General features: G+C 65.0%; 229 protein-coding genes (2 of these 229 only partly in view). 111 read left to right on the forward strand and 118 right to left on the reverse strand.

What is annotated here, in order from left to right; all coding sequences use genetic code 11:
* The 4 genes from SPYCA_RS09865 to SPYCA_RS09880 form a co-directional block, all read right to left on the reverse strand.
* Positions 1-714, reverse strand: the start of a protein-coding gene (locus SPYCA_RS09865) for a M48 family metalloprotease (protein WP_120220021.1). 825 nt of this gene lie to the left of the window's left edge; the window shows 714 of its 1539 coding nt (coding positions 1-714); it begins with the start codon at positions 712-714; its stop codon lies off the left edge, out of view.
* Positions 715-822: 108 nt separating this feature from the next.
* Positions 823-1770, reverse strand: a complete 948-nt coding sequence (locus SPYCA_RS09870; RefSeq protein WP_120220023.1) for an acetyl-CoA carboxylase carboxyltransferase subunit alpha — start codon at positions 1768-1770, stop codon at positions 823-825.
* Between the two features lie 9 nt (positions 1771-1779).
* Entirely contained in the window at positions 1780-2691 is a 912-nt protein-coding gene (locus tag SPYCA_RS09875) for a tyrosine recombinase (RefSeq protein ID WP_120220025.1), read from the reverse strand.
* Positions 2692-2798: 107 nt separating this feature from the next.
* On the reverse strand, positions 2799-4592 hold the full coding sequence (locus SPYCA_RS09880; RefSeq protein ID WP_120220027.1) for a hypothetical protein: 1794 nt from the start codon (positions 4590-4592) through the stop codon (positions 2799-2801).
* 139 nt (positions 4593-4731) lie between these two features.
* Here SPYCA_RS09880 and SPYCA_RS09885 point away from each other — a divergent pair, with 139 nt between their 5' ends.
* Together SPYCA_RS09885 and aroB are read left to right on the forward strand one after the other, a co-directional pair.
* Entirely contained in the window at positions 4732-5307 is a 576-nt protein-coding gene (locus SPYCA_RS09885) for a shikimate kinase (RefSeq protein WP_120220028.1), read from the forward strand.
* Positions 5295-6413, forward strand: a complete 1119-nt coding sequence (gene aroB, locus SPYCA_RS09890) for a 3-dehydroquinate synthase (protein ID WP_120220030.1) — start codon at positions 5295-5297, stop codon at positions 6411-6413. Before SPYCA_RS09885 ends, aroB begins: the two co-directional genes overlap by 13 nt.
* A 129-nt stretch (positions 6414-6542) precedes the next feature.
* On the opposite strand, the gene SPYCA_RS09895 is transcribed toward aroB, so the two are convergent.
* Genes SPYCA_RS09895 through radA form a run of 4 tightly spaced genes read right to left on the reverse strand, consistent with a single transcriptional unit; the run spans position 6543 to position 10774 of the window.
* Positions 6543-8444 (reverse strand): cation:proton antiporter domain-containing protein, encoded by a 1902-nt coding sequence (locus tag SPYCA_RS09895; RefSeq protein WP_120220033.1) that lies wholly within the window; start codon positions 8442-8444, stop codon positions 6543-6545.
* Positions 8441-8869 carry an iron-sulfur cluster assembly scaffold protein gene (locus tag SPYCA_RS09900; RefSeq protein ID WP_120220034.1) on the reverse strand — a complete coding sequence of 143 codons (429 nt, stop codon included), beginning with the start codon at positions 8867-8869 and terminating at the stop codon, positions 8441-8443. Before SPYCA_RS09900 ends, SPYCA_RS09895 begins: the two co-directional genes overlap by 4 nt.
* Positions 8866-9402, reverse strand: a complete 537-nt coding sequence (locus tag SPYCA_RS09905) for a CvpA family protein (protein ID WP_120220036.1) — start codon at positions 9400-9402, stop codon at positions 8866-8868. Before SPYCA_RS09905 ends, SPYCA_RS09900 begins: the two co-directional genes overlap by 4 nt.
* Positions 9403-9412: 10 nt before the next feature.
* Positions 9413-10774, reverse strand: coding sequence for a DNA repair protein RadA (gene radA / locus SPYCA_RS09910; protein WP_120220038.1), 1362 nt, complete (start codon positions 10772-10774; stop codon positions 9413-9415).
* A 210-nt stretch (positions 10775-10984) separates the two neighbouring features.
* On the opposite strand from radA, the gene fsa reads away from it, so the two are divergent.
* From fsa to SPYCA_RS09925, 3 genes are all read left to right on the forward strand, one after another.
* Complete coding sequence (fsa, locus tag SPYCA_RS09915; protein ID WP_120220040.1) at positions 10985-11635, forward strand: fructose-6-phosphate aldolase; 651 nt, start codon at positions 10985-10987, stop codon at positions 11633-11635.
* Positions 11636-11818: 183 nt separating this feature from the next.
* The gene (locus SPYCA_RS09920) at positions 11819-12613 is read left to right on the forward strand and encodes a crotonase/enoyl-CoA hydratase family protein (protein WP_120220042.1); all 795 of its coding nucleotides are present in this window, start codon (positions 11819-11821) and stop codon (positions 12611-12613) included.
* Between the two features lies 1 nt (position 12614).
* Entirely contained in the window at positions 12615-14114 is a 1500-nt protein-coding gene (locus tag SPYCA_RS09925; RefSeq protein WP_120220044.1) for an acetyl-CoA acetyltransferase, read from the forward strand.
* Positions 14115-14246: 132 nt separating this feature from the next.
* Here the strand turns inward: SPYCA_RS09925 and amaB are convergent, their stop codons facing one another.
* Complete coding sequence (gene amaB / locus SPYCA_RS09930) at positions 14247-15746, reverse strand: L-piperidine-6-carboxylate dehydrogenase (RefSeq protein WP_120220047.1); 1500 nt, start codon at positions 15744-15746, stop codon at positions 14247-14249.
* Between the two features lie 182 nt (positions 15747-15928).
* On the opposite strand from amaB, the gene acs reads away from it, so the two are divergent.
* The gene (gene acs, locus SPYCA_RS09935) at positions 15929-17893 is read left to right on the forward strand and encodes an acetate--CoA ligase (protein WP_120220049.1); all 1965 of its coding nucleotides are present in this window, start codon (positions 15929-15931) and stop codon (positions 17891-17893) included.
* A 177-nt stretch (positions 17894-18070) separates the two neighbouring features.
* Here the strand turns inward: acs and SPYCA_RS09940 are convergent, their stop codons facing one another.
* The 7 genes from SPYCA_RS09940 to SPYCA_RS09975 all read right to left on the reverse strand — a co-directional run bounded on the left by SPYCA_RS09940 (position 18071) and on the right by SPYCA_RS09975 (position 26411).
* Entirely contained in the window at positions 18071-18802 is a 732-nt protein-coding gene (locus SPYCA_RS09940; protein WP_120220051.1) for a peptidase, read from the reverse strand.
* A gap of 48 nt (positions 18803-18850) precedes the next feature.
* Positions 18851-19654 (reverse strand): transglutaminase family protein, encoded by an 804-nt coding sequence (locus SPYCA_RS09945; protein WP_120220053.1) that lies wholly within the window; start codon positions 19652-19654, stop codon positions 18851-18853.
* Between the two features lie 2 nt (positions 19655-19656).
* Positions 19657-20598, reverse strand: coding sequence for an alpha-E domain-containing protein (locus SPYCA_RS09950; RefSeq protein ID WP_120220055.1), 942 nt, complete (start codon positions 20596-20598; stop codon positions 19657-19659).
* A gap of 199 nt (positions 20599-20797) precedes the next feature.
* Positions 20798-22237 carry a circularly permuted type 2 ATP-grasp protein gene (locus SPYCA_RS09955; RefSeq protein ID WP_120222259.1) on the reverse strand — a complete coding sequence of 480 codons (1440 nt, stop codon included), beginning with the start codon at positions 22235-22237 and terminating at the stop codon, positions 20798-20800.
* Positions 22238-22510: 273 nt separating this feature from the next.
* A complete protein-coding gene (gene secA / locus SPYCA_RS09965) occupies positions 22511-25246 on the reverse strand; it encodes a preprotein translocase subunit SecA (protein WP_120220059.1) in 2736 nt (911 codons plus the stop codon).
* Between the two features lie 111 nt (positions 25247-25357).
* A complete protein-coding gene (locus SPYCA_RS09970; protein ID WP_232003259.1) occupies positions 25358-25615 on the reverse strand; it encodes a hypothetical protein in 258 nt (85 codons plus the stop codon).
* A gap of 292 nt (positions 25616-25907) precedes the next feature.
* Positions 25908-26411, reverse strand: a complete 504-nt coding sequence (locus tag SPYCA_RS09975; RefSeq protein WP_120222260.1) for a hypothetical protein — start codon at positions 26409-26411, stop codon at positions 25908-25910.
* A 109-nt stretch (positions 26412-26520) separates the two neighbouring features.
* On the opposite strand from SPYCA_RS09975, the gene SPYCA_RS09980 reads away from it, so the two are divergent.
* Positions 26521-27324 (forward strand): SDR family oxidoreductase, encoded by an 804-nt coding sequence (locus tag SPYCA_RS09980; RefSeq protein ID WP_120220062.1) that lies wholly within the window; start codon positions 26521-26523, stop codon positions 27322-27324.
* Positions 27325-27360: 36 nt separating this feature from the next.
* Here the strand turns inward: SPYCA_RS09980 and SPYCA_RS09985 are convergent, their stop codons facing one another.
* Genes SPYCA_RS09985 through SPYCA_RS09995 form a run of 3 tightly spaced genes read right to left on the reverse strand, consistent with a single transcriptional unit; the run spans position 27361 to position 29005 of the window.
* Positions 27361-28008 (reverse strand): heme exporter protein CcmB, encoded by a 648-nt coding sequence (locus SPYCA_RS09985; protein WP_120220064.1) that lies wholly within the window; start codon positions 28006-28008, stop codon positions 27361-27363.
* Positions 28005-28589 (reverse strand): heme ABC exporter ATP-binding protein CcmA, encoded by a 585-nt coding sequence (ccmA, locus tag SPYCA_RS09990; protein WP_232003260.1) that lies wholly within the window; start codon positions 28587-28589, stop codon positions 28005-28007. Before ccmA ends, SPYCA_RS09985 begins: the two co-directional genes overlap by 4 nt.
* Positions 28586-29005: a metallopeptidase family protein gene (locus SPYCA_RS09995; RefSeq protein WP_120220067.1), complete on the reverse strand. Its 420-nt coding sequence runs from the start codon at positions 29003-29005 to the stop codon at positions 28586-28588. Before SPYCA_RS09995 ends, ccmA begins: the two co-directional genes overlap by 4 nt.
* Positions 29006-29056: 51 nt before the next feature.
* Here SPYCA_RS09995 and SPYCA_RS10000 point away from each other — a divergent pair, with 51 nt between their 5' ends.
* A complete protein-coding gene (locus SPYCA_RS10000; RefSeq protein ID WP_120220069.1) occupies positions 29057-29344 on the forward strand; it encodes a 4a-hydroxytetrahydrobiopterin dehydratase in 288 nt (95 codons plus the stop codon).
* 7 nt (positions 29345-29351) lie between these two features.
* Here the strand turns inward: SPYCA_RS10000 and arsC are convergent, their stop codons facing one another.
* Positions 29352-29696, reverse strand: a complete 345-nt coding sequence (arsC, locus tag SPYCA_RS10005; protein WP_120220071.1) for an arsenate reductase (glutaredoxin) — start codon at positions 29694-29696, stop codon at positions 29352-29354.
* 176 nt (positions 29697-29872) lie between these two features.
* On the opposite strand from arsC, the gene SPYCA_RS10010 reads away from it, so the two are divergent.
* Positions 29873-30610 carry a murein L,D-transpeptidase catalytic domain family protein gene (locus SPYCA_RS10010; protein WP_120220073.1) on the forward strand — a complete coding sequence of 246 codons (738 nt, stop codon included), beginning with the start codon at positions 29873-29875 and terminating at the stop codon, positions 30608-30610.
* Positions 30611-30718: 108 nt separating this feature from the next.
* Here the strand turns inward: SPYCA_RS10010 and SPYCA_RS10015 are convergent, their stop codons facing one another.
* Positions 30719-31429 carry a head GIN domain-containing protein gene (locus SPYCA_RS10015; protein ID WP_120220075.1) on the reverse strand — a complete coding sequence of 237 codons (711 nt, stop codon included), beginning with the start codon at positions 31427-31429 and terminating at the stop codon, positions 30719-30721.
* Positions 31430-31472: 43 nt separating this feature from the next.
* Positions 31473-32219: a head GIN domain-containing protein gene (locus SPYCA_RS10020; RefSeq protein WP_120220077.1), complete on the reverse strand. Its 747-nt coding sequence runs from the start codon at positions 32217-32219 to the stop codon at positions 31473-31475.
* A 100-nt stretch (positions 32220-32319) separates the two neighbouring features.
* On the opposite strand from SPYCA_RS10020, the gene SPYCA_RS10025 reads away from it, so the two are divergent.
* The 4 genes from SPYCA_RS10025 to SPYCA_RS10040 all read left to right on the forward strand — a co-directional run bounded on the left by SPYCA_RS10025 (position 32320) and on the right by SPYCA_RS10040 (position 36749).
* Complete coding sequence (locus SPYCA_RS10025; RefSeq protein ID WP_120220079.1) at positions 32320-32499, forward strand: hypothetical protein; 180 nt, start codon at positions 32320-32322, stop codon at positions 32497-32499.
* Between the two features lie 7 nt (positions 32500-32506).
* Positions 32507-33679 carry an NAD(P)/FAD-dependent oxidoreductase gene (locus SPYCA_RS10030; RefSeq protein WP_120220081.1) on the forward strand — a complete coding sequence of 391 codons (1173 nt, stop codon included), beginning with the start codon at positions 32507-32509 and terminating at the stop codon, positions 33677-33679.
* A 148-nt stretch (positions 33680-33827) separates the two neighbouring features.
* Positions 33828-35591, forward strand: a complete 1764-nt coding sequence (locus SPYCA_RS10035; RefSeq protein ID WP_120220083.1) for a DEAD/DEAH box helicase — start codon at positions 33828-33830, stop codon at positions 35589-35591.
* Between the two features lie 180 nt (positions 35592-35771).
* Positions 35772-36749, forward strand: coding sequence for a quinone oxidoreductase family protein (locus tag SPYCA_RS10040; RefSeq protein ID WP_120220085.1), 978 nt, complete (start codon positions 35772-35774; stop codon positions 36747-36749).
* A gap of 32 nt (positions 36750-36781) precedes the next feature.
* On the opposite strand, the gene fghA is transcribed toward SPYCA_RS10040, so the two are convergent.
* From fghA to SPYCA_RS10085, 9 genes are all read right to left on the reverse strand, one after another.
* Positions 36782-37630: an S-formylglutathione hydrolase gene (fghA, locus tag SPYCA_RS10045; protein ID WP_120220087.1), complete on the reverse strand. Its 849-nt coding sequence runs from the start codon at positions 37628-37630 to the stop codon at positions 36782-36784.
* Entirely contained in the window at positions 37627-38130 is a 504-nt protein-coding gene (locus SPYCA_RS10050) for a prolyl-tRNA synthetase associated domain-containing protein (protein ID WP_120222261.1), read from the reverse strand. Before SPYCA_RS10050 ends, fghA begins: the two co-directional genes overlap by 4 nt.
* A gap of 12 nt (positions 38131-38142) precedes the next feature.
* The gene (locus tag SPYCA_RS10055; protein WP_120220090.1) at positions 38143-38523 is read right to left on the reverse strand and encodes a VOC family protein; all 381 of its coding nucleotides are present in this window, start codon (positions 38521-38523) and stop codon (positions 38143-38145) included.
* A 54-nt stretch (positions 38524-38577) separates the two neighbouring features.
* Positions 38578-39438 (reverse strand): formyltetrahydrofolate deformylase, encoded by an 861-nt coding sequence (gene purU, locus SPYCA_RS10060; protein ID WP_172595031.1) that lies wholly within the window; start codon positions 39436-39438, stop codon positions 38578-38580.
* Positions 39439-39580: 142 nt separating this feature from the next.
* Positions 39581-40693: an S-(hydroxymethyl)glutathione dehydrogenase/class III alcohol dehydrogenase gene (locus SPYCA_RS10065; protein WP_120220094.1), complete on the reverse strand. Its 1113-nt coding sequence runs from the start codon at positions 40691-40693 to the stop codon at positions 39581-39583.
* A gap of 97 nt (positions 40694-40790) precedes the next feature.
* On the reverse strand, positions 40791-41309 hold the full coding sequence (locus tag SPYCA_RS10070; protein ID WP_120220096.1) for a GNAT family N-acetyltransferase: 519 nt from the start codon (positions 41307-41309) through the stop codon (positions 40791-40793).
* A gap of 184 nt (positions 41310-41493) precedes the next feature.
* Positions 41494-41994: a GNAT family N-acetyltransferase gene (locus SPYCA_RS10075; RefSeq protein ID WP_120220098.1), complete on the reverse strand. Its 501-nt coding sequence runs from the start codon at positions 41992-41994 to the stop codon at positions 41494-41496.
* A complete protein-coding gene (locus tag SPYCA_RS10080) occupies positions 41991-42383 on the reverse strand; it encodes an acyl-CoA thioesterase (protein WP_120220100.1) in 393 nt (130 codons plus the stop codon). The genes SPYCA_RS10075 and SPYCA_RS10080 overlap by 4 nt, the downstream gene beginning before the upstream one ends.
* Before the next feature lie 173 nt (positions 42384-42556).
* Positions 42557-43807 carry a threonine ammonia-lyase gene (locus SPYCA_RS10085; protein ID WP_120220101.1) on the reverse strand — a complete coding sequence of 417 codons (1251 nt, stop codon included), beginning with the start codon at positions 43805-43807 and terminating at the stop codon, positions 42557-42559.
* Between the two features lie 59 nt (positions 43808-43866).
* Here SPYCA_RS10085 and SPYCA_RS10090 point away from each other — a divergent pair, with 59 nt between their 5' ends.
* The 4 genes from SPYCA_RS10090 (at position 43867) to SPYCA_RS10105 (ending at position 49110) form a co-directional block, all read left to right on the forward strand.
* Entirely contained in the window at positions 43867-44745 is an 879-nt protein-coding gene (locus SPYCA_RS10090; RefSeq protein ID WP_120222262.1) for an NAD(P)-dependent oxidoreductase, read from the forward strand.
* Positions 44742-46583 (forward strand): amidohydrolase, encoded by a 1842-nt coding sequence (locus tag SPYCA_RS10095; protein WP_232003261.1) that lies wholly within the window; start codon positions 44742-44744, stop codon positions 46581-46583. Before SPYCA_RS10090 ends, SPYCA_RS10095 begins: the two co-directional genes overlap by 4 nt.
* Positions 46573-47841 (forward strand): FAD-dependent oxidoreductase, encoded by a 1269-nt coding sequence (locus tag SPYCA_RS10100; protein WP_172595032.1) that lies wholly within the window; start codon positions 46573-46575, stop codon positions 47839-47841. Before SPYCA_RS10095 ends, SPYCA_RS10100 begins: the two co-directional genes overlap by 11 nt.
* A 120-nt stretch (positions 47842-47961) precedes the next feature.
* Positions 47962-49110, forward strand: a complete 1149-nt coding sequence (locus SPYCA_RS10105) for an alpha-hydroxy acid oxidase (RefSeq protein WP_120220105.1) — start codon at positions 47962-47964, stop codon at positions 49108-49110.
* 196 nt (positions 49111-49306) lie between these two features.
* Here SPYCA_RS10105 and SPYCA_RS10110 read toward each other — a convergent pair whose 3' ends face one another.
* Entirely contained in the window at positions 49307-50062 is a 756-nt protein-coding gene (locus SPYCA_RS10110) for a TorF family putative porin (protein ID WP_011542137.1), read from the reverse strand.
* A 258-nt stretch (positions 50063-50320) separates the two neighbouring features.
* On the opposite strand from SPYCA_RS10110, the gene ispG reads away from it, so the two are divergent.
* The 3 genes from ispG (at position 50321) to SPYCA_RS10125 (ending at position 53103) form a co-directional block, all read left to right on the forward strand.
* Positions 50321-51472 carry a flavodoxin-dependent (E)-4-hydroxy-3-methylbut-2-enyl-diphosphate synthase gene (ispG, locus tag SPYCA_RS10115; protein WP_011542138.1) on the forward strand — a complete coding sequence of 384 codons (1152 nt, stop codon included), beginning with the start codon at positions 50321-50323 and terminating at the stop codon, positions 51470-51472.
* Positions 51473-51668: 196 nt separating this feature from the next.
* On the forward strand, positions 51669-52592 hold the full coding sequence (locus tag SPYCA_RS19390; RefSeq protein WP_197715338.1) for a hypothetical protein: 924 nt from the start codon (positions 51669-51671) through the stop codon (positions 52590-52592).
* Between the two features lie 31 nt (positions 52593-52623).
* Complete coding sequence (locus tag SPYCA_RS10125; RefSeq protein ID WP_120220107.1) at positions 52624-53103, forward strand: GNAT family N-acetyltransferase; 480 nt, start codon at positions 52624-52626, stop codon at positions 53101-53103.
* 24 nt (positions 53104-53127) lie between these two features.
* On the opposite strand, the gene SPYCA_RS10130 is transcribed toward SPYCA_RS10125, so the two are convergent.
* The 3 genes from SPYCA_RS10130 to SPYCA_RS10140 form a co-directional block, all read right to left on the reverse strand.
* Positions 53128-53325, reverse strand: a complete 198-nt coding sequence (locus tag SPYCA_RS10130; protein WP_120220109.1) for a hypothetical protein — start codon at positions 53323-53325, stop codon at positions 53128-53130.
* 12 nt (positions 53326-53337) lie between these two features.
* A complete protein-coding gene (locus SPYCA_RS10135) occupies positions 53338-54471 on the reverse strand; it encodes an acyltransferase family protein (protein ID WP_120220111.1) in 1134 nt (377 codons plus the stop codon).
* Between the two features lie 111 nt (positions 54472-54582).
* Positions 54583-56100, reverse strand: coding sequence for an acyl-CoA carboxylase subunit beta (locus SPYCA_RS10140; RefSeq protein WP_120220113.1), 1518 nt, complete (start codon positions 56098-56100; stop codon positions 54583-54585).
* Positions 56101-56184: 84 nt separating this feature from the next.
* On the opposite strand from SPYCA_RS10140, the gene SPYCA_RS10145 reads away from it, so the two are divergent.
* Together SPYCA_RS10145 and SPYCA_RS10150 are read left to right on the forward strand one after the other, a co-directional pair.
* The gene (locus SPYCA_RS10145) at positions 56185-56964 is read left to right on the forward strand and encodes an SDR family NAD(P)-dependent oxidoreductase (protein WP_120220115.1); all 780 of its coding nucleotides are present in this window, start codon (positions 56185-56187) and stop codon (positions 56962-56964) included.
* A gap of 238 nt (positions 56965-57202) precedes the next feature.
* The gene (locus SPYCA_RS10150; RefSeq protein ID WP_120220117.1) at positions 57203-58102 is read left to right on the forward strand and encodes a DMT family transporter; all 900 of its coding nucleotides are present in this window, start codon (positions 57203-57205) and stop codon (positions 58100-58102) included.
* A 142-nt stretch (positions 58103-58244) separates the two neighbouring features.
* Here the strand turns inward: SPYCA_RS10150 and SPYCA_RS10155 are convergent, their stop codons facing one another.
* Positions 58245-59192 carry an L-threonylcarbamoyladenylate synthase gene (locus tag SPYCA_RS10155; protein ID WP_120220119.1) on the reverse strand — a complete coding sequence of 316 codons (948 nt, stop codon included), beginning with the start codon at positions 59190-59192 and terminating at the stop codon, positions 58245-58247.
* Positions 59193-59245: 53 nt separating this feature from the next.
* Between SPYCA_RS10155 and SPYCA_RS10160 the strand changes: the two genes are divergently transcribed.
* The 11 genes from SPYCA_RS10160 (at position 59246) to SPYCA_RS10205 (ending at position 71157) form a co-directional block, all read left to right on the forward strand.
* Complete coding sequence (locus SPYCA_RS10160; protein WP_120220121.1) at positions 59246-60988, forward strand: acyl-CoA dehydrogenase; 1743 nt, start codon at positions 59246-59248, stop codon at positions 60986-60988.
* Between the two features lie 101 nt (positions 60989-61089).
* Positions 61090-63381, forward strand: coding sequence for an EAL domain-containing protein (locus tag SPYCA_RS10165; RefSeq protein ID WP_120222264.1), 2292 nt, complete (start codon positions 61090-61092; stop codon positions 63379-63381).
* Between the two features lie 134 nt (positions 63382-63515).
* Positions 63516-64337 carry an IS5 family transposase gene (locus SPYCA_RS10170; protein ID WP_066114500.1) on the forward strand — a complete coding sequence of 274 codons (822 nt, stop codon included), beginning with the start codon at positions 63516-63518 and terminating at the stop codon, positions 64335-64337.
* Between the two features lie 873 nt (positions 64338-65210).
* Positions 65211-67157: a ribonucleoside-diphosphate reductase subunit alpha gene (locus SPYCA_RS10175; protein ID WP_120222265.1), complete on the forward strand. Its 1947-nt coding sequence runs from the start codon at positions 65211-65213 to the stop codon at positions 67155-67157.
* 79 nt (positions 67158-67236) lie between these two features.
* Entirely contained in the window at positions 67237-67674 is a 438-nt protein-coding gene (locus SPYCA_RS10180) for an endonuclease domain-containing protein (RefSeq protein WP_120220123.1), read from the forward strand.
* A 63-nt stretch (positions 67675-67737) separates the two neighbouring features.
* Entirely contained in the window at positions 67738-68802 is a 1065-nt protein-coding gene (locus tag SPYCA_RS10185) for a ribonucleotide-diphosphate reductase subunit beta (RefSeq protein WP_120220125.1), read from the forward strand.
* Positions 68802-69356, forward strand: a complete 555-nt coding sequence (locus SPYCA_RS10190) for a hypothetical protein (protein WP_120220127.1) — start codon at positions 68802-68804, stop codon at positions 69354-69356. The genes SPYCA_RS10185 and SPYCA_RS10190 overlap by 1 nt, the downstream gene beginning before the upstream one ends.
* Complete coding sequence (locus SPYCA_RS10195) at positions 69331-69531, forward strand: hypothetical protein (protein ID WP_120220129.1); 201 nt, start codon at positions 69331-69333, stop codon at positions 69529-69531. The genes SPYCA_RS10190 and SPYCA_RS10195 overlap by 26 nt, the downstream gene beginning before the upstream one ends.
* Before the next feature lie 58 nt (positions 69532-69589).
* Positions 69590-69820, forward strand: a complete 231-nt coding sequence (locus tag SPYCA_RS10200) for a hypothetical protein (protein WP_120220131.1) — start codon at positions 69590-69592, stop codon at positions 69818-69820.
* A 58-nt stretch (positions 69821-69878) separates the two neighbouring features.
* Complete coding sequence (locus tag SPYCA_RS19035; protein ID WP_146625118.1) at positions 69879-70622, forward strand: hypothetical protein; 744 nt, start codon at positions 69879-69881, stop codon at positions 70620-70622.
* A 220-nt stretch (positions 70623-70842) separates the two neighbouring features.
* Positions 70843-71157: a GIY-YIG nuclease family protein gene (locus SPYCA_RS10205; protein WP_120220133.1), complete on the forward strand. Its 315-nt coding sequence runs from the start codon at positions 70843-70845 to the stop codon at positions 71155-71157.
* 570 nt (positions 71158-71727) lie between these two features.
* On the opposite strand, the gene SPYCA_RS10210 is transcribed toward SPYCA_RS10205, so the two are convergent.
* The 3 genes from SPYCA_RS10210 to SPYCA_RS10220 all read right to left on the reverse strand — a co-directional run bounded on the left by SPYCA_RS10210 (position 71728) and on the right by SPYCA_RS10220 (position 74111).
* A complete protein-coding gene (locus tag SPYCA_RS10210) occupies positions 71728-72624 on the reverse strand; it encodes a CPBP family intramembrane glutamic endopeptidase (RefSeq protein WP_120220135.1) in 897 nt (298 codons plus the stop codon).
* Positions 72621-73544: a DUF2268 domain-containing putative Zn-dependent protease gene (locus SPYCA_RS10215; protein WP_120220137.1), complete on the reverse strand. Its 924-nt coding sequence runs from the start codon at positions 73542-73544 to the stop codon at positions 72621-72623. The genes SPYCA_RS10210 and SPYCA_RS10215 overlap by 4 nt, the downstream gene beginning before the upstream one ends.
* A 72-nt stretch (positions 73545-73616) precedes the next feature.
* Complete coding sequence (locus SPYCA_RS10220; protein ID WP_146625119.1) at positions 73617-74111, reverse strand: hypothetical protein; 495 nt, start codon at positions 74109-74111, stop codon at positions 73617-73619.
* 189 nt (positions 74112-74300) lie between these two features.
* Between SPYCA_RS10220 and SPYCA_RS19265 the strand changes: the two genes are divergently transcribed.
* Positions 74301-74456 carry a hypothetical protein gene (locus SPYCA_RS19265; protein WP_172595033.1) on the forward strand — a complete coding sequence of 52 codons (156 nt, stop codon included), beginning with the start codon at positions 74301-74303 and terminating at the stop codon, positions 74454-74456.
* Positions 74457-74466: 10 nt separating this feature from the next.
* Here the strand turns inward: SPYCA_RS19265 and SPYCA_RS10230 are convergent, their stop codons facing one another.
* From SPYCA_RS10230 to SPYCA_RS10245, 4 genes are all read right to left on the reverse strand, one after another.
* Entirely contained in the window at positions 74467-76008 is a 1542-nt protein-coding gene (locus tag SPYCA_RS10230; protein WP_172595034.1) for a sulfatase-like hydrolase/transferase, read from the reverse strand.
* Positions 76009-76210: 202 nt separating this feature from the next.
* Entirely contained in the window at positions 76211-76903 is a 693-nt protein-coding gene (locus SPYCA_RS10235; protein WP_232003262.1) for a DsbA family oxidoreductase, read from the reverse strand.
* A gap of 294 nt (positions 76904-77197) precedes the next feature.
* Entirely contained in the window at positions 77198-77680 is a 483-nt protein-coding gene (locus tag SPYCA_RS10240) for a DUF1465 family protein (RefSeq protein ID WP_232003263.1), read from the reverse strand.
* Positions 77681-77770: 90 nt separating this feature from the next.
* Positions 77771-77968: a YdcH family protein gene (locus SPYCA_RS10245; protein WP_120220145.1), complete on the reverse strand. Its 198-nt coding sequence runs from the start codon at positions 77966-77968 to the stop codon at positions 77771-77773.
* Positions 77969-78092: 124 nt separating this feature from the next.
* On the opposite strand from SPYCA_RS10245, the gene SPYCA_RS10250 reads away from it, so the two are divergent.
* Entirely contained in the window at positions 78093-78251 is a 159-nt protein-coding gene (locus SPYCA_RS10250) for a DUF465 domain-containing protein (protein ID WP_084764663.1), read from the forward strand.
* Between the two features lie 44 nt (positions 78252-78295).
* Here the strand turns inward: SPYCA_RS10250 and SPYCA_RS10255 are convergent, their stop codons facing one another.
* The 4 genes from SPYCA_RS10255 to SPYCA_RS10270 all read right to left on the reverse strand — a co-directional run bounded on the left by SPYCA_RS10255 (position 78296) and on the right by SPYCA_RS10270 (position 80931).
* Positions 78296-78685: a PilZ domain-containing protein gene (locus SPYCA_RS10255; RefSeq protein WP_120220147.1), complete on the reverse strand. Its 390-nt coding sequence runs from the start codon at positions 78683-78685 to the stop codon at positions 78296-78298.
* A gap of 83 nt (positions 78686-78768) precedes the next feature.
* Positions 78769-79230 carry an RNA polymerase-binding protein DksA gene (gene dksA / locus SPYCA_RS10260; protein WP_011541035.1) on the reverse strand — a complete coding sequence of 154 codons (462 nt, stop codon included), beginning with the start codon at positions 79228-79230 and terminating at the stop codon, positions 78769-78771.
* Between the two features lie 333 nt (positions 79231-79563).
* Complete coding sequence (locus SPYCA_RS10265; RefSeq protein ID WP_120220149.1) at positions 79564-79923, reverse strand: hypothetical protein; 360 nt, start codon at positions 79921-79923, stop codon at positions 79564-79566.
* Between the two features lie 18 nt (positions 79924-79941).
* Positions 79942-80931 (reverse strand): hypothetical protein, encoded by a 990-nt coding sequence (locus SPYCA_RS10270; RefSeq protein ID WP_232003264.1) that lies wholly within the window; start codon positions 80929-80931, stop codon positions 79942-79944.
* 128 nt (positions 80932-81059) lie between these two features.
* On the opposite strand from SPYCA_RS10270, the gene serS reads away from it, so the two are divergent.
* From serS to SPYCA_RS10285, 3 genes are all read left to right on the forward strand, one after another.
* Positions 81060-82334: a serine--tRNA ligase gene (serS, locus tag SPYCA_RS10275; RefSeq protein ID WP_120220151.1), complete on the forward strand. Its 1275-nt coding sequence runs from the start codon at positions 81060-81062 to the stop codon at positions 82332-82334.
* Between the two features lie 113 nt (positions 82335-82447).
* Complete coding sequence (gene surE / locus SPYCA_RS10280; RefSeq protein ID WP_120220153.1) at positions 82448-83221, forward strand: 5'/3'-nucleotidase SurE; 774 nt, start codon at positions 82448-82450, stop codon at positions 83219-83221.
* A 131-nt stretch (positions 83222-83352) separates the two neighbouring features.
* Entirely contained in the window at positions 83353-84420 is a 1068-nt protein-coding gene (locus SPYCA_RS10285; protein ID WP_120220155.1) for a potassium channel family protein, read from the forward strand.
* Positions 84421-84432: 12 nt separating this feature from the next.
* On the opposite strand, the gene SPYCA_RS10290 is transcribed toward SPYCA_RS10285, so the two are convergent.
* Positions 84433-84834 (reverse strand): DUF1761 domain-containing protein, encoded by a 402-nt coding sequence (locus tag SPYCA_RS10290; RefSeq protein ID WP_120220157.1) that lies wholly within the window; start codon positions 84832-84834, stop codon positions 84433-84435.
* A gap of 85 nt (positions 84835-84919) precedes the next feature.
* Between SPYCA_RS10290 and rimO the strand changes: the two genes are divergently transcribed.
* Together rimO and SPYCA_RS19040 are read left to right on the forward strand one after the other, a co-directional pair.
* On the forward strand, positions 84920-86287 hold the full coding sequence (rimO, locus tag SPYCA_RS10295; RefSeq protein WP_120220159.1) for a 30S ribosomal protein S12 methylthiotransferase RimO: 1368 nt from the start codon (positions 84920-84922) through the stop codon (positions 86285-86287).
* A gap of 76 nt (positions 86288-86363) precedes the next feature.
* Positions 86364-86591, forward strand: coding sequence for a hypothetical protein (locus SPYCA_RS19040; protein WP_146625120.1), 228 nt, complete (start codon positions 86364-86366; stop codon positions 86589-86591).
* Here SPYCA_RS19040 and SPYCA_RS10300 read toward each other — a convergent pair.
* Both SPYCA_RS10300 and SPYCA_RS10305 read right to left on the reverse strand, forming a co-directional pair.
* Entirely contained in the window at positions 86588-87601 is a 1014-nt protein-coding gene (locus tag SPYCA_RS10300) for an inorganic phosphate transporter (protein ID WP_120220161.1), read from the reverse strand. The two genes, SPYCA_RS19040 and SPYCA_RS10300, sit on opposite strands and share 4 nt — an antisense overlap.
* A 15-nt stretch (positions 87602-87616) precedes the next feature.
* Positions 87617-88741 carry a DUF47 family protein gene (locus tag SPYCA_RS10305; protein WP_120220163.1) on the reverse strand — a complete coding sequence of 375 codons (1125 nt, stop codon included), beginning with the start codon at positions 88739-88741 and terminating at the stop codon, positions 87617-87619.
* 193 nt (positions 88742-88934) lie between these two features.
* On the opposite strand from SPYCA_RS10305, the gene SPYCA_RS10310 reads away from it, so the two are divergent.
* Positions 88935-90446: a flavin-containing monooxygenase gene (locus SPYCA_RS10310; RefSeq protein ID WP_120220165.1), complete on the forward strand. Its 1512-nt coding sequence runs from the start codon at positions 88935-88937 to the stop codon at positions 90444-90446.
* A 56-nt stretch (positions 90447-90502) separates the two neighbouring features.
* On the opposite strand, the gene SPYCA_RS10315 is transcribed toward SPYCA_RS10310, so the two are convergent.
* Positions 90503-91336 (reverse strand): DUF3298 and DUF4163 domain-containing protein, encoded by an 834-nt coding sequence (locus SPYCA_RS10315; RefSeq protein ID WP_120222269.1) that lies wholly within the window; start codon positions 91334-91336, stop codon positions 90503-90505.
* Positions 91337-91391: 55 nt separating this feature from the next.
* Here SPYCA_RS10315 and SPYCA_RS10320 point away from each other — a divergent pair, with 55 nt between their 5' ends.
* The 3 genes from SPYCA_RS10320 to argC all read left to right on the forward strand — a co-directional run bounded on the left by SPYCA_RS10320 (position 91392) and on the right by argC (position 94742).
* Positions 91392-92795 carry a leucyl aminopeptidase family protein gene (locus tag SPYCA_RS10320; protein ID WP_120220167.1) on the forward strand — a complete coding sequence of 468 codons (1404 nt, stop codon included), beginning with the start codon at positions 91392-91394 and terminating at the stop codon, positions 92793-92795.
* Positions 92796-92868: 73 nt separating this feature from the next.
* Positions 92869-93819 (forward strand): C40 family peptidase, encoded by a 951-nt coding sequence (locus SPYCA_RS10325; RefSeq protein WP_232003265.1) that lies wholly within the window; start codon positions 92869-92871, stop codon positions 93817-93819.
* Positions 93816-94742: an N-acetyl-gamma-glutamyl-phosphate reductase gene (gene argC / locus SPYCA_RS10330; protein ID WP_120220172.1), complete on the forward strand. Its 927-nt coding sequence runs from the start codon at positions 93816-93818 to the stop codon at positions 94740-94742. The genes SPYCA_RS10325 and argC overlap by 4 nt, the downstream gene beginning before the upstream one ends.
* A 111-nt stretch (positions 94743-94853) precedes the next feature.
* Here the strand turns inward: argC and SPYCA_RS10335 are convergent, their stop codons facing one another.
* On the reverse strand, positions 94854-95069 hold the full coding sequence (locus tag SPYCA_RS10335; RefSeq protein WP_120220174.1) for a hypothetical protein: 216 nt from the start codon (positions 95067-95069) through the stop codon (positions 94854-94856).
* A gap of 180 nt (positions 95070-95249) precedes the next feature.
* On the opposite strand from SPYCA_RS10335, the gene SPYCA_RS10340 reads away from it, so the two are divergent.
* The gene (locus tag SPYCA_RS10340; RefSeq protein WP_120220176.1) at positions 95250-96593 is read left to right on the forward strand and encodes a PQQ-dependent sugar dehydrogenase; all 1344 of its coding nucleotides are present in this window, start codon (positions 95250-95252) and stop codon (positions 96591-96593) included.
* A gap of 87 nt (positions 96594-96680) precedes the next feature.
* On the opposite strand, the gene dnaN is transcribed toward SPYCA_RS10340, so the two are convergent.
* A complete protein-coding gene (gene dnaN / locus SPYCA_RS10345; protein WP_120220178.1) occupies positions 96681-97796 on the reverse strand; it encodes a DNA polymerase III subunit beta in 1116 nt (371 codons plus the stop codon).
* Between the two features lie 173 nt (positions 97797-97969).
* On the opposite strand from dnaN, the gene SPYCA_RS10350 reads away from it, so the two are divergent.
* Positions 97970-98470, forward strand: a complete 501-nt coding sequence (locus SPYCA_RS10350; protein ID WP_120222270.1) for a hypothetical protein — start codon at positions 97970-97972, stop codon at positions 98468-98470.
* Between the two features lie 337 nt (positions 98471-98807).
* Here SPYCA_RS10350 and SPYCA_RS10355 read toward each other — a convergent pair whose 3' ends face one another.
* Positions 98808-99716, reverse strand: coding sequence for a LysR family transcriptional regulator (locus SPYCA_RS10355; RefSeq protein WP_232003266.1), 909 nt, complete (start codon positions 99714-99716; stop codon positions 98808-98810).
* A gap of 122 nt (positions 99717-99838) precedes the next feature.
* Here SPYCA_RS10355 and SPYCA_RS10360 point away from each other — a divergent pair, with 122 nt between their 5' ends.
* The 4 genes from SPYCA_RS10360 to SPYCA_RS10375 all read left to right on the forward strand — a co-directional run bounded on the left by SPYCA_RS10360 (position 99839) and on the right by SPYCA_RS10375 (position 102914).
* On the forward strand, positions 99839-100168 hold the full coding sequence (locus tag SPYCA_RS10360) for a UrcA family protein (RefSeq protein WP_120220180.1): 330 nt from the start codon (positions 99839-99841) through the stop codon (positions 100166-100168).
* 332 nt (positions 100169-100500) lie between these two features.
* On the forward strand, positions 100501-101751 hold the full coding sequence (gene rlmN, locus SPYCA_RS10365) for a 23S rRNA (adenine(2503)-C(2))-methyltransferase RlmN (RefSeq protein ID WP_120220182.1): 1251 nt from the start codon (positions 100501-100503) through the stop codon (positions 101749-101751).
* Positions 101752-102045: 294 nt separating this feature from the next.
* Positions 102046-102504: an outer membrane protein gene (locus SPYCA_RS10370; RefSeq protein ID WP_120222272.1), complete on the forward strand. Its 459-nt coding sequence runs from the start codon at positions 102046-102048 to the stop codon at positions 102502-102504.
* Positions 102505-102590: 86 nt separating this feature from the next.
* A complete protein-coding gene (locus SPYCA_RS10375) occupies positions 102591-102914 on the forward strand; it encodes a YnfA family protein (RefSeq protein WP_120220184.1) in 324 nt (107 codons plus the stop codon).
* Between the two features lie 140 nt (positions 102915-103054).
* Here SPYCA_RS10375 and SPYCA_RS10380 read toward each other — a convergent pair whose 3' ends face one another.
* The gene (locus SPYCA_RS10380) at positions 103055-103768 is read right to left on the reverse strand and encodes an arylesterase (protein WP_120220186.1); all 714 of its coding nucleotides are present in this window, start codon (positions 103766-103768) and stop codon (positions 103055-103057) included.
* Between the two features lie 18 nt (positions 103769-103786).
* Here SPYCA_RS10380 and SPYCA_RS10385 point away from each other — a divergent pair, with 18 nt between their 5' ends.
* Together SPYCA_RS10385 and SPYCA_RS10390 are read left to right on the forward strand one after the other, a co-directional pair.
* A complete protein-coding gene (locus SPYCA_RS10385; RefSeq protein WP_120220188.1) occupies positions 103787-104497 on the forward strand; it encodes an ABC transporter ATP-binding protein in 711 nt (236 codons plus the stop codon).
* Between the two features lie 148 nt (positions 104498-104645).
* Entirely contained in the window at positions 104646-107147 is a 2502-nt protein-coding gene (locus tag SPYCA_RS10390; protein WP_120220190.1) for an ABC transporter permease, read from the forward strand.
* Between the two features lie 19 nt (positions 107148-107166).
* Here SPYCA_RS10390 and SPYCA_RS10395 read toward each other — a convergent pair whose 3' ends face one another.
* From SPYCA_RS10395 to thrS, 6 genes are all read right to left on the reverse strand, one after another.
* Positions 107167-107532: a type II toxin-antitoxin system VapC family toxin gene (locus SPYCA_RS10395; protein ID WP_120220192.1), complete on the reverse strand. Its 366-nt coding sequence runs from the start codon at positions 107530-107532 to the stop codon at positions 107167-107169.
* A complete protein-coding gene (locus tag SPYCA_RS19560) occupies positions 107529-107975 on the reverse strand; it encodes a type II toxin-antitoxin system VapB family antitoxin (RefSeq protein ID WP_232003267.1) in 447 nt (148 codons plus the stop codon). The genes SPYCA_RS10395 and SPYCA_RS19560 overlap by 4 nt, the downstream gene beginning before the upstream one ends.
* 69 nt (positions 107976-108044) lie before the next feature.
* Positions 108045-108803: a sulfite exporter TauE/SafE family protein gene (locus SPYCA_RS10405; RefSeq protein ID WP_120220194.1), complete on the reverse strand. Its 759-nt coding sequence runs from the start codon at positions 108801-108803 to the stop codon at positions 108045-108047.
* 41 nt (positions 108804-108844) lie between these two features.
* Positions 108845-110002: a hypothetical protein gene (locus SPYCA_RS10410; RefSeq protein ID WP_120220196.1), complete on the reverse strand. Its 1158-nt coding sequence runs from the start codon at positions 110000-110002 to the stop codon at positions 108845-108847.
* A gap of 9 nt (positions 110003-110011) precedes the next feature.
* Positions 110012-110698, reverse strand: coding sequence for a helix-turn-helix domain-containing protein (locus SPYCA_RS10415; RefSeq protein WP_120220198.1), 687 nt, complete (start codon positions 110696-110698; stop codon positions 110012-110014).
* The gene (gene thrS, locus SPYCA_RS10420; protein WP_120220200.1) at positions 110695-112698 is read right to left on the reverse strand and encodes a threonine--tRNA ligase; all 2004 of its coding nucleotides are present in this window, start codon (positions 112696-112698) and stop codon (positions 110695-110697) included. The genes SPYCA_RS10415 and thrS overlap by 4 nt, the downstream gene beginning before the upstream one ends.
* A 146-nt stretch (positions 112699-112844) precedes the next feature.
* On the opposite strand from thrS, the gene SPYCA_RS10425 reads away from it, so the two are divergent.
* The 7 genes from SPYCA_RS10425 to SPYCA_RS10455 all read left to right on the forward strand — a co-directional run bounded on the left by SPYCA_RS10425 (position 112845) and on the right by SPYCA_RS10455 (position 116714).
* The gene (locus SPYCA_RS10425; RefSeq protein ID WP_120220202.1) at positions 112845-113255 is read left to right on the forward strand and encodes a MerC family mercury resistance protein; all 411 of its coding nucleotides are present in this window, start codon (positions 112845-112847) and stop codon (positions 113253-113255) included.
* A 72-nt stretch (positions 113256-113327) separates the two neighbouring features.
* On the forward strand, positions 113328-113582 hold the full coding sequence (locus tag SPYCA_RS10430) for a DUF6356 family protein (RefSeq protein WP_120220203.1): 255 nt from the start codon (positions 113328-113330) through the stop codon (positions 113580-113582).
* Between the two features lie 121 nt (positions 113583-113703).
* On the forward strand, positions 113704-114465 hold the full coding sequence (locus tag SPYCA_RS10435; RefSeq protein ID WP_120220206.1) for an alpha/beta fold hydrolase: 762 nt from the start codon (positions 113704-113706) through the stop codon (positions 114463-114465).
* A 9-nt stretch (positions 114466-114474) separates the two neighbouring features.
* Complete coding sequence (locus SPYCA_RS10440) at positions 114475-114912, forward strand: acyl-CoA thioesterase (protein ID WP_120220208.1); 438 nt, start codon at positions 114475-114477, stop codon at positions 114910-114912.
* Positions 114913-114921: 9 nt separating this feature from the next.
* A complete protein-coding gene (locus tag SPYCA_RS10445) occupies positions 114922-115359 on the forward strand; it encodes a VOC family protein (RefSeq protein ID WP_120220210.1) in 438 nt (145 codons plus the stop codon).
* A 109-nt stretch (positions 115360-115468) separates the two neighbouring features.
* The gene (gloB, locus tag SPYCA_RS10450) at positions 115469-116200 is read left to right on the forward strand and encodes a hydroxyacylglutathione hydrolase (RefSeq protein ID WP_120220212.1); all 732 of its coding nucleotides are present in this window, start codon (positions 115469-115471) and stop codon (positions 116198-116200) included.
* A 67-nt stretch (positions 116201-116267) separates the two neighbouring features.
* The gene (locus SPYCA_RS10455; protein WP_120220215.1) at positions 116268-116714 is read left to right on the forward strand and encodes a hypothetical protein; all 447 of its coding nucleotides are present in this window, start codon (positions 116268-116270) and stop codon (positions 116712-116714) included.
* Positions 116715-116814: 100 nt separating this feature from the next.
* Here SPYCA_RS10455 and SPYCA_RS10460 read toward each other — a convergent pair whose 3' ends face one another.
* The 3 genes from SPYCA_RS10460 to SPYCA_RS10470 form a co-directional block, all read right to left on the reverse strand.
* The gene (locus SPYCA_RS10460; RefSeq protein ID WP_120220217.1) at positions 116815-118644 is read right to left on the reverse strand and encodes an AMP-dependent synthetase/ligase; all 1830 of its coding nucleotides are present in this window, start codon (positions 118642-118644) and stop codon (positions 116815-116817) included.
* A gap of 131 nt (positions 118645-118775) precedes the next feature.
* Positions 118776-120467 carry a gamma-glutamyltransferase gene (gene ggt / locus SPYCA_RS10465; RefSeq protein ID WP_172595035.1) on the reverse strand — a complete coding sequence of 564 codons (1692 nt, stop codon included), beginning with the start codon at positions 120465-120467 and terminating at the stop codon, positions 118776-118778.
* A 163-nt stretch (positions 120468-120630) separates the two neighbouring features.
* The gene (locus tag SPYCA_RS10470) at positions 120631-121701 is read right to left on the reverse strand and encodes a quinone-dependent dihydroorotate dehydrogenase (RefSeq protein ID WP_120220221.1); all 1071 of its coding nucleotides are present in this window, start codon (positions 121699-121701) and stop codon (positions 120631-120633) included.
* 71 nt (positions 121702-121772) lie between these two features.
* Here SPYCA_RS10470 and SPYCA_RS10475 point away from each other — a divergent pair, with 71 nt between their 5' ends.
* The 10 genes from SPYCA_RS10475 to SPYCA_RS10520 all read left to right on the forward strand — a co-directional run bounded on the left by SPYCA_RS10475 (position 121773) and on the right by SPYCA_RS10520 (position 131062).
* A complete protein-coding gene (locus tag SPYCA_RS10475) occupies positions 121773-123593 on the forward strand; it encodes a DUF885 domain-containing protein (RefSeq protein ID WP_120220224.1) in 1821 nt (606 codons plus the stop codon).
* A 100-nt stretch (positions 123594-123693) separates the two neighbouring features.
* On the forward strand, positions 123694-124581 hold the full coding sequence (locus SPYCA_RS10480; protein ID WP_120220227.1) for an AraC family transcriptional regulator: 888 nt from the start codon (positions 123694-123696) through the stop codon (positions 124579-124581).
* A 304-nt stretch (positions 124582-124885) separates the two neighbouring features.
* Positions 124886-125377 (forward strand): SUF system Fe-S cluster assembly regulator, encoded by a 492-nt coding sequence (locus SPYCA_RS10485; RefSeq protein WP_232003269.1) that lies wholly within the window; start codon positions 124886-124888, stop codon positions 125375-125377.
* A gap of 4 nt (positions 125378-125381) precedes the next feature.
* The gene (sufB, locus tag SPYCA_RS10490; protein WP_120220229.1) at positions 125382-126869 is read left to right on the forward strand and encodes a Fe-S cluster assembly protein SufB; all 1488 of its coding nucleotides are present in this window, start codon (positions 125382-125384) and stop codon (positions 126867-126869) included.
* 108 nt (positions 126870-126977) lie between these two features.
* On the forward strand, positions 126978-127256 hold the full coding sequence (locus SPYCA_RS10495; protein WP_146625121.1) for a hypothetical protein: 279 nt from the start codon (positions 126978-126980) through the stop codon (positions 127254-127256).
* A gap of 2 nt (positions 127257-127258) precedes the next feature.
* Complete coding sequence (gene sufC / locus SPYCA_RS10500) at positions 127259-128092, forward strand: Fe-S cluster assembly ATPase SufC (protein ID WP_120220233.1); 834 nt, start codon at positions 127259-127261, stop codon at positions 128090-128092.
* A 121-nt stretch (positions 128093-128213) separates the two neighbouring features.
* The gene (locus SPYCA_RS10505) at positions 128214-128942 is read left to right on the forward strand and encodes a SufD family Fe-S cluster assembly protein (protein WP_120220235.1); all 729 of its coding nucleotides are present in this window, start codon (positions 128214-128216) and stop codon (positions 128940-128942) included.
* Complete coding sequence (locus SPYCA_RS10510) at positions 128939-130120, forward strand: aminotransferase class V-fold PLP-dependent enzyme (protein ID WP_120220237.1); 1182 nt, start codon at positions 128939-128941, stop codon at positions 130118-130120. Before SPYCA_RS10505 ends, SPYCA_RS10510 begins: the two co-directional genes overlap by 4 nt.
* A complete protein-coding gene (locus SPYCA_RS10515; protein ID WP_120220239.1) occupies positions 130117-130587 on the forward strand; it encodes an SUF system Fe-S cluster assembly protein in 471 nt (156 codons plus the stop codon). The genes SPYCA_RS10510 and SPYCA_RS10515 overlap by 4 nt, the downstream gene beginning before the upstream one ends.
* A 118-nt stretch (positions 130588-130705) precedes the next feature.
* The gene (locus tag SPYCA_RS10520; RefSeq protein ID WP_443029478.1) at positions 130706-131062 is read left to right on the forward strand and encodes a HesB/IscA family protein; all 357 of its coding nucleotides are present in this window, start codon (positions 130706-130708) and stop codon (positions 131060-131062) included.
* Here SPYCA_RS10520 and SPYCA_RS10525 read toward each other — a convergent pair whose 3' ends face one another.
* Both SPYCA_RS10525 and SPYCA_RS10530 read right to left on the reverse strand, forming a co-directional pair.
* Complete coding sequence (locus SPYCA_RS10525; protein ID WP_232003270.1) at positions 131063-131779, reverse strand: extensin-like domain-containing protein; 717 nt, start codon at positions 131777-131779, stop codon at positions 131063-131065.
* A 64-nt stretch (positions 131780-131843) separates the two neighbouring features.
* Complete coding sequence (locus tag SPYCA_RS10530; protein WP_172595036.1) at positions 131844-133253, reverse strand: cytochrome P450; 1410 nt, start codon at positions 133251-133253, stop codon at positions 131844-131846.
* 159 nt (positions 133254-133412) lie between these two features.
* On the opposite strand from SPYCA_RS10530, the gene SPYCA_RS10535 reads away from it, so the two are divergent.
* Positions 133413-134234, forward strand: coding sequence for a hypothetical protein (locus tag SPYCA_RS10535; RefSeq protein WP_120220245.1), 822 nt, complete (start codon positions 133413-133415; stop codon positions 134232-134234).
* Positions 134235-134243: 9 nt separating this feature from the next.
* On the opposite strand, the gene SPYCA_RS10540 is transcribed toward SPYCA_RS10535, so the two are convergent.
* The 7 genes from SPYCA_RS10540 to SPYCA_RS10570 all read right to left on the reverse strand — a co-directional run bounded on the left by SPYCA_RS10540 (position 134244) and on the right by SPYCA_RS10570 (position 142026).
* Positions 134244-135548, reverse strand: coding sequence for a dicarboxylate/amino acid:cation symporter (locus SPYCA_RS10540; RefSeq protein WP_120222275.1), 1305 nt, complete (start codon positions 135546-135548; stop codon positions 134244-134246).
* 96 nt (positions 135549-135644) lie between these two features.
* Positions 135645-137435: an SLC13 family permease gene (locus SPYCA_RS10545; protein WP_120220247.1), complete on the reverse strand. Its 1791-nt coding sequence runs from the start codon at positions 137433-137435 to the stop codon at positions 135645-135647.
* Positions 137436-137586: 151 nt separating this feature from the next.
* Positions 137587-138663 carry a chorismate synthase gene (gene aroC / locus SPYCA_RS10550; RefSeq protein ID WP_120220249.1) on the reverse strand — a complete coding sequence of 359 codons (1077 nt, stop codon included), beginning with the start codon at positions 138661-138663 and terminating at the stop codon, positions 137587-137589.
* 6 nt (positions 138664-138669) lie between these two features.
* Entirely contained in the window at positions 138670-139200 is a 531-nt protein-coding gene (locus tag SPYCA_RS10555; RefSeq protein WP_172595038.1) for a GNAT family N-acetyltransferase, read from the reverse strand.
* A complete protein-coding gene (gene fabI / locus SPYCA_RS10560; RefSeq protein WP_120220253.1) occupies positions 139193-140020 on the reverse strand; it encodes an enoyl-ACP reductase FabI in 828 nt (275 codons plus the stop codon). The genes SPYCA_RS10555 and fabI overlap by 8 nt, the downstream gene beginning before the upstream one ends.
* 17 nt (positions 140021-140037) lie before the next feature.
* Positions 140038-141105 carry a YihY/virulence factor BrkB family protein gene (locus tag SPYCA_RS10565; protein ID WP_120220255.1) on the reverse strand — a complete coding sequence of 356 codons (1068 nt, stop codon included), beginning with the start codon at positions 141103-141105 and terminating at the stop codon, positions 140038-140040.
* Between the two features lie 3 nt (positions 141106-141108).
* Positions 141109-142026, reverse strand: a complete 918-nt coding sequence (locus SPYCA_RS10570; RefSeq protein ID WP_120220257.1) for a DnaJ C-terminal domain-containing protein — start codon at positions 142024-142026, stop codon at positions 141109-141111.
* 185 nt (positions 142027-142211) lie between these two features.
* Here SPYCA_RS10570 and pdxH point away from each other — a divergent pair, with 185 nt between their 5' ends.
* Both pdxH and SPYCA_RS10580 read left to right on the forward strand, forming a co-directional pair.
* A complete protein-coding gene (gene pdxH / locus SPYCA_RS10575; protein WP_232003271.1) occupies positions 142212-142790 on the forward strand; it encodes a pyridoxamine 5'-phosphate oxidase in 579 nt (192 codons plus the stop codon).
* On the forward strand, positions 142787-143608 hold the full coding sequence (locus SPYCA_RS10580) for a PhzF family phenazine biosynthesis protein (protein ID WP_120220261.1): 822 nt from the start codon (positions 142787-142789) through the stop codon (positions 143606-143608). Before pdxH ends, SPYCA_RS10580 begins: the two co-directional genes overlap by 4 nt.
* A gap of 185 nt (positions 143609-143793) precedes the next feature.
* Here SPYCA_RS10580 and SPYCA_RS10585 read toward each other — a convergent pair whose 3' ends face one another.
* Complete coding sequence (locus tag SPYCA_RS10585) at positions 143794-144951, reverse strand: serine hydrolase domain-containing protein (protein WP_331852499.1); 1158 nt, start codon at positions 144949-144951, stop codon at positions 143794-143796.
* Here SPYCA_RS10585 and SPYCA_RS10590 point away from each other — a divergent pair.
* On the forward strand, positions 144950-145372 hold the full coding sequence (locus SPYCA_RS10590) for a hypothetical protein (RefSeq protein WP_172595039.1): 423 nt from the start codon (positions 144950-144952) through the stop codon (positions 145370-145372). The two genes, SPYCA_RS10585 and SPYCA_RS10590, sit on opposite strands and share 2 nt — an antisense overlap.
* Positions 145373-145413: 41 nt before the next feature.
* Here SPYCA_RS10590 and SPYCA_RS10595 read toward each other — a convergent pair whose 3' ends face one another.
* The 5 genes from SPYCA_RS10595 to SPYCA_RS10615 all read right to left on the reverse strand — a co-directional run bounded on the left by SPYCA_RS10595 (position 145414) and on the right by SPYCA_RS10615 (position 149047).
* Positions 145414-146202 carry an AraC family transcriptional regulator gene (locus tag SPYCA_RS10595; protein WP_172595040.1) on the reverse strand — a complete coding sequence of 263 codons (789 nt, stop codon included), beginning with the start codon at positions 146200-146202 and terminating at the stop codon, positions 145414-145416.
* A 214-nt stretch (positions 146203-146416) separates the two neighbouring features.
* Positions 146417-147340, reverse strand: a complete 924-nt coding sequence (locus SPYCA_RS10600; protein ID WP_120222277.1) for an alpha/beta fold hydrolase — start codon at positions 147338-147340, stop codon at positions 146417-146419.
* Between the two features lie 143 nt (positions 147341-147483).
* On the reverse strand, positions 147484-148368 hold the full coding sequence (locus SPYCA_RS10605) for a pirin family protein (protein WP_120220267.1): 885 nt from the start codon (positions 148366-148368) through the stop codon (positions 147484-147486).
* Positions 148369-148391: 23 nt separating this feature from the next.
* Entirely contained in the window at positions 148392-148760 is a 369-nt protein-coding gene (locus tag SPYCA_RS10610; RefSeq protein WP_120220269.1) for a DUF2200 domain-containing protein, read from the reverse strand.
* Between the two features lie 8 nt (positions 148761-148768).
* Positions 148769-149047 (reverse strand): BolA family protein, encoded by a 279-nt coding sequence (locus SPYCA_RS10615; RefSeq protein ID WP_443029479.1) that lies wholly within the window; start codon positions 149045-149047, stop codon positions 148769-148771.
* A 62-nt stretch (positions 149048-149109) separates the two neighbouring features.
* Here SPYCA_RS10615 and SPYCA_RS10620 point away from each other — a divergent pair, with 62 nt between their 5' ends.
* The 4 genes from SPYCA_RS10620 to SPYCA_RS10635 all read left to right on the forward strand — a co-directional run bounded on the left by SPYCA_RS10620 (position 149110) and on the right by SPYCA_RS10635 (position 152405).
* Positions 149110-149703, forward strand: a complete 594-nt coding sequence (locus SPYCA_RS10620; RefSeq protein ID WP_120220273.1) for a DnaJ domain-containing protein — start codon at positions 149110-149112, stop codon at positions 149701-149703.
* A gap of 10 nt (positions 149704-149713) precedes the next feature.
* Positions 149714-150151: an ester cyclase gene (locus SPYCA_RS10625; protein WP_120220275.1), complete on the forward strand. Its 438-nt coding sequence runs from the start codon at positions 149714-149716 to the stop codon at positions 150149-150151.
* A gap of 68 nt (positions 150152-150219) precedes the next feature.
* Complete coding sequence (gene cobS / locus SPYCA_RS10630) at positions 150220-151209, forward strand: cobaltochelatase subunit CobS (RefSeq protein ID WP_120220277.1); 990 nt, start codon at positions 150220-150222, stop codon at positions 151207-151209.
* Positions 151206-152405, forward strand: a complete 1200-nt coding sequence (locus SPYCA_RS10635; RefSeq protein ID WP_120220279.1) for an alpha/beta hydrolase — start codon at positions 151206-151208, stop codon at positions 152403-152405. The genes cobS and SPYCA_RS10635 overlap by 4 nt, the downstream gene beginning before the upstream one ends.
* A gap of 4 nt (positions 152406-152409) precedes the next feature.
* Here the strand turns inward: SPYCA_RS10635 and SPYCA_RS19710 are convergent, their stop codons facing one another.
* Positions 152410-152541, reverse strand: a complete 132-nt coding sequence (locus SPYCA_RS19710; RefSeq protein ID WP_262926799.1) for a hypothetical protein — start codon at positions 152539-152541, stop codon at positions 152410-152412.
* Positions 152538-153755: an MFS transporter gene (locus SPYCA_RS10640; protein WP_120220282.1), complete on the reverse strand. Its 1218-nt coding sequence runs from the start codon at positions 153753-153755 to the stop codon at positions 152538-152540. Before SPYCA_RS10640 ends, SPYCA_RS19710 begins: the two co-directional genes overlap by 4 nt.
* Positions 153756-153946: 191 nt before the next feature.
* On the opposite strand from SPYCA_RS10640, the gene cobT reads away from it, so the two are divergent.
* The 8 genes from cobT (at position 153947) to SPYCA_RS10680 (ending at position 163210) form a co-directional block, all read left to right on the forward strand.
* Positions 153947-155770 carry a cobaltochelatase subunit CobT gene (cobT, locus tag SPYCA_RS10645; RefSeq protein ID WP_120220284.1) on the forward strand — a complete coding sequence of 608 codons (1824 nt, stop codon included), beginning with the start codon at positions 153947-153949 and terminating at the stop codon, positions 155768-155770.
* Positions 155771-155999: 229 nt separating this feature from the next.
* Positions 156000-156680: a hypothetical protein gene (locus SPYCA_RS10650; protein WP_146625122.1), complete on the forward strand. Its 681-nt coding sequence runs from the start codon at positions 156000-156002 to the stop codon at positions 156678-156680.
* 112 nt (positions 156681-156792) lie between these two features.
* Positions 156793-157035, forward strand: a complete 243-nt coding sequence (locus SPYCA_RS10655) for a BrnT family toxin (RefSeq protein WP_120220288.1) — start codon at positions 156793-156795, stop codon at positions 157033-157035.
* On the forward strand, positions 157032-157325 hold the full coding sequence (locus SPYCA_RS10660; protein ID WP_232003272.1) for a BrnA antitoxin family protein: 294 nt from the start codon (positions 157032-157034) through the stop codon (positions 157323-157325). Before SPYCA_RS10655 ends, SPYCA_RS10660 begins: the two co-directional genes overlap by 4 nt.
* A gap of 544 nt (positions 157326-157869) precedes the next feature.
* Positions 157870-159516 (forward strand): acetolactate synthase large subunit, encoded by a 1647-nt coding sequence (locus SPYCA_RS10665; RefSeq protein WP_120220290.1) that lies wholly within the window; start codon positions 157870-157872, stop codon positions 159514-159516.
* A gap of 111 nt (positions 159517-159627) precedes the next feature.
* Positions 159628-161061: an aldehyde dehydrogenase family protein gene (locus SPYCA_RS10670; RefSeq protein ID WP_172595041.1), complete on the forward strand. Its 1434-nt coding sequence runs from the start codon at positions 159628-159630 to the stop codon at positions 161059-161061.
* A gap of 227 nt (positions 161062-161288) precedes the next feature.
* The gene (locus SPYCA_RS10675; protein WP_120220292.1) at positions 161289-162161 is read left to right on the forward strand and encodes a UDP-2,3-diacylglucosamine diphosphatase; all 873 of its coding nucleotides are present in this window, start codon (positions 161289-161291) and stop codon (positions 162159-162161) included.
* Positions 162158-163210, forward strand: coding sequence for a glycosyltransferase family 4 protein (locus tag SPYCA_RS10680; RefSeq protein WP_120220294.1), 1053 nt, complete (start codon positions 162158-162160; stop codon positions 163208-163210). The genes SPYCA_RS10675 and SPYCA_RS10680 overlap by 4 nt, the downstream gene beginning before the upstream one ends.
* On the opposite strand, the gene SPYCA_RS10685 is transcribed toward SPYCA_RS10680, so the two are convergent.
* Positions 163207-165606 carry a TonB-dependent receptor plug domain-containing protein gene (locus SPYCA_RS10685; protein WP_120220296.1) on the reverse strand — a complete coding sequence of 800 codons (2400 nt, stop codon included), beginning with the start codon at positions 165604-165606 and terminating at the stop codon, positions 163207-163209. The genes SPYCA_RS10680 and SPYCA_RS10685 overlap by 4 nt on opposite strands.
* 195 nt (positions 165607-165801) lie before the next feature.
* Between SPYCA_RS10685 and guaA the strand changes: the two genes are divergently transcribed.
* Positions 165802-167388: a glutamine-hydrolyzing GMP synthase gene (gene guaA, locus SPYCA_RS10690; RefSeq protein ID WP_120220298.1), complete on the forward strand. Its 1587-nt coding sequence runs from the start codon at positions 165802-165804 to the stop codon at positions 167386-167388.
* Between the two features lie 293 nt (positions 167389-167681).
* Complete coding sequence (locus SPYCA_RS10695; RefSeq protein WP_120220300.1) at positions 167682-168938, forward strand: tyrosine-type recombinase/integrase; 1257 nt, start codon at positions 167682-167684, stop codon at positions 168936-168938.
* Here the strand turns inward: SPYCA_RS10695 and SPYCA_RS10700 are convergent.
* Genes SPYCA_RS10700 through SPYCA_RS10710 form a run of 3 tightly spaced genes read right to left on the reverse strand, consistent with a single transcriptional unit; the run spans position 168928 to position 170553 of the window.
* Positions 168928-169188 (reverse strand): helix-turn-helix transcriptional regulator, encoded by a 261-nt coding sequence (locus tag SPYCA_RS10700; protein WP_120220302.1) that lies wholly within the window; start codon positions 169186-169188, stop codon positions 168928-168930. The genes SPYCA_RS10695 and SPYCA_RS10700 overlap by 11 nt on opposite strands.
* A gap of 31 nt (positions 169189-169219) precedes the next feature.
* The gene (locus SPYCA_RS10705) at positions 169220-169438 is read right to left on the reverse strand and encodes a DUF2274 domain-containing protein (RefSeq protein ID WP_058807805.1); all 219 of its coding nucleotides are present in this window, start codon (positions 169436-169438) and stop codon (positions 169220-169222) included.
* The gene (locus SPYCA_RS10710) at positions 169435-170553 is read right to left on the reverse strand and encodes a TrbI/VirB10 family protein (RefSeq protein ID WP_232003666.1); all 1119 of its coding nucleotides are present in this window, start codon (positions 170551-170553) and stop codon (positions 169435-169437) included. Before SPYCA_RS10710 ends, SPYCA_RS10705 begins: the two co-directional genes overlap by 4 nt.
* Positions 170554-170680: 127 nt before the next feature.
* Here SPYCA_RS10710 and SPYCA_RS10720 point away from each other — a divergent pair.
* From SPYCA_RS10720 to SPYCA_RS10740, 5 genes are all read left to right on the forward strand, one after another.
* Positions 170681-172044 (forward strand): IS3 family transposase gene (locus SPYCA_RS10720; RefSeq protein WP_085995949.1). Its coding sequence is split into 2 segments (ribosomal slippage): positions 170681-171028 and positions 171031-172044, totalling 1362 coding nucleotides; the frame shifts between segments, so codons are not numbered across the junction.
* A gap of 74 nt (positions 172045-172118) precedes the next feature.
* A complete protein-coding gene (locus SPYCA_RS19565; RefSeq protein WP_232003273.1) occupies positions 172119-172655 on the forward strand; it encodes a hypothetical protein in 537 nt (178 codons plus the stop codon).
* Between the two features lie 95 nt (positions 172656-172750).
* A complete protein-coding gene (locus SPYCA_RS10730) occupies positions 172751-173236 on the forward strand; it encodes an AbiH family protein (RefSeq protein WP_197715339.1) in 486 nt (161 codons plus the stop codon).
* On the forward strand, positions 173176-173526 hold the full coding sequence (locus SPYCA_RS10735; RefSeq protein WP_003051010.1) for a transposase: 351 nt from the start codon (positions 173176-173178) through the stop codon (positions 173524-173526). The genes SPYCA_RS10730 and SPYCA_RS10735 overlap by 61 nt, the downstream gene beginning before the upstream one ends.
* The gene (locus SPYCA_RS10740; protein WP_120220306.1) at positions 173499-174323 is read left to right on the forward strand and encodes an IS3 family transposase; all 825 of its coding nucleotides are present in this window, start codon (positions 173499-173501) and stop codon (positions 174321-174323) included. The genes SPYCA_RS10735 and SPYCA_RS10740 overlap by 28 nt, the downstream gene beginning before the upstream one ends.
* Before the next feature lie 178 nt (positions 174324-174501).
* On the opposite strand, the gene istB is transcribed toward SPYCA_RS10740, so the two are convergent.
* The 4 genes from istB to SPYCA_RS10760 all read right to left on the reverse strand — a co-directional run bounded on the left by istB (position 174502) and on the right by SPYCA_RS10760 (position 177994).
* Positions 174502-175230 carry an IS21-like element helper ATPase IstB gene (istB, locus tag SPYCA_RS10745; protein ID WP_120222281.1) on the reverse strand — a complete coding sequence of 243 codons (729 nt, stop codon included), beginning with the start codon at positions 175228-175230 and terminating at the stop codon, positions 174502-174504.
* Positions 175217-176731, reverse strand: coding sequence for an IS21 family transposase (istA, locus tag SPYCA_RS10750; protein ID WP_021238707.1), 1515 nt, complete (start codon positions 176729-176731; stop codon positions 175217-175219). Before istA ends, istB begins: the two co-directional genes overlap by 14 nt.
* Positions 176732-176846: 115 nt before the next feature.
* Positions 176847-177671, reverse strand: coding sequence for an IS3 family transposase (locus tag SPYCA_RS10755; RefSeq protein ID WP_120220306.1), 825 nt, complete (start codon positions 177669-177671; stop codon positions 176847-176849).
* Positions 177644-177994, reverse strand: a complete 351-nt coding sequence (locus SPYCA_RS10760; protein WP_003051010.1) for a transposase — start codon at positions 177992-177994, stop codon at positions 177644-177646. The genes SPYCA_RS10755 and SPYCA_RS10760 overlap by 28 nt, the downstream gene beginning before the upstream one ends.
* On the opposite strand from SPYCA_RS10760, the gene SPYCA_RS10765 reads away from it, so the two are divergent.
* On the forward strand, positions 177899-178678 hold the full coding sequence (locus tag SPYCA_RS10765) for a bacteriophage abortive infection AbiH family protein (protein ID WP_232003274.1): 780 nt from the start codon (positions 177899-177901) through the stop codon (positions 178676-178678). The genes SPYCA_RS10760 and SPYCA_RS10765 overlap by 96 nt on opposite strands.
* Positions 178679-178740: 62 nt before the next feature.
* Here SPYCA_RS10765 and SPYCA_RS10770 read toward each other — a convergent pair whose 3' ends face one another.
* Complete coding sequence (locus tag SPYCA_RS10770; protein WP_137866785.1) at positions 178741-179631, reverse strand: hypothetical protein; 891 nt, start codon at positions 179629-179631, stop codon at positions 178741-178743.
* 121 nt (positions 179632-179752) lie between these two features.
* Here SPYCA_RS10770 and SPYCA_RS10775 point away from each other — a divergent pair, with 121 nt between their 5' ends.
* Complete coding sequence (locus tag SPYCA_RS10775) at positions 179753-180703, forward strand: DUF4238 domain-containing protein (protein WP_120220313.1); 951 nt, start codon at positions 179753-179755, stop codon at positions 180701-180703.
* 32 nt (positions 180704-180735) lie between these two features.
* On the opposite strand, the gene SPYCA_RS10780 is transcribed toward SPYCA_RS10775, so the two are convergent.
* Entirely contained in the window at positions 180736-181959 is a 1224-nt protein-coding gene (locus SPYCA_RS10780; RefSeq protein ID WP_137866784.1) for a Swt1 family HEPN domain-containing protein, read from the reverse strand.
* Between the two features lie 185 nt (positions 181960-182144).
* On the opposite strand from SPYCA_RS10780, the gene SPYCA_RS19045 reads away from it, so the two are divergent.
* From SPYCA_RS19045 to SPYCA_RS19050, 3 genes are all read left to right on the forward strand, one after another.
* Complete coding sequence (locus SPYCA_RS19045; RefSeq protein ID WP_146625123.1) at positions 182145-183281, forward strand: hypothetical protein; 1137 nt, start codon at positions 182145-182147, stop codon at positions 183279-183281.
* Between the two features lie 62 nt (positions 183282-183343).
* A protein-coding gene (locus SPYCA_RS10795; RefSeq protein WP_443029480.1) for an IS3 family transposase occupies positions 183344-184515 on the forward strand; the annotation gives its coding sequence in 2 pieces (ribosomal slippage) (positions 183344-183608 and positions 183608-184515; 1173 coding nt in all).
* Between the two features lie 133 nt (positions 184516-184648).
* Positions 184649-185128 (forward strand): hypothetical protein, encoded by a 480-nt coding sequence (locus SPYCA_RS19050; protein ID WP_146625124.1) that lies wholly within the window; start codon positions 184649-184651, stop codon positions 185126-185128.
* 131 nt (positions 185129-185259) lie between these two features.
* Here SPYCA_RS19050 and SPYCA_RS10800 read toward each other — a convergent pair whose 3' ends face one another.
* Together SPYCA_RS10800 and SPYCA_RS10805 are read right to left on the reverse strand one after the other, a co-directional pair.
* Entirely contained in the window at positions 185260-185667 is a 408-nt protein-coding gene (locus SPYCA_RS10800; protein ID WP_120220321.1) for a CopG family transcriptional regulator, read from the reverse strand.
* Positions 185664-187652: a conjugal transfer protein TraG gene (locus tag SPYCA_RS10805; protein WP_120220323.1), complete on the reverse strand. Its 1989-nt coding sequence runs from the start codon at positions 187650-187652 to the stop codon at positions 185664-185666. The genes SPYCA_RS10800 and SPYCA_RS10805 overlap by 4 nt, the downstream gene beginning before the upstream one ends.
* 215 nt (positions 187653-187867) lie before the next feature.
* On the opposite strand from SPYCA_RS10805, the gene SPYCA_RS10810 reads away from it, so the two are divergent.
* Both SPYCA_RS10810 and SPYCA_RS10815 read left to right on the forward strand, forming a co-directional pair.
* The gene (locus tag SPYCA_RS10810) at positions 187868-188065 is read left to right on the forward strand and encodes a hypothetical protein (protein WP_172595042.1); all 198 of its coding nucleotides are present in this window, start codon (positions 187868-187870) and stop codon (positions 188063-188065) included.
* Complete coding sequence (locus SPYCA_RS10815; protein ID WP_120220327.1) at positions 188065-188355, forward strand: hypothetical protein; 291 nt, start codon at positions 188065-188067, stop codon at positions 188353-188355. Before SPYCA_RS10810 ends, SPYCA_RS10815 begins: the two co-directional genes overlap by 1 nt.
* Here SPYCA_RS10815 and SPYCA_RS10820 read toward each other — a convergent pair.
* The 11 genes from SPYCA_RS10820 to SPYCA_RS10870 form a co-directional block, all read right to left on the reverse strand.
* Complete coding sequence (locus SPYCA_RS10820; RefSeq protein ID WP_120220329.1) at positions 188348-190087, reverse strand: relaxase/mobilization nuclease domain-containing protein; 1740 nt, start codon at positions 190085-190087, stop codon at positions 188348-188350. The two genes, SPYCA_RS10815 and SPYCA_RS10820, sit on opposite strands and share 8 nt — an antisense overlap.
* A 247-nt stretch (positions 190088-190334) precedes the next feature.
* Positions 190335-191036, reverse strand: coding sequence for a lytic transglycosylase domain-containing protein (locus SPYCA_RS10825; protein WP_120220331.1), 702 nt, complete (start codon positions 191034-191036; stop codon positions 190335-190337).
* A gap of 3 nt (positions 191037-191039) precedes the next feature.
* On the reverse strand, positions 191040-191369 hold the full coding sequence (locus SPYCA_RS10830; RefSeq protein WP_120220333.1) for a DUF736 domain-containing protein: 330 nt from the start codon (positions 191367-191369) through the stop codon (positions 191040-191042).
* 3 nt (positions 191370-191372) lie between these two features.
* A complete protein-coding gene (locus SPYCA_RS10835; RefSeq protein ID WP_120220335.1) occupies positions 191373-191951 on the reverse strand; it encodes a S26 family signal peptidase in 579 nt (192 codons plus the stop codon).
* Positions 191948-192487 (reverse strand): DUF2840 domain-containing protein, encoded by a 540-nt coding sequence (locus SPYCA_RS10840; RefSeq protein ID WP_269462422.1) that lies wholly within the window; start codon positions 192485-192487, stop codon positions 191948-191950. Before SPYCA_RS10840 ends, SPYCA_RS10835 begins: the two co-directional genes overlap by 4 nt.
* Before the next feature lie 146 nt (positions 192488-192633).
* Positions 192634-193527, reverse strand: coding sequence for a replication initiator protein A (locus SPYCA_RS10845; protein WP_120220337.1), 894 nt, complete (start codon positions 193525-193527; stop codon positions 192634-192636).
* Positions 193528-193535: 8 nt separating this feature from the next.
* Positions 193536-193808, reverse strand: a complete 273-nt coding sequence (locus SPYCA_RS10850; protein WP_066479195.1) for a helix-turn-helix transcriptional regulator — start codon at positions 193806-193808, stop codon at positions 193536-193538.
* A 131-nt stretch (positions 193809-193939) separates the two neighbouring features.
* The gene (locus SPYCA_RS10855) at positions 193940-194494 is read right to left on the reverse strand and encodes a DUF2285 domain-containing protein (RefSeq protein ID WP_172595043.1); all 555 of its coding nucleotides are present in this window, start codon (positions 194492-194494) and stop codon (positions 193940-193942) included.
* A gap of 151 nt (positions 194495-194645) precedes the next feature.
* A complete protein-coding gene (locus SPYCA_RS10860) occupies positions 194646-195701 on the reverse strand; it encodes an IS5 family transposase (RefSeq protein ID WP_232003668.1) in 1056 nt (351 codons plus the stop codon).
* On the reverse strand, positions 195589-196017 hold the full coding sequence (locus tag SPYCA_RS19570) for a transcriptional regulator domain-containing protein (protein ID WP_232003670.1): 429 nt from the start codon (positions 196015-196017) through the stop codon (positions 195589-195591). The genes SPYCA_RS10860 and SPYCA_RS19570 overlap by 113 nt, the downstream gene beginning before the upstream one ends.
* A gap of 156 nt (positions 196018-196173) precedes the next feature.
* Positions 196174-196440 (reverse strand): DNA -binding domain-containing protein, encoded by a 267-nt coding sequence (locus SPYCA_RS10870; RefSeq protein ID WP_120220343.1) that lies wholly within the window; start codon positions 196438-196440, stop codon positions 196174-196176.
* A 224-nt stretch (positions 196441-196664) separates the two neighbouring features.
* Here SPYCA_RS10870 and SPYCA_RS10875 point away from each other — a divergent pair, with 224 nt between their 5' ends.
* A complete protein-coding gene (locus SPYCA_RS10875; RefSeq protein ID WP_443029481.1) occupies positions 196665-196886 on the forward strand; it encodes a helix-turn-helix transcriptional regulator in 222 nt (73 codons plus the stop codon).
* 49 nt (positions 196887-196935) lie between these two features.
* On the opposite strand, the gene SPYCA_RS10880 is transcribed toward SPYCA_RS10875, so the two are convergent.
* From SPYCA_RS10880 to SPYCA_RS10925, 11 genes are all read right to left on the reverse strand, one after another.
* Positions 196936-197256, reverse strand: coding sequence for a DUF736 domain-containing protein (locus SPYCA_RS10880; protein WP_100868183.1), 321 nt, complete (start codon positions 197254-197256; stop codon positions 196936-196938).
* Between the two features lie 612 nt (positions 197257-197868).
* Positions 197869-198273, reverse strand: a complete 405-nt coding sequence (locus tag SPYCA_RS10885; protein WP_120220347.1) for a hypothetical protein — start codon at positions 198271-198273, stop codon at positions 197869-197871.
* A 143-nt stretch (positions 198274-198416) separates the two neighbouring features.
* Positions 198417-198581: a hypothetical protein gene (locus SPYCA_RS19270; RefSeq protein ID WP_172595044.1), complete on the reverse strand. Its 165-nt coding sequence runs from the start codon at positions 198579-198581 to the stop codon at positions 198417-198419.
* A gap of 309 nt (positions 198582-198890) precedes the next feature.
* Positions 198891-199271, reverse strand: a complete 381-nt coding sequence (locus SPYCA_RS19055) for a hypothetical protein (RefSeq protein WP_146625125.1) — start codon at positions 199269-199271, stop codon at positions 198891-198893.
* A gap of 49 nt (positions 199272-199320) precedes the next feature.
* A protein-coding gene (locus SPYCA_RS10890) for an IS3 family transposase (protein WP_085995949.1) occupies positions 199321-200684 on the reverse strand; the annotation gives its coding sequence in 2 pieces (ribosomal slippage) (positions 199321-200334 and positions 200337-200684; 1362 coding nt in all).
* Positions 200685-200786: 102 nt separating this feature from the next.
* Positions 200787-201836 carry a DUF7146 domain-containing protein gene (locus SPYCA_RS10900; protein ID WP_120220349.1) on the reverse strand — a complete coding sequence of 350 codons (1050 nt, stop codon included), beginning with the start codon at positions 201834-201836 and terminating at the stop codon, positions 200787-200789.
* Between the two features lies 1 nt (position 201837).
* Positions 201838-206178, reverse strand: coding sequence for a strawberry notch-like NTP hydrolase domain-containing protein (locus SPYCA_RS10905; RefSeq protein WP_120220351.1), 4341 nt, complete (start codon positions 206176-206178; stop codon positions 201838-201840).
* A 45-nt stretch (positions 206179-206223) separates the two neighbouring features.
* A complete protein-coding gene (locus SPYCA_RS10910; protein ID WP_120220353.1) occupies positions 206224-206439 on the reverse strand; it encodes a DUF6117 family protein in 216 nt (71 codons plus the stop codon).
* A complete protein-coding gene (locus tag SPYCA_RS10915; protein WP_120220355.1) occupies positions 206426-206944 on the reverse strand; it encodes a hypothetical protein in 519 nt (172 codons plus the stop codon). Before SPYCA_RS10915 ends, SPYCA_RS10910 begins: the two co-directional genes overlap by 14 nt.
* A 68-nt stretch (positions 206945-207012) precedes the next feature.
* Positions 207013-209109: a ParB/RepB/Spo0J family partition protein gene (locus SPYCA_RS10920; protein WP_120220357.1), complete on the reverse strand. Its 2097-nt coding sequence runs from the start codon at positions 209107-209109 to the stop codon at positions 207013-207015.
* Between the two features lie 127 nt (positions 209110-209236).
* On the reverse strand, positions 209237-210430 hold the full coding sequence (locus SPYCA_RS10925; RefSeq protein ID WP_120220359.1) for a DUF932 domain-containing protein: 1194 nt from the start codon (positions 210428-210430) through the stop codon (positions 209237-209239).
* Positions 210431-210899: 469 nt separating this feature from the next.
* On the opposite strand from SPYCA_RS10925, the gene SPYCA_RS10930 reads away from it, so the two are divergent.
* From SPYCA_RS10930 to SPYCA_RS10945, 4 genes are read left to right on the forward strand one after another with little or no spacing between them, the layout of a single operon-like run.
* Positions 210900-212159: a Fic family protein gene (locus SPYCA_RS10930; RefSeq protein ID WP_197715340.1), complete on the forward strand. Its 1260-nt coding sequence runs from the start codon at positions 210900-210902 to the stop codon at positions 212157-212159.
* Complete coding sequence (locus tag SPYCA_RS10935) at positions 212156-213502, forward strand: hypothetical protein (RefSeq protein WP_120220363.1); 1347 nt, start codon at positions 212156-212158, stop codon at positions 213500-213502. Before SPYCA_RS10930 ends, SPYCA_RS10935 begins: the two co-directional genes overlap by 4 nt.
* 8 nt (positions 213503-213510) lie before the next feature.
* Entirely contained in the window at positions 213511-215880 is a 2370-nt protein-coding gene (locus SPYCA_RS10940; RefSeq protein ID WP_120220366.1) for a hypothetical protein, read from the forward strand.
* Between the two features lie 2 nt (positions 215881-215882).
* The gene (locus tag SPYCA_RS10945; protein ID WP_146625126.1) at positions 215883-216356 is read left to right on the forward strand and encodes a hypothetical protein; all 474 of its coding nucleotides are present in this window, start codon (positions 215883-215885) and stop codon (positions 216354-216356) included.
* 57 nt (positions 216357-216413) lie between these two features.
* On the opposite strand, the gene SPYCA_RS10950 is transcribed toward SPYCA_RS10945, so the two are convergent.
* Positions 216414-217585, reverse strand: a protein-coding gene (locus SPYCA_RS10950) for an IS3 family transposase (RefSeq protein WP_443029480.1) whose coding sequence is annotated in 2 segments (ribosomal slippage) — positions 216414-217321 and positions 217321-217585 — 1173 coding nt in all. Because the reading frame shifts where the segments join, the coding sequence is not laid out codon by codon here.
* Between the two features lie 119 nt (positions 217586-217704).
* Here SPYCA_RS10950 and SPYCA_RS10955 point away from each other — a divergent pair.
* From SPYCA_RS10955 to SPYCA_RS10975, 5 genes are all read left to right on the forward strand, one after another.
* Complete coding sequence (locus tag SPYCA_RS10955; RefSeq protein WP_146625127.1) at positions 217705-218553, forward strand: hypothetical protein; 849 nt, start codon at positions 217705-217707, stop codon at positions 218551-218553.
* Entirely contained in the window at positions 218540-219802 is a 1263-nt protein-coding gene (locus SPYCA_RS10960; protein WP_120220372.1) for a YiiX/YebB-like N1pC/P60 family cysteine hydrolase, read from the forward strand. The genes SPYCA_RS10955 and SPYCA_RS10960 overlap by 14 nt, the downstream gene beginning before the upstream one ends.
* A gap of 302 nt (positions 219803-220104) precedes the next feature.
* A complete protein-coding gene (locus SPYCA_RS10965; RefSeq protein ID WP_120220374.1) occupies positions 220105-220527 on the forward strand; it encodes a hypothetical protein in 423 nt (140 codons plus the stop codon).
* Positions 220528-220581: 54 nt separating this feature from the next.
* Complete coding sequence (locus SPYCA_RS10970) at positions 220582-220872, forward strand: type II toxin-antitoxin system Phd/YefM family antitoxin (RefSeq protein ID WP_197715341.1); 291 nt, start codon at positions 220582-220584, stop codon at positions 220870-220872.
* A gap of 12 nt (positions 220873-220884) precedes the next feature.
* The gene (locus SPYCA_RS10975; RefSeq protein WP_120220376.1) at positions 220885-221256 is read left to right on the forward strand and encodes a type II toxin-antitoxin system VapC family toxin; all 372 of its coding nucleotides are present in this window, start codon (positions 220885-220887) and stop codon (positions 221254-221256) included.
* A 26-nt stretch (positions 221257-221282) separates the two neighbouring features.
* On the opposite strand, the gene SPYCA_RS10980 is transcribed toward SPYCA_RS10975, so the two are convergent.
* On the reverse strand, positions 221283-221645 hold the full coding sequence (locus tag SPYCA_RS10980; RefSeq protein ID WP_120222284.1) for a winged helix-turn-helix transcriptional regulator: 363 nt from the start codon (positions 221643-221645) through the stop codon (positions 221283-221285).
* A gap of 109 nt (positions 221646-221754) precedes the next feature.
* On the opposite strand from SPYCA_RS10980, the gene SPYCA_RS10985 reads away from it, so the two are divergent.
* Complete coding sequence (locus SPYCA_RS10985) at positions 221755-222459, forward strand: glutathione S-transferase family protein (RefSeq protein WP_120220378.1); 705 nt, start codon at positions 221755-221757, stop codon at positions 222457-222459.
* Between the two features lie 53 nt (positions 222460-222512).
* Positions 222513-222998 carry a GFA family protein gene (locus SPYCA_RS10990; RefSeq protein WP_120220380.1) on the forward strand — a complete coding sequence of 162 codons (486 nt, stop codon included), beginning with the start codon at positions 222513-222515 and terminating at the stop codon, positions 222996-222998.
* A 133-nt stretch (positions 222999-223131) separates the two neighbouring features.
* Here the strand turns inward: SPYCA_RS10990 and ahpF are convergent, their stop codons facing one another.
* Positions 223132-223914: the 3' portion of an alkyl hydroperoxide reductase subunit F gene (gene ahpF / locus SPYCA_RS10995; RefSeq protein ID WP_172595155.1), read on the reverse strand. Its footprint extends 774 nt past the window's final position; 783 of the gene's 1557 nt are visible here — the last part of the coding sequence; its start codon lies beyond the right edge, outside the window — the gene reads right to left on this strand; its stop codon occupies positions 223132-223134.

Consider the following 223914-nt stretch of genomic DNA (forward strand, 5'->3'; position numbering starts at 1 on the left):
CGCGAGCATCGTCGACAAGGCCATCGGATCATAGCCCGCACCGCGCAGATACTGGACGCCCAGCTGGTCGGCCTCCAATTCCTGGCTGCGCGAAAAGCCCAGCGTTGCGAGCTGCGCGATCCGCATCGAATTATTCTGGAGCAGCCCGCCAAGCCCACCGAGCAGCCCGCCATTGTCGCCGATCGCGCTCCCGAGTACGGCGCCGAGAATGCCGAGGATCGAGTTGCGCGTCGCCGCCGACTGGCGCTTCTTGCTGTGCTGCGCGGCGACGTGGCCGACCTCGTGCCCCAGCACGCCCGCCAGTTCGGCCTCGTCGTTCATCAGCGCCATCAACTGCCGCGTCACATAGACATAGCCGCCGGGGATCGCGAAGGCATTGTTCACCGGCGAATTGAGCAGCGTGACAGTAAAGTCGCTGGGCGAACGCGACAGGCCCGACTGGACGGCGATATTCTGTCCGACACGATTCACATAGGACGCCTGCGGCCCGCTATAGGCGCCGCCAAACTCCTGCAGCAGTTGCGGATGCGCCTCGTCGCCCTGCTTGCGTTCGGCGGGCGAGATGCTCGTCGCCGTCTTGATCGGTTTCGTCCGCGCGTCGGCCGTGCCGTTCATCCCGCCGCCGCCCGCTGCCGCACAGCCCGCCAGAATCGCGGCGATCGTCGTCACTGTCGTCAACCGGCCCATGATCGCGCCTCCCACCTTTGTTGCCATCGTCCAGAATATCCCTATCGTTCCATAGGACAAGCGTGGGCCAGGGACCGTCGCTTGCCCGTTATGCAAAGAGGGAACGCCGGCGGGGTGGATCGGGTTCCGCGCTCGTCAGGCGCGGCCCATCGCGAGAAACTTTTCCTCGCGCGCGGCGAGCAAAGTGTCGCGGGGAAGGCCCGACAGACCGTTCAGTTCCTGTTCAATCGCATCGCCAAGCGCGGCGATTGCGGCTTCGGGCGCGCGGTGTGCGCCCCCGACGGGTTCGGGAACGATCCGGTCGATGATCTTGAGCGCCAGCAGATCCTGCGCCGACATCTTCATCGCCGCCGCTGCCTCCGCCGCCTTGTCCGACGTGCGCCACAGGATCGAAGCGCAGCCTTCGGGCGAGATCACCGAATAGACGGCATGCTCGAACATCAGCACGCGGTTCGCCGCAGCAAGCGCGATCGCGCCGCCCGAACCGCCCTCGCCGACAATCGCCGCGACCATCGGCACGCCGAGCGCAAGGCATTGTTCGGTCGAACGCGCGATCGCCTCGGCCTGCCCGCGCTCTTCGGCCTGGATGCCGGGAAAGGCGCCCGATGTGTCAACCAGAGTCACCACCGGCAGGCCGAAACGGTCGGCAAGCTGCATCAAGCGGATCGCCTTGCGATAACCCTCGGGCTTCGCCATTCCGAAATTATGCTTCATGCGCGACGGGATGTCGTCGCCCTTTTCATGGCCGATCACCATGACGCGGCGACCCCGGAACCGGGCCAACCCGCCCAGGATCGCCTGGTCGTCGCCGAAGTTGCGGTCACCCGCGAGCGGCATCCAGTCGTCGAACAGCCCCGCGACATAATGTTTGAAGTGCGGCCGGTCGGGGTGGCGCGCAACCTGCGTTTTCTGCCACGGCGTCAGCCGGGCATAGATATCGCGGAGCAGCTTGGCGGACTTGTCCTCCAGCCGGGCGATATCGCCCTCGATATCGAGCGTGGGATCGTCCCCCATTTCGCGCAGTTCGGCAATCTGTCGATCGAGCGCGGCGACCTGTTTTTCGAAGTCCAGAAAGGCTGTCATGCGCCGTCGCTAGGCCGAAGGCGTCTTCAGGTCAACGCCATCCATCCGCGCCAGCGGGTGCCGACGGTTGACCAGTTCGACGAGGCGCCGACTGTCGACATGTGTGTAAATCTCGGTCGTCGCGATATCGGCGTGGCCGAGCATGAGTTGCAGCGCGCGCAGGTCGGCGCCGCCTTCGAGCAGGTGCGTCGCGAAGGCGTGGCGCAGGACGTGCGGGCTGACCGCCGCCGGGTCGACGCCCGCGCGCGCGGCAAGTTCGCGCAGCATCTGGAACAACCGGACGCGCGAGATATGCGCCTTGCCCGACGGAAACAGCCATGGCGATCCGCCGCCGAGCAAAGGCAACCAGCGATCGAATGCCGCGCCCGCGCGCGCCGACAGCGGCACCAGCCGCTCCTTGTCGCCCTTGCCGCGGACGATCAGATAGTCGCGCTCGCCCGCCACGGCGCGGCGCGGCAGCGACACCAGTTCGCTCGCCCGCAGCCCCGATCCATAAAGGAGTTCGAGGAACAGCAGCATCCGCACCGCCGCGAGAGGGGGCGCTTCGCCTGCGGCCTCGGTAGCCGCTTGCTCGAACAGGCGTTCGACATCGTCGTGATTCAATATGCGCGGCAGCGGGCGCTGCGTGGTCGGCCGCGCAATGTCGAGCGCCGGATTGTCCGCGCGCTCGCCTTCGTCGAGCAGGAAGGCAAAAAATTGCCGCAGCGCCGACAGCTTGCGCGCCGCGCTGCTCGCCGCCAATGCGCGATATTCGGCCATCAGTTGCCGCAGCACCGCGGAATCGGCCCTGGCCAGCGGCCCCTTGGCCCACTCGGCCGCCTGCTCCAGATCGCGGCGATAGGCGGCGAGCGTGTTGCGCGACGCGCCACGCTCGGCCGCCATCATCTCCAGAAAACGGTCGATGAGCGCCGCGTCAGACATCGCTGAAAACGGCACCGGCCCGCTCCCCCACCCGGCCTCCCCGACGATAGTAACCTATGGGAGGCCGGGTGGGGGAGCGGGCCGGTGCCGCTGCGTTCAAAGGACGCTCAGACACGCACCAAAGCTTCGGCGGCGATCATCCGCGCTTCGGCGGCCAGCCCCACATCGCGCAGCGCGCGGACGATATGATAGAGATGATAGGGCGGCACCTTCGACCAGTCACCCTGCATCCCCGCCGCCGCGAGCAGTGCGACCATGCCGGGCTCGCGCCGCTCGGCCGCTGCCATCATCGCGCGCGTCCAGCGCGTCTGCCGTCCCAGATCGACGTCAAGGTCGCGCGCCGCCGCGGCTGTGGCATTGGCGTCGAGCCGCCCCAGCCCGGCCAGCCCCGCAAGCAGGAACTTCGAGCGCAGATAATCGGCGCTGTCGTCATCGTCCGAGAACCGTTCGACCGCGCTCGCGCTCATGTCGCCGAGCGCGCGCGGCGAGCCGACCGCAAGCACGCCCCAGGCGCGGCTGCCCGCTTCGACACGGGGCACCCACGCCAGCGCATTGGCATCATAGCCTGCCGCGAGCATCGAACCCACGAGCTGCCACGGATCCTCGCCGACGTCGGTGCCTGGCGGCAGCGCGGCGGCCGCGCGCGCGGTCGCGATCATCGCCGCATAAGCCTCGACAGGCGTGCTCGCCGCGCTCCACAGCCCCTCCATCGCCGCATAGCGATCGGCCCCGGCCGCCGCACCGAACGCCGCGCGCAGTCGGTCGGTCTGCGCCACCAGCCCTTCGCCGGGTTCTTCCTCACCCGCCGCGGCGCTCAGCAGCGACACATAGGCTTCGCTCGACAACACGCCGCGCGTCGCGGCTTCGGGCGCTGCGGCGACGCGCTGCGCCATATCGGTCATCGGCGCGAGCACGGTCCAGCCTTTCATATAGGCGGGTGCGGCGCCACGCAGCGCCTCCGGCACCGGAATGGCGGTGGCGGTCGCCATGCCGAAGCGCCAGCTCGTCAGCCGCTCGACATTATCCCATTCGATCGTCGTCGAGCGCCGCCCGGCGCCCGTCGCGCCCAGCACGCGCTCGGCGAGCAGAATGTCGAAGTTCGACAGTCGGCCGCTCGACCGCACGCGGCCGATCGCCCAGCCCGCCGGCCCCGCTTCGCCCGACAGGCCCGCACAGATCGCCGACGCGAGCCGCCAGCTGTGCTCGTCGCCATGCGCCAGCCCCGCGGGCACATAAGGACAGAGGCCCGCCGGGTCAGCCGTGGCAAGATAGGCCTGCTGCGCCGCGGCGACGAGGCGCGGGCTCGCGCGATCATAGTCGACCGACTGCACGATTCGCCGCGCCGTCGTCGATTCGCCCATGCGAAGCAACAGCGACGCGCGCTCGGCGGCCAGGTCGGCGCCGTTGATCGTCGGGGGCGTGTCGATCGCCGAGGCGAGTGCGCGGCGCAGCAATATCTGGCCCCAGCGCGATGCAAGCTGGCCATTCGTTTTGCGCATGATCGCCGCGGCATATTGGCCGCGCACGCCAAAGGCGTCGGGCGCCAGCCCGCCGGTTTCGGGCGTGAGCGGGCCGATCCGCGTCAGCAGACGGCGCGCGCCGGGTGGCAGATCATATTTGAGCCCGCCCGATTCAACCGCTTCCTCTTCCGTATCCTCGTCTTGGTCAGCGCCCGCCGCATCGCTCGCGCTGCCGCCGATCGTCGGAACGACCGCAGGCGGCGCGCTGCCATTCGTCGGCGGCGACGTCGGGGTCGGCGATGGCGTCGGGGCGGGCCGCGGCGCAGGCGTGTCGACGGGGTTGCCGAACCCTTCGGGCAGCAGCGATTCCTGCGCGATCGCGGGCAGCACCAGCGCCGCGGCCGACAGGCCCAGCGCCAAGGACAATGTCGTTCGCTTCATACTGCGGCGCTTTCGGCCATCTTGTCGTTCCCATCCACCTCGATCGTCGGGCGCGCCATCTCGCGCCAGCTCGCTATCCCAGTTGCCGCGCAGCAAAACCATTGTCCCCTGCGGTTCGGGCGGTATAGCCGCGCGCACCATGTCGCGAAACCCGAAAAGCCCGGCGCGTCCGTCGCCCGACGCCATCCCCGCGTCGATTCGCGACCGATCGATCGTGCTCGTCGGCCTGATGGGGTCGGGAAAATCGACCATCGGCCGCCGCCTCGCGCAGCGGCTGGGAATGCGCTTCGCCGACGCCGACGACGAGATCGAGCGCGCCGCGGGCATGACGATTTCGGATATTTTCGCGCGGTTCGGCGAGGCGCATTTCCGCGACGGCGAGCGCCGCGTCATCGCGCGCCTGCTCGGCGGCAGGCCGATGGTGCTCGCAACGGGCGGCGGCGCCTTCATCAATGACGAGACGCGCGCGCTGATCCTGAAGGACAGCCTCAGCATCTGGCTCGACGCCGACATCCCCACGCTCGTCGAGCGCGTTGCCCGTCGCAGCCACCGTCCGCTGCTCAAGGATCGCGATCCCGGCGAGGTGCTCCGCGAACTGGCCGCGGTGCGCAATCCCATCTATGCCGAAGCGCATATCCGCGTCAGCTCGGCGAGCACGCCGCACGAACATGCGGTGCGCGCGATTCTGGAGGCCCTCAAAAAATGGAAAAACTGATCGTCGAGCTGGGCGCCCGCAGCTATCCGATCCTGATCGGCGACGGGTTGATCCGCGACATGGGCGCGCATGTTGCGCCGCTGCTCAAACGCCCGCGGACGATGATCGTCACCGATACGCATGTCGCCGATCATTATCTGCTCCCGCTCGGCACTGCGCTGGCGAAGGAGAATATCGCCTTCTCCTCCTTCGTCCTCGACCCCGGCGAGGCGACGAAGAGCTGGGCTGGGCTCGCGCGCCTCACCGAATGGCTGATCGGTGAAGGCATCGAACGCAGCGACCATGTCATTGCGCTTGGGGGCGGCGTGATCGGCGATCTCGTCGGGTTCGCGTGCAGCATCGTCAAGCGCGGCTGTTCCTTCATCCAGGTGCCGACGACCCTGCTCGCGCAGGTCGACAGCAGCGTCGGCGGCAAGACCGCGATCAACGTGCCCGCGGGCAAGAATCTGATCGGCGCCTTTCACCAGCCAGCGATGGTCGTCATCGACCCGACGACGCTCGAAACCCTGCCGCGCCGCGAACTCGGTGCGGGCTATGCCGAGGTGGTCAAATATGGGCTGATCGACGACGCCGGTTTTTTCGCCTGGTGCGAAGCGAATGGTGCAGCCTTGCTCGCGGGCGACAGCGCCGCGCGGGCCCATGCGATCGCGCATAGCGTCGCCGCCAAGGCGCGGATCGTCGCCGCCGACGAGCGCGAGACGCAGGATATTCGCGCGCTGCTCAACCTCGGCCACAGTTTCGGTCACGCGCTCGAGGCCGAAACCGGCTATTCGGACCGGCTGCTCCACGGCGAGGCGGTCGCGGCGGGCATGGTGCTCGCGCACCAGTTTTCGGCCGCCAACGGCCTCTGCCCCGCCGCCGACGCGGCGCGCGTGCAGGGCCATCTGGCGAGCGTTGGCCTGCCGCACAGCCTCGCCAGTGCGGGCATCAACAGCGGCGGCGCCGAACTCGCCGCGCATATGGCGCACGACAAGAAGGTGCGCGGCGGCAAGCTGCCCCTCATCCTGACGCGGGGGATCGGGCAAAGCTTCGTGACCGAGGATTACGGGCTCGACGCGGTGGCGGCGTTTCTGGACGGCGTTCGGACGCAGGGCGCTGGCACGTAACAAAGCAGCCGCGTGTCCCCGCGGAGCCGAAGGCGGCGCGAAGCGCCAACGCGGGGGCCCATCATCCGACGGTTCAAAATCGCACCCACAGCAGATGCGCCCCCGCCTTCGCGGGCGCGCACGCTCTTATCAAACCGTCCCCGGATCAGCCGCCTGCATCGCTTCCTCGTCGCGCGCCGCCTTCGCCGCGCGGCGGCGCTGGCGGAAGGTTTCGATCACGCTGTCCGCCTCGCGCCCGCCGCCGGGCTTGAAGCGATGGTCCATGCCCGCGGTCAGGTCGCCCTCGTCGATCTGCGCCGCCAGCCGCGTTTCGTCGAGCTGGCGGAACGCGGCTTCGACATCCTCGATCTCGCGCGGGTCGACGTCGAGCTCTGCGAGCGCCTTGAGGCCAAGCGCGACCGAGCTTTCAAACACCTCACGCACCGCGCCCGCGACGCCCGCGCCGTCGATCGCGATCAGCTGGCGGCGATCGAACACGCGCGCGAGCACACGCGCCTGCGGAAAGGCCTCGACGATCGGCCGCATCGTCGCGGCGTCGAACGCGGCGTCGTCGATGCAATAGATGATGAGCCTTGCATCGTCGGCGCCCGCGCGCCGCAGCAGATCGAGCCGCAGCCCGTCGCCATAATAGACTTTGGTGTCGAACCGGCCCGACCGTTCGATCTGGCTCGGCTTCTTGTCGATGAGCGTCACCGAACAATCGACCGCGTGCAGCATCTGCGCCACCGTCTGTCCGAACCGGCCGTAGCCGATCACCAGCGCCGAACCGCGCGGCGCATGTTCGGGGCCGTCCATCGCGGGGCCGTCGCGGTCGGGCGCAAACTCCAGATTGCGCGCGAACAGCATCAGGAAGGGCGTCGAGATCATCGACAGCGTGACCACGGCGCTGAACAGGCTTGCCGCCTCGGGCGCGATGAGCAGCGCCTGCTGCGCCTGCGTGAACAGCAGAAAACCGAACTCGCCGCCCTGGCTCAGCAGCAATCCCAGGCCGAGCGCTGTCTTCCACGATTTGCCGAACGCGCGGACGATCAGCGTCAGCACCGCGAGCTTGACCACGACCAGCGCGGCCGCGAGCCCGACGACGCGCAGCGGGTCGGCAAGCACGACATTGACGTCGAGCACCATCCCCACCGCGAGGAAAAAAAGGCCGAGCAGGATCAGGCGGAAGGGTTCGACATCGGCCTCGATCTCGTGCCGATAGGGCGAATCGGCGAGCATCACGCCCGCGATGAAGGCACCGAGCGCGGTCGACAGGTGCAGGCTGTGCATCAGCGCCGCGCTCGCCAGCACCGCGAGCAGCCCGACCACCACGAACAATTCGCGCTCGCCATAGCGGCCGATGAGCCTGAGCAAAGGATTGAGAATGAACCGCCCCGCGAGCACCAGCCCGATGATCGCGCCGACCGTATAGAGCGCGAGCATCGCGCCCGGCGGCGCCGACGGATCGGCAGGCGCGCGCGACAGCGCGGCAACGATGGTAATCATCGGCACGATCGCCAGATCCTGAAACAGCAGGATCGAAAAGGCTTTCTCACCGAAGGGCGAATTGATGCGACCCGAGCTTTTGAGGCCGGGGAGCACCTGCGCGGTCGACGAGAGCGCCAGCGGCAGGCCGAGCGCGATCGCCGCGGCGGGGCTGAACCCGAGGATGAGATAGATGAGGCCGGTGAGCACCAGCCCTGTGACCACCACCTGCGTCATGCCGAGTCCGAAGATCGCACGGCGAAGCTGCCACAGCCGCCGCGGGTGGAGTTCGAGCCCGACGAGGAAGAGCAGGAAGGCGATGCCGAGTTCGGCGATCGCCAGCTTCGATTCGCCGCCGCCCACGAGCGCCAGCCCGTGCGGCCCGACGATCGCCCCGGCAATCAGGTAGCCGAGCACGGCCCCCAGGCCGAGGCGGCGAAAGATCAGCACGAACAGCGTCGCAACGCCGAGCAGGATCGCGCCTTCCAGCAGCGCGGTGTCGGTCGCGGTCTCCGCTGCTTTCTCGGCCGCCTCGGTCGTCGCGGCGGATAGCGCGAGCAAGATCATGCCGCCGCTGCCCGCTGCTCGAACGCGGCGATCGCGGCATCGAAGGGCAGCAGAATTGCGCCGTGCCGCGCCGGATAATCGCGCGCGGGGGCGAGCAGATCGAACCCCGGCCAGTCGGGTTGCGCGCCGGTGCCCGCGAACCAGCCCGCGATGCCGTCGCGCGCGCGGCGCAGGTCGGCGAGGCCGCGGCCGGGCGCATGGCGCGCGAGCAGCGCCGCCGACGCCTGCCCCAGCGCGCACGCCTCGACATGCAATCCCACGCGCGTCACAAGCCCGCCCTCGTCGGTGTCGAGATCGAGGATGATCGCGCTGCCGCAGAGCGGCGCACGCTTGCTCGCCCGGTATCGCGCGTCGGGGTTGGGCAGATAGTCGGCGGTGGCGATCGCCAACGCCAATATGTCCCGGTTATAAAGCGGGGCGCTCATGGTGCGACCGCCTTTGCTTCGGCATCGCGCGCCTCGGCGCGGCGTTCGGCGATCACCTTGCTCATCGCCGCGCCACTCGCGCTGAGCGCGGGGTAGGTCCGGCTGGCCGTCATCCATTCGGGGCGCGGTGCGGTGCCATAGCCGATGTCGTAAAGCAGCGTCAGCAGCATGAAGCCGATGGTGGCGATCAGCAGTCCCTTGATCGCGCCGAACCCTGCGCCCAGCCCGCGGTCGAAACCGCCGACGATCGACGCGCGGCTGCGCCGTCCCATCGCGCGCGATCCCCATTTGGCCAGCGCAAAGACGCCGCCGAACAGCAGGACAAAGGCCAGCACCGCCGCCCCGCCGCCGGCGCCGACCCAGCCGCTCGTCAAATCCGTCACCGGCGCGTGAAAAAAATAGACCGCCGCGATCGCCAGCACCCAGGCGAGCAGCGTCGTCACTTCCTGCACCAGGCCGCGCATGAAACCGAGCACCGCGCTGCCGCCGACGAGCGTCAGCACGATCATATCCAGAGCCGTCAAACTTCCCATGCTCGCGGGGCTAGTCGCGCCCGAGCATCAGGTCAACGAGTTCGCCGACCCGCGCAAAGCCCGTGACGCCGATTCCGTTCACGCGCTTCATCCCCTTCGGCCCCCAGCCGCTTGAGAATCCAAGCTTTGCCGCTTCGCGAAGCCGCAGCGCGTCGTGCGCGACAGGGCGCACCTCGCCCGAAAGCGACAATTCGCCGAAGACGATCGCATCGGCGGGCACCGGTCGCTCGCTGAACGCCGAGATCAGCGCGGCAGCAACGGCGAGATCGGCGGCGGGATCGGTGAGCCGGTAGCCGCCCGCGATGTTGAGATAGACTTCGGCCGCCCCCATTTGCAGCCCGCAGCGCGCCTCCAGCACCGCGAGGACCATCGCGAGCCGCCCGCTGTCCCAGCCGACGACGGCCCTGCGGGGAGTCGCGCCGCTCGCGAGGCGCACGGTCAGCGCCTGCACCTCGACCAGCACCGGGCGCGTGCCTTCCAATGCGGGGAACACGACCGATCCCGGCACGTCGCGGCTGCGGTCGGTCAGGAACAGGCTCGACGGATTCGATACCTCGCCCAGCCCCTCCTCGCCCATCGCGAACACGCCGATCTCGTCGGTGCCGCCAAAGCGGTTCTTCACCGCGCGCAGGATGCGATATTGGTGGCTGCGCTCGCCCTCGAACGCCAGCACCGTGTCGACCATATGTTCGAGCACGCGCGGCCCGGCGATCGTCCCGTCCTTGGTCACATGGCCGACGAGCACGATCGCCGCGCCGCTATCCTTGGCATGGCGGATCAATTCCTGCGCGCTCGCGCGTACCTGGCTCACCGTCCCCGGCGCGCTGTCGATCAGGTCGCTGTGCATCGTCTGGATCGAATCGATCACGACGAAATCGGCGGTCTGGCGGTCGAGCGTCGCGAGAATGTCGCGCACCGACGTCGCGCTCGCGAGCGCCACAGGCGCATCGCCCAGCCCCAGTCGCTGCGCGCGCAGCCGCACCTGCGCCGCGGCCTCTTCGCCGCTGATATAGACGACCGACCTGCCCGCCTTGGCGAGCCTTCCGGCGGCCTGGAGCAGCAAGGTCGATTTGCCGATTCCCGGATCGCCGCCGATCAGCGTCGCCGAACCCGCAACGAAGCCGCCGCCGAGCGCGCGGTCGAACTCGGCGATCCCGCACAGCATCCGTTCGGGCATCGAGCTCGCGGCATCGAGCGTTTCGAGCGCGAGCGTGCGTCCGCCTTTGCTCAGGTCGTGCTTGGCCGAAAAGACGGTTTCGGCGGCCTCTTCGACCAGCGTGTTCCACTCACCGCAATCGGCGCACTGCCCCTGCCAACGGTAAGATACGCCCCCGCAATTCTGGCAAACATATTGACGCTTTGCTTTGGCCATGATCAGCGCTTAACGTGAACAAAGGACGAACGCCAGCCTCTTTCCACATTCGTCACCCCGAACTTGATCCGGGGTCCATTCAGCGCCGCGGCTATGGATGCCGGATCAAGTCCGGCATGACGAAAACAGGCGAGCACGGTTCATATTTGACGTTCATTGCTCTAGGGCGATGGCCAAGCCGAATCACCTGCCCGCAAGAAAGCCCATCCCATGAAATTCTTTGTCGACACCGCCGAAATTGACGCCATTCAGGAGCTCGCCGCGACCGGCCTGCTCGACGGCGTCACCACCAACCCGTCGCTGATCGCCAAGTCGGGCCGCGACTTCAAGGACGTGACCAGGGAAATCTGCGCGCTGGTCGACGGCCCCGTCTCGGCCGAGGTCGTCGCGCTCGATCATGAAACGATGATGAAGGAGGCCGAAATCCTCCGCAAGATCGCCGACAATGTCTGCATCAAGGTGCCGCTGACGATCGACGGCCTCAAGACATGCAAGGCGCTGACCGGCGACGGCACGATGGTCAACGTGACGCTTTGCTTTTCGGCGGCGCAGGCGCTGCTCGCCGCCAAGGCGGGCGCAACTTTCGTCTCGCCCTTCGTCGGGCGCCATGACGACAATGGTTTCGACGGGATGCAGCTGATCGGCGACATCAAGCTGATCTACGACAATTATGATTTTAAGACCGAAATCCTCGTCGCGAGCGTGCGCCATGGCATTCACGTCCTGCAGGCCGCACAGATCGGCGCCGACGTGATGACTGCGCCGCCCGCCGTCATCAAGGGGCTGTTCAAGCATGTCCTTACCGACAAGGGCATCGAAGGCTTCCTCGCCGATTGGGCCAAGACCGGCCAGTCGATTTAAAGCGCCTCGTCATTGCGAGGAGCCGAAGGCGACGCGGCAATCTCCAGTTGTCGGCGTCGCTTAAGGCCGATGCCTGGAGATTGCTTCGCTGCGCTCGCAATGACGACGAGAGCGGCTGCATCCTTTCCAGTTGACGTAAACGTCAACCACCCGCGATACTCGCCCGAAAGGGAGAGATTCGCGATGACCGACACCACCATCCTCACCGAACGCCAGGGTCACATATTGATCGTGACGATCAACCGCCCCGAGGCGCGCAACGCGGTCAACGCCGCCGTCCATGTCGGACTCGGCACGGCGCTCGAAACCGCCGAAAACGATCCCGAAATCCGCGCCCTCATCATCACCGGCGCGGGCGACAAGGCCTTTTGTGCGGGCGCCGACCTCGTCGCCCTGTCGCGCGGCGAAAGCCTTTATCCCGACGACCCGGCGCAGCAGGCATGGGGCTTTGCGGGCATGGTGGCGCACCCCATCTCCAAACCGATCATCGCCGCTGTCAATGGCTTTGCCTTTGGCGGCGGGTGCGAGATCGCGCTGATGAGCGACATCATCATTGCCGCAACCCACGCGCAATTCGGGCTGCCCGAGGTCAAGGTCGGGCTGTTCGCGGCGGCGGGCGGCGCCTTCCGCCTCGCGCAGCAAATCCCGCGCAAGCTCGCGATGGAATATATGCTGACCGGCGACCCGATCCCCGCCGCGCGCGCCGCCGAATATGGGCTGGTCAATCATGTCGTCCCGCTCGCCGAGCTGATGCCCACGGCGATTGCGCTCGCCGAAAAGATCGCCGCCAACGCCCCGCTGGCGGTGCAGGCATCGAAGCGCGTCGCGCTCGGCATCCAGGACGGGCGGATTGCGGCGGACGCGCCCTATTGGGAGCATAACACGCTCGAGCGCAGCGCGCTGATGCGCAGCGAAGATGCGCGCGAGGGCCCGCGCGCCTTTGCGGAAAAGCGCAAGCCCGAGTGGAAAGCGCGTTGACATGACCACTGATCCCGAACGCATTCCCGTCATCATCGGCGTCGGACAGGTCAACGACCGCCCCGCCGATCCCGACGACGGCCTGGATTCGCTCGGACTGATGGTCGCCGCGCTCAAGATTGCGGCCGAAGACGCGGGCGTGCCGCTCGCCGACATCGACAGCCTCGCGATCGTCGACCAGATCAGCTTTCACCACCTCGGCAAGCTGTGCGAACCCCTTGCCCAAGCCATCGGCGCCAACCCCGCGATCAACTATCAGTCCGCCGCGCCGCACGGCGACACGCCCGTCCGCCTGCTCAACGAGGCCGCGAACCGCATCGGCGCGGGCGAGGTCAGACTTGCGGCCATCGTCGGCGGCGAGGCGCTGCGCACCGCCGCCGGGCGCGCCGCCAAGGCCGCAAGCGGCGAGGACAAAAGCTATAATGCAATTCGCAAGGTCGCGACACGCCGCGAGCCCGACTATGCCCAGAAACATGGCCTTGCCGCACCGGTCGATGTCTATCCGCTCTACGAAAATGCGACCCGCGCCGCGTGGGGGCAAAGCCTCGCCGACGCGCAGCTCGAGAGCGCCGAAATCTGGTCGCGTTTTTCCGAGGTCGCCGCCGCGAACGACGGCGCGTGGATTCGCAAATCCGCTTCGCCCGACGACATTCTCGACGTCAACGAACGCAACCGCCCGATCGCCTTTCCTTACTCAAAGCTGATGGTCGCGAACTCGTCGGTGAATCAGGGCGCAGGCTTTATCGTCGCCAGCCTCGCCGAAGCGCGGCGTCGCGGCATCGCCGAGGACCGCCTCATCCATGTCGGCATGGGTGCCGCGGCGAAAGAACCACCGACTATCCTCCACCGCGACCGCTACGATCACAGCGTCAGCATGGAGGTGTCGATCACGCGCACGCTCGCGCTCAATGGCATGACCGTCGACGATTTCGACTGCGTCGAACTCTACAGCTGCTTCCCCTGCGTGCCCAAGATGGCGCGGCGCATCCTCGGTTGGCCATGCGATCGCTCCGCGACGGTATTCGGCGGGCTGACCTTCGGCGGCGGGCCGATCGCCAATTATATGAGCCATGCAATCGTCTCGATGGTCGAAAAACTGCGCCGTGAAGGCCGCTATGGCTTCCTCTTCGCCAATGGCGGCTTCGCGACCGACAATCATTGCATTGTGTTGGGCAGCCAGCCGATCGCGGCGGCAAGCTTCCCGCAGGATTTCGACTATCAGGCCGAAGCCGAAGCCAAGCGCGGCCCGGTGCCCGACCTCGTGGAGGATTATGCGGGGGTGGCGACGATCGAAAGCTATACGGTCTTTTACGGCCGCGACGGCGCGCCGAAGGCGGGCGTGGTGGTGGCGCGGACACCCGATGGACAGCGCACGCTGGCGCATGTCGATGTGGGCGATGCCGCGATGCTGGCGTTTTTGACCGACGGAACGCGGGAGCCGGTGGGGACCGAAGGGCAGGTGGTGCAGCTTGAAGAGGGGTTCGGGTGGCGGGGGGTCTGATCCTCCCCCAACGGGGGAGGGGGACCACCCGAAGGGTGGTGGAGGGGTACAGGCCCGCATACACCACGCTCGACTGCACGTGCCCCTCCACCATGCTTCGCATGGTCCCCCTCCCCGTTCCGGGGAGGATCGCTAAATCTCGAACGAAACCCCCTGCGCCAGCGGCAGCGCATCCGAATAATTCACCGTATTCGTCGCGCGCCGCATATATTGACGCCAGGAATCCGACCCGCTCTCGCGCCCGCCGCCGGTCTCCTTCTCGCCGCCGAACGCCCCGCCGATCTCGGCGCCGCTCGTGCCCAGATTGACGTTGGCGATGCCGCAATCGCTTAGCGCCAGGAAGCGTTCGGCTTCGCGCATGTCGGTGGTGAAGATCGCCGACGACAACCCCGCGGCGACATCATTGTGCAGCCGGATCGCGGCGTCGAGTTCGTCGTAGCGCATCACATAGAGAATCGGCGCAAACGTCTCCTCCAGCACCGGCCCGACCTGTCCCGGCATCTCGACAAGCGCGGGGCGGACATAGTAGCTCGCTCCCTCGCCCACGCGCGCGCCGCCATGCACCACGCCGCCTGCCGCTTTCGCAGCCGCCAGCGCCGCCTGCATGGCATCATAAGCTGCGCGGTCGATCAGCGGTCCCACGAGCACGTCGCCTTCCAGCGGATTGCCGACGCCGACGCTGGCATAGGCCGCCTTCAACCGCGCGATAAAGCCGTCATAAATGCTGTCGTGGACGAACAGCCGCCGCGTCGTCGTGCAGCGCTGCCCCGCCGTCCCCATCGCGCCGAAGGCCACGCCGCGCAGCGCGAGGTCGAGGTCGGCCGAGGGCGCGACGATCACGCCATTGTTGCCGCCGAGTTCGAGGATCGCGCGCGCAAAACGCTGCGCGAGGCGCGGTGCGACCGCGCGGCCCATCCGCGTCGATCCGGTCGCCGAGACCAGCGCCACGCGCGCGTCGTCGACCAGCGCCTCGCCCGCCTCGCGCCCGCCGATCAAAAGTTGCGACAGGCCTTCGGGCGCGTCGCCGAACCGCGCCGCCGCCCGCTCGAAAATCGCCTGCGTCGCCAAGGCCGTCAGCGGCGTCTTTTCCGACGGTTTCCACACCACGCTGTTGCCGCACACCAACGCCAGCGCCGCATTCCATGCCCACACCGCCACCGGAAAGTTGAACGCCGAAATCACGCCGACAACACCCAGCGGATGCCACACCTCCATCATCCGGTGCCCCGGCCGCTCGGTCGCGATCGTCAGGCCGTATAATTGCCGCGAGAGACCGACCGCGAAATCGCAGATGTCGATCATCTCCTGCACCTCGCCCGCGCCCTCGGAGGGGATCTTGCCCGCCTCGATCGTCACCAGCCGCGCCAGATCGTCCTTCGCTGCGCGCAGTTCCTCGCCGAACAGCCGGACGAGTTCGCCTCGGCGCGGGGCGGGGACGTGGCGCCACGCGCGAAAGGCCGCGGTCGCCTTGTCCAGCGTCGCGTCGATCGCCGCCGCGTCGGCGACCCGCACCATCGCCACCTGCTCGCCGGTCAGCGGCGTGAGCGACGGCATCGACCCGTCGGTCCACAGAGCGCGGTCCACCCCCAGCCCGTCGAGCAACCGCCCGACATCATCGCCGATCCCGGCCATTGCTTATCCTTTCGCTCTCGTCATTGCGCCGCCCTCTAATCCCCTTGCCCCGTTCGTGTCGAGCGAAGCATGTGCCGAGCATATCGAAGCGTGGCGACGCGCCGAAGGCGCGCGCGAAGAATGGGCATCTCGACTTCGCTCGATGCGAGCGGCTAAGGGGAGCGAATAAAGGAGAGTCCAACGTGTCCGAACTGCCGCCGTCAGAGCCCCTTGTCCCCGTCCCCGCCGACGCCGCCGCGAACACGCATTGCACCGCCGCCGATTACGACCGGCTCTATCGGCAGAGCGTCGAGGATCCCGATAGTTTCTGGGCCGAACAGGCGAAGCGCATCGACTGGATCACCCCGCCGACCAGAATCGCGAACTGGTCGTTCGATCCCGTCGACATCAAATGGTTTGAAGACGGCGTCCTCAACCTCTGCCACAATGCCATCGACCGCCATGTCGCCGCGGGACATGGCGACCGCACCGCGATCATCTTTGAACCCGACGCGCCCGACGGCGAGACGCGGCACATCAGCTATGCCGCGCTGCTCGCCGACGTCGTGCGTTTTGCGAACACGCTGAAGAAGCTGGGCGTTCAGAAGGGCGACCGCGTCACCATCTATATGCCGATGATCCCCGAAGGCGCGGTGGCGATGCTCGCCTGCGCGCGCATCGGCGCGGTGCACAGCGTCGTCTTCGGCGGCTTTTCGCCCGAGGCGATCCTCGGCCGCATCGAGGATTGCGGCAGCGACTGGGTGATCTGCGCCGACGAGGGGCTGCGTGGCGGCAAGACCGTTCCCTTGAAGGCCAATGTCGACAAGGCGATCGAGCGCGTCGATGTCAAAGCCGTGCTCGTCATCGCGCACACCGGCGGCGACGTCGCGATGAAGGAAGGCCGCGACCATTGGTACGACGCGTTGTCGGCCGATGTCGGCGACGAATGCCCATGCGAGCCGATGAACGCGGAAGACCCGCTGTTCATCCTCTACACATCGGGATCGACGGGCAAGCCCAAGGGGGTGCTTCATACCGTCGGCGGCTATAGCGTGTGGACCGCCAGCACCTTCTATTATGGCTTCGATTATCGCGCGCTTGAGATTTTCTGGTGCACCGCCGACATCGGCTGGGTCACGGGACACAGCTATGTCGTTTATGGCCCGCTCCAGAATGGCGCGACGACCTTGATGTTCGAGGGGGTGCCGAACTATCCCGACCACGACCGCTTCTGGCAGGTCGTCGACAAGCATCGGGTCAACATCCTCTACACCGCGCCGACCGCGATCCGCGCGCTGATGCGCGAGGGTGACGATTATGTGACGCGGCATAACCTCTCGACGCTTCGCCTGCTCGGCAGCGTCGGCGAACCGATCAACCCCGAGGCATGGCGCTGGTATCATCAGGTCGTTGGCAAGGGCCGCGTGCCGGTGATCGATACCTGGTGGCAGACCGAGACCGGCGGCATCATGATCACCACCCTGCCCGGCGCGCACGCGATGCAACCGGGGAGCGCGGGCAAGCCCTTCTTTGGTATCCGTCCCGAACTCGTCGATGCCGACGGCAAGACCCTGGCGTGCGAACAGACCGGCGGCGCAGCCGAGGGCAATCTCTGCATCACCCACAGCTGGCCGGGGCAGGCGCGGACGATCTACGGCGATCACACCCGCTTCGCCGACACCTATTTCTCGACCTACAAGGGCAAATATTTCACCGGCGACGGCTGCCGCCGCGACGGTGACGGCTATTGGCGCATCACCGGGCGCGTGGACGACGTCATCAACGTGTCGGGGCACCGCATGGGCACCGCCGAGGTCGAAAGCGCGCTCGTGCTGCACGAGGATGTCGCGGAAGCCGCGGTCGTCGGCTTCCCGCACGACATCAAGGGCCAGGGCATTTACGCCTATGTCACCCTGAACGCCGGGGTCGAACCCACCGACGCCATCGTCGCGGCGCTCAAGCAGCAGGTCCGCAAGGAAATCGGCCCGATCGCAACCCCCGACCATATCCACCTGACCCCCGCCCTGCCCAAGACGCGGAGCGGCAAGATCATGCGCCGTATTTTGCGCAAGATCGCCGAAAACGACTTTGCTTCGCTGGGCGACACCTCGACGCTCGCCGACCCGAGCCTGGTCGACGGGCTGATCGAGGGGCGACAGAACAGGTAAGTCAATTTCGCATTTGGGGCTTGATCGGCAATCATGACGCTCGCGTTCTTAGGCGTCATTGCGAGCGCAGCGAAGCAATCTCCAGCTTGCGTAGCATCCGGACGATAGCTGGAGATTGCTTCGCTGCGCTCGCAATGACGGAGTGGCGTCTACAATGATGAACAGCTTATCGCCGGATCAGAACCGGAAGTCCGGCAATTCCGCCAGCGCGATCCCCAGCGCTTCGGCCCAGCCTTCCGACACGCGGCGGAAATAGGGGTCGTCGCGCTCGAAGCGGCGCTCGCGCACGGTGGTGAAATCGTCGCGCTCGTGGATCTTGAGGTCGATCGGCAGGTCGACCCCCGCGTTCGCGCGGATTGTCGAATCGAACGAGACACAGAGCAATTTCACCGCATCCTCGAACGACATCGCGGGGTCGTACGACCTGACGATGATCGGACGGCCATATTTGGTCTCGCCGATCTGGAAAAAGGGATTGTCCTCCCCCGCCTCGATAAAATTGCCCTCGGGATAGATGAGGAACAGCCGTGGCTCCGAACCCTTGATCTGGCCGCCGACGATCAGCGAGGCGCGAAACAGCGACTCCGCCGCGGGGCCCTCCTCGCTGTGACGCATCACGACGCTGCGCAGCGTTTCGCCAACGATCGTCGCGACCTGAAACATCGACGGCGCTTCGAGGATCGAGGGATGACGGTCCTCGGGCGCCTTGGTGCGCTCGTCGAGCAGGCTGACGACCGCCTGCGTCGTCGCCAGATTGCCCGCCGACATCAAGGTGATGACGCGCTCGCCCGGCACGTGCCAGCTGCGCATCTTGCGCACCTGAGAGATATCGTCGACGCCGGCGTTGGTGCGCGTGTCCGACATGAACACCAGCCCCTTGTTCAGCCGCATTCCCACGCAATAGGTCATTTCGTCCCGTAATCCCCGCCCCGGTCGCCCTGAATCGTCCCCGCCCGCTTATTGCTGGACCTGCAACTGGACAACCAGATTTTCCTGCCCCGCGCCATAGCGCATCCCGCGCACCGGCGCGGCATCCCGATAGTCGAGGCCCGTCGCGACGCGGATATAGCGCCGGTCGGGCGAATGGCCGTTGCTGACGTCGAAGCCGATCCAGCCGATATGGTCGAAATGCGCCTCCGCCCAGCCGTGCGTCGCATCCTGGTGCGTGCGGTCGTCCATCATCAGATAGCCCGACACATAGCGCGCCGGATGCCCCAGATGACGCATCGCGGCGATGAAGATATGCGCATGGTCCTGGCACACCCCGCCCTCGCCGCCGAGTGCCTGTTCGGCGCTTGTCTCGGCATCGGTGACGCCAATGCGATAGGGCAGCTTGTCCAGGATGAGCGCCGACAGCGCGTGCGCGCGTTCGATGTCATTGGCATGATCGCGGCCCAGCTCGGCGGTCAGCGACCGCACCCCCCGCCCCGCGCGCGTCAGCGGTGTGGGACGCAGGAAGGTCCAGAGCGGCATCGGCCCGCGGTGCGACCCGATCACCCCGTCCCAGGTGATGAGTTCGACCTCGCCGGTGCAGCGAATGACGAGTTCGCTCGCACCGCCATCGACCGCGACGAGATCGACGCCATTGCCATGATGGTCGGTGTAATGAAGCTGCTGCGCGCCGCCCTCGATCTCGATCCGCCAGTCATGGATCAATTGCTGCCCCGGCCGCTCCTTGGGCGTCAGCTTGAGCTGCTGGAGCGCATAGCGAACCGGGCTGTCATATTGATAATGGGTGATATGTTCGACGCGCAGCCGCATCTTCACTCCACAAAGCGGTAATCGCGCTCGATCTGCCGCGCGAGCGCGGCGTTGGCGCGAAGGAAGTCGGTGATGAATTCGTGCAGGCCGCCGTCAAAGATCGACGCGATCGGGCGCGACAACCGGTCGTGGCAGATGGACGCGCCCATCCGCACCGCCTCGGTCTCTTCCCCATAGGCGCGCGCCAGCCAGCCGAGATTGTCGTTCATCTTGTCGCAGCAAAAGGCCAGGCTGCGCGGCATCTGTTTATAAAGGATCAGAAACTCGGCGATCTTCAGCGCGCTGATTTCGGTGCCGTACAGCCAGTGATAGGCGCGGTGCGCCGACACCGACCGCAGGATCGTCTCCCACTGCACATTGTCGATCGAGGTGCCGATATGTGCCACCGAAGGCAACAGCAGATAATATTTGACGTCGAGGATGCGCGCGGTGTTGTCGGCGCGCTCGAGGAAGGTGCCGAGGCGCGAGAAATTATAGCCGTCGTTGCGCAGCATCGTTCCCGCAAAGGCGCCGCGCACCAGCCCGCTCTGCTGGCGGATCGCCGCAAGCACATCGGGCAGATCATCCTCGCGCACCTGCCGCCTCAGCAGGCTGCCCAGCGTCATCCAGCTCGTATTCACCGCCTCCCACGCTTCGCGCGTCAGATAGGTGCGCGCGGTGCGGGCATTGTCGCGCGCCTGCTTGATCACCGACAGGATGCTCGACGGATTGGCGGGATCGCGCAGCATGAAATCGACCACGCGCTGCGAGTGATAGTCCTGATGCGCCTGTCGAAACGCATAATCCTGTCCCGCGGTCACCAGCACCGACCGCCATTCGTCGGCGGCGGTGTTCGACCGCGTCAGCGCGATGCGAAAGCCTGCGTCGATCAGCCGCGCGTTGTTTTCGCTGCGCTCCAGATAGCGCGCCATCCAGTAAAGCGCCCCGGCGGTCTTCCCTAGCATGGGCGCGCCCTCCTCCCCTCCCGCTTGCGGGAGGGGTAGCGAGGCTTGGCAGCTTGCTGCCTAGCCGCAGCGGGGTGGGTCTGCGGCGCTAAGCGAATACCCACCCCGCTGCGACTAGCGAACAAGCTCGCAAGTCTCGCTGCCCCTCCCGCAAGCGGGAGGGGAGTGGAAGGGCTTCGCCGGATGACAATCAGGCCCATCAATCCTCCAGCACCCACGTATCCTTGGTCCCGCCGCCCTGGCTCGAATTGACCACCAGCGATCCCCTGGTCATTGCCACGCGCGTCAGCCCGCCGGGCGTGATGCGAATGCCCTGCGGCGACATCAGCACGAAGGGGCGCAGGTCGACGTGGCGCGGCGCCAGCCCCGCCTTGGTAAAGATCGGCACGGTCGACAGCGACAACGTCGGCTGCGCGATATAATTGCGCGGATTGGCCTCCAGCTTGGCGCGGAAGGCCGCGATCGCCTTCTTCGTCGCCGCCGGGCCGACGAGCATCCCGTAACCGCCCGACCCATGCACTTCCTTGACCACCAGTTCGGGCAGGCGGTCGAGCACTTCGCGCAGATGCTCCGGCTCCGAGCAGCGCCAGGTCGGCACATTGGGCAGCAACGCCTTCTCGCCCGTATAAAACTCGATGATGTCGGGCATATAGCTGTACAGCGCCTTGTCGTCGGCGATCCCGGTGCCCGGCGCATTGGCGATGGTGATCCCCCCGGCGCGATAGACGTCCCAGATGCCCGGCACGCCGAGCAGCGAGTCGGGCCGGAAATTGAGCGGGTCGAGGAAGTCGTCGTCGACGCGTCGATAGAGGACGTCGATCGGCGTATAGCCCTGCGTCGTGCGCATCGCCACCCGCCCATCGACGACGCGCAAATCATGCCCCTCAACCAGCTCGGCGCCCATCTGGTCGGCAAGGAAACTATGCTCGAAATAGGCGCTGTTGTGGATGCCCGGCGTCAGCACCGCAACCGTCGGAGTGCCCCCACAGGCGGGCGGCGCGCAAGCAGCGAGCGATTTCAAAAGGTTGAGTGGATAATCGCCGACCTCGCGAACCGAAATCTTCGCGAACAGCTCGGGAAACATCTGGAGCATCGTTTCGCGATTTTCGAGCATGTAGGAGACGCCCGACGGCGTGCGCGCATTATCCTCGAGCACATAAAATTCGTCGGCGCCGGTGCGCACGACGTCGATGCCGCTGATATGCGTATAGACGCCGCCGGGCGGGTCCATGCCCATCATCATCGGCAGGAAGGCCTCGTTGCGCGCGATAAGTTCGACGGGAACGCGCCCGGCGCGCAAAATCTCCTGCCGGTGATAAATGTCGTGAAGGAAGGCGTTGAGCGCGCGCACGCGCTGCTCGATGCCGCGCGACAGCCGCCGCCATTCGCTCGCCGAGATGATGCGCGGGACGACGTCGAAGGGGATCAGCCGCTCGTCGGCCTCATCCTGGCCATAGACGTTGAAGGTGATGCCCGTGGTGCGGAAAAAGGCTTCGGCCTGCTGGGCCTTGCGCTGGATGCGCGCTGCGTCTTCGCGGTCGAACCAGTCCGCATAGTCGCGATAGGGCGCCCGGACCGCGCCATCCTGTCCCGTCATCTCGTCGAAAAAGGAAATGCCCCAGCCCTTTCCACGCAACATGCCGTCGGCCCGGTCGCGCGCGCTGGTCGGCGTGCGCGACCCCAATTTCCTGCCTGCTGCGTCGCTTGTCTGGCTACGCGGCCGCCAAGCTTATGATGGCGATGCTAATCGCGCGCCCGCGCCTTGGCAAGCGGGCTTGTAAAGCCCGGCGCTGCCGTAACTTCATGGAGTAGGCCGGTTATTCCCTCGTCACCCCGGACTTGATCCGGGGTCCATGGCCTCGCCGCAGTCATGGATGCCGGATCAAGTCCGGCATGACGAAGGAAGACCGAATCAAATCGCCCCGTGGCAATGCTTGTATTTGCGCCCCGATCCGCACGGGCACGGCGCGTTGCGGCTGATTTCCAGCGCGGCATAGGGGTTCTCGCCCTTGGCGATGTCGTGCTTGGGCACCTGCATCGGCGGCAGGGTGTTCGCGATCACGCCCAGCGATCCCGCGTCGACGTCGGCGCTGTTGTCCTCACCGGTGAACGGGTCGATGTGCGTCGTCAGGAAATCGGGAAGCTCGGGAAGCGGGAGCGGCTCTGGCTCCTCGAAGCGCAGGTCGAGGCGGGCGACGGTGCGCGTCACATCCTCGCGGATGTTCGACAGCATCCGCTCGAACAGCGCGAACGCCTCCTGCTTATATTCGTTGATCGGCTGTTTCTGCGCATAGGCGCGCAGGAAGATGGCCTGACGCAGCGCGTCGAGCGTCGCAAGATGGTCCTTCCAGTGATGGTCGAGCGTCTGGAGCAGGATCGACTTTTCGATCCCCTTCCAGGTTTCGGCATCGACCAGCGCCGCCTTTTCGGCCGCGGTTGCATCGGCCATCTGCTGAAGCCGTTCCTCGAACACTTCCGGATCGACGGCGTCCTCCTGCATCCAGTCGTCGATCGGCGGGTTGAGGTTCAGGATATTCGCCACCCGCTCCTTCATCGCCTCGACATTCCATTGTTCGGGATAGCTTCCCGGCGGGCAGGCGTCGGCGACGATCGCATTGACCGTCTCGGCGCGCATCGCCGCCATCACCTCGTCGACGGTCTCGCTGTCGATGATCTCGCCGCGCTGTTCATAGATGACCTTGCGCTGGTCGTTCATCACATTGTCGTATTCGACGACCTGCTTGCGGATGTCGTAATTGCGCGCCTCGACCTTCTTCTGTGCGGTCTCGATCGCCTTCGACAGCCATTTCGACCCGATCGCCTCGCCATCCTCCAGATTCTTGTTCATCATCTTGGCGAAGAGCGTGTCGGGGCCAAAGATGCGCAAGAGGTCATCGTCGAGGCAGAGATAGAACTTCGACAGGCCGGGGTCGCCCTGGCGCCCCGAACGGCCGCGCAGCTGATTGTCGATGCGGCGGCTTTCGTGGCGCTCGGTCGCGAGCACGAACAGCCCGCCCGCGGCCTTCACCGCCTCGCGCTCGGCGGCGACTTCCTCACGGATGCGCGCCTCGGCGGCGTCGCGCTCGGGGCCCGCGGGCATGTCTTTGAGCTCATCCTCGATGCGGAACTCTTCGTTGCCGCCCAGTTTGATGTCGGTGCCGCGACCCGCCATGTTGGTCGCGATGGTCACCGCGCCGCGACGCCCCGCCTGCGCGACGATATGCGCCTCGCTTTCATGGAAGCGCGCGTTCAAAACGCTGTGCGCGACGCCTTCCTTTTCGAGGAAGGAGGAGAGCAGTTCGGACTTTTCGATCGACACGGTGCCGACGAGCACCGGCTGGCCGCGCTCCTGCGCCTCGCGGATCGTGCGCGCGATCGCGCCGAACTTGTCGGTGATATTCTTGTAGAACTCGTCTTCCTCGTCGATCCGCGCGATCGGGCGGTTGGTCGGGATGGTGACGACGTTCATCTTGTAGATGTCGAAAAACTCGGCCGCCTCGGTCGCCGCGGTGCCGGTCATGCCCGAAAGCTTCGGATACATGCGGAAATAATTCTGGAAAGTGATCGATGCGAGCGTCTGGTTCTCGGGCTCGATCTGCACGCCCTCCTTCGCCTCGACCGCCTGGTGCAGGCCGTCGGACCAGCGGCGCCCCTCCATCATCCGGCCGGTGAACTCGTCGATGATGACGACCTTGCCGTCCTTGACGATATAGTCGGTGTCGATGCGGAACATCTGGATCGCCTTCAGCGCCTGGTTGACGTGATGGACGATCTGGGTGTTCTCGATGTCATAGAGGTTGCTGCCCTGGAGCAGCCCGGCGGCTTCGAGCAGCCGCTCGACATGCTCGGTGCCCTCTTCGGTCAGGCTGATCGACTTGGACTTCTCGTCCTTCTCATAATCCTCGTCGGTGAGCTGGAGCACGACCTCGTTGACGCGAACATAGAGTTCGGACTTGTCGTCGGTCGGGCCGGAGATGATCAGCGGCGTGCGCGCTTCATCGATCAGGATCGAATCGACCTCGTCGACGATGCCGAAATTGAACGGGCGGTGGACCATCTGCGCGCGGTCGAACTTCATATTGTCGCGCAGATAATCGAACCCCAGCTCGTTGTTCGTGGCATAGGTGATGTCGCTGTTATAAGCCTCGCGCCGCTGCGTCTCGTTGAGATTGGGGACGATCACCCCGGTGGTCAGCCCCAGAAAGCCATAGACGGCCCCCATCCATTCGGCGTCGCGGCGCGCCAGATAGTCGTTGACGGTCACGACATGGACGCCCTTGCCCTCGAGCGCGTTCAGATAGCAGGGCAGCGTCGCCATCAGCGTCTTGCCCTCGCCCGTCGCCATTTCCGCGATCTCGCCACGGTGAAGCACGACGCCGCCGATCATCTGGACGTCGAAATGGCGCATGCCCAGCGTGCGCACCGCCGCCTCGCGCACCGTGGCAAAGGCTTCGGGCAGAAGGTCGTCGAGCGTCTCGCCCGCAGCCAGCCGTTCGCGGAACTTTGCCGTCTGCGCCTGCAATCCCGCGTCATCGAGCGCCTGCATCGCAGGCTCGAAGGCGTTGATCTTGTCGACGATCTTGCGGATCGAATTGACGTAACGGTCATTGGACGAGCCGAACAGGCTCTTGGCAAGGCCGGAGAACATGGAAATATCCTTGGAATATCAGTTGGATGTGCGGCGACGACAGACGCGCGCATGTCGAAAAAGAACGCCCATGGCGGGGCGGCGCCCAGGTCAGGGACGAGGAACGGAGCGCTATTCGAGCGCGCGGTCGCTTCCGGTGAGCAGTCCGGGAAGGTGCGGCGGCGCCGCCTTGCGCGGCTTGGTGCAACTCGTCGCGCTGCGCCGCGTCGGCGCATTGGTCGCGGGGCGGCGGACGCTGTCGCCCGCCTCGACCTTGGCCGAGCTTTCAGCGAGCAGCACGAGCGACCCCATCGCCGCCGGCATGGCGGGCGCGGCAACCGCCCGGTCGGCACTCGCCAGACCGGTCAGCAACGCCAAAAGGGTCAACAACAACCGCAAGAATCGCCCCTCGTTTTTCGTGACGGAGCGGAAATTATTGCGCCCCGTTCGCTGAACATAGGGTGAAAGCGGGACGGCGTCTAGGGGTGAGCGGAATGCCCGCATTGGGGTGGTGAGCTTCCGGTCCTCCCCCGCAGGGGGAGGGGGACCATGCGAAGCATGGTGGAGGGGTACGGGCCCGCATAGGCCGCGTTCGACCGATGGTGCCCCTCCACCACCTTCGGTGGTCCCCCTCCCCCTGCGGGGGAGGATCGTAACGGCCACTTCCGGTCGTTAGCGGACATTACCCCAATTGCGGATTCAGCTCCTTCACCTCCTGCAAGAAACTCTTCGGCTTCTTGAACAACCTGCTCTTCCGGTTGACCTTCAGCCCCACGACCTCGGCCAGCTCCATCACGAAATGGACGCAGTTGCGCTTGTTCAGGCTGTAACTCGGCTGCTTGCGGTCGCGCCATTCGGCGACCTTGGCCAGAATGCGCGCATAGGTCGCGTCGTCGACGACGACATCGAACTGGTGGTCGCTCTTGGCGATATAGTCTGGCTTCGACGATTCGACCTTGCCCTTCACCGATCCGAACAGGATCGCCGGGCTCACCGACACGGCGGTAAAGCCGTAATTGGCATCGACCGCCTCACCCGTCGCATCAAGCTTGCCCTTCATCACGATGAAGGCGTGCGGAAAGCGGTCGCCGAAATCATGGCTGTAGAAGCTGACCGTCACCGCGGCCTGCGCCGACGCGAAACAGAGCAGCAACAGCGAGGCGAGCATCAGGGGAAAGCGCAGCATCTTGAGGCTGATACCGGCCGCGCGACGCTCCGCCAAGCCGCGATTGCCGCTTGACGGACATGTCAACTTCGCATCTTGTGAAACTGACACAAATGTCAGGAGGGAGCGGATGACGCGGAAGGCGATTTTCATCACCGGCGGGGGTTCGGGCATCGGCCGCGCGGTTGCGCGTCATTTCGCGGGCCAGGGCTGGTTCGTCGGCATCGCCGACGTCAATGCGCAGGGGATCGACGAAACCGCCGCGCTGCTTGCCGACGGCGCCGCGTCGCGGCACGTCATGGACGTGCGCGATCGCGACCAGTGGAAGGCCGCGCTCGCCGACTTCGGCCGCGCCAGCGGCGGTCGCCTCGACGTGCTGTTCAACAACGCCGGCATCGGGTCGGGCGGCCAGTTCATCGACATGGCGCCCGAAGAGGCCGACCGACTGATCGCGATCAATTTCGGCGGCGTCGTCAACGGCATCTATATGGCGCTGCCGCTTCTGCGCGCGACGCCGGGATCGGCGATCCTCAACACCGGGTCGGCGTCGGGATTCTATGGCGTCGGCGGGCTCGCCGTCTATTCGGCGACCAAATTCGCCGTGCGCGGGCTCACCGAAGCGCTCGAAATCGAGTTCGCCAAGCATGGGATCAAGGTGCGTTCGCTGATGCCGGGCTTCATCGACACGCCGCTGCTCGACCAGGTCAGCGCCGACAGCAACGAACCGGCGCGCAACCGGCTGTCGGCGAGCGGGTTCGAGATTTCGCCCGTCGAGGATGTCGCGCGCGCCGCATGGGATGCGGTCCACGGCGACCGGGTGCATGTGCCCGTCGGCAAGATGGCGCGCCGCCTGTCGCGCCTCGCCCGCTGGTTCCCCGGTCTGATCGCGCGCCAGTCGAAGAAGGTCGACGGACTGGGCACGGCAGGACATTGACGGCGGACGGAGCGACATGCGCGAGCGACTGGCTCGTCATTCGCGCAGCCCCCGCAACGCCGCCCCCGCCGCGAACGGCCCGATCGCGGTGAGCAGCAGGCTCGTCGCCGCCAGCAGCTTCACCGCGCCGCGCCCCGACGGGTCGAGCATCCCGGCGCCAAAAATCAGCAATGGCACCGCGAGCGGCAGCACGAGCAGCCCGCCGATGGCGCTGCCGCCCTTGTGGCCGGCGGTCAGCGCGGCGCTGAGCACCGCCAGCGAGGCGAGCGCCGGAACCGCGACGGCGATGCCCGCCGCGAGCGTTTCGACGCGCGCGCCATCCTGCGCGAGCAATGCCGATGCGGGGAGCAGCGCGATCAGCAAAGGCAGGCCGAAACCAATGGCATGGGCGCCGATCTTCACGGCCGCGATCACCTCGTCGGCGAAGCCACGCACCGCGAGCTGATCGAGCACGCCCGCTTCCTTGTCGGGCTTCACCAGGCGGTCGATCGGCAGCAGCGCGGCGAGCAGCGCCGCCACCCACAGCATCCCGCCTCCCGCACGCCGCAGCAGCGGCGCATCGGGGCCGACCGCGAAGGGAAAGGCGGTCGCGACGAGCAGGAAGAAGAGGACCGGCAGCCACAGCGCCCCACTGCCCCACGCGCGGCGCAGGTCGCGCAAGAAAAGGGCGATGAGCGCGGTCACGCGAGCGCCCCCATGTCGAGTTCGGCCAGATCCGGCACCCCCAGCGCAAAATGCGACGCGAGCAGCACTGCCCCGCCATTCGCCCGATGCGTCGCAATCGCGGCCATCAGCCGGGCCGCCGCGGCTTCGTCCATGCCGTTCGCGGGTTCGTCGAGCAGCCAGATCGGCGCGCCGCCGGCAATCACGCGCGCCATCGCCGCGCGTTTGCGCTGGCCGGTCGAGAGCATCGCCACCGGCACATCGGCCAGAGGATCGAGCGCCATCGCGTCCATCGCGCGATCAACCGCGTGGCCGTCGACCGTATCGACCCGCGCCCAGAAATCGAGCGCGCGGCGCAAGGGGAGTTCGGGATCGAGCGCCGCCGCCTCGTCGATCAGCGCCACCCGTCCGCGGCGCACGACCGTTCCCGCGGCGGGGCGCAGCAGCCCGGCGGCGAGGCGGATCAGGCTCGACTTGCCCGCGCCATTAGGCCCGCGCAGCCACAGCGCGTCGTTGCGGCTGAGCGCGAATGACAGACCTTCAAACAACAGCCGGTCGCCGCGAATGCACGCCACGCCGTCGAGCGCGAGCAGAGTCGTCACGACATATCCTCGAGCGCGTGCATATCGTCGTCCGAAAAGCCGAAATGATGCCCGATCTCGTGGATCAGCACATGACGCACCAGCCAGTCGAGCCGCTCGCCGCCCTCGATCCATTCGACGAGGATGGGGATGCGATACAGCGTCACGCGGTCGGGCATCCCGCCGCTTTCGCCGATGCTGCGTTCGGTGAGCGGGCGCCCTTCGTACAGCCCCGTGAGATCGTAAGGATGCTCGATGTCCAGCGAGGCGAGAATCTCGTCGCTGGCAAACTCCTCGATCGAAATGACGAGATTGCGGATATGCGGCTTGAACACATCGGGCATCGCGCCAAGCGCCGCCTCGGCCATCGCGAACAGCGCGTCGGCGTCGGGGGCGGCGCCGGTCCATCCGGCGGGCAGGTTGCTCTTGTCGCTCATCGCGCCCTTCCTTATGGGCCGGGCACGATATTGACCAGCGGGAGAAAGACAATGGTCCGGAAACTTGACGATGCTCAGCGCAGCGCGCTGCTCGCCCGCTTTCCTGAATGGACCTATGAACCCGTCCGCGACGCGATCTCGCGCCAGTTCAGGTTCGCCGATTTCGCGCAGGCGTTCGGCTTCATGGCGAGCGTCGCGATCATCGCCGAAAAGATGGATCATCACCCCGAATGGTCGAACGTCTACAATCGCGTCGACGTCCTGCTGACGACGCACGATGCGAACGGACTTTCGGAGCGCGACGCGAAGCTCGCCGAAGCCATCGAAGCGCTGCTCTGAGCCCCGCTCAGAGGATTTCGCGCACCTTGTCCTGCGGACGGCACAGCCGCACGCCCTTGTCGGTTTCGACAAGCGGGCGTTCGACATAGGCGGGGTTCGCCGCCATCGCCGCGATGATCGCGTCGGGGTCGGCATCGGGCAGGCCGCGCTCGGCCGCGTTGGTGCCGCGCAGGCGCAGCGCGTCGCGCGGGGCCAGCCCGGCGTCGGCGAACAGCTGGCGCAGCTTCGCCGCGTCATAGGGATTTTTGAGATATTCAACGACGGTCAGTTCGACGCCCGGCGTCTCCTGAAGGATCGCCAGCGTCTTGCGCGAGGTGCCGCAGGCGGGGTTGTGCCAGATGGTCGCTTTCATGTTCATGGGCCGCGTCCTAATGCCGCCTTACCGCAGCGTAAACCCGCTATTCATGGCATATATGGCACAATTGCCCGCATGAAGGGGAACCACCAGCTTGCCTTTCGCGGCGGAACCACGATTTATGCAAGGTCGAGGGACCGTCAAAGGGCGGCCGATGCGGGGTTGCTGTCAAAGTGAGTGAATTGATCGATCGCAGGGCATTGCTGGCCGGGCTCGCGGGCGCGGGGGCACTGGCCGCCCTGCCGGCGCGGGCGCAGCTTCCGAACTGGGTCCAGCAGCCGATGGCGCCGCCGCCGGTCGACTATCTGGCCGTGGCGAAGAAGCAGCTTGCGATGCAAGGGCGCAACATCCCGCAGACCGACCGCGTCGGGGTGGTCGATTTCGGCCTGCCGTCGTCGCGCCCGCGCTTTGCGCTGGTCGACATGGTCGCGGGCACGGTCGACCTGTTTCCGGTGACGCACGGCCGCGGGTCGGACCCACAGCATGACGGCTGGCTCAAAAGCTTCTCGAATCGCGTCGGCAGTCTCGCGACCTCGCGGGGCGCCTATCGCACCGGCGACTATTATTGGGGCGCCAACGGGTCGTCGATGCGGCTCGCGGGGCTGGAACCCGACAACAGCAATGCCGACGTCCGCGCCATCGTTGTCCACGGCGCCTGGTACGCCGACCCGGCGCTCATCGCGACGCAGGGCAAGCTGGGGCGGAGCGAGGGGTGCTTCGTGTTCGGCGAAGAGCTGTTGCCGATGATTCTCTACAAGCTCGGCCCCGGACGGCTGCTCTTCGCCGACCGGCTAAGCGCGCCACCGCCGCTGCCCGCGCCATTCGACCTGCCCGCCGACCCGCTGCCCGGCATGGAGAATCTGCGCCGCGCGAGTTCGGTGAACGGACCGCTGCCGACGACGGCCGATTGAGCGAAAGCCGAACCAGGCGCCGTTCACCAACCATCGCCATCCCGGATCAAGTCCGCGATGACGATGAAACAGTGACCTGCTTTCCGGCCGCGACGGGCCGTCGGCAACCTAATCCCCCGTCCCGCAGGACACCGACCCGCTGCCGACATTGCGCACCGTGCAGACCGGCCGCCCCAGCACGACCGTCCGCCCGATCCCGCGCGCCGTAATCGCGGCGCTCTTGACCGCGCGCAGCCGATGATCGCCCGCGCCTTCGCTGTCGCTGACCAGTTCGTCGACCGCGAGCGCGCCCGCATCGACCATGCCCGCGCCCGACAACGTCATTTGCGCCTTCTTCGCCTTGCCGCCGAGCGTCATCGTGCCGTTGCCGATCATTGCGACCTGTAGCCGGTCGGCCGCCACCGCCTCGACCGTCAGCCGCCCCGGCCCGCGCAGCCCGACCATCGCACGCTGCCCCGCCAGCCGGTCGATGGCAAGCGATCCCGCGCCCGCCAGCGTCGCGCTCCGCAGATTGGCGGCGTTGACCCGCACGATCACCGGCCCGCGCGGTCGCCCGCGCTTCTCATCGCCCGCAAACTGCCGCTCGCTGATCACCAGCCGACCGTCGCGCGCCTCGACGCTCAGCCGGTCGAGCGCATCCTGTGGCCCCGTCGCCACCGCGCTCACCGGGGCGCGGCTGACGACCTCGACCGCCACATCGGCCTGCACCTCGATCGCCTCGAAGCTGGTGAGACCATAGCGTTTCTCGGCGCCCGATGCGGGTGCGGCCAGAAACAGGGTGCTTGCCGCCCATGCGGCCCAATACAGCGGGCTGGTCATGGCGCCATCCTATCGCGTCGGGCGGGACGGCGCCATAGCCGCGTCATTTGCAGATTGCGTCGCCCGATCCCAGCGCCCGCGTCGAACATTTGGCGCCGCCGCCGATCGTCGCGTCGCCCGACCCCAGGATGTTGATGTCGGCGCTGTCGCTCGCTTGCGCATCGACGTCGCCCGATCCCGCAATCGACACGTCGAGCGTCGAAGCCCTGAGATCGCTCGCCGCGATGCTGCCCGATCCCGTCACGTCATAATTTCCCGTGCCGATCGCGCCGCCGCCGACCGCGAGGTCGCCCGACCCGGTGATGGCGAGCTTGGCGCGTTTGCCGTTCATCGCCGCGATCTTGAGGTCGCCCGATCCGGTCACCACCGCTTCGACCGCGTCGCCCTCGACCGCATCGGCGTCGATCGCGCCCGAACCCGTCAGGCGCACTGCCCGAAGCGCGGGCATCACGACCGTCACCTCGACCGCCTGATCCCCGTCGAAACGGAGCATCGAGTCCTTGCGGCCGATCGACAGCATGTCGCCGTCGAGCTCGATTTCCAGTTCGTCGATCACCGCCTGCGGCCCGCGCGCGACGATCGAGAAATTGTCGCCGCGGCGGATCGTCACGTCGTCGGGGCCCGTCACCTTGACGCCGGTAAAACCGGTCAGGTCAAAGCCCTGCGACTTCGTCGGCCCCGCTTCGACCGTGCGCTTGCCGTCCTTGCTCTCGTTCGCCATCTCGGCGCTGCACGCCGTCACCGTCATCGCAAGCATCAGCGGCAGCGCCGCCATCGTCCAGTTCCGCATCGAGAATCTCCTTTGTGTATTATTTGCATAACACACGCCCGGCGGGCCTGTCCAGAGGCGCCGCCATCTTGTCGCCACCTTCCTGCGCCAGAGCCGCGGCATGAAAGACCGGTTCGAACGTCACAAACAGCCGTGGACCGCGGCCGAAATCGACAAGCTGCATATGCTCGCAAAGAAAGGCATGGCGCTCAAGGCGATTGCAAAAGCGCTCACGCGAAGCGAGGAATCGGTGAAAACTCGCGCCAAGGCCGACGGGCTGTCGATCGCCAGGCTGCGCTGAGCCGTCGATGGGCCTCGCCGAATATGACGCCATCGTGCTGGGTGCCGGCGCGGCCGGGATGATGTGCGCCGCGGTCGCGGGGCAGCGCGGGCGGCGCGTCCTGCTGCTCGACCACGCCGATCAGGCGGGCAAGAAGATCCTGATTTCGGGCGGCGGGCGCTGCAACTTCACCAATATCCACACCGCCCCCGACCGCTTCCTGTCCGCCAACCCCCATTTCGCGAAGTCGGCGCTCGCGCGTTACACCCCCGCCGACTTCATCGCGCTCGTCGAAAGATATGGCATCGCCTATCACGAAAAGACGCTGGGCCAGCTTTTCTGCGACGGGTCGGCCAAACAGATCGTCGCGATGCTGCTCGACGAATGCGCAAAGGGCGGCGTCGACGTCCGCTGCGGCCAGCCGGTCGGCGCGGTGGACCATGCCGACGGGCGATTCCGCATACGCTTCGGCAGCGCCGACTTTGCCGCACCCAATCTGGTCATCGCGACCGGCGGCCCTTCCATCCCCAGGATGGGGGCGAGCGGCGTCGCCTATGAGCTTGCGCGTCAATTCGGCCTCAAGGTCGTCGAGCCGCGCCCCGCGCTCGTCCCGCTGACGCTCGGCGGAGACGATGTGTTGTTCCGCGAACTGTCGGGCGTCGCAACCCCCGTCGATGCGCGCGCGGGCAAGGCCGCCTTCCGCGAAGCCGCGCTCTTCACGCACAGGGGCCTGTCGGGGCCCGCGATCCTTCAGATCAGCAGCTATTGGCGCCACGGCGAACCGGTGACGATCGACTTTCTGCCCGATGCCGCGCCAGGCTGGCTGCTCGAGGCGAAGCGCAAAAGGCCGCGCGCGACGCTGGCGTCGGTGCTTCCCCTGCCCGACCGCCTTGCGCAGACGCTCGCCGACCGCCTCGCGCTGTCCGGCGAACTCGGCGCGCAGACCGACCGCAGGCTCGCCGACGCCGAAGCGCGCCTCAAGCGCTGGATATTCCATCCCAACGGCACCGAAGGCTTCGCCAAGGCCGAGGTCACCGTCGGCGGCATTGCGACCGCGAACCTCTCCTCGCAAACAATGATGGCCAAAAGCGTGCCGGGACTGTATGCGGTCGGCGAAGCCGTGGACGTCACCGGGTGGCTGGGCGGCTATAATTTTCAATGGGCCTGGGCCAGCGGACACGCCGCGGGTCAGGCGCTTTAGGAAAAGATCAACCTATCATTCCCGTCATGCTGAACTTGTTTCAGCATCCATGGCCTGACGCTGCGACCTTGGGCCATGGACCCTGAAACAAGTTCAGGGTGACGACATATTTGGCGGCAAAGCAGCGCCGCACAGGACAAGAAGAGCAATGCCTTTCGACCATCTTTCGCCCGTCCTTGCGGACGCCCTCACCACGCGCGGCTATGAAGCGCTCACCCCCGTCCAGGCGCAGGTCACCGAAGAAGGGGCCAAAGGCCGCGACCTGCTCGTCTCGGCGCAGACCGGATCGGGCAAGACCGTCGCCTTCGGCCTCGCCATGGCCGACGAGTTGATCGAGGACGACCGCCTGCCCTTTGCCACCTCGCCGCTGGCGCTGATCGTCGCGCCGACGCGCGAACTCGCGCTCCAGGTCAGCCGCGAGCTCGGCTGGCTCTATGGCAAGGCCGGCGCGCGCATCGCAACCTGCGTCGGCGGCATGGATGCCAGCCGCGAGCGCCGCAACCTCAACCAGGGAGTCCATATCGTCGTCGGCACGCCGGGGCGCCTGCGCGATCATCTCGAGCGCGGCGCGCTCGACCTTTCGGCGCTCCGGGTCGCGGTGCTCGACGAGGCCGACGAAATGCTCGACATGGGCTTTCGCGAGGATCTGGAGGAAATCCTCGACGCGACGCCGCAAACGCGCCGCACTCTCCTTTTTTCGGCGACGCTTCCCAAGCCGATCGTCCAGCTCGCCAAGCGTTACCAGCAGGGCGCCCTGCGCATCTCGACGGTCGGTGAAGACCGCGGCCATGGCGACATCGCCTATCAGGCCGTCACCGTCGCCCCCGCCGACATCGAAGGCGCGGTGGTCAATCTGCTCCGTCTCCACGACGCCGAAACCGCCATGCTTTTCTGCGCGACGCGCGACAATGTCCGTCGCCTCCACGCCAGCCTTGTCGAGCGTGGATTCGCCGCCGTCGCGTTGTCGGGCGAGCATAGCCAGAATGAGCGCAACCAGGCGCTCCAGGCGCTGCGCGACCGCCGGGCCAAAGTGTGCGTCGCTACCGACGTTGCGGCGCGCGGTATCGACCTGCCAAGCCTCAGCCTCGTTATCCACGTTGAAATCCCGCGCGACGCCGAAACGCTGCAGCATCGGTCGGGTCGCACCGGACGCGCGGGCAAAAAGGGCACCGCGGTGATCATCGTCCCCTATCCGCGCCGCCGCCGCGTTGACGGGATGCTGCGCGGCGCGCGGATCGAGGCCGAATGGATGGACGCGCCGACCGCCGCCGACGTGCGCGCGCGCGATCAGGAACGGTTGATCGAAAAGCTGCTCGAGCCACAGGATCATGAGGCCGAGGATATGGAGCTCGCGCGGCGGTTGATGGCCGAGCGCAGCCCCGAAGACATCGCCGCCAGCCTGGTGCGCGCGCACCGCGCGCTGATGCCGCCGCCCGAAGAGCTTCTCGACAGCGGCCCACGCCCGCGCGGCGAAGCGCGCGACCGCAAAGACCGCCCGGATCGCGGCGAGCGCCGCGACCAGTTCGACGACAGCGTCTGGTTCCGCCTCAACATCGGCCGTCGCCAGAACGCCGACCCGCGCTGGATCCTGCCGCTGCTCTGCCGCCGCGGCCATGTGACGAAGCACGAAATAGGCGCGATCCGCATCGGCCCGTCCGAAACCTTGTTCAACATCCCCATCGCCATCGCCGACCGTTTCGCCGAAGCCGTGCGGCGCACCGCGAATCAGGATGGCGAGGATGATGCGGGCGTCGCGATCACCCCGGCGCCGGATGGCCCGACCTGGCCGCCGCGCCGCGACAAGGGCGCTCCCAAGGGCGGCCCGCGCGGTTCGCGTGGTCCCGGCGGCAATACCGAACGCTACAAGCCCAGGCCCTATGGCCAGCGCAGCCCGCGCCGTCCGGCGAAGTAAAACCCCCGGATCCCCGAGCGAAGACGAGGGGCCCGTTCGAGCGAAGCGAGACCGTCCGTCACCTGGTCCGCCTCGACTTCGCTCGGCGCAGTCCCTCGTCTTCGCTCGGGAAATCGGCGGTTGAGGGTTGCACCCCTCCCTGCCTCACCCCAGATGGGCCGGACAGCAGGAGCGCGCGCCATGAAAGCCATCCAAGCCTTCATCGAAAACCAGGGCGGACCCGAGGTCATCGACTGGCGCGAGGTCAGGCTGGACAAGCCCGGCGCCGGACAGCTGCTCATCCGTCAGACGGCGATCGGGCTCAACTATATCGACATCTATCACCGCGACGGCACCTATCCGGTCGACCTTCCCGGCGGGCTGGGGCTCGAAGCGGCGGGCGAGGTGATCGCGGTCGGCGAAGGCGTCCACGGCTTCAAACCCGGCGACCGCGTCGCGACCTTCGGCCCCGAGCGCAGCGCCTATGCGAGCGCGCGGCTAGTCAAGGCGTCGTCGCTGTTCAAGCTGCCCTCGGCCATCGACGACGAGATCGCCGCCGCCGCCTTACTCAAGGCCTGTACCGTCGAGGCGCTCGTCGAGCGCTGCGCAAAGGTCGAGGCTGGCTGGCCCGTCCTCGTCCATGCCGCGGCGGGCGGGGTCGGGCTGATCCTGGTCCAGTGGCTCAAGGCGATCGGCGCGACCGTCATCGGCACCGTCAGCACCGAGGCGAAGGAACAGGCCGCGCGCGAGGCCGGCGCCGATCATGTCATCCGCTACAAGACCGACGATGTGGCCGCGCACGTCCGCGAGATCACCGACGGCCAGGGCGTTCCCGTCACCTTCGACGGCATCGGCATGGCAACGTGGGACGTGTCGCTCAAGGCCACCGCACGACGCGGGCTGATCGTCAGCTATGGCAATGCCGGCGGCCCCGTCACCGGCGTCAACCTCGGCATTCTCGCGCAGCATGGCTCGCAGTTCGTCACGCGGCCGACGCTGTTCGATTATTATCTCGACCCCGGCGAACGCGCCGCGGGCGCCGAACGCGTTTTCGGGATGATCGAAAGCGGCGCGGTGAAGGTCACGGTCGGGCAGCGCTATGGCTTGCAGGATGCGGCACGGGCGCACGCCGATCTGGAGGCTGGACGGACAACGGGGTCGAGTTTGCTGATTCCCTGAAAGCTCCCCTCCCGCAGGCGGGAGGGGAGCAATTACGCCTTCAACCGCTCCGCATGCCACGCGACATGCTCGGCCATGAAGGTCGAGATGAAATAATAGCTGTGGTCATAGCCCGGCTGCATCCGGATTTCGGCTTTCTGGCCGTTCCGCTCGCACGCCGCGACGAGCAATTCGGTCCTGAGCTGCTCGGTCAGGAAATCGTCGGCGTCGCCCTGATCGACGAGCAGGTCGGGGACGCGCAGCCCGTCGTCGAGCAATGCGCACGCATCATAGGTGCGCCACGCCTCGCGGTCGTCGCCCAGATAATGGCCGAGCGCCTTTTCGCCCCAGGGGCAGTGGATCGGCGACACGATCGGCGAAAAGGCCGAGACAGAGCGGAAACGGTCCTGATTGCGAAGGCCGATGGTCAGCGCGCCATGCCCGCCCATCGAATGGCCGGTGATCCCCTGCCGCGTCAGGTCGGCGCTCGGGAAATTGCGCAGGATCAGCGACGGCAGTTCGTCCTCGACATAGGATCGCATCCGATAGTGTTTTGCCCAGGGCTCTTCGGTCGCATCGACGTAGAAACCGGCGCCGAGACCAAAGTCCCAGCCGCCGTCGGGGTCGTCGGGGACGCCCTCGCCGCGCGGGCTGGTGTCGGGTGCGACGAAAATCACGCCATGCTCGGCACATGCCGCGCGATACTCGCCCTTTTCCATCACATTGGCGTGGGTGCAGGTCAGCCCCGACAGATACCAGAGCATGGGCAGCTTCGCACCCGGCGCGTGGTCGGGAACGAAAACCGCAAAGCTCATGTCGGTGCCGGTCGTCGTGCTCGCATGCCTGTACACGCCTTGCGTGCCGCCGTGGCTGCGAATGGTGGAGAGGGTTTCGAGGGTCATGGCTTGTCCTGAACGGGGATGGTCGCGGCGCGGGGAACATGGCCCCAATGACGGAGGAGGTCCAGTATCGCCGCGCCCGACAGCCCCAGCGTCGCGGTGTTGCGCAGCGGGTGGACGTTGACGCGCTCGGCCGTCGCGAGCCCCGCCTCGATGACGACGGCGATGCTTCCCGGCTCGGCATTGATCGCGGCAAGCGGCGTCACCGACCCCGGCGCGATACCGAGCAGCCGCTGCATGTCGTCGGCCTTGCCGAAGCTCACACGCTTGCAGCCGATCGCGCCTGGCAGCGCCTTCAGGTCGACGCGCGCGTCCGACGGGACGGTGACGAGCCAAAAAACGCCGCCCGCGTCCTTCAGGAACAGATTCTTCGTATGCGCGCCGGGAATATCAGCATTCACCGCATCGCTTTCGGCGACAGTGAATACCGCAGCATGTTCATGCGCGGTGAAGGGGATCGCCAGCGATTCGAGGTCGGCCAGCAAGCCCGCTTCACCGCGCATCGACACCCCGGTTCAGGCGACGCGGTGGAGCGCGCAGAGCTTGTTGCCCGACGGGTCGCGCAGATAGGCCAGATAGAGCTGACCGAAACCGCCTTCGCGAATGCCCGGCGGATCTTCGATCGCGGTGCCGCCATTTTCGACCCCCGCCTTGTGCCAGGCATCGGCCTGTTCGGGCGTGTCCATCGCGAAACCGACGGTGCAGCCATTGCCCGCGGTCGCCGGCTGGCCGTCGATCGGTGCGGTCACCAGGAACAATCCGCCCTTGTGCATATAGATCAGCCGCCCCTTGTCATCGACGATCCCCGGCTTGCCGCCGATCGCCTGAAAGGTCGCGTCATAGAATTTCTTCGATGCCTCAAGGTCGTTCGATCCGACCATATTATGACTGTACATGCTTCCGCTCCTGCTGTTTTTGGTTGCGATTCGCTACCTATCGCCTCTTTGCGACTAACGAAAGACCACCGTCTTGCGCCCGTCGATCAGCACCCGCTGTTCGGCGACCCAGCGCACCGCTTTCGCGAGCACCTGCGCCTCGACATCGCGGCCGATGCGGATGAGGTCGTCGACGCTGTCGCGGTGATCGACGCGCTCGACCGCCTGTTCGATGATCGGACCTTCGTCGAGATCGCTCGTCACGAAATGCGCGGTCGCGCCGATCAGCTTGACCCCGCGCTCGTGCGCGCGGTGATAGGGCTTAGCGCCCTTGAAACCGGGCAGGAAGCTGTGGTGAATGTTGATACAGCGCCCGGCGAGCTTCGTTGACAAATGCTCCGACAACACCTGCATATAGCGCGCGAGCACCAGATAATCCGCGCCGCCGCGCGCCATCACGTCGAGGATCGCCGCTTCCTGTTCGGCGCGGTTTGCGTCGCTGACGGGCAGATAGTGAAAGGGCACGCCGTGCCATTCGGTCAAGCGGCGAAGATGTTCGTGGTTCGACACCACGCCGACGACGTCGATCGCGAGATTTCCCGTCGACCAGCGGTGGAGCAGGTCGTTAAGGCAATGGCTGCCCTGCGACACCGCGATCACGAACCGCGGCTTGGCGCTGCAATCGCTGATCCGCGCATCCATCTGGAAGCGATGGGCGACAGGCGCAAAGGCGTCCTGCACCCCGGCCAGGTCGCCCGGAAAGCGCGGCCCCGCGCCGCGAAACGCGACGCGCATGAAGAAGCGCCCCGAATCGAGGTCGGCATATTGCTGGCTGTCGAGGATGAAGCCGTCGCGTTCCGCGAGCAGCCCCGTCACCGCCGCGACGATACCCACCGCGTCGGCGCAGCTGAAGGTCAGGACATAAGGCCCGGTCACATTCTTGTACCCCTCACTCGGCAATTCCGTGTACCCCGCGAAGGCGGGGGTCCATCACCCGCCCGCGCCAGCTGGCACCGTTCGGAGATGGATCCCAGCCTTCGCGGGGACACACCAGCTTATGATCGCTTCGGTGCGCGTATCAGTACACGACGACGCTGCGGATGCTTTCCCCCGCGTGCATCAGGTCGAACCCCTTGTTGATCTCTTCCAGCCCCATCACATGCGTAATCATCGGGTCGATCTCGATCTTGCCCTGCATATACATGTCGACGATCTTCGGCACGTCGGTGCGCCCCTTGGCGCCGCCGAACGCCGTGCCGCGCCAGTTGCGCCCGGTGACGAGCTGAAACGGCCGCGTCGATATCTCCTTGCCCGCTTCGGCGACACCGATGATGATCGAGGTGCCCCAGCCGCGGTGGCAGGCTTCGAGCGCGATCCGCATGACCTCGGTATTGCCCGTCGCGTCGAAGGTGTAATCGGCGCCGCCGTCGGTCATCGTAACGATCGCCGCGACGACATCCTCGCGGCTCATGCCCTTGGAGTGCAGGAAATCGGTCATGCCGAACTTGCGGCCCCATTCCTCGCGCGCCGGATTGATGTCGACGCCGATGATCTTGTTCGCGCCGGCAAGCCGCGCGCCTTGGATCACGTTGAGCCCGATGCCGCCGAGGCCGAAGACAACGACATTGTCGCCGACCTGCACCTTCGCCGTGTTGATGACCGCGCCGACGCCGGTGGTGACGCCGCAGCCGATGTAGCAGCTCGTCTGGAATGGCGCATCCTCGCGGATCTTTGCGACCGCAATCTCGGGCAGCACGGTGAAGTTCGAGAAGGTCGAGCAGCCCATATAGTGAAAGATCGGCTGGCCCTTATAGGAAAAGCGCGTCGTGCCGTCGGGCATCAGCCCCTTGCCCTGCGTCGCGCGGATCGCGGTGCAGAGGTTGGTCTTGCCCGAAAGGCAGCTTTTGCACTGGCGGCATTCGGGAGTGTAGAGCGGGATGACATGGTCGCCGGGCATTACCGACGTCACGCCCGCGCCGACCTCGCGCACGATCCCTGCGCCCTCATGCCCCAGCACGCTCGGAAAAATCCCCTCGCTGTCGAAACCGTCCAGCGTATAGGCGTCGGTGTGGCAGATGCCCGTCGCCATGATCTCGACCAGCACCTCGCCCGCCTTCGGGCCTTCCAGATCGAGTTCGACGATTTCGAGCGGCTTTTTCGCTTCGAACGCAACGGCGGCGCGGGTCTTCATCGGCGGTCTCCTTCTCGGCGCTCCCAATCAGGCAAATGGATCGGCAATGCAAGCATGTGATCCTGCCCGTGCCGGCCGGACAAGCGAGGGCCGCTGGTCAGCAAACGTCGATGCGCTCGGCCGGCGCTGCCCGCCATGCCATCAGCATCCGACCGGGACGCTGGCCCGGCCGCCCCGTCGACACGAAGCCGACGCGGCGCAGCAGCGCGCGCGAGCGCTCGTTGTCGGGGTGGCATTCCGCGACGATCGAACAGTCGGGCCGCGCCGCACCGAGCGCCGCAACCACCGCGCGCACGGCTTCGGTCGCGATGCCCTTCCCCCGCGCCCGCGCCGCGAACCAGTAACCGATCTCATATTCACGGCCTGCGCGGCGGTGTACGCCGACGACACCATAAAGCTCGATCCCGCGCCTGTCGCGCACCGCATGGAACACGTCCCCGCCGCCCGATCGCGCGATGAGCGCGCGCGCATCGGCCTCGGTGAAGGGGGCGGGCAGAAAATGGACGCGCGACGTCACCGTCTCGTCCGTGATCGCGGTCAGCGCGCGCGCATCGTCGGCGGTCAGCGGCGCGATGCGGCAATGGTCGGTCGACAGGGAAAGCAGCGTATCGGTCATGTCGCGTCTTCTCTTCAAAAGCGCGCGCCGCGACCGAAAGTGGGCTTGGTGATGTGATGACAACCATTCGCCTTCCGGTCACGGCGGCGATGGTCACAGGTGATGCCATGCCGCTCCTATGTAAAGGAGCGCCAATACGCCTTGAATCGGGTGGATCGGTCGTTGGTCATCGCGCGCGGCTGTATCAGCCGTCCGTCGCGCGATCAAGCGTGCGATACAGGACGAGCGCATCGACAAAGCCCAGCTCCGGATGCGCGAACGCCCCCGGCAATCGCCCGACGATCGCGAACCCCAGCGATTGCCACAGGCGCACCGCGCGCGCGTTGGTCGCGACGACGAAGTTGAACTGCATCGCGCGAAAGCCGCGGTGGCGCGCTTCGGCCAGGCTGTGCTCGGCCATCGCGCGCGCAACGCCGCGACCGGTCGCCGCCGCGTCGGTGATATAGCCCGCATTGCACACATGCGCGCCGCCGCCTGGCTGATTGGCGCGCAGATAATAGGTGCCCAGGATCGCGCCGTCGGCCTCCGCCACGAACACCGCCTTGTCAGGGGCGAACCAATAGGCGAGCGCCGCCGCCTCGGTCATGTCGCGGTCGAGTGCATAGGTTTCCCCCGCACGGATCGTCGGGCCGATGATCGCCCAGATCGCGGCGGCATCGGCGGGCGTCGCGGGGCGGATCATCATCTCAGAAACGGCGCGACGATAGCGTCGGTCACGCGCAGCGGCCGCCCGCTCGCCTTGTCGAGCAGCGCCCACACCGTCCGCGCGCGGACATGCAGCTTCCCGTCCGCGCCGGCAAACTCCATGAAGCGGTCGAACTTCGCGCCCTGCGGCCTATCGGCGACCCAGGTGCGCGCGGTCACGGTCTCGCCGGGACCAAGCGCGCGCAGATAGTCGATCTCGTGCCGAACGACGACCCAGATATACGCATCCTTGTGGCTCTGCGGCGCCACCGCATCCCAATGGCCGGTCGCGACCTGCTGGATCCACTGGACCCAGACGGCATTGTTGACATGCCCCAGTTCGTCGATGGCGTCGGGCGTGGCGGTGAGGGAGAGAAAGAAGTCTTTCATTTCGCAATCATAGCAAGTCCCTCCCGCTTGCGGGAGGGGTAGTGAGACTTGCGAACTTGTTCGCTAGTCGCAGCGGGGTGGGCATAACGTGACGTCGGACTGCCCACCCCGCTGCAACTAGGCAGCAAGCTGCCAAGTTTCGCTGCCCCTCCCGCCTGCGGGAGGGGATTTGGTCACGCCAGTTCCACCGTCGTCACCATGTAGCCCGCATCGCGCAGCGCCGCGACGAGGCTGTCGAGATGCTCGCGGTCGCGCGCTTCGCATTCGATGTCGGTGATCAGTCCCTTGGCGGGCAGCGTCGTGAAGATGCGCTGGTGATAGATTTCGATGATGTTGACCTGTTTCTCGTCGAACAGCTTCATCACCTTGAACAAGGCGCCGGGGCGGTCCTGCAGCCGGATGCGCAGCCGCGCGATGCGCCCCGATCGCGCCAAATCCCGAAGCAGCACGTTCGCGAGCAACCGCGTGTCGATATTCCCGCCGGTGAGCACCAGCCCGACCTTGCGCCCCGCAAATTCTTCGGGATGCGCGAGCATCGCGGCGAGACCCGCCGCGCCCGCGCCCTCCACGACCGTCTTTTCGATCTGGAGCAGCAGGCTCACCGCGCGTTCCAGATGCCGCTCGGCAACCAGCACGATGTCGTCGTTGAGTTCGGCGACGAGTTTGCGCGTATAGGCTCCCGGCTCCTTCACCGCGATGCCCTCGGCCAGCGTGTCGCCCTCGCACGCCATGTCGACGCCGTTCAATTCGGCGTACATCGAGGGATAGAGTTCCGCCTGCACGCCGACGAGGCGCATGTCATTCTTGATCCCGCGCGCCGCGGTGCCCATGCCCGCGAGCAGCCCGCCGCCGCCGATCGGCACGATCAGCGTGTCGAGTTCGGGCACATCCTCGAGCATTTCGAGCGCTACAGTCCCCTGCCCCGCCGCGACATGCGGATGGTCAAAGGGATGGACAAAGGTAAGGCCGCGCTCCTCCTCCAGTTCGCGCGCATGGGCATAGGCGTCGTCGAACTTCTCGCCATGAAGCACGATCGTCGCGCCGTGACTCGCGGTCTGCGACACCTTCACCTGCGGCGTCGTGCTCGGCATCACGATGGTGACGGGCACGCCGAGGCGCTTGCCGTGATAGGCGAGGCCCTGCGCATGATTGCCCGCCGACGCCGCGATCACGCCGCGCGCGCGCGCATCGTCGTCGAGCAGCAGCAGCGCGTTCAAGGCCCCGCGCTCCTTGTACGCCGCGGTGAATTGCAGATTCTCGAACTTCAGCCACACATCGGCGCCGACCAGCTCGGACAGCGTCTGCGAATGCAGCGTCGGCGTGCGCACGACCGCGCCGTTAATTCGCCCCGCCGCCGCGCGCACATCGTCCAATGTGATCGCCGGTAAATCGGCGGCGGAGGTCAGGGTAAGGTGATCGGTCATAGCGATAGGCCCCCTACCCCATCTGGCGCGCCGCGCAAACCATGGTTATGGATCGCCCCATGAGCGAACAAAAATTGCGCATCGGCTTCATCGGCACCGGCGTCATGGGCGGACCGATGGCGGGCCACCTCGTCCGGGCGGGTCATCACCTCACCGTCTATAACCGTACGCGCGCCAAGGCCGATGCGTGGGTGGCACAGCACGGCGGCGCCGCGGCATCGACGCCCGCCGACGTCGCTCGCGACGCCGATGTCGTGCTGACCTGCGTCGGCAATGACGATGATCTGGCGCAGGTGACACTGGGCCGCGACGGCGCGTTTCGGGCGATGCGCAAGGGCGCGCTGTTCATCGACCACACCACAGTCTCGGCGCGCATCGCACGCCAGTTGTCGGTCGAGGCCGAAAGCCTCGGCCTGCTCTGCCTCGACGCGCCCGTGTCGGGCGGCGAAGCGGGGGCGCAGAAGGGCGCGCTGTCGATCATGTGCGGCGGGACCAAGGCGGCGTTCGCGGCGGCCGAGCCGGTGATGCAGGCCTATGCCGCGCGCATGGTCCATATCGGCGGCCCCGGCGCGGGACAGACGACCAAGATGGTCAACCAGATCGCGATCGCGGGAGTGCTGCAAGGCCTTTCCGAAGCGCTGCGTTTCGCGCAGGCGTCAGGGCTCGACACCGACAAGGTGTTCGAGGCGGTGTCGGGCGGCGCGGCGGCGAGCTGGCAGATGCTCAACCGCTGGAGCACGATGGCAAAGGACGAGTTCGACTTCGGCTTTGCCGTCGACTGGATGCGCAAGGATCTGGGCCTCGCGATCGACGAAGCCCGCGTCAACGGCGCGACCTTGCCCGTCGCGAGCCTCGTCGATCAATTTTACGCCGATGTGCAAAAGGCCGGCGGCGGGCGCAAGGACACGAGCTCGCTCGTGACGCGGTTGCCGAAATGAGCGGTGCAATCGAACTTACCCCGCCCCTCCCGCTTGCGGGAGGGGCAGCGAAACTTGGCGCGGCGAAGCCGGGCCTAGTTGCAGCGGGGTGGGCCTCCAACGCTCGCCGTCTGCTGCCCACCCCGCTGCGACTAGCCAGCAAGCTGGCAAGTCTCGCAGCCCCTCCCGCTTGCGGGAGGGGAGCGATTGCCGCCGCCCTCACCCTCACCCTCACCTCCCCCGCGTACGCCGATACGCTGGTCGACAATGTCAACGGCATCACGCTCGACAAGCAGGGCAAGCTCGTCCGCTTCACCGGTCTCGTGATCGATCGCGACGGCAAGGTGAAACAGCTGCTCGACCGCAAGGACAAGCGCCCCGAACGCCCCGATTTCAAGGAGGATGGCAAGGGCCGCACGCTGATCCCCGGCCTGATCGACGCGCACGGGCATGTCATGGGGCTGGGCTTCCAGCTGATGCTGCTCGACCTCAGTGACACGAACAGCCTGGCCGAAGCGCAGGCTGCGATCCGCCGCTATGCCGCCGAGAATCCCGAAATGCCGTGGATCATCGGGCGCGGCTGGAATCAGGAAAAATGGGGTCTCGGCCGTTTCCCCACTGCCGCCGATCTCGACGCCGCGGTGCCGGACCGTCCCGTCTGGCTCGAGCGCGTCGACGGCCATGCGGGCTGGGCGAACAGCGCGGCGATGGCGGCGGCCAAGGTCAGCGCGGCAAGCAAATCGCCCGAAGGCGGTCGCATCGAAATGGCGGGCGGCAAGCCGTCGGGCGTGTTCGTCGATGCCGCGATGAGCCTGATCGACAGCGCCAAGCCCAAACCGCTCGCGCGCGACCTCGACCGCGCGCTCTATCTGGCGCAGCAGAAACTGCTCGAACAGGGGATCACCGCGATCGCCGACATGGGCACGACCATTCAGGACTGGCAGGCGTTTCGCCGCGCGGGCGACAAGAAACAGCTTGCCGTGCGCATCATTTCCTACGGCGCCGACATCGACAATATGGCGATCATCGCCGGGTCCGAACCGACGCCGTGGCTCTATGACGACCGCCTGCGCATGGTCGGGGTGAAGCTCTATCTCGACGGCGCGCTGGGTTCGCGCGGCGCGTGGCTGAAGGCGCCCTATGCCGACGCGCCGGGTCAGAAGGGACTTCCCCTCCTCACCCCGGCGCAGCTTCGCAACAAGATGGTGCGCGCGTCGATGGACAAGTTCCAGGTCGCGATCCACGCGATCGGCGACGCCGCCAATGCCGAGGCGCTCGCCGCGATCGCCGACCTCGACGCCGACCTGCCGGGCGAGCGGCGCTGGCGCATCGAACATGCACAGGTGATCGACCCCGCCGACATGGCGCGCTTCGCCGAATTGAAGGTCATCGCCTCGATGCAGCCGGTGCATCAGACGAGCGACCGGCTGATGGCCGAAGCGCGGCTGGGGCCGGATCGCCTCGCGGGTGCCTATGCGTGGCGCAGCCTCCAGAATGCGGGCGTGCGCCTCGCCTTCGGCTCCGACGTGCCCGTCGAGAGCGCCAATCCCTTCGCGGGCCTCGCCGCCGCCATCGCGCGCACCGACGCAAGGGGCGAACCCTTCGGCGGCTGGCGGCCCCAGGAAGCGGTGAACCGCGAAACCGCGCTCGACGGCTTTACGCGCACGGCGGCCTATGCGGGGTTTGCCGAGGACCGCATCGGCACGCTGATGCCCGGAATGCGCGCCGATTTCCTGATCGTCGATGCCGACCCGCTGCTCGCCAGCCCCGACGAGATCCGCCGCATGACCCCGCTCGAAACCTGGATCGGCGGCTATCGCTATTACAAGCAGAAGGAAGGTGCGACGATTGGCCGCTGATAGCCCCTCTCGCCGCGCGCTGCTGACCGGCCTCGCCGCGCTGCCGATTGCGACAAGCACCGCCGCGGCCGAGCGCAAGGAACGCCGATCGAAAAGGCGCAAGGCGCCGCGGCCCAAGGTCCAGCATGTCGACGTCGCGATCATCGGCGCGGGCGTGTTCGGCGCGTGGACCGCGTGGCACCTTGTCCGCGCCGGAAAGAGCGTGCGCCTGTTCGACGCCTATGGCGCGGGCAACGCGCGGTCTTCCTCGGGGGGCGCCAGCCGCGTGATCCGCATGGGCTATGGCGCCGACAGCCTCTATTCGGACCTGGCGCGCGAATCGCTGCCCTATTGGAAGGCGCTGTCCGACACCGCCAGCGCGCCGATCTTTCACAACACCGGCGTGCTCTGGTTCGCGCCGCAGGGCGAGGCCTATACCGCGCAGTCGCTCGCGTGGCTCCAGGCGAACCGCGTCGGGCACGAGCATGGCGACGTAACCTGGCTCCAGACCAAATATCGCCAGATCCAATTCTATCAGGGCGAAACCGGCATCCTCGAAACCGAGGCCGGCGCGCTGATCGCCGCGCGCGGGGTGCAGGAAGTGATCGCCGAGGCCGGGGTCGAGGTCGAGCGCGTCGTGATGCCCGCACCGCTCTTTTCCAGGCGGATCAGGCGCCACACGCTTCCCGACGGCGGCACCGCCGACCATCTGGTCTATGCCGCGGGCCCCTGGCTCGCCGAACTTTTCCCGCAGCAGTTGATGGGACGGATCGTCGCGACGCGGCAGGAGGTCTATCATTTCGGCGCGCCGCAGGGCGACACACGCTTCGCGCCGCCCGAACTCCCCGTCTGGGCCGATTTCAACAACGGCCGCATCGTTTATGGCATTCCCGATCTCGAAGGGGCGGGGTTCAAGATTGCCTTCGACACGCATGGCCCGGTGATCGACCCCGACACGATGGAACGCGATCCGACCCCCGCCGGAATCGCCGCCGCCCGCGCCTATGTCGCGCGGCGCTTTCCGGGGCTCGCGGGGGCGCCGCTGATCGGCGCGCGCGTGTGCCAATATGAAAACAGCGCGAACGGCGACTATCTGCTCGACCGTTTTCCGGGGCAGGAGCGCGTGTGGCTCGTCGGCGCCGGATCGGGGCACGGGTTCAAGAATGGCCCCGCGGTCGGCAAGCGCGTCGCGGCGCATATCCTCGACAAGGATCTGGCGGTCGAACCGCGCTTCAGTTTCGCGAGCAAGGGCACGGTGGCGGGCCGGACCGTCTTCTAATTTCTCGTCATTGCGAGGAGCGAAGCGACGAAGCAATCTCCAGCCATCAGCCTTGCGCGAGATTGAGGACTGGAGATTGCTTCGCTACGCTCGCAATGACGGGCTTAAAGCGGGGCAAAAATGAAACTCACCGACTGCCACAACATCGACGATTTCCGCGCGCTCGCGCGGCGCCGCCTGCCCTGGCCGGTGTTCGATTATATCGACGGCGCCGCCGACGACGAGGTCACCCGCCGTCGCAACCGCGACGCCTTCGACAGCTGCGACCTTATCCCACGCGTGCTCGCGGGAGTCGAAAGCGTCGATATGCGCACCACCCTGTTCGGGCGCGAAATGGCGATGCCGCTGTTCCTGTCACCCACCGCGCTGCAACGCCTGTTCCACTGGCAGGGCGAGCGCGCGGTCCTGCGCGCTGCCGCGAACGCAGGAACGATGGCGGGCATATCGAGCCTCGCGACGATCGGCCTCGCCGAAGCCGGCGCGCTGACCGATGGTCCCAAGCTGTTCCAGCTTTACGTCCACCACGACGAAGGGCTCAACCAAGCGATGCTCGACGCCGCGCGCGAGGCGAAATTCGATGCGGTCGCGCTCACGGTGGACACGATCGTCGGCGGCAACCGCGAACGCTGCCTGCGCTCGGGCTTCACTTCGCCGCCGCGCTTCACGCCGCGCAACATGCTGAGCTACGCCGCCAAGCCCGGCTGGGGGCTCAACTATATGCTCCGCGAAAAATTCAGCCTGCCGAACCTGGCGACGCATGTGTCCGAAGGGTCGAGCGTCCCTAAATCGGTCGCCGAATATTTCACCTCGATGCTCGACCAGAGCCTCGACTGGAAACGCGCCGAGGCGATCCGCAAAAAGTGGGACGGCCCCTTCTGCCTCAAAGGCATCGTCGCGGTCGAGGATGCGAAGCGCGCCGCCGACATCGGCGCCACCGCGATCATGGTGTCGAACCATGGCGGACGCCAGCTCGACGGCAGCATCGCACCCTTCGACGCGCTCGCGGGAATCGTCGATGCGGTCGGCGACCGGGTCGAGGTGATCTGCGACGGCGGCATCACGCGCGGCACGCATGTGCTGAAAGCGCTGTCGGCCGGCGCCAAAGCCTGCTCGGGCGGCCGCCTCTATCTCTACGCGCTCGCCGCGGCGGGCGAGGATGGCGTCGCGCGCGCGATCGCGCTGCTGCGCGCCGAGATCGAGCGTGGCATGAAGCTGATGGGGGCCCGGACCCTCGCCGATCTCGGCGCCGATAATCTGCGCTGGCGCTGACCTTCCCCCTTCGTCATCCCCGCGAAAGCGGGGACCCAGTTCCAGCGCCGCATGGACAACCAACTTGGCGGAGGGTTCCCGCTTTCGCGCGAATGACGATGGACGAATCCTGCCGTCGCTCCCAGCTTTCGCGCAACAAAGGGGACGGCCTCCCCCGAAGCCGTCCCCTTCGCGTGGCCGCGGACCCGCTAGGTCGTCAGAAGGACGCGCCGAGTGTGAACACCACGGTCGGATCGTACAGCGTATCGACCGCCTTCACCCCCGTCTTCGGGACGTCGGTGTCGATATATTGCGCCGAGAAAGTCAGCGGCCCCGCGGCGAAGGACGCGCCGAGCGACCAGTCGACATATTGGCCGTCGGGCGACACGAGGCCGAGCGAGCCGTCATTATAGCCGATCCCCGCGGTCAGCGTGACCGGGGTGTTCGGAATGCCAAAACCGGCGCCGAGGTTCAGATAGATATTGTCCTGGTCGCCGAGTGAATCCTGCTTGGGCGCATAAGCGACCATGCCGGTGATCGAGACGGGGCCGATGTCGTGCGACAGCTTGCCGATGCCCTCGAAATAGTCGGTCGGCGCGCCGCCATCGTCGCTGCCGGGATAGGTATACCAGGTCACGCCGATGTCGGCGGTCGTGCCCGGCGCGATTTCGGTGTTGAAACCGCCATAGACGTCGAGCTCGAACTTGCCATAGGCCGGGCTGTCGGGAAGCGACGAGCCCCAGACGCCGGCATAGAAGCCGCTTTCATGCGAAACGGTCAGCGTCGGCTGCACCGCGACCTTTTCGTTCGACAGCGAAATGCCGCGGAAGCGATAGTCGCTCGTCACCGCAATGCCGCCCGAAAGCGTGAAGGGGCCGCTGGCTTCTGCTTCTTCTTCCTGAGCGAAGGCGGGCGTCGACATTGCCGACGCGGCGAGCAGCATGCCGAAACACGCTTTGGTAAGAAACTTCATGGGTGATCCCCCTAAATGGTCAAACGGATCGTCCCAGCCTGCCGGACGCGTCCACACCTCTTTTTGCGGGTCTGTGACGGCGAACGATTCGAAATTGCCGATTTTGCTGCGACGCACAAACGAAAATTGCTCGAATGTTACGAATCGCTATCAAACTGTGTCTTTCCAGCAACAATCCGTCCCCCACGCGCCGGGCTTTGCCAAGCCGCGCGCAGCCAGCTAAAGAGCGCGCATATCCCCCTCTGCGAGCCATTAGCAATGAGCGATCATAATCCCGGCCTGCGCCCCTGGCGCGACATTGCACGGCGGACGAGCCGCCAGATCATGGTCGGAAACGTCCCCGTCGGCGGCGGCGCGCCGATCAGCGTGCAGACAATGACCAACACGCTGACGAGCGATCCGGCGCAGACGATCGACCAGATCCGCCGCTGCGAGGACGCCGGCGCCGACCTGATCCGCGTCTCGTGCCCCGACACCGATTCGACCGCGGCGCTCGGCAAGATCGTCCGCGCGGCGCGCATTCCGATCATCGCCGACATCCATTTCCACTATAAGCGCGCATTGGAAGCCGCCGACGCCGGCGCCGCCTGCCTGCGCATCAACCCCGGCAATATCGGCTCGTCGGAACGCGTCGGCGAGGTCGTGCGCGCCGCCAAGGCGAACGGCTGCGCGATCCGCATCGGCGTCAACGCCGGCAGCCTCGAGAAGGACCTGCTCGAAAAATATGGCGAGCCCTGCCCCGAGGCGCTCGTCGAAAGCGCGCTCGACCATATCAAGCTGCTGCAGGACCATGATTTCCACGACTACAAGGTCGCGGTGAAGGCGAGCGACGTCTTCCTCGCGGTCGCCGCCTATGCGCAGCTCGCCGACGCGGTCGACTGCCCGCTGCACCTCGGCATCACCGAGGCGGGCGGGCTGATCGGTGGCACGGTGAAAAGCGCGCTCGGCATCGGCAACCTGCTCTGGGCCGGGATCGGCGACACGATCCGCGTTTCGCTTTCGGCGGAACCCGAAGAGGAAGTACGCGTCGGCTACGAGATACTGAAATCGCTGGGCCTCAGAACCCGCGGCGTGCGCGTCGTCTCCTGCCCCAGCTGCGCACGACAGGGTTTCGACGTCATCCGCACCGTCCAGGCGCTCGAGGACGCGCTCGGCCACATCAAGACGCCGATGTCGCTCTCGGTCCTCGGCTGCGTCGTCAACGGCCCCGGCGAAGCGCGCGAGACCGACATCGGCATCACCGGCGGCGGCAACGGCAGGCATATGGTCTATCTCTCGGGCGTCACCGACCACCATGTCGAGGACGCCGACATGATCGCGCACATCGTCAGGCTCGTCGAAGCCAAGGCGGCCGAGATCGAGGCGGGCAACGCGGTAAGCATGGACGTCGCGCACGGCAAGGCGGCGTAGCGCGGAATCCTGCGAAGGCGGCCTTGGGGTGGATTCTGGCCTTCCCTTATCCGTCATCCCGGCGAAGGCCGGGATGACGATATTGGCATGTCCGCCTTCGGCCGAAACCTGCCGTTCCGGAAGCCATCACCGACCGTTTACATCGCTGTCAGTAAAGGCTAGTCTCCCTCCATCCTGAACCGGGGGGAGGATGCCGATGCTGGGCAAGTTCGACGCGCTGGACCGCCTCGTCCAGCTCCTGCTGCTCGCCGCCGGGCTTGGCGCGCTTGCCAATGGCGCCTTCATGCTCGTCGATCCGCTCGAATGGTATGTTTTCATCCCCACGGTCGTGACGACGGGCCCGCCCAACGCGCATTTCATCCGCGACATCGGCCTCGCCTATCTGGGGTCGGGCGCGATCCTCGTCTATGCCGCCGCGCACCCGATTCTCCGCTGGCGCGCCGCGCTCGTCGGCGGGCTGTGGCTGACGCTGCACGGGCTGCTCCACATCTATGAGGTGCTCGCGGGTATCTGCGGTCCCGCGACCTTCTGGGCCGATGCGCCGGGCGTCGTCGGTCAGCCTGCGATGGTGATCGCCGCGCTGGCAATTCTCTTCGCGCGCCAGCGGATCGCTCCGGCGGGCATTCCGCCGCATCTCTTCGCGCGCGCCGCCGACAAGGCGACGCGCGGCAACAGCCCCTATCTCGCCGACCTGATCGCCGCGCCCGGTCACGCCGCCGAAAAGTTCCAGCATTTGATGCCTGCGACCGCGCATCGGCACGCCGCGCCCGCCGACGCCTTTCACGCCGCGCGCATCGGCGCGACGCTCGCCGCCGACTGCGGCCCCTGCGCACTGATTGCGGCCGACGCGGCGATCGACGACGGCGTGCCGCGCGCCACCGTCAACGGCCTGCTCGCCGGCACACCGCCGCCCGCGCTGGCCGACGCCTTTGCGTTCGGCCGCGGGGTCGCCGCCCACGATTTCTCGGCTGATGAGGCAGGCGCGCGGATCGAGGCCGCGCTCGGCCGAACCGTCCGCTTTGAGCTGGCGCTGACCGCCGCGACCGTGACAGCCTATCCCGCGCTCAAGCGCGGGCTCGGCTACGCCACCTCCTGCGCGCTTCACAAACTTGAGGTTTGACAGCGGACCGAGCGCCCGACAGAGCCGCCCCATGACCCTCGCCATCCGCCCCGCCACCCGTGCCGACCTGCCGCTGATCGCCGAGTTCATCCGCGACCTCGCCGAATATGAAAGACTGTCGCACGAAGTCCGCTTCGACGAAGCGAAGCTCGGCGAAAACCTCTTCGGCCCGCGCCCCTATGCCGAGGTCGTGATCGGCGAAATCGACGGGACGCCGCAGGGCTTCGCGCTTTTCTTCCACAATTTCTCGACCTTCGAGGGGCGCCCCGGCCTCTATCTCGAAGACCTGTTCGTCCGCCCCGAAGCGCGCGGGTCGGGGCTCGGCAAGGCGCTGCTCGCGCATCTCGCCCAGCTCTGCGTGACACGCGACTGTGCGCGGCTCGAATGGTGGGTGCTCGACTGGAACGCGCCGAGCATCGGCTTTTATAAAAGCCTGGGCGCCAAAATGATGGACGAATGGACCGTGATGCGCGTCGATGGCGAGGCGCTCAAAATGCTCGCGGGCGTCTGACCTTGGCGGCGGCACGCCGCCGCGTCAGCGCCGCCGCGCGAACCAGATCAGCACGACGCCGACCACCGCGGCGACGACGCCACGCAGCGTCCATGTCGTGTCGCCGAGCATGAAGCTGCTCGCGGGCCAGCGCACAATGTCCAGCCCCTGCAACGCCCACAGCGTCCCGACCAGCACCAGCGCGACGCCGACCACCGCCAAAATCCCCTTTACCGCTCCCATCGCGTCTCTCCCCTATCGCCTTTGCAGGCCGATCAGCGGCCGCAGCCAGCCGATGCTGCGCCCGATCGCATAGAAAAGCCAGCACCCCGTCCCCGTCGCCGCGACCAGGATCAGGAAAGCGGGCAGCGCCGCGGTCCCCGCGCCGAGCAGAACCCAGCCGACGACGACGATGATCGTCTGGTGGATGATGTAAAAGGGAAAGACCGCCTCGGCGAGCATCGCACGCTTCGGATGGTCGCGGTTCGCATAACGGTCGGCGATCCCGACGAGCGCGACGATCGCCGCCCAGCCCTGCACCAGCCGCGCGACATCGAACGGCAGCCTTGCCCAGTCGGGCGGATAGACCCCCTGCTGCCAAAGCCACAGGATCGCCGCGACGATGCCATAGGCGCCGATCGCGACCAGCAGCGCCGCGCGCCACCAGCGCGCCACGCTCGCGAACAGCCGCTGCCGCACGCGAAGCAACCAGCCGATGCAGAAGGGCATCAGATAGTGAAGATGCGCCGGCCCATCGTCGAGCAGCGCGTGCGTCGGCGCATGACCATCGGACGCGGCGAGGACGAGCAGCCACCACAGCAGCGGGACGATAAGCAGTCCCGCCCCGCTCAGCAGCCGCGCCGCGCCATCGGCGATCCGGCCGCGCACCACCGCTGGCACCCACGCCAGCACCGCAACGGCGAGCATCGTATAGACCCACAGATAGGCGACGAACCACAGATGCTGCCACGTCGGCAGCACGATGCCGTCCAGCGTGCCGAAGCGGAAATAGTCGCCGATCCAGAAAGCGCCGAGGCTCTGCGCATAGCCGTGCTGGGTGACCAGCTCCACCCACGGCTGCGGCGGAATGATGACGAGGACGCCGAACAGCAGCGGGATCAGCAACCGCGCGCTGCGCGAGCGCGCAAAGGCCCCGCTGCCGCCAAGCTTGGCAAATAGCGCCGCGCTGGCATAGCCCGACACGAGGAACAGCAGCGGCAGCCGCCAACCGTTCGTCGCGAGCATCGGAAACTCGGCCCATTCGAGCGGCTCGGCGATTTTTACGTGCCAGCCCCATGGCACGAAAAACATGCCGATATGATAAAGGATGAGCAGCGCGAAAGCGCCGATGCGCAGCCAGTCCATGCCATAATGGCGTCCGCCCGTCATTGGCTCCCGTTTCTTGTCATTCTATCGTACTCCCGGCGAAGGCCGGGATCTCAACATCTCGTCCTGACGCACCGGCGAGATCCCGGCCTTCGCCGGGAGGACCAATAAATCCTAACCGAGCACCCGCCACGCCAGCCCGGCAAACTCGCACAGGAGCGGCCGCGTCTCGCGCGGGTCGATGATGTCCTCGACCCCGAATCTCTCGGCGGTGCGGAACGGCGAGCGCACGCGATTGAGCCGTTCGCGGATCGCCTCCAGATGCGCCGCCGGGTCGTCGGCTGCCTCCAGCTCGCTCTTGTACGCGACCTCGACCCCGCCCTCGATCGGCAGGCTGCCCCAGTCGCCCGAGGGCCAGGCGAAGCGATACTGGAAGCGCTCGGCGTTCGACATCGCGCTGCCCGCGATCCCGTAAGCGCGCCGCACGACGACCGACGCGAGGGGGACGGTGGCGCGGTAGATCGCGTTCATCGCCTGCACGCCGTAGCGGATCGTCCCGGTTCGCTCGGCCTCGCCGCCGATCATGAAGCCCGGATTGTCGACAAGGTGGACGATCGGCAGCCGGAACTGGTCGGCCAGCTTGACAAAACGCTCGGCCTTCTCGCTCGTCTTGGCATCCCACGATCCGCCAAGGTACGACGGATCGCTCGCGAGCACCGCGACCGGCCAGCCGTCCAGTCGCGCGAACGCCGTAATGACGGCCCGCCCCCAGCGCGCACCCATCTCGAAAAAACTGCCCTTGTCGAACACCGCGTCGGCAATCCGCCGCATCGAATAAACCTGCTTCGCCGCGCGCGGCACGATCGACAGCAGCGCCTCCTCGCGCCGATCGACCGGATCGGCGCATTCGGTGCGGAGCGCGCGATCGTGGATCGACGAGGGCAGGTAGGACAGAAAACGCCGCGCCGCCGCGAACGCTTCGGCTTCGCTCGCGACTTCGTCGTCGACGACGCCGTTGCGCGTATGTACGTCGCTGCCGCCCAGTTCTTCGCGGTCCAATGTGTCGCCGATCGCCGCCGCGACCGCCGGACCCGCCGCGAACAGCTGCGACAGCCCGCGCACCATCACGCTGTAATGGCTCGCGACGACGCGCGCCGCGCCCAGCCCCGCGGTCGGCCCCAGCGCGAGCGCCACGACCGGCACCGTGTCGAGATTGGCGATGATCTGATCCCAGCCGGGCACGTGCGGGATATAGGTATAGCCCATATCCTCAAGGCTTTTGACCGACCCGCCACCGCCGGTGCCGTCGATCATGCGAATGAGCGGCAGGCGATATTCATGCGCCATCGCCTCGCACTGCACGAACTTGCGGTGCAGCGCCGCATCGGCGGCGCCGCCGCGCACGGTAAAATCGTCGGCCGAGGCGACGACCGGCCGCCCGTCGATATTCGCGCGGCCAAAGATGAAATTGCTTGGCGCGAGGTCTTCCAGCGCGCCATCGGGCGCATAGATGCCGCGCCCGGCGATCTTGCCGATCTCGCGAAAGCTGCCCGGATCGACGATCGCGGCGAGCCGCGCCCGCGCGTCCATCTTGCCGCGGCTGTGCTGCCGCGCGACCTTTTCTTCCCCGCCCATCTTCTCGGCCATCGCGCGGCGCTGACCCAGCTCATCCACTTCCTTTTTCCAGCTCATGCGCGAAAGCTAGCTTACGTTGACGGAAACGTCATTCCCAAATTCTCCCCTCCCGTATACGGGAGGGGCAGATGGGAGAGAGAGATGACCGACAGGAATCTTGCAGGGCGCGTCGCGCTCGTCACCGGCGCCTCGCGCGGAATCGGGCGCGGCATTGCGCTGGGGCTGGCGGAGGCGGGCGCCGACGTCGCGGTCAACTATACGCGCGGCGCCGAAGCCGCCGCCGAAACCGTCGCCGCCATTCAGGCGCTCGGTCGCAAGGCCAAGGCCTATCAGGCCTCGGTCACCGACGAAGCCGCCTGCGCCGCGATGGTCGCTGCCGTCGAAGCCGATTTCGGCCCGATGTCGATCCTGATCAACAACGCGGGCATCGCCAGCCGCGGGCTGTCCGTCGCCGACACCGACCCCGCCGAGGTCGACAAGCTCTTCGCCGTGCACGCCGCCGGCCCGCACCGCCTCTCGCGCCTTGCGCTGCCGCAGCTCCGCACCCACGCCCGCAGCGACATCATCATCATCTCCAGCATCGCGACCTATGTGAATGCGCCGAACGGCGCCCCCTACACGATGGCGAAGGCCGCGAGCGAAGCCCTCGCGCTCACGCTCGCCAGGGAGGAACTGAAAAACGGCGTCCGCGTCAACATCGTCGCCCCCGCGCTCACCGTCAGCGACATGGGCGAGAAACTGTCGCGCGCCGTCACCGGCCAGGACGACATTCACCACCTCGACGCCAAAATGCCCTTCGGCCGCGTCGCCGTCCCCGCAGATGTCGCCGCGGCGGTGCTGTGGTTCGTCAGCGACGCGAACAGCTATTGCTCGGGGCAGAAACTCAACATCGACGGCGCGGGGCAAGCGACGTTTCGATAAAACTTTCCGGGGCGATGGCAGCTAGCGACCGGTAGTTGCCCTCAACTTTATCGTCATCCCGGCGCAGGCCGGGATCTCACCCTATCGGTTTGCCGCACCGGCGAGATCCCGGCCTGCGCCGGGATGACGGATAAGGGAAAGGCAGGAATCCACCCCGAAACCGCCGTTCACCCCGCTCTGCGTCGCGCACCGTATAGGAGGCGCGATCAATGCGCCAAACTCCGCTACAGCCCCCACCATGCGCCCCGATTCGCCCTCGCCCGTCATCCCCTTCCTGATCGCCTGCGCGGGCATCGCGACCTTTTCGGCGATGGACGTGCTGATGAAGGGGCTGTCGATCGACATCGGCGCCTATAACGCCGTGCTGTGGCGCACCGGAGCGGGCACGCTGCTGAGCGGGCTCCTTTATTTCGCGAGCCGTCCCACATGGCCCGGCAAGGCGACGATGACGATCCACGCCTGGCGCTCGGTTTTCGTTGCGGGCATGGCGCTCTGTTTCTTCTGGGCGCTCGCGCGGCTGCCGATCGCCGAAGCGATCGCGCTCGCCTTCGTCGCACCGCTGATGGCCCTCTACATGGCCGCGATCTTTCTGGACGAGAAGATCGGCCCGCGTTCGATCGCGGCGTCGCTGCTCGGGCTTGCGGGGGTGATCGTCATCGTGGCGGGCAAACTGGACGGCGATTATTCGGACGAAGCGCTGCTCGCGGTCGGTGCGGTGTTCCTTTCGGCGGTTTTCTACGCCTACAACCTCATCCTCGCGCGGCGGCAGGCGAAGATGGCCGAGCCGCTCGAAATCGCCTTTTTCCAGAACGCGTTTGTGACCGCGATCCTCGCGCTGGGCGCGCCCTGGTTCCTCGCCGTCCCCGCCGCCAGCCACGCGCCGCACATCGTCGGCGCCGCGGCGCTCGCCACTGCGTCGCTGCTGCTCTTGAGCTGGGCCTATGCCCGCGCCGAGACGCAGATCCTCGCGACGACCGAATATACCGGCTTCCTCTGGGCGATGCTCTTCGGCTGGATGTTCTTCGACGAAGCGGTGACGCTGCCGACCTTCGCCGGTGCGCTGCTGATCGTTGCCGCCTGCCTGATCGTCGCCCGCAAGGCGCCCCACGGCGACCCGATCGAACCGGCGGCGGCTTAGCAAATCATCTCACGCGGAGACGCGGAGATTTTGCATTTGCCGCGAAGCGGCGCTCCATTTCGGCGGAGCGTCATCCGCAACGCCCGAATAAAATGGGGCCTATCGGCCCAGCGCTCTTCTCCGCGTCTCCGCGCGAACAACATCACACCGCCGCGCGCGCCAGCCGGTCGTTGATCGCCGCGCCCAGCCCCTCGAACGGGATCGCCGCCACCGCGATCCTCGGCTTCGCGCTCGCCGCCCCCGCATGCAGCGCGTCGAACAGGCGCGCCGCCGCTTCGGTGAGATCGCCCGCCATGCTCAGATCATAATCGCCGCGAACCGCGCCGAACCCGATCCCATATTCGTCGTCGGCAAACGCACGTGCACCCAGCCGCATCGGCTTGCCCGGCGCATAATGGCTCGCGAGCATCCCTGGCGCGATGATTTCAGACCCCTTGCGCTCGGTCACCGGCAACCCGCTCGCCTCGGCCAGCATCGCCGCCGTCACCGGCCCCGGCCGCAGCACTTCGACCGCACCGTCCTTCACGCGCGCAATCGTCGATTCGACTCCCGCGCTCGTCGGCCCGTCGTCGATCACCAGCGCGATCCGTCCGCCCAGGCTCGCGAGCACATGGCTTGCCTTCGTCGGGCTCACGCGTCCGCTCGCATTGGCGCTCGGCGCGGCGAGCGGCGCGCCCGACGCCGCGAGCAGCGCCTGCATCGCGCGATGCCCCGGCACGCGCAGCGCAATCGTCCCCAACCCCGCGGTCGCGATGCTCGCGACCGGACACCCTTCGGCACGCGGCACCACCAGCGTCAGCGGCCCCGGCCAGAAGCGCGCCGCGAGCGCGCGCTCGGCCGCGCCGAACTCACCCAGCGTCTCGGCGACCGCCAGCGTCGGCACATGGACGATCAGCGGGTTGAAATCGGGCCGCCCCTTCGCGGCATAGATGCGCGCCACCGCCTGCGGATCGCGCGCGTCGGCGGCAAGCCCGTACACCGTCTCGGTCGGCACGGCGACCGGCTGCCCGGCGGCGATCAGCGCCGCCGCCTCGGCGATCGCGGCATTATCGAACGCGCGAACATCAGTGGACTTTGTGCCTTCGGCCATGCCGCGCTATAGCGCCCGCGCAACGAGATTCACCAGGAAAGTCGGCACCCGATATGACCTATACGCCGCCCACGACCGAACAGCTCTTCGTCCTCAATCACATCGCGCGCATCGACGCGATGGCGCAGCACGATCGCTTCGCCGCCGCAACCCCCGACATGGTCGAGGCGATCGTCGCCGGCATCGGCGAGTTCGCAGCCGAGGTCTACGCTCCGCTCAACCGCGTCGGCGACACGAACAATCCCAAATGGGACAATGGCAAGGTCATCATGCCGCCGGGCTTCAGGGAGGCGTATAAGGCGTTCGTCGAAGCGGGATGGGGCAGCATCGACGGCCCCGCCGAATATGGCGGACAGGATCTGCCCTTCACCCTCGCGACCGTCGTGATCGAGGCGCTCGGCAGCGCGAACATGGGCTTTTCGCTGTGCAGCATCCTCACCCCCGGCGCGATTCATGCGCTGATGGCCTATGGCACCGAGCAGCAGCGGCAGACCTGGCTCCCCAGGCTCGTCACCGGCGAATGGAACGGCACGATGAACCTGACCGAGCCCGCCGCGGGCAGCGACGTCGGCGCGCTGCGCTCGACCGCGGAAAAGGTGACCGAGGGCGAGCACGCCGGCCTCTACAAGATCAGGGGCCAGAAAATCTTCATCACCTTCGGCGAGCATGACCTCACCGACAATATCGTCCACCTCGTCCTCGCGCGCACCCCCGGCGCGCCCGAGGGGACGCGTGGCATCTCGCTCTTCCTCGTCCCCAAATACCGCCTCGACGCCGAGGGCAAGCCGACGATCAGCAATGGCGTCCATTGCGCCTCGATCGAGCATAAGCTCGGCATCCACGGCTCGCCGACCGCCGTGATGGTCTATGGCGAGGATGAGGATTGTCTCGGCGAAATCGTCGGCGAGGAAATGGGCGGGATGCGCGCGATGTTCGTGATGATGAACAACGCCCGCCTGATGATCGGCTGCCAGGGCATTCAGATCGGCGAGCGCGCGACCCAGCAGGCGCAGCGCTTCGCCGCCGAGCGCGTCCAGTCGGCGCTCGCGGGTTCGCCCGACCGCACCCCGGTGACGATCGACCGGCATCCCGATGTCCGCCGCATGTTGTGGCGGATGCGCGCGCAGACCGAGGCGGCGCGCGCGCTCGTCTATTATGCCGCGGCGCAGACCGACTTCGGCAAATTGGGCGACGAGGCGGCGGCGATGCGCGCCGAAGTGCTGATCCCGCTGGCAAAGGCGCACGCGACCGACATCGGCTGCGAGGTCGCGAGCCTCGGCATTCAGGTCCATGGCGGCATGGGCTTTATCGAGGAAACCGGCGCCGCACAGCATTATCGCGACGCGCGCATCGCGCCGATCTATGAAGGCACCAACGGCATCCAGGCGGCCGATCTGGTGGGTCGCAAGCTGGGCATGGCGGGCGGCGACCTCGTCCGCGGCCTGATCGACGACATATCGCACGGCGCCGCCGATTTCCCCGAATTGCAGCAGCTTGTCGATGCGTGCCGCGCGGTCACCGACTGGATGGTCGGCGCAAACACCGCCGACCGGCTGGCGGGCAGCTACCCCTATCTCACCATGCTCGCGACCGCGACGTGCGGCTGGCTGATGGCGGTCCAGCACCGGGCCGCGCGCGCCGCGCTCGATGCGGGCGAAGGCGACCGCGCCTTCCTCGAAGCCAAAATCGCCTCGACGCGCTTTTACCTTGAACAGATCGTGCCCGCGGCCACGGGCCTCGCGGCGTCGGCGCTCGCCGGCGACGCGGCGCTCGAACCGCTGCCCGCGATCGCCTGACCCGTCTCGTCGCCCCGCCAAAAACCGCAGGATTCCCTCCATGATTAACGCGATGATAACCATCTGGGACTAGACGCGACCGGCAATTGCTGGAGACGTGCGTGCCCATCCCGGTCAAGAGTCTGATCATCAGCTGGCGCAGCATCGGCTTGTCGCTGTTGCTGGCGCTCGCGGTGGGAATAACCGCGGCTGGCGAAGTGGCCGATCGGGTTCTTGATGCTGTAGTGGGTCGTCTTGCGACACGCCCGGTGAGCGGGGAAATAGTGATTGTGGCGCTGGACGAGCGCACGATGGCGCAATCGCCAAACCGCAATTTCTCGATGACCCAATATGCCAATGTCGTCGAAGCAGTGGACAAAGCTGGCGCGAAGCGGCTTTTCGTCGATTTCTACTTCGACCGACGCGAAGGCGATCGTGATTTCTCCCGTTTCGTCAATGCAGTGAAGAATATGGGCGACCGCATAGTCCTGGCGGTTTCGACACGTCAGGTTCCCGGCCGTGAAGACAAGGTCACGACGTTCCCGAGCAAGAAGTTCGGCCCCGACGTTCCCATTGCGAGCATCGCTGTAGAAAGCGAGTTTTGGCAGGTATGGCGCGCGCCCATTGCCTATCGCGCCGAAGGGCGGCTGCTGCCTAGCTTTGCGGCTATCATCGCGGGAAAGAGCAGCGACACTCCCGAAAGTTTTCGTCTGGATCTGAGCTATGACACCGGCACGATCACGGAATATAGTGCCGCAGACTTGCTTTCGGGCAAGATCGGAGCGCGCGAACTCGCTGGAAAGGACGTTATATTCGCGCCAACCGCACCGAGCTTTCAGGACTATTTCTATTTGCCCGGTCATGATCGGGTTCCCGGCGGATTCATTCACGTCATAGCGGCGGAAACGCTGAAGCGAGGCGACCCAATCGACATCGGCTGGCTGCCCCCCTTGCTCGTCGCGATCGTGCTTACGGGAATAACACTTATTCGGCGCTTTCAACGAGCCGTTATGGCCGCCATGATCGGCTCGACCGTTATCTTGATCGGTGGCAAGATCGTTCTTGGAACGATGCTTGTGACGTCCTGGATCGGTGCAGCGCTGGTCTATGTCGCAGCGATCGCCATCAACGTTTCTCGCACCCGCAGGCGTAGTTCGGCGCAGCGCGAGAACCCCCTCTCGGGACTGCCCAACTTTGAAGCGCTCCGTTCACTGCCGCCTTTTGGCAGCGCGACGGTGATTGCCGCCAAGGTGGTCAACTTCGAGGATCTTGCCGCCTTCATTCCGGGCGACGGCATTGACAGGCTCGTCGAACAGGTGACGCGCCGCCTCCAACTCGCTTCGCAGGGCACCACGCTGCACCACGACCTCGACGGCACCTTCGCCTGGCTTGTGCCCTATTATCAGCACAGCCAGATCGAAGGGCAGCTTGCCGGGCTCGCCGCACTTTTCAACGCGCCGCTCACGATCGGCGACCTGCGCGTCGACGTCGCCATCGCGTTCGGGGTCAACGACGAGTTCGAGGGGTCGAACGCGCAGCGGCTCGCGGCCGCCCTTGTCGCCGCCGAGCGCGCGATCCGCACCCGCGCGCTTTGGACCAAATATACGCCGCGGCAAAAGGACGACGCCGGCTGGCAGCTCTCCTTCCACTCACAGCTCGAGGACGCGCTGACCGGCGGCGACATCTGGGTCGCCTTCCAGCCTCAATATGAAATCGCAACCCGTCGGCTTGTCGGGGTCGAGGCGCTCGCGCGCTGGACGCATCCGACGCGCGGCCCCATTCCGCCTGACGAGTTCATCATACAGGCCGAAAAAAGCCAGGACATCTATCGCCTCACGCTGTTCGTGATGGATCAGGCGATCCGGTCGGCGGCGCAGCTGCGCGAGCGCGGCGTCCACATCAACATGTCGGTCAACCTGTCCGCGACGCTGCTCGACCACAGCGACCTTGTCGGAACGATCCGCGTCATGCTCAACGCGCATCATCTGCCGCCGGAGGCGTTGACGATCGAGATCACCGAAACCGCACAGATCGAAAACAGCCGACAGGCGCGCCAGACGCTGGCGCAACTCCGCCGCACGGGGATTCGCCTTTCGATCGACGATTATGGCACCGGCCAGTCGAACCTCGAATATCTGACCGAGATCGAGGCCGACGAAATCAAGATCGACAAGCGATTCGTTTCGACAATGCGCGATTCGCAGCGCAACCGCGAAGTCGTCAAATCGACCGTCGATCTGGCGCACCGTCTCGGCGCCGTCGCGGTCGCCGAAGGCATTGAAGATGCAGAAACAATGGCGCTGCTCGTCGGCCTCGGTTGCGATGTCGGCCAAGGCTATCATCTTGGAAAACCGCAATTGTTTTCCGATCTCGTCGCCGCCCTGACGACCCCGCCGCACAGCCGCACCGCATAATCGCCAAAATGGCGGCAATCTTTATAGTTAAGAGCCTGATCCGAAATTAAGTTGAGTGGTGCCAGCGGGTTAGCTTGACGCGAGCCCAAGTCGCTGATTCACGGGGTTTTGCAACAAACTTCGGGAGTTCAACGATGTGGACCGACACCACCCGGGCGCAGTATGCCCGTGCCGACCTGGCTTTGCCAAGCGATTTGACCGATGCGGAATGGGCCGTGCTGGAGCCGTTACTTCCGGGCCCTTGCTGTGTAGGGCGACCGCGCAAATGGCCGCTGCGGCGGATCATCGAGGCGATCCTGTATCTGCTGCGCGGTGGGCTGCCCTGGCGGATGTTGCCGCCCTGCTTTCCTCCGGTCTCGACGGTGCGGCGCTGGTTCTATCTGTGGCGCGACAATGGTCTGTGGCTCTCGCTCAATCACGCCCTGCTGCTGATCGGGCGGGAAGCCCTCGGGCGCGAGGCTTCTCCGAGCGCTGGGGTCATCGACAGCCAAAGCGTGAAAACCACGGAAAGCGGCGGGCCTTGCGGCTATGACGCAGGCAAGAAGATCAAGGGCCGCAAGCGACACATCGTGACCGACACCGAGGGCAATCTCGTTCATGCCGTGATCCACACCGCTGACGTGCAGGATCGCGATGGCGCGCCGTTTGTTCTGGCCGAGATCATCCGCCGTCACCCTTGGCTCAGGCACATCTTCGCCGATGGCGGCTATGCTGGCGACAAGCTTCGCCAGGCGCTGCGCAAGATCGGGAAGTGGACGGTCGAGATCATCAAGCGATCCGACCATGCCAAGGGCTTCGAGGTCCTGCCCAGACGCTGGGTGGTCGAGCGGACCTTTGCGTGGCTCGGTCGCAACCGCCGCCTCGCCAAAGACTTCGAGCAGACCATCGCATCGGCAACCGCGTGGCTGTTCATCGCCTCAATTCAGCTCTTCGTCCGCCGTATCGCAAGAGCATGAAATCTATCGCGATAATTTTGAATCAGACTCTAAGACTCGATTTACCTTACTAATTAAGGTATATGCCCTGTTAACTGTTCTGCGTGGGCAGTCTTATCAGGAGATTTGTCATGGGTTGGTTTTGGCGCTTCCTGGGCGGCGGTGGCACTGACAGTGCTGGCGGCCAGGCTTAATCTGGAACGAAATTAAGACAGGGGCTCCGGCATCGCCGGGGCCCTTTTCTTTTGCCCTTATGGCCCGCACGGATGCACCGACCAGAGGCCACTTCGGGGTGGATTCCGGACCTGCCCTTATCCGTCATCCCGGCGAACCCTTATCCGTCATCCCGGCGAAGGCCGGGATCTCGCCGGTGCGGCAAACCGAGAGGATGAGATCCCGGCCTTCGCCGGGATGACGATTGAATAAAGGTCTGCAACCGGTCGTTAACCGCCACAGGCGTGTAAATCTCCTCTCCTCCCCGCCACCGACTTTCGCCGCCGCATATTTTTCGGCGCCGCGCCCCCGGCATGGACCGCGCCGGGGGCCGCAGAAACGCTGGCAACGCGCGTCGCCGACGCGCATGACCGTCGACCAGTCGAATCAAAATATCGACGAGTTGAGTCCCCGATCCGTCATTTACTCTCTTGCATCGTCGCGCCGACGTGGCACTATGGGTGGTGGGTCGACCACGGGGGCACCCCAATAAATTGTATCAGGCTGGAAGTGGCGGATTTCCGTCGCCCATCGCATATGGGCCCGGAAAAACCCTGCTTGCGTCCAAAAAAGGGTGCCCATGCGGGCGGGTAAAGATGCTAAGGTCAGGGCTTCGCCCTGAGTCGAACAAGACAGGAACATGCACATCTTTGTGCGCATATGGATCGGGGGGCGAACAGGATGGATTTTCGGGAAAGCGAACGGGTGGAGACGAACGACGTGGCGACGGTGGAACTGACGAAGAATGATGCGCCCGCAGCGCCGGAGGCGAAGCGCGAATCGACGCCCGCGCCCGCGGCGACGCCGGGCGACGGCGGCGAACCCAAGGTTCATGCACGCCGATTCGCTATCGTCACCGATGCGACCCGCGACGCGCTGCTCACCGATTTCGGCAAGGAAACGCTGCAGGACCGCTATCTCCTGCCCGGCGAATCCTATCAGGATCTCTTCGCGCGCGTCGCCGACGCCTATGCCGACGACCAGGATCATGCCCAGCGCCTCTATGATTATATCTCGAAGCTCTGGTTCATGCCCGCGACCCCGGTGCTGTCGAACGGCGGAACGGGGCGCGGCCTGCCGATCAGCTGCTACCTCAACTCGGTCGACGACAGCCTCGAGGGTATCGTCGGCACCTGGAACGAGAATGTCTGGCTCGCTTCGCGCGGCGGCGGCATCGGCACCTATTGGGGCGCGGTGCGCGGCATCGGCGAACCCGTCGGCCTCAACGGCAAGACCAGCGGCATCATTCCCTTCGTCCGCGTGATGGACAGCCTGACCCTCGCGATCAGCCAGGGTTCGCTCCGCCGCGGCTCGGCCGCCTGCTATCTCGACATCTCGCATCCCGAGATCGAGGAGTTTCTGGAGATTCGCAAACCGTCGGGCGACTTCAACCGCAAGGCCTTGAACCTCCACCACGGTGTGCTCGTGACCGACGAGTTCATGGAAGCCGTCCGCGACGGCGCCGAGTTCAACCTCAAATCGCCCAAGGATGGCAGCGTGCGCGGCACCGTCGACGCGCGCAGCCTCTTCCAGAAGCTCGTCGAAACGCGCCTCGCGACGGGCGAGCCCTATATCATCTTCATCGACCAGGTGAACCGCATGATGCCCAAGCATCACCGCGATCTGGGGCTGAAGGTCACGACCTCGAACCTGTGCAGCGAGATCACGCTGCCGACCGGCCGCGACCATCTCGGCAACGATCGTACCGCGGTCTGCTGCCTCTCGAGCCTCAACCTCGAAACCTGGGACGAATGGAACGGCGACAAGCGTTTCATCGAGGATGTCATGCGCATGCTCGACAATGTCCTCCAGGACTATATCGACCGCGCCCCGCCCGAAATGGCGCGCGCCAAATATAGCGCCAGCCGCGAACGCAGCGTCGGCCTCGGCGTCATGGGCTTTCACAGCTTCCTGCAGGCGCGCGGCCTGCCGTTCGAGGGCGCGATGGCGAAATCGTCGAACCTCAGGATCTTCAAGCATATCCGCGCGCAGGTCGACGCCGCCTCGATGCTGCTCGCAAAGGAACGCGGCCCCTGCCCCGACGCCGCCGATCAGGGCGTGATGGAGCGTTTCAGCTGCAAGATGGCGATCGCGCCGACCGCGTCGATTTCCATCATCTGCGGCGGCACCAGCGCGTGCATCGAGCCGATCCCGGCGAATATCTACACGCACAAGACGCTGTCGGGCAGCTTCTCGATCCGCAACCCGCACTTGGAAGCGCTGCTCGTCGACAAGGCGAAGAACAGCGACGCAGTGTGGAACTCGATCCTCGAACGCGGCGGCAGCGTCCAGCACCTCGACTTTCTGACGCAGGACGAAAAGGATGTGTTCAAGACGAGCTTCGAGATCGACCAGCGCTGGCTGCTCGAACTCGCCGCCGACCGCACGCCCTATATCGACCAGGCGGCGTCGCTGAACCTGTTCATCCCGGCGGACGTCGAGAAATGGGATCTGCTGATGCTCCACTATCGCGCATGGGAACTCGGCATCAAATCGCTCTATTATCTCCGCTCGAAAAGCGTCCAGCGCGCCGGCTTCGCGGGCGGGGTCGAGGCCGACAACACGCCCGAGGCGGCGAAATACGAGCTCGCGACCACCGATTACGACGAGTGTCTGGCGTGTCAGTGACGCCCAAAATCCCTCTCCTCCCGGGAGAGGGAGGGAGGCGCGAAGCGCCGGAAGGGTGAGGGTGAGGGCGACGACGAGGATGCGAACCTATCGCCACCAACCCTCCGGCACCGTCACCCGCGCCCGGACCTTGCGCAAGGACGCCACCGACGCCGAAAAGCGGATGTGGCGCGCGCTGCGCGAAGCCTTCCCCGCCGCGAAATGGCGGCGGCAGGTACCGATCGGCCCCTATTTCGCCGATTTCTACAGCTTCGCCGCGAAGCTGGTGATCGAGGTGGATGGGGGCCAACATGCCGAGGCGGCGGCCTACGACGCCCGCCGCACCGAATTTCTGCAGGCGCAGGGCCTGACGGTCCTCCGCTTCTGGAACAACGACGTCCTCGCGAACACGAAAGGCGTCCTCGAACAAATATCCCTCTCCCTCCGGGAGAGGGAAGGAGCCGCGAAGCGGCGGGAGGGTGAGGGCGGCAACGCGCCATCATCCAACCGCCGAACACCCTCACCTTCCCAAGGCTGACGCCTTGGGCCCCTTCCTCTCCCGGTGGGAGAGGAGATATAGAAGCCAGTCTGGAGACCGTAGATGCCCCTTCTCGAAGCCCGCAAGACCTACAAGCCCTTCGAATATCCCTGGGCCTATGACTTCTGGAAGCGCCAGCAACAGATCCACTGGATGCCCGAAGAGGTGCCGCTGGGCGAGGATTGCCGCGACTGGGCGCAGAAGATTTCCGAACATGAGCGCAACCTGCTCACCCAGATCTTCCGCTTCTTCACCCAGGCGGACGTCGAGGTGCAGGATTGCTACCACGACAAGTATGGCCGCGTGTTCAAGCCGACCGAGATCAAGATGATGCTGACCGCGTTCAGCAACATGGAGACGGTGCATATCGCGGCCTACAGCCACCTGCTCGACACGATCGGCATGCCCGAGAGCGAATATGGCATGTTCCTCGAATATGACGAGATGCGCGCGAAGCACGACTATCTCGGCACCTTCGGCGTCGACAGCGACGAGGATATCGCGCGCACGCTCGCGATGTTCGGCGGCTTCACCGAGGGGCTGCAGCTCTTCGCCAGCTTCGCGATGCTGATGAACTTCCCGCGCTTCAACAAGATGAAGGGCATGGGCCAGATCGTCAGCTGGTCCGTGCGCGACGAAAGCCTGCACTGCGAGGGGATCACGCGCCTCTTCCACGCCTTCGTCAAGGAACGCGGCTGCCTGACCAAGTCGGTGAAGGAGGACATCATCGACTGCTGCCAGAAAACGGTGCGGCTCGAGGATGCGTTCATCGACCTGGCGTTCGAACAGGGCCCCGTCCCCGGCATGACGCCCAAGGAGATCAAGCGCTACATCCGCTACATCGCCGACTGGCGCCTGGGGCAATTGGGTTTCCAGCCGATCTACATGATCGACGAACACCCGCTGCCGTGGCTTGCCCCGCTCTTGAACGGCGTCGAGCATGCCAATTTCTTCGAAACGCGCGCGACCGAGTACAGCAAGGCCGCGACGCGCGGCGACTGGAACACCGTGTGGACCAGCTTCGACAACCGCAAGAAGGCCAAGACCAGCGACGACGCCGCGCCGGCGGGCGACGCCGAAAACGACGGCGAGGACATGTTCGCGAAAGCGGGGATCGCGGCGGAGTAATGACCTCCCCCTATCGCCCCGAGTTCGAGGCGGCACTTCGCCTCTTCGCTCGGGTGAGCGAGGCGATGGCGGCACGGGGCCTGTCCCGTCCGGTGCTGGTGGGAGGGGCGGCGGTCGAATATTATTCGGGCAGCGCTTTGATGACGGGCGATTTCGATATCTGCTCGCCGTGGCAGGATGCGCTGGACGAGGAACTGCAAAACGCCGGGTTCATCCGGCCATCCGGCGTCGGGCAACTGGCGCGCGGCTGGGTTCACCCCGGACTCAAACTCGGCTTTGAAATTGTCGGGTCGGTTCCGATGGACGGCAACATTGATCACGACCATATTCTGCTCGTCGAGGACACGGGCGACGGATCGAGCTTTGCCATCATTTCAGTCGAGGATCTGATCGCCGACCGCATGGGTCAATATGCCTCCGGATCGGCGCAAGACCGGCTGGATCAGGCGCGGATTTTGTTTGCCCTTCACCCGAATGTCGATCTCGACTATCTGGAAAGGCGTATCAGACAGGAAACGGTCGGAGACTATGGCATCGCAGCGCTCAAAGCCTGAACTGGCGCCCGACTGGACGGGGCCACGCATCAACTTTGCCCGCTTTTCGGCCGACCTCGCCGCGCGCCGCGCCGCACTCGGCAATCCCGAACTGCCGCGCAATGCGGGCAAAAACCGCTCCAGCAGCAAAAAGGCGCTGCTCAAAGCCATCGACGCCTTGGGCGGAAAATGGTGAAATCCAGCCAGCGCAACCGATCGCGTCGCGGCAAATCAACAGGATTACGAAAAACAAAATGACCGAAAAGAAAAAAGAAAAACTCCTGATCCTCAGCCAGCCGCAGCGCGCCTGCCTGGAGCGCCTGTCGAACCGCCACCCCGGGCTCCCCACCGATCCCGTCCGCGACGAACTCGCCGCGCTGGGGCTGGTGGTGCAGCAGGGAGCCAAATGGGCGCTGACCCCGCAGGGGAAGAAGGTGTTGGCGGCAAGCTCGAACCGGCGGAACGCTGGGGGGTTTTCGGTTTGAACGATTTCGCTCTCGGATTTGGTAGCTTTCTATGGGGATTTATAATCCGCGGGTCTTCTTGACCAATGACGACATTGAACTTCTGGGTCTGATGGCCGCGCTTCTGCTCGATTGTGATAACAGCCAGACCTATTCAAATTACCCAGCCGGAGGAGCGGTACTATCGCAATCCGAGGCACATAAGCTTTTAATACTTCTTGAAGAATTCGCGTCGTCGAAGAAATTCGTTGAAGGCGCCTATTTTGTCGAACGATTGGCTGGGGGAGCAGACGTATATGACCCTTCCATTCGTGAAATCTATTTAAGTTGGCGGAAGCGACAAGGTCGATCGCGAGCCATGGCCTCCGTGCATTGGAGAAATTTCATTAATCGACTGGGAGTCGTTCGCGAGCGAAGCGGCTATTTAACAGGAGGCCACCTAATTCAGGCAGAAAGAATGGAACTTGATTATTTTATCAAGATGGAACGGAAGCTACTCAGTTCCACTGGCTTGAAACCTAGGGTTGTCGAACTGCTAATGAGCTTTGTTGAAGCGAGAACACAAGCTCTAGAAAAAATACGTGATCGGGACTATCGCCAAAATCAGATATCTCTCAAGATACCTCTCAATGAGATCATCCACAAAATACGATCTTCTAGAAATAAAATGGACTCCACGCCCCCGCTAAGTGCCAATCAGATCTCTGCCGTAATGATTATAGTAGCGGACTTCTCGGTGTTATTTACTACGCGCGACTGGGATGTGTGCGGAACAATGTCCTCGATTGCGGGGGCCATTCCACATTCAGCCGGTTTGCCATGAAGCACATCATTAAGTCCAAGGTGACAATTCGTAGAAAGGCATCCGCTCCGCTCTGACGTTCGGGGACTACGGTGATAGACAACAATACCCACTTAACCCCAGACCGTATGGATGCCGGATCAAGCCCGGCATGACGAGCGGGAGGGAAGCATCCGTTCCGCACCAATCTTCGTCACCCCCGACTTGATCCGGGGTCCATCGCCGCCCTAGCCTCCACCCCATGCACGCCGACTTCCAACCCTGTGCCTATATCACCGCCAGCGCGCGCCACGGCACGCTCTACACCGGCGTCACCTCGCACCTTATCCAGCGCATCTGCCAGCATCGGGTCGGCAGTTTCGACGGCTTCACCAAACGCTATGGCGTCAAGATGCTCGTCTGGTTCGAACTCGCCGGGACTATGCACGCCGCGATCGGCCGCGAAAAACAGATCAAGAACTGGCAGCGCAAGTGGAAGATCGAGCTGATCGAGGCGGCCAACCCCGACTGGCGCGATTTGGCCGAGGAATTGGGGTTGCCCCCGCTGGGAGCGTGACCCCGCGCGCCCACACCTGCCCTTTCTTCGTCATGCCGGACTTGATCCGGCATCCATTCCAGCGGCGCCGCATGGACCCCGGATCAAGTCCGGGGTGACGAAGGAGGGGGGCACTGTTTGTCTTCTTCTCTTCGTGCCTTCGTGCCTTTGCGTGAAATCAAAATAGCCAGCACCCGACCCTCAAATCACCCGGCACCCCAACGCGCCCCCAAATCCCATTTCGCACCCCCAAAAAAACGCTTTCCCACTTGTTCCTTTTACGTTCCATACTGCCCAATGAGCAGCACCCTCCCCTCACCCGCCCCTGAAACCACCCCCGCACGCGACGCGCACGGGCATGATCCCGCCGCCTATGACTGGGTTCCCGTCCTCAAAAAGCCGCGCAAGGATGGCTGGTCGCCCGCCAGGCAGCGCGCCTTTATCGAGGCGCTCGCCGACACCGGCTCGGTCGTCACCGCGGCGCAGCGCGTCGGCATGTCGGAAGCCTCCGCCTATCGCCTGCGCCGCTCGCCCGGCGCCGAAGTGTTCGACCGCGACGGCAACCGCGTCGGCCGCCGCACCCCGCGCGCCCTACCCGCGGTCGATCCGCGCCAGCGCGCGATAGGCGGGAACCGCGACGACGACGAGCGCCAGCGGCGCCAGCACGCCGAACTCGCCCGCCCAATAGGGCGTCACGCCCGCCTTTTCCCCGACCAGCGCGCCAAAGACGCTCTGGATGAACAGATTGTGGCTCGCGTGCCACGCGACGCAGGGCCACAGGCTGTCCGATCCCAGCCGCAGCCACATCGCGACGATGCTTCCGGCAAAGACGAGCACGGTAAAGCAGCCGAGCGCGAAACCCGGCTCGACGCCATTATTATAGCCGCCCGCGATCAGCAGCGGGACGTGCCACAGCGTCCAGATGCCGCCAAGGATCAGCGCGCCGCCGCGCGCGCCGACCTGCCCCGCCAGCCGCGGCGCCAGAAAGCCGCGCCAGCCGATTTCCTCGCCCAGCGCGCTCGACGCGGCGACGATAAAGCCGGCGGTCGCCTTGATGAGCAGCGTGCCCGCAATCAGCGCCGCCGGGTGCGCGCCCTGCCAGCCAAAGGACGTCGCCAGCGCATCGAGCGCCTCGGGCGGGGCAAAGAGCGCGAAGCCGCCCAGCCAAAGCACTGCGTAAGCCGCCGCCGCATAGAGGAGGGGCAGGCCATAGCCCCACGCCATCCAACGGCCGCGCGGCCACCGCCACCCCAGCGTCGCCAGCCCGATCCCGCAAATCCGGCACGTCAACAGCGCCGCGACCCCCGGCGACCACATCAGCAGCAGGATATAATGGCGCCGCGCGCTCACTCCCGGATCGATCGCCAGCAACGGGATATAGGCGATCGCCGTGAAAATCGCGGTCAGCACCAGAAAGACCGCGATGTCGTTCGACGCGATCGGGGCGCGCGGCGCCGTGCCGGCGGCGGGGGGCGCCGTGCCGGTCATTCGTCCATCTCCATTCCCGGCGTCCACCCGCTGCCCGCAAGGAACGCCTGTGCATCGTCGATCGCCAATATGTCGAGCAGCGCCTGCCGCTTGTCGGTCGCCCGTGCATAATGGGCTTTGACGATCCGGTATCCGACCCAATAGCCAAGGTCGGCGGTGTCGCCCGCGGCGACCGACCCGTTGAACACCCAGGCCGATCCGACCGCAGGCCGGTCGACGTCCTTCAGGAACGCCGCTTCGATCGCGCCCTCGCGCCCCTTTGTCGCGCGCTGCAAATGGCCATAGGCGATCGACCCGGTGAGCAGCTCGGTCAGGAACTCCGCCGTCCCCTCGACCAGCGCGGCGTGCAGCACCGTCGCCTCGTCGGTCCGCTCGGCCAGCCCCCGCTGTCTTGTATGCACCAGTTCGTGAACGATCACCCGCACCATGCGATTCGCGATATCGGGATCGGGGGCTTTCCACGCGCACAGCGCTTCCAGCCCGATATAGGCGCCGCGCGCTTCGCCCACCGCGACGGGGCGTCCGCGACCGATTGCGACCGTAACCGGCGGAAAGCTTGTCCCCGGCACCAGCTCGGCGAACCGCCGCGCGCTTGCGTCGACCCGCGGCAACACGCGCGGGAGAGCGTCGGCGCACTGCCGCGCTTCGACGTAAAAGCCGGGGTTTTTCGCGATCGCCGCCGCGATCGCCTCGCCGGTGATCCGGCGCAGCTCGGCGAAGCGGGCAAGGCCTGCGCTGCCGCGGCCCAGATAGTCGCGCTGGAGCGTGGCGCCGTCGGGGGCGCCGCCCGCGGCATCGTAAACGCGATAGAAAAGCGCGACGTCGTCGGCGCTGACCTGGGGCGCCTGCGCCGCCGCGGGCGCCGCGGCCTGGGGCCCGGCGAGCAAGGCCAGCGCGGCGAGCATTCGGATCATGGTCATCGATATGTCCCTTCCCGCCGCTTCTCTAGCAGCGGCACAAGGCCACGCAGCTACCTTGGGGGTAATAAGCGCTCAATGCACCGTAACGGGCGCTACGCCGCCTCCGCGCGCCGCCGCGAACATCACGCCGTCGCGCACCGCCTCGGGCGCATCCTCCAGCATGTAGAGCTTTACCAGCTCGCGCGTGACCTCGCTGTCGTCGTCGACGACCAGCCGCAGCGCCTCGATCCCCAGCGGTCCGCGCGCGATCACGACGCCGCGCACCAGCGACAGCGGCCAGCGCGCGCTCGCGCCGCGATAGAGCATCACCCCGTCGTGGCGGACATAATCGCGCCGCCGCCTCCACAGGCGGATCGTCGCGGTCCACAGCATCAGCACCGCCGCAACGCCGATCAGCTCCAGCGGCTGCGCGAACATCATGGTCCACATCGCACTCGCGGGATCGTCGCCCCAGTCGAGCCGCGCGGCGAGAATGCCCAGCAGCACCGCGCAGGCAAATTGCCACCCCACCAGCGGGGCCACACGCAGCCGCGCAATCACCACCATCTTCCTGTCCGTATCCGTCATTGCGGCCTGAATAGGGCGGACAGCGACGCCGCGCTACCCCGCGCCTCGGCGGCTGCGGGGATGCGTGTCGATGGCGTGTATGTCGTGAACGCGCCCGTCGGCGAGGGTTATCCCGTGCCGCGGACGAGACGCCCGGTTGGCCGCGACTCGCATCGCCATGCTATGCTGCGCGTCGAAAGGAGAAAGCCCATGCAGGCCGTAACCGAAGGCGATCGCCGCAAGGAGGTGCGCGTGCTCCTCGACCGGATTCAGGCGCATCCCGAACGCGACTGGACCGAAGCGCGTCGTCGCCTCGCGACGCTCAACAAGCTGATCGCCGGACCGCCGCGCCCGCGCGCGCACTGACGCGCGCGCCTCAGCTGCCGGGAAAATCGGCGCCCGCGGTGACGTCGATCGCCGTTTCGCCGCCGGTCGGGATGACCGTGCGCCCGAACCAGACGAAGCGCGCGGTCGGCTGCGTCAGATCGCGGTCATAGCGCGCCGTGACCGCCGCCGGATCATATCCCATCCAGATCAGCGTCGCGGGGAAAATCTGGCTGACCGAATGGCCCTCGCGCGGTGCATCGGCATAGCGCGCCGCGATTCGCGGCGGCAGAAAGGCGAGCAGCGGCACGCGAAACTCGTCGGCCATCGCCTCGCGGCTGCAATGTGGCAGCGCGCCGGGCGTCAGATTCTGCCCATGGTCGGACGTATAGATGATCGCCACCTGCTCGCGGTCGACCCCGGCGAGCAGCCGCCCGAAAAAGCGCGCCTTCGACCAGCGGAGCGCGGTCGCATATTGCTGCGCGACGGGGGCGTCCGGGGGGATGGCGCCCGCGGGATAATGATCGCGATACTGGAAATGGACGCCGCGCAGCACGGCATAGCTAAATGTCTTCGCGTCCCCTTTCAGGCCTCGATTGATCGCGTCGGCCATTTTCAGGTCGGTGTCGATCCCGCCCGGCATCGGCCGATAGGCGTCGATCAGCGCGCGCTCGGGCGGTAGCAGCAGATTCTGCGGCGCCCCCGACGTCTGCCCGTCCATCATCACCGTCCGATATCCCGCAGCCTTCGCATAGGCCCAGATCGACGGCGTACGGCGCAGGTCGGCGCCCGCATCGACGCGGCGCACGTTGACCCCTGAGCGCAGCGCCACCTGCGCGGGCGCGCTGCAATGCCCCATCGCCGCTGCAACCCCGAAGTCGAGGTGCGGCGTGTCCGCCAGCGTCGGTGCGATCAGTCGCCGAAAGGGCGCTTCGGCAACGCTCTCGTCGATCACCCACAGGATGTGCCGCGGCGTGCCGGCGGAAGCGCGCGCCACGATCTCGACCGCGCCGCGTGGCGGCGGCGGCGGCGCTGCCGCAAGGTCGGCAACCAGCCCATAGAGGCTGCGCTCGGCACCCTCGGGCCACAGCGCGGCATGGCGATAAACGATGCTCGGCGCGATAAGCAGCGCGAGCGTCGCCACCGCCAGGCCACCGCCCCATGGCCAGCGCACCGCGCGCCGCGCGAGCCGCCGCGCCGCGACGAACAGCGCCAGTGCGGCCGCGACCTGCGCTGCGGCCCACAGCAATTCGCCGCTGAACTCGCCTGCGGCATTTCCCGCCTGCCGGACTTCGGCGAACAGCCAGGCAAGCGAGCCCGCATCGAGCAGCTCGGCAACAAGCTGCGCGTAACCCAGGTTCACGGCGATCGAGACGCCCGCGAGCAGAAGCAGCATCGCGGCCCAGCGACGCGGAAAAAGCCACAGCGCCGCCATCAGCGCCGCCGCCTGAAAGACGAGGAAAAACAGCGCCGTCGCGGCGCTCGGCGCGTCGCCCGCGGCGAACCGATAGGCGACACTGTGGATCAACTGAAAGCGGTTGGCGATAATATAACCGCCGCCGAACAGCAGCAGCGCGACCGCCAGCTGCACCATTGTGGGCGCGCCAAACCTCCGCCCGACCTTCACCCCGATCCCCCTCATCCGCCGCTCTGGTCACCCGAATCCAAAAGTTCGCCACATTGATGTCGTCACCCCGGGCCCGACCCGGGGTGACGATGATGAAACAAGCGTCGATTCCACCACAATAGGCCGTAAAGCTTGAAAAATCTCAAAGGAATGGCCCACACGCGGCCACTCAGGCGGCGGGCGCCAGGATCTTCTTTTCGATCACGCGGATGAACAGCTCGGCATCCTGCGCTCCCGGCACCAGCATCTGGCCGCCCAGAATGAAGGCGGGCACCCCGGTGATGTTCCGCTCCGCCCACCAATGCTCTTCGGTCCGCACCATTTCCCCGAACTCGTCCGATGCCAATATGGCGGCCGCGCGCTCGCGGTCGAGCCCGACCGACGCCGCGACATCGGCGAGCACGTCATGGTCGCTGACATCGCGATTGTCGGTGAAGTGCGCGCGGAACAACGCCAGCTTGAGCGCCGTCTGCACTCCCGTTGCCGCTTGCTGGTCGGACGATTCCATGGCGCCAGCCCAGGTCAACAGGCGGTGCGCATCGAAACTGTTGCGCATCCGGAAATCAGGGCCACGGTTGAAGGCAAAGCCCAGCTTGTCCGCGATCGCTGCAAGTCGCCCCGTGTTGGCGCGGCTCTGCTCGGCACTGATGCCATATTTGCGCATCACATGCGCCGCGGCGTCTTCGCCATCCGGCGGCATGTCGGGATTAAGCTCGAAGGGATGCCACTGAACGCGGAAATCGAGCCGCCCTTTGAAATGATCCATCACCTGCCGGAACTTCAGCCAGCCGATGATGCACCAGGGACACATGACGTCGGACACGATGTCGACACTCAGGCGCGGTACGTGCGGCTCCGTCAATTGTCTTCTCCCGTTGGCGCTCGCCGCAGCGCTCACTCGTCCGATCGGCGGTCCCTGCCTGTGCGCCGGTCGCCCTTGCGGCGATCCGGCCCCTGAAAATCGGGATCGTCGGCAACGCGGCGATCGCCAGCCCGCCGATCCGACTTCGCCCGTTTGTTTCCATCATTTTCCATACGCTTCCTCCCCACCACAAGGACGATGAAGCGACCCGGCGCCAGTTGCTCACAAAATGCTGTTCCTGACAAGCGGAGGCGGCAAAGCCGCTCCGTCGCACGGTGCGGCCGCCCGCCTGCGTCAAAGCCGCGCTTCGAGCCGCGCGAGCAATTGCTGCACCGGCGTCGCCGCGGGCGCGTTCCAGCCCGCCTCGATCAGCGCAATCCGCTCGAACAAGCGCTCGCTTGCCGCGATGATCCGGCGAAGCGACGCATCGAATCCGGCGCAGATCGCCCAGTCGGCCGCCACCGGTTCGCCGATCCGCGCCGCGCTGTCGTGCGGGCCCGCGCCCGGATCGCCCGCGAGCATCGCCCGGCGGTGGAGCAGCCAGGCGATGATGTGCATCAGCCGCGTCGTTGTCTTGAGCGATTCGCACGCCAGCGAAACCTGCGCCAACGCGTCGCCCTTTGGCGCGCCGTCGTTGCGGAGGCTGAGGTCGCGCTGCGCCGCAAAGGCCGCGTGCGCCTCGTCGGCGAGCAGCATCGCCTCGACATAGAGATTTTCGACCTGAGCGCGCTGCACCGGCCGCCCCTGCGCATTCAGCTCTGTTCGTTCACCGTCCATGCCGGCGGAAATGCCATGCCGCGCATGGACTGGGCAATGCCGCTAACCATGAAATCTGAAGACGCCGCTGTCCCGCTTTGATCGAGGCGTTCAGGCGATGATGTCGGGGAGCAGTTGATCCTCGCACCAGGCGATTTCGTCGCGCAGCTTGAGCTTGCGCTTCTTGAGCCGCGCGAGTTGAAGCTGGTCGGCGACCGCGGCGCTGCCGAGCGCGATGATCGCCGCGTCGAGGTCGCGGTGCTCGATCCGAAGCAATTCGAGGCGCTGGCTGATCTCTTCGGGGCTCACGCGCCAACCCTGCCACGTTCACCACTGGTCCGCAACGGGGACCGACTGGCCGAATCGTGACGACATTGCGCCCGATTCATGATTTACTCAGGCCTGTCCATCGAGTCGAAAAGGAGAATGCCATATGAGCAGGTCGCACCTTTCCACCCTGAAGTCCCGCCACGCGGACCTCGATGCGAAAATTGCGAATGAAGAACGTCGCCCCGCCCCGGATACCGGCGTGCTGGCGCAGCTCAAGAAGCAGAAACTGAAACTCAAGGAAGAGATGCTCGCGATCGGCTGATCGCCAGCGCTATCGCCGGCGGATGCCGCCCCTTGTGGGACGCATCAGCGTCGGCGATAGAAGGGGGCGCCAACGGCCCCCTGGTGCCGCAGATGCGGCGGCAGATCGGACCGCGATACCAGCTGACGGCGCACCGCCTGAGGATCGACCAGCCGATCGAACGCAATTCCGAACTTGCCCTCGCCGGTCCAGATCACGCGCCCCGCAACCGGCCCGATGTTGCGCAGCTCGACCTCGACCGCCGCGCCCTGTTCGACCGCCAGCTTCGCTTCGGCGAGCATTCCGCCCGGCGACAGGTTGCGCACACGCACGGTGATCCGGTCGGGCCGTCCGGCCAGCGCCAGTTCGGCCTGCATGAACAGGCTGTCGCGATCGGCGCTGCGCGACAGCGCCGCGACCTCCTCGTCCACTGTTGCCGGTCGTTGCGAATCCATGGCTGCGCCCCATTTCGTGTCGTTGCGGCACGGAATCTAGGGCGGCGCGGTTGCCGAATCGTAAATGGGGTGCGTGCGCGCGATCAGTCTTCGCGCGAAATCCGCTCGTTACGCTCATGGCGCTCCTGCGCTTCCAGCGTCATCGTCGCAATCGGCCGCGCCTGGAGCCGCGCGAGCGAGATCGGCTCGCCGGTCACCGCGCAATAGCCATATTCGCCCTCGTCGATCCGGCGGATCGCGGCGTCGATCTTGGCGATCAGCTTGCGCTGGCGGTCGCGGGTGCGAAGCTCGATCGCCCAGTCGGTCTCGCTCGACGCGCGGTCGGCGAGGTCGGGTTCGCGCAGCGGGCCGTCCTGCAAATGCGCCAGCGTCGATTCGGCTTCGCTGAGGATCGATTTCTTCCAGGCGATGAGCAGGCCGCGGAAATACTCCTGCTGCCGCTCGTTCATAAACTCTTCGTCGTCGCTCGGGACATAGTCCGAATCGAGATTGGATTTGGCTTCGCGAAGCGCGTCAGCGCCAACATCGGCAATCTTGGTCGGCATGAGGGGCTCTCGCGTCCTTTCCTGTCACCGGCGCGCCGCCAAAGCGGCTCGGGGAGTGGCGCGCCTATAACCAGCCGCTTGCGACGATACAAGCGCCGAAGCCGCCGATAGCGATATGGCGTGAAGCCGCGATGAACCGGCGGCGATTCTCGCCGCTCGTCGCATCTGCCCGCCACGGCCGCGCCAACGATCATTTAGGTCCGAAGATTAACCAATCATATAGAATCATTGCCTTTTACGTTCCGTTTTGGGACAGATGCAGCGATTTGGATTGATTTCGCGCTCCCTTTCCCACTGTCGGACAGGCAAAAGCGGTTAACGCGATTGCCGCGTTCACAAAGCTTTGGCCTTTCTGCGTCTAGCGAATAGCGAAAGCGGATTGGGCGTGCCGGGTCGCTGGCGCTTCGCACCTGCAACGGGAAAGAGAGAAGAACCTATGTCTGTCCGGATGGCTCTCGCCAAGCTCTGTGCCTGCACCTGCGGCGGCGCGATTATCGGCAGCGGCGCGATGCAGGTCGCCGATGTCCCCTCGGCGCGCGCGCAAACCGTCAAATGCTCGCCCTGCGCACCCAAGAAGGTCGTGCGCAAGCGCCACGCCGCGCGCAAGCCGGTAAAGCGCGTGCGCCGCGTCGTGACGACGAAGAAGGTGATCCGCACCGCAACGCCGCAGCAGCAGGTGGTGACGCAGACCATCCCACTGCCCCCGATCCCCTATGCCCCCTTTCCGCAAGCGGGCTGGGAAGGCGGCGGCGGTAGCGGCGGCGGCGTCACCGTGATCGGCGGCGGCTTTGGCGGCGGCTTCGGCGGCGGTTTCTTCGGCGGCTTTTTTGGCGGCAGTTCGGGTGGCAGCAGCGGCAGCATCGTCGTGACCTCGACCACCACGGGCGGGCTCAGCACGACGAGCAGCAGCACCTCCGGCGGCGTGTCGACCTCGACCGGGGGCGTCAGCACCTCGACCTCGACGGGCGGCGTATCGACCTCGACCGGCGGCGTATCGACCTCGACTTCCACCGGTGGCATCAGCTCGACGACCTCGACGGGTGGCGTCTCGACCTCAACCGGCGGCGTCAGCACCTCGACTGGGGGCGTGAGCACATCGACCGGCGGCGTCTCGACTTCGACCGGCGGCGTCAGCACCTCAACCGGTGGGGTCAGCAGCACGTCGTCGAGCAGCAGTTCGTCGTCGAGTTCGTCCTCATCTTCCTCCTCGTCATCCTCGTCCTCGTCGAGCTCGTCGTCGGGCGGCAGCTCGTCGAAGGGCGGCTCGTCGCACGGCAGTTCGAGCTGGGGCGGGTCCAGCGGGTCGAGCGGCAGTTCGGGCGGATCGAGCAGCAGCTCGTCGGGCGGTTCGGGAAGCTCCTCGTCGAGCAGCAGCAGCTCGTCGTCATCCTCCTCGTCGAGCAGCACGTCGAGCGGCGCGACCTCGTCGGGCGCCACTGGCGGCAGCAGCAGCTGGGGTTCGACCGGCAGCACCGGCTCCTCGTCCTCTTCGTCGTCGAGCAGCAGCTCGTCGTCGAGTTCGTCCAGTTCCTCCTCGTCGAGCTCGGGCGGCAGCACGAGCAGCTCGTCGGGTGACCCGACGCCGGTTCCCGCGCCACCGATGCTGCTATTGTTCGGCGCCGCGGCGGCGGCACTCGTCGCGCGCCGCCGCGCCGCGAATCGCAACGACGACAAAGCCGACGCGGCCTGATCCGAATCCACTGGCGGCCAGGGGGGCTAGCCCTGACCACCGAACTGAGGGCCGCTCTTTGGAGCGGCCCTTTTTTACGCGCGCCGCGTCCGAGCAACGGGGTTGCGCGCGCCCGGCGGTAACGCCATAGCGCGTGGCCATGCACGATATCCGCCTGATCCGCGATAACCCGCACGCCTTTGACGCCGGCCTCGCGCGGCGCGGCCTTGAGCCCCTGTCCGCCGAGATTCTTGCGGCCGACGCCGCCCTCCGCGCCTTGCAGACCGACATCCAGGCATCGCTCGCGCGCCGCAACGAAGCCTCGAAACTGATCGGGCAGGCGATGGCCGCGGGCGACAGGGACAAGGCCGAGGCGCTGAAGGCCGAGGTCGCCGACCTGAAAGCCGCGCTCCCGGCGAAGGAAGAGGCCGAGCGTGCGCAGCTTTCGGCGCTGCACGACCGCCTCGCGGCGCTCCCCAACCTCCCCGCCGACGATGTTCCCGATGGCGAGGATGAGGCAGCCAATGTCGAAATATCGCGCTGGGGCACCCCGCGCAGCTTCGACTTCGCGCCGCAGGAGCACGCCGATTTCGCCCCCGCGCTCGGCCTCGACTTCGAGACCGCGGCGAAGATGTCCGGCGCGCGCTTCGCTTTCCTCAAAGGCCCGATGGCGCGGCTCGAACGCGCGCTCGGCCAGTTCATGCTCGACAAGCAGACGATCGAGGCGGGCTATAGCGAATGTGCGACCCCGCTGATGGTCCGCGACGACGCGGCGTTCGGGACGACGCAGCTCCCCAAGTTCCGCGAGGATCTGTTCCAGACCACCGACGGCATGTGGCTCATCTCGACCTCCGAAATGAGCCTCACCAACGCGGTGCGCGAAGAGATTCTCGCCGAGGCCGACCTGCCGATCCGCATGACCGCGCTTACCCCCTGTTTCCGGTCGGAGGCCGGGTCGGCGGGGCGCGACACGCGCGGCTATATCCGCCAGCATCAATTCTGGAAGGTCGAGCTGGTGTCGATCACCCGCCCGGAGGACAGCGACGCCGAGCTCGAACGCAAGACGCGCGCCGCCGAAACCATCCTCGAGGCGCTGGAGCTGCCCTATCGCAAGATGCTGCTGTGCGCCGGCGACATGGGTTTTGCCGCGCGCAAGACCTATGACCTCGAAGTCTGGCTGCCCGGCCAGAACGCCTATCGCGAGATTTCGAGCTGCTCGAACTGCGGCGATTTCCAGGCGCGGCGCATGAACACACGCTTTCGCCGCGAGGGCGCCAAGGGCAATGAGTTCGTCCACACGCTGAACGGATCGGGCCTCGCGGTCGGGCGCACGCTCGTCGCGATCCTCGAAAATTACCAGCAGGCCGACGGCAGCGTTGATATTCCGAAGGCGCTGCTGCCCTATATGGGCGGGATCACCCGGCTGACACCCTGACCCGTCATTGCGAGCGCAGCGAAGCAATCTCCAGCCTTCGACCAAGCGCATCCCGATAGCTGGAGATTGCTTCGTCGCTGCGCTCCTCGCAATGACGCTGAACGGACGGTCAAATGCGCATCCTCCTCACCAACGACGACGGCTATCACGCCCCCGGCATGGCGGTGCTCGAAGCGATCGCGCGCCAGCTGTCGGACGACATCTGGGTCTGCGCCCCCGCCGAAGAGCAATCGGGCGCCGGCCATTCGCTTACCCTGTCGCGCCCCGTGCGCATCCGTCAGCATGGCGAGCGCCGCTGGTCGTGCAGCGGCACGCCGACCGATTCGGTGATGATGGCGATCGGCAAGCTGATGCCCGAAAAGCCCGACCTGATCCTTTCGGGCGTCAACCGCGGCGCCAACCTGGGCGACGACATCACCTATTCGGGCACCGTTTCGGCGGCGATCGAGGGGGCGCTCGCGGGCATCCGCGCGATCGCGCTCAGCCAGGTCTATGCCCGCGAAGGCATGGGCGACAGCGTCCCGTTCGAGGCGGCTGAACAATGGGGTGCCAGGGTGCTCGCCCCGCTGATGACGATGGACATGGCGCCGCGCACGCTCATCAACATCAACTTCCCCGCGATCCCCGCCGCCGAGGTCAGGGGCATCCGCGTCACGCGCCAGGGTTTCCACGACTATGGCCGCGGCTCGATCGTCGAAGGCACCGACCCGCGCGGCTATCCCTATTACTGGTTCGGCCTCCACGGAATCGAGCATAGCCTGGGCCACGACAGCGACCTTGAGGCGATCGACGACCGCTTCATCTCGGTCACCCCGCTCCAGCTCGACCTGACGCACGATCCCTCGCTCGCCGCGCTGCGCGCCGCTTACGGGGCTGACAAAACGTAAGCCTCACGGTCATCCCAGCGAAGGCCGGGATCTCGCCGGTGCGGCATGGCGAAAGGTCGAGATCCCGGCCTTCGCCGGGATGACAACACGGGAACTGGCTTTCCGCTCGCGGCTTTGGCACAAGGGCCGCGATGAGCAAAAGGACCAAACCCCGGCTGCATATCCAGGGCAGCTTCCACCTGCTCAAACGTGCGAGCAAATGGCCGATCTGGGCCGACGTCGTCACGCGTCTCAGCATCGCCTTCGCCCTGATCGGCGTTGTCGTGCTCGTTCACTGGATCGACCGCGACGGATTGATCGACCATCATGATGGCCACATCAGCTTCCTCGACGTCGTCTATTTCACGATGATTTCGGTCACGACGACGGGGTTCGGCGACATCGCGCCGATCTCCGACCGCTCGCGGCTGATCGAAGCGGTGATCGTCACGCCGATCCGCATCGCGGTGCTCTTCATCTTCGTCGGCACCGCCTATAATTTCGTCATCAAGCGCACATGGGAAAAATGGCGTATGGCCCGCATCCAGTCCAAGCTCACCAATCATATCGTCGTGCTCGGCTATGGCGTCAGCGGCGCCGAGGCGGTTCATGAGCTGATCCAGCGTGGCACCGACCCGTCGTGTATCGTCGTCATCGACCAGTCGCCCGCGCGCATCAGCGCCGCCGAGGCGGCGGGATGCAATGTGCTCGCGGGCGACGCCTCGAACGACGAAACGCTCGTCGCCGTGCGCGTCGCGGAGGCGCAGTCGGTGCTCGTGTCGGCGGGGCGCGACGATACCTCGATCCTCATCGTGCTCACTGTTCGCCATCTCGCCCCGAAAGTGCCGATCAGCGTCGTTATCCGCGCACAGGACAATGAACTGCTCGCCCGGCAGGCGGGGGCGAACAATGTCATCAACCCGGTCAGCTTTACCGGCCTGCTGCTCGCCGGATCGGCACAGGGCGCGCATGTCGCCGACTATATGGCCGACCTTGCCAGCATCGGCGGCCGCGTCCAGCTTCGCGAACGACCGGTCGCCGCCGAGGAGGTCGGGCGCAGCCTCGACCAGCTCGCAAGCGGCGGGCGCGGGCTGCGCGTCTATCGCGCGGGCACGCCCTATGGCTTTTGGGAGCCCCAGGCCCAGCGGCTCGAACATGGCGACTTCATCGTCGAAGTCGTCCGCTGTGACGACAATGAGGCGGCCGTTCCCGCCGCCTGACGGCTCGATCGATCAGCCGAGAATGACGAACACCGCACCCATCGCGGCATAGAAGAGCAGCCAATATCCCGCGTCGATCGCGAACAGCCTGCCGCTCGCGCGGCTGAACAGATAGTTGGTGCCGATCGCCGGAACGACAAAGCCCAAAGCAACGCCCACCGAAATCATCATCGTCGATCGCGCGCTCATCTCGCCGAAATGCGCCAGCAGATGGCCCAGGAAGACCGCCGACACGATGCTGAGCAAAAAGGTCGTGCCATAGATCAGCGCGAAATTGCCCTGCTTCAGCTCCTCTTCGGTAAAGCCATGCTCTTTCATCCACAGCTTGCCGAACAGCGGCCCGTACCAGATGCCGCCGACAACGAAGCCCGCCGCCGCCGCGACGATGATTGCGATCCAGCTCAGATTTGCCATTTCATCCTCCCCTTCCGGCGCGCACCATGCTCCGTCTCGCCGCGCGTGACAAGCGGCGCAAAATCGACTATGCGCGCCGCCGATCATGACAACCAAGACTCTTCCTGCCCAGCCGAAAGTCGGCATGGTGTCGCTCGGCTGCCCCAAGGCGCTCGTCGACAGTGAACGGATATTGACCAAGCTGCGCGCCGACGGTTACGGCCTGTCGCCCGACTATGCGGGCGCCGACGTCGTGCTCGTCAACACCTGCGGCTTTCTCGACTCGGCGAAGGAAGAAAGCCTCGAGGCGATCGGCGAGGCGATGGCCGAGAATGGCCGCGTCATCGTCACCGGCTGCATGGGCAATGAGGCCGAAGCGATCCGCGCGCGCTTCCCGAACGTCCTCGCGGTCACCGGCGCGCATCAATATGAGCAGGTCGTCGATGCCGTCCACGACGCCGCACCGCCGACGCAAGGGCCGTTCGTCGACCTCGTTCCCGAAGGTGGGCTGAAACTGACGCCGCGCCACTACAGCTACCTCAAGATCAGCGAAGGCTGCAACCACAGCTGCGCCTTCTGCATCATCCCCGACCTACGCGGCAAACTTGTCAGTCGCCGCATCGACGCGGTGCTGCGCGAGGCCGAAAAACTCGTCGCGGCGGGAACGAAGGAGCTGCTGGTCATCAGCCAGGACACCTCGGCCTATGGCGTCGATATTCGCCACGACCCGCGCCAATGGCACGGCCGCGAGGTGCGCGCGCACATGACCGACCTCGCGCGCGAACTCGGCCGGCTGCGCACCGGCGAGGGCCACGCGCCGTGGGTGCGCCTCCACTATGTCTATCCCTATCCGCACGTCGACGCCGTCATCCCGCTGATGGCCGAAGGGCTGCTGACGCCTTATCTTGACATCCCCTTCCAGCACGCGAGCCCCAGCGTCCTCAAGCGCATGAAGCGCCCCGCGAACGAAGCGAAGGTGCTCGAACGGCTGAAGAATTGGCGCGCCATCGCCCCCGACATCGCAATCCGCTCCAGCTTCGTCGTCGGCTTCCCCGGCGAGACCGAGGCGGATTTCCAATATCTGCTCGACTGGCTCGACGAAGCGCAGCTCGACCGCGTCGGCGCCTTCCGCTTCGAGCCCGTCGCGGGCGCGCAGGCGAATGCCCTGCCCGACCCCGTGCCCGAAGAGGTCAAGGAGGAACGCTTCCAGCGGATCATGGCAAAAACCGCCGCGATCAGCGCCGCCAAGCTGGAGGCCAAGATCGGCCGCACCCTCCCCGTCATCATCGACGAGATCGGCGACGCCGACGAAGAGGGCAGCATCGGCGCGACGGGCCGGTCACAGGCCGACGCGCCCGAAATCGACGGCCACGTCTACCTCCGCGACGTCGCGGCGACGCTGAAGGCGGGCGACATCGTCGACGTCGTCGTCGAGGATGCCGACGAACACGACCTGTTCGGCGTGGTGACCTGAACCCAGCCCTGCCGAAAATCGCTGTCCTACAGGACGCGGCTCCCATAGCCTTGCGGGATGGTCATCGCCCGCGCCCTTGAACAGCGATTTGCGAGTGAAGTTGCGCAGTTTTCTGCGACTTTCCGAGAATCAGGCTTTCTTTCACGTCGTCATCCCGGACCTGATCCGGGATCCAGGGGCGATGCTGAGGGGTTCCCGGATCAAATCCGGCATGAAGCACCTGCTGGGCAGCAATGCAAAACGCGATTTGCGAGTGAAGTTAGGCGGATTTCCGCCACTTTCGCCGCGGCCATTCCATCCTTAAAACAGCCGCGTCAGCGCATAGAAGAGCGCCGCCACCGCCGCGCTGGCCGGAATGGTGATGAACCACGCCGCGATGACATTGCCCGCGACGCCCCAGCGCACCGCGCTCGCGCGCCGTGCGACGCCGGCGCCTATGATGCTGCCGGTAATCGTGTGCGTCGTCGATACCGGGATACCGAGCAGGCTGGCGGTAAACACCATGATCGACCCGCCGGTCGAGGCGGCAAAGCCCTGATGATGCGACAATTTGGTGATGCGCCCGCCCATCGTCTCGATAATCTTCCACCCGCCCGACAGCGTGCCGAGCGCGATCGCGATATAACAGGAAAATGCGACCCAGTGCGGCACATGGAACTCGCCCGACAGATAACCGGTCGAATAGAGCAGCACCGCGATGATCCCCATCGTCTTCTGCGCATCATTGAGCCCGTGGCTCAGCGAATAGGCGGCAGACGAAAAGAGGTGGAGATAGCGAAAGGTCGATTCGGCGAATTTGGCGGTCGCGCGGTGCAGCGCCCAGCTGCTGGCCAGCATCACCAGCATCGCCAGCAACATGCCGAGCATCGGCGACAGGAAGATCGCGATGACCGTCTTGTTGAGCCCGCTCCACTGGATACCCTCGAACCCCGCATGGGCGACCCCCGCGCCGACGATGCCGCCAACGAGTGCGTGACTCGACGAGGACGGGATGCCCTTCAGCCAGGTGACGACATTCCAGACCATCGCGCCGACCAGCGCCCCGAACACGACCGCGGGCGTCACCAGATCCTTGTCGATCAATCCCGCCCCGATCGTCTCGGCAACCTTGTGCAGCGCCGGGAAGGCAAGGCTCAGGAAATAGGCGGCGAAGTTGAAAAAGGCCGCGAACACGACCGCCTGCACCGGGCGCAGCAGTCGCGTCGCAACGACGGTCGCGATGCTGTTCGCCGCGTCGTGCAGGCCGTTCAGGAAATCGAACGCCAGCGCAAGGATGACGAGGCCGACGAGGAGCGGGAAAGCGAGTTCGTGCATGGAATGGCGCCCCGCCTAAGCGTGGTCGATGACCAGGCCGTCGATTTCGTTCGCGACATCCTCGAAACTGTCGGTCACGCGCTCGAGGTGACGGAACAGCTCGCGCGCGATCAGGAAGCGCGTCGGGTTCGCCTCGCCATGCTCGCGGAACAGCCGCTTGAGGCCCGATGCGTGGATTTCATCGGCATGGCCCTCCATCCGCACCAGCCGCTCGGTGAGTTCGTGGAGCCGCGAACCGTTGGCGCCGATGTTGCGGAGCAACGGCAGCGCTTCCGCCGTCAGGCGCGCGGCATCGACGATGATGCCCGCAATGTCGCGCATCTCGGGCTCGAACTCGGTAACGTCATAGAGGTCGACCGCGCCCGCGGTCTTCTGCATCTCGTCGATCGCATCGTCCATCGACGCGATGAGGTCGGTGATCGCGCCCCGGTCAAAGGGGGTCAGGAAGGTGCGGCGAACGGTCTGGAGCACCTCGCGCGTGATCGCGTCGGCGTCATGCTCGCGCTCGATAATCTCGCGCACATGGTCGGCCATGCCCTCGCCGCCCTGCAACATCCGCGACAAAGCGTTGGCGCCCGCAACCAGCGTCGCCGCATGGCTTTCGAACAACTCGAAAAAATTGCCCTGTCGCGGCAGCAGCCGCTGAAACCATGCGAACATCCGGCTTACCCCCGTCTTGTCATCCCCGTTCGGCACCGCGCCGCGCGGCTGCGCGACGGCACGGAAGCCGCCATCGCCGAAGGACCGGATCAACGCCTGCAGATCGGCCTCATCGACCGCCGCTGCCGCGTCGGCGAAGGAGAACCATTTGCGTTCGCGCTCGTCCATTTCCTTCCACTCGTTGAGCTCGCTGGTCACCGCGAGCGGAAAGACTTCGACATGATACATGATCGACGCGCCGTTCGCGCGACGCTTGCGATACTGATAACTGCCGATCGGGGTGGGGCAGACCGCGCCGACCACCCCCGCTTCCTCTTCGGCCTCGACCGCTGCTGCGGCGTGGCGCTCCATCCCGGTCAGCGGATTGCCTTTGGGTATGACCCAGCGCTTCGTCTCACGCGAGGTGATCAGCAGGATTTCGGTCGGACCATCCTGCGCCGGACCACCGAATCGGTAGGGAAGGACGGCGATTTGACGCATAAGGCTCCATCCTTTCCGGGGGTTGGCGTGACCGGGTGGTCAAAAGATGACAGATTGGTTTCGCGCCTATGACATTTTTGTGACAGCTACAAGTTGAGCTGCACCAATTCGTCGCGGTTTCCGTGAACGTCAATTCGATTGCAAAATGCAACGCGGTGCGTAAGCTGCCTGCAAACGACGACTGGGAGATGACATGATGGTGAACAGGGCGAGCCCCGTGGATCAGGATGTGCTGATCGTCGGCGCGGGCATTTCGGGCATCGGCATGGCGGTTCACCTCCAGATGCACTGCCCCGACCGCAGTTTCGCCCTCGTCGAGCGCCGCGCGCAGCTGGGCGGCACCTGGGATCTGTTTCGCTATCCCGGCATCCGTTCGGACAGCGACATGCACACGCTGGGCTTTATCTTCGAGCCGTGGAAACATGAAAAATCGATCGCCGACGGCCCCGCGATCCTCGAATATCTGAACCGCATCGTCGACGAACGCCACATCCGCGAGCGCATCCGCTTCGACCGCAAGGTCGTCGGCGCCGATTGGGACAGCGCCGCCGCGCGCTGGACGGTGAGCATGGAGGACAGCGAGGGCCGGGTTTCGACGACGACCGCGCGCTGGCTCTATCTCGGGGCGGGCTATTATGACTATGACGAGCCGTTCGACGCCAATTTTGCCGGTCGTGAAGATTTCCAGGGCCAGATCGTCCACCCGCAATTCTGGCCCAAAGACCTGGATTACAAGGACAAAAGGGTCGTCGTGATCGGATCGGGCGCCACCGCGGTCACCATCGTCCCCTCGATGCAGGAGGCGGCGCATGTCACGATGCTCCAGCGCACGCCGACCTGGTATTTCATCCGCCCGGCGAAAGACGGCCTGGCCAATTTCCTGCGCAAGATCCTGCCCGAAAAGCTCGCGTACAAGATCACGCGCTTCAAGAATGTCCGGCTTCAGGACATCGCGTTCCGCCGCGCGCGCGAAAAGCCCGAGAAGGTCAGGGAGTTCCTCACCAGGAAACTGAAAGCGACCCTCGGCGACCATTATGATGCGGAGGCCTTCACCCCGCCCTATAACCCGTGGGAACAGCGGCTCTGCCTCGTCCCCGACGCCGATTTCTTCGAGGCGATGAAGGCGGGCAAGGCGTCGGTCGTCACCGATCATGTCGAGCGGTTCGACGCGAATGGCATCCAGCTCAAATCGGGCAAGCATCTGGACGCCGACATCATCATCACCGCGACCGGGCTCAAGCTCGCGGTCGCGGGCAAGATCCCCGTGCGCGTCGACGGCGCGCGCGTCGATTGGCACGAGCATTTCTATTACAAGGCGTGCATGTTCTCGAACATCCCGAACTTCTCGGCGGTGTTCGGCTATCTCAACGCCAGCTGGACGCTGCGCGCCGACATTGTGTCCGAATATGTCTGCCGCGTGCTCAACCATATGGCGGCGACGAACACCCTTGTGGCAACTCCGGTGCTCGCCGACCCGTCGAGTCTCGAAGAAGAAAATGTCTTCGACTTCTCCTCGGGCTATATCCAGCGCTCGCTGCATATCATGCCCAAAAGCACGGCGTCGCTGCCGTGGCGGCTCAGCCAGAACTATGTCCAGGACCGCATCGACATGCGCACCGGCGCGATCGACGACGGCATTTTGACCTTCACCAACGCGAAGGCGAAAGCAGATCCGGCGCCAACCGAACTGGAAGCCGCGGAGTAAGGATCAATCGACGTGTTCGGCTTTACGCTTGCCAATTCATGCGTCGGCTCCCTCGCTCAGTTGAGCGGCAGGACGTCGCGCGTAAACTCGTCCTTCACGGCTTTCGCGACCGCGCCGGTCATCGGCACGTTGATCCGGTAGCTGCCCTCGGCATAGGGTCCGACTTCATAGGGGGCGATCGCGATCGTCAGGCGGTCGAGATAGCGGCCGTCCGACGAACCGATCCAGACCGTTTGCGTCGATGCCGGCGGGCATTCGGCAAAGGGGCTGTCCGGCGCCTCGTCGACCGTGATGCCCTTCGCGGCTTTCGCGCGCTTTATCCCGGCGCAAAAGGCGTCGCGGACCGCCGCGTCGAAGGCGGCGCTGCTCTCGAACAGGTCGAGCGGCTTCATCCGCTTGCGCCGACCCCGATCCCACAGCAGCGTGTCGAAGACCTCCATCCCGTGCGCGCCGCCCGAATATGTATCGATTTCGGCCGACAGGCTGAGGAAGCGCGGCGTGTCGGTCACGCGCTGCCAGGTCTGCCGATGGCTGTGCGGGCGATAGGGATAGCCGTTCTTTTCGGCCGCGGCCTTGTCGCGCTCCGCCGCCGCGACCAGCGCCGTGCGCTTGGCCGCGCGGTCGCCATCGAGCGCCTTTGCGAGTTCCGGGATGCGCGCGGCCTCGGCCGGATAGCTATAGCTGAACTCGATCAGGTCGTTGCTTTCGCTGACGTGCGATGCCGGGGCATTTTTGGCCGCTTCGTCGGCGGCGCCATGGGGCGGCGCACCGGGAACGGCGGCCGCGGCCGCCTTTTCCGCCTGCGTCGGCTGGTCTTCGGAACAACCCGCCAGCAGTAATGCACCGGCAAGCAACGGAAGCGTGGTTCGCCATGGTCTTTCGATCGTCATGTCCGCATAACTCCGGGAATCGACAAAATATCCCGAGCAGCCTAGCACCGCCCGCATGACCGACTATTCCGACCTGATCCAACCCGACAAGGGGCAGGACGCCCGCCCGATCCATCTCGTCGACAAAAAGCGCTATGACCAATGGCTGAAAGGCCGCAGCGCGCGCGAACGCGCGCATCTGGCCGCGGTCGGTTTCAAGCCCGATGCCTATGTCCACGCCATCCTGCCCGGCGACGATCCCGACAAATGGTCGGTCGTCACGACGGTGGCCGATGTCGAAAGCCTGTCGGCATGGTGCCTCGCCAAGCTGGGGCAGATCCTGCCCGAAGGCCGCTACCGCGTCGAGGGCCGGCAACCCGGCAAGGCAATGTTCGGCTGGATGAGCGCGCAATATCGCTTCGATGCCTATAAATCGAAAGCACCCGCAAAGGGGCCGCGCGCCCTGCTCACGACGGACGTGGCCGCGATCGCCCCGATGGTCGCCGAGGCGCGCGCGGTGGCGCTCGTGCGCGACCTCGTCAACACGCCCGCCGCCGACATGGGCCCGGCAGCGATCGAAAAGGCCGCCGAACGCATCGCCAAGGCGCACGGCGGCAAGCTGATCGTGACCAAGGGAGAAGCACTCGAACAGGGCTATCCGATGATCCATGCGGTCGGGCGTGCCGCCGCCAAGCACCACGCGCCGCGCCTGATCGAGATCGAGTGGGGCAAGGAGGATCATCCGCGCGTCGCGCTGGTCGGCAAGGGGATCAGCTTCGACAGCGGCGGACTCGACATCAAGCCCGCGGCGGGGATGCGGCTGATGAAAAAGGATATGGGCGGCGCGGCCCATGTGCTGGCGCTGGCCGAACTGGTGATGGCGAGCGGCCTGCCCGTGCGGCTGCACTGTCTGGTCGCGGCGGCCGAAAACGCCATTTCGTCCGACGCCTTTCGCCCCGGCGACGTGCTCAAAAGCCGGAAGGGGCTGACCGTCGAAATCGGCAATACCGATGCCGAGGGGCGGCTGGTGCTCGGTGATGCGCTGGCAAAAGCCGCCGAGTCGGAACCCGAGCTGATCGTCGATTTCGCGACGCTGACGGGCGCCGCGCGCGTCGCGCTCGGCCCCGATTTGCCGCCGCTGTTCGCCAATGACGATGCGCTCGCCGATGCAATGCTGGCGGGCGGGATCGAGCGCGACGATCCGCTGTGGCGGATGCCGCTGTGGGACGGCTATGCCGACCTTCTCGAAACCGACATCGCCGACCTTGGCAATGCGGGGAGCTCGCCCTTCGCCGGGGCGATCACCGCAGCCCTGTTCCTGAAGCGCTTTGTTCCCGACGGGACGGCGTGGGCGCATATCGACACCTTCGCCTGGCGGCCGACGGCAAAACCCGGCCGCCCAAAGGGCGGCGCGGCGCTGGGGCTGCGCGCCGCATGGGCGATGCTGCAAGCGCGCTACGACCGCCGCGGCAAGGCTTGATAAAGCCTCTTCCGCTGGTCTAATGGCCCGCGATCGTCCGCACCCCGCGGACCCGGTTGCAACAGGACGGCAAGTGACAGCAGACAGCGGTGACAATTCAGCGGCGAGCCGCGTGCGCATGGGACGCCCCGGCACCGTCGGAGCGGGCCGCGACCGCTTTGGCCTGACCGGGACGTCGCAGGCGTTTGATCCGCGTATCGTCGCGATCCGTCCCGACCTCGCCGACATTGCGGTCGCCGGCACTTATTTCGCGCCGCATTATGCGGCGCCGATGATGCGGAGCGGGGTGCTCCCCGCCGCGGCGCTGCGCGCATCGCCGTCGCTGGACGCCGAACAGACGAGCGAATTGCTGTTCGGCGAAGGCTTTGCGCTTCTCGACCTGACTGGCGGCTGGGCGTGGGGCTATTGCCTCGCCGACCATTATGTCGGCTATCTTGCCGCCGAAGCGCTCGGCGCGCCGATCGCGCCGACGCATCGCGTGCAGATGGTCGAGGCGATGCTGCACAGCGCGCCCGACGCCGCGAGCGGCGGTCCGGGCGTCCTGCCACGCGGCGCGCTGGTGATGGGCGAGGCCGAGGGCGAATGGCTGGCGACCGCGCACGGCTATCTGCCGCTCGCGGCGCTGGTGGAGGTCGGGGTGACCGAGAACGACCCCGCGGGACTGGCCGAGGCGATGATCGGCACGCCTTATGTCTGGGGCGGCCGCACCGCCAAGGGCATCGACTGTTCGGGCCTGGTCCAGCTCGCCTGGGCGGCGGCGGGAATCCAGTTGCCGCGCGACACCGATCTGCAACTCGCCGCGCTCGGCGCCGACAAGGATGTCGATCCCGCACGGCTCGCGCGCGGCGACCTTGTTTTCTTTCCCGGCCATGTCGGGATCATGGCCGACGCGGCGACGATCGTTCACGCCAGCCAGCACTGGATGGAGGTGCGCGCCGAGCCGCTCGCCGACCTGATCGCGCGAACGAAGGCCGAGGGGCATGAAGTGCCGGTCAGCGGCGCGAAGCGACTGCGTAGGCCATGACCCACAGCATATTCATCGACGGCGCCGCGGGAACGACGGGCCTGGAAATCGCCGAACGGCTTGCAGGGCGAAGCGAATTCACGCTGATCGCGCTCGACGAGGCGCGCCGCAAACATGCCGCCGCGCGGCGCGAGGCGCTCAACGACGCCGATTTCGTCATCCTCTGCCTGCCCGACGATGCGGCGCGCGAGGCGGTGGCGATGATCGGCAATAACCGCACCCGCGCGATCGACGCCTCGACCGCGCACCGCGTCGCGCCAGGCTGGACCTATGGTTTTCCCGAAGTCGTCGGCCACGATGCGGTGGCGTCGGCCGCTCGCGTATCGAACCCCGGCTGCTATTCGACGGGCTTCATCGCGCTCGTCGCGCCGCTGGTGCGCGCGGGCCTGCTCCCCGCCGACTGGCCCTATATCTGCCACGCGGTCAGCGGCTATTCGGGCGGCGGCAAGGCGCTGATCGAACGGTTCGAGGCTGACCGCGACATCGCCTGGCGCGGTTATGCGCTCGCGCTCGGTCACAAGCATGTGCCCGAAATGCAGGCGCGCTGCGGCCTGTCGATCGCTCCGCTGTTCGCTCCCGCGGTCATCCCGGCGCATCGCGGCATGGTGGTCGAAGTGCCCTTGCCGCTCGGCGCGATGCGCGGTGCCGCCGCGCCCGACACGCTGCGCGCCGCGCTCGCCGATTTTTACGGCGCAAGCCCGGTCGTCGTCATGGCCGACGCGCCGACGGACGGCGAAATGCTGCTCCGCGTGTCGGACGCGGGGGATGACCGCATCGAATTGTTCGTCTTCGCCAATGCCGACACCAGCCAGGCGCGGCTTGTCGCGCGGCTCGACAATCTGGGCAAGGGCGCCAGCGGCGCCTGCGTCCAGAACCTCAATATCATGGCGGGATTGCCCGAAACTGCGGGTTTACGCCTGTAAGCCTTCGCATCAGCCTCCGTCATCCCGGCGAAGGCCGGGATCTCGACCTCAAGGTCAGAACGCGACGATGAGATTCCGGCTTTCGCCGGGATGACGTGGTGAAATCCGGGCTCAGTGAACCGTGTCGAGGACGTCTTCGACCGACAAATAGGTGATCAATCGCTCGATCTGGCGCCAGCGGGCAAAATAGACGTGGTTGCCCAGCACACGATATTGTTCGGCGCGCGCTGCCGCCGCAAAACCGGCTTCTTCGCCGTGCAGGCTGATGAGCGCATGAGCATCCTCGACCGCGGCACGGTCGGCAAGAAAAGGGGCTGGCAAGTGCATCGACTTCCTGGTCCGTAACGTGATCGCCTGCCGTAAACCCTGGGCCTAACCGCGCCGTTCCCAACCGTGATGAACGATCGGGTAAGGTTAATGTGACGCTCCACCACCTTAACCAGGCCGCCCGAGGGCACGTGCGTTTCGCCCCTTTGCCCTCACGCTTCGCCCGTGTAGACAGGCGATATGCGCAAGATCCTGAAATATGTCGGCCTCGCCCTTCTGCTGCTGCTCGTCGTGGGCGGCGTCACCCTCTATGTCATGTCGCGGCCCGATGTGGCGCGCTTCTCGACCGCCGAACTCAGCGGCCGCGTGCCGGTGATGGCGTCGCAGCGCACCGAGACATTCCCGACGATCAACGTCCCCGAAGCGACAAGCTGGCCCGCCGGACAGTCGCCGCGCGCCGCGCAGGGGCTGACCGTTCAGCGCTTTGCCGAGGGACTTGACCATCCGCGCACGATCCTCGTCCTCCCGAACGGCGATGTGCTCGCCGCCGAATCGCAGAGCCCGCCGCGCAAGGATGGCGGCGTGCAGGGTGCAGTGATGAAGAATCTGATGGGCAAGGCGGGCGCCGGGCGCAAACCGTCGGCGAACCGCATCACCCTGCTCCGCGACGCCGACGGCGACGGCAAGGCCGAGGTGAAGACCGCCTATATCACCGGCCTCAATTCGCCCTATGGCATGGCGCTGGTCGGCAATACGCTTTACGTCGCGAACACCGACGCGCTGCTCGCCTTTCCCTATGTCGAGGGTGAAACGAAGATGAGCGGCAAGCCGGTCAAGATCGTCGACCTGCCCGCCAAGGGCACCAACCGCCACTGGACCAAGAGCCTGGCCGCGGCGCCGAACGGCTGGCTCTATATCGGCGTCGGTGCCGATTCCAACATCGGCGAAGCGGGCATGAACCGCGAGTTTCGCCGCGCCAGCGTGCTCGAAGTGCGGCCCGAGAATAAATATATCCGCACCTTTGCCGCGGGCATCCGCAATCCCGTCGGCCTCGCCTTCTATCCCGGCAGCGACCAGCTTTGGACCGTCGTCAACGAGCGCGACATGCTGGGCAGCGATCTGGTCCCCGACTATCTGACCGACGTTGATGAAGGCGATTTTTATGGCTGGCCCTGGTATTATTGGGGCGGCTTCATCGACCCGCGGGTCGAACCCGAGGCCGAGGACCGCCGCCAATATGTCAAGCGGCCCGAATATGGGCTGGGCGCCCACACCGCCCCGCTCGGCTTCACCTTCACCGCAGGCCTCGACCTGGGCGAACGCTGGGCGAACGGCGCGCTGATCGCCCGGCACGGGTCGTGGAACCGCGAGCCGGTCGCGGGTTATGACGTCGTGTTCGTCAAGTTCGGGGCGAACGGCAAGCCGCTCGACGCGCTGCCGATCACCTTGCTCGACGGCTTTCTCGCCGCCGACGGCAAGACCACGCGCGGCCGCCCGGCCGACGTCAAGGTCGCGAAGGACGGCAGCGCGCTGGTCGCCGACGATACCGGCGGGGTGATCTGGCGGGTCGCGAAGGCGGGTTAATTAATTGTCGCTCCCGCGAAGGCGGGGGTCGGCCTCGGCCTTGCGCTATATCTCCAGCGGCCCCCGCCTTCGCGGGGGCGACGGTCTTTAGACCCGCATCGGCATCAGCACGTAGAGCGCGGGGCTTTTTTCGCTTTCGCGGATCAGCGTCGGGGCGTTGGCGTCGGCGAGGTGGAGTTCGACGCTGTCGCCGTCGACCTGCCCCAAAATGTCGCTGAGGTAGCGGGCGTTGAAGCCGATCTCCATCGCGTCGCTGTCGTAACCCGCGGCGAGTTCTTCGGCTGCGGTGCCATTTTCGGGGCTGGTCACGCTGAGCGTGATGCGATCCTTGTCGAGCCCGACCTTCACCGCGCGCGTCTTTTCGCTGGCGATCGTCGATACGCGGTCGACGCCCTGAAACAGGCTTTTCGGATCGACCTTCAAAAGCTTGTCGTTCGCGGTCGGGATGACGCGGCTGTAATCGGGGAAGGTGCCGTCGATCAGCTTCGAGGTGAGCACCGCATTGCCGAGCTGGAAGCGGATCTTGCTCGCCGACAGGCTGATTTCGACATTGCCTTCGGCCTCGTCGAGCAGCTTGCGGATTTCGCCGACGCATTTGCGCGGCACGATCACGTCGGGCATCCCCGCGGCGCCGTCGGGGCGCGTCACCGTGTAGCGCGCGAGGCGGTGGCCGTCGGTCGCCGCGGCCTTGAGCACCGGCCCCGTCGCATCCTCGGCGACGTGCAGAAAGATGCCGTTGAGGTAATAGCGGGTTTCTTCGGTCGAGATGGCGAAGCGCGTCTTGTCGATGATCTGGATCAGCTCGGCGACGGGCAGCTCGAAATTGGTCGGCAGGTCACCCTCGGCGATCACCGGGAAATCGTCGCGCGGCAGGGTTGGCAGGTTGAAGTTCGAGCGCCCGGCCTTGACCTGCATCTTGCCCTCGGCCGCAGCCAGGCTGACTTCCGATCCCTCGGGCAGCTTGCGCGCGATTTCAAACAAGGTGTGCGCCGATACGGTGGTGGTGCCGGCCGTTTCGACCTTGGCCGCGATCGTTTCGACGACCTGCAGGTCGAGGTCGGTCGCCATCAGTTTGAGCTGGCCCGATGCGTCGGCTTCGATGAGGACGTTCGACAGGATCGGGATCGTGTTGCGCCGTTCGACCACCGACTGAACATGGCCAAGGCTTTTCAACAAGACTGCGCGTTCGATCGTCGCTTTCATTCTTAATCCGCCATCCTGTGTGTTTCGCGGGAGAAGTCCCTTGTGGAGACAGAGGATCGGAGGCGATTCGTGCCCCGATTCTGGCCCCTGAAAATGTCCACCTTCCTTAACGCACGCGGCGCACCGTGCAAGCCATGCTTGCAAAGCTGCGGCAATCGCGCGAACGAGGCGCGATGCTGCGCTGGCCCCTTTCCCTGTTGATGCTGGCGGCGATGCCGGCCGCGGCCCTTGCCGCCGCGGCGCCGACCGCGCTGGGCATTTTCGATGGCTGGGGCGCCTTTCGCGATGCCGCGCGGGCGCGCTGCTATGCGATTGCCGCCCCCGCGGCAACGATCGGACGGCCTGAGGTCAAAGCCTATGCCAGCGTCGGTTATTGGCCGAAATCGCGCATCCGCGGCCAATTCTATGTCCGGTTGTCGAAGCCGCGCGCGGCGGACCGCGATTTGCGCCTGACAATCGGCAGCCGCCGCTTCATCCTGACCGGTCAGGGCGTCCACGGCTGGGCGAGCGACGCGCGGATGGACGCCGCCATCGTCGCCGCGATGCGATCGGCGCCGAGCATGAGCGTCGAAAGCCGCGCCGAGGCGGGCGGCGCGATCGCCGACACCTATCGCCTGCGCGGCGCGGCGACGGCGATCGACGCGGCGGCGCTGGGGTGCGCGCGGCTGCGTTGAGCCGATGAGGAGAGATGGCGGTTTTCTGCCGAACTTCACTCGCAATTCGCAAATCTTCGTCATCCCGGACCCTTCGACATGCTCAGGACCGGCTTGATCCGGGGTCCATGCGACGCACCGGAGGAAGCTGGACCCCGGATCAAGTCCGGGGTGACGAGGTAAGAGAGAAAGGCGCTTTCGCGAAACGGCAGAAAACTGCGCAACTTCACTCTGGAATCGCGTGCGCAAGCGCAACCGGCTTCGCTCGCGCGCCATATTGCAACCATGTGGATTCCATTTGGCATTGCGGACGAGCCTATGGCCCGCAACCCAAGTAGGACAGCAATTTCTGGCCGCACTACTCCCGGCCGAGCTTCGTCAGCGCCCTCGCCATAAAATCGAGCACCAGCCGCACGCGCGGTACGTGACGCAGTCGTTCGTGGGTGAGCAGCCACAGCCCGGTGGTGTCGTCGCTCTTGGGCGGCAGGCAGCGAATGAGGTCGGGTTCGCGGTCGGCCAAATAAGCGGGCAGCACCGACAGCCCCATCCCCGCGCGCACGCCCGACAGCAGGCCGGTCGCCGTGTCATATTGCATGACCACCGCTTCCTCGAGCCCATGTTGGCGAAGCCATGCACGATAAGGCTCCCAAACCCCGCCACCACCGCCGATGAAGGGATGCGCCGCAAGTTGTTCGCGCGTGTGCGGGACGCCGTGGCGGTCGGCATAATCGCGGCTGCAATAGACGGTCCACGGATTGTCGGCGATGCGCCGCCCGACGAGCCCCGCGCCCGACGGCTGCTTGCTGCTGCGGATCGCGATGTCGGCGGCGCCCGCGGCCAGGTCGCGCGGCTCGTCCGACGTGTCGAGCTGGATATGGATGCCGGGATGTTCGGCGCGCAGATCGCGCAGGATCGGCGGCAGGATCGTCACCGCGATGATTTCCATCACCGTCAGGCTGACCGTACCTCCCGCGTCGCGCGAGCGCGCGCCCGCGGCCTCACCGAATCGTTCGGCGGCATCGCGCACCGCTGCGGCGCTCGCGAGCATCGCCTCGCCCACCGGAGTCAGCGCATAGCCCGCCTGCCGCCGCTCGAAGAGCGTGACCCCGGTTGCCGCCTCGAGCGCGGCGATGCGCCGCGCCACGGTCGTCTGGCTGACGCGCATCGCCTGCGCGGCGGCGAGCGTGCTGCCCGTTTCGGCAACGGCCAGAAAGGCCTTGAGGTCGTTCCAATCGTACATGGCGCCTTGTGCGCCATAATCGTCCATGCCTCATTCTGCAATTTTGCAGAATGATCGCGCAACATCGTTGCTCCATCGCGATTCTACGGTGCGATATACCGAGTCTTACCGGCTTCCTCCCCTCCCCAGCCGGCCGATGGAGACACAAGATGCAAAAGCTTATGATCCTCGCCGCCACCGCTGCCGCGCTCGTCGGCCAGCCCGTATCGGCAGAACCCGACCCCGCCAAAGCAAGCGTCGCGGTGGCGCACCGCGACCTCGACCTTCGCACCGAGGCCGGGGTCAAGGCACTCGACCGCCGCATCTGGCGCGCTGTCGTCGCGGTGTGCGGCGAAGCGCCCGGCTATGACCTCGCCGGCAAGAATGACGTCCGCCAGTGCCGCCGCGACACGCGCGCCCAGGCGACCGCACAGGCCGAAATCGCGATAGCGGGCGCCATGCGCAATCGGGCGATCCAGGTCAGCTCGATCCGTAACTGACCGCGAACCGAAGTTGCACGGTTCGTCAGCACCGGGGCCGCGATCAGGGCACGATCGCAGCCCCGGCTTGCTGTGGGTCGGAACGGGGTATTTCGCTGTCCGTGTGCAATGGATGGCGGCTTTGGGGTGGACTCCCGCCATTGACGCGATCGTCATCCCGGCGAAGGCCGGGATCTCGCCGGTGCGGTAAACCGATAGGGCGAGATCCCGGCCTTCGCCGGGATGACGATTGGATAGAGGGCAGCTTCCGATCCTCCCCATCGCTTCGCGACAGGGAGGATTCTCGCGCACAATTGCGCTTTTCCCCCTTCCCCCCTATATGCGCGCCCATCATGCAGATTCCCGGCCATATCGACCCCGTCACGACGGGCACCGTCCCCTTGCGCGGGGGCAATCGCATCGACCTCGTCGGGCTGTCGCGCGATGCGATCGGCGGTGTGCTGGTCGAGGCGGGGCTGGACGCGAAGGCGGCGAAACTGCGCGCCAAGCAGATATGGCACTGGATCTATCATCGCGGGGTCACCGATTTTGAAGCGATGACCGACATCGCCAAGACGATGCGCCCGTGGCTGACCGACCGCTTCATCATCGGCCGCCCGACGGTGCGCGAGGCGCAGGTGTCGAGCGATGGCACGCGCAAATGGCTGCTCGCCGCCGCGGACGGGCAGGAATATGAAATGGTGTTCATCCCCGACGCCGATCGGGGAACACTCTGCGTGTCCAGTCAGGTCGGCTGCACGCTCAATTGTCGCTTCTGCCACACCGGCACGATGCGCCTTGTCCGCAACCTCGGCGCGGGCGAGATCGTCGGGCAGGTGCTGCTCGCGCGCGACGCGCTCGGCGAATGGCCGAAGGGGACGATGGCGGGCTTTGGCGCCGACCCCGAGGACGAGGACGCCGACGATGATGCGGTCGGCCATTACACCGCCGACGGCCGGATGCTTACCAACATCGTGATGATGGGCATGGGCGAGCCGCTCTATAATTTCGACGAGGTCAAGCGCGCGCTCAAGATCGTGATGGACGGCGACGGGCTTGCCTTGTCGAAGCGGCGCATCACCTTGTCGACGAGCGGCGTGGTGCCGATGATGGCGCGCGCGGGCGACGAGATCGGGGTCAATCTCGCGGTATCGCTCCACGCGGTGACCAAGGAAATCCGCGACGAAATCGTGCCTTTGAACCGCAAATATGGGATCGAGGAACTGCTCCAGGCGTGCGCCGATTATCCGGGCGCGAACAATGCACGGCGCATCACCTTTGAATATGTGATGCTGAAGGACAAGAATGACCGCGACGAGGATGCACGCGAACTCGTCCGACTCATCAAGCACTATAGCCTGCCCGCGAAGGTCAATCTGATCCCCTTCAACCCCTGGCCCGGCGCGCCTTATGAATGTTCGACCCCCGAACGGGTGCGCGCGTTCAGCAATCTGATTTTCAAGGCGGGAATCTCCGCCCCGATCCGCACCCCGCGCGGGCGCGATATCATGGCGGCGTGCGGGCAGCTGAAAAGCGCCGCGACCAGGCCGACGCGCGCCGAACTCGACCGCATCGCCGAGGAAAAGCAAGCGGCGCTGGGATAGTCCGACAACCCTGCCGTCATTCCGGCGAAGGCCGAAAACACGCCGGTGGCTCATGCCGCACCGACGAGATCCCGGCCTTCGCCGGGATGACGGAACCTGAACAGGCCTGCTTTTCCGCCGGTTTCGCGGCAATCCCATTGCATAGCTATTCTATACTGTGTGGTAAAAATAACACAGGTAAGAAAATTGTCATAATCTGAACGATCCATTCATTGAAGCGACAGGCGCAAACGCCATCTAGAGGCCGGACGCGACCCAAAGGGCGTGGTCCTGATCTGAATGAAGGAAGACAAAATGAAAAAATTCGCAGTTGCAGCCGCTCTCCTCTCGGCCGTTGTCGCCAGCCCCGCCCTCGCAGCCGAAGGCGGCGAAGGCCGCGTCGAAGTGCGCGGCGGTCTGATCACCGGCAACGGGATCGACGAAGGCACGCTCGGCGTTGCCGCCGGTTATGATTTCGACCTCGGGTCGGCCGCTTTCGTCGGCGGTGAAATCGCCGGCGACAAGGTGCTGATCGACGGCGCGAACGTCCAGTTCTCGGCCGGCGCGCGCGCCGGCGCCAAGGTTGGCGCCAACGGCAAGCTCTACGCCACCGGCGGCTACACCTTTGGCGACATCGACGATCCCTATGTCGGCGCCGGTTACCAGCACAAGCTGGGCCAGAACCTGTACGCAAAGGGCGAATATCGCCACCAGTTCATCGAGAATTTCGGCGACTTCGACAGCTTTGTCGTCGGCGTCGGCTTCGCTTTCTGATCCTTCGGACCAGCGATGAAACAGGAAGGGGCGGCCCGCCGGGTCGCCCCTTTTCATTTGCGTCGCGCCGGGGCACGGTGCCGCCCATGACGGCATGGGCATATATCGGTGCGGCGCTGGCGGAGATCGCTGGCTGCTTCGCCTTCTGGGCGTGGCTTCGGATGGACAAGTCGGTGTGGTGGGTCGTGCCGGGGATAGCGTCGCTCGCACTGTTCGCCTGGTTGCTCACGCTGGTCGAGGCGGAGCACGCCGGGCGCACTTATGCTGCCTATGGCGGCGTCTATATCACCGCGGCGCTGCTCTGGCTGTGGGCGGTCGAGGGGGCGAAGCCCGACCGCTGGGATCTGGTCGGCGCGGCGGTGTGCCTGGGGGGCGCGGCGATCATCCTGTTCGGACCGCGCGGGAGTTAGCGAGTGATCTTTCTTGAGTAGCTCGTCATCCCGGCGAAGGCCGGGATCTCGCCGGTGCGTCAGATCCAAGCGGCGGGATCCCGGCCTTCGCCGGGATGACGAAATAAAGAAAGCAGCGTTTCCGTCCGACCGATCACGCCCTATTCCGCTTCCGGCAGCGCCTGCTCGACGAGCGGCGCCAGCGCTTTGGCCACGACCTTCACGCCCCTGGCATTGGGGTGGAGATTGTCGCCGAGCATCAGCGATTTGTCAGCGATGACATTGTCGAGGATGAAAGGATAGAAGCTCACGTCATATTTCGCCGCAAGCTCCGGATAAATGGGGTTGAACCTGGCCGCATAGTCGCTGCCGAGGTTGGGCGCGGCCATCATGCCGGTGAGCAGCACGGGGATGTCGCGTTTCCGAAGCTCGGCGAGCATCGCGTCGAGATTGGCGCGCGTCTGGTCGGGGCCGATGCCGCGCAGCATGTCGTTGCCGCCGAGCCCCAGCATGACGAGCGCAGGCTTTACCTGCGCATTGTCGAGCACATAGGTCAGCCGCTGGCGCCCCGCCGCGCTCGTGTCGCCCGACACGCCGGCATTCTGGACGCGCGCGATGACGCCGTCCTCGGCGAGCGCGGCCTGAAGCTGCGGCGCAAGCCCCTCCCTGGGACCGAGTTGGTATCCCGCATAAAGGCTGTCGCCGAAGGCGATGACGAGCGGGGCGTCGACAGGAATCGCGGCGGTCTTGGGCGTCGTCTTCCCGTCGTTCGTCGACGCCGGTGGCGCCTCCGCCGAGCCGCAGGCGGCAAGCGGTTGGCAAAGCGCGATGACGCAACCATATATCAAGGCAGAACGCCATCCGGCCGTTTTCATTTCCAAAGGGTTCTCTCCTTGCCCGACGTTTCCCGACCGTCGCCGGATCTGGCGCCAGATCTGGCGATCGCCGCCCATAATGTGACGCTGACCCTGGGGAGCGACAAGGCCCCCGTCGAAATTTTACGCGGGGTCGATCTGGAGGTCGCCGCGGGCACCTCGGTCGCGCTGCTCGGCCCGTCCGGGTCGGGCAAAAGCTCGCTGATGGCGGTGCTCGCAGGGCTCGAACGCGCGAACGGCGGGTCGATCAGGGTCGCGGGGCTCGATTTCGCGGCGATGGATGAGGACGAGCTGGCGCGCGCGCGGCGCGGCCGCATCGGCATCGTGCTTCAGGCCTTTCACCTGCTGCCGACAATGACGGCGCTCGAAAATGTCGCGGTGCCGCTGGAGCTGGCGGGCATCGCCGATCCGTTCGGCCGTGCTGCCGCCGAGCTGGAAGCGGTCGGGCTCGGTCATCGTCTCACTCACTACCCCGCGCAATTGTCGGGCGGCGAGCAGCAGCGCGTCGCGATCGCGCGCGCGATGGCGAGCGAACCCGCGATCATCTTTGCCGACGAGCCGACGGGCAATCTGGACACCGCGACGGGTCATGCGATCATCGAGCTGATCTTTGCGCGCCGCACGGCGCTGGGCGCGACCTTGCTCATCATCACGCACGATCCCGAGCTTGCCGAGCATTGCGACCGGGTGGTGGTGATGCATGACGGCCGGATCGAGGAACGGGCGTGAGCGCCGCCGCGATCCTCCCCGGCACGGGGAGGGGGACCATGCGAAGCATGGTGGAGGGGCACGTGCAGTCGAATGCCGCGCTCGACCTCCTGTGCCCCTCCACCACCCTTCGGGTGGTCCCCCTCCCCCGTTGGGGGAGGATCGGCTGATGCTCCCCCTCGCCTCGCTCTGGCGGATCGCGCGCCGCGACCTTGCGGCGCGTATTCGCGGGCTGCGCCTGCTCGCAATCTGCCTGTTCCTGGGCGTTGCAACGCTCGCGGCGATCGGCAGTCTGACGCGCGGCATCACGTCCGAGCTGGAGGTGCGCGGGCAGACGATCCTGGGTGGTGACATCGAGTTCAGCCTGCCGCAGCGCGAAGCCACGCCCGAGGAAATGACCGCCTTTCGCCGCGTCGGCACGCCATCGGCCACCGTGCGGATGCGCGCGATGGCGAACGACCCCGACGGCGATGCGTTGCTGTCCGAGTTGAAGGCGGTCGATGGCGCCTATCCGCTCTATGGCCGACTGCGGCTCGAAAGCGGCGCGCGGCAGGGGCCGCCGCCCGCGGGCGCGATCTGGATCGGCAAGGATATGGCCTCGCGGCTGGGCCTAGCGGTCGGCGGCGCGGTGAAGTTTGGCGACAAAAGCTTTCGCATCGACGGCATCATCGCCGAAGAACCCGACCGGCTGGGCGAAGGCTTCACGCTGGGCCCCGTCGCGATCATCGGGCTTGGCGACCTGCCCGCGACGCAGCTGATCCAGCCGGGCAGCCTCTATGAAAGCAAATATCGCCTACGCCTGCCCGCGGGCGCCAATCCCGAAGCAGTCGGCGAGGCGCTGACCGAGGAGTTTCCCGACGCCGGATGGGACATCACCGACCGCAGCAACGGCGCGCCCGGTACGCGGCGCTTTATCGAGCGCATGGGGCAATTTTTGTCGCTCGTCGGGCTGGCCGCGCTGGTGATCGCCGGGATCGGCGTCGGCAATGGCGTGGCCAGCTATCTCGCGGGCAAGCGGCCGGGGTTGGCGACGCTGAAGGTGCTCGGCGCCGACAGCGCGACGGTGCTGCGCATCTATGGGTTGCAGATATTGGCCGTGGCGGCGGTGTCGATCGTCGCGGGGCTGGCGGTCGGCGCGCTTGCGCCCGCCGCGATCGGCTGGATCGCGGGCGACGTGCTGCCGGTGCAGCCGGGGTTCGCGCTCTATCCGCTGCCGCTTGGCGTCAGCGCCGCCTATGGCCTGCTCATCGCCATCGCCTTTGCGCTGCCGCCGCTCGCCGCGACCAAGCATGTGCCTGCGGCGGGGCTGTATCGCGCCACCGTAGACCGCGCGGCGCGGATCGACCGGCCCGCGCTGGTCGCCGTCGCCATGGCCTTTGCGGCGATCGTCGCGCTCGCGGTCGGGACCGCGCGCGAACCGCTGTTCGCGCTGGGTTTCGTCGGCGCAGCGGTCGGCCTGCTCCTCATCCTCGTTGCGCTCGGCTGGCTGGTGCGCCGCATCGCGAGCCGCCTGCCGCGCCCGCGCCGCCCGCTGCTGCGCCTCGCGCTTGCGAACCTGCACCGCCCCGGCGCCGCGACCGGCGCGCTGGTCGTCGCGCTCGGCCTTGGCCTGACGCTGTTCGTGGCGCTCGCGGCGATCCAGACGAGCATCACCGCCGAAATCACCCGCACCGTGCCGCAGCGCGCGCCGAGCTTCTTCGTGCTCGACGTGCCGCGCAGCGACGCCGCGCGCTTCCGCTCCCTCGTGACCGGCGCCGATGCGCAGGCCGAGATCAACATGATCCCCGCGCTGCGCGGCAGCATCACCGAATTCGCCGGCCAGCGCGTCGACGAACTCGCCGAACTGCCCGAAGGCGCATGGGTGCTGCGCGGCGACCGCGGGCTGACATACAGCCCCGGTTTGCCGAATGGCAGCGAGCTGGTCGGCGGCAGCTGGTGGGCGGCCGATTATGCCGGACCACCGCTGGTCAGCGTCGAGCAGGAGGTGGCGACCTCGCTCGGCCTGAAGCTTGGCGATACGCTGTCGGTCAATGTGCTGGGGGTCGAGGTGCAGGCGAAGGTCGCATCGTTCCGCACCGTCAATTGGGACAATTTCGGGCTGAACTATGTGCTGGTCTTTTCGCCCGGCACGTTCGACGCCGCGCCGCACAACATGGTCGCGACCGTGGCCGTCGACGGCGCCGCCGAAGAAGCGCTGGCGCGCAGCATTCCGCGCACCTTCCCCTCGGCATCGCTGATCGCAGTGCGCGATGTCGTGAGCCAGGTCACGCTGCTGCTCACCCAGATGAGCCAGGCGATCGCCGCGGCGGCGAGCATCGCGATCCTCGCGGGCATCGCGGTGCTGATCGGCGCGATCGCGGCAAGCCGCGAACGGCGCGTCTATGACAGCGTGATCCTGAAGCTGCTCGGCGCGACGCGGGGGCAGATCCTCGGCGCGCAGGCGATGGAATATGCGGTGCTCGCGGCGGTGCTGGCGCTGCTCGCGCTGGGGCTGGGGCTGATCGCAGCGCGCCATGTCGTCGTCAGCCTGTTCGAGTTCACCTTCGCCCCCGACCCGCTGATCGTCGGCGCGACACTGATCGGCGGCGCCGGCCTGTCCTTCCTGATCGGCATCGCCGGAAGCTGGCCGCTGCTGTCGGCGAAACCGGCGCAGGCGCTGCGGAGTTTGTGATTCGGCCGCGCGATTGGCCTCAGCATTGATAAAGAAGGCCTAGCCGCTCCGCCTGTTCCGCGAGCCGCCGGTCGCTGGTCCAGAGCCGCGCGGCGCCCATATCGGCGGTCGATGCCAAAAGATGGGCATCGACCATGCCAAGCCCGGTGCCGAACAGCCGCCGGTTCGTTATGAAATCGAGCAAGCGCGCGGTTTCGACCACCGGCGCGGGCGAAAGCAACCCAAGCATCGCGACGAACCGGTCGCGGCTGGCCAGCGAGCCGAGCGCCAGTTCGGCCGTGACGAACGGGTGCTGGACGACGCGGCCCTCGGAAAGCGCCAGCGCAAGCCCGGCATTGGCGCTGCGCAGATGATCGATCCAGACCGAGCTGTCGATCAGGATCATGCGCCGGATCGCTCGCGCGGCGCCGCCGTGGCGCCGGGATCGCTGCCGCCCATCAAGGCCAGCGTCCGCGCCGCTTCGCGCTGGATGAGCGCGCGGACGGCCGCCCGCTCCAGCTCGCCGCGATCCTTGATGCCGGTGATACGCGCCGCCTCGGCCCACAAATCGGCGGCCGGTTGCTGAGCCGCCTGCCCCTGCGGTCGCACCCGCTCGAACCCGATACGCTCGCGTTTCTGATCGACATCGCGCGTTTCCCATCCGGCTTTCACCCAGGCCGCGGCCTGGCTGTGATTGCCGCCGCTGTGATTGGCCCACCAGGCGCGGTGTTCGCGCGCGCTGCTTGGCAGGCGAAAGCCCAGGATGCGCTCAATCTCGGCGAAACTCGCATCCCATCGATCGTCGGATAGCGCCCGAAGATGCTCCCCAAGCGGTTCATATTTGCCCATGTCCCGACTCCTTTCGGATAGGAACATAGACCATTTTAGTATCATGTCAATAATAAAATAGTTTTGTTACTATATTAGGCGAGCCACTGCCGAAACGGCCGCAACACCCAGCACGAGGGCGACCATCGCCTGCCAGATGTGCGGGGCGACGCGGCCGAAATGGCGGGCGCCGACGCGGTTGCCGAGCCACATCGGCGCAAAGAGGATCAGCGAAACGATCAGCAGCCGCCAGCTGGCGATGCCCAGCCAGAGCGCCGCCAACGTGCCCGCGATCGCGGTCATGAAGAAGATCATCAGCATCGACGCGCGCGCGACCCTGGGCTCGACGCGGCGGCGCAGATAGAAGGGCACGACGGGCGGGCCGGGCATCGCGGCGAAGCCGGTGAGGATTCCCGAGGCTATTCCCGTGCCCGCGACCGCGAGCTTGCCGGGCCGGTGCCCCTCCACCTGTTTGGGAAGCAGCACCGCGACGAAGGCGGCGACCGCGGCGAGCGTGATGAGCAGGCGCGCGAGGTCGGCGGGGGTGTGATCGAGCGCGACCATGCCGAGCGGCGTCAGCGCCATCGCGAGCAGGCCGATCGGCCAGGCGGTCGCGCGGTCGGCATCGGCAACGATGACGCGAATACCCACAGGTCCGATGAGCAGTTGCAAAAGGATGCCCAACACCACCGCCTCGCCCGGCGGCATGATGAGCCCAAGCAACGGCACGAGGATGATCGCCATGCCGAAGCCGGTGAGCCCGCGAACATAGGCGGCGCCAAAGGTCATCGCGGCGGCGCCGGCGAGCGTCAGCGGCGCGAAGCCGACAAATTGGGACAGGCCGTTCATCGCGCGGCCGATACCGCGTTGTGGTTCGACCGGCTAGTCCCTCAGCCGAGCGGCCAGAGCGCGTTCACCGGCCGTTCGAGTATCTGCGCCGCGATCGCGTGGAGCCGCGGCGGATCGAAACGCCCCGCGCGCACCGCGCCCGCCAGCCAAGCCTCGATCGAGCCGCCGGTTTCGGTCCAGCGGTCCTGCCGCAACATTCCGTAAATCGCGCCCGCGAGCACATGGATGCCGTCATCGGCCTTGCGCCATCGGTCGGCGGGGTTGCGCGCGACGCCCAAAGCCTCGCTGATAAGCTGGTCGAGCGCCTGCGCCAGATCCTCATCGAACATCCCTTCGAGCGTCGTATAGCCCCATTTGGGATCATGCTCGGCGACGATGCGCGGGATCAGCGGGTCTTTGGCGAGCAGCGCCAGCGCCGCGGTCGCCGCGGGTCCGTCCATCGGCACCGGCGGATGCAGCATTTCGTGCGCGGCGTTGCGCACGGTGATCGGCACGCCCCAGTCGGTCGCCTGCAGGAAAGTCTGCCCCTGCACCTTGATCCCGTGCGGTTTGCAGAATTGCAGCAGCACGACCTCGATCTGCGGGTCGAATCCGCGCCCCGTGAGTTTTTCGTGCCAGCGGATCACGTCATAATCGCCGAGGCTTCGCGTCAGTTCGGCGATGCGCGCGTCGATATCGCCGATACGGCGTTGGCGAAACGCGGCAAAGCCCGCCGCCTGCATCGCCTCGAACACGGCGCGCAGCCGCGGCGCCACGCCGACGAACCAGCGCCAGTCGGCCTCGGCCCAATAGGGGCTGGTCCGATAGGCGGGCAGCAGTCGCGCCTCCGGGTCGGCCGCCGCTGCGATCAGCGCCGCGAGATCGCCATCATTGCCGTTCGAGAAGAGCACCGAGAGGTTGGGACCAAGCAGCCCAAACTGCGCGCGCTCGGCCTCTTGCCACAGCGCCGCGATGTCGGCGCGCGGGGCGGCAGGCAGCGCCGCGGCGAAGGCGTCGGCGTCGGCCTTGTAATAGGGAAGGTAAAGCTCGCCGCCCGCCAGCGGGCCGAGAAAGGCGAGCGCATCGAAGCCTTCGGAGGCGCGAACCTTCCACCGCGTGCGCATCGGCGGGCGCTGCGACTGCGCGAGGGCAGGGACGGCAGGCAGGAGCGAAAGGGCGGGCGCGGCGAGCGCGGCGGCGAGGAGGTTTCGGCGGTGCATGACCGCTGCCTAGCGGCGCGGCCCTCGGCTGGCTTGAACGGACTTTGCCCGCAGGCGGATCGGTGGCACCCCGGTCATCGCGGCGATGGCGCGCGCCATATGCGCCTGATCGGCGAAACCCTGATCGGCGGCGAGATCGGCGAGCGTGCCGCGCCAGCCGGACAAGGCGGCAAGGGCGCGGCGCGTCCGTGCCTCGATCCGGAAGCGTTTGGGGCTGGCGCCATAGGCGCGTGCGAAACCGCGGCTGACCGATGCGGGGTCGAGGCCGATGCCGCGCGCCCATGACGCGATCGCAAGGTCCGGATCGGCGCTGAGCGCGGCGGCGAGCAGGTCGGGCCAGTCGGCGTGTCGCTCATCGCTCGCGCGGAACCGCTCGGCAACGAACGCCGTCGCGGCACGCGGGTCGCGCTCGGCGAGCCGCGCCGCGGCGTCGGGATCGTCTATCGTGCCAACCCCTGGCGCCAGCCCTGGCGCCAGGGGCAGGTTGAGCACCTCTGCCCCATGGACGCCGAAGCGGTCGAGATGCGCGGTCCAGCCGCCATGGACGACGACCATGCCGGGCCGCAGGGTAAACCGCCCTGCGTCGCCGGCCTCCTCATATCCGCCGCCGAGCACGACCGCGATATAGCCCTCGGCATGGCGATGGCGCGGCAACCGCTCGTCCGCGGCGTGGCGGCCGAGGCCGACCGCGCTCACCGGACGCGAAGGTCCGGCGGGGTCGCTTCAGCCTTCAGCATCGCGATCGCTTCGGCGAGCGGCATGACGCGCTGGCCGTCCTGGCCGAGCGTGCGGATCGCGACCGTGCCCTCCTCGGCCTCGCGCTTGCCGACGACGAGCAGGTAGGGGGTTTTGGCGAGGCTGTGTTCGCGGACCTTGTAGTTGATCTTTTCATTGCGCAGATCGCTCTCGGTTCGGATACCCGCGGCGGTGAGCTGTTCGGTCGCGGCCCTCGCATAATCGTCGGCATCGCTGACGATCGTCGCAACCACTGCCTGCACGGGCGCGAGCCAGGTCGGGAAGCGACCCGCGAAATGCTCGATCAAAATGCCGATGAAACGCTCGTAGCTGCCGAAGATCGCGCGGTGGAGCATCACCGGGCGATGCCGCTCGCCATCCTCGCCGATATACGACGCGTCGAGCCGGTCGGGGAGCACGCGGTCGGACTGGATCGTGCCGACCTGCCACGTCCGGCCGATCGCGTCGGTCAGGTGCCATTCGAGCTTGGGCGCGTAGAAGGCGCCTTCGCCCGGCAGTTCCTCCCAGCCATATTGCTCGGTCGCAAGCCCCGCCTCGACCACCGCATTGCGCAGTTCGTCTTCGGACTTGTCCCACATCTCGTCGCTGCCGAAGCGCTTTTCGGGACGCAGCGCGAGCTTGATGGCATAGGTAAAGCCGAAATCCTTGTAGATGCGATCGGCGAGCACGCAGAAATTGCGGACTTCCTCGACGATCTGATCCTCGCGGCAGAAGATATGCGCATCATCCTGCGTGAACTGGCGCACGCGCATCAGCCCGTGCAGCGCGCCGTGCGGCTCGTTGCGGTGGCAGCAGCCATTTTCGTAGAGGCGGAGCGGCAGGTCGCGATAGCTTTTCATGCCCTGGCGGAAAATCAGCACATGCGCCGGACAGTTCATCGGCTTCAGCGCCATCCACTCGGCATCGTCGGAGACGATCGGGCCTTCGTCCTCGGTGTTCGGCACCTCGTCGGGGATGACGAACATATTTTCGCGATATTTGCCCCAGTGGCCCGACCGTTCCCACTGGCGCGCGTCCATCACCTGCGGCGTCTTGACCTCGCGATAGCCCGCGGCGTCGATCGCGCGGCGCATATAGGCCTCCAGCTCGCGCCACACGACGAAGCCGTTGGGGTGCCAGAAGACCGAGCCGTGCGCCTCCTGTTGCAGATGGAACAGGTCCATCTCCTGCCCCAGCCGGCGATGGTCGCGCTTCGCGGCTTCTTCCAGCCGGACGAGATGTTCGGCGAGCTGCTTCCGGTTGAGCCAGCCGGTGCCGTAGATGCGACTCAATTGCGCGTTTTTCTGGTCGCCGCGCCAGTAGGCGCCCGAAACGCGCGTCAGCTTGAACGCCGCCGGGTCGAGCTTGCCCGTCGAGGCAAGGTGCGGCCCGCGGCACATGTCCATCCAGTCGTCCCCCGACCAATAGACGCTGATTTCTTCGCCCGCGGGAAGCTCGGCGGCCCATTCGGCCTTGAACGTCTCGCCATCCCGTCGCCAGCGCGCGATGAGCGCGTCGCGATCCCAGACTTCGCGGCGCAGCGGCTTGTCGGCGGCGATGATGCGGCGCATCTCCTCCTCGATCAGCGGCAGCTCGTCGTCGCGGAACGGGCCATGCTCGGCGGTCGGCGCGAAGTCGTAATAAAAGCCGTCGCTCGTCGCGGGGCCGAAGGTGATCTGCGTGCCGGGAAACAGCTTCTGCACCGCCTCCGCCAGCACATGCGCATAGTCGTGGCGCACGAGTTCCAGCGCGTCGGCCTCGTCGCGGCTCGTCACCAGCGACAGGTTGGTGTCTTCTTCCAGCGGGCGCATGATGTCGCGCAGCTCGCCGTCGATCCGTGCGGCGAGCGCGGCCTTGGCGAGGCCCGGACCGATCGCGGCGGCAATCTCGGCCGGGGTGGTCCCGCGCGCGACTTCACGGGCAGAGCCATCGGGAAGGGTGACGCGGATCATCTGGGACATCGAAAAATCGGCCTTTCAGGGCAAAATCGCCGCGCCCCTTTGCCAGTATGCGACAGGGGCGGCAAGGGGCGGATTCACAACAGCGCTTGCAATGATACAATGTATCATTGTCTGGCATCGCACACCCCTCCCGCGAAGGAAACCCCATGTGCCTCCCCTCGCCGCGCGCCCGGACCGCGGACCTTGCCGGCATCGCCCTGTCGTCGGCCTGCCTCGTTCATTGCCTTGCATTGCCGCTCGCGCTGCTGGTCGCGCCCACCCTGTCCGGCTGGCTCCGTCTGCCCGAGTGGCTGCACGCCGCGATCCTGCTGCTCGCCCTGCCCGCCGCGCTGGTCGCGATGACCGACGGCTGGCGGCGTCATCGCCGGTGGACGCCGCTCCTGCTCGCGGCGGCGGGGCTTGCCCTGCTGACGCTCGGCCTTGCCGCGCACGAGACATGGCTGGTGACCGCCGACCCCGAAAGCGCCGACCGCCTGGTCAGCTCGGCGGGCGCAATCGCGCTGGTGTCGGCGCACTTGCTGAACTGGCGGCTGCGCCATGGCGCCGGACATCGCTAGGGACCGACCGCCCTTGCGACTGCTCCGCAGGACCGCTAGGGCGGCACCCAGCCGCAGCAAGGGGTCGCCATCATGTTCAAACGCCTGTTCGTCGATCATCCCAGAAGCGTCGATGAAAGCTATGTCGAGCATTTCTTCGTCGCCTCACGCTTTGGCGTGACGATGATCTGGGGCGGGCTGTGCGCGCTGGTTCATGCGCTCGTGCCGGGATGGTGCATCACCACGGGCAGCGACACGATCCAGCGGCTCAACCGGATCATGGTCGAACAGCGCCGCGCCAAGGGACAGGCGGTGGCGCAGATGAGCACCGTCGACTGGGTGATCTGAGCACGGTGCGTTTCCTCCACGCACGATATCCCGTTCGCATCGAGCGCAGTCGAGATGCCCCTCGACATGGCGCCGTCCCGATGGGTGTCTCGACTTCGCTCGACACGAACGGAATCAGCGAATGAGCGACCTTGCCGCGCCCGACTATCTCGACCGCACCGGCCGCCCGCGGCTCGCCTATCGCTTCACGCCGGGCGCGGGCCCCGCGATCGTCTTCCTGCCCGGCTATATGTCCGACATGGCGGGAGGCAAGGCGACCGCGCTGTTCGACTGGGCCGCCGCCGAGGGACGCGCCTGCCTGTTGCTCGATTATGCGGGGTGCGGGCTGTCGGACGGGCTGTTCGCCGAGCAGACCCTGCTCGACTGGCGCGGCGATGTGCTCGACCTGCTCGACGCAAAGGTCGACGGCCCCGTCCTCCTTGTCGGATCGTCGATGGGCGGCTGGCTGATGCTGCTGACCGCGCTCGCGATAATCCAGCGCGACGGGCCGGGTCGCATCGCAGGGCTGGTCGGGATCGCTGCGGCGCCCGACTTTACCGACTGGGGTTTCACGGCGGAAGAAAAGGCGATCATCCTTGCCGAAGGCGCGCTGGTCGAGGAGACGCCCTATGGCGACCAGCCCTATGTGACGACGCGCGGCTTTTTCCAGTCGGGCGAGGCGAACCGGCTGCTCGATGCCGAAATCCCCCTCGCCTGCCCGGTGCGGCTGCTGCACGGGCAGGAGGATGGCGACGTCCCGCCCGACATCAGCCTGCGCCTGTCGGCAGCGCTCGCCAGCGACGATGTGCAGGTCACGCTCGTCAAGGGCGGCGACCACCGCCTGTCGCGCGACGGCGACATCGCGTTATTGATCGATACGGTGGCGCGACTCACCAACAGTTAGAGGACAGATATGGCTCGCAGCGACTTTCGATTTCACGTCACCAAGCGCGTCCGCTATGCCGAGATCGACGCGCAGGCGGTGGTGTTCAACAGCCGTTACCTCGAGTATTTCGACCTCGGCATCACCGAATACTGGCGCGCGGCGGGGGTTTATGACCGCTGGCCGCTGCGCGACAGCCCGGAGTTTCACGTCGCGCGCGCCGAGGTCGATTACAAGGCGCCGATCCTGCTGGACGAAGAGATCGACATTTGCGTGCGCGCGGCGCGTGTTGGCCGCAGTTCGATGACCTTTCTGTTCGAGCTGCACGGCAAGGACAGGGACGAGCTTCGCGCCGCGGGCACGATCGTCAACGTCCATGTCGAGGAAGCGCAAGGCGCGACGGCCCCGGTGCCCGATGCATTCGTATCCTTGTTTGAAGCGTTTGAAGGGCGGCGCCTGCGCGCCTAATATGGGCATATGACCAAATATCTTCACACGATGATCCGCGTGTCGGACCCCCAAGCCACCATCGAATTCTTCAGGCTGATCGGGCTGGAGGAAGTGCGCCGTTTCGACAATGAGGCCGGACGCTTCACGCTCATCTTCCTCGCCGCCCCCGGTCAGGCGGGCGTTGCCGAGGTCGAGCTGACCTATAACTGGCCGCCCGCGGACGGCAGCGCGCCCGAACAATATGATGGCGGCCGCAACTTCGGGCACCTCGCTTACCGGGTCGACGACATTTATGCGACGTGCCAGCGGCTGATGGACGCCGGGGTGACGATCAACCGCCCGCCGCGCGACGGCCATATGGCCTTCGTCCGATCGCCCGACGGCATTTCGGTCGAGCTGCTCCAGGACGGCCATCTGCCGCCGCAGGAACCCTGGGCGTCGATGCCGAACACGGGAAGCTGGTAAGACGCTGCCGCGCGGGAAGCGAGACTTTCCGCGGCGGCTGTGGCAGGATGAACCACCAAGGTCCGCTGGCATCCGCTCCGTCTGTGGATGCGAGAACCGGAAAGGAGACATGGTGGCTGCACTCGACATCGTCCGGATTCCTGTCCTCAGCGACAATTATGTCTGGCTGGTCCACGATCCGGCCAGCGAGGCGACGATGGTGGTCGATCCGGCGGTCGCCGATCCCGTGCTGGCGGCGGCGGCTGAGCGCGGCTGGACGATCACCGACATCTGGAACACGCACTGGCATCCCGATCACACCGGCGGCAACGCGGCGATCAAGGAAGCAACGGGGTGCACGATCACCGGCCCCGCAGCCGAATATGAACGTATCCCGACACTCGACGTTCGGGTGACGGGCGGCGATATGGTGCGACTCGGCGAACATGTCGCAGAGGTCTGGGACGTCCCGGCGCACACAGCGGGCCACATCGCCTATCATTTCGCGGACGACGCCGCGATCTTCGTCGGCGACACGATGTTCGCGATGGGGTGCGGCCGCCTGTTCGAGGGGACGGCCGAGCAGATGTTCGCCAATATGCAAAAGCTGGCGATGCTCGACGACGCGACGCGCGTTTATTGCGCGCACGAATATACGCTGTCCAACGCCCGCTTCGCGATCAGCGTTGACCCCGGCAACGAAGCGCTGGCGGCGCGGCTCGCCGCGGTCGAGGCCGCGCGCGCCGCGGGCGAGGCGACGGTGCCGACGAGCATCGGCGCCGAACGCGCGACCAATCCCTTTTTCCGCGCGCCCGACGCCGCCGAACTGGCGCGCATCCGCGCGCTCAAGGATATGGCGTGATGACGCCGCGCCTTCAGCGCGGGTTCATCGGCCGCGGCTATTCTGACCCGTTACAAGGAGCGTTTTCATGGCCAAGCTGAACCCGATGGCGGCCGCGCTGGCCGTTGCGGCGGCGCCGCTCGCCGCAAGCTGCGCGCCTGCGGGGTCGGGGGAACCCGGCGCGGCGGCGCTGACCCCGAAACAGGCCGAACGGCTGGACAGGCAGCTCGCGGGCAAGGTGCCCGGCGCGCCGCTGAAATGCTTGCCCAATTACCGCAGCAACGACACGATCCGCGTGTCGGACAGCATCCTCTTGTACCGCGCGAGCGGCAAGCTCGTGTATCGCAACGACCTCAAAGGCAGTTGCCCCGGCCTCGCGCGCGACAGCGACATCATGGTCGTGCGCCAGTTCGGATCGTCGACCTGCGAAGGCGATTTCTTTCACCTGGTCGACCGGACGAGCGGTATTCGTGGCCCGACCTGTGTTTTTGGCGAGTTCGTCCCCTATCGCAAACCGGCGGGGGGCGAAGGCTGAGCCCACGGGCTTGGTCGCAGGCGGGCGCCGGTTTGCGCCGAGCTCTTCGGGTCGCACCCCGTCTGCCACTGTTGAAGCGCCGCCCCCGCGAAGGCGACGATCATGCCTTATAAAGCGCCGCAATCTTGTCGGCATAAATCTCGCGCAGCACATGGCGGCGGATCTTCATCGATGGCGTCATCTGCTCATTCTCGATCGTGAAGGCTTCGTCGGCAAAGTCGAACTTGCGGACCTTTTCGATCACCGAAAGCTGACCGTTCACGCGATCGACCGCGGCGCGGATCGCCGCGCGGAACCTTTCATGTTCGCGCAGCAGCTTCATCTCTTTTGGCAACCCTTCGGCCTCGGCCCATTCCGCCGCCCATTCGGGATCGGGAACCAGAATGCCGACAAGATGCGGGCGCTTGTCGCCATAGACCATCGCCTGCAATATCTCGGGTTGTAGCGTCAGCATCCCTTCGACGCGCTGCGGCGAGACATTGTCGCCCTTGTCGTTGACGATAAGGTCTTTCTTGCGGTCGGTGATGACGATGCGCCCCGCCTCGTCGATATGGCCGATGTCGCCGGTATGGAGCCACGGCGCGCCCCCAGGATCGGCGGGGTCGGCGATCAGCACGCGCTCGGTCTCCCCGGCGTTGCGCCAATAGCCTTTCATCACCAGCTCGCCGCGCACACAGATTTCGCCGTCGTCGGCGATGCGCACTTCGGTGTTCATCAGCGGCGGGCCGACGGTGTCCATCTTGAGCCCGGTTTTGGGGCGATTGCAGCTGATCACCGGTCCCGCTTCGGTCTGGCCATAGCCCTGCAAGAGCGTCAGGCCGATCGAGTGGAAGAACACCCCGATCTCTGGGTTGAGCGGCGCGCCGCCCGACACCAGCGCCTTTATCCGGCCGCCGAACCTTTTCTGGATCTTGGGGCGGAACAGCCGATTGAGCAGCAAGTCGACCGGGCGGTCGAGCACGCCCATGCGCCGCTCATAATGTTTTTCGCCGACGCGCAGCGCCTGGCTCAGCATCCAGTTCGCAAGCTTGCCCTGTTTCTCGACCGCCTTGATCATCCGCGCGCGGATCACCTCGAACAGCCGCGGGACGACGACCATGATCGTCGGGCGCGTTTCCTCGATATTCGAGACGAGCTTTTCCAGCCCCTCGCTGTAATAGATTTGCGCGCCAACCATGATCGGCAGGAACTGGCCGCCCGAATGTTCGTAAGCGTGGCTCAGCGGCAGGAAGGAGAGGAACACTTCTTCATCACCGATGCCGAAATCATTGACCAGGATCTCGGCCGCGCCCGCGGCATTGTGCAGGATCGCGCCATGATGCTGCATCACCCCGCGCGGTGCACCGCCGGTGCCGCTGGTGTAGATCAGGCAGGCGGTATCCTCGCGCTTGACGCCCAGCCCGCGCGCCTTGGTCTCCTCGACCCATGCCGCGCCGCCGGTAACCATCGGCGCCCAATCATGCACCGACACCTCGCCCTGTTGCCCGACGCGCAGGCTTTCCATGGTGATGACGATATGCGCGTCGGACCGCATCACCGCGGGCATCAGCACGCGGGCGAGCTTCGCGGTCGAGACGATCACCGCGCGCGCGCCGCTGTTGTCGAGGATATGCTGATGATCGCGCTCGGTGTTGGTCGTGTAGGTCGGGACGGTGATACATCCCGCGGCCATGATGCCGAGGTCGGCGATACACCATTCGGGGCGGTTCTCGCTCACCAGCACCACCCGGTCGCCCTCTTTCAGCCCGAGCTTGCGCAAATTATGCGCGAGCGCCGCGACCTGTTCGGCGACCTCGCGCCAGCTCAGCGCCTGCCACGCGCGGTCGGCCTTGTGCCACAGAAAGGGATCGTCGCCGCCGCGCGCCGCGCGGTCGAAGAACATCGCAACCAGGCTGGGAAAATGGTCGAGATGGGGATTTTCCAGCTTCATGCCTCTCGCTCTCCTCGGGAGGATAATCTTATTATTTGGTCCATTCTTAGGAGCAATCGCCGCGCGATAGAAGTCCGTAAGCAGTCCCGTCATCCCGGCCTTCGCCGGGATGACGGGGCCGAATAGGACAATTACCCCTGCGGCGGCGCGCCGTCGACCGCCGAGGTGCCGGGGCCGCGCGGATCGGCGGCCCCGCGCATCCCCTCCGCCGTGCGTTCAATGGCGTTGAGTTTCGAGCCGAGGTCGGTGGGCGTGAAGCTGTAGCCGAAAGGCCGCATTTTCGCGGCGATCGCCCGCCCCGCCTCATTGTCCTCGATCAGCACGCCCTGGCGACCGAAAAAGAGATTGGGAAGCGCAATCGCTTCGTCCACGCCGAGGCCCCAGTCGAGCACGCCGATCAGCGTCTTGGTGACATGCATGATGATGCGCTTGCCCCCCGCCGAGCCGACCGCAAGCACCACCTTGCCGTCGGGGCCATAGACGATCGTCGGCGACATCGAGGACAGTGGCCGCTTGCCCGGTTGCACGCGGTTCGCGGTCGGCACGCCGTCCTTCGTCGGCGTAAAGTCGAAATCGGTGAGCTCATTGTTGAGGAAATAGCCGTTCGCGATCAGCTGGCTGCCGAAGATGCTTTCGACCGTCGAAGTCATCGAAACGAGATTGCCCGCGGCGTCGGCGGCGACAAAATGCGTCGTCCCCTGCTCGTCGACCGGCGGCGCGGCGGCGCGTGGCGCCGCTCCGGGCGGGGTGCCCGGATCATAGCGACCCGCCGCCCCATAGGGAGAGATGAGCTGGCGGCGCTGCGCAAGATAGGATTTGTCGAGCAGGCCTTTCACCGGCACGTCGACGAAATCGGCATCGCCAAGATAGGCGGCGCGATCGGCATAGGACAGCTGCATCGCTTCGGCGAGCAGGTGCCAGCTCATCGGATTGTCCTTGCCCATCGCCTTCATATCCCAGCCTTCGAGCATCCCGAGGATGCCGAAGACCGTGGTGGCGCCCGACGAGGGCGGCCCCATGCCGCAGACCTTGTAGATGCGATAGCTGGTGCAGACCGCGGGGCGTTCCCTGGCCTGATAGGACGCCAGATCCTTCAGCGTCAGCGTCGCGGGATTGCGCGGCGCCTTGCCCACCGCCTCGCTTATCGCGCGCGCATTGGCGCCGCTGTAAAAGGCATCGGGACCGCGCGCGGCGATGTCGCGGAGCAGTGCGGCATAGGCCGGGTTCCGAAGCCGCGTGCCGACCGGCGCGGGCTTGCCATCGACATAATAGATCGCGCGCGCCTCGGGAAAATCCTTCCAGACGGGCTCGAACCGGACGAGCCAGTTGTGGAGCGCAGGGGTGACCTCGAAACCGCTTTCAGCAAGCTCGATCGCCGGCTGGAAAAGCGCCTTCCATTCGAGCTTGCCCCATTTTTTATGCGCCATTTCGATCAGGCGGACGTTGCCGGGAACGCCGACCGACAGCCCGCCGGGCACCACGTCCATGAAACCGCGCGGCTTGCCGTCGGGGCCGAGGAAGCGGTCGGGCGTTGCGGCGGCGGGCGCGGTCTCGCGGCCGTCGATCGTCGATAGGCTGCCGTCGCTGGCGTTGTGATGGAGCATGAAGCCGCCGCCGCCGATGCCGCTCGATTGCGGTTCGACGAGCGTGAGCACGGCGACCATCGCAATTGCGGCGTCGGCGGCGGTTCCGCCCTGATGCAGAATCGCGCGCCCTGCCTCGGTCGCGCGCGGATCGGCGGATGAGGTGACACCCTGCGCGGCGGTGAGCGTGGGGCAAGCGAGCGAAACGAAAGCGACGAGCGCGAGGAGACGGTTCAGCATGTGCGCGACATTGGCGCGGGGGCGGAGGGAGTGCAAGTCCTGTCCCCCTCCCGCAAGCGGGAGGGGTTAGGGGTGGGCAGCGACGGTGCGATTCCCCACCCCGCTGCGACTAGCGAGCAAAGCTCGCAAGTCTCACTACCCCTCCCGCTTGCGGGAGGGGATTTTACTTCTCCACCCCCACCGCGTCGCTCACCCGCGCAAAGCCGTCGCGCGCCGCCAGCGTCTCCAGCCCGCGCGCGATGCGGCCCGCGAGGCCCGGCCCTTCATAGACCATCGCCGAATAGATCTGGATCAGGCTGGCGCCCGCGCGGATGCGCTCCCACGCCTGGCTCGCCGACGCGATCCCGCCTGCGGCGACGAGCGGCAGCTTGCCGCCGCTCGCGGCGCGGAAATCACGCACGCGCTGGAGCGCGAGTTCGGCCAGCGGCGCGCCCGACAGGCCGCCCGCTTCGGCGGCGTGGCGCGATACCAGCGCCGACCGCGTTATGGTGGTGTTCGACACGATCACCGCCGCGAGCCCCTTGCCCAGCGCGACCGCGACAATATCGTCGATGTCGGCGGGCTCAAGGTCGGGCGCGACCTTCAGGAATACGGGCCTGGCTGTGCCAACGGGCTGGGCCGCGGCGACGCCGTCGAGCAGCGCTTCGAGCGCGCTCTTGTCCTGCAAGGCGCGAAGCCCCGGCGTGTTCGGCGAGCTGATATTGACGGTGAGATAGTCGGCGAGCGGCGCCATCGCCGCCGTGCCCTTCGCATAGTCGGCGATGCGGTCGGCGCTGTCCTTGTTCGCGCCGATGTTGATGCCGAGCGGCGTCGGCAGGCCATGGCGGCGCAGGCAGGCGATACGCTCCGCCGCCGCCGCCTGCCCGCCGTTGTTGAAGCCCATGCGGTTGATGATCGCGCGATCCTCGACCAGCCGGAACAGCCGCGGGCGCGGGTTGCCCTCCTGCGGCAGCGGGGTGAGCGTGCCGACCTCGACAAAGCCGAAGCCGAAGTGCGGCATCGCGTGCGCGACGCGCGCATCCTTGTCGAAACCGGGGGCCAGTCCGACGGGATTGGGGAAGCGCAGTCCGGCAAGCTCGGTCGCAAGCGCCGGGCTGGTCAGGGCGTGGCGCGCGCGCGGCATCGGCTGGAGCGCGGCGAGCGTCAGATTATGCGCCGCCTCGCCATCGGTGGCGTGGACGAGCGGGCGGGCGAGCGCATAGGCGGCATCGGTGAGCGAGGCGAAAAGCGACATGGCCCGCCATTGCGCGCGCGGCGGCGCTATGGCAAGCCCCCGGCTATATCCGCATAAACCGGGAGAAAATCGTGTCGCACCTCCGCACCCTCGCTCGCTTGTCCACCGGCCTTGTCTTGTTCGCCGCGGCCGGCTGTGCGCCCATGGCCGGCCAGGATGGCGCCGTGGCGAGCGCACCACCCCCCGCGGCGGCGGCGGTGCCGGCGGGCGCCGACCTTGCGCAATTCTTTGAGAATTACGATGCGGCGCTGTTGTCGCTGACGCCGCAGAGCAAGGCGTATCGCGGCATTCGCGACGCCGACTATGGCCGCTGGGACGACGTCAGCGACGAAGCCGCGGTCGCGCGTCACAAATTGCAGCAGGCGAGCGCCGCGGCGATGCGCGCAAGCTTCGACCCCGCGACGCTGTCCGCCGACGAGGCGCTGTCGTTCGAGTTGTTCAACGCCGCCGCGGCCCGCGCCGAGCGGCTGTTCGCTTACCGCAACCATGACTATATCTTCGACCAGATGAATGGCGCGCAAAGCCAGTTGCCCGCGTTCCTGATCAACATTCACCGGGTCGCCAATGTCGCCGAGGCCGAAGCCTATGTCTCGCGCATCCGCGGACTCGGCCCGCTTCTCGACACGCTGTCGGCGCAGTCGGCCGAACGCGCGGCGCGCGGTATCCAGCCGCCGAAATGGGTCTATGCCTATCTGATCTCCGACATCGGCAATCTGCTCGGCCCCGACAATGCGGTGATCGACGACATTAGGGCGAAGGTCGGCAAGCTCGACGTCAGCGATGCCGAAAAGGCGCGGCTGATCGCCGCCGCCAAGGCGGCCTGGACCGAAAGCGCCGGCCCCGCCTATGCCCGCCTGCTCAACGAAATGAAGCGCCAGCAGGCGAACGCGCCGACCGCGGACGGCGTCTGGCGCCTGCCCGACGGCAAGGCCTATTACGAGGCGCTGCTTGCCAATTATACGACCACCGACATGACCGCGAGCCAGATCCACGACCTTGGCCTGGCCGAAGTCGCGCGCATCCATGGCGAGATGCGGGCAATCATGGCGAAGGTCGGCTTCGAGGGTAGTTTGCAGGAGTTTTTCGTCCACCTGCGCACCAGTCCGCAATTTTATCACACGACGCGCGAAGCCTATCTGGCCGACGTCGACAAATATGTGAAAGCGATGGAAGCGCGGCTCCCCGCCTTCTTCAACACGCTGCCCAAGGCGCCGCTGGTGGTCAAACCCGTCGAGGCGTTCCGCGAAAAGTCGGCGGGCAAGGCCTTTTACCAGTCGCCCTCGCCCGACGGGTCGCGGCCGGGCACCTATTATGTCAACCTCTATAACCTCAAGGACATGTCAAAGACCGAGCTGGAGGCGCTCGCCTACCATGAAGGCGTGCCGGGGCATCACCTCCAGCGCGCGGTGCAGACCGAGCTAACCGGCCTGCCACCCTTCCGCCGCTTTGGCGGCGTCACCGCCTATACCGAGGGGTGGGGGTTATATTCGGAGGAACTCGCGAAGGACATGGGTTTCTACACCGATCCCTATAGCGATTTCGGTCGGCTGGGTATGGAGCTTTGGCGCGCGTGCCGCCTCGTCGTCGATACCGGCATCCACGACAAGCGCTGGAGCCGCGAGCAGGCGATACAATATCTGAAGGATAATACCCCCAACCCCGACGGCGACATCGAAAAGGCGATCGAGCGCTATATCGTCTATCCGGGGCAGGCGACCGCCTATCTGATCGGCAAGCTCAAGATCATGGAGCTGCGCGGGCGCGCGCAGGCGGCGCTGGGCGAACACTTTGATTTCCGTCACTTTCACGATGTCGTGCTCGAATCGGGACCGGTGCCGCTCGACATCCTCGAACGGCGGGTCGAGGCGTGGATCGCCGCCGAAAAGGGTTAAGATGGTTGACGATTGCCGCTTGACGGAAGGCGCCGAAAAGCAAATGATTTGATTCAGATAAAGGGCGGCCGGGGAAAGGCCGTCGGGGTCTGGGTCTGTCATGTCGCAAACATCATCCTCGCCAAAAGGCGCGGACGGCAGCGCGCCGTTCGAGCTTCATTATTTTCCGCCCGATCCCGATCTGGCGGAGATGGTGTCGAGCTTTTACATCGCGCGGATCAACATGCCGCGGTTCGACGAATATGAGCGCGCCGACCGTCCGCAGTTCCGTTTCATGACGGTCGCCGATGGCGAATATATCTTCGCCGATGGCAATCATTCGCCCGCGTGCCGCGCCAATATCGTCGGGCCGACCAGCGGCCGCGTGCGCGCCATCGCCAACGGCCCGACCGCGATGTTCGGTTTCGGCATGTTGCCCGCGGGCTGGGCGGCGCTGATGGGCGACGACGCCGACAAGCTGACCGACGATGCGATGGATGCCGCCGACCTCTTCGGCCCCTGGATCGACGAGGTCGCCGCCGCGCTCGAACAAGCGGACACCGCCGAAGAGAAGCTGGTGATCGGCAATAATTTCGCGCGCGAGGTGCTGACGCGCGGCGAGACTGCGCCGATGTGGTTCATCCGCACCGTCGACGAATGGCTGACCGCCACGCCTTCGCCGCAGGTGCCGGCGCTGGTCGAAGCCACCGGCATGTCGATCCGCTCGGTCGAGCGGATGACGAAACATTATTACGGCCTGTCGCCGCGAATGCTCGCGCGCAAATATCGCGCGGTGCGCGCGGCCTCGGCGCTCGCACGCGGCGAAGGGCTCGACGCGGCACAGCTCGGCGACGCCTTTTACGACCAGTCGCACCTGATTCGCGAGATCAAGCGCTTTGCCGGCGCGACGCCCGGTCAGCTCGGCAACCCGACCCTGTACACGCAGGCGACGACCACGGGCCGAAAACAGCTTGCCGGCAAGGTCAGCCCGATCGTATCCGAAACATAAGGCGGCGCGTTAACCATCAAAAATTGCGCAGCCTGACGATTTGGCGTTTCCATACAATCGCGAATCGCCCGCTGCGCATAATCGAAATCCGCGACCCAGAAGAGCTCATCCTCCTTGACGAGGACTTGAGACCTTCATCTCGGCACCTATTCGGCCTCGGCCGGGTGGGTGCCTTTTTTTTGCGCCGCAACTTTTCTATCGCGGCGCGAGGCCACGCTTGCTTGCGCGCCGCGCAAGCCTCTCCTATATAAGTGGAGCAAATTACTCCATTTAAGAATCGTTCGCAATTTGCGACGGAAAGAACATGCGCCTGTCCAACCTTGCCGATTATGCCGTGGTGTTGATGAGCGCCGCCGCGCGCCAGTGCGGATCGGTGCCGATTCACGCAGGCATGCTGGCCGAACAGACGGGTATCCCCGGCCCGACCGCGCAAAAGCTGGTGAGCGGACTTGCCCGCGCCGGCCTGCTCGTCGCGTCGCGCGGCAGCGGCGGCGGGGTGCGGCTCGCGCGGCCCGCGGCGGCGATCAGCGTGGCCGATATCATTGAAGCGGTCGAGGGACCGATCGCCCTCACCTCTTGCGTCGCCGAAGGGCGGCACGATTGCTCGCTCGAAGGCAGCTGCAAGGTGCAACCGCATTGGGGCGTCGTGAACGGCGCAGTGCGCGGGGCGCTGGCGAACATCAGCCTCGCGAGTCTCGCCGTCGCCCCCGCGAAGGCGGGGGCCGCCGACGATTCCGTGCCCGCGCCGCCGAGCAAGCCGACAACGCCCCCTGCCTTCGCGGGGGCGACGAGTTAAAGAGATGACCGACAATATCGAAACCCCCGTGAAGGATCAGGCCGCCCGCGAGGCCGCACTGCGCGTCGCCGATTACGAACATGGCTGGTCCGCCGACATCGAGACCGACTTCGCGCCAAAGGGGCTGACCGAGGATACGATCCGCTTCATCAGCGCGAAGAAGAACGAGCCCGAATGGATGCTCGACTGGCGGTTGAAGGCATTTCGTCACTGGCTGACGATGGAAACGCCCGACTGGGCGAAGCTCAATGTGCCGCCGATCGACTACCAGGACGCTTACTATTATGCGGCGCCGAAGCCCAAGCCGAAACTCGGCAGCCTCGACGAGGTCGATCCCGAGATCCTCGAAGTCTATAAAAAGCTCGGCATTCCGATCGAGGAGCAGAAAGTGCTCGCCGGCGTCGAGGGCGCGCGCAAGGTCGCGGTCGACGCGGTATTCGACAGCGTCAGCGTCGCGACGACCTTTCGCGAGGAGCTGAAGCGCGCGGGCGTGATCTTCCTGTCGATCAGCGAGGCGATCCGCGAATATCCCGAGCTGGTGAAGAAGTGGCTCGGGCGCGTTGTGCCGATGCGCGACAATTATTTCGCGTGCCTGAACTGCGCGGTCTTTTCGGACGGCACGTTCGTTTACGTGCCCGAAGGCGTGCGCTGCCCGATGGAGCTTTCGACCTATTTCCGCATCAATGCCGAAAATACGGGGCAGTTCGAGCGGACGCTGATCGTCGCCGACAAGGGCGCCTATGTCAGCTACCTCGAAGGCTGCACCGCGCCGATGCGCGACGAGAACCAGCTCCACGCCGCGGTGGTCGAGCTGGTCGCGCTCGACGATGCCGAGATCAAATACAGCACCGTCCAGAACTGGTATCCGGGCGACGCCGAAGGCAAGGGAGGCATCTATAATTTCGTGACCAAGCGCGCGCTGTGCCAGGGCGCACGGTCGAAAGTGTCGTGGACTCAGGTCGAAACCGGCAGCGCGATCACCTGGAAATATCCGAGCTGCGTCCTCAACGGCGACGACAGCGTTGGCGAATTCTATTCGGTCGCGGTCACCAACAATTACCAGCAGGCCGACACCGGCACCAAGATGATCCACAATGGCAAGCGCACGCGCTCGACCATCGTGTCGAAGGGGATCAGCGCCGGCAGGTCGAGCGGCACCTATCGCGGCCTCGTCCGCGTCGCGCCCAATGCCGAGGGGGTGCGCAACTTCACCCAATGCGACAGCTTGCTCCTTGGCGATCAGTGCGGCGCGCATACGGTGCCCTACATCGAGGTCCGCAATCCCACAGCAACTGTCGAGCATGAAGCGACGACGAGCAAGATCAGCGACGACCAGCTGTTTTACGCAATGCAGCGCGGGCTGGGACAGGAAGAGGCGGTGGCGCTGATCGTGAATGGGTTTGCGAAGGAAGTGTTGCAGCAGTTGCCGATGGAGTTTGCGGTCGAGGCGCAGAAACTGCTGGGGATTTCGCTGGAAGGGTCGGTCGGATGACGATAGCCCCCACCCCAACCCCTCCCCCGAAGGGGAGCGGCTTGACGCGGTCGAGGCGCAGCGGTCGCTGGGGGTCAGCCTTGAGGGGAGTGTGAGATAATGGATCGATTGGACCAGATCATCGAGCTTCAGTCGCGTTTCGGGGCGCTCAAACAGCGTGCCCACGACTATCGCTCGAACCTTGGCCAGCAGCCAGAAGATCAGGGCTTGCAGCTGCTGGATACCGTTGAAACCGTGTCGCGGGATCAGCTCGACACGCTTGAAAAACTGAAGGCGCAAATCATCGCCGGGAACAGCTTTCTGGCCCGCTTTACCCTGTGGATGTCGAACCGAAATGCGGCAGCGATGGAACGATTGATGAACAAGGCCGAAGAGGATGTTTCCTGAAAATGCTGAAAATTGAAAACCTCCACGCCGCCGTCGCCGACAAGCCGATCCTGAAGGGCCTGTCGCTCAGCATCAATGCGGGCGAGATTCATGCGATCATGGGGCCCAATGGCGCGGGGAAATCGACGCTCTCCTATGTGCTCGGCGGGCGGCCAGGGTATGAGGTGACCGAGGGGTCGGTAATGTTTTCGCCATCGTTGCACTCCGGCGAAAGCCCGAGTCCAGAGACTTACAGCGCAGCGGATGCCGCCCTGGACCCCGGCGTTCGCCGGGGTGCGGAAGCGCTCGACCTCCTCGCCCTCGACCCGCACGAGCGCGCCGCCGCCGGCCTGTTCCTCGGCTTCCAGTATCCGGTCGAAATCCCCGGCGTGTCGAACGTCCAGTTCCTGCGCGAAAGCCTGAACGCCCAGCGCAAGGCGCGCGGGCAGGAACCGCTGTCGGGCGGCGAGTTCCTTAAACTGGCGCGCGAGAAGGCGGCGCTGCTCAAGATGGACATGGACATGCTCAAGCGCCCGGTGAATGTCGGCTTTTCGGGTGGCGAGAAAAAGCGCAACGAGATGGTGCAGATGGGCATCCTCGACCCTCGCCTCGCGATCCTCGACGAAACCGACAGCGGACTCGACATCGACGCGCTGCGCACCGTCGGCGACGGGATCAACGCGATCATGCGGCGGCCGGACAAGGCGGTGCTGCTGATCACCCATTACCAGCGTCTGCTCGACTATGTGCAGCCCGATTTCGTGCATGTCCTCGCCGCCGGCCGCATCGTCAAGTCTGGCGGCCCCGAACTCGCGCTCGAACTCGAACGCGAAGGCTATGCGGAGATCGCGGCGTGAACATCCACACGCACCTTCCCTTCCATCGTCATGCCGGACTTGATCCGGCATCCCGCTTTTTCGGCGGCGAAGGAAGCGGGACCCCGGATCAAGTCCGGGGTGACGAAAAGGGTATGACCCCATGATCGCGCTTCCGACCCGGCGTGACGAAGCGTGGCGCTATAGCGATATCGACGCGGTTGCCGATCTGTGGCCGATCAAGACTGAGCGATTTGTCGTCAGCGAGAATGAAACGCATGCGATGAGCTTTGTGCTCGACGCTACGAAAAGCGTTGCTCGTGACGTCGAGATCGATCTTGAACCCGGTGCACAGCTTGACCTGCACGTCCTCAACATCGCCGGAGGATATGGCCGCCTCGCGTTGCGAGCTTTCCTGGGCGAAGGAGCCCGCTTCCATCTTGGCGGCGTCCAGATCGGCGGTGCGGGCCAAACATTGGAAATCGTGACCACGATCCATCATGAGGAACCCGGCGCGGTCAGCAGTCAGACCATTCGTTCGGTTGTAGCGAATAACGCCACCGGCACCTATCTCGGCAAGGTCGCCGTCGCGCGCGACGCGCAGCAGACCGACAGCGAACAGGATGTGAAGGCGATGCTGCTCGACCGCAGCGCGACCGCCAACGCCAAGCCCGAGCTCGAAATCTTCGCCGACGACGTCAAATGCGCGCACGGCTGCGCGATCGGCGAACTCGACGCGATGAGCCTCTATTATCTCCAGTCGCGCGGCCTTCCGCCCGCCGAGGCGAAGAAGATTTTGCTGCAGGCCTTCGTCGCGGGCGTGTTCGACGGCGCCGAGGATGAGGAAAAGCTACAGGCGCTCGCGCTGGCGAAGCTGGGGGAACTGGTGTGAGCACCGCGACCGCCCTCCGTACCTTCCCCGATGTCCGCGCCGACTTCCCCGGCCTCACCCCCGGCTGGCATTATCTCGACACCGCCGCCACCGCGCAGAAGCCGCAGGCTGTGCTCGACGCCTGCACGCTGGCGATGGGGCGCGACTATGCGACCGTCCACCGCGGCGTCTATGCGCGCTCGGCCGACATGACGCTGGCCTATGAGGCGGCGCGGCGGCGGATCGCGGGCTTCATCGGCGCGAAGGAGGACCAGGTCGCCTTCGTGCGCGGGGCGACCGAGGCGATCAATCTTGTCGCCTATTCGCATCCCAAGAAGGGCCGCGTGCTGCTCTCGACGCTCGAGCATCACAGCAATATCGTGCCGTGGCAGCTTGCGGGGTGGCAGGTCGATGTGTGCCCGCTGACCGCAGACGGCTGCATCGACCTCGACGCCGCGGGGAAAATCCTGACCCCCGAGCACAATATGGTCGCCTTTGCGCATGTGTCGAACGTGCTCGGCAGCCCGCTCGACGTCGCGCGCGCGGCGGAACTGGCGCATCGCGTCGGCGCCGAGCTGCTGATCGACGGATGCCAGGCGGTGCCGCGCCTGCCGGTGGATGTGACGGCGCTCGGCTGCGACTATTATGTCTTTTCGGGGCACAAGCTTTACGGTCCCACCGGCGTCGGCGCGCTGTGGAGCGACAAGCTCGATGCCTTGCCGCCATGGCAGGGCGGCGGGTCGATGATCGACCGCGTGACCTTTGCCAGGACGACCTATGCCCCTGCCCCCACCCGCTTCGAGGCGGGCACCCCCGCGATTGTCGAGGCGCTGGGGCTGGCGGCGGCGGTCGATTATGTCGAGACGATCGGGGTTGCGGCGATCTACGCGCACGAATGCACGCTGGTCGGCACGCTGCGCGAAGCGCTCGCGCGGCGCAACAGCATCACCCTTTATGGCCCTGAAAACAGCGCGGGAATCGTCAGCTTTTCGATGGCGGGGGTTCATCCGCACGACATCGGCACTATCTTGGACGAAAGCGGCGTCGCGATCCGCGCCGGGCACCATTGCGCGCAGCCGCTGATGGAGCATCTGGGCGTGCCCGCGACCGCGCGCGCGAGTTTCGGTTTGTACAGCAATGACGACGATGTGGCGGCGCTGATCGACGGCCTCGCCCGCGTCGAAAGGATTTTCGGATGAGCGAGGAGCGGACGATCAGGGTCGAGGAAGTCACGCGCGTCGCGGCGCCGCCGAAGGCGCGCGCGCTGGACGCCGAAACCGCGCCCGAAAAGCTGGAACGCAAGCGCGATTATCTGGAGGGCTTCCTGGCCGCAAAGCCCGCGGCGGTCGATCCCGCGGCGGTCGGCGGCGATCTCTATGAGGCCGTTATCGCGGCGCTCAAGGATATCTACGATCCCGAAATCCCCGTGAACATCTATGACCTTGGCCTCATCTATAATGTCGAGATCGACGAGGGACATGTGCTGGTGACGATGACGCTGACGACGCCGCATTGCCCGGTCGCCGAATCGATGCCGGGCGAGGTCGAACTGCGCGTCGGCGCCGTGCCGGGCGTCGGCGACGCCGAAGTGAACCTTGTCTGGGATCCGCCCTGGTCGCCCGCCAATATGAGCGACGAGGCCCGGCTGGAACTGGGGATGTTGTGAGGCAGGCCCTGAACAATTTTCCGTTCGCATCGAGCGAAGTCGAGATGCCCCTCGGGCTGGGCGCCACGTCGATGGGTGTCTCGACTTCACTCGACACGAACGGGGAAAGGAATCAATTGTGACTGAAACGCAGACCCGCCCCCGTCCCGCCGCGGTGACGCTGACGCCCAATGCCGAAGCGCGCATCGCGAAGCTGATGGCCGCTGCCCCCGCAGGCGCAATCGGCGTCAAGCTGTCGACCCCGCGGCGCGGCTGTTCGGGGCTCGCCTATTCGGTCGACTATGTTACCGAAGAGGCGAAGTTCGACGAAAAGATCGAGACGCCCGGCGGCACCTTCTACATCGACGGCGCCTCGGTGCTCTATCTGATCGGTAGCATCATGGACTGGGTAGAGGATGACTTCGCCGCGGGCTTCGTGTTCGACAACCCGAACGCCAAGGGCGCCTGCGGCTGCGGCGAAAGCTTTACCGTCTAATCAGCGGCAAACCGTCCACCCAGCCGTCCGCGCGGCCATATCGAAGTGGAAATGATCGGCGTGCGCGGCATTATGGTCGGGTGACAGCACTGTCGAGAACAGGCCGCACGATCCGTCGCGCACGGCGTGCAGGAACTCGCTGCGCCGGTCGCCGGGCTCCCAATCGTTGATGAGCGCGATCCGCGTGCCGTCGGCGAGGACGAACGCCGAAATGTCGATCGCATTGGCGGTCGAATGCTGGCTCTGCGCTGCACCACCGGCGATTTTGCGGCAATTATAGCTGCCGAGATTTTCCAGTTCGACGACCGCTTGCCCGAAATAACGCTCGGCCGCCGGCTGCACGACATCGCGCGTCCACAGCGCCATCGCCGCGGTGACGGCGCAGCCGGGCGCGGCGTTCGCGGGGCGCATCGTCGGCACGAGGCGGTTGCCGGTCAGAATCATCCGCTGGCTGGCGCGGCACACGCCCTCGCCCACGACCGGACGCCGCAAATAGCCTGCGCCCGAGCGGTCAAAGGCCGCGAAGCAGGCGGCATCGTCGTCGGCCAGCGCGACCAGCTTGCGATGCGTCGCCCAGCCCTGCGGGTGCGCAAGCTCGAAGCGCGCGCCGGGGACATGTTCGGGATGATCGCGCATCCATTGCACGCCGCGAACCGCGGCGAAGGCGAGGAGCAGCGCGACCGCGAACCAGAGGAGATAGGGGCGGAGACTCGTCACGCGCCCCAGATGACGGACTTGAGGCGTCCCGGCAAGGAACGGGTCGCCCCCGCGAGGGCGACGATTATGTCAGCGGCTCGAACGTCACCATCAGCCCGTCCTTGGGGCGCGGAATCGGCAGCATCTGCCATTCGGGGGCATAGCCGGGCGCGATGCTGATCCGGTGCGTCGTGACGACATGATGGAAAAAGATTTTCGCCTGCATGTATGCGAAATGCAGCCCCAGGCACATATGCGCGCCACCGCCGAAAGGCACCCAGGCATATTTATGCCGCCCGCGCGCGACCTCCGGCGAAAAGCGCATCGGGTCGAACTTGTGGGGTTCGGGCCAATGCTCCTCCATCATATGCGTGAAGGCGGGGCTGACCCCGACCGGGGTGCCCGCGGGGATGCGATAGCCGCCGAACTCGAAATCCTTGAGCGCGCGCCGCGGAAAGCTCGGCACGGGGGGCACGAGCCGCAACGCTTCCTTGAACGCCCATTCGGTAAGCTCGAGCTCGCCAAGGCTGTTGTGCCCGACGCCCTCGCCCGCAGGGGCGACGGCGAGCATCTCTTCACGAAGCCGGTCCTGCCATTCGGGATGGCGCGCGAGTTCCCAGACGAGCGTGGTGATCGAGCTGGTGATCGTGTCGTGCGCCGCCATCATCAGGAAGTTCATATGATCGACGATCGCGTCGACACTCATATGGTCGCCATTGTCGTCGCGCGTGCGGCAGATCTGGCTGAACATGTCCTCGCCCGCGCCTTCGCGGCGTTCGGGGACCATGCGGCTGAAATAATCGACCAGATAGGCGCGGCCCCTGGCGCCGCGGCCCATCGCGGTGAAAGGAAGCGGGCGGCGCACGATGCCGATCGACGCCTGCACCATGTCGACGAAGGCCTTGTTGACCTTGTCCGCCTCCGGCCCCCAGGGGATGCCGAGAAAGCTGGTGGCGGCGAGGTCGAGCGTCAATTCCTTGATCGCGGGATAGAATTTGAAACTCTTGCCGCTCCAGCTCGCAACCCGCCCCCTGATCCCGTCATTGAGCGCCTCGGCATAATGGCGCATCGGTTCGGGCTTGAAGGCGACCGACAGAAGCTTGCGGTCGGCGCGATGCCTGTCGAAATCCATCAGCATCAGCCCGCGCGGGAAGAGGAGGTTAAGCACCGGCCCCCAGCCCTGTTCGGACGAGAAAATCTTGTCGCGGTCGAACATGACCAGCTCGTTCGCTTCCGCCCCGTGCAGCGCGACGCTGCGCCCACCGAAACTGTTGTTGCGATAGACGGGGCCATATCGGGCGACCATTCGGCGCGCGAAGGCGGGGTAGTCGCGCAGCTGTTCGAGCGTGTTGCCGATCACGGGCAGCCCATCCTCGCCCGGAATATGGTCGATCGCGCTGTCGGGATTGCGCGGCAGCCAATGCTGCGTATCGGGGCCGAAGCGTGCGGCCGACCAACGGCTGCTGGCGGGGTGGATTTGCGTCGGCGCGTTCATCGGGTCGAATCCTTGTCCATCCTGGCGTTGGCCCGATGGGTATCGCACTACTGACAATGGTGCAAGTAAGGCTTTGCGCACCATTCACCGCAAATTCAACTCGGCTCGGGCAGTTTCGACCCCAGGGTCGCAATCCGCCGACCGAGAAGGACCGAGTCCATGCCCATGCGTTCCACGCGCGCCCTTTCCATCGCATTCGGCGCGCTCGCGACGACGATGCTGTCCGGATGCTATTATGGCGACGTCCATGGCGCGAGCTATGCTGCGCGCGGCGATTGCGCGGCGCGCTATGGCGATGCCTATTATGATTATGGCGGCTATGCCTATGACGACGGCTATGGCTATGATTGCTATGACGCCGCCGATTATGGCAGCGGGTTCGTCCAGATCGGCTTTGGCGGCGGCTGGTACGACAATTATTATTACCCCGGCTACGGGCTGTGGATGTTCGACCGCTATCGCAACCGCTATCCGCTGCGCGACCATTATCTGAACTATTGGGGCGGGCGGCGCGCCTGGTGGAAATATCATGGCAAGCGCGGCGACGGGAAAGCCGGCCGCCCTGGCTGGCATCGCGACCGCGACGGCGATGACGACCGCGGGCGCGGCAAGGGACGGCCCGGCTGGAATCGCGATGCGCACGACGACGATCGCCCGCGTGGCGCGCGTCCGCGACGGCCCGCAGAAGGCATGACCGGCACGCCGCGAGCGATCCGCAACCTGCCCGCGACCGAACCGGGCGAGATATATTCGCGGCCACGCGGGCGGGGCGAGACACGCGCGACGCAACGCTCGCGTCAGCAATGGCCGGAGAGTGGCGCAGCGCCGTCCGGCACGGCGCCGGTTTTAAAGAGCGCGCCCCCTGTCGCGCGCCCGGCCGTCCGGTCGGCTCCGCCACCGCGAGCGAGCACGCCAGCGGCACCGCCACCTCGCGCGCGCGCCAACCGCGTCGACCGGCCCAACAAGGTGCGCGATCAATAGGTAAAAGGGTCAGCCGGGGCCACGCGCCTCGGGCTGATCGTCGATCCCGGCCGAAACGACCGTTGCCGCGACCAGGTCGCCGATGACGTTCAGCGTCGTGCGGCACATGTCGAGGAAGCGGTCGACGCCGAGCACCAGCCCGATGCCCGCCGGTGGAACGCCGACCATCGCGAGGATCAGCGCGATCACCGGCAAGGATCCTGCCGGAACGCCCGCCGTCCCGATACCCCCGAGGATGCACACCGCCATCACCATGATCTGCTGTTGCAAGGTCAGGTCGACACCGAAGAATTGCGCAAGGAAAATCACCGTCACGCCCTCGAACATCGCGGTGCCATTCTGGTTCGCGGTCGCGCCGATGGTGAGCACGAAGCGCGCGACCCGGTCGGGCAGGTGCAGCCGGTCGTGCGCGACGCGCAGCGCCGTCGGCAAGGTTGCGTTCGACGAAGCGGTGGAGAAGGCCATCACCGACGCTTCCTGCGTTTCGCGGAAAAAGGCGATGGGCGATTTGCCGGCCAATGTCTTGAGCAGGATCGGAAAGACGACGAACATCTGCAAGCCCAGCGCCAGCAACACTACGCCGACAAACGCCGACAGGCGGACAAGCAGGTCGACCCCGAACTGCGCGCCAAGGTTGAACATGAAGCAAAAAATGGCGATGGGCGCGAGGCGGATGACCAGCCCGATCAGTTTCATCGCGACCTCGAACACACCCTCGATCGCGCTTTTCAACGCCTGCGTCTGCGGCGTCTGCACCATCATCAGCCCGATGCCGAAAAACAGCGCAAAGAACATCACCGCAAGCACGTCGTTCTGGCTCATCGCAAGGAAGAAATTATTGGGGACGATCGCGACGATCGCGTCGGCCCCCGCCTTCGCCTCACGGCTCGTCTGGATGATGCTGCCTGCGCGCTCGGCGCCGTCGGCGATCAGCGAGCGCGCGACCTCCGGATCGACGCCCGCGCCCGGCTGGAGCAGGTTGACGACGAGCAGGCTGATCGCAACCGCGATCGTCGACACGAGAATCGTGTAGATCAGCGTGCGCAGCCCCACCGTCTTGAGCGCGCGCATCTCGCCCATCTCGGCCACGCCGACGATCAGCGCCGATACCAGCAGCGGGATGACCAGCATGAAGAGCAGGCGCAGGAAGACATCGCCAACCTTGCCGAGATAGAAGATCACCTCGTCGACCCACGGCTGCCCCGCGGCGCCATAATGCGCGGCCAGCCCCGCGAGCAGGCCGACAACAAAGCCGATCAGCATACGCCATTGCAGACGCCGCGCGCGCGCTTCTTCCTGCCCCTCGGCCGGCATCACGATGCTCGCTTCGGCCATCAATTCTTCCCCCTGCTTGCGACCTGTAAGGCCGCGGACCCTAGCGGCGGCCAAAATGGCGCGCAACCGGCGCGTTTACATCAACAGGCTGATCGCAACGACCGTCGCGGCGCCGACGCACACGGTCATGGGAATACCGGCGCGCAGGAAATCGACGAAGCGATAATTGCCCGCCGCATAGACGAGCGTGTTCGTCTGATAGCCAATCGGCGTCGCAAAGCTGGCCGACGCCGCGAACATCACCGCAACGACCAGTGGATAGGGATCGACGCCGAGATCGCGCGCCACCGCAATGGCGAGCGGGGTGACGAGGATGGCGACCGCATTGTTGGTCACCACCTCGGTCAGCAGCACCGAAATGGCATAGGTGGCAAGCACCAGCCCCCACGGCGGCACATCGACCAGAATCGGGGTAAGCTTGCCGACCACCAACGCCACGCTGCCGGAGTTTTCGAGCGCCAGCCCGACCGCGAGCATCGCGAAGATCAGCACCAGCACATTGCCGTCGATCGAATCCCATGCCTCGTCGGCGTCGATGCAGCGTGTCACGAGAATCAGCCCGACGCCGATGATCGCCGCAACGCCGATGTCCATCACGTTGAGCGCGGCAAGCAGAATGACGCCGAGCAGCGCGCCGATCGCGATCGGCGCCTTGCCACGCCGAAACTCGCGTTCGGTCGTCGAACCGACGCCATAGAGGTGCGGATTGCCGTACATCTGCTCGATCTGATCGGCCGGGCCGGTAACCAGCACGCGGTCGATCGCCTGGATGCGCGCATTGGGCAGGTCGGGGCCCGGCGTCTTGCGAAAGCGCGCGATGCCGAGGATGCGGACGCGCAGCGCCGACAGAAACGGGATTTCGATCAGGCGGCGGCCGATCGCGGGATGGCTGGGCGCGATCATCGCCTCGACGATCTCTTCCTCATCCTGTTCGACATCGTCATGCCCCGCGGTCAGCCCGATCGCGACATTCTTGTTCGCGCGCAGCGACAGCAGCTCCGCCAGTTCGAGCCGCAGCACCAGCCGGTCGTCGGCCTGCAACTTTTCGTCGGCGAGCGCGGTGCGGCGCAGCGCGCCGCCCCGCTTCAGTCCGACCAGCCTGACGTTGGCCCGCCTGGCGAAGGGCACGTCGCCGACGCGGCGGCCCACCAGATTGCCGCCCTTCAATATCCGCACTTCGGACAGGAAGGAACGGTGATCCTGGCTGAGCGCAATCTGGTTCGGCGTATCGTCGGGCAGGAAGCGCCGCGCGATCGACAACAGCCCAAAAGCCCCGACCACCCCGGCGACCAGTCCGACCGGCGTGATGGTGAAGATACCGAAGCGGTCGAGGCCATTTTCCTCCGCCACGGCCGCCACGAGCAGGTTGGTCGAGGTGCCGACCAGCGTCGTCGTGCCGCCGAGGATCGCCACATAGGACAGCGGGATCAGCAGGCGCTTGGCGCCGAGGTTGAGCGCCGCCGCCAGCCGGAGCATGATCGGGATCATCACGACGACGACGGGCGTGTTGTTGAGGAAGGCCGAGGCGACATAGACGCCGAGGAACATTTCGGCGAGCGCAAGCTTTGGATGTCGCTGCGCACGCGCGATGATCCGGCTCGCGATGGCGTCCAATGTGCCCGTGCGCAGCAGCGCGCCCGACAGGATGAACATCGCGCCGATCGTCACCGGCGCCGGGTTGGAAAAGACAGAGAAAAGATCGCGCCCCGACAATATGCCGAGAAAGAGGAAGGTGCAGGTGCCGAGGATCGCGACGACGGTTGCCGGAAAGCGTTCCAGAACGAAGCCCACGAACATCACCGCCAGGACGACCAGGCCGATGATCGCCTGATATTCGGTGACAAAGGCGCGGGCGACGTCGATCATTTTACCACCGGAGCCTGCTCATCTTCATCTCGATCGTCATTCCGGCGAAGGCCGGAATCTCACCATGGCGTTCTGCCGTGGCGGCGAGATTCCGGCCTTCGCCGGAATGACGCCATGATGTGAGATCGCGTTTCAATCCAGCCCGACCAAGCTAACCGCACTGCGCCCGGTGGAGCAGCTTGTGGTCGGCGAGCACCAGCGCCATCATCGCCTCGACCACCGGCGCGCCGCGGATGCCGACGCAGGGGTCGTGGCGGCCCTTGGTCACGATGTCGGTCGCCTCGCCCGCCTTGTTCACCGTGGGCACGGGGGTGAGGATCGAGCTGGTCGGCTTGAAGGCGACGCGCACGACGACGGGCTGGCCGGTCGAAATGCCGCCCGCGATGCCGCCGGCATTGTTCGACAGGAAATCGGGGCGGTTGCTGCCGTCGGTCGCGGGCCGCATCGGGTCGGCATTCTCCTCGCCGCGAAGCCGCGCGGCGTGGAATCCAGCGCCGATCTCGACGCCCTTTACCGCGTTGATCCCCATCATCGCGGCGGCAAGGTCGGCGTCGAGCTTGGCATAGACGGGCGCGCCCCACCCCGCGGGAACGCCGCTCGCGGCGCATTCGATGACCGCGCCCAGCGAACTGCCCGCCTTGCGCGCGGCGTCCATCAGCGCTTCCCAGCGCTGCGCTGCGGCCGGATCGGGGCAGAAAAAGGGATTGCGGTCGATTTCTTCGAGGTCAAAGTTTTCCGGGTTGATCGCATCGCCGCCGATTTCGGCGACCCAGGCGTGAATCTGAACCTCCGGGATCACCAGCCGCGCCACGGCGCCCGCGGCGACGCGCGCCGCGGTCTCGCGCGCGCTCGACCGGCCGCCGCCGCGATAATCGCGGATGCCATATTTGGCGTCGTAGGCATAATCGGCGTGGCCGGGGCGATAGGCCTGCGCGATGTCGCCATAATCCTTCGACCGCTGGTCGACATTCTCGATCATCAGGCTGATCGGCGTGCCGGTCGTCTTGCCCTCGAACACCCCCGACAGGATGCGCACCTGGTCGGGCTCCTGCCGCTGCGTCGTGTGGCGCGACTGGCCGGGGCGGCGCCTGTCGAGGAAGGGCTGGATGTCGGCCTCGGACAGCGACAGGCGCGGCGGGCAGCCGTCGACGACCGCGCCGAGCGCGGGGCCGTGGCTTTCCCCCCAAGTCGTGAAGCGAACGACGCGCCCGAAGCTGTTGAAACTCATAAGTCCCTATCCCATCCGGCCGAATGCGGGAGCGTAATCGGCCCTTCCGCCTTGCGGCAGAGCCGTGCCCGAGTCCAGCATCATCGCCATGAAATGCGGGCCTGAAAAGGGCGAAACGAAGCGGGCGGCGAGGTCGGGCGAATAGCCGAAGCGCGGGTAATAATTCTCATGGCCGAGCACAAAGCTCATCGCGATACCCTGTCCGCGCAGCATAGCGAGTCCCGCACGGATCAGGGCATCGCCGACACCCTGCCCCTGGCGATCGGGCGCGACCGAAACGGGCGCGAGACCCGCGGCCGCAAGGACGCGGCCGTCGGCTTCGACATTCATGCGGCTGAACAGGACATGCCCGACGATTTCGCCGCCCCGTTCGGCGACGAGCGAGGCCAGCGCGTCGCCGTCAGCCTCGATCATCCGCACCAGTTCGGCCTCGCCCTGATGCCCATATTGGGTTCCGGCAAAGGCGGCGCGGATGACGGCGTCGATGGCATCGGCATCCTCCGCACCCGCCGCACGGACGACAAGACCGTCAGGCAAGCGCAATATCCGGCGCGTCTTCCTGTTTCATGCCGATGGTGTGGTAACCCGCGTCGACATGGTGTGTTTCGCCGGTCACGCCGCTCGCCAGATCGCTGAGCAGATAGAGCGCCGAACCGCCGACATCGTCGATCGTGACATTGCGGCGCAGCGGGGCGTTATATTCGTTCCATTTCAGGATCAGGCGGAAATCGCCGATGCCCGATGCCGCCAGCGTCTTGATCGGCCCCGCCGAGATCGCGTTCACGCGCACCCCCTGCGGGCCATAATCATTGGCGAGATATTTGACGCTGGTTTCGAGCGCCGATTTGGCGACGCCCATGACGTTGTAATGCGGGATGACCTTTTCGGCGCCATAATAGCTGAGGGTCAGCAGCGACCCGCCGCCCTTGCCCGTTTCGGGATCGAAGGGCGTCATCATCGCCGCCGCGCGCTGTGCGACCGCGGTAAAGCTGTAGACGCTGATGTTCATCGTCATCAGGAAGTCGTCGAGCGTCACATCGGCATATTTGCCGCGCAGCGCTTCCTTGTTCGTATAACCGATCGCGTGGACGACGAAGTCAATCGTCGGCCAGCGCGCGCCGAGCGTAGCGAAGGCCGCGTCGAGATTGTCCATGTCGGCGACGTCGCAATCGATCAGGAAATCGCAGCCGAGCTGGTCGGCGAGCGGCTTTACCCGCTTGAGCATTACATCGCCTTGATACGAAATCGCCAGTTCGGCGCCATGCGCGTGCAGCGCCCGGGCAATGCCCCAGGCGAGCGACTTGTCGTTCGCAAGCCCCATGATCAACCCGCGCTTGCCCTTCATCAGACCCGTCATTTCCGTTTTCTCCGGCCTTATTTATCTTCGACAGTCACGTCGTCCACGCGCCCCATAGCGTCATGGCCCAAATCCTCAACCTCGACGAGCGCGGCGTTGAGTTCGGCGCCCATCACCATACCCAATCCGACGAGGTAGAAAAAGAACAGCGCGACCATCACCCCTGCGAGACTGCCATAGGTCGCGTCATAGCTGAGCAGGCCGGCAAGCAGGGGCGGCAGCGCCAGCGTGACGCCGATCCACCACAGGGTCGTGAACAGCGCCCCCGGCCATTTGGGGCAGCGCTTCAGTCGGCGATATTTCGACGGTGTCAGGCTGTAGAATAGCAGGTAGATCGCGACGAACAGGCCAAAGCCCGACACGGCGCGCGAGATGAGCACGACGCCCCAGTCCTGATATTGTTCGGGCAGCACGCGGGTCACGAACTGCTCGACCCCGACGATCAGCACCTGCATGCTGAACGACAGGAGCATCAGCACGACGGCGCCGGTGATGATGCCGATCGACAGCAGGCGGTAATGGAAGAACCCCTTGCTGAAATGCGTGCCATAGGCGCGCCGCAGAATGTCGCGCACCGTTTCGATCAGGCTGCCGACGGTCCACAGCGCGACGAGCGCGCCGAGCCACAGGAAGATGCCCGTGCGCGCGGTCATCACTTCGCGGATCGGACCCGCCAGGGCCTTGGCGACGGTCGGCGGCATCGTCGAGAAGACCGCTTCGACCGCGCGCTCGCCGCCGACGCTACCGCCGAACAGGCTGAGCGCCGCAGCGAGCAGGATGAAGAAGGGAAAGAGCGCGATCAGCGCCAGATAGGCCAGGTTGCCCGCGTGGATGAAACCGTCGGTATAGGTGCCGACAACGACGCGGCGCACGATCCGATAGGCGCGTGTGCCGGGGCCGAGCTGTTCGCGCCCGCGCTCGATGACCCCCTGCGCCCGCGCGCGCAGATGGACGCGTTTTGCCTGTTCGGCGCGCGCCTCGGGCGATTCGGGCGAATGGCCCTCGGCCAGAAACTCCTTGCCGACCTCGTCGGCGACCTCGCGCTCCAGCGCCGCCGCGCGTCCGTTATCCCTGACCTCAGCCACGCATCACACGCCGAGGTCCGCCCGCACGTTGCGCGGATCGTTCCATTCGCCGAGCAGCTTGACCAGCGCAGCGTCGTCGGCGGGCAGGTCGACCATGATCCGCACCAGCTGGTCGCCGCGGCCGCCGCTCTTCTGGCTGAACCCCTTGCCCTTGAGCCGCATGACCTTGCCCGACGAGGAGCCCGCGGGGATCGACAGCATCACCGGGCCGTCGACCGTCGGCACCTTCACCTTCGCGCCCTTCACCGCCTCGGCCAGCGTGACGGGCAGGTCGAGGCGGATGTTGGCGCCGTCGCGCACGAAAAAGGGGTGGTCCTTGACCGTGATCGTCACGATCGCGTCGCCATGGCCGCCCGGTCCCGGCTGCCCCTTGCCGGCAAGGCGCATCTGCGTTCCGGTCTCGACCCCGGCGGGCAGTTTCAGGTCGATCGTGCCGCCATCGGCCAGCGTGATCCGCTGCGGCGCCTGCGTCGCCGCGTCGATGAAGGATACCGACAGGCGATAGGGGATGTTGGCCCCCTTCGGCGGCGGTGCGCTGCGGCCGCCGAACCCGCCGAAAGGCCCGCCGCCACGTCCGCCGAACAGGCCTTCAAAAATATCACCGAAATCGGCCCCGTCGTTGCCGAAACCGGAGAACCCGCCCTGCGCGCGCGGATCGCCCCGAAAGCCGCCGCCGCCATAGCCGAAGGGCATGGCCGGATTGCCGTCGGCGTCAATCTCGCCGCGGTCATATTGCGCGCGTTTCGCTTTGTCCGAAAGCAGGTCATAGGCCTTGGTCACGTCGGAAAAGCGTTCCGACGCCTTCGGATTGTCCTTGTTCTTGTCGGGGTGCAATTCCTTGGCGAGCTTGCGATAGGCGGACTTGATCTCGGCTTCGCTCGCGCTTTTCGTAACGCCAAGGGTGGAATAGGGATCGGCCATCTTGCTCCTGTAGCCTGATTAACGACTGGCCGTGAAGGCCCATTGCGCGGCCATGTGGGAATGTGCCGCAAAGTGGTCAAGTTCCCTCTCTCGCCCCGTCATCCCGGCGAGGGCCGGGATGACGATCATTTGAGGGCAGTGCCTTTTGCTCGACCATTTCCCGACGCCGCATTATGACCGCGCACATGAACGACGATCCCCTGGCCCTGTTCGACAGCTGGTTCGCTGAAGCGCGAGCGAGCGAGCCCAATGATTCCAACGCGATGGCGCTCGCGACGACGACACCCGACGGGCGCCCTTCGCTGCGCATGGTGCTGCTGAAAGGGCATGGGCCGGACGGTTTCGTCTTCTACACAAACCTCGACAGCCGCAAGGGCGGCGAACTGGCCGCGAACCCGCATGTCGCGCTGTTGTTCCACTGGAAATCGTTGCGCCGCCAGATTCGCATTGAAGGAAGCGCCACACCGGTCGACGACGCCACCGCCGACGCCTATTTCGCAACGCGCAGCCGCGACAGCCAACTCGGCGCCTGGGCGAGCGACCAGTCGCGACCGCTCGACAGCCGCGCGACTTTCGAGGCGCGCTTCGCCGAAATGCAGGCGCGCTTTGCGGGGCAGGACGTGCCGCGTCCGCCGCGCTGGTCGGGCTGGCGCGTGACGCCCGAACGCATCGAGTTCTGGCAGGACCGTGCGCACCGGCTCCACGAACGCACCCTGTTCGAGCGCGCGGGCGAGGGCTGGACGAAGGGATATCTATACCCATGAGCGCAGCCCGCCGCCTTCCGATCAGCCGCGTCGACGCCTTCGCCGACCGGCCGTTTACGGGCAATCCGGCGGCCGTGATGCCGCTTGACGAGTGGCTGGACGACGCGATCTTGCAGGCCATCGCGGCCGAAAACAATCTGTCCGAAACCGCCTTTCTGGTCCCCGACGAAAGCGGCGAAGCCGATTATGAGCTGCGCTGGTTCACCCCGACGGTCGAGGTTGCGCTGTGCGGCCATGCGACGCTGGCGAGCGGACATGTGCTGCTGTCAGCGGCGCAGTGGCGGAATGACATGCGCTTTCGCACGCGCAAGGCCGGTATCTTGCGCGTCGCCCGCGATGGCGAGGATGAGGGCTATCGGATGGCGCTGCCCGCCTGTCGGCCCCTGCCCAGGGCGATGCCCGACATCGTCCGCGCGCTGGGCGGTGATCCGGTCGAGACGCTGTGGCACGCGAACGGATATGCGCTGATCGTCTATCCCGACGCGGCGAGCGTGCGCGCGCTGAGGCCCGACTTTCGCGCGCTGAGCGAGGGCGGCGACATCCTCTATATCGCGACCGCGCCGGGCGTCGGCGACCCGTCGGGCGCCGACGTCGTCAGCCGCGCCTTTGCGCCCGGTGCCGGGATCGACGAAGACCCGGTCACCGGATCGGCGCACAGCGCGCTCACCCCCTATTGGACGGCGCGGCTGGGCCGCGAAGCCTTCGCCGCCTATCAGGCGAGCGCGCGCGGCGGCCACCTTGGCTGCCGCATCGACGGCAACATGGTCGAACTGACGGGCAATTGCGTCACCACGCTGGTCGGCGATTTTCTGCTGTAAATCGCTGCTCGAAGGCCGAGGTCCGCTTCGGGGTGGGGAGTGGACGTTCGCCTTATTGTTGTACCCCGGCGAAAGCCGGGGTCCAGGGCGCCCAGGAACAGGCGTTGGCTCATCCCGCTCTGGACCCGGCTTTCGCCGGGGTACGGCAACGATCGGTCGGAAGCAGTCAGCTCCCTAAAAGACGCTCAAAGCGCCGCGGTCAAATCGGCCAGATGGCGGCGTAGCGCCGGAAACTGATCGTCCTTGGTGACGCCCAGCCGCACGATCGTCACGCGCTGCGACGGGGAGACGATGATATATTGCCCCTGATGGCCGATCGCGGCGAACAGGTCGTTCGGGCCGCGATCGGGCCACAGCGCGGGCTGGGCGCCCGCCGGGCGGCGGCGGTTGAGCCAGATATGCCCGCCATAGCCGGCATCGTTCGCCGACGGCGCCAGCATGAAGTCGATCCAGCTTTCGGGGAGCAGCCGCTGGCCGCCCGCGACGCCGTCGTTGCGCAGGAACTCGCCGAACCGCGCATAGTCGCGCGCGGTCGCGTGCATGATCGATCCGCCGATCATCGTGCCCTTGGCATCGAATTCGGGTGTCAGGCTGGTCATGCCGAGCGGTTCGACGAGCCGCCCGACGATGAAGTCGCGCATCGCGTCACGCCGCGCCCCAGGGCTTTCAGACGGGGTCAGCGTGTCGGCGATGATGTCCGCCAGGATGATGCTCGTCGCCGAGCTGTAATTGAACACCTCGCCGGGCTGCGCCGCCGCGGGCTTGGCTTCGGCAAAACCCGCCATGTCGTCCGCGCCCCCGCCGAACAGCATCTCCACCGTGTCGCCGTCCCAGATGGGATCGCCATTTTCGACATGTTCGAGCCCCGACGACATGTGGAGCAGGTGGCGGAGCGTGATCGCGCCGCGCGGATCGCCGCTGCGCTGCCACGCCGCGACGGGCGCCGGACCGTCGAGCGACAATTGCCCGTCGGCCACCAGAAAGCCGGTGAGCACCGCGGTGATGCTTTTTGCCATCGACCAGCTGATGAGCTTGCTATCCGGGCCGAACCCTGCAGCATAGCGTTCATAGATCGGCTCGCCATCGCGCAGCACCAGCAGCGCGCGCGTCTGCCCGACCGCCTCGGCGTCGGTGAACAGCGCGTCGGCGCGGGCACGGATAGCCGCGGGCAAGGGGGGAAGCGCAGTCGTTGCGTCGGCCGCGGCCACATCGTCGAGCGACAGGCCGAACCTCGGCGCGGGCGCTGCCGGGGCGAGGCTGCCCTGCCCCGCCGCCTGCGTCAGCGACCAGGCGCCGAGCATCGCGAGGGCGGCACTTGCCAGCAGCCGTTTTTTCATCATCATGGGCCGGGTGAATAGCACCAACCCCGCCGATCCATCAACGGGCGCGACGCCCCCGCCCGCACCGCCACCTTCGCCCGGCCCGGTTTCGCCACGCAAAAAACCGAGCCGCTGGGGCGGATGCCTGCCGTGGGTGCTGATCGTCGGGGTGCTGCTCGCCGGGCTCGCGATCTGGCAATTCCCGGCGTTCAGGGCGCAGGCCGAACTCGGCGCCGCCTATGCCGCGCGCGTCGGCTGTTCGTGCCGCTATGTCCAGGGGCGCAGCCTTGAAAGCTGTCAGAGCGATTTCGAGCCGGGGATGGAGATGGTGTCGCTGAGCGAAGACCCCGACACGAAAACGGTCATCGGCAGCGTCCCGCTGCTCGCATCGCGCAGCGCGCGCTATGCGGGGGCCAGCGGCTGCCTGCTCCGCCCGGAGAGTTAGGGCCGACAACGACCAGTCGGATCGGTGCCTCTTCAGCCCGGTCAAACTGCCGCGCCTTCGACGTCGGGCAGGATAGCCGAACGATGACGCCGCCGCCACTCGCCCGGCGACATGCCGATCTTGCGGCGAAAGACCGCGCACAGATGCGCGTGGCTCGAAAAGCCGGTGGCAAATGCGATCTCGGCGATCGACAGCGGGCGGTTCATCAGGAACCAGCAGGCGCGGCGCAGCCGCTGGCGCAGCACATATTGCGCGGGCGTCCGCCCCGTCGCGCGCGCGAAATGGACGATCAGGCTGTTGACCGACATGCCGGCCTCGGCCGCCATATCCTCGACGGTCAGCGGCATTTCGAGCTGCGTCTGGATGAAACGCATCAGCTGGTTGATGCGATCGCCGATCGCGGGCGGGTCGGGGCGCCCAGCCATTCCGGCCAGCGTTTCGCGGAGGATGGTGACGAACGGGTCGGCGGCCGCGGCATCGCCGGCCGCGAGCGCGCGGCCCAGCGCCGCCAGCGTCAGATCGTGATGCGCGGCGAGCGCGCGGGTGCCCGGCGCGACAGTCAGCCGCGAGCGCGGGATTTCGATGTCGATATAACGCGCGCCGCCGCCCTTCGCTTCGGCGCGATAGACGCGCCCCGCAGGGATCAGCCACATCTCGCCCGGCAAGGGATCGCCAAGCGATGTGCGCTGCCCATCCTGCCAGGTTTCAAGCCAGTGATAGCTTCCGGCCTCATAGAGGATCAGCGCGTGGACATCGCGTTCGATCGTCCAAGTCGACGGGCCATCGATCCGATCGGTGATCGAGGCGACCCTGAGTCCTCCCACGTCCATGACAGGAATATGGCAGGAATGGGAGAATCTGAAAGCCTGCCATATCGGCCGATAATATGGTTTACTCGCCCCACCGAAAGTCTTCGGCCCTGGTCGCAACCGGGTGATTTCGGGTGCGGCAAAAGATGATTTCGCGTGCCCCAGACACGCAAGCACAGACCCCCCCAACGGCGGGCGGCTCATGGGCCGCCCGCCAATTTTTTCGGCGATCCGCTCAGTCTGGCGCGAGGAAGGAATCGATCGCCGCATTGACGGCGTCGGGCGCATCCCATGGCACGAAATGCCCGCAATCGGGCACCTTGACGATCGTGACCGCCGGGACGAGTTCGATCATGCCGTCGAGATTGCACGGCGGCAGCGCGACATCGTCGAGCGCCCAGATCACCAGCGTCGGGATATTGAGCGTGGGAAATGGCGTCGCGGGCGGATCGGCATAGGGGTCGTCCATCGCGGGCACCGCGAGCGGCGAGGCGCGATACCAGTTGACCATCGCGCGGCAGGCGTCGCGATCCTCCCAATCATTGAGCAGGCGGCCGATCTCATCGGCGGGTTGCAGCCCGCCGCTCGGCACCTTTCCCGCAAAGGCGTGGGCGAGCAGGCCCGCAATGCCGTGGTCGGCGATGATCGCATCGCTCGCGGGGTCGCGAAAGATGCGGATATACTGGCTCGCGGCACGCTGTTCGGCGTTGGTGGCGAGCAGGCGCTGAAAGATTGCGGGGTGCGGCGCATTGGCGATCACCGCGCGCGTCACCCGCCCCGCCCACCCCGGATGCAGCCCGCCCGGCTGACCGCCCAGCGCAACCCCCCAGGCAATCGCCCCGCCCCAGTCGTGGCCGACGATCGTGAAGCTGTCGACGCCGAGCGCGTCGGCAAGCGCGAAGATGTCGGCGATCAGCTTGTCGGGGGTATAGGCGTCGACCTCCGGCGGCTTCGACGACCCGCGATAACCGCGCTGGTCGGGAGCGATGCAGCGGAAGCGCCCCGCAAAATGAGGAAGCTGGTGCCGCCAGGTGCGGTGCGATTCGGGAAAACCGTGCAGGAAGATCAGCGCGGGCGCCTCGCGCGGCCCGATATCGACCACGTCGAGTTCGATGCCGGTCGAAAGCTTCACTCGCTGTTGCTCGAAATCACCGATCATGCGCATCGCTCCTTTGGTTTCGTTTCAAAACCAATCTGGCGGCGATCGGCGCGGCTGGCAAGCCGCAACAGGTGCCGAGACGCCGATGGCGCGCGAGATCAACGGGCGGTCTGCTTTGCGGTGGAGAGCGGACCCTGCCCCTTTTAAGGATAACTCACCGTCATCGGCACCTCGGGGATGGGGATATACTCCTCGCTGTCGCCGGGAACGAGGGGGAAGCGTCCCTCTTTCCAGTCATGCTTCGCCTGGTTGATCCGGTCGCGCGAGGAGCTGACAAAGTTCCACCACACATGGCGCGGCGTCGCAAAAGCTTCGCCGCCGAGCAACATCACGCGCGCATCGCTGGTCGCACGCAGCAGCATCGGCTGCCCCGGCTTCAATATATAAAGGCTGTGCCGGTCGAGCGCCTCGCCATCGAGGCTGGCGTCGCCCAGCGCCACCAGCACAGCGCGCTCGTCGGCCTCGGCGTCGATCGGGATCGTCGCCCCGGCGTTCATCAATATGTCGGCATAGATGGTGGCGCTGTGCTGGGTGATCGGCGATGTCGCGCCCCACAGGCTGCCCATGATGATGCGCGCCGAAACGCCATTATCCTCGACCAGCGGCAGCTCGTCCTTCGCGACATGCTCGAACGCCGGATCGACCTCTTCCTTGCCGTCGGGCAGCGCGAGCCAGGTCTGCATCCCCGAAATCGCCGATCCGGTGGCGCGCTCGGCCGATGGCGTGCGCTCCGAATGGACGATCCCGCGCCCTGCGGTCATCAGGTTGCACGCACCGGGGCGGATCGTCGCATAGGTGCCGAGGCTGTCGCGATGGTCGATCGCGCCCTCGAACAAATAGGTGACGGTGGCGAGGTTGATGTGCGGGTGCGGCCGCACGTCCATGCCCCGCCCGATGTCGAAATGCGCCGGGCCGAACTGGTCGACAAAGATGAAGGGGCCGACCATCGTGCGCGCCTTGTTGGGCAGGGTGCGGCGCACCTCGAACGCGCCGATGTCGTGGGTCGCGGGGGTGATGACGTCAAACATTGCGAGTCCTTTCGGCGGTTGGCTCAGCTGTCGGCGGGTCCGGGCGCGCGCAAAATCTTTTCCATCGCCTTGCCCTTTGCGAGTTCGTCGATCAGCTTGTCGAGATAGCGGATCTCGCGCATCAGCGGTTCCTCGATATTTTCGACGCGGACGCCGCAGATGACGCCCTTGATCCGGTCACGCGCCGGATTCATTGCGGGCGCATCGGCAAAGAAGGTCCGAAAATCGACCCGCTCGGCGATCCGGGCGTCCAGTTCCTCCTGGCTATAGCCGGTCAGCCAGCGGATGATCGCGTCGACCTCTTCCCTTGTGCGGCCCTTGCGCTCGGCCTTGGTCACATAATGCGGATAAACGCTCGCGAAGCTCATGCCATAGATGCGATGCTCGGCCATTCGAGCCTCTATTCGCCCGGCGCCGTCGCGCGGATCGCGAGCGCGTGGACGCGCTGCCCCGGCAGGTCGCCGAGTGCCTTGTTCACCATGCGCTGACGCATCACCCGGTTCATGCCCTGAAAGCCCGCCCATTCGATGCTCAGGCTGAAATGCGATTCGCCGCTGCCGTCGTCGCCCGCATGGCCATGATGTTTGGCGCTGTCGTTGCTGAGGGCGAAATGGGCGTCGGGAAAGGCTGCGGCGAGCAGGCTTTCCATCTCTTGCTGTACGGGGCCTTTGCTGCTCATGGGGTTGACCATAGGCCCAACGTCGCCAAATTATAAGACCTCCCACAACCCGAAAGCCCGTTTTGCCGTCCTCCTCCCGCCCCGCCCGTTTTCATGGCCGCGTGCCGCGCGAGGCGCCCTGCGCGGTGCCCGGCTGCCGCGAGCCGGGCGAGTTTCGCGCCCCCGCCTCGGCGCACCGCTCGCCCGACGGCCCGCCGCCCTACCGCTGGCTGTGCCTCGACCATGTGCGCGAGTTCAACGCGGGCTATAATTTCTTTGAGGGGATGAGCGCCGATCAGATCATGGCGGCGCAATCGCCGACCGCCGGATGGGAAACCGAAAGCCGCGCCTTCCGTGCCGCGGGCAGCGCCGACCTGCCGCCGCGCTGGGCCGATTTCAGGGATCCGATCGACGCGCTCGGCGCGCGCTTCCGGCAGCGGATGGAGGAAGCGCGGCGCGAGGCGGCCAATCCCGGCCTGTCGCGTGAAGAACATGCCGCGATGCGGTTGATGGGCCTTGCCGCCGATGCCGACCGCGCCGCGCTCCGCCGCCGCTACAGCGAGCTCGTCCGCAAATATCATCCCGACCGCAACGGCGGCGATCGCCGATTCGAAACGCGACTCGGCGAAGTGGTTGAGGCCTATCAATTGCTGAGGAAGACCAAGGCATTCGCATAGGAGACGCGCGATGACCGAACTGGACGAAGCACGGATCGCGGTGGTGCGACGGCACATGGCGCTCGAAATCGCGCACGACTGGGACGGCGTCATCGCGACCTTCGACCATCCACGCTATGAGCTGATGGGGCCCGGCACCGTCTTTGACGGCGAAGCGGCGGTGCGGTCCTATTTCGCCGCGTCGCGCGAGCCCTTTCCCGACCAGGCGAATGAGGTGATCGCGATCGCCGCCGACGCGGCGAGCGACAGTGTGCTCGTCGAATTCTGGCTCACCGGTACGCATCTGGGGCCGCTGAAGCTGGGCCTGCGCACGATCGAGCCGACCGGCAAGGCGTTTCGCATCCGCATGGCGGCGAGCTTTGAATTCGCGCCCGGCAGCGACAGGATCGTCTGCGAGCGCCCCTATTACGACCAGTCGGCGGTGATGAAGGCGCTCGGTCTCCTCTGAAAAGGCGTTGCAAGGCGCAACCCATGACGATACCGCGGCCGCTCCTCTCCTTGCGTTGGACCCCTGCCATGACCGATATCCCGAACAGCCTCCCCGACCATCACGGATCGACGCTGCTGGCAGCGCCCGACACCGAGGTCGACGCGCGCGAGATGTTCGGCGTCGACATCGACATGAAGGTGCCGGCATTCAGCGAAGCCGACGCGCGCGTGCCCGACCTTGATCCGGCGTACGTCTTCGACGGCGACACGACGCTCGCGATCCTCGCGGGCTTTAAATACAACCGCCGCGTGATGGTGCAGGGCTATCACGGGACCGGCAAGTCGACGCATATCGAACAGGTCGCGGCGCGGCTCAAATGGCCGTGCATCCGCGTCAACCTCGACGCGCATATCAGCCGAATCGACCTCGTCGGCCGCGATGCCATCGTGCTGCGCGACGGCCAGCAGGTCACCGAGTTTCGCGAAGGCCTGCTCCCATGGGCGCTCCAGACGCCCACGGCACTCGTCTTCGACGAATATGATGCGGGGCGCCCCGACGTCATGTTCGTGATCCAGCGCGTGCTCGAGACCGAGGGCAAGCTGACCCTGCTCGACCAGAATCGCGTGATCCGCCCGAACCCCTGGTTCCGCCTCTTCTCGACCGCGAACACCGTCGGGCTCGGCGACACGAGCGGACTTTATCACGGGACGCAGCAGATCAACCAGGGTCAGATGGACCGCTGGAACATCGTCGTCACGCTCAATTATCTGCCCGCGACGACCGAAGCCGAAATCATCCTCGCCAAGGTGCCCGATACCGACGAGACGACGATCGCCAATATGGTCAAGGTCGCCGACCTGACGCGCCAGGGCTTCATCAACGGCGACATTTCGACCGTGATGTCGCCGCGCACCGTCATCAGCTGGGCGCAGAACACCGCAATCTTCCGCAATATCGGCTTTGCCTTCCGCCTGTCTTTCCTCAACAAATGCGACGAGGCCGAACGGATGATCGTCGCCGAATATTATCAGCGCGTGTTCGGCGAAGATTTGCCCGAGAGCGTCGTCGCGCGGTGATACCCGTCCGCCAGCTGGCGGCGGCGTGCGGAGCCGCGCTCGCGCTGTCGGGGTGCAGCATCGCTGCGGTCGATTATGGCAAGGTCCGCCACGCCGCCTATATCGCCGACCCGCGCTGCACCGCGCAGCCCGGCGCGGCGGTCGACGGTGAAGCGTTGCCCTATTTCTTCGCGACGAGCCGCCTGCCCGATTGCCGCGGCGACCCGATCGAACTGCTCCATCACCGCGGCGACCGTGTGCGCTTTGGCCGCTTCGACGCGCCGCGCGACATCGTTGTGGGCAGGAAAAAGCGCTTCCTGCCCCCACTCGCCTTTCAGGCCGCGCCCGACTGGTGGCGCGCGTTGCAGGCCGAAACCGACCGGCGGCAGGGCCGTGTGCTGCTCTATGTCCACGGCTATCGCGAGAACTTCTCGACCACCTCGAAGGACGCCGCGCAGATCGCACGGATGACCGGCTTTGACGGGCCGATCATCGAATATAGCTGGCCGTCGCAGGGCAGGCTTTTGAGCTATGTCGTCGACGAAACGAACATGTATCACGACGTTCGCAATTTCCGCGATTTCCTGAAAAGTCTCGCCGAACAGGATTGGGTCAAGGAAATCGTCATCGTCTCGCACTCGCTCGGCGCACGGCTGGTGATCCCCGCGGTCGCCTATGTCGACCGCGCGTCGAGCAGCGCCGACAGCAGCAATATCTCCAACATCATCCTCGCCTCGCCCGACATCGACCGCGAGACGTTCGAGCGCGACATCGAAGCCGAAGTGCTGTCGGCGCGGCGCGTCGCGAACGACCGGCGGATCACCATCTATGCCTCGCGCGCCGACAAGGCGCTCGCGGCATCGCGCGCGATCCACGGCTATCCGCGATTGGGCTCGCCCTATTGTTTCGACCCGTTCGAGGCGGCCGACCTGAAAGCGAAGGGGCTGCCCGAACGCTGCTATCCCGCGGCGCTCGCCGGGCTGACGGTGATCGACACCACCGATGTGTCGCGCGGATCGACGGGGCACAGCAATTTCCTGCTGAGCGCGCCCGCCTGTCGCGATTTCATCGACGTCGTCGCGGGAAAACGCACGCGGCCCGAGCGCGTGGCGACGCCGTGGGCGCATGTGTTCCGGCTGGAACCCGACCCGGCGTTGACGAAAGAGCGGCACGAAGCGATCTGCCACCGTACCGCCGAAGTCGGCGACGAGCGCTAAGCGACTAAAAGCCGCACATCACCGCAAAATCGGCAAGCCACACGACCGGCCCCTCACCGGTCCACAGCCACAGGCCGCCGACCGCGATCGCGGCGAACAGCGCCAGCGCAATCACGTCCTGCCGCGCCAACTTCATGCCGCCTGCAACCGTTTGACCGGCGCGTCGGCGATCGGCAGGTGGACGAGCCCCGCGAACAGCCCGAGCGCGATCGCGAAACCCCAGGCGATATTATAGCTGCCCGTCGCGTCGAAGATCAGCCCCGCCATCCACGCGCCGAAGAAGCTGCCGATCTGATGGCTGAGGAACACAATGCCGTAGAGCATCGACAGGTGACGGACGCCGAAGATGCGCCCGACGATCCCGCTGGTGAGCGGGATGGTGCCGAGCCACAGGAAGCCCATCGCACCCGCGAAGGCGAGCGCGCTCGCATGGCTGAGCGGCAGGAACAGGAAGAGCGCGATCACCGCCGAGCGCGCGGTATAGAGCGCCGAGAGCACATATTTCTGGCGCAGCACATCGCCCGCGCGGCCGAACACATAGGAGCCGAGGATGTTGAACAGCCCAACGAGCGCCAGCACCTGCGCGCCAATCTCGATCCCCAGCCCCTTGTCGTCGAGATAGGCGGGCAGGTGCGTCGCGATGAAGGCGATATGGAAACCGCACACGAAAAAGCCCGCGTTGAGCAGCCAGTAGCCGCGGTGGACCGCCGCCTCGCGCAGCGCCTCGCGCGCGCTCTGTTCCTCGATCGCCAGCGTAGCCGAGCCGTCGGGCCGACCCGCGACGCCGATCGCGAGCAGGCCGCAGAGCGCAACCAACCCCGCCATGATCCACAACGTCTGCTGATAGCCGAGATCACCAAGCAGCATCGAGGCGAAAGGCACAACGAGAAACTGTCCCAGCGATCCCCCTGCGGTCACGATGCCAAAGGCGGTGCTGCGTCTTTCGGGGCTGACGACGCGGCCGACCGCGCCGAGCACGACAACAAAGGTCGTCGCCGACTGCGCCATGCCGATGAAGATGCCGAAGCTGATGTGCAGCCCGATCGCATCGGTCGCAAATGCCGCGCCGATCAGCCCGAGCGCGTAGAGCAGCGCCCCCGCGAGCACGACCCGCCCTGCGCCATGCTTGTCGGCGAGCGCGCCGACGAACGGCTGGACCAGCCCGAAGAGCAGGTTCTGGAGCGCCATCGCGAGGCCGAAGTCCGACCGGCTGATGCCGATATCGACGCTCATCTGCGGCAGGAACAGCCCGAACGACTGACGCACGCCCATCGCCAGCGTGACGATGAAGGCCGCGCAGGCGATGACGATCCACGGCCGCTTCATGGGGGAGAGTGCGGGGGAGGACATATGCGGCGGATGCGCCCACGCCCGCGCGGCGTCAAGCGAGCTTAGCTAAAGCCCCGCTTACTCCTCCTTTCGTCACCCAGGACTTGATCCGGGGTCCATTCGGCGGGTGAGGCCATGGACCCCGGATCAAGTCCGGGGTGACGATGAAAGGGATTTCTTCGTCATCCAAAGCTGGTTAGAGCCGACTCGAAATGACCGCTCAATCCCCCCTCGACGATTTCAAGGCCGCGCTGTCGAGCGTCGCGCGCGCGGTGACGCGCGATGCCGAGGTCGAGGTCGGCTTTACCGCCGACGCGCCCGCGCAGGTCGGCAAGGCGATCAAGGTGCCGACGCCGTCGCGCACGCTGCCCGCCGATCAGGTCGCCGAGGCGCGCGGTTTCGCTGACTCCTATGCGCTGCGGATGAAGCATCACAGCGACAAGATCCACAATGCCGCGCGCCCCCTCGAACCCGCCGCCGCCGCCGCCTTCGACGCGATGGAGCGCGCGCGGATCGAGGCGCTGGGCGCGCGGCATATGGCGGGAATGCGTGGCAACCTCGCCGCCAGCCTTGCGATGCGGATGCGCTCGGACCCGATCAGCCGCGCGCAGGATCGCGCCGATGTCCCGATGTCGAGCGCGCTCGAACTGATGCTGCGCGAGGCGCTGACCGGCGAACGCGCGCCGCAGGGAACCGAAACCGGCCTGTCGCTGGTGCGCGAATGGATCAGCAAGGAAGCGGGCGGCGACCTCACCGCGCTGTCGATGCTGCTCGACGATCAGGCGGCGTTCGCCGAAACCGCGAAGCTCGCGCTCCGCCACCTCGACCTCATCCAGAGCGACGAACCGCTGGAGGAAGGCGCCGAGGATGGCGGCGAAGACGATCAGACCGAAGCCGAAGACGCGCCGGAAGAGCAGGACAGCGAAGACGGCGGCGCCGGCGAAAGCCAGGTCGACGCGCGCGCCGAAATGGCGGGCGATCAGGCCGACGACGGCGACAGCGACCCCGACGCGCAGGAAATGGAGGCCGACGGCGAACCCGAAATGGGCGGCGAAGGCGATGAGGGGATGCTGCCCGTGCGCCCCAACCGCCTGCCGAGCGACATTCCCGACTTCAATTACCTCCGCTTCACCGAGAAGCATGACGAAATCGTCGCCGCGACCGAGCTGTGCGACGCCGACGAACTCGCCCGCCTGCGCGCCTATCTCGACCAGCAGATGACGCATTTGCAGGGCGCGGTGACCAAGCTCGCGAACCGGCTCCAGCGCCGCCTGATGGCGCAGCAGAACCGCGCGTGGGATTTCGACCAGGAGGAAGGCCAGCTCGACGCCGCGCGCCTTGCGCGCGTTATCGTCTCGCCCGGCCAGTCCTTGAGCTACAAGATCGAGCGCGACACCGACTTCCGCGATACCGTCGTCTCGCTGCTCATCGACAATAGCGGCTCGATGCGCGGCCGCCCGATCAGCATCGCCGCGATCAGCGCCGACATTCTCGCGCGCACGCTCGAACGCTGCGGCGTCAAGACCGAGATTCTGGGCTTCACCACGCGAACGTGGAAGGGCGGGCAGAGCCGCGAGGACTGGCTCGCCGCGGGCCGCCCCGCGCACCCCGGCCGCCTCAACGACCTGCGCCACATCATCTACAAGCCCGCCGACGAACCCTATCGCCGCGCGCGCAAGTCGCTGGGGCTGATGATGCGCGAGGGGCTGCTGAAAGAGAATATCGACGGCGAGGCGCTGATGTGGGCGCACAGCCGCATCATCCATCGCCCCGAGGAACGCCGCATCCTGATGGTGATTTCGGACGGCGCGCCGGTCGACGACAGCACCTTGTCGGTCAACCACGGCGCCTATCTCGACCAGCATCTGCGCCAGGTGATCGACTGGATCGAAAACCGCTCGCCGGTCGAACTCTGCGCGATCGGCATCGGGCACGACGTAACGCGATACTACAGCCGCGCCGTGACGATCATGGACGCCGAGCAGCTGGGCGGCACGATGGTTGAGCAATTGGCGGGGCTGTTCGACGTCGATTGAGGGGCGGTTGGTGGCGGGTTACCGGAATAGCCGCGATTGCTTGTATGCCAAGTTCGCGATGATCTGGACGGCTGCGTCGAGAAGGTGAAGCGGTGGATGTCAGGCGACAGTGCTTGAAGTCCCTTTCTAATGGTCAGGGATTATCCTCCGCAGGGAGTCATGGCCATTTGAAAGGAATCGTATGGCAGTATCTTGCCTAAGCCAGATTGACTGGGATGCAATGGGCTCCATGCTATCGGGGCTCGCCGCCTGGGGTGGCGTCGCGGCGGTCATCTGGGCTGCGAAGCAAGGGCGAGATGCTGTTGCTGATTGGAGGGCGCAAAAGCAACTTGAGCGGCAAATGGATACCGGTGAGCGGGTATTGACCGCTGCATATCGCGCCAAAGACGCACTCGAAGGCATTCGCGGAAACTTCATTTCGGCAGCAGAACTGAGCCGTGCCGAAGCAAAACTGGTCGAAGATGGTTTCGATCTAAAGGCCCAACCGCCCGAACGCGCGAAGCGCCTTTGCACGGCGCAGGCAATATACCATCGAAGCAATGCGACTCACGAAGACTGGAATGCTCTATATTCCGTGATGCCGTTCGCGACTGCTTTCTTTGGTAAGGACGAAGAGGAGTGCCTCAGGACGATTGCTCATCAGCATCGGATTGTCCTTGTTGCGGTCGAATCCTATGTTGATGACCATGACAGCAGTGATCGCGATTTCACTCGTAAGCTGAGAGCAGACATGTTCCTGGGACGAGGAGAAGACGACCCCGTAGCAGCCAAGGTAAACCAAGCGGTCGCCAACTTGGAATCGAAGATCATACCCCTTCTTCGCAACGATTTCGCTGCCTCGGCTGTTGGAAGGGCTAAGGCCATGTCAAAGGCCGAAGCGGTTTCCGCAGCGGTCAACGCTGGACCGTGATCCAACACCGATGCTGGCAATTACGGCGATGGTGTGGACAACGCTCCGTCGCGCAGTATCTGTATATACGCATACTTGACCCCCACACATTATGTATATACAATAACCCTCAATGATCCTCTGGGACGAATCGAAGCGGCAGATCAATCTCGCCAAGCACGGGTTCGATTTCGCCGATTTGTCGGAAGAGTTTTTCCTGTCGGCTCAGGTGATCCCGGCGAAGGGCGGTCGGCATATGGCGATCGGGCGCCTCGACGATGGAACGATTGCGGTGGTGTTCGCCCTGCTCGGCACCGAAGGGGTGTCGGTGATCTCGATGCGCCACGCCAGCAAAAAGGAAAGAGGCCTGTTATGACGATGACCGGACGTCCGAGCGAAAAGGAAATCCAGCGGATGATCGCCAGCGATCCCGACGCGCCCGAAGCGACCGACGAGCAACTGGCGCAGGCGCGCCCCTTTGCCGACGCCTTCCCCGCGCTGGCGGACAAGATGCGCCGGAATGTCGGCGGACGGCCGAAAGCCGACAAGACCAAGGTCGCCGTCTCGATCCGGCTCGACTCCGAAGTGCTCGAAGCCTTCAAGGCTGGCGGCCCCGGCTGGCAATCGCGCATGAACAAGGCGCTGCGCAAGGTCGCGGGGATATGACGTTATCGCGCCGGTCAGCTAGGCCATGTGGGAGGGATTGAGGCTCAAGTTTACTTAACGTCCCACCGCCGAAATCTCCTGTCCTACACCATCGCCCCGCGCTAGCTTCGGCTCATGCGCCATGCCCCGCCCCGTCTCCTGAACCAGACACCCGCGGCGATGGCACCGCACGCGATTTCGCTTAAAGCCACAAAGGAGACATTTTCGGCGCGCCCATGCGTATCCTTTGTCGCTTTAAGCGCGGCCGCGCACTCCGACCGAAGACGCGCTCAGCACCGATTCCGAGTGAAGTTGCGCAGTTTTCCGCGCCTTTCGAAAATCTCCTTTCCCTCTGCGCTCTTTGCGACCTCTGCGCGAATCTTATCCAATGCGACCGAAGACACCCCGCGTGACAACCTCTTCCCCCCTCGTTACAAATCCTGCGTGATGCAGCAGGGACTCGCGGGCTTATGACGGGCGCCGCTGCAACGACAGGATGCCGAGGGGTCGCCGGCATGATCTGGGGCCGCACCATGACGGTGCGCGGCTTGAGGGGGCGACACGCATGAAAAAAGCATCCGACCTGTTCATCGAATGCCTGGAAGAAGAAGGCGTCGAATATATTTTCGGCGTTCCGGGCGAGGAAAATCTCGATTTCCTCGACAGCCTGTCGCGGTCGAAGAAGATCAAGCTGATCCTGACGCGCCACGAACAGGGCGCGGGCTTCATGGCCGCGACCTACGGCCGGCACACCGGCAAGACCGGCGTCTGCCTCGCGACGCTCGGCCCCGGCGCGACCAACTTCGTCACCGCCGCCGCCTATGCGCAGCTCGGCGGGATGCCGATGATGATGATCACGGGGCAAAAGCCGATCAAGAAATCGAAGCAGGGGCGCTTTCAGATCCTCGACGTCGTCGCGATGATGTCGCCGATCACCAAGTTCACGCACCAGATGGCCTCGTCGGACAATATCCCCAGCCGCGTGCGCGAGGCCTTTCGCCTCGCGGAGGAAGAAAAGCCCGGCGCGGTGCATATCGAGCTGCCCGAGGACATCGCCGACGAACACACCGATTCGACGCCGCTCAAGCGCAGCCATTCGCGCCGCCCGAACGCCGACAGCAAATCGATCCGCGAAGCGGTGAAGGCGCTCGAAAAGGCGAAATCGCCCGTGCTGGTGATCGGCGCGGGAGCGAACCGCACGATGACGAGCCGGATGCTGCTGCAATTCATCGAAAAGACCGGCATCCCCTTTCTGACGACGCAGCTCGGCAAGGGCGTGATCGACGAGCGGCACCCGAAGTTCCTGGGCTGCGCGGCCTTGTCGGCGGGCGACTTCGTCCACCGCGCGGTCGAGGCGTCGGACTGTATCGTCAACCTGGGCCATGATGTGATCGAAAAACCGCCCTTCTTCATGCAGCGCGGCGGGCCGACGGTGATCCATGTGTCGACCAAGACCGCCGAGGTCGATCCCGTCTATTTCCCCGACATCGAGGTGATCGGCGACATCGCCAATGCGGTGTGGCAGATGAAGGAGGATATCGTCCCCAACGGCGGCTGGACGTTCGACCATCTGCTCGCCTATCGCCAGGCCGAGGTCGCGCATACGGCGCCGCTCGCCAGGGACGAGCGTTTTCCCATCTTTCCGCCCTATCTTGTGCAGCAGATCCGCGACGCGATGCCCGACGACGGGATCATCTGTCTCGACAATGGCGTCTATAAAATCTGGTTCGCGCGCGGCTATACCGCGTGCAAGCCGAACACGGTGCTGCTCGACAATGCGCTCGCGACGATGGGCGCGGGGCTGCCGAGCGCGATGATGTCGGCGATGCTCTATCCCGACCGCAAGGTCATGGCGATCTGCGGCGACGGCGGCTTCATGATGAACAGCCAGGAGATGGAGACCGCGGTGCGCCTCGGTCTCAATCTCACCGTGCTTATCCTCAACGACAACAGCTATGGCATGATCCGCTGGAAACAGGCGAACATGGGCTTCAAGGATTGGGGCCTGACCTATGGCAACCCCGATTTTGTCAAATATGCCGAAAGCTATGGGGCGAGCGGCCACCGCGTCGAAAGCGCCGCGCATCTCAAAGCGCTGCTCGCGCATTGCCTCGACACGCCGGGCGCCCATCTGATCGACTGTCCGGTCGATTATTCGGAGAATGACCAGATTTTGAATAATGACATCAAGAGGCTGTCGAAGGAGCTTTGACCTTTCGCCCCCTGCACCCCGGCGGAAGCCGGGGTGCAGAGCGTCCTTGCGCAACCGTCGCGCGTTCCAGCCCTGGACCCCGGCTTTCGCCGGGGTACGGAGATTTGTAAAATGAAGTTGAAAGACGTCTACCCGCTTTACCTCAACAACAAGGCGGCGCAGCCGAACAGCGACCTGGTCGTGACCGACAAGTTCACCGGCGAAGTCGCGTTCCGCACCGCGCTCGCGACCCCCGACGTCATCGACGAGGCCATCGCGGGCGCCGTGCGCGCCGCCGAGCCGATGGCGCGGCTCGCGAGTTACGAGAAACGCGATGTGCTCAGCCATTGCGTCGCGCGCTTTCAGGAGCGGTTCGACGAGCTCGCCTATGCGCTGTGCGTCGAGGCGGGCAAGCCGATCGCCGATTCGGAGGGCGAGGTTACCCGCCTGATCGACACCTTCCGCATCGCCGCCGAGGAAGCGACGCGCAATTATGGCGAGGTCCAGCCGCTCGACATTTCGCCGCGCGCGAAGGGCTATATGGGGATGTGGAAGCGCGTGCCGATCGGGCCGTGCAGCTTTATCTCGCCGTTCAACTTCCCCTTGAACCTCGCCGCGCACAAGATCGCGCCCGCGATCGCGATGGGTTGCCCGTTCGTGATGAAGCCCGCATCGCTGACGCCGCTCGGCGCGATCATCATGGGCGAGGTGCTCGCCGAATGCGACGTTCTTCCCGAAGGCGCGTTCAGCATCCTGCCCGCGAGCCGCGACGGCGCCGACCTGTTCACGACCGACGCGCGATTGAAGCTGCTCTCCTTCACCGGATCGCCCGGCGTCGGCTGGGAATTGAAGGCCAGGGCGGGCAAGAAAAAGGTCGTGCTCGAACTCGGCGGCAACGCCGCGGTGATCGTCGACCGCGACGCCGACCTCGATCATGCGCTCGAACGCATCATCTTCGGCGGCTATTACCAGTCGGGGCAAAGCTGCATCCATGTGCAGCGCGCGATCATCCATGCCGATGTTTACGACCGGTTTCGCGACATGCTCACCGCGCGGGTCAAGACGCTGAAATCGGGCGACCCCAAGCATCGCGACACCTTCATCGGCCCGATGATTTCGGTCAGGGAAGCGCAGCGGCTCAAAGGCTGGATCGACGATGCGGTCGCGGCGGGCGCCACGCTGCTGGCGGGCGGCGGGTGCGCGGGCAATATGCTGGAGGCGACGTTGCTCGAAAATGTCCCCGCCGACACCGATGTCGTGCGCGAGGAGGCCTTTGGCCCGGTCGTCATCCTGTCGCGATTCACCGACTGGGACGCCGCGCTGGCCGAGGTCAACGACAGCAAATTCGGGCTCCAGGCGGGGCTCTTCACGCGCGACCTGCACAAGGTGCTGGCGGCGTGGGATCATCTCGACGTCGGCGGCATCGTCGTCAACGATGTGTCCTCCTATCGCGTCGACAATATGCCCTATGGCGGGGTCAAGGACAGCGGACTCGGCCGCGAAGGCGTGCGCTTTGCGATGGAAGACATGAGCGAAATCAGGAACCTGGTCATCCGGCGGGTCTGATTCTGAGCTTCATCATTGCGAGCGTAGCGAAGCAATCCAGAGCGGTTTACGCGGGCTCTGGATTGCCGCGTCGCGTTCGGCTCCTCGCAATGACGAGGATAAAATCGCTCCCTCCGTCACTAAACCGCCTTCAAACCGTCCCCGAACCGACGCGGTTTTGAATCGCACAGTGTAACAAATCTCCTGTCTAGGCCGGGGGCAGCCAAAGGCTGCTTACGGAGTGTGACATGGCATCGATCTCGACCCTGCCGATCCCAGCCCGCTTTGCCGACCCTTTCACGAGCGAACCGCATATTCCCGAGCGCGTGATCGGCGAACGGCGGAGCTATCGCACGATATGGGTCAGCGACATCCATCTGGGGACGCGCGGCTGCAACGCACCACTGCTGATCGACTTTTTCGATCATGTGGATTGCGAGACGCTCTACCTCGTCGGCGACATCATTGACGGCTGGCGGCTCAAGAAGCGGCATTTCTGGCCGCCCGAGCATAATGACGTCGTGTGGCGCGTGCTCAAGCGCGCGAAACGCGGCACGCGCGTCGTCTATGTCCCCGGCAACCATGACGAGATGGTGCGCCCGTTCGACGGCTTCGATTTCGGCGGCGTCGAAATCCGCCGCGAGGCGATCCACGAAACCGCCGATGGCCGCAAGCTGCTGATCGTCCATGGCGACGAATTCGACGCGGTGATGCTGGCGCACCGCTGGCTCGCCTTCGCCGGCGACGCCGCCTACACCGCGCTGATGAAGTGCAACGTCGTGGTCAACTGGGTCCGCCACAAGCTCGGCCTGCCCTATTGGTCGCTGTCGATGGTCGCCAAGCACAAGGTCAAGAACGCGGTCCAGTTCATCGGCCGCTATGAGGAAGTCGTCGCCCATGCGGCGCGCTCGCGCGGCGTCGACGGCGTCGTGTGCGGCCATATCCACAGCGCGGAAATGCGCGAGATCGAGGGCACCGAATATTATAACGACGGCGACTGGGTCGAGGGTTGCACCGCGCTGGTCGAACATCATGACGGCACCATGGAAATCCTCCACTGGGCAAAGGAAGTCGCCGCGCGGAGCGCGCCGACCCCGCTCGCACTGCCCGCCGCCGCATGAGGATATTGATCGTCACCGATGCGTGGGAGCCGCAGGTCAACGGCGTCGTCCGCACGCTCCAGGCGACGATCGGCGAGCTGCGCGCGGCGGGGCATGAGGTCGGCGTCATCTCGCCCGACCTGTTCCGGTCGGTCCCCTGCCCCTCCTATGCCGAAATCCGCCTCGCCTTCGCCGGGCGGCGCGCGGTCGGGCGCCGGATCCGCGCCTTTGCTCCGCAGGCGATCCATATCTCGACCGAAGGGCCGCTCGGCCTCGCCGCGCGGCGCTGGTGCCTCGACAACGCCTTCCCCTTCACCACCGCCTATCACACGCGCTTTCCCGAATATGTCGCGGCGCGGCTGCCCGTCTCACCCGCCTTCGTCTGGCGCTTCATCCGCTGGTTCCACCGCCCGGCGCGGCACATCATGGTCGCGACGCGCAGCCTGGCGCGCGAGCTCGCCGGTCAGGGGCTGACGCAGACGATGATGTGGGAACGCGGCGTCGATCATGCGCTGTTCCGCCCCGACCGCGGGCCGCATCCCGCCTTTGACGGGCTGGCGCGCCCGATCCAGCTCTATGTCGGCCGCGTGGCGGTCGAAAAGAATATCGGCGCTTTCCTCGATTGCGATCGACCGGGCACGAAAGTCGTCGTCGGCGACGGCCCCGCGCTCGCCGAATTGAAAGCCCGCCATCGGGGCGCGCTGTTCCTCGGCAAGCTCGGCGGCGAGACGCTCGCTTCGGCCTATGCGGGCGCCGACGTGTTCGTCTTTCCAAGCCGCACCGACACCTTCGGCCTCGTCGTGATCGAAGCCCTGAGCTGCGGCACGCCGGTCGCTGCCTATCCGGTGCCGGGGCCGGGCGACATCGTCACCGACGACGCGGGCGCGCTCGACGAAGACCTTGGCCGCGCGATCGACCGCGCGCTGACGCGCGACCGCCGCGACGCCGCCGCGCTCGGCGCGCGATACAGCTGGGCAAGCTGCACCGCGCAGTTCGCACGCGCGCTGTCCTTCGTTCCCGTCGGCTCCGCTTCGGAGGTTGAGGTCGGCACCGCGGGCGTCGTCGCCTAGAAAGTCTTGCGCCACTCCAGTTCGATATAGCGGCCGAGCGGGTCGATATAGCCCGGCTGATAATTGAGCGGGACCACGCCGTTTGCGTCGGTGATTTTGCGCTGGGCGTCGAAGACATTGTCGATGGCAAGGCGGAGGCGCGAGCCTTTGAGGAAGGGGAGCGCGCCCGTCAATTTCGGCTGCTGGTCGAGGTTGACGAAGAAGCGCAGGTTGAAGGTCGCGAGGTCGCCGAAGTCAAGATCGCCCGCACTGCCGCCGGTCACCGTGCTGCCGCTGTCATATTTCGCGCTCAGCCGCACGCCCATGCCCTTGTGGAAGACGCCGCCGTCGAGTTCGAGGAGGTGGCGGTTCGACCCGCCGCCGCTGCCGGTCGCCGAGCCATCGAGCAGGTCGAGTTCGGGCACGCCGGGACGGATGAGCACCGTGTCGGTGAGCTTTACCGTGTGATAGAGCGAGACCTGCCAGCGCCCGCCCTGCGGTCCGCCGAACATGCCGCCGGGACCGCCGCGCATGCCCGCGCGCGGGCCGCCGCGGCGCGGAGCGCCGACGCCGGGACCGCCACGCTCGCCGCGCGGTCCGGCGCGCTGTTCGGGCTGCCCGAAGCTCTTGCCGAAGTTGAGACCCCAGCGGATCTGCGAATTTTCAGCGCGGTCGAAATTGACCGGCCGCTGGTCGAGCGCGACGAGCACGCCGTTCGCGTCGCGCGTCACGCGGTCGGGAAAGGCCGCCTCGATCTCCGGGGTCAGCAGGGGAAAGCTGTTCGCGGTGTCATAGCTTTTGTTGTGGTTGTAATTGACCGACAGATTGAGCCCGTCGATCATCGGCGGCGACCAGTTGAGCCCGAGTTTGAGGTCGCGGCGCCGTTCGGCGAGCAGCAAGGGATTGCCGCCGGTCGTCGTCGTGATCTGCACCGTCTGGCCGGTCGAAAAGTCGTAGTAGGTCACCGCGGGCGTCACCAGCGGCGCCGCGCCAAGCTGCTGGATGCCCGGCGCGGCCTCATCGCTGTTGAAGCTGGCGATCAGCGACAGGCTGTCGGTGACGCCCCAGTTGAGGTTCGCGCCCCAGCTTTTGAGCGCGTCGAAATCGCTGGGATTCTGAACCTGTCCGCTCAGCGTCAGCGACAGGGTGCCGATCTTGCCGACCTCGTAGTCGGGATCGAGCAGCGGCACGGTCAAGGAACCGAACACGCCGGGCAGGTCGCGCGACAGGTCGGTGGTGGTCACGCCGTCGGCGCGCTCGGACCGGCTGTCGAAGCGCAGCCCCGAATAGCTGCCGGTCATCGACAGGCGGATCGGCCCCGCCCAGCCTTCGGTCACCGTGCCCGACAGGTTGGCGCTGCCGCCGAATGTCCGCTGGCTGCTGTCGAAGCGGTCGACCGAACCGTCGATGCGATCGGTGAAGGTCCGCTGATCGGCGTCGGCATAATTGCCGGTGACCGACCAGCGCCAGTCGCCGAGCATCCCGTTGACGCTGGCGGTCGAGGTCAGGTTGCGCGCGCGGCTGTCGCGTTCCAGCGGATCGGCCACGCCGCCGGAACCGGGGCCGAGCAGCGACAGCGTATCGGTCTGGTCGAGCCTGAGGTTGATCGACGCATCGGTCGTCTTGCTGAGGCTGCGCTGAACCGTTGCGTCGATGCGATATTCATCGGACGCGCCGAGCAGACTGCGCGCGGGTGCTTCGGCCGCCTGCGCCGGGTCGTCATAATCGAGGTCGCGCTCGCTTTCGCGCAGCATCGACTTGCGTTCCCAGCCCGCGTTGATGTTGATCCGGCCGTTTTCGGTAATCGCGAGGAAGCTCGGCTCGATCTCGCTCTGAAAGCGGCCGCCCTCGGTCGGGACGCCGCCTTCGGCCTCGACCGAAACCTGCCGGAAATTGGGCTTGAGCACCAGATTGACCACGCGCTCGTCAGCCGAATAGCCATATTGCAGCGCGACCTCTTCGGGGAACACCTCGACCTTGGCGATCGCTTCGGGGGGCAGGTTGCGCACTTCGCCGAAACCGCCGATGCGGCGCCCGTTGACCAGGATGATCGGCCGCCCGCTGCCGCGACCGCGCCCCGAGCGCGTCTGCGGCGCCAGCGCGTCGAGCAGTTCGGAGACGTTCGACACGCCATAGCTGGCGATCGCGGCTTCATCGAGTTCGGCCTCGGCCCGGATGTCGGTGTCGAGCTGGCCGGCGAGGCGCGGCGCGGTGACGACGATCTCCTCCTCGGCATAATCGTCATAAGCGTCCTCGACCGTTTCGGGCGCCGCCGGGGCCTGGTCGGCGGGCTGGTCGGCCACCGCGGCGGCGGGGGGCGGACCGACCGGCGCCTCCGCCAACGCGGGCAGCGCGAGCGACGCCCCGGCCGCCAGCAAGGCAGCGCGCGCGGAAAGGGAGAGACGGGCATGGTTCATGGGGGAGGGCCTTGTTTCTTTTCTGTCCTGGTTTTTCATTTGCATGGCGGGGGCTTAACCCCCGCTGACGCCGGATTTCGTGCGGCGTTCGCTTATGTCGCAATTGTCGCAACAATGTGTCGAGGCTATGCGGGTTCGACGGGCGGCCCATATCGACCGCTGGACAGCATGGCCCGGCTTCCTTATCGGCCAGCCATGCCGACTCCCGAACCCTCCGCCGCCCCTGAATCGATCCTGATCATCGACTTCGGATCGCAAGTCACCCAGCTCATCGCCCGCCGCGTCCGCGAGGCGGGCGTCTATAGCGAGATCGTCCCGTTCAGCGCCGCCGAAGCCGCGCTGGAGCGGATGCAGCCCAAGGGCATCATCCTGTCGGGCTCGCCCGCCTCGGTCCCCGCCGACGGCAGCCCGCGCGCACCGCAGTCGGTGTTCGACAGCGGCCTGCCGATCCTGGGCATATGTTACGGCCAGCAGGTGATGAGCCAGCAGCTCGGCGGCCGCGTCGAGCCCGGCGGCGTCGACGGGACGCGCGATGGCGAATTCGGCCGCGCCTTCCTGACCGTCACCGAACCCTGCGTGCTGTTCGACGGGCTGTGGGCGGTCGGCGAGCGGCATCAGGTGTGGATGAGCCACGGCGACCGCGTGACGCAATTCGCCCCCGGTTTCCGCATCGTCGCGGTCAGCGACGGCGCGCCCTTTGCCCTCATCGCCGACGACGCGCGCCGCTATTATGGCACGCAGTTCCACCCCGAGGTCGTCCACACGCCCGACGGCGCCAAGCTGATCGCCAATTTCGTGCGCCACGTCTGCGGCTGTTCGGGTGACTGGACGATGGCCGAGTTCCGCGCCACGAAAATCGCCGAAATCCGCGAACAGGTCGGCGACCAGCGCGTGCTGTGCGGCCTGTCGGGCGGCGTCGACAGCGCGGTCGCGGCGGTGCTGATCCACGAAGCGATCGGCGAACAGCTCACCTGCGTCTTCGTCGACCACGGCCTCTTGCGCATGAACGAGCGCGAACAGGTCGAGCGTCTGTTCCGCGATCATTACAACATCCCGCTGGTCGTCGTGGACGCCGAGGAGCGCTTCATGGCGGGCCTGGCGGGCGTCACCGACCCCGAGGCGAAGCGCAAGTTCATCGGCGCCGAGTTCATCAATGTGTTCGAGGAAGAGGCAAGGAAGATCGGCGGCGCCGACTTCCTCGCGCAGGGCACACTCTATCCCGACGTGATCGAATCGGTTTCGTTCACCGGCGGGCCGAGCGTGACGATCAAGAGCCACCACAATGTCGGCGGCCTGCCCGAACGGATGAACATGAAGCTGGTCGAGCCCTTGCGCGAGCTGTTCAAGGACGAGGTGCGCCTGCTCGGCAAGGAGCTGGGCCTGCCCGACATTTTCGTCGGCCGCCATCCCTTCCCCGGCCCCGGCCTCGCGATCCGCATTCCGGGCGAAGTGTCGAAGGAACGCTGCGACATTTTGCGCAAGGCCGACGCGGTGTATCTCGAAGAAATCCGCAACGCGGGCCTCTATGACGCGATCTGGCAGGCGTTCGCGGTGCTGCTCCCCGTCAAGACGGTTGGCGTGATGGGTGACGGGCGGACATATGACCATGTCTGCGCGCTGCGCGCCGTCACCTCGACCGACGGCATGACCGCCGACATCTACCCCTTCGACGCCAGTTTCTTGAGCCGCTGCGCGACGCGCATCATCAACGAGGTCCAGGGCATCAACCGCGTGGTGTATGACTATACGTCAAAGCCGCCGGGGACGATCGAGTGGGAATGATTCGGGGCACGCAAATGCCCGAATACCTCTCGCAGGGATGACGTCCAACTAATTGAAAAAAATAATTTTGTTGTCGATAACATTCGGCGACAATCGGTGGGCAGCCTTCATTGCGAGCGGACGGGCTGACGGCCTTGCCTACCCTTGTTTCTTCCAGAAATCGTCGATACCGTCAGGGACACATCAGCCCTAGACGGTATTTTTTTCGCTCTAACAGTCGGAAAAGCAGTGCTTTTTCGGGCGGGAGAACTGCGCTTTTAGGCTGACGGTATTTTTCCGTCGGAGTCCCCCTCATGCTTACCGATACAGAACTCAAGCACCTGAAACCAAAAGCAAAACCATATAAGGTCACGGACCGTGACGGCATGTATGTGCTGGTCAGTCCCGGCGGCACCATTTCCTTCCGCGTGGACTACCGTTTGCATGGTCGCCGGGAGACCGTGACACTTGGCAAGTACGCGCCTTCGGACCTTTCGCTAGCGCGCGCTCGCGAAAAGTGCATCGACGCAAAACGAATGATCGCCGAGGGGCAGTCGCCGGCCATCGAGAAGCAGCGCGAGAAGAGGCGGATCAAGGAAGCCAAGAGCTTTGGCCAGTTCGGAGAGAAGTGGCTTCAGTGTGCTCCTATGGCCGACAGCACACGAGCAATGAGGCGCTCGATATTCGAGCGTGAGTTACTTCCGGTATGGAAGAGTCGCCTATTGACCGAGATCACCCCGGGCGATCTACGCGAACATTGCCTCAAGATCGTAGATCGCGGCGCGCCGGCAACCGCCATTCATGTCCGCGATATCCTCAAACAGATTTACGCCTTTGCAAAGCTGCACGGCGAAAAGGCGGCGAATCCCGCTGACGAAGTGGGTCCGGCATCAATCGCGACTTTTGTCCCGAAAGATCGCTCGCTATCTCCTTCGGAAATCAGGGTGCTGTTCAAGGCCCTCGAGCAGGTGGCAACCATCCCGACAATACGCTTGGGGATGCGATTCATCCTACTTTCGATGGTGCGGAAGAGTGAATTCCAGGATGCGGTCTGGAACGAGGTCGACTTCGAAAATGCCGTCTGGTCCATTCCGAAGGAAAGAATGAAAAGATCGCGGCCGCACAATGTCTATCTGTCGACGCAGATGCTCGACATCCTGATCGCGCTGAAGACCTGTGCGGGCAATTCGAAATATTTGCTGCCATCCCGCTACGACGCGGATGCGCCGATGTCCCGTGCAACTCTGAACCGGGTGACTTACGCCGTGGTCGAACAGGCGCGGAAAGACGGCCTGCCGCTTGAACCATTCACCGTGCACGACCTTCGCCGAACGGGTTCGACGCTTCTGAACGAGATGGGGTTCAACAGTGACTGGGTCGAAAAATGTCTTGCGCATGAAGACGGCCGCTCGTCGAGGGGCGTGTACAACAAAGCCGAATATGAGCAGCAGAGGCGCCACATGATGCAGGAATGGTCAAATACCGTCGATGCGTGGATCGCAGGTCAGCGCTATGCACCCACACTGCTCCCCCCAGCACCGCCACTCCTCGACCTCGACCCTAGCCTTTGACCGGCCGATTGCGCCGGTCGCGGACATCCACTTGCTGGGCGCGACCGATAGGCCGTGCCCGGCGATCCGCCAGCCAAGCCTCAACCTCCGCCAGGTTCCAGACTACCGTCCTTGGAGACAATGCGTAGCGACGAGGGAATTCTCCCCGACGCTCCATCTCGAAGATGGTGCTGTCGGCAAGCGGTACCATCTCTTTTAGCTGATGGCGCCGGATCGTGCGTGTATAGTCGTTTGGGCCGTCCTTGGACATTTGCTGTGACTCGGCTTTGGCGCTCGGAGGCCTATTTCGACCGAAGGCGAGCGAACGCCCGATCGGTGCTGATGAAATGATCGAGCATCGGAGCAATGAGGCGCTCGGGCAAAATCGGCTCGCTGAGCCCCGTCTCACGCGCATGAACTTTCGCATATTCGACCAGCCTGGCGTGCAAGGCACCCGGGAGTTCGATACTGAGCTTGACTGGTTTTTCGTCCAGCACCGCTCCCAGTCTGAGCTTGCTCACCGCGCACCTGCCGAAGCCGAGCTATCAATAATGAGGTCGCGGGTCACCATGACGCGAAACGCAAAGCCGGGCCGGACTGTGAGCGTTGGTGGCACGGAGAGCTCGCGTTCGACCACCCGCCGCCCAGCCTCGTTCGTGCTATCCTGAAGGCCCGACCGAAGCGCCCGGACGAGGTCACCGTCCCCACCGACGGCGAGTTCGGTCCCGACGCCGAGAAACGCCGAGACCAACGCCGCGCGCAACATCCGCCCCCAATGGTTGTTCACGCCATCTTCAAGACCGACATAGCCCGAGACATCTGCGCCGAACTGGCGATCAAGACGAATTGATCGCCCGCCCGGGAGTATAAGGCGATCCCAGGCCAGAAGCACACGGCGCTGACCCGCGGCGACCTCGCTGTCATACTCTCCGACGAGCCGCGCACCTTGCGGAATGAGCAGCAGCCGACCGGTCGGACTGTCATAGACATTCTGCGTGACCTGCGCGGTGATCTGGCCGGGAAGGTCGGACCGGATTCCCGTGATCAGAGCAGCCGGGATAACGGTGCCAGCCTGAACCACGGCCGCCGAACTCGGCGCGACGATCCGCTCGGAGCTTTCGAACGCGGGCTGCGGCCCGCCGGCGAGAAAGGCTTTGCGCGCTGCTGCGGGCGTACCTGCCTCCTTGGCCGGTTCTAAGGCTGCCGGCGGGGCATCGAGAATTCCGTGCGCGGCGGCCGCCGCGCTGCCGCCGCCCAGAAACAGGCGGCTTCCCTCGGCGGCCTCGCGTTCCTGCAGAGCGCGCTGCTTCGCCTGGTCCCGCGCGGTTTGGCGCGGATCGGGCGGGGGCGGCCCCATCGCGGGGACGGGGACAGGCTCGCCCGCCCTTTGCGCCGCCACGATCGGCCGCCCGAGGTCCCCTGGCAGCGGCGGTCCGAGCTTGGGGACAGCGCCATAGTCGGCGGGCGCCCCGGTCACGGCTTCGGACCGGTTGGGCGAGGCGACCTCGTAAAGCTCCTGCGCGACCTTTGGATCGGCCGAGCGCAGCGCCCAGAGAAGTGCGCCCCCAATTGCGATCCCGGCGGTGCCACCGAGCACCGCAAGCGTCTTGCGCGACAGGCGCATGACGCGCGGCAGTTCGCCCTCAAGACGAAAGCCGTCAGGGCTTGCAGGCGCAACTGCTCCCCGTCAGCACCAATGGCACAGATTTGAGGTTGTGATTTAAGGAGGATTTGGGCTTCGTCGTAGTGACGAAGGAACGAAGATGAAGCCCAAATCCTCCAATGCAAAATCGCCGACCAAGGCCCCTGCGGAGCGGGTGGTGAAGGACATCCGGCGTGCAACCCGCCGGCACTTCTCGGCCGAAGACAAGATCCGCATCGTGCTGGATGGCCTGCGCGGCGAGGACAGCATCGCCGAGCTGTGCCGCAAGGAAGGCATTGCCCAGAGCCTGTATTACACCTGGTCGAAGGAGTTCATGGAAGCCGGCAAGCGCCGCCTGGCCGGCGACACCGCCCGTGCCGCGACCACTGGCGAGGTGCAGGATCTGCGCCGCGAAGCCCGCGCCCTGAAGGAATGCGTTGCCGACCTGACCCTGGAGAACCGCCTGCTCAAAAAAAGCATGATCGCGGATGGGGGCGACGACGAATGAGGTATCCCGCCTCGGAGAAGCTCGAGATCATCCGGATCGTCGAGCAGTCGCACCTGCCCGCCAAACGCACGCTGGACCAGCTCGGCATCGCCCGTCGGACCTTCTACCGCTGGTATGACCGGTTCCTCGAAGGCGGCCCGGAGGCCTTGGAGGATCGGCCGTCGGCGCCGACCCGGGTGTGGAACCGCATCGGCGATGATATCCAGGACCAGATCGTCGAGATGGCCCTGGACTACAGCGAACTGTCACCGCGCGAGCTGGCGGTGCGGTTCACCGACGAGAAGCGCTACTTCGTGTCGGAAGCCACGGTTTACCGCCTGTTGAAGGCCCATGATCTGATCACCAGCCCGGCCTATGTCGTGATCAAGGCCGCCGATCAGTTCCACACCAAGACCACCCGGCCGAACGAGATGTGGCAAACCGACTTCACCTACTTCAAGATCATCGGGTGGGGCTGGATGTACCTGTCGACCGTGCTCGACGACTTCTCGCGCTACATCATCGCCTGGAAACTGTGCACCAACATGCGGGCCGAGGACGTCACCGACACGCTGGACATGGCGCTGGCTGCCTCGGGCTGCGACAGCGCCACCGTGCTGCACAAACCCAGGCTGCTCAGCGATAACGGTCCCAGCTACATCGCTGGCGAACTGGCTGAATACATCGAAGCTCAGCAGATGAGTCATGTGCGCGGTGCACCGTGCCACCCTCAGACCCAGGGCAAGATCGAGCGCTGGCACCAGACTCTGAAGAACCGCATCCTGCTGGAGAACTACTTCCTGCCCGGCGACCTCGAGGCCCAGATCGAAGCCTTCGTCGAGCACTACAACAATCAACGTTACCACGAGAGCCTGAACAACGTGACGCCCGCCGACGCCTACTTCGGCAGGGCACCAGCCATCATCAAACAGCGTGAAAGGATCAAACGACAGACCATCGAATATCGGCGCTTGCAACACCGCAAGCTCGCCGCTTAAAATCCAGCCCCTGACGAGGCCCGCACTCCGCTAATTTACGCCGCGAGTTGTGCCAAATGTTCTGACGACGGACAATGTCGCTCTTCATCGCACAGGCTACAGGTTCGATCATTGTAACGGACAGCCCGCATCGGTGGTGCGAGATTGTCGCCGCTGGTTGGATGCAGTCGAATCGACGGCCCGATCAATTGCCCGGACTCCGCTCCGAGATCGAGCAGAACGAACATCTGTTCTTAGGAAATCAATGGTCAATCGCCGACGTTCACAGTCAGGGGAAAGCCCGATCATACACGATTCTGATGCAGGACGTGTTTCGCTACCTCACCGCCAATGCGCACAAGGGGCCCAAGCCAAATTGGGAAGCGCAGTTGCCCAAGCGCTTGAGAACATCACTAGCCCAAACCGCAAAGGCCATCATGCAGACTGGTGATCTGGCGCAGTCGGCGAGAATGAAATGCGTCATCCCGCCTGGAGGCATCCGAGACAACAGCATCAATCGGCTGCTGTTGATGTCGAGCGTCGACACATATCTAGAGTATATTCCGATCGCATTCTACATCGAGCGGCCGGATCCGTCGCAATATAAGCGAGCCGGTCTTGGCGATCCGTAGCAATCCGCGGCGTCGCACCCCTACTTTACGATAGAGGCGGGCATCTCAGTGCCGCTGCCAGCCCAATTGCATCCATCTGGTAGAGAAGCATTTCCATGACGAAACGTCTGTACATCATCGGCAACGGCTTTGACCTCCATCACGGCATCCCATCCCGATATTCGCAGTTCGGAGACTATCTCCTGAACGTGGACCCAGCATCGTGGCGGACAATCTGCGAGTACCTATTCGTCGACAAGGACTTCTGGGCCTGTTTCGAAGAGCGTTTGGCATCGTTCGATGAGGATGCGATCATCGACTATGCCGAGCAGTTTCTGGTTAGCTATGGCGCAGACGACTGGAGCGACGCCTATCATCACGACTTCGAATATGAAATCGAACAGGTTGTCGATGCACTTTCCCGAAAGCTCCGTGTGTCAAACGGCGTTCAAAAGGGACCCCCGATTGGAGTGGGCCCCTTGGGCCGGACAGGGAAGCATAGTTGGATTGACCGGTTGGCCGGGCTTTTGGAGAAGAGCCCATGGCAAGACACCGATCCCATAGCGTTGAGTTCAAGCGTCAGGTCGCACAGGAGTTTCTGAACGGCGAGACGCTTCACGGCCTTGCCAAGCGGCATGATATTTCCCGGCAGTTGATCCGCATCTGGGTGGCGAAGTATGAGGCCGGTGCCCTTGATGACGATGCGCGGGCGGCGGATCTGATCCAGGAATATGAGGCGCGGATTGCCGCACTCGAACGCCTTGTCGGCAAACAGGCGCTGGAGCTGGAGTTTTTAAAGGGGGCTCTGCGCGACGCACCGCGGCCGAGAAGCGCCAATACGTCCGTGATCACCGGCCCGGCGGGATGTCGATCGCACGAGGATGTCGGCTGATGGGCATCGCACGATCGACATTCTATCATGAGCGGACCCAACCGATCGGCGATGCCGAACTGGTAGCTGCTATCACCGTGATCTGCGATGAGTTCGAAGCTTATGGCTGGCGCCGCGTGCAGGCCGCGCTCCGCCATCAGGGCGTGATCGCGAACCACAAGCGGATCAAGCGATTGATGCGCGCGCATGACCTGCAGCCGCGCCGTCGCAGGCGTTATACCGCAACCACCGACAGCGATCATGACCTGCCAGTCTTTCCGGATCGCTCGAAGGATATGATTCTTGATGGTCCCGATCAACTCTGGGTGGCGGACCTGACCTATGTCGCCATCATTGGCGGCTTTGCCTATGTCGCGATCGTCCTCGATGCCTGGTCACGCCGCGTCGTCGGCTATGCGATCGGAAGATCGATCGATGCGCGGCTCGCAGTGGCGGCGCTGAAGGTGGCGATCGAACGACGGCGCCCGCGATCAGGATGCGTGCATCATTCTGACCGCGGCAGCCAATACGCATCCCGGATTTATCGAGCGATGCTCGCCGATCATGCCATGGTCGGCTCGATGAGCCGGCGGGGCAACCCGTACGATAACGCCAAAGCGGAAAGCTTCATGAAGACACTCAAGGTCGAGGCGGTCTATCCCATGGCATTCGAAACCTTCGACGATGTCGCCGACCAGCTTCCTAGGTTCATCGACGACATCTACAACCAACGCAGATTGCATTCCGCGCTCGGCTATGTCAGCCCCGCGCAGTTCGAGCAGCAAAACTCCCGGCTCATGGTCAAATCAGCTGCGTGACCCTGTCCGGCCCAAGGGGCCCACTCCAGATCGGCGTCGAAGAGGGACCCCCTTTTCGGATAATATGATGCTGGTTTGTTGAAGATGGCCTTGCGCTGCGTGCGGCGGAGGGCGGGCGTAGCCCGACCGGAGGCGCGCGCAGCGCAAGATAGATTTTTGAAGGCGCCGAAGGTGGCTGTCAGCTGCGGTTTTTGAAGCGCCAGCTGTCGTTGCCCGTCTCGACGATATCGCAGTGGTGGGTGACGCGGTCGAGCAGCGCCGTGGTCATCTTGGGATCGCCGAACACGGTCGGCCATTCGCCGAAGGCGAGGTTCGTGGTGATGATGACGCTGGTCCGCTCATAAAGCTTGCTGATGAGGTGGAACAGCAACTGCCCTCCTGAGCGGGCGAACGGCAGATAACCGAGCTCGTCGAGCACGATCAGGTCGAGCCGCGACAGCTGCGCCGCCAGGGTCCCGCCTTTGCCGATCCGGGTCTCCTCTTCGAGGCGTGTCACCAGATCGACGGTGTTGAAGTAGCGGGCGCGAGCGCCCCTTCGCACGACATTGGCGGTGATCGCGATGGCGAGGTGGGTCTTGCCTGTCCCCGTGCCGCCGACCAGCACGATATTGCGGCGAGGCGGGAGGAAGGAGCCATCGTGAAGGGAGCGGATCATCTCCTCATTGATCGGTGTGCCCTCGAAGCTGAACCGCTCCAGGTCCTTCACCACGGGCAGCCTCGCAGCCGTCATCCGATAGCGGATGGAGGCTGCATCCCGGTGGGTCGCCTCAGCACGGAGCAGGTCGGTCAGTATCTCCATGGTGGTGCGCTTGCGCTGGAGGCCGGTGGTGACCGCCTCGTCGAACGCCGCCGCCATGCCCTTGAGTCCGAGGCCGCACATCGTGTCGATCATATCATGCCGCTGCATCATAGCCTCGCAGCAGATCATAGCGGGCACAGTCGGCGAGCGGAGGATGCTGCAGCATCCGGTCTTCCGAAGTGACGATGCTGTGGGGTGTCGCCGGCTCGCGGCGCCGGGAGAGGATGTTGAGGATCAGCTCGTCGCTGGCCGTTCCGTTCGCCAACGCTTCGCGCACGGCAGCCTCTACCGGCTCCAGGCCATCGGTGAGCACCGCCGAGAGGACCCGCACGAACCTGCGATCGGCCTCGTCCCCGGTGCCGAGCCTTCGCCGTAATCGGTGCAGGGCGGGCGGCAGATCCCAGTCCTGGAACGGTGCGCCGTTACGCAGCGCGCCGGGCTTGTGCGCGAGGACCGGCAGATAATGCCAGGGATCGTATATCGTGCGGTTCCGACCGAAGTGGCGCTCATGCTCCCCGACGATCGCATCGCCGCAGCGTATGACGATGCGATCGGCATAGGAGCGCACCTGAACGGTCCGGCGTGCGGCCGTCGACATGACCGAGTAGCGGTTGCGATCGAAGCTGATGAGGCAGGTGCCGGTGACGGCATGCTCGCTCTCATGGAAGCCGTCGAACGGTGCCAGGATCGGCTGCAGGGCCGGTCGCTCCATATCCAGCGCCTCGGCGACGGTAATATCCCCGCGTTCGGGATGGGCATGATGCTCGGCCCAGCGCCGGCACTCGGCCTCCAGCCACCCGTTGAGCTCGGCCAGGCTGGCGAACCGGAGTCGCGGCTGGAAGAAGCGGCCTCGGATCGTCTGGACCTGCTGCTCGACCTGGCCCTTCTCCCATCCCGCCGCCGGCGAGCAGGCGGTCGGCTCGACCATGTAATGATCGGTCATGATCAGGAAGCGGCGGTTGAACACACGCTCCTTGCCGGTGAACACGGCCGTCACCGCCGTCTTCATATTATCGTAGATACCGCGTCGCGGCACACCGCCGAAGAACGCGAACGCCCGGGCATGGGCATCGAACAGCATCTCCTGGCCCTCGCGCGGATAGGCCCGGACATAGGGTGCGCGCGAGTCGCAGAGACGCATATGCGCCACCTTCACCCGCATCGGCTTGCCGGCGATCTCCACATCCTCGTGGCTCCAGTCGAACTGGTAGGCCTCACCCGGCTGGAAGGTCATCGGGATGAACGCCGGTGCGCCTTCGCCAGCATCCTTCCGCCGCGCAGCACGCCAGCGCGCCGCATAGCGGCGCACCGCATCATAGGATCCATCGAACCCCTCGCGCACCAGCAGGTCATGGATACGCGTCATCCGTAGCCGATCGCGGCGGCCGCGACCTTCGTTCTCCTCAAGCAGCGCATCGAGACGATCCTGATAAGGACCGATCCGCGGCAGCGGCTGGACTTTGCGCTGATAGTTGAACGCCGCCTCCGGCGACCGGATCGCTTTGCGGACGACCTTCCGCGACAAACGAAGGTCACGAGCGATCGCCTTGATCGCCTTACCCGCTGCATGCTCACGCCGAATCCGAACCACTGTCTCCACGATCAACATCCCGTTCTCGCCAACTGATCAAAACCAGTCGGCCGACTAAATCCCCGGGATGAAGGGGTCCTTTTTGCACGCCGATCACCCCACGAATGGAGTGGGCCCCTTGGGCCGGACAGGGTCACGCAGCTGATTTGACCATGAGCCGGGAGTTTTGCTGCTCGAACTGCGCGGGGCTGACATAGCCGAGCGCGGAATGCAATCTGCGTTGGTTGTAGATGTCGTCGATGAACCTAGGAAGCTGGTCGGCGACATCGTCGAAGGTTTCGAATGCCATGGGATAGACCGCCTCGACCTTGAGTGTCTTCATGAAGCTTTCCGCTTTGGCGTTATCGTACGGGTTGCCCCGCCGGCTCATCGAGCCGACCATGGCATGATCGGCGAGCATCGCTCGATAAATCCGGGATGCGTATTGGCTGCCGCGGTCAGAATGATGCACGCATCCTGATCGCGGGCGCCGTCGTTCGATCGCCACCTTCAGCGCCGCCACTGCGAGCCGCGCATCGATCGATCTTCCGATCGCATAGCCGACGACGCGGCGTGACCAGGCATCGAGGACGATCGCGACATAGGCAAAGCCGCCAATGATGGCGACATAGGTCAGGTCCGCCACCCAGAGTTGATCGGGACCATCAAGAATCATATCCTTCGAGCGATCCGGAAAGACTGGCAGGTCATGATCGCTGTCGGTGGTTGCGGTATAACGCCTGCGACGGCGCGGCTGCAGGTCATGCGCGCGCATCAATCGCTTGATCCGCTTGTGGTTCGCGATCACGCCCTGATGGCGGAGCGCGGCCTGCACGCGGCGCCAGCCATAAGCTTCGAACTCATCGCAGATCACGGTGATAGCAGCTACCAGTTCGGCATCGCCGATCGGTTGGGTCCGCTCATGATAGAATGTCGATCGTGCGATGCCCATCAGCCGACATCCTCGTGCGATCGACATCCCGCCGGGCCGGTGATCACGGACGTATTGGCGCTTCTCGGCCGCGGTGCGTCGCGCAGAGCCCCCTTTAAAAACTCCAGCTCCAGCGCCTGTTTGCCGACAAGGCGTTCGAGTGCGGCAATCCGCGCCTCATATTCCTGGATCAGATCCGCCGCCCGCGCATCGTCATCAAGGGCACCGGCCTCATACTTCGCCACCCAGATGCGGATCAACTGCCGGGAAATATCATGCCGCTTGGCAAGGCCGTGAAGCGTCTCGCCGTTCAGAAACTCCTGTGCGACCTGACGCTTGAACTCAACGCTATGGGATCGGTGTCTTGCCATGGGCTCTTCTCCAAAAGCCCGGCCAACCGGTCAATCCAACTATGCTTCCCTGTCCGGCCCAAGGGGCCCACTCCAGAAGGGGGTGCCTATTGCACGCTGATCCTCAAGCTCCGTGACCATTTCGCGGCCTGGATACGGCAACTTCCACCGCCGGTCGAAGGGACGTATTCGCTCATTCGAAGCGTGGATCCCGGCGCGCTATTCCTCACTTTCAATTACACACCCACCCTCGAGACACTTTACGGCGCCACGCCTGCGAACGTGCTCCACATTCATGGAAACGCGAGTGTCGCGAGTGATCAAATTGTACTCGGCCACGGCTGGGAGCGATTGGACGAGGAGAAGTTGTCGCCCAAAGTTCATGAGGACACCGATACACGATTTGCCGGGGGCTATCGATTGATCGACAGCTACTTCGCCGACACCTTCAAACCGACCATCGCGCTCATCGAACGCAATTCCGGATTCTTCGGCCGCATCTCCAACGTCGATGAAGTTTTCGTCCTCGGTCACTCGCTTTCGGAAATCGACGCGCCTTACCTTCACGAGGTTATCAGACGCATACGTCCCGACGCAACATGGACGGTAAGCTATCACGGAAGTTCAGCTGAAGCGGAGGATAGGATGAACGGCCTTGGCGTTTCCCCGGCGCTGTCCCGGTTCCATCCTTTATCGCTTTTGTAAGCCCTACATCATGCGCAATGCCCGCGTATATCCTGGCAGTTCAAAGGTCTGCTCCGAAGTGATCAGGCCTTAAAACCCGATACGAAGCTTCCGTCGGGTTGCTGCTCGATGCTCAAATTGGCGGCCGACTGATCGAACTGCGGGAACGCAAATCCCTCACCCTCGAACCTCTCCACCGCGATGAGCAGCGCCTCAAGTGCCTGGATCACCAGTAGCTGCAGGGTCTTCGTTTGCAGAACGCCGATAACTACAACCATGATCCACTTTACACGCTCCAGCCGCTCGAGGATGAGTTCGTCCGGAAAAATGATACTCGGAACACCTTTTTCATTGGCGTAGAGAACGCGGTTCCGATTGTTCGCAAGTTCGCGAACATATCTCATTATCGATTTGTTCGGCCCTGCGATCTGCGCCAATTCCTTAGCCCAGCGGTGGAGCTCGAACGGCCCCTTCTCGTCCGAATGAATGACAGTATGGAAGGGGTCGGGAGAATGGACCCAATATGGGCCATCGGAATCGATCATTGGACCGATATCGACATCGATCCTGATACGCGGTCGGCCTTCCTTTCCGATTGATATTTGGGGCCTAGGCATCTTCTTGTCCGTATATCCACGAACAATGGCCTCAAGGATCACCCAGACGGCAGCTTTATGAGCGTGAATTTGCGGATCCAGCCGCTTAGCTCCCGGATATCGCTGCTGTCTAAGCGCGAGGATTAGCGCGCTCGCCGCTTCCTCTTCGGCAGTCAGCGCGCGAAAATAGGACATCTCGGCATCAACCGGGTGTAGTTCCCACGACTTTCGTAGATGGTTGAACGCGTTACGTCCGGAATGTCTGACACGCGCAGGGCCGATCCTCTCAACGGCGTCAGCGAGCACCACCAGTTGCGCGTCCATCGGCAAGGTGGAGGGGCGGTCAGGCGCGGGTTTGAACTTTGCAGGTTCAGGCATGGAGCGAGTATAGGCAGGACAGGCAGACTTCGCCAAACGCGCGTGATTTGGGTTCTGATAAAGCGGAGGTTGCTGGGAGCGCGCCATTGCAACTATCGATGCGAAGTGTCAGCACAACAATATGACGGAGCCCAAACGCCATCATTGGTGGCCCGAAGTTCAATCGAGCCAGTGGGCCGGCGTAGATGGCAATCTAACGGCCGTCCGATCCGACGGAAGCACCTTTCGCGCGCCGCCATCGAAAGTCGGGGTAGAAGGTGAACTCTATACCCGTGTCGATCCGACTGGTACCAAAGATCGCGACATCGAGCGGTGGTTCTCGCGCGAAATCGAGACACCATTTTCTAGAGCGCTCACCAATATTCTTCCGTTGCCGGACATTAAGAGGCGAGCCTATCCCGATCGTGGCGATCCGGCGAAGCGCAGGGAAATGCAAGAACTCGGCTTCCTAATTTCCGATTATGAGGAGCGGCTCCCCGTCGATGAAACCGACCGTATTGCGATCGCAAACTATCTCGCAGCGGCCGTGGTACGAAGCCCAGCTTATCTCTCGAAGCTCACCGAGTGGCACAAGTCGAACAATTCTCACCTTGGAGCGCTTCCCGTTGACCCAGACACACACCGCGCCTTTGCGCTGGAGAACATGCTCTTTCTGTACGATGTTTATCGCGAGGCGATTGCGAACGGCGCCATCACTCTTATGGTCGCAGATTGCGATCGAGAACTCCTCTTCTCCGACGGAGGAGTAGTTGCTCGGGAACCTTGGAGCAAACGGCCGATCCCCTTCGAACTCTATGCTCCCCTCACTCCGAAGCTTGCCTTAAACGTCATACCGTTCCCGCCAATTAGGGGGGACGGCCTCCTCATTTTCAGACTTAACTCGCAAGGAGTCTCACGGTTCAACCGCATCATGGTCGGTATCGCGCGCCGCTTCGTATTCGCGAGATCAACGCCACCTTTGACATTTATCAAGAAGAACTTCGGCATCCCTGCCCCGGCGCCCTTTGCTTCGCGCTGGATCGATGGAAAACTGGAAACCAAATATGATCGAAGCCGCGATCGGCCGTCTTGAGCCGGTCCTGCCGCGCCGACCTATCGTGGCGACTAGGCGCCAGACATCCGCGCGTCGAGCCGGTGCATCACCAGCATAGCCTCGGCGAGTTGTGGGCTGTCGATAACGCGCGAATGCGCAACCGGCCGGCGGAGAGCCAATAGTGTCAGCATATCCTGCCGGAAGCGATCACGATTCACGAATACGGCTTCGAATGTGTCCGACCAATTGTCTCCACGCAGAATAATCTCCATCAGCTCCCCGAGATCGGTAAATTCGAGCAAGTCGGTCACGGACTCCCCGGACTTCAATGCAGCGTCACGTTTATCAGTCGCCCTCTTGACGATCGCGCCGTCGACGCGACGCTTCAGCCAGCCCGGACCCGCGTGCGCTTCGAGTTTACCCCTAATGAAATCACGCAAGCGCCGCTCGAACGACCTGATGACCCTATATGCGTCAACCTCGGCGTCGGTGGCCCGGATCGCCATTGAGACGCTTCCGAAGCTCAGCAGCGCGACCGCGCCATCAGGCTCCACCGTGCCCCCAATAAGGCCACTTGATATCATCAGTTCAACGGCGACCTGCGGCTCTACGTCGATTAGGCCCGCATCCACGTCGGCCCGCCTATAGCGGTCCTCGCGATAGGACTTGTCGTTCCAGAATCGTTCGGGAAGATCGGGTCGCAAACGCCAGTCACCTAGGAGGCCGTGAAAAGCCGCATCATAGGCAGGGGTTTCAACTCCGCTTACCGCCGTCACGCCCGCGATGACCGTCATCTTCGCGCTCACCCCCGCGATCAAGCTGTCCAGCGGGTACGACGCCTTGATGGCCGCCGCTGTGGCGGCGTCAGCGACGGGCGTGGAGGAAAGGATATGCCGTGACTGCTCCGCTGCCGAACTCAGCACAGTGTCGAGCGAGCCACCATACAGCTTTGACAAGTCGGAAATCTTATAGCCTGCAAAGGCGCTCGCCCAATGGCCGCGGCGAGCCTCCTCGATCGCTTCCAAAATACCCGGCGCCTTGAGAAACTCATCCACCGATCGCCGCTGGTTCTCAATTTCCCGCATCATTTGAGCCACACCGCCATATGGCTTCGCTGCGTCTTCGAGAGCCCTCTGTGTCGCGCTCGCCGTTTGACTCAGTTCAGCGAGCTGCTGCCGTGTGACTCCGCCAAACATCTCTTGCTGGAAACGGGCAAGCGACGCGGCCTCGCTCATGCTGGCGAGCCGCGCTTGGTCCATCAGAGCCTTGTCGATGGCGGAACGGTAATCCTTCATGGCCACAATATAGTCGCGAAATCGGCAACCCGCCACATGCTCTGCCCAAGCTTTTCGGCCAGTTCACGCAGGGCCTCGCGATAACTTCTCGGGTGGATCAAAATGCCGTTGCGATCTGTTGATGTTGGTGATTTGTTTCTGCGGTGCCGAGACCGAAAACCTCCTTCACCTATAGTCGCGACCTTATGATTGCAGCCGCGAAATCCGGGGCGCTCCCTGAATATGTGTCGGACGCATTTCCAGGAAGCGAGAATAACTGGGAAGATCTCGTGACGGGGGCGACTGCAGCTCACCGTGGGGGCGCAATCGATCTTATCGCGGCGTTCGCGCATGCCACCGAGGAACGGCTATCTTACGGATGCCAACAATTTCTCGAAGAGGTGCTCCCGAGGCTTAAGCTGGATCAACCACAGGTTCTTGAACTGGTCATCGGATTGAGCGAACGATCGAGAGGTCAAGGGCTACCCTATTATCTTTCCTCGTGGTTTAGCGGCTGGTGCGAGGCGAAGGCATCACGCCCGTGGGCGCTTTTGGAAGAAATTCGCACGGGCTCCGCGCCAGATTTCATCCGGCATGCGGTCTGCCACTCTGGCCTAAAAGTTAGTCGGCGGCGCTTTCTCCCTGCTCTTATCAAATTGATCGAGCATGGCTCAAATAATGAGCGATGGAGCGCCGCAAATCTCCTCGGCCGGTTCGATGGCTTTCAACCTCGGGAGCAAGATCGCGCCGTAAAGGCATTGCGCGCCTCCATCCGGCGCGAGACGGAAGACGCGGTGGTAGCACCACTGCGTTCGCTTCTTCATGTGGCCGCCAGCGTGACCGGGAAAGATAAGGAAGGCATTGCTGCCATTGCTGATCGGTCCATGAGCAATGACGAGCATGTTCGCAATGCCATAGCCTCGGAAATGATGTTCTCGATGTCGAAAGCGTCTCCAGCGCTAGCGCGAGCGGCCTTCGCCGCCTTGATGGCGATCGGCCCGGGCGAGGATGATACCGTCGACGTCGTCGATCAGATTTTGTCCAAAACCATAGATGGACCGCTAGCCACGGAAGCACATGCATTGCTCGATCATTTGCTCACCAGCAGGTCGGCACGCATGAAAAAGCTCGACGCCACGTCAATGGCAATTTTGAACAGCGATCAAGTCGCGCGGTCGTCTCTGATTGGAGGATGGCTACGTTCTCCGAGTTTTCGCCATTTCGACGCGGTACTCGATATCTGTCGCGGCGTTGGCGAAAACACGCCGAAGTTCGACATCGACATGAGCGGGTGGACGCCGGATGAAGCTTTGCGGTCGGTCCGTCGATCATCGGCGATCTGAGGTGGTGCCGGTTTTCTGGACAGGATGCTAAGCTAATCCCGACCTGATGGATTGGTACGGGAATGAAGACGACGAGAAAGCGCTACAGCGCGGATTTCAAAGCCAAGGTGGCGCTGGAGGCGATCCGGGGCGACCTGACGCTGGCGGAGCTGGCAGCCAAGCATGGCGTGCATCACACGATGATCGCATCGTGGAAACGCCAGGCCATCGATGGGATGGCAGGCACCTTCTCCGGGGCCGGCGATGCGGCTAAGGTTATCAGCGAGAGCGAGGTAGAGAAACTGCACGCCAAGATTGGGCAACTGGTGGTGGAGCGGGATTTTTTAGCGAAAGCCTTCGGTCGATGAGCGTGGACTGGAGGCGGGCGATGGTTGAACCTGCTCACCACCGCCTGTCGATCTCGACACAGTGCCGTTTGCTGCGGATCAGCCGCTCATCCTATTACTACGCACCGGTGCCGGAAACGGACGAGACGCTGGCGCTGATGACGGTGATCGACACGGCGTTCCTGGACTGCCCATGGTACGGCAGCCGCCAGATGGCGCGGCACCTGCGGCGTGCCGGACACGAGGTCGGTCGCCGTCGGGCACGGCGGTTGATGGCGAAGATGGGGCTGACGCCGATCTACCAGCGGCCGCGCACGAGCGATCCGCACCCGCAGCACCGGATCTATCCATACTTGCTGCGCAAGCTGACGATCGAGCGGCCGAACCACGTGTGGTGCGCCGATGTGACATACATCCCCATGCGGCGCGGGTTCCTCTACCTGGTGGCGATCATGGACTGGGCGAGCCGCAAGGTGCTGGCCTGGCGCCTGTCGAACACGATGGACGCCGGCTTCTGCGTCGCGGCGCTGGAGGAGGCGCTGGCCCGGTTCGGCAAGCCAGAAATCTTCAACACAGACCAGGGCAGCCAGTTTACGTCGCAGGCCTTCACCAGCGTGCTGCGCGACGCTGAGGTCCGCATCAGCATGGATGGTCGGGGCCGGTGGATGGACAACGTCTTCATCGAACGCCTCTGGCGATCCCTGAAGTACGAATGCGTCTATCTCCATGCCTTCGAGACCGGATCGGAACTGCGGGCTGGCCTTGGCCGGTGGATCACCTATTACAACACCCAGCGTCCGCACTCGGGCCTGGCCGGGAGAACCCCAGTCGAGGCCTATAGGCGGATCGGACAATCAGATCATGGGGGGCATGCCCCCCATGATCTGATGATCAAACAGGCGGCATAACGACAACCGGGATTAGCTTAACTTAGCCGCCAAACTGTCCAAGAAGGCGGGACCACCTCAGCCCGCAAAGCTGCTCGAACTGGTTCGGCCTGAGAACGTTCAGGGGCTGTTTGGGGGCGCATATGAAAGGCTGGTGACTGACGATCAGCGGGGTCGGCATGCGCTTCCCGTGATCGAAGCGATGCTGAAACGATGGTTAGTGGGCGAGCCTCTGAATATGATTGAGACGGCATATCCCGGCGGCGGCGATCCCGAGAAGTGCGAATACTCTCGGCACTTCGTACTGCGCGTTGTGCCTGACTTGGCATTCCTAGCTGGATTGCCGGCGCGCATACTGATCGCCCGGAATGCCAAGGACGGAATTGAAGCCCCCATCCGATCTGTCCTCACAACGCTAAGTGGAGCGGTACGTGAAGGATGTGACAGTCCAGAGTGCCTAGCAGTACGCAAAAACGCTGGCTCGTCCGTGTCGAGGCCAGCGGCGCGCGGGCTGTATGATCAAATTGCTAGATCGATTCCCATAGGCGAAGAAAGCGAAGATTTTGAGGCAACGTTGGACCGGGTGCGAGCAGCTTGGGCGATTTTGGCATTCGATGATCTGGACAAACTATAGCATTTTGATGCGTGACCCGCACTACGGTTAAGTCGCCCTGACAATGTCGCCCGCTGCATCGAACAGGATGGGCGAATGGAATCTCACTGTGAGTTCGTCCGCAAAAGCGGACTTTCCGGACCGTCCGCAACTTAGACTTTGCGATCGGCACGGCTCGTCACATCTGCAAGCTTCGGTCCGAACTCCATCTTCCGCGCCAAGGCTTCGACAAAGCCCTCGAACCGCTCCTTGCCCTGCGCCTGGGCTGCGGGCCGAGCCGCATCCGGAAGCGCCGGGTTGGCGGTCAGCCAGAACCGCACGAACAGCGCCAACGCCTCAGAATTCAGTTCGGCCCGGTAATCCAGCTTGTCGAGTTGACGCACGACCTTGTCCATCCGCCGGCTGAACGCCGCTTCCATGCGTTCAGAGCCGTCTGGCGACAGAAACGAGTTCAAGGCTGTCTCGACGACCTGCGCCTGTGTGACACGCTTGCGCCGGGCGTAGTCGGCTAGCCGGTCGGCGAGATCGGGCGGCAAGCGGAAGGTATGCTTTGATTTCACAGCGCTATTCCGTCACCGGGATCGAGCGAGGCTTGGCGGGCGCGGCGAGCCATGTCGATGCGCAGTCGTTCGGCGCGCGCGGCATCATCAGATCCCTTGGCCTGGTCGCCAAAGTCGAATTCGGCAGAACGTTCGTTTCCCTTCTTCGGCACTATATCGACATGCGCCGGGATCTCCGGCTCACGGCGGATGCCGCTATTGGCAGCATCATCGTGGGCCTCAGCTTTGCGCTTCTTCTTTGGCGTCGGCTTGATTGCCGGCAGCGCACTCCAGTCGTCAGACTTCGCAGAATTACGCTTCGATGTTCCGGATCCCGGTGGCGGCAGAATGCGTGCCTGCAATCTCGGGTCAGCATAATAGCGCGCCTTCTTGGCCTTTATCGGCGGCGAGCCGGACAGCATCACGATCTCGTCGGTATCGGGAAGCTGCAAGATTTCGCCCTGGGTGAGCAGCGGACGCGAAGTTTCCGAGCGTGAAATCATCAGATGTCCGAGCCAAGGCGACAGCCGGTGTCCGGCATAGTTGCGCATTGAGCGCTGCTCGGTCGCGGTCCCCAGCGATTCCGAAACCCGCTTGGCGGTTCCCTCGTCGTTGGTCGCGAACGCCACACGAACATGGCAGTTGTCGAGGATTGCGTTGTTCTTGCCATAGGCGCGCTCGATCTGATTGAGCGACTGCGCGATCAGGAACGACTTGAGGCCGTAGCCCGCCATGAATGCCAGCGCGCTTTCGAAAAAGTCGAGCCTCCCCAAGGCAGGGAACTCGTCGAGCATCATCAGCAATCGGTGGCGCTGCGTCTTAGGTGATAGTTCTTCGGTAAGCCTGCGCCCTATCTGGTTGAGGATCAGGCGGATCAGCGGCTTGGTCCGGCTGATGTCGGACGGTGGCACCACGAGGTAGAGCGTTGCGGGCCGCTTGGCTTCGACCAGATCGGCGATCCGCCAGTCCGAGCATTTGGTGACCTCGGCGATGACCGGATCTCGGTAAAGCCCGAGATAGGACATCGCGGTCGAGAGCACCCCGGACCGCTCGTTGTCGGACTTGTTCAGCAATTCGCGCGCGGCACTGGCTACCACCGGATGCGGGCCAGCCTCGCCCAAGTGCGCGGTTGCCATCATCGCATCGAGCGTGTCTTCGATCGTTCGTCCGGGATCGGAGAGGAACGCCGCGACCCCGGCGAGGGTCTTGTTGCGCTCAGCATAGAGTACATGGAGGATTGCCCCCACCAGTAGGGCGTGGCTGGTCTTCTCCCAATGGTTACGCTTCTCGAGGCTGCCCTCGGGATCGACCAGGATGTCGGCGATGTTCTGGACATCGCGCACTTCGCTGATCCCGCGGCGCACTTCGAGCAGCGGATTGTAATGCGCCGAAGCAAGGTTGGTGGGGTCGAAAAGGAGCGTGCGGCTGAAACTTGCGCGAAATCCGGCGGTCAGGGTCCAGTTTTCGCCTTTGATATCGTGGACGATCGCCGATCCGGGCCACGTCAGCAGCGTCGGGATGACGAGGCCGACGCCTTTGCCTGAGCGGGTCGGCGCGAAGCAAAGCACATGTTCGGGACCATCATGGCGCAGATAGTTGTTCTGGAATTTGCCGAGCACGACGCCGGTTTCGGACAGGAGGCCGATGCGCTTGATGTCGGCGCGCTCGGCCCAGCGTGCTGAGCCATAGGTCTTGGCATTGCTGCTTTCGCGGCCGCGCCAGACCGACATGGCGATGGCAACCACGATCGCCACGAACCCGCCCGACGTCGCGATCATCCCGCCGTGATCGAAGACTTCCGGCGCATAGGCATCGTAGGAGAACCACCACCAGAAGAGGTCATAGGGCCGATAGACCGGGTGACCGAAGACGGAGAACCAGGGCGCGCCCAGTTCGGGCTGGAAGCCAAGCGCTGAAGCCGTCCACTGCGTCGCGGCCCAGACGCTCGCCAGGATGATGATGAAGACGGCCAGCACCTGGCCCCAGAGGATCTTCGCGGCAGACAATGACCAGGCTCCTTCCCGTTTCGGCGGGCATGTCGGCGGTGCAGTTGCGGAATTGCAAGCCTCTGGCTGTGGCGGTCGCAGCATGGCGGATGATCGGAAGGGCTGGCGGGAGCGGGATAGCGGCAGTCAGCCTCCCGTCGAAAGCTTGAAGAACATAAATAGAACGATTATCGTTCCAGCCTTGCCGATTCGGCTTTGCGACAGGAATGAAGACTATGCAGCACGACCCGGCGCTGCGCGAAGCCGCGCGCGCGATCTACGAAAGCGTCTACCCAGGCGAAGAATGGACTCCCGTGCCATTCCCCGAAGCCGAGAAGTACGGGACTGTCCATTACCGCAATGCCGTAGCCGCCGCACTCCGCGCCGATGCCTGCCTCAACGGCGATTGCGACCGGCAACTGGCGATGCTGTGATGAAGGTACGGATCGATGATGTCGAATTGGCCCGCGCGATCGGTGTCGGGCTGGCGGTCACCGGCAAGCGCGGACAAAGCAAGGATCATGCGGTCAGCATTCTGCGCCAGCTCGCGCCATACGCCCTGTTTCGGGAAGCCGGTTCGGCGGAGCTCATGTCGAGTTCCGTGCCGCTGTTCCCGGATGACTTCGGAATCGTGCGAGCAGAACTTGCCTATGCCGAAAGCGAAACGCAGCGGCGCGAGCAGCGGAGACACTTCGACTGGCCGGTGCGCCTGATCGTCAAATAGAAATCCCGCGATTTCGGCCAAGTGTCCACTCAATCCCGCCACCGCTCTTGATGGTGCCCATCACCTGCTCGCCCAGATGCCTGTCGAGTGAAGGCTTCCAGGGCACGAGTTCGAATCCATGGGCATGCTCGATCATGGCGAAGCGACCCGAGACGAGCTTGATCCGCTCGCGGTAGACTCCTTTCACGCGCTCGCCTTCCTCGCTGGGCACATGGTCAAGCCCGGTGCGGTGGGCGATGGCGGCTACGGCGCCGGTGAGCTCGCGGTCGCGCAGGGTCGCGATGAGATCGCGGGCGAGGATGATCCGTGTCCCGTGCTGCTTGGCCAGACCGTCGCGGGCGAGATGCTCGGCGCGCGCGATCTTGGCCTGCTCGACTTCGGCGCCAAACCCGCTACCAGTGATGAGCGGCTCCGCCGCGACCAACTGACGGTCAAGCCAGGTCGCACCGCTCGCCGCCACCTGGTCGCCGAGTGCCAGATCCGAGCGCAGTGCCAGAGATTGCTGGCGGCGTCCCCGATTGTCATCCCACGATCTCAGCTCCACGATCGCACCGGGTTCGGCATCGCCCGTTGCTTCAAGTTCCGGAAGCTTCAGATGATGGATGCGGCCATCGACACCATCGACGATCGCATAGGCTTCGCCCGTGAGCTCATCGAACAACCCGCGTTCTACCAGCCTGCCGATGACGGGATTGTCGGGAGCGTCCTGATGCATCGCAAAGCGCCCGGTCTCGGCGCTGCCAATCTGGCGCGCCATGGCGCGGTGCATGGTCTTGATGATATCGCCGCGCTCGCCCAGCGCGCGCAGCTTGCCCTCAAGATCGCTGCCGAGAGTCCAGCACGCCGGGCCGTGCGCGTCCGCCAGCCCGAGCCGTTCGAGCGCTGTGGCCCTGCCGATCAGCAATGCGCGATCAGAACGCGCGTGACCGGTTGGGTCCGGCCGCAGGTCGATGAGGCCGCAATCGTCCTGAAGGCGTTGCAGACTGCGGTCGAGACTGGTCCAGCGCTCGGCGCTGACCTCGCGGCGCAGGGCCTGTGCGATTTCCCGTTCGGTGCGGCGACCGAGTTCGGCTGTGACCCGTTCCTCCGCGCGGCCGCGCATCCCTTCGCGGATATAGTCGCGGTCGATGACCAGGTTCTGGCCATCGTCGGCCTTGCCGCGCACCAGGATGTGGATGTGCGGGTTGTCAGTGTTCCAATGATCGACAGCTACCCAGTCGAGCCGCGTGCCAAGGTCATGCGCCATGTCGTCCATCAACTCGCGGGTGAAGGCGCGCAGGTCTTCCATCTCGGCGGCATCCTCGGGCGAGACGATGAACCGGAAGTGGTGCCGGTCATCCTCGCAGCGTTCGGCGAAGAGTTCGCCATCGGCGCTGTCGCTGTCCGCATCGAACAGTCGGCCTTCGCTTCCCTCGCGGTCAACGCCGTCGCGCTTGAGATAGGTGAGATGGCGGGCGAGCGGAGCAGCGCGAAAATGAGCGCCCTTCTGACGCACCACGCGCGCCTTGATGATCACCCGGCGCTGGGTTCGTGATCGGCGCATCGCCAGCGCGGCGCTGCGACCTCGACCTGATCGACCGGTGCCGCGACCGACACGCCGCCCGAGCGAGGAGTATCCCGCCCGCTTCGAGACCTGGAGAACCCGCCCGACGAGCGACTTGGCCTTCTGGCCCGACGGTCGTCCGCGATCACGAACACGACCTGGCCTCACTTCGAAATCGTCCTCGCTCACAGGAAAAGTGATCTCCGGGCAGGGGATGGCTGCGAAATTGGCGGTATTGCGCGAGTTTGAGTGCACGATGCCAGCAGGCCAAAAAAGTGGGTGGCGCTTGGAGCCAAGGATTTCTGCACCTCACAACCCCCACAGCCAGCCGTTCCTTTATCTCGCCATCCTCCTGACCTTTCTCCCTTCACGGCCCACTTTCCGCACATTTGCGCGCCAATCCACGCCATGACGCGCCAGAGGACGAAAGTGGCAATCACTGCATCCGGCTCCCCGAAACGGGGGCGAAGAGGCCGCGGAGAGGACGGGGAGAAGCAGGTGGCGCAGCCGCCGTACCTTCTCCGATGTCCGCGCCCGGCGCTGCCTCGGTCGCACCTGATCGTGCGGCAAAGAGTCCGCTTTGCGTCCATGCGATGCGCAAGGGTTGCCCGGGCGATGCACTGGCGACGACAGTCGCCGTGCTGCCAGGCTGCAACATTGGTGCGATCTTGGCTACGTAGGCGCGAGTTTCGGCGGGAAGCGCGCGACCGCCATCCCGCCATTGTTCGTAGCGGCCCGGCCCGGCATTATAGGCTGCGAGCATGCCTGAAGTGCCGTAACTGTCGTACATCTCGCGAAGGTAGGAAGCGCCAGCAATGATGTTGTCGCGCGGGTTGAACGGGTCACTGCCCAGCCCGAACCGGGCGCGTTGCCGCGCCCAGGTTCCGGGCATCAACTGCATCAGACCCATTGCGCCTGCTGACGAGACCGCACCGATCCGGCCCGCGCTTTCGGTGCGCATCACGGCGTAGATCCATTGTTCCGGGATGCCGAAGCGCTGCGAGGCCTCGGCGACGTGCGCAGCAATGTCGACGGTGCGGCGCTGCATTTGTTCGGCGGCAACCTGCCCAAAGGCAGGCGCGCCGCCGAACAGCACGAGCGCAGCCAGAGCGAGGCGGAGCGAGCTTGGCCAGCGCATTGCTCAATCCGCCTTTTCGCGGCGGGACGGGCGCGACCAGACCAGGACGTGGGCATTGCCTTCGTCGCTGAACAGGTTGCCGCGCAACGGCTGCACGAAGCTCGGATCGTCGATCTGGAGGCTGACATAATCGCCTGCCTTTTCGCCAACCTGCTTCCAGCCTGCACCGACCTCGCGCGCCTCGTCGTCCGATCCTGCAATGACACGGTAGTCTGGCGCGTTCTCGCTGTCCGATGGGTCTGCCGGGACGAGGACAAGATCGATGTCGAGCGTCAGCGTGTGTAGATGCCCGGCATAGCCGCCATCGGCGGCAATAAATGTTCCAATACGCATGGGTCAGTCTCCTTTGTTGGTGGTGGGGGAAAGCTCGCTGGCGCGGGGATCGGCGAACCAGACATGGTCGCCATCGCCCGCTTCGTCGGTCCAAACGGGCGTCGCGCGACCGATCACATCGGCCATGCGGAGCACGCCGAAGTATCGCCCGTCGAAGCTGTCGGGGGCCGCCGGGTTCATCACGAACAGCTCGCCGCTGCGCAGCTCATGGCAACCAGACCAGGCGGGCAGTGGCCAACCGAGACGGTCGCGTGCACGAGCCGCGCCGACGTAGTCGCCGTCGATGGTCACGCCATGCGCGAAGCGGCAGATGCGCTGACCGCTGACGGCGGCAACGCGCTTGATGAGAGGCACGCCGCTCGGAAGGTAATCCCGCTCGGCGAGCAAGTGGCGAAGCGCGGGCGGCGGTTCGATTGCAACCCGCTCGCCGACATGCAGGCTAGCCTTGCTGCGGATGGCGTAGAGCCCAGTCGGCACCGAGGCAGTCGCGTTCCACACCGCGTGACTCGAGACCGGCACGATCAGCGTCGCGAGTGTGGCGGCGGCTACGACGCCAGCCAGGACGAAACGCCGCCGGATCATGACAGCAGCGCCTTGCGCTGGAGCCAGGCGCGGTGGCGCGCGGGGCTGTAGTCGCGCGGCACTTCGCGGCCCGCCATGCGGTTGTGGACGTGCCGCCAATGATCGGGCGCGACCTCGCAAGGGTCGATGCCCGCTGCCTCGATTGCGTCGATCAGGCGAAAGACCTGCGTGACCTTGGGCCAGCCATGGACCGACAGCAGCAGTTCGCCACCGGGATCGACCTGCACGATCCGGGTGCAAGGTTCACCCACTCTGACAGCGCGCACGATGTCGAGCGTCGAGCGGACAGTACCGTAATCATTGGATGCCCAGCGCACCAAGGCGAACACCTGGTCCGCAGCGTAGCTCTCGATCCGCTCGCTGCGACTGACGATCCGCTCAGCGACCGGTTTGCCGAATTTGAGCCAGTCTTCGCGCTGGCCTTCGCGCCAGACCAGCGTGACATGGGTGAGCAGCAGGCCATCGCTCAGCGTCGTTTCGGCCGGTCCGCGCGGTGGCGACGCGCCGTCTGTCCACAGACGCTCTGACGTTAGCAAGAATCCGAAGGATTCTTTGTTAGGATAGTTAAGGGCGAAATTCAGCGCAGATTTCTGCGGGTTTGCGGGCGATTCCGGTTCCCGATAGTCCGAACTTCGGGTTCCTGATCGTCCGAGTCCGGCGGTTCCTGATAGTCCGTGCTGCATCATGACATATCCACAGGAGAGCTGAGGTTGGAACGAAGCCCGACGCGCCGCATGGCGACGTCGAACGGATCGACGGGAGTGGCGACGAAGTTCAGCCGCTCGCGGCCGAGCGCGTGTTCGATCGCGAGCGTGTATCCGGGCAGCGCCTGCCGGCGGACAATGTCGCGCAGCTCGAAGGCGAAGCGTTTGGGCGGCGACAGCGCGCCGGACTTCAAATGCAGGTGCTGGAAGTCAAAGCTCCAGCCCCCGCGTTGCTTGCCGCCGTGCTTGCGCACCAGGCGGTAGAGCCAGCGTTCGAGCCCCCCGGTCAGCGCGAAATAGTTAGGGTCAATGGTCAGGACGAGAGCCTGATCGATCACACCTTCGTAGAACCAGTCGGGCACGATCATCTCGATCCCGAGCGCGCGGCCCGAACCATCGAGGCGCTCCTTCCACTCGTTGATCCAGGAGAAACGATGCCGCCGCCGCGCGTCACGCTGGCGGATCGAGGTTGCGATCGTGGTCGATTGCAGCCGGTCGAGCCCGGCCTTCAATCGCTCGTAGCTCGCCTTGCCGGTCCCGCGGCGCGTGAAGGCGAGGATCTCGTGCGGTGTCGCGGCAATCAACCGCGAAGTCGGGCGGCCCATGTCGCGCGCCTCGACGATCTGGCTCGCGATCCAGATCAGCACGTCGGCGTCCCAGATCGTCGCCATGCCGTGTTCGGCGGTCGCCTCGACCAGAATCGACACATCACCCATCCGGAAGTCGATCGGACGCACGCGCTTGGACTTGGCCAGGCTGAAGAACGGCCAGGCCATCAGATCCTGCGCGTCGCGCGCGGCGATGTCGCCGCCCCGGCTGACGAACAGGTCGAGCTGCGTAGGCGATGCAGGAAAGGCGGACATGCGGCGCATGGGAGCCCTCAGCGCCGCACAGGCGGCGTATAGCCATCGAGCCGCTTTGCAGGGTGGACAATGCCCTTGCCGGGATCGCTGGTCGAACGGCGCAAGCCCTGTTCGGCCCAGGCGTCGAGATCTGTCACCGCATAGACGATGCGTCCGCCGAGCTTGCGGTAGACCGGACCCGTCCCGAAGCAGCGGTGCTTTTCGAGCGTTCGGGCGGACAGGCCCAGATGCACGGCGGCATCGGGCGTCCGCAGAAAGCGGGCAGTAACGGGCGTGGGTCTGGCATCCATGGCAAGGCTCCGGCGATAGGTGGCAGCGGCAGCGGGCTGTCGCTGGGGTTCGCGAGCTATGGCGGAGGATTGGCGTGTGGACGGAGTGACAGAATGCGCGCCCGCAATTCTGTCACCCCCGGGGTCTGACTTCAGCGGTGCAGAAGCAGCTTGCGATATCCGCTCGCCACCAGGCGGCGGGCGTCGGCGATCAGCCGGAGCACCTGCCGCCGCTCGCTCGATCCCTTCCAGACCGCGCCGGCAATCGGGCGATGGTTGGGCATGACGAGGCCGAAGGCGAGGTCGCGCGGAGAGGCGCCAGCCTCCAGCGCGTCGTGAATGGCGAGGAACCGGGTGAAGCGAATGCGTTGGTTGCGGGTCGGCATGGCGGTGACATCAAGCGGGCTGCGCCTCTCGCGCGTGACCCGCTGCAAGCGGGCAGCGGCGGCGAGCCGGAGCGCGCAGTTCGCGTCGCAGGGGATCGAGAAGGCCGGAACTGCCCGAGTGGGAACAAGGCGCAAGCACAGGCGCAGCCGGGCGGTGCCTTGGGCATAGACGAGGTTGCGTTCGGTTATGGTGGCGGATTCCACCAGCGGCTCAGCGTCGGGCTGCAGCGGGATCGCAAGACTCGGATCGGCCACTTCGACGATGACCACGTCGGGGGCCGTGTCCGGTGACCACAGCGCGGGATGATCGCGCGGATTCAAAGCTGGACACCCGCAACAACCGTGATTTTGGCGACTTGATTGGCCGCGGTGCGGCATGATGCCTACAGGATGACCGTTTGTGCGGACAGATTGTCCTTTTTGCGCTGGTTTTGATGGGCTTTTCATCCGCTGCTGCGGATTTCGGGCGCACCTATGCCGTGGCTGCGCGCCGTTCGTGGAAGATCAGGCGGTCGAAGTTGTAGGCGAGGTTGGCGAGCGTGAGTTTGGCCTGAGCACGGGCAATGCCGATGGTGCGGATGAACAGGCCATAGCGGTTTTTCTGGTGCGCAAAGACATGCTCGACCCGTGCCCGGATCGCTGACTTTGCCGCATTGGCCCGCGCCATGCGCTCGGGCATCGGCTTGCCCTTGGGCTTGCGGCGATGAATGCGGCTCTTGAGCATGTTGGCCTTGAGCCATGCCTCGTTCTTGCTGCTGCGATAGGCGCTGTCTGCCCAGACATCGCCAGCGGTGTTGCTCGTGTCGATCACCCTGCGCAACTGGCGCCCGTCGCTGTCGGCTGCCGAGGTGACGGTTGCTTTGCGGATAAAGCCGTAGCGCCGATCGATGCTGATATGCGACTTGTAGCCGAACACCGGCGTGGCGATCTGCGGCAGCGGCGTCCCATCGGGACGATGGCGGACCTTGCCCCCTATCTTCACCGTCCAGCGCGCGTCGACATCCTTTTGGTGCGCCTTGTTCGGCTTGCCGCGCCAGATCTGCCTTGCCGACTTGCCCGCCTTGATCGCGGCCTTCTCGTCCTCGGTGTTGCGCTGCTTGGGCGCGGGCACCAGCGTGGCATCGACGATCTGACCGCCCATCGCCAGATATCCCGCCTCGCGCAGTTGCTGCTCGAACGCCTGCATCAAAGCCTCGAGCGTGCCGCTCTGTGTGAGCCGGTTGCGATAGTGGCGGATGGTGTTTTCGTCTGGCATCGCGCCGCCAAGGTCGAAGCCGAAGAAGCGCATCCAGCTCAGCCGATCCCGGATCATGAACTCCATCCGCGCATCCGACAGATTATGCTGCGCCTGAACCACCAGTACCTTGAACATCGCCACAGGATCGAAGGCTGGCCGGCCGCCCTTGGCGCCGTCACTATAACCGAGGCCCTTGGTCAACAGCGGCCGGAAACGCTCGAACTCCACCGTGCCCGCCAAAACCTCCAGCGGGTCGCCGTCCTTGCTCAGCCGCTCCAGGTGCTCCGCCAGCGAAAACAGGCTGCGTGAGTGCATCAAACCTCTCCGTCCAATGCACAGAGTGAATCAGATCATGGCCCCAAACGCGAGGGGTTTTTGCGGGTGTCCAGCTGGATCGGTGGGGAAAGCAGAGGCCCCAACGCCGGGCAAGGCCCTCCTGTTCGTCGATGGTTGTTTCAGGAGACTGAACAATACGGGCCAGGGTTTCTGCATGGTCTGCACGATAGGCGGGGTTACGATTCAGGAACTCCTGCGCGAAATCCGCGTAGTCGTGATGTCGATACTGATCCGCGGTCGATGGTGACCGCCAAGACGAACCACCGGACATATAGACCCCTGCAAGGCACAGGCGAGAAGGCCAAGCATCAAGTCTTTGATTGCTGTAGATAAGCCGCAAGTGACCAATGCTGCGGATGATTATGCAAGCGATTGTAGTAAATCGAGAGGCCCTACTTACGTAATACCCGCATTGTCGGCAGTGGAATCAGCCTTCTCTCGATTTATCAAGTAGATGCTTATAGCCATGCTCCGTCATCCAGCGGGCGCGAGCCAAATGGCTGTCATGGACCTGCTGGGCACGTTCCGGCTCGGCGGCGGCATCCAGGCCAAACACCAAGGCGGCGACGTCAGTCCAGTCTGCACCTTCCTGTGCGGCATCAAGTATCCGTAAATACGTGACAAAATGGCGCTCGTCATATGCCGTGATGCGATCATCGGCAGGCGCGCGGTCCTCGAAAGGCGGTATCGTCATGGGCCGAGCCTTTGCTTCGACTCGATTTGCATACCGTTACACATAGCACGAAGCCTGTCCGATATGGCGATATTCGTGTTTATGCAACTTCGTGCAGGTCGGTGTGCTCCAATTTGCATAACTGATCTCAAATGCCAAATGGCTGATCTCGCTCAATTAGCTATCGCGTAGAGTATACTCCGTGGTTAAATACTCTGCAACGGTGGTCTGTCCGTGCAATGAAATTGCGCGAGGTCCTTGCCACCAATCTGAAACGCCTTCGTCTTGCGGCCGGACTGTCGCAGGAAGAGCTCGCCTACCGCGCCGACATCGATCGCACCTATGTCAGCAGCCTCGAACGAGGTCGCTACAGCGCCTCGATCGATATGCTCGAGAGCCTGTCTGTCGCATTGGACATCGAACCTTCCGAACTTCTCGTCAAAGCGCCCGCCCGTAGCGCGGACTGAACACACCGAAGCCCCGCCCGGCAGGTGCCGGGCGGGGCGGGCGTTCCGTTCAGTCGCCGTTGGTGCGGCGCGCGCGGGACCAGATCAGGTTGTAGGACTTGCCGTCTTCGTCGTCGAACAGGTTGGCGAAGATCGGGGCAGTGAAGCTGGGATCGTCGAGCTTGACCGAGAGATAGTCGCGGCCTTCGTTCGAGGTCTTGGTCCAGGCGGCGCCGATTTCCGCGCGGCCGACGAAGACCCGGTGCGACGGAGCGTTTTCGTTGTCGCTGGCTTCGGGGACGATGCGGACGTTCTTCTGCTGCACCGACATGGTGACGATCTCGCCCTTGTATTCGTTGCCGGTCTTGGTGAAAGTTCCGATGTTGGCCATGATGCATTCCTTCAAGTAGGTCGAACCCGCGCCCATCGCGGCCTCGATGGCTGGTTGAAGGCAGGGGCTTGTGCCCGCTGCACCGGCACGGCCGGAACGGAGTGAAGGACGGCGGCAAGGCGGCTTTCTTGCCCCGCGAGGAATGGGCGGCACGCCCAGGGGAAGAAAGTCGGAGCAGACACCGTTGCAGCAAGGGATCAAGCGGCGCAGCCATCCCCTGCCAACCAAAGCCATTGAAGAGGCGGCATTGGGCTCGGGTCGCACTTGAGCCAGGAACTCATGGCTCTCCCGGACTGCCTGACCGGACAACACAGGGGCAGTAATTGATCGCCAGTTGCAGCAGCACGCTGAATCCGCAGACCCGGAAGCACAACGGAGCATAGCCGCCATTGCCGGACTTTGCGCTTCGCCGGAAAGCGCCGCTTGGACTCACAAACGAATGCCTCGCTACATCCGGGTCAAGCTTAACCCAGTAACCGCCCGATCAGCTCGATCACGACACCAACGACAAAGGACCACTCGCTGGACTCGTCACTGCCCCGTAACGGCCATTCTGACTGTGCCGCCCCGCCCGGCACCTGCCGGGCGGGGCTTCGGTGTGTTCAGTCCGCGCTACAGGCGGGCTCGGCTCCAATGCGTCCACGATGCTGCGGCTATGATTGCGGCACCGACCAGCGACACGGCGAGTTGCGATCCGCTGTGCGGCATTGTTGCAACCGCGATGCCGTGAACGGCGTGGTATCCGGCGATGGCGGCGGGCGCTGCAAAGGCGATCCCGATCGCCGCCCGCGTCAGGTCGGATTTGGCGTGGGCCATGGCGAGCTGCGCCACTGTCAGCAGAATGATCGCGGCAATAGCCGCGGCGGCGAGCGCAGCGACGATGCCGGCACCACCACGGTAGGTCGCAGATCCCGCAAGGAACGCGACGAATAGCGGCAGCGCGTGGATCGAGAGGCGGAAAAGCAGCGCGCAGATCAAAAAAACGGCGACGATAATCAGGGCAAAGCCGATCAGCATGGCGTCCTCCTTGAAGCCAAGGGCAAGGGACGCGCTCTCCCCCTCCACCGCAGCGCAATGTGCAGGCGAAGCATAGCAGACATGGTCGAAGGCCGGAATACCCGATGGCATCCGGCCATTTCGCCATGTGCGGGTTGGCGCGTTCAGGGATTGAACGGGTCATATTCGCGAACGATGCTGTCAGTATCGCCATCGAATTCGGCGGTGGGGACTGCGGCGTAGCCGTTACCGGCATGGAACAGGGTGACGCAGACCATCAGGGTGCGGGCGAGGCTCCAGGCGTGACGCTGTGCGATAGTGAGTGACATGTTCAAGCTCCTGTCTCGGAGCAGGGACCATCCCCGCTCGACAGGCCCCGGACAGACGGCGCAAAGCCGCAATCACCACGAAGGCGCAGCCGCGAGTGGCCGCACGCGCAGCGTAGCGGACCCTTCACGGGTTGATTGAAAGAGGCTTGGGGTCGGCCAGCGGATTGGCCTCAAAGAGCGGGGTGGCCCGCTTGACGGCAGACCTTCTAATTGATCAGCGAAGACTGCAGAGGGCTACAGCGCCGGGAAACCTGCGGCAAAAGGTGAGCACCTACACTACCGTTAGCAGTTCGCCGTCCACTATGATGACTAGACGGGATATTTTCGGGATGGTGCCGATGGATTGTCGCTGCGGCAATTTCGGTCGGAGAATTGCCGGGTGACCTCGGACGCGATGAACTGCGCGCCCATCAGGATGTGGCCGGTCTCGACGCGTCCTGGTGGCGGGGTATCGTAGCGGCTGGCCACGTAGGGTGGAAACAGTGCGACAACGCGCTGTATGCGGTCGAGGTCAAGTCCTGGCACGAGTCCGGCCAATCTGTTCGCAGCGGCCTTCAGGTCGTGTCCGATTGCCCGGCTTCGCAATTCGGCATCGGAAATGCCAAGAGCCGCCAGACCTGCTTTCAGGGCTAGTTCCGCACCGAGCAGGGCGCTTTGAACGGTTCTGTCCGTCGTCAGAACATTTGGCACAACTCGCGGCGTAAATTAGCGGAGTGCGGGCCTCGTCAGGGGCTGGATTTTAAGCGGCGAGCTTGCGGTGTTGCAAGCGCCGATATTCGATGGTCTGTCGTTTGATCCTTTCACGCTGTTTGATGATGGCTGGTGCCCTGCCGAAGTAGGCGTCGGCGGGCGTCACGTTGTTCAGGCTCTCGTGGTAACGTTGATTGTTGTAGTGCTCGACGAAGGCTTCGATCTGGGCCTCGAGGTCGCCGGGCAGGAAGTAGTTCTCCAGCAGGATGCGGTTCTTCAGAGTCTGGTGCCAGCGCTCGATCTTGCCCTGGGTCTGAGGGTGGCACGGTGCACCGCGCACATGACTCATCTGCTGAGCTTCGATGTATTCAGCCAGTTCGCCAGCGATGTAGCTGGGACCGTTATCGCTGAGCAGCCTGGGTTTGTGCAGCACGGTGGCGCTGTCGCAGCCCGAGGCAGCCAGCGCCATGTCCAGCGTGTCGGTGACGTCCTCGGCCCGCATGTTGGTGCACAGTTTCCAGGCGATGATGTAGCGCGAGAAGTCGTCGAGCACGGTCGACAGGTACATCCAGCCCCACCCGATGATCTTGAAGTAGGTGAAGTCGGTTTGCCACATCTCGTTCGGCCGGGTGGTCTTGGTGTGGAACTGATCGGCGGCCTTGATCACGACATAGGCCGGGCTGGTGATCAGATCATGGGCCTTCAACAGGCGGTAAACCGTGGCTTCCGACACGAAGTAGCGCTTCTCGTCGGTGAACCGCACCGCCAGCTCGCGCGGTGACAGTTCGCTGTAGTCCAGGGCCATCTCGACGATCTGGTCCTGGATATCATCGCCGATGCGGTTCCACACCCGGGTCGGCGCCGACGGCCGATCCTCCAAGGCCTCCGGGCCGCCTTCGAGGAACCGGTCATACCAGCGGTAGAAGGTCCGACGGGCGATGCCGAGCTGGTCCAGCGTGCGTTTGGCGGGCAGGTGCGACTGCTCGACGATCCGGATGATCTCGAGCTTCTCCGAGGCGGGATACCTCATTCGTCGTCGCCCCCATCCGCGATCATGCTTTTTTTGAGCAGGCGGTTCTCCAGGGTCAGGTCGGCAACGCATTCCTTCAGGGCGCGGGCTTCGCGGCGCAGATCCTGCACCTCGCCAGTGGTCGCGGCACGGGCGGTGTCGCCGGCCAGGCGGCGCTTGCCGGCTTCCATGAACTCCTTCGACCAGGTGTAATACAGGCTCTGGGCAATGCCTTCCTTGCGGCACAGCTCGGCGATGCTGTCCTCGCCGCGCAGGCCATCCAGCACGATGCGGATCTTGTCTTCGGCCGAGAAGTGCCGGCGGGTTGCACGCCGGATGTCCTTCACCACCCGCTCCGCAGGGGCCTTGGTCGGCGATTTTGCATTGGAGGATTTGGGCTTCATCTTCGTTCCTTCGTCACTACGACGAAGCCCAAATCCTCCTTAAATCACAACCTCAAATCTGTGCCATTGGTGCTGACGGGGAGCACCCTGTCCCGGCCAAGCTCAGCCCGTGATGAACCTGTTACGATCGGCGTCCAGCAACTGGGCGATGATGCTCGCCTCCAACGCCGAACCGCCGTGTTGACGCAGATCGTCGTTGAAGTCCCCGAGCGTGGGCATCAGCGAGACCAGTTCAATCCCTGCTGCTTGTGCACGGTCGGCCAGGATCGCAAAGGCCGCGTCGCCAGCCTTGTCGCGGTCGCGCGCGACATAGAGGCGCCGAAGGTCGCAGCCGAACAGGATGCCCGCAAGGTGAGCGGACGAGGTGGCAGCAGCCATTGGCACTTTCGGCAAAATTTCGCGCAGCGACAGGACGGTCTCAATGCCTTCGCCGGCGACCATGACGTCCGACGTTGGGCCGAATCGGATTGCGTGGCCGAGGATGTTTCCCATCGCCCGTCGCGGTGATGCGACTGCTGCTTTCGCCTTGCCGTTCGGATTAAGCCAAGTCCGGTGCGTGCCCGTTTGCACACAATCATCATTGGTCACCGATGCGATCAGGGCCGGGAAGCTGCTCGGAGTGCCGGGACCGTCGTCCTCATTCGGGCGATAGAAGCAGCGCGGGTGAAATCGCAGCGCGGGCAGATCATCAGTGCGGATGATACCCCGCGAAACGAGATAGGTTGCCGCCAATGTGCCTGCGACCGGTTTGGAGGCAGCAAACAGTCGCCTTGCAGCAGTTGGCGAACCTGCTCGTGCGGGCGGCGGCTTGATAGATTGGCCAAGTCCGTCGTCAACCGATGGCGGCAGCGACAGGAACCGTTCGGCCTCGTCAATGGTCTCTGACAGACGGCCGTGGCGCTGGTTGATGCGGATGAGATCGACCAGATCGCCATGTTCGCCGGTAGCGGCATCGACCCAGTTGCCGACTGCGCCACGCTCGGTTTCGAACAGGCGGACATAGAGGCTGCGCCCAGGCGAACCGGCAATATCGCCGACCATCCAGTATCGCCCCTCGCGGCGACCTGCGGGCAGGTAATGGCGGCAGACGGCTTGCGCGTTCTGGGCAAGCCGTTCCGACAGTTCCGCCGCGCGGCTGGAAGGCCTGCTCATGTCACGCGGCTTTCCGGTCGAGGATACGCGCCAGCGGATGGTGCGTGAACAGTCGTTCGAGCACCTGGCAACCCGCCACACGGTCGTCGGGCACGAACAGCCGGAGCTTCCAGCTGATGATTTCCGAGAACAGTCCCATGGCTTTGAGGCGGTCAACGGCGGTCGGACCGAAGCCGGTCAGCTCGATCCGGTTGACCTGCATCAGCCGCGAGCGGCGCAGTTGCAGACCAACTGTCAGGTCGATCACACTATGACCTTCGCGCAGCAACGCCAGAGCTTGCGACGGCGACAGTTGCGGCGCATCCGCGCTGACCGCATTCGCGGCCCAAGCCTGTGACACCCGGCGACCGACAATGGTCTGGCCGTCGTCCGTGCGCAGGCGATAGACGCGCGTCGATTCCTCCGGAAGCCGCTTCCAGATCGGCAGCAGCAGACCGGTGACGATGTGCAGTTCGCTAGTGTCGAACTCGGAGACTTGGGCAACTTCGGCATCCCATGCCAACCGGAACGCGGACTCGTCGGCCTGTTCCCAACTGGTTTCCTGCAGATGAGCGAGGGCGAAGTTGAGCTTCTCCATGGGCCGGATCAGCCGAACACGGCGTTCGACCTCGCCGTCATCGAGCATCAGGCTACGTGCGGGCAATTGCACGGCCGCCCGCTTCGAACGGGAATTGACCAGCAATTTTGCACCCGGTTCGCGCAGCAAGTCGAGTGCCGCATCGGCGGTCACTGGTGTATTGCGCTCGCGGACAGCGATCGTGAGTAAGCAGGTCTCTGCACCCGTCGCGGGATGTGCGTAGATCGTCTCGCTGTGCGCCACGGAGAAACTGTCCGCTGTTAGCGTCTCGAGCCCGACATCATATGTGCCGCTAGCCATCGCGCTCTCGACCTTGGCGGTCAGCAACTGCTCGAACACCGTGAACAGGACGTTCTGCATGGCGATGGTCAGCGCCAGCAGCCGGTTGAGGAAGGTGATGATCGGCGGCAGTTCGTCCTTCAGGCACCCGCTACCGTCGGTGAGCGACAGCCCGGTCATGCTCTCGAAGGTCGCCAGCGAGCAGTGCTCGACCTTGCCCGCGTAAATCAGCAGGTAGAACTGGCGCAGCGCGTCGCGGGCATAGGGGCTTTCGAGATTGTCTTCGGGGCGGAACAGGCCTTGCCCGCCGGTCTGGCGCTGCCCGCGCGTGATTGCGCCAAGAGTGTCGAGCCGCCGAGCAATTGTCGAAAGGAAGCGTTTCTCGGCTTGCACATCGGTTGCCACCGGGCGGAACAGCGGCGGCTGCGCCTGATTGGTGCGGTTGGTGCGCCCGAGCCCCTGGATCGCAGCATCGGCCTTCCACCCGGCTTCGAGCAGGTAGTGATGTCGCAGCCGCTGGTTCCGACTCCCGAGATCGGCGTGGTAGCTGCGCCCCGTGCCGCCCGCGTCGGAGAAGACCAGGATCTGCTTCCGGTCCTCCATGAACGCCTGCGCTTCGGCGAGGTTGGCATGGACAGGCCGGCTCTCGACCACGAACCGTTCGCCGTCTGCATCGACTTTCCGAACGATCCTGCGGGAACGTCCGGTGACCTCGGCAACCATGTCGGTGCCGAACCGCTGCACGATCTGGTCGAGCGCGCCCTGGACCGGTTCCATGGACGCCAGATGTTCGATCAGTCGGTCGCGCCGTTCGATGGCCTCCCGGCATTGGATGACGTTGCCATCGGCATCATAGGCGGGCCGCGAGGCGAGGTTGCCATCGCCGTCTGAATAGGGCTCGTAAAGCTGCGTCGGGAAGCTGTGAGCCAAATAGTCCAGAACGTATTCCCTGGGGGTCACGTCGCAGCGGACGTCGTTCCATTCACCCGGATCGATCTCGGCGAGCCGCCGCGACAGCAGCGCTTCACCGGTCGAGACGATCTGGACGACCGAGGCATGACCATCGGCCAAGCCCTGTTCGATCGCCCGGATCAGGGTCGGGGTCTTCATCGCCGTGATCAGGTGATTGAAGAAGCGCTGTTTGCTCGATTCGAAGGCGGAGCGGGCCGCAGACTTTGCCTGTGCATTCAAGGTGCCATCGCTGCTGCTGGTCACGCCCGAGGCTTCGAGCGCGGCGTCGAGGTGGTTGTGGATCACCTGAAACGCCCCGGCGTAGGCGTCGTAAATGCGGACCTGGTCGAGGGTCAGCTGATGTTCGAGCAGTTCGTACTCGACGCCTTCGTAGGACAGCGAACGGGCGGAATAGAGCCCGAGTGCCTTGAGGTCGCGGGCCAGCACCTCCATCGCCGCGACGCCGCCTGCCTCGATCGCCGTGACGAAATCGGTGCGTTTGTCGAACGGGAAGTCCGCGCCGCCCCACAGGCCAAGGCGCTGCGCATAGGCAAGGTTCTCGACCGTGGTCGCCCCGGTTGCCGAGACGTAGAGGACACGGGCGTCGGGGAGCGCATGTTGCAGCCGCAGTCCCGCACGGCCCTGCTGCGAGGGTGCCGCATCGCCGCGTTCGCTCTTGCCGCCACCAGCATTCTGCATCGCATGGCTTTCGTCGAAGACAATGACTCCATCGAAGTCGTGCCCAAGCCAATCGACGATCTGCTGGACCCGCGAAACCCTCCCATCACGCGCATCGCTGCGTAGCGTGGCATAGGTCGTAAAAAGGATGCCCTGATCGAGCCGGATCGGCGCGCCCTGGCGGAAACGGGCGAGCGGGGTTACCAGCAAGGTTTCCTGGCCCAATGCGCACCAGTCGCGCTGGGCATCCTCGAGCAGTTTATCGGATTTCGAGATCCAGATTGCGCGGCGGCGGCCCTTGAGCCAATTGTCGAGAATGATCCCGGCAACCTGGCGGCCCTTGCCCGCGCCGGTGCCATCGCCAAGGAACCAGCCCTTGCGGAAGCGCACGGCAGTTTCGCTGTCGTCGGGGGCGGCCTCGACCTTGTCGTAGGTCGCATCGATGGTCCAGCGCCCTTCGAGATGGGAGGAATGGGCTTCGCCAACATAGATCACGGACTCCAGCTGGGCATCCGAGAGCATACCCTGTTCGACAAGGCCTTCAGGCAGGTGCGGCCGGTAGCTCGGCTTGGGCGGCGCGACCGAGGCCATGGCGGCGGATTGCACCAGCATGGTCGGATGTGGCCGCGCGTCCGGGATGCGCAGCGACTGGAGCGCATAGGGCTCGTAGAGCGTGTCGCTCAGCCGGGCCATGGCGTCGTCCGACCAGTCGGCGGTCTCATAGGCAAGTTCCACGCCGCACGGTTCAGCGGAAGGGACAACCGACAGCTTCGTTCGGGCAGTGGTGGCTGAACGTTTGGCACTTTGCGCAATCGGCGCGGGAAGCGGTGCAACAGCAACTGGCGAACGTGGCGGAAGGGCAGTGATCAGCCAGCGCAGCAGCGCCGCCAGGTCGGGAGCCATGCCCGGTGTGGCCGGGAACGAGGTGGGATCGATGGCGGGCAACTTGTCGATCACCGTCAGTCGGGTTTCGAAGGTCGTGCCGTGCGCCGCATAGACGGCGCCCGCGATCGGCGCGGTGAACACAACGCGCGCCTTCTCCTGCAAGCGGACGAACGCACTTCGCCATGTACTATGATCGGGCGAGCAGTTCGCGCCGGTGATGGCGACGAGCCGACCGCCATCGGCAAGCCGGGCGACTGCGGACGACAGATGCCGAAATGCCGTGTCGGCAACGCGGGCCTCGATGCCAAGCGCCGCCGAGAATGGCGGGTTCATTACGATGCAGGTCGGGACGATGACAGGGTCGAGCCGATCATGGATCTGCGCCGCGTCGTGGACGGAAACATGGCTTTCGCCGAACAGCTGGCGCAGCAGCGCAGCCCGTACATCGGCAACCTCGTTCAATGCCAACCTGCTCGCGCCAAGTTCGGCCTGAATGGCGAGCAGACCGGTGCCTGCCGACGGTTCGAGAACCAGTTCGCCCGGACCGAAGCCTGCCGCGAACCCCGCGATCCATGCCAGCCCCAGCGGCGTCGAGAACTGCTGGTAGAGCTGCATTTCCTCGCTGCGCCGGGTCTGGGTGGGCGCGAGGGCCGCAATGCGCTCGACCAGTTTCAGCCGGTCGAACGGATCGGCAGACCTAGCATGGATCGCCGGTCCATAGCGGCGCATGAACAGGACTTGGGCCACCTCGACCGCTTCGTAGGCGGTTTTCCAGTCCCAGGCGCCGCTGGCGTCGCTAGCACCAAAGGCGGATTGCATGGCGGTACGGATGGCTGAAGAATCGATGCGGCGACCGGCGGCAAGGTGACCGAGCAGGTCTTGGGCTGCCGCGATGATGGCAAGGGCGATGTTGTCCGGGTCGGAAGCGGCAGGTAGGCGCACGGAAGCGCCCGCCAAAGGCAGGTTGGTCATGGGATTGTCCTTTGATTGAGTGGTGAGAGGCGAAGCGGCCAGAGCTCAGGCGGGCGGGATATAGGCTTCGTAGGGGTTGCCAGGGGCGAGATGGCCGAATGGCGTCATCACGTAATCACCGTCATTGCGACCAACGGCGCAGAGGACGAAGCGGGTCTCGCCACTCTCGACCTCGGTGCATTCCATCAGCGCCAGGTCACCGGCCTCGGCGGCTTTGAGCAGCGTTTCGAAGTTGCGCCGGGCATAGTCAGGAATGGCCATGACCGATCTCCCCATTGGCCTGGGCTTCCACGTAGAAGCGGTCGAACAGCGTGTACGTCGATTCCGAGCGGATGGTGCTGGCGGTGATCAGCATTGCGAGCCCGCCGAAGCCATCAGGCCGCATCTTCGAGCAGGTGAACGCCATGGTGACGGTCAGATGGTCGAGATCCGGCGAGCGGCGGACGATATCCTGCAGGACGTCGGCCCAGAGGTCACCGCACATGTCGAGGTCGATGTCGTCATCGCCAAGGATGGCGTCGGCCTGCTCGTCAATCAGCTTCTGCGCGAGCCGACTGGTTTCGGGCGTCGCGGCATCAAGTGCTGCCCGAACTTCGGCAGCGGGCAGCGAGATCAGGTCGTTCGCGCCGTCTTCGCTGAAATAGTATGCGGTCTCGCCATTCAGCTCTTCGTCGAAAACCTGTGCGAGGAACATGCGTTCGATCGGCAACATAGCGGCGAGCGGGATCACCGGATCGATCACGGTGGGCGTGAAATAGTCAGCCATGACGTGGCTCCTTGATGGAATTGGGGATGAAGGTTGGCGGGGCGACCGGAGCCGCCCCGCGCAGCCGCTCATTCGGCGGCAATCGCCATGGGATCGTATGCTTCGTCGGCGTCGGAATGGTCGTCGTTCAGGAAATTGGGCAGATCAGTGCTGCCTTCATCCGGCTCGGCGACTGGCAGACGCAGCGGTTCGGGCAACCAGCCCGTGCCATCGAGCAGGCGTTCGGCTTCGCGCGCCATGTCGCCCTTCTTGAGGTGCTCGATCAGTACGGCGGTCGCATCGCCCCTGGCTTCGCGTACGGCCTCGATGATCCGCGGCTTGGTCACGCGGCCGAGATAATTGTCGACCGTCGGCGTCCAGCCCGCCTGCGCCATGTCGAGCCCAACGACGGATGCGAGGGCATCGGCTGCCGCGATCCGCTGGGCCACGCCGTGGGCCGAGATGCGCCCGTCATAACCCCGGGTAGGTTCGAACAGGGCGTTGACGCCGAGCGACACGCAATGCGCGAGCAGCGCCATCTGTTCGTCATGCGGCATGGCGGCGAGTGCATCCCACAGTGCCTGCGGTTCGTCGGGCAGCTTTTCGCCCAACTGCTCGTGTCGTGCCTGGATCGACTGGCTCCAGCTGCACTCGCGCAGGTTCGGGGCGACATTGCCGAGCCAGGCCTGGGTGACGGCGATCTGCACGCAGCCCTGGGTGCTATGCGAGCGGAACACCGACAGGGTCAGCGCATGCAGCAGAGCGAGGAAGGCCGCCTGCGGGGCGTTGGCCACGGCATCACGAAGCGCCACCGTGCGTTCGGCGGTCAGCTCGGCAATGAGCCGATCGGGCAGCGGACGAATGGCGTCGTCCTCGTCGTCCTGACCGCCGGTATCCTGCACCTGGCCGCCGACCACGACGGTAGTGCGCTGGGCGGTGCCGCCAACGCTCCCGGTTTCGGTCGCATCTTGGCCCTCGGCAACTGGCTCGTCCTCCGGCCGAACATAGCCGCGATCGATCCGCAGTCGCCCGTCGTGTGCGAGCGACACAAATACGCCAGCGCGGGCCTGCTCTTCCGGCTCATAGCTGACCGGGCGGCAATTGAGCGCGGTGAGTTCGGCGTCGATCTCGGTCAACCTGGCATCGACCTCGTCGGGCAGGTCGCAGCCATCGCTATATTCCTCGCCGATCGCGTCGTATTCCTCGACCAGCGAATCGAGCCGCACCTGTTCTTCGTCGGTCAGGGGCGCGGTCGTGCCGGTGATCCGGCGTTTGCCGCGCTCGCAGCCGTAGGGCAGATCGACCGCCGCTTCGACCCATTTCCAGCCTTCGGCACCGATTTCCTTGGCGATCTCGGACAGCTTTTCGGAGACGAGCAGTTCGACCAGCGCCGGATCCTGCAGCCAGCCATCGTCGTCCGATGAGAACAGGTCGCGCATCACATAGCCGCCCGCCTCGGTGTAAGCATCAAGCCCGATGAAGCGCACGCGGCGGTCGCTCGCAGCAATGGCATCCTCGGTCAGCAGGCGGCGGATCTGGTACGCAGGCGCATGGTGCCCCTGATTGACCTGTTCCCAGACCTGCTCCTGGCGGGCATGGTTGTCGGTGACAGTGAAAGCCATGAGCTGTTCGAGCGTCATGCCGTCGTCGGCGTAGGCGTCGAGCAGGCTGGGCGCGACCGAAGCGAGCCGCAGACGCTGCCGCACGGTCGAGACTGAGACGAAGAACCGCGCTGCGATGTCTTCTTCAGACAGCCCAGCCTCGATCAGCGCGCTGAAGGCGCGGAACTGGTCGAGCGGATGCAGGCCTTCACGCATCACGTTTTCGGCGAGCGAATCTTCCTCGGCGATGCCGGCCTCGCGCACCACGCAGGGCACCGGCTGATCCTTCGCCATCCGCTTGGTCTTGACCAGCAGTTCGAGCGCGCGGAAGCGGCGACCGCCGGCAGGAACCTCGAACTGGCCAGTCTCCTGGCCATCGGCATCGACAATCGCGCGGACATTGAGGCTCTGAAGCAGGGTCCGGCGATAGATGTCATCGGCCAGATCCTCGATCGAGATGCCGACCTTCACGCGCCGGACGTTCTTCTGGCTCAGCACCAGCTGGGAAAAGGGGATGTCGCGTGAGGAACTGAGCACCAGCTTGGGCAGTGGCTTGGCCGACGACTTGGTTTGAGACGTGGTCATGGGTGTTCTCCATGACGGGCAGCCGGGAGCCTTTCTCTCGGCCTCGACCCGTCACGAAGCAAAGCGCCGCCCTCTCACTTTCGGAGAAGGCAGCGCCACGCGGGACAACAGACGGGAAGAGCCCGGATCAATGGACCCGGTCGAGCAACTTCTTGGCCTTGCCCTCCATGTCGAGGCGGGCATCCTGGTGGGCCTTGTCGCGCGCCAGCGCGGTGATACCCTGCACGAAGTCGAAGATGGACTCAGGCGGGCGACCTTCCTCGGCCAGCACGGTCTCGATGATCTTGCCGGTCTCGGCCTTGGAGAAGCCGCGGTTCCGCAGGAAGTCGCTGCGATCTTCGTCGGTGCGAGCGACGATGCGTTCGCGCGCCGCCTTGATGCCGTTGACGAACGGCTGGGGCGAGGAGTTGGCGAAACCTTCCAGCGCCGGCGCAGCTTCGTGGGCAAATCGGTTCGCCGCATACTTGCTGTGGCGGATGCTGATTTCCTCGAAGTCTTCCACGCCCCAGAGGTTCCGGTTCTGGCAAACCGCGCGCAGGTAGAAGCTCGCCATGCCAAGCGTTTTAGCCCCAACCTCGGAGTTCCAGCAGTAGAACCCGCGAAAGTAGAGATCGGGCGACCCGTCGGGCAGTCGTCCGGCTTCGATCGGATTGAGATCGTCGACCAGGAACAGGAACACATCACGGTCCGAGGCGTAAAGCGTGGTCGTGTCGCATGTGATATCGACGCGTGGATTGTAGACGCCGGTGGACCAGTCGAGCACGCCAGGCACCTTCCAGCGCGTGTCGCCGGTGCCATTACCTGCGATCTTCTGCACCGCTTCGACGAGTTCATGATCGTAGATCCTGCCATAGTCTGGCCCAGTCACGGCGCGCAGCTCGAGCCTTCCGTTGTCGGTTTCGAGCGTCTTGATCTGCTCGGCGCGGTGCGAGGTCAGGCCGTATTGCAGATTGATCGCCGCGAGCGGTGCCGGAAGTTGACGCAGATAGGCGGCAGGCGCGCCGACCTGGCTCGCCAGTTGGCCGAAGCTCCAGTGCGTCGGCATGACGGGGGCATCGGTGCCGGGCAGGATCAGTGCCAGTCGCTCAGGATCGTTGCGGTTTGCTTCGACGTGGATGAGCGCGCTTTCGACGACGCGGGTCCGGCTGCGCTCGGAACGCCCGCGCACCGAACACGCCAGATCGCCAAGCGAGAGAAAGCGCTCATCATCGGGCCGCGAGAACCACTCCGACGAAACCCGACCAATCCGCTGGCCGCGTGAGACATCAACCTTATAGCCGCCGCCAACGTCGCGGCGCGCATCGAGAACCTGCATATTCATGGGGAAACCTCCATGACGGGCGGCCGGGAGCCTCTCTCTCGACCCTCATCCCGTCACGGCGAAGCCAGCCAACCTCTCACTCTCACCTGCTCATGCTGTGTGTCGCGCGAGCGGCCAGCGAGAACGCCAAGACAAGAAACCGCACCCTGAAGGGAGGCAGGTATCGCTTGCCCTTGCTAGCGCAGGCGGAAAGGCGGGGTCTGTCGGCTTTCGTCGCCTGCGCGTGATATCGTTACCGCCGGTTCAGAGTGCGCGCGGGCCCTTCAACGTCAAACGCGGCGCCCTCAGGAGAAGGCCCGCAGGGTCTTCGAGACAGAGCGCGTCAACAGCCCCGCTCCGATTCTCGGGGAGTTGCGGGGTGTCCCCGCTCGAAGGGGTAGCGAGAGAAGCGCAGCGGCTCGCGCTCAGGGGAAGACCTTCCCCTTCCCGGAAAATTGTTGTTTTATCCGGCACATGAAGCGGCATAAAATTGTCCAAATTGTCAATTAAAGCTAGTATTTTCAACATTTACAACCGGCATGAAATCCGGCACATAAACGCGATGGATATTGCCACTATGGAACCTATGGTGCCCGAGGAGGCATCGAAAGACCTCGAAGACGAGGTCGTGACACTGATCGCCGAGGCCAATCGCCTCGCGGGTCGCGCGCACCCCATTCTTTGCGAATCCATGGGAAACCTCGTTCGGTCGATGAACTGCTATTATTCGAACCTCATCGAGGGACATGATACGCATCCGCGCGACATCGATCGCGCTTTGGCCAACGACTTCTCTGCGGAGCCCAAGCGCCGCGAACTGCAGCAGGAAGCGATTGCCCATATCCACGTCCAGCGGCTGATCGACGAAGGCCGCGATCCAGACGTTTGGCCCGCGTCCGCTGCCTATGCAGCTTGGCTGCATGAAGAATTCTGCTCGCGGCTGCCTCCCGAGATGCTGTGGGTGACGAATCCGCAAACCGGCGAAAAACTCCCTGTGGTTCCGGGCGAGTGGCGGACCCGTGATGTCGAGGTTGGGCGGCATCTCCCACCCGAGCATACCGACCTTGCGCGCTTCATGGTCCGGTTCGATCGGGCCTACACCTCGCCACCACTCAATAGTTTCCGACAAATCCAGGCCGTGGGTGCTGTCCATCACCGTTTCTTGTGGATCCATCCCTTTCTCGACGGCAACGGCCGTGTCGCGCGGTTGATGTCGCACGCCTTGTTCAAGCGGCTGGGCATCGGAACCAGCCTTTGGTCGGTTGCACGCGGCCTTGCCCGCGATGAGGAGCTTTACAAGAAACTGCTCGCGCAGGCCGACGGGCCGCGCGAAGGCGACCGGGATGGCCGGGGCAATCTGACCCAACGCGGCCTGATCGCCTTTTGCCGCTTCTTTCTGGAGCGCTCGATCGACCAGATCCGCTTCATGAACGGATTGCTTGAGCCGGATATGCTGCTGCGGCGCATCGAAATCCATGTCGAGGAAGAGATCCGCTCCAAGCGGTTGCAACGTGGCAGCTATGCGGTCTTGCGCGAGGCTGTATTGGCCGGCGAGGTCGAACGCGCCAAAATCCCGATGCTCACCGGCTATGAAGAGCGCGGCGCGCGCAATGTCACCGCCGCCCTGGTCGAGCGCGGCATGCTGACCGCAACCTCGCACAAAGCGGCCCTAAGGCTCGCCTTCCCCGCCGATGTCGCTGAGCGCTGGTTTCCGAACCTCTATCCGGCCAATGCGGGGACGCGGATATGAAGGACGTCATCGTTCCCCTGATCCGCCGTTTTGTCCCGGCCAAGCCATTGCTGGGCGATTGGGAGTTTCTGCATCCTGAGCCAAGCGGCGCGGTGCAAGGATGGCGCGAGCTCGAGGAGCACTACCGCGTCCTCGTGCTGGCCGATCCCGGTGCAGGCAAGACGTTCGAGGCAAAAGATCGCGCCACCAAACTTCGTGAGAAGGGTGCCAAGGCCTTCTTCATTCGTATCGAGGCGATCGACGCCGCGTTCGAAGATGCGTTCGAGGTCGGAACGGCAGCGGAATTTTCCGACTGGCTTGCGAACGACGGCGAAGCGTTTTTCTTCCTCGATTCCGTCGACGAAGCGCAACTCGGTACACCGCGTGCGCTTGAAGAAGCCATCCGGGTTTTCGGCGCGCGCATCCATATCGCGCGCGAGCGCGCGAAGATTATCATCACCAGCCGGGAAGACGCCTGGCAGGCATTGTCCGATCGCACGCTGGTCGAGCAATACCTGCCCCACGGTGCGCCAACGGAAGCGCAGGATGGAGATCAGCGAGATTCGGACGAAGCCGACAGCGACGGCGTCCTCAAGATATACCGCCTCGGCGGCCTGAAGATCGATCAGATCAAGTTGTTTGCCGCGCACCACGCGGTCGACGTGAACGCTTTTGTCACAGCGATCGAGCGTGGCAATTTGATGACACTGGCGGAACGTCCGTTCGATTTGAAGGCGCTAATCCGCAAATGGCAAGCCGATGGGGCGCTTGGCAGCCGTCTCGAAGTGTTGCAGCGCCTGATCGAACTCCAACTGTCACCCCTGTCGGAAACGGGAGCGTCGCCGAAGATCGAGCCAGCCCGTGCGCGCAGCGGTGCGCGAGCACTAGCGGCAGCAGTGACGCTAACCGGGAGGAGCATCGTCTCGCTCCCTGACGATGGCAACAAGGATGATCGTGTCGATCCGGCGGCAGTCTTGCCCGAATGGTCGGAGCAGGAACTGGATGCGCTCCTGCGCACCGGCATCTTCGACGACATCGTGTATGCGAGCGTGCGCTTCCGTCACCGCGAAATCCGCGAGTTATTGACGGCGGAATGGGCGAAAGAACTGCTCGACCGCCTAGGCGCAAGACCCGAGGTCGAAGCCCTGTTCTTCCGCACGCAATATGGCGAACAGGTCATCGTACCGAAGCTGCGACCGACTTTGTGCTGGTTGCTCGTTCTCGACGAAGGCGTGCGTGACCGGGCGCTGGCGCTGGAACCTGATATCGCCAGCGAGGGTGGCGATCCATCGCAATTGCCTCTGGCGGTGCGTCAGCAAATGCTGGCCGGGATCGTCACGCAAATCGCCGAAGACGCGAAGTGAGAGGGATCATGGACAATACAGCTATTGAGCGCATTGCTGCCCCCGATCTTGGTGCCGATGCGCTGGCGCTGCTCGAACGCTTCGGCAGCGACGACGACGTCGTTTTCTTCATGGGGCGCTTAGTCTGGCAGGGCGAGATGCGCGAATGCCTGCCCGCGCTGGAACAGATCGCACTCGAAGCGGAGCGCGGCCGCTACGCGCGTATCGCCTCTATTCGCGCGATCATGACTCTGGGAGATGAGGCGCAAAAAGATCGCCTTTGGTCGGCCATTGCCGCGCATACAGGCCCGCTCGACAGAAGGCTGCTGGCTGAAATTCTCGAGTGGGAGACGCCGACATTGCGCAGCGTCGAACTGTTGCTCGCAACCATTGATCGGCTGCCGCCATATGAGCGGTTCGAAGCGACGGGGCTATCGGAAGCGATGCATCGGTTCATCGACCGTTTGCCGATCATGGCCGATGCAGCGCCCGAACAGCCCGTTGCGCGACTCGTGGAAGGTCTCAACGGATTTCTCGATCGTGAGCCTTATATCGAGCGTGGCGAGTGCCATGTCTCCGAGGCGTTTACTTGGCTTATGGGCCCCGCGCTCCATGCTGTGGATCGCTTGGTGAGCGGCCGTGCATCAGCGGCATTGGAAGCTGGCGCTCTCGCAATCCTGCGCAAAGTGCCTGCGGTGCGCTTCTGGCGTAGCGATGACGGGGCAGACTATAAGACCGCCCTCAATGCCAATGTCCCGCGCTGGCAGGAACTGAACGATCTCCTGTACTGGACGAGCGTTGCCGAGCGTCGCACGCACCTCGTCGCCAAAGGCGAGCGGTTGGTCGATGACTGGCAGATTTCGTTCATGAGCCCTTTCTGGCGCTTCGGGGCCGACGATTTTGATCGCTGCCTAGGCTGGGTGCGCGAAATGGAGGCGCTCGATGACCGGCTGGTTGCCCTTTCGCGCTGCCTTGTCCTTTTTGTCGGCGAGGATCGACCGGCCGAATGGCTCGAACAGATGCGAGACGCCACGTCAGGTCAGGCCGAACTGGAAACGGCGCTCGCCGAACGGACCGATCCCCGCCCGTCACAGGCAGTGCGGGACATGCAGGCCGAGGAGCGCAAGTGGAAGCGTCAAAGAAGGGCACGGGAAGCCAGGGAGCAGCGCGATCGGGCTGACTGGGTGCGGGCGCTCAAGGCGGACCCAAACCGGGTTCGCTCGCCAGAGGGACTGAAGCCTGGGGAGTTCAGCCATGACCAATATCATCTGCTGCACAGTGTGCGCGGCGACGGCATCTCGCGTGATCGCGATTGGGGTGCGGCGTGGCGGCAATTGACCCCCGAATTCGGCGACGAGGTTGCGCAGGCCTATCGTGACGCGGCCATCGCGTTTTGGCGACCGTATCGCCCAGTGCTGCGGTCGGAAGGGGGCGATACTGGATCGACGCCTTATGCTCTCATCTTCGCCATGGCGGGGATCGCGATCGAGTTTGATGAAACCGAAAACTTCCTCACCGCACTCAGCGACGAAGATGCCCGGCATGCCCTGCGCTACGTGGCCTGGGAGTTGAACGGGTTCCCGCGCTGGTTCGAGCCGCTCTACCGCGCGCACCCGAAAGCCGGACTTGAAGCCGTCGCCAAGGAACTGATCTGGGAGCTGGACCATAGCAAGGCCGATCAGCCGACCCACCATATCCTTCATGACATCCTCTACCATGCACCTTGGCTGCACGCAGAGGTCGCGCCGCTGATCCGTGATTGGCTGCGTTCCAACGACATGCGCAACGCTGACAATCTGCGTTATTGCCTCAACATCCTGTCAAGTTCCGGGGTGTCGCCGGGCGAGCTTGGTGGTTTGGCGCAGGCGAAACTCGCCGTCGGGGTCGAAGCCGAGCAGCGTCCGCGCTGGTATGCGCTGTGGGTCGATAACGCACCGGAGGACGCCATTCCGGCTCTCACGGCAGAACTGGAAGGCCTTGGTGAGGCAGGCGGTTCGGACTTCGCCCAGCTCTTCGTCGTATCACTGCTGGGCGACCGGCACGGGACAGGCTACCGGACAGGCGCGTTTAAGACGGCTGCGCATCTCAAGGATCTCTATGTCTTGATGCATCGCTACATCAAGTCGAGCGAAGATCTCAACCGGGCCAATGGCGGCGTTTACTCGCCAACGCTTCGGGACAACGCGCAGGACGCGCGCAACAAGTTGTTCAATCTGCTGTCGTCTGAGCCGGGCGCGGAGACCTACGCTGCGATCAAGGCGCTGGAAAAAGAGCACCCCGAGCCAAGCTATCGCCAGTGGATGGCGAAACGGGCGCGCGAGCGGGCGATAGCTGATGCCGATGAACCCGTTTGGGAGGCTGGTCAGGTTCATGCCTTTGCCGCCCGGTTTGCGGTGTGACATTGACCGGCGAGAGCGCAATCGACGCCGCGCAAGCTTTCCTGGGCACAGTGAACACGCGTGAAGCCGCCGCCACATTTTGGTTGGTCGCATTCGCGGCGTTTGTAGTCTTTCATCGGTCAACGCGTCCAAGCGCCGTTGGTGTATTGAAGGCCCTCGCAAAGCCGGTGCTCTTGGCTCCTCTCGCCATTGCCGCGCTTTATGCAGGGGCAGAAATCTGGGCGCTGCAGCGCTTTGGCCTGTGGTCGGCAACAAATTTGAAAACGACAATCCTCTGGCTGGCCACCTTTGCCTTCGTCACGATGTTCGAGGTGGCGAACGCCAAGGAAAGACCTGCAAGCCTTGGCAAGATCACCCGCGACGTCGTCTCGGTGACGGCTGTGCTGGTGTTTATAACCGGGCTTCACACGTTTCCGCTGATCGTCGAGCTAATCGCCTTTCCGCTGGTAACCTTGATTGCGCTGACAGGAGAATGAGGTGGTCCCGCCTTCTTGGACAGTTTGGCGGCTAAGTTAAGCTAATCCCGGTTGTCGTTATGCCGCCTGTTTGATCATCAGATCATGGGGGGCATGCCCCCCATGATCTGATTGTCCGATCCGCCTATAGGCCTCGACTGGGGTTCTCCCGGCCAGGCCCGAGTGCGGACGCTGGGTGTTGTAATAGGTGATCCACCGGCCAAGGCCAGCCCGCAGTTCCGATCCGGTCTCGAAGGCATGGAGATAGACGCATTCGTACTTCAGGGATCGCCAGAGGCGTTCGATGAAGACGTTGTCCATCCACCGGCCCCGACCATCCATGCTGATGCGGACCTCAGCGTCGCGCAGCACGCTGGTGAAGGCCTGCGACGTAAACTGGCTGCCCTGGTCTGTGTTGAAGATTTCTGGCTTGCCGAACCGGGCCAGCGCCTCCTCCAGCGCCGCGACGCAGAAGCCGGCGTCCATCGTGTTCGACAGGCGCCAGGCCAGCACCTTGCGGCTCGCCCAGTCCATGATCGCCACCAGGTAGAGGAACCCGCGCCGCATGGGGATGTATGTCACATCGGCGCACCACACGTGGTTCGGCCGCTCGATCGTCAGCTTGCGCAGCAAGTATGGATAGATCCGGTGCTGCGGGTGCGGATCGCTCGTGCGCGGCCGCTGGTAGATCGGCGTCAGCCCCATCTTCGCCATCAACCGCCGTGCCCGACGGCGACCGACCTCGTGTCCGGCACGCCGCAGGTGCCGCGCCATCTGGCGGCTGCCGTACCATGGGCAGTCCAGGAACGCCGTGTCGATCACCGTCATCAGCGCCAGCGTCTCGTCCGTTTCCGGCACCGGTGCGTAGTAATAGGATGAGCGGCTGATCCGCAGCAAACGGCACTGTGTCGAGATCGACAGGCGGTGGTGAGCAGGTTCAACCATCGCCCGCCTCCAGTCCACGCTCATCGACCGAAGGCTTTCGCTAAAAAATCCCGCTCCACCACCAGTTGCCCAATCTTGGCGTGCAGTTTCTCTACCTCGCTCTCGCTGATAACCTTAGCCGCATCGCCGGCCCCGGAGAAGGTGCCTGCCATCCCATCGATGGCCTGGCGTTTCCACGATGCGATCATCGTGTGATGCACGCCATGCTTGGCTGCCAGCTCCGCCAGCGTCAGGTCGCCCCGGATCGCCTCCAGCGCCACCTTGGCTTTGAAATCCGCGCTGTAGCGCTTTCTCGTCGTCTTCATTCCCGTACCAATCCATCAGGTCGGGATTAGCTTAGCATCCTGTCCAGAAAACCGGCACCACCTCAGAATTCGCCAAACACAAACCCGAACACGCGCCAGCGGCGCGGCTGCTTAGCTGTATGACCACGGCTATTGGTTTTTTGTACCTCGGCTTCAGCCTGCTGAAGACTGTCGAACAGTGGCAGAAGGCTGCCACCTGGAATACTGCTTCGGAATTCGTCATTCCCATACTGCTGTCGCTTGGGTTTTTGCCCTTCCTGTATGGTTGGCGGACCTACGTCGCCTACAACAGCATGTTCACAACGATCGGCATCTTCGGGATCGAAAGCCGACTGGTTCCCTATGCTCGCTGGCTCGCCATAACCCGGATTCGCGGCGACGTCGTGCTGCTCGATCGGTGGCGCAAAGCGCTGCAAACTTCGCGTCCATCAAACAAGGCCGAACTCAAGCACTCGCTCGAAGCCCTGCGCGCGTTGACGGCGCGCGAGAAATCGCCACCGGCAGTTCAGCCAAAGGATGGCTGGTCGCCCTACTTCGCCATGCAGTTCATGGCAGACCTTGGCGTTGAGACCGGCCACTACCACCACAGCTTCGATGGCGAATGGTTCGCTTCAAGCCCCATGCGCGAATTTGGCAACGGTGCCATTTGGCGAAACAACATTGCTTACTACATCGACGGCTCAGAGCAGGCTGCCAACACGCTCAAGATCAAACTAAATGTGAACGACCCCAGTGCGGCGCGCGAAGCGGAAGACATGTTCGTTCTGCATTCGCTCCACTTGCTGGAGCAGGCGGTCAGCCTGGACGCTGTGGAAAGACTGAAGGGCCTCTTGGCGTCGCTCGACGATTTCGAAGCAAACATTCCGTTTGGCAAGGTGACGCTCAAACGAGAGGCTTTCGACGGCGGTATTCCAGGTGGCTACTCGCGGATATTCAGGGTGCGGCGAGGCGCTGATGCAGCGGATTGACATAGACAGGCTACGGCCCGGGGACATTATCCTTACCGCCAACCGGACCAAGGCTGGAAAGCTCGTGCGCGTAGCAAGCAGGGGTATCGTTTCCCATGCAATGATCTGCGTGCAACACGGGTCTATCATCGATTCAACCGCTGACGGGGTTCAGGCTTGGAACCTGCAACGCGAGTATTTCCACGAAGACGAAGCGGTCTTTGCCTTCCGGTTGCGAAACGCACTGTCACCTGCCGAAATGGCGCGCGTCATTGATTTCGCTCGCTCCGAGATAGGTACAAGATATTCGAAATCGGAAGCGGCACGCTCGGTGCTTGGCGGTGCCAAGCCGCGCGGCAGCCGGCAATTTTGCTCGCGCCTGGTTGCTCGCGCCTATGGCAGCATTGGTATCTGGCTCGTGCCGGATCAGGACTACTGCACTCCGGAAGATCTGCGAAAGAGTCCGCTCCTCGTCGAACTGGAGGATGTGACGCAGGCTGTGTCGGTCGCCGAGATGGAGGCCATTGCGGCGCGCCCGAACCCGCTCCAAGAAATGCGCGACTCCCAGAATGCCGTCTTGACGGCGGGGCGTAAACTCGATCCCACAATCGAGAATTTCAACGATCTGGACAAGGTCGTGCGGAATCATCCGGAATGGGACTCCGCGATTGCACAGGCCTATCGGGATTCTGGCTACCTCGATATCTGGAAGCACGAACTTCAAGCGCATCCCTACCGATATGACCTTGCTGTGATGGAAAGCATCGTCGCCCCGGAAATGCTCGCCGACCTGCGGACCTATTGCGTCGATACGATCCGTGAAGCCTATTCAGGGGGTGTCAGGTTCGCAATCAACCTGGCGCATTATCAGGCCGCGCAAAATGCGAGCGAGCGAGAGACGCTGAAACTGCTGATTCAGCTTTATGAGACATTGGTTCGCAACCATGAGCTTCGGGTCGAGACTGCCCGCGCCTGGCTACTCCGGCACCATCCCGCAGACGTCGCCCAATACATGGAGAGAGTGGTTCCCCATTCCGAGTTATGGTTTTCGATCGTGGACCGCGTTGAGCCGCAGTTGGGCGTGATTGCTCGTCACGCGATACGAAGAGCGAAATCAATCAACGTCTGTTCTTCATGTGGCGATCCGGCGCGCGATTACGGGCTGGCCAATGCAGCCGACGCAATGCCGGGCGTGCCCTCTTTGCGGCTTTGCGACGATTGCGTTGCGATCAGGCGAGGTTTTGGAGAAGAACTTTACCCGCTGGCCTGATGGTCGCAGAACTAGGTAGCAGTGATTGGCCTGACCGAATCAGAATCGGGTTTCGCTTCGACGGTAATCAGCTACAACTGACGCGGAGACTCGTTTTGGCAATTCGGTGTGGTAAAACAGCCAATTGGTAGCGATTGTAGCTGAAACCATCGCCTCAAAAAATCCGCAGTTTTTGCCCGTAAAATCATAATCTTAAGAATGTGACGGCCACGCCTTCGGGAACCAGAATGAAAATAAATATTTTCTACAATAATCTCAATGGCTTGATGTCACTCGGAACAATCGAGTGGGAATGAGGCGATATGGACGACGATCCGCAAGAGCCACCCAAGCGCATTCTTGTCCATTCGGGAATATTGCCGAATGAGCCAGATGCGACTGCGCTTGCGGAGTCCCAAGATGCCGCCGTTAGGGCAGCCGCCAATCTACTTCGCGTTGTTCGCGGTGCGGGGAAGCCGACGCGCATTGTTCACGACGCGTCCGAATTAATCATCGCCTTCACCGCCTATGCTAAAGCTCATTCCAACGGAGCCTATCCCGGTTATGAAGTTGCGCAATGGCTGCAGCAGGCTTGGCAATTGAACGATACTGAAATCGATTCTTGGGCGAAGGAAGCCGTCATTCGAGGTGCCCTTCAAGTCGTGGCGTCTCGATTGCTCGGTCAACGAGTTCAGGAACGAACAGGGTGGGAGGAACTTATGAGAGGCGTTGAAGCTCTCAAGTAGCGGCGCGACCTCGATTTGCTTGGCTAAGCAGATTGGTCATGCTAATTTCGCCCCGTGACGATCCATGTCAACATCGGCGAAGCCAAGACGCGATTGTCCGAGCTGGTCGCCGCCGCGCTCCGCGGCGAGGAGGTGATCGTGCAGCGCGATGGCCAACCCAAGGTGCGCCTGGTCGCGCTGCCCGAGGCCGAGGCGCTGGAACGCGAGGCGATCGCGGCGAAGCGCAAGGCGGCCTTTGGCTGTCTGGCCGAAAAATATGCCGCTTATCCGCCCGAAGCCTTCGACGTGCCGCCGTCGATGACCGACGAGGAATATGAAGAGCGCATCAAGCGCAAATTCGGCTGATTTTCGCCGCCGATGCGGTTGCTGCTCGACACCCATATCATCGTCTGGATCGTGCTCAACGATAGTCGGCTGAGCGGCGCGCAACGACGCGCGCTGGAAGACCCCGAAAACGCGATTCTGGTGAGTCCGGTGACAGCCTATGAGCTGACCCAGCTCCAAAAGACAAACCGCATCCCTCTCAGCGAGCCGATCGACCGGCTTGGCGAACTCGTGGGATTTGCGCTCGTCGATCTTCCGCAGGACATGTGGCGCATGGTGACCGCCCTGCCCGATATTCATCGCGATCCGGTCGACCGGATGCTCATCGCCCATGCGCTGAGCGAGGGGATGACGCTGGTGACCGCCGATGCCAATATCCGCCGCTATCCGGTTTCCTGCATCTGATCCGGTGCGCGGCGCCGACCGATTGATCAAACACGGATCGCTGTTACGGGTTCGACCGCCCCCATGTTTTCCCCGTCGGCGGCGGCGACCGAATCCCACCAGTCGCCGAGCGCGTCGATCAACGGGACGAGGCGCCGGCCCGCGGGTGTCAGATCATATTCGACGCGGCGCGGATAGCCGTCGAAGTCGGTGCGCTCGACGATCCCCGCGTCCTCGAGCTTGCGCAGTTCGAGCGTCAGCATCTTGTGCGAGATCGTCGGATTGTCGCGCTGCAACTCGCTGAACCTTTTGGTCCCGTCGCTGAGATAATAGATCAGCAGGGTCGGCCAGCGCCCGCTCAAGAGCTGCATCACTTCCTCGATCGGACAGCGCGAAACCAGATCCTTCATCATCATCCTCATGGTTACAAAAAGGTGCGTAATTTACGCGCGCGACGAGCGGCCTATATCCGAAAGCGCTGCGCAGCTCCCCCCTTTTACAAGATGATGGAGCAATAACTTGGAACCGATCCTTATCTATGGCTTCCCGCTGGGAAGCTCCATGGGGCTTGTCGCCGCGCTCGAATGGCTGGGCAAGCCCTATCGCCTGTGCCGCGTCGACATGCTCGGCGAAATGCGCGAGCCATCCTATGCGCGCATCAACGCGCGGCACGAAACCCCCGCGCTGATTACCGACGACGGCCGCGTGCTCACCGAAACCATGGCGATCGCGGGCTGGCTCGCCGCGCGCGACGACGACCGGCGGATCAGCCCCGATCCGCTGTCGGCCGACGCCGACCGGATGCGACAGCTGATGGCGTTCATCAACACCGGCTTCACCGGCGCCTTCAGCCCCTTGTGGGTGGCGCTCGAAATGGACCCGCCGCGCCCGGCGCTGCAAGCATCCTTGCGCGAATATGGCAAGGAAGCGGTGATCGGCCGCCACGACAAGCTGGAAGCGATGATCGGCGACGAGCCATGGCTGGTCGGCGACCGGCCGACGCTCGCCGACGCGCTGCTCGTCGGCGTTGCGCGCTGGCTCGATTTTCACGAGGTAGCCCCGCCGACGCGCTGGCCGAAGCTCGCGGCGCTGCGCGCGCGGTTGGAGGCCGACCCGGCGGTCGTCTATGCCACCGCGCTCGAAAGCGGGGAGAGCGCCCTGGGCAGCGGGCTCTGCCGTGGCCATCTGCCGCTGGCCGACGTGATCGCGCGCTACGGCGCGTGACGTCATGCGGCGGCGCGGTTGCGGGGCCGCGCCGCCGCTGATAGCTTTCGGCCATGGACCGGATCGAAACCCAGGCATCGGGCGGCTGCCAGTGCGGAGCGGTGCGCTATCATGTCAGCGCGGTGCTCGACACCTCGCACATCTGTCATTGCCGCATGTGCCAGAAGGCGGCGGGCAATTTCTTCATCGCGCTGATCGGCGTGCCGCGCGACGCGATTCGCTGGACGCGCGGGGCGCCCGCATGGTTCCGCAGCTCCGACAAGGCGGCGCGCGGTTTCTGCCGCAATTGCGGGACGCCGCTCGCCTATGATTATCACGAGAGCAAGCATATCAATCTGACGACCGGATCGTTCGACGACCCGTCGCGGTTCGCGCCGAAATATCAGTTCGGCCTCGAAGCGCGGCTGCCGTGGTTCGAGGAGCTTGCCATCCCCGCCGAGGGCACGACCGAAGAGACGATGGCCGCCCAGGTCGGCGCGATCCGGGCGAGCAACCACCAGCACCCCGACCATGACACCGAAGTCTGGCCGGAGGGCTAAAAACTGGTTCCAACACCATCCCGTCATCCCGGCGAAGGCCAGGATCTCGACCTCGCCATGCCAAGTAACGGTGAGATCCCGGCCTTCGCCGGGATGACGAGATATTGGGGAAGGTGCTGCGCTGTCTACTGCGCTAACCGCGCGAACGGATCAGGTGATCAAAAGCCGAGAGCGACGCCTTTGACCCCTCGCCCATCGCGATGACGATCTGCTTGTAAGGAACCGTCGTCGCGTCGCCCGCGGCGAAGATGCCCGGCTGGCTCGTCGCGCCGCGCGCGTCGACCTCGATCTCGCCGCGATCGCTGAGCGCCACCGCATCGCCGAGCCATTCGGTGTTGGGGATGAGGCCGATCTGGACAAAAATGCCTTCGAGCTCGACGCGATGCTCCTCATCGCTGTTGCGGTCGCGGTAGCGCAGACCGACGACCTTCTCGCCGTTGCCGAGCACTTCGGTGGTGAGCGCCGAGGTGACCACCGTGACGTTGGGCAGGCTGCCCAGCTTCGCCTGAAGCACCGCGTCGGCGCGAAGCTGGGCGTCGAACTCGATCAGGGTCACATGCTGGACGAGTCCCGCGAGGTCGATCGCCGCCTCGACCCCCGAATTGCCGCCGCCGATCACCGCGACGCGCTTGCCCTTGAACAAGGGGCCGTCGCAGTGCGGGCAGTATGCGACGCCCTTGTTGCGATATTCGGCCTCGCCGGGGACGCCCATCTGGCGCCAGCGCGCGCCGGTCGACAGGATCACTGTCCTGCCCCTGACGCTCGCGCCGCTTTTCAGCTTCACCTCATGGAGGCCGTTCGCGCCGCCGGGGATCAGCGCGGCGGCTTCCTGCGCATTCATGACGTCGACGTCATAATCCTTCACATGCGCTTCCAGTTGCGCCGCGAGCTTCGGGCCTTCGGTGTGCTGGACCGA

Source organism: Sphingopyxis sp. FD7, assembly GCF_003609835.1.
Taxonomy (GTDB): Bacteria; Pseudomonadota; Alphaproteobacteria; order Sphingomonadales; family Sphingomonadaceae; genus Sphingopyxis.

Bases quoted from the DNA above. Each gene is read 5' to 3' on its own strand.
- SPYCA_RS10760 (WP_003051010.1), bottom strand. From the start codon at position 177,994: ATGGCAAGACACCGATCCCATAGCGTTGAGTTCAAGCGTCAGGTCGCA.
- SPYCA_RS09880 (WP_120220027.1), bottom strand. From the start codon at position 4,592: ATGAAGCGAACGACATTGTCCTTGGCGCTGGGCCTGTCGGCCGCGGCG.
- SPYCA_RS19570 (WP_232003670.1), bottom strand. From the start codon at position 196,017: ATGTCCGGTGGTTCGTCTTGGCGGTCACCATCGACCGCGGATCAGTAT.
- SPYCA_RS10360 (WP_120220180.1), top strand. From the start codon at position 99,839: ATGCAAAAGCTTATGATCCTCGCCGCCACCGCTGCCGCGCTCGTCGGC.
- SPYCA_RS10300 (WP_120220161.1), bottom strand. From the start codon at position 87,601: ATGCACGAACTCGCTTTCCCGCTCCTCGTCGGCCTCGTCATCCTTGCG.
- SPYCA_RS19045 (WP_146625123.1), top strand. From the start codon at position 182,145: ATGATTGCAGCCGCGAAATCCGGGGCGCTCCCTGAATATGTGTCGGAC.
- SPYCA_RS10810 (WP_172595042.1), top strand. From the start codon at position 187,868: ATGCAGCACGACCCGGCGCTGCGCGAAGCCGCGCGCGCGATCTACGAA.
- SPYCA_RS10680 (WP_120220294.1), top strand. From the start codon at position 162,158: ATGAGGATATTGATCGTCACCGATGCGTGGGAGCCGCAGGTCAACGGC.
- SPYCA_RS10765 (WP_232003274.1), top strand. From the start codon at position 177,899: ATGCCGCTTGGCAAGGCCGTGAAGCGTCTCGCCGTTCAGAAACTCCTG.
- istB (WP_120222281.1), bottom strand. From the start codon at position 175,230: ATGCAGCGGCATGATATGATCGACACGATGTGCGGCCTCGGACTCAAG.
- SPYCA_RS10585 (WP_331852499.1), bottom strand. From the start codon at position 144,951: ATGATGATGAAAAAACGGCTGCTGGCAAGTGCCGCCCTCGCGATGCTC.
- SPYCA_RS10770 (WP_137866785.1), bottom strand. From the start codon at position 179,631: ATGCCTGAACCTGCAAAGTTCAAACCCGCGCCTGACCGCCCCTCCACC.
- SPYCA_RS09980 (WP_120220062.1), top strand. From the start codon at position 26,521: ATGACGCGGAAGGCGATTTTCATCACCGGCGGGGGTTCGGGCATCGGC.
- SPYCA_RS19560 (WP_232003267.1), bottom strand. From the start codon at position 107,975: ATGGGCAAATATGAACCGCTTGGGGAGCATCTTCGGGCGCTATCCGAC.
- SPYCA_RS10545 (WP_120220247.1), bottom strand. From the start codon at position 137,435: ATGATCGACGTCGCCCGCGCCTTTGTCACCGAATATCAGGCGATCATC.
- SPYCA_RS10130 (WP_120220109.1), bottom strand. From the start codon at position 53,325: ATGGGAGCGGTAAAGGGGATTTTGGCGGTGGTCGGCGTCGCGCTGGTG.
- SPYCA_RS10370 (WP_120222272.1), top strand. From the start codon at position 102,046: ATGAAAAAATTCGCAGTTGCAGCCGCTCTCCTCTCGGCCGTTGTCGCC.
- SPYCA_RS10515 (WP_120220239.1), top strand. From the start codon at position 130,117: ATGAGCGAGGAGCGGACGATCAGGGTCGAGGAAGTCACGCGCGTCGCG.
- SPYCA_RS10405 (WP_120220194.1), bottom strand. From the start codon at position 108,803: ATGAACGGCCTGTCCCAATTTGTCGGCTTCGCGCCGCTGACGCTCGCC.
- SPYCA_RS10755 (WP_120220306.1), bottom strand. From the start codon at position 177,671: ATGTCGATCGCACGAGGATGTCGGCTGATGGGCATCGCACGATCGACA.
- fabI (WP_120220253.1), bottom strand. From the start codon at position 140,020: ATGACGGGTCTGATGAAGGGCAAGCGCGGGTTGATCATGGGGCTTGCG.
- SPYCA_RS09945 (WP_120220053.1), bottom strand. From the start codon at position 19,654: ATGCGGCTGCGCGTCGAACATATCACCCATTATCAATATGACAGCCCG.
- SPYCA_RS10905 (WP_120220351.1), bottom strand. From the start codon at position 206,178: ATGACCAACCTGCCTTTGGCGGGCGCTTCCGTGCGCCTACCTGCCGCT.
- SPYCA_RS10775 (WP_120220313.1), top strand. From the start codon at position 179,753: ATGACGGAGCCCAAACGCCATCATTGGTGGCCCGAAGTTCAATCGAGC.
- aroB (WP_120220030.1), top strand. From the start codon at position 5,295: ATGGAAAAACTGATCGTCGAGCTGGGCGCCCGCAGCTATCCGATCCTG.
- SPYCA_RS09975 (WP_120222260.1), bottom strand. From the start codon at position 26,411: ATGCTGCGCTTTCCCCTGATGCTCGCCTCGCTGTTGCTGCTCTGTTTC.
- SPYCA_RS10180 (WP_120220123.1), top strand. From the start codon at position 67,237: ATGCGAACCTATCGCCACCAACCCTCCGGCACCGTCACCCGCGCCCGG.
- SPYCA_RS10210 (WP_120220135.1), bottom strand. From the start codon at position 72,624: ATGACCGGCACGGCGCCCCCCGCCGCCGGCACGGCGCCGCGCGCCCCG.
- SPYCA_RS10605 (WP_120220267.1), bottom strand. From the start codon at position 148,368: ATGTTTGACGTCATCACCCCCGCGACCCACGACATCGGCGCGTTCGAG.
- secA (WP_120220059.1), bottom strand. From the start codon at position 25,246: ATGTTCTCCGGCCTTGCCAAGAGCCTGTTCGGCTCGTCCAATGACCGT.
- SPYCA_RS10070 (WP_120220096.1), bottom strand. From the start codon at position 41,309: ATGACCGATACGCTGCTTTCCCTGTCGACCGACCATTGCCGCATCGCG.
- SPYCA_RS10530 (WP_172595036.1), bottom strand. From the start codon at position 133,253: ATGAACGCGCCGACGCAAATCCACCCCGCCAGCAGCCGTTGGTCGGCC.
- SPYCA_RS10505 (WP_120220235.1), top strand. From the start codon at position 128,214: ATGATCGCGCTTCCGACCCGGCGTGACGAAGCGTGGCGCTATAGCGAT.
- SPYCA_RS10675 (WP_120220292.1), top strand. From the start codon at position 161,289: ATGGCATCGATCTCGACCCTGCCGATCCCAGCCCGCTTTGCCGACCCT.
- SPYCA_RS09905 (WP_120220036.1), bottom strand. From the start codon at position 9,402: ATGGGAAGTTTGACGGCTCTGGATATGATCGTGCTGACGCTCGTCGGC.
- SPYCA_RS10410 (WP_120220196.1), bottom strand. From the start codon at position 110,002: ATGCACCGCCGAAACCTCCTCGCCGCCGCGCTCGCCGCGCCCGCCCTT.
- SPYCA_RS10700 (WP_120220302.1), bottom strand. From the start codon at position 169,188: ATGTCCAAGGACGGCCCAAACGACTATACACGCACGATCCGGCGCCAT.
- cobS (WP_120220277.1), top strand. From the start codon at position 150,220: ATGACCGATATCCCGAACAGCCTCCCCGACCATCACGGATCGACGCTG.
- SPYCA_RS10305 (WP_120220163.1), bottom strand. From the start codon at position 88,741: ATGCGTCAAATCGCCGTCCTTCCCTACCGATTCGGTGGTCCGGCGCAG.
- SPYCA_RS10740 (WP_120220306.1), top strand. From the start codon at position 173,499: ATGTCGATCGCACGAGGATGTCGGCTGATGGGCATCGCACGATCGACA.
- SPYCA_RS10955 (WP_146625127.1), top strand. From the start codon at position 217,705: ATGACCACGGCTATTGGTTTTTTGTACCTCGGCTTCAGCCTGCTGAAG.
- SPYCA_RS10265 (WP_120220149.1), bottom strand. From the start codon at position 79,923: ATGGTCTGCGTCACCACCTGCTGCTGCGGCGTTGCGGTGCGGATCACC.
- rimO (WP_120220159.1), top strand. From the start codon at position 84,920: ATGACAACCAAGACTCTTCCTGCCCAGCCGAAAGTCGGCATGGTGTCG.
- SPYCA_RS10870 (WP_120220343.1), bottom strand. From the start codon at position 196,440: ATGACGATACCGCCTTTCGAGGACCGCGCGCCTGCCGATGATCGCATC.
- SPYCA_RS10350 (WP_120222270.1), top strand. From the start codon at position 97,970: ATGCTGCGCTGGCCCCTTTCCCTGTTGATGCTGGCGGCGATGCCGGCC.
- SPYCA_RS10540 (WP_120222275.1), bottom strand. From the start codon at position 135,548: ATGCCGGCCGAGGGGCAGGAAGAAGCGCGCGCGCGGCGTCTGCAATGG.
- ispG (WP_011542138.1), top strand. From the start codon at position 50,321: ATGAGCGATCATAATCCCGGCCTGCGCCCCTGGCGCGACATTGCACGG.
- SPYCA_RS10395 (WP_120220192.1), bottom strand. From the start codon at position 107,532: ATGATCCTGATCGACAGCTCGGTCTGGATCGATCATCTGCGCAGCGCC.
- SPYCA_RS10285 (WP_120220155.1), top strand. From the start codon at position 83,353: ATGAGCAAAAGGACCAAACCCCGGCTGCATATCCAGGGCAGCTTCCAC.
- SPYCA_RS09900 (WP_120220034.1), bottom strand. From the start codon at position 8,869: ATGAGCGCCCCGCTTTATAACCGGGACATATTGGCGTTGGCGATCGCC.
- SPYCA_RS10375 (WP_120220184.1), top strand. From the start codon at position 102,591: ATGACGGCATGGGCATATATCGGTGCGGCGCTGGCGGAGATCGCTGGC.
- SPYCA_RS10230 (WP_172595034.1), bottom strand. From the start codon at position 76,008: ATGGTGCAGCTGGCGGTCGCGCTGCTGCTGTTCGGCGGCGGTTATATT.
- SPYCA_RS10200 (WP_120220131.1), top strand. From the start codon at position 69,590: ATGACCGAAAAGAAAAAAGAAAAACTCCTGATCCTCAGCCAGCCGCAG.
- SPYCA_RS10170 (WP_066114500.1), top strand. From the start codon at position 63,516: ATGTGGACCGACACCACCCGGGCGCAGTATGCCCGTGCCGACCTGGCT.
- SPYCA_RS19565 (WP_232003273.1), top strand. From the start codon at position 172,119: ATGTCGCTCTTCATCGCACAGGCTACAGGTTCGATCATTGTAACGGAC.
- arsC (WP_120220071.1), bottom strand. From the start codon at position 29,696: ATGAAAGCGACCATCTGGCACAACCCCGCCTGCGGCACCTCGCGCAAG.
- SPYCA_RS10695 (WP_120220300.1), top strand. From the start codon at position 167,682: ATGCTTACCGATACAGAACTCAAGCACCTGAAACCAAAAGCAAAACCA.
- SPYCA_RS10105 (WP_120220105.1), top strand. From the start codon at position 47,962: ATGAAACTCACCGACTGCCACAACATCGACGATTTCCGCGCGCTCGCG.
- SPYCA_RS19270 (WP_172595044.1), bottom strand. From the start codon at position 198,581: ATGTCACTCACTATCGCACAGCGTCACGCCTGGAGCCTCGCCCGCACC.
- SPYCA_RS10215 (WP_120220137.1), bottom strand. From the start codon at position 73,544: ATGACCATGATCCGAATGCTCGCCGCGCTGGCCTTGCTCGCCGGGCCC.
- SPYCA_RS10075 (WP_120220098.1), bottom strand. From the start codon at position 41,994: ATGATGATCCGCCCCGCGACGCCCGCCGATGCCGCCGCGATCTGGGCG.
- SPYCA_RS09920 (WP_120220042.1), top strand. From the start codon at position 11,819: ATGACCGACACCACCATCCTCACCGAACGCCAGGGTCACATATTGATC.
- pdxH (WP_232003271.1), top strand. From the start codon at position 142,212: ATGAACGACGATCCCCTGGCCCTGTTCGACAGCTGGTTCGCTGAAGCG.
- SPYCA_RS10065 (WP_120220094.1), bottom strand. From the start codon at position 40,693: ATGAAGACCCGCGCCGCCGTTGCGTTCGAAGCGAAAAAGCCGCTCGAA.
- SPYCA_RS10320 (WP_120220167.1), top strand. From the start codon at position 91,392: ATGACCGACTATTCCGACCTGATCCAACCCGACAAGGGGCAGGACGCC.
- argC (WP_120220172.1), top strand. From the start codon at position 93,816: ATGACCCACAGCATATTCATCGACGGCGCCGCGGGAACGACGGGCCTG.
- sufC (WP_120220233.1), top strand. From the start codon at position 127,259: ATGCTGAAAATTGAAAACCTCCACGCCGCCGTCGCCGACAAGCCGATC.
- SPYCA_RS10900 (WP_120220349.1), bottom strand. From the start codon at position 201,836: ATGAGCAGGCCTTCCAGCCGCGCGGCGGAACTGTCGGAACGGCTTGCC.
- SPYCA_RS10220 (WP_146625119.1), bottom strand. From the start codon at position 74,111: ATGACGGATACGGACAGGAAGATGGTGGTGATTGCGCGGCTGCGTGTG.
- SPYCA_RS10380 (WP_120220186.1), bottom strand. From the start codon at position 103,768: ATGAAAACGGCCGGATGGCGTTCTGCCTTGATATATGGTTGCGTCATC.
- SPYCA_RS10160 (WP_120220121.1), top strand. From the start codon at position 59,246: ATGACCTATACGCCGCCCACGACCGAACAGCTCTTCGTCCTCAATCAC.
- SPYCA_RS10975 (WP_120220376.1), top strand. From the start codon at position 220,885: ATGCGGTTGCTGCTCGACACCCATATCATCGTCTGGATCGTGCTCAAC.
- SPYCA_RS10015 (WP_120220075.1), bottom strand. From the start codon at position 31,429: ATGACCAGCCCGCTGTATTGGGCCGCATGGGCGGCAAGCACCCTGTTT.
- SPYCA_RS10920 (WP_120220357.1), bottom strand. From the start codon at position 209,109: ATGACCACGTCTCAAACCAAGTCGTCGGCCAAGCCACTGCCCAAGCTG.
- SPYCA_RS10940 (WP_120220366.1), top strand. From the start codon at position 213,511: ATGGACAATACAGCTATTGAGCGCATTGCTGCCCCCGATCTTGGTGCC.
- SPYCA_RS10850 (WP_066479195.1), bottom strand. From the start codon at position 193,808: ATGGATGCCAGACCCACGCCCGTTACTGCCCGCTTTCTGCGGACGCCC.
- SPYCA_RS10030 (WP_120220081.1), top strand. From the start codon at position 32,507: ATGGGCCTCGCCGAATATGACGCCATCGTGCTGGGTGCCGGCGCGGCC.
- aroC (WP_120220249.1), bottom strand. From the start codon at position 138,663: ATGAGTTTCAACAGCTTCGGGCGCGTCGTTCGCTTCACGACTTGGGGG.
- SPYCA_RS09895 (WP_120220033.1), bottom strand. From the start codon at position 8,444: ATGATCTTGCTCGCGCTATCCGCCGCGACGACCGAGGCGGCCGAGAAA.
- sufB (WP_120220229.1), top strand. From the start codon at position 125,382: ATGACCGACAATATCGAAACCCCCGTGAAGGATCAGGCCGCCCGCGAG.
- SPYCA_RS10250 (WP_084764663.1), top strand. From the start codon at position 78,093: ATGAGCAGGTCGCACCTTTCCACCCTGAAGTCCCGCCACGCGGACCTC.
- SPYCA_RS10730 (WP_197715339.1), top strand. From the start codon at position 172,751: ATGACGAAACGTCTGTACATCATCGGCAACGGCTTTGACCTCCATCAC.
- surE (WP_120220153.1), top strand. From the start codon at position 82,448: ATGCGCATCCTCCTCACCAACGACGACGGCTATCACGCCCCCGGCATG.
- serS (WP_120220151.1), top strand. From the start codon at position 81,060: ATGCACGATATCCGCCTGATCCGCGATAACCCGCACGCCTTTGACGCC.
- SPYCA_RS10050 (WP_120222261.1), bottom strand. From the start codon at position 38,130: ATGCGCGGTGAAGCGGGCTTGCTGGCCGACCTCGAATCGCTGGCGATC.
- SPYCA_RS10020 (WP_120220077.1), bottom strand. From the start codon at position 32,219: ATGCGGAACTGGACGATGGCGGCGCTGCCGCTGATGCTTGCGATGACG.
- SPYCA_RS10195 (WP_120220129.1), top strand. From the start codon at position 69,331: ATGGCATCGCAGCGCTCAAAGCCTGAACTGGCGCCCGACTGGACGGGG.
- SPYCA_RS10670 (WP_172595041.1), top strand. From the start codon at position 159,628: ATGAAGTTGAAAGACGTCTACCCGCTTTACCTCAACAACAAGGCGGCG.
- thrS (WP_120220200.1), bottom strand. From the start codon at position 112,698: ATGTCCCAGATGATCCGCGTCACCCTTCCCGATGGCTCTGCCCGTGAA.
- SPYCA_RS10595 (WP_172595040.1), bottom strand. From the start codon at position 146,202: ATGGACGTGGGAGGACTCAGGGTCGCCTCGATCACCGATCGGATCGAT.
- SPYCA_RS10240 (WP_232003263.1), bottom strand. From the start codon at position 77,680: ATGGACGGTGAACGAACAGAGCTGAATGCGCAGGGGCGGCCGGTGCAG.
- SPYCA_RS10885 (WP_120220347.1), bottom strand. From the start codon at position 198,273: ATGCTGATCGGCTTTGCCCTGATTATCGTCGCCGTTTTTTTGATCTGC.
- SPYCA_RS10990 (WP_120220380.1), top strand. From the start codon at position 222,513: ATGGACCGGATCGAAACCCAGGCATCGGGCGGCTGCCAGTGCGGAGCG.
- SPYCA_RS10460 (WP_120220217.1), bottom strand. From the start codon at position 118,644: ATGAAGCTGGAAAATCCCCATCTCGACCATTTTCCCAGCCTGGTTGCG.
- SPYCA_RS10835 (WP_120220335.1), bottom strand. From the start codon at position 191,951: ATGATCCGGCGGCGTTTCGTCCTGGCTGGCGTCGTAGCCGCCGCCACA.
- SPYCA_RS10470 (WP_120220221.1), bottom strand. From the start codon at position 121,701: ATGTCGCTTTTCGCCTCGCTCACCGATGCCGCCTATGCGCTCGCCCGC.
- SPYCA_RS10440 (WP_120220208.1), top strand. From the start codon at position 114,475: ATGGCTCGCAGCGACTTTCGATTTCACGTCACCAAGCGCGTCCGCTAT.
- SPYCA_RS10535 (WP_120220245.1), top strand. From the start codon at position 133,413: ATGCCCATGCGTTCCACGCGCGCCCTTTCCATCGCATTCGGCGCGCTC.
- SPYCA_RS10085 (WP_120220101.1), bottom strand. From the start codon at position 43,807: ATGACCGATCACCTTACCCTGACCTCCGCCGCCGATTTACCGGCGATC.
- SPYCA_RS10125 (WP_120220107.1), top strand. From the start codon at position 52,624: ATGACCCTCGCCATCCGCCCCGCCACCCGTGCCGACCTGCCGCTGATC.
- SPYCA_RS10080 (WP_120220100.1), bottom strand. From the start codon at position 42,383: ATGAAAGACTTCTTTCTCTCCCTCACCGCCACGCCCGACGCCATCGAC.
- SPYCA_RS09950 (WP_120220055.1), bottom strand. From the start codon at position 20,598: ATGCTAGGGAAGACCGCCGGGGCGCTTTACTGGATGGCGCGCTATCTG.
- SPYCA_RS10140 (WP_120220113.1), bottom strand. From the start codon at position 56,100: ATGAGCTGGAAAAAGGAAGTGGATGAGCTGGGTCAGCGCCGCGCGATG.
- SPYCA_RS10035 (WP_120220083.1), top strand. From the start codon at position 33,828: ATGCCTTTCGACCATCTTTCGCCCGTCCTTGCGGACGCCCTCACCACG.
- SPYCA_RS10825 (WP_120220331.1), bottom strand. From the start codon at position 191,036: ATGCGCTGGCCAAGCTCGCTCCGCCTCGCTCTGGCTGCGCTCGTGCTG.
- SPYCA_RS19390 (WP_197715338.1), top strand. From the start codon at position 51,669: ATGCTGGGCAAGTTCGACGCGCTGGACCGCCTCGTCCAGCTCCTGCTG.
- SPYCA_RS10150 (WP_120220117.1), top strand. From the start codon at position 57,203: ATGCGCCCCGATTCGCCCTCGCCCGTCATCCCCTTCCTGATCGCCTGC.
- amaB (WP_120220047.1), bottom strand. From the start codon at position 15,746: ATGGCCGGGATCGGCGATGATGTCGGGCGGTTGCTCGACGGGCTGGGG.
- SPYCA_RS10135 (WP_120220111.1), bottom strand. From the start codon at position 54,471: ATGACGGGCGGACGCCATTATGGCATGGACTGGCTGCGCATCGGCGCT.
- SPYCA_RS10660 (WP_232003272.1), top strand. From the start codon at position 157,032: ATGACGATGACCGGACGTCCGAGCGAAAAGGAAATCCAGCGGATGATC.
- istA (WP_021238707.1), bottom strand. From the start codon at position 176,731: ATGTTGATCGTGGAGACAGTGGTTCGGATTCGGCGTGAGCATGCAGCG.
- SPYCA_RS10095 (WP_232003261.1), top strand. From the start codon at position 44,742: ATGAGCGGTGCAATCGAACTTACCCCGCCCCTCCCGCTTGCGGGAGGG.
- SPYCA_RS10980 (WP_120222284.1), bottom strand. From the start codon at position 221,645: ATGAAGGATCTGGTTTCGCGCTGTCCGATCGAGGAAGTGATGCAGCTC.
- SPYCA_RS10960 (WP_120220372.1), top strand. From the start codon at position 218,540: ATGCAGCGGATTGACATAGACAGGCTACGGCCCGGGGACATTATCCTT.
- SPYCA_RS10355 (WP_232003266.1), bottom strand. From the start codon at position 99,716: ATGGACGATTATGGCGCACAAGGCGCCATGTACGATTGGAACGACCTC.
- SPYCA_RS09925 (WP_120220044.1), top strand. From the start codon at position 12,615: ATGACCACTGATCCCGAACGCATTCCCGTCATCATCGGCGTCGGACAG.
- SPYCA_RS10655 (WP_120220288.1), top strand. From the start codon at position 156,793: ATGATCCTCTGGGACGAATCGAAGCGGCAGATCAATCTCGCCAAGCAC.
- SPYCA_RS10815 (WP_120220327.1), top strand. From the start codon at position 188,065: ATGAAGGTACGGATCGATGATGTCGAATTGGCCCGCGCGATCGGTGTC.
- SPYCA_RS10570 (WP_120220257.1), bottom strand. From the start codon at position 142,026: ATGGCCGATCCCTATTCCACCCTTGGCGTTACGAAAAGCGCGAGCGAA.
- SPYCA_RS19710 (WP_262926799.1), bottom strand. From the start codon at position 152,541: ATGAAGTTGGCGCGGCAGGACGTGATTGCGCTGGCGCTGTTCGCCGCG.
- rlmN (WP_120220182.1), top strand. From the start codon at position 100,501: ATGCAGATTCCCGGCCATATCGACCCCGTCACGACGGGCACCGTCCCC.
- SPYCA_RS10830 (WP_120220333.1), bottom strand. From the start codon at position 191,369: ATGCGTATTGGAACATTTATTGCCGCCGATGGCGGCTATGCCGGGCAT.
- ggt (WP_172595035.1), bottom strand. From the start codon at position 120,467: ATGCTGAACCGTCTCCTCGCGCTCGTCGCTTTCGTTTCGCTCGCTTGC.
- SPYCA_RS10425 (WP_120220202.1), top strand. From the start codon at position 112,845: ATGTGCCTCCCCTCGCCGCGCGCCCGGACCGCGGACCTTGCCGGCATC.
- SPYCA_RS10290 (WP_120220157.1), bottom strand. From the start codon at position 84,834: ATGGCAAATCTGAGCTGGATCGCAATCATCGTCGCGGCGGCGGCGGGC.
- SPYCA_RS10845 (WP_120220337.1), bottom strand. From the start codon at position 193,527: ATGCGCCGCATGTCCGCCTTTCCTGCATCGCCTACGCAGCTCGACCTG.
- SPYCA_RS10145 (WP_120220115.1), top strand. From the start codon at position 56,185: ATGACCGACAGGAATCTTGCAGGGCGCGTCGCGCTCGTCACCGGCGCC.
- SPYCA_RS10610 (WP_120220269.1), bottom strand. From the start codon at position 148,760: ATGGCCGAGCATCGCATCTATGGCATGAGCTTCGCGAGCGTTTATCCG.
- dksA (WP_011541035.1), bottom strand. From the start codon at position 79,230: ATGCCGACCAAGATTGCCGATGTTGGCGCTGACGCGCTTCGCGAAGCC.
- SPYCA_RS10590 (WP_172595039.1), top strand. From the start codon at position 144,950: ATGGGCCGGGTGAATAGCACCAACCCCGCCGATCCATCAACGGGCGCG.
- SPYCA_RS10055 (WP_120220090.1), bottom strand. From the start codon at position 38,523: ATGTACAGTCATAATATGGTCGGATCGAACGACCTTGAGGCATCGAAG.
- SPYCA_RS10480 (WP_120220227.1), top strand. From the start codon at position 123,694: ATGTCGCAAACATCATCCTCGCCAAAAGGCGCGGACGGCAGCGCGCCG.
- SPYCA_RS10175 (WP_120222265.1), top strand. From the start codon at position 65,211: ATGGATTTTCGGGAAAGCGAACGGGTGGAGACGAACGACGTGGCGACG.
- SPYCA_RS10665 (WP_120220290.1), top strand. From the start codon at position 157,870: ATGAAAAAAGCATCCGACCTGTTCATCGAATGCCTGGAAGAAGAAGGC.
- dnaN (WP_120220178.1), bottom strand. From the start codon at position 97,796: ATGAAAGCGACGATCGAACGCGCAGTCTTGTTGAAAAGCCTTGGCCAT.
- SPYCA_RS10025 (WP_120220079.1), top strand. From the start codon at position 32,320: ATGAAAGACCGGTTCGAACGTCACAAACAGCCGTGGACCGCGGCCGAA.
- SPYCA_RS09940 (WP_120220051.1), bottom strand. From the start codon at position 18,802: ATGACCTATTGCGTGGGAATGCGGCTGAACAAGGGGCTGGTGTTCATG.
- SPYCA_RS10615 (WP_443029479.1), bottom strand. From the start codon at position 149,047: ATGAGCAGCAAAGGCCCCGTACAGCAAGAGATGGAAAGCCTGCTCGCC.
- SPYCA_RS10910 (WP_120220353.1), bottom strand. From the start codon at position 206,439: ATGGCCATTCCTGACTATGCCCGGCGCAACTTCGAAACGCTGCTCAAA.
- SPYCA_RS19265 (WP_172595033.1), top strand. From the start codon at position 74,301: ATGCAGGCCGTAACCGAAGGCGATCGCCGCAAGGAGGTGCGCGTGCTC.
- SPYCA_RS10650 (WP_146625122.1), top strand. From the start codon at position 156,000: ATGCTATCGGGGCTCGCCGCCTGGGGTGGCGTCGCGGCGGTCATCTGG.
- SPYCA_RS10625 (WP_120220275.1), top strand. From the start codon at position 149,714: ATGACCGAACTGGACGAAGCACGGATCGCGGTGGTGCGACGGCACATG.
- SPYCA_RS10090 (WP_120222262.1), top strand. From the start codon at position 43,867: ATGAGCGAACAAAAATTGCGCATCGGCTTCATCGGCACCGGCGTCATG.
- SPYCA_RS10155 (WP_120220119.1), bottom strand. From the start codon at position 59,192: ATGGCCGAAGGCACAAAGTCCACTGATGTTCGCGCGTTCGATAATGCC.
- SPYCA_RS10735 (WP_003051010.1), top strand. From the start codon at position 173,176: ATGGCAAGACACCGATCCCATAGCGTTGAGTTCAAGCGTCAGGTCGCA.
- SPYCA_RS10315 (WP_120222269.1), bottom strand. From the start codon at position 91,336: ATGACGATCGAAAGACCATGGCGAACCACGCTTCCGTTGCTTGCCGGT.
- radA (WP_120220038.1), bottom strand. From the start codon at position 10,774: ATGGCCAAAGCAAAGCGTCAATATGTTTGCCAGAATTGCGGGGGCGTA.
- SPYCA_RS10205 (WP_120220133.1), top strand. From the start codon at position 70,843: ATGCACGCCGACTTCCAACCCTGTGCCTATATCACCGCCAGCGCGCGC.
- SPYCA_RS10935 (WP_120220363.1), top strand. From the start codon at position 212,156: ATGAAGGACGTCATCGTTCCCCTGATCCGCCGTTTTGTCCCGGCCAAG.
- SPYCA_RS10485 (WP_232003269.1), top strand. From the start codon at position 124,886: ATGCGCCTGTCCAACCTTGCCGATTATGCCGTGGTGTTGATGAGCGCC.
- SPYCA_RS10185 (WP_120220125.1), top strand. From the start codon at position 67,738: ATGCCCCTTCTCGAAGCCCGCAAGACCTACAAGCCCTTCGAATATCCC.
- SPYCA_RS10915 (WP_120220355.1), bottom strand. From the start codon at position 206,944: ATGGCTGACTATTTCACGCCCACCGTGATCGATCCGGTGATCCCGCTC.
- fghA (WP_120220087.1), bottom strand. From the start codon at position 37,630: ATGACCCTCGAAACCCTCTCCACCATTCGCAGCCACGGCGGCACGCAA.
- SPYCA_RS10190 (WP_120220127.1), top strand. From the start codon at position 68,802: ATGACCTCCCCCTATCGCCCCGAGTTCGAGGCGGCACTTCGCCTCTTC.
- fsa (WP_120220040.1), top strand. From the start codon at position 10,985: ATGAAATTCTTTGTCGACACCGCCGAAATTGACGCCATTCAGGAGCTC.
- SPYCA_RS10255 (WP_120220147.1), bottom strand. From the start codon at position 78,685: ATGGATTCGCAACGACCGGCAACAGTGGACGAGGAGGTCGCGGCGCTG.
- SPYCA_RS10390 (WP_120220190.1), top strand. From the start codon at position 104,646: ATGCTCCCCCTCGCCTCGCTCTGGCGGATCGCGCGCCGCGACCTTGCG.
- SPYCA_RS10780 (WP_137866784.1), bottom strand. From the start codon at position 181,959: ATGAAGGATTACCGTTCCGCCATCGACAAGGCTCTGATGGACCAAGCG.
- SPYCA_RS09885 (WP_120220028.1), top strand. From the start codon at position 4,732: ATGTCGCGAAACCCGAAAAGCCCGGCGCGTCCGTCGCCCGACGCCATC.
- SPYCA_RS10445 (WP_120220210.1), top strand. From the start codon at position 114,922: ATGACCAAATATCTTCACACGATGATCCGCGTGTCGGACCCCCAAGCC.
- SPYCA_RS10435 (WP_120220206.1), top strand. From the start codon at position 113,704: ATGAGCGACCTTGCCGCGCCCGACTATCTCGACCGCACCGGCCGCCCG.
- SPYCA_RS10580 (WP_120220261.1), top strand. From the start codon at position 142,787: ATGAGCGCAGCCCGCCGCCTTCCGATCAGCCGCGTCGACGCCTTCGCC.
- SPYCA_RS10925 (WP_120220359.1), bottom strand. From the start codon at position 210,430: ATGAATATGCAGGTTCTCGATGCGCGCCGCGACGTTGGCGGCGGCTAT.
- SPYCA_RS10000 (WP_120220069.1), top strand. From the start codon at position 29,057: ATGGTCCGGAAACTTGACGATGCTCAGCGCAGCGCGCTGCTCGCCCGC.
- SPYCA_RS09955 (WP_120222259.1), bottom strand. From the start codon at position 22,237: ATGTTGCGTGGAAAGGGCTGGGGCATTTCCTTTTTCGACGAGATGACG.
- SPYCA_RS09870 (WP_120220023.1), bottom strand. From the start codon at position 1,770: ATGACAGCCTTTCTGGACTTCGAAAAACAGGTCGCCGCGCTCGATCGA.
- SPYCA_RS09875 (WP_120220025.1), bottom strand. From the start codon at position 2,691: ATGTCTGACGCGGCGCTCATCGACCGTTTTCTGGAGATGATGGCGGCC.
- SPYCA_RS10600 (WP_120222277.1), bottom strand. From the start codon at position 147,340: ATGATCGGTGATTTCGAGCAACAGCGAGTGAAGCTTTCGACCGGCATC.
- SPYCA_RS10340 (WP_120220176.1), top strand. From the start codon at position 95,250: ATGCGCAAGATCCTGAAATATGTCGGCCTCGCCCTTCTGCTGCTGCTC.
- SPYCA_RS10430 (WP_120220203.1), top strand. From the start codon at position 113,328: ATGTTCAAACGCCTGTTCGTCGATCATCCCAGAAGCGTCGATGAAAGC.
- guaA (WP_120220298.1), top strand. From the start codon at position 165,802: ATGCCGACTCCCGAACCCTCCGCCGCCCCTGAATCGATCCTGATCATC.
- SPYCA_RS10040 (WP_120220085.1), top strand. From the start codon at position 35,772: ATGAAAGCCATCCAAGCCTTCATCGAAAACCAGGGCGGACCCGAGGTC.
- SPYCA_RS10965 (WP_120220374.1), top strand. From the start codon at position 220,105: ATGGACGACGATCCGCAAGAGCCACCCAAGCGCATTCTTGTCCATTCG.
- SPYCA_RS10685 (WP_120220296.1), bottom strand. From the start codon at position 165,606: ATGAACCATGCCCGTCTCTCCCTTTCCGCGCGCGCTGCCTTGCTGGCG.
- SPYCA_RS09995 (WP_120220067.1), bottom strand. From the start codon at position 29,005: ATGAGCGACAAGAGCAACCTGCCCGCCGGATGGACCGGCGCCGCCCCC.
- SPYCA_RS10455 (WP_120220215.1), top strand. From the start codon at position 116,268: ATGGCCAAGCTGAACCCGATGGCGGCCGCGCTGGCCGTTGCGGCGGCG.
- SPYCA_RS10335 (WP_120220174.1), bottom strand. From the start codon at position 95,069: ATGCACTTGCCAGCCCCTTTTCTTGCCGACCGTGCCGCGGTCGAGGAT.
- gloB (WP_120220212.1), top strand. From the start codon at position 115,469: ATGGTGGCTGCACTCGACATCGTCCGGATTCCTGTCCTCAGCGACAAT.
- SPYCA_RS10110 (WP_011542137.1), bottom strand. From the start codon at position 50,062: ATGAAGTTTCTTACCAAAGCGTGTTTCGGCATGCTGCTCGCCGCGTCG.
- SPYCA_RS10310 (WP_120220165.1), top strand. From the start codon at position 88,935: ATGATGGTGAACAGGGCGAGCCCCGTGGATCAGGATGTGCTGATCGTC.
- SPYCA_RS10640 (WP_120220282.1), bottom strand. From the start codon at position 153,755: ATGTCCTCCCCCGCACTCTCCCCCATGAAGCGGCCGTGGATCGTCATC.
- SPYCA_RS10880 (WP_100868183.1), bottom strand. From the start codon at position 197,256: ATGGCCAACATCGGAACTTTCACCAAGACCGGCAACGAATACAAGGGC.
- cobT (WP_120220284.1), top strand. From the start codon at position 153,947: ATGACCGCTCAATCCCCCCTCGACGATTTCAAGGCCGCGCTGTCGAGC.